This is a genomic window from Salmonella sp. NW722 (assembly GCF_051702785.1).
Lineage (GTDB): Bacteria > Pseudomonadota > Gammaproteobacteria > Enterobacterales > Enterobacteriaceae > Salmonella > Salmonella enterica.
Genome location: NZ_JAMMIN010000002.1, coordinates 1 through 230686 on the forward strand (window position 1 = coordinate 1; position 230686 = coordinate 230686).

The 230686-nt window shown below is 53.2% G+C and carries 216 protein-coding genes, 3 tRNA genes, 1 other RNA gene, 1 pseudogene and 1 riboswitch; of the genes and pseudogenes, 114 read left to right on the plus strand and 107 right to left on the minus strand.

Annotation, left to right across the window (positions count from 1 at the left end; genetic code table 11):
* Window positions 1–694 precede the first annotated feature (694 nt).
* The 3 genes from NA330_RS04330 to NA330_RS04340 all read right to left on the minus strand — a co-directional run bounded on the left by NA330_RS04330 (window position 695) and on the right by NA330_RS04340 (window position 5435).
* A complete protein-coding gene (locus NA330_RS04330) occupies window positions 695–916 on the minus strand; it encodes a membrane protein (protein ID WP_000825645.1) in 222 nt (73 codons plus the stop codon).
* 236 nt (window positions 917–1152) lie between these two features.
* The gene (locus tag NA330_RS04335; RefSeq protein ID WP_001273283.1) at window positions 1153–4266 is read right to left on the minus strand and encodes an efflux RND transporter permease subunit; all 3114 of its coding nucleotides are present in this window, start codon (window positions 4264–4266) and stop codon (window positions 1153–1155) included.
* 11 nt (window positions 4267–4277) lie between these two features.
* Complete coding sequence (locus NA330_RS04340) at window positions 4278–5435, minus strand: efflux RND transporter periplasmic adaptor subunit (RefSeq protein WP_000160383.1); 1158 nt, start codon at window positions 5433–5435, stop codon at window positions 4278–4280.
* Between the two features lie 413 nt (window positions 5436–5848).
* On the opposite strand from NA330_RS04340, the gene envR reads away from it, so the two are divergent.
* A complete protein-coding gene (envR, locus tag NA330_RS04345) occupies window positions 5849–6511 on the plus strand; it encodes an acrEF/envCD operon transcriptional regulator (protein WP_001085725.1) in 663 nt (220 codons plus the stop codon).
* A gap of 26 nt (window positions 6512–6537) precedes the next feature.
* Here the strand turns inward: envR and NA330_RS04350 are convergent, their stop codons facing one another.
* The 13 genes from NA330_RS04350 to acuI form a co-directional block, all read right to left on the minus strand.
* The gene (locus NA330_RS04350) at window positions 6538–8613 is read right to left on the minus strand and encodes a putative bifunctional diguanylate cyclase/phosphodiesterase (protein ID WP_023242144.1); all 2076 of its coding nucleotides are present in this window, start codon (window positions 8611–8613) and stop codon (window positions 6538–6540) included.
* A gap of 150 nt (window positions 8614–8763) precedes the next feature.
* The gene (locus NA330_RS04355) at window positions 8764–8928 is read right to left on the minus strand and encodes a DUF2556 family protein (protein ID WP_000620015.1); all 165 of its coding nucleotides are present in this window, start codon (window positions 8926–8928) and stop codon (window positions 8764–8766) included.
* Window positions 8929–9010: 82 nt separating this feature from the next.
* A complete protein-coding gene (yhdJ, locus tag NA330_RS04360; protein ID WP_000642611.1) occupies window positions 9011–9895 on the minus strand; it encodes an adenine-specific DNA-methyltransferase in 885 nt (294 codons plus the stop codon).
* Window positions 9896–9980: 85 nt separating this feature from the next.
* Complete coding sequence (fis, locus tag NA330_RS04365) at window positions 9981–10277, minus strand: DNA-binding transcriptional regulator Fis (protein WP_000462905.1); 297 nt, start codon at window positions 10275–10277, stop codon at window positions 9981–9983.
* Between the two features lie 25 nt (window positions 10278–10302).
* On the minus strand, window positions 10303–11268 hold the full coding sequence (gene dusB / locus NA330_RS04370) for a tRNA dihydrouridine synthase DusB (protein ID WP_023242145.1): 966 nt from the start codon (window positions 11266–11268) through the stop codon (window positions 10303–10305).
* A gap of 660 nt (window positions 11269–11928) precedes the next feature.
* Window positions 11929–12810: a 50S ribosomal protein L11 methyltransferase gene (gene prmA, locus NA330_RS04375; protein ID WP_001145849.1), complete on the minus strand. Its 882-nt coding sequence runs from the start codon at window positions 12808–12810 to the stop codon at window positions 11929–11931.
* An 11-nt stretch (window positions 12811–12821) separates the two neighbouring features.
* Window positions 12822–14273 (minus strand): sodium/pantothenate symporter, encoded by a 1452-nt coding sequence (gene panF / locus NA330_RS04380; RefSeq protein WP_023242146.1) that lies wholly within the window; start codon window positions 14271–14273, stop codon window positions 12822–12824.
* Window positions 14263–14505: a YhdT family protein gene (locus tag NA330_RS04385; RefSeq protein ID WP_000340017.1), complete on the minus strand. Its 243-nt coding sequence runs from the start codon at window positions 14503–14505 to the stop codon at window positions 14263–14265. The genes panF and NA330_RS04385 overlap by 11 nt, the downstream gene beginning before the upstream one ends.
* Before the next feature lie 108 nt (window positions 14506–14613).
* Window positions 14614–15963, minus strand: coding sequence for an acetyl-CoA carboxylase biotin carboxylase subunit (accC, locus tag NA330_RS04390; protein ID WP_000884627.1), 1350 nt, complete (start codon window positions 15961–15963; stop codon window positions 14614–14616).
* A gap of 10 nt (window positions 15964–15973) precedes the next feature.
* Window positions 15974–16444, minus strand: a complete 471-nt coding sequence (accB, locus tag NA330_RS04395; RefSeq protein WP_000354626.1) for an acetyl-CoA carboxylase biotin carboxyl carrier protein — start codon at window positions 16442–16444, stop codon at window positions 15974–15976.
* A 392-nt stretch (window positions 16445–16836) separates the two neighbouring features.
* The gene (gene msrQ / locus NA330_RS04400) at window positions 16837–17436 is read right to left on the minus strand and encodes a protein-methionine-sulfoxide reductase heme-binding subunit MsrQ (protein ID WP_001240053.1); all 600 of its coding nucleotides are present in this window, start codon (window positions 17434–17436) and stop codon (window positions 16837–16839) included.
* Window positions 17437–18441, minus strand: a complete 1005-nt coding sequence (msrP, locus tag NA330_RS04405; RefSeq protein ID WP_000723876.1) for a protein-methionine-sulfoxide reductase catalytic subunit MsrP — start codon at window positions 18439–18441, stop codon at window positions 17437–17439. It abuts the gene before it with no gap.
* A 112-nt stretch (window positions 18442–18553) separates the two neighbouring features.
* A complete protein-coding gene (gene acuI / locus NA330_RS04410) occupies window positions 18554–19528 on the minus strand; it encodes an acrylyl-CoA reductase (NADPH) (protein WP_001148246.1) in 975 nt (324 codons plus the stop codon).
* A gap of 203 nt (window positions 19529–19731) precedes the next feature.
* On the opposite strand from acuI, the gene csrD reads away from it, so the two are divergent.
* From csrD to tldD, 8 genes are all read left to right on the plus strand, one after another.
* Window positions 19732–21672 (plus strand): RNase E specificity factor CsrD, encoded by a 1941-nt coding sequence (gene csrD / locus NA330_RS04415; RefSeq protein ID WP_001241381.1) that lies wholly within the window; start codon window positions 19732–19734, stop codon window positions 21670–21672.
* Between the two features lie 307 nt (window positions 21673–21979).
* A complete protein-coding gene (mreB, locus tag NA330_RS04420; protein ID WP_000913396.1) occupies window positions 21980–23023 on the plus strand; it encodes a rod shape-determining protein MreB in 1044 nt (347 codons plus the stop codon).
* Window positions 23024–23087: 64 nt separating this feature from the next.
* Window positions 23088–24140, plus strand: a complete 1053-nt coding sequence (mreC, locus tag NA330_RS04425) for a rod shape-determining protein MreC (RefSeq protein ID WP_000802538.1) — start codon at window positions 23088–23090, stop codon at window positions 24138–24140.
* Window positions 24141–24142: 2 nt separating this feature from the next.
* Window positions 24143–24631 carry a rod shape-determining protein MreD gene (gene mreD, locus NA330_RS04430; protein WP_000179403.1) on the plus strand — a complete coding sequence of 163 codons (489 nt, stop codon included), beginning with the start codon at window positions 24143–24145 and terminating at the stop codon, window positions 24629–24631.
* An 8-nt stretch (window positions 24632–24639) separates the two neighbouring features.
* Complete coding sequence (locus tag NA330_RS04435; RefSeq protein WP_023242147.1) at window positions 24640–25233, plus strand: Maf family protein; 594 nt, start codon at window positions 24640–24642, stop codon at window positions 25231–25233.
* Window positions 25223–26692, plus strand: coding sequence for a ribonuclease G (gene rng, locus NA330_RS04440; protein WP_000123188.1), 1470 nt, complete (start codon window positions 25223–25225; stop codon window positions 26690–26692). Before NA330_RS04435 ends, rng begins: the two co-directional genes overlap by 11 nt.
* 110 nt (window positions 26693–26802) lie before the next feature.
* Window positions 26803–30603 carry an AsmA2 domain-containing protein YhdP gene (gene yhdP / locus NA330_RS04445; RefSeq protein WP_023242148.1) on the plus strand — a complete coding sequence of 1267 codons (3801 nt, stop codon included), beginning with the start codon at window positions 26803–26805 and terminating at the stop codon, window positions 30601–30603.
* A 144-nt stretch (window positions 30604–30747) separates the two neighbouring features.
* Complete coding sequence (tldD, locus tag NA330_RS04450; RefSeq protein ID WP_000055940.1) at window positions 30748–32193, plus strand: metalloprotease TldD; 1446 nt, start codon at window positions 30748–30750, stop codon at window positions 32191–32193.
* 121 nt (window positions 32194–32314) lie between these two features.
* Here tldD and aaeR read toward each other — a convergent pair whose 3' ends face one another.
* Complete coding sequence (gene aaeR, locus NA330_RS04455) at window positions 32315–33244, minus strand: HTH-type transcriptional activator AaeR (RefSeq protein WP_000440300.1); 930 nt, start codon at window positions 33242–33244, stop codon at window positions 32315–32317.
* Window positions 33245–33425: 181 nt separating this feature from the next.
* Between aaeR and aaeX the strand changes: the two genes are divergently transcribed.
* The 4 genes from aaeX (at window position 33426) to NA330_RS04475 (ending at window position 36986) form a co-directional block, all read left to right on the plus strand.
* Complete coding sequence (gene aaeX / locus NA330_RS04460) at window positions 33426–33629, plus strand: p-hydroxybenzoic acid efflux pump operon protein AaeX (RefSeq protein ID WP_000051840.1); 204 nt, start codon at window positions 33426–33428, stop codon at window positions 33627–33629.
* Between the two features lie 7 nt (window positions 33630–33636).
* Window positions 33637–34569, plus strand: coding sequence for a p-hydroxybenzoic acid efflux pump subunit AaeA (gene aaeA / locus NA330_RS04465; protein ID WP_000855138.1), 933 nt, complete (start codon window positions 33637–33639; stop codon window positions 34567–34569).
* A 5-nt stretch (window positions 34570–34574) separates the two neighbouring features.
* Window positions 34575–36542 carry a p-hydroxybenzoic acid efflux pump subunit AaeB gene (gene aaeB / locus NA330_RS04470; RefSeq protein WP_000510913.1) on the plus strand — a complete coding sequence of 656 codons (1968 nt, stop codon included), beginning with the start codon at window positions 34575–34577 and terminating at the stop codon, window positions 36540–36542.
* Window positions 36543–36713: 171 nt separating this feature from the next.
* Complete coding sequence (locus tag NA330_RS04475; RefSeq protein WP_001103887.1) at window positions 36714–36986, plus strand: barstar family protein; 273 nt, start codon at window positions 36714–36716, stop codon at window positions 36984–36986.
* Window positions 36987–37045: 59 nt separating this feature from the next.
* Here NA330_RS04475 and yhcN-B read toward each other — a convergent pair whose 3' ends face one another.
* The 3 genes from yhcN-B to argR all read right to left on the minus strand — a co-directional run bounded on the left by yhcN-B (window position 37046) and on the right by argR (window position 38514).
* On the minus strand, window positions 37046–37312 hold the full coding sequence (yhcN-B, locus tag NA330_RS04480; RefSeq protein ID WP_000853277.1) for a DUF1471 family stress response protein YhcN-B: 267 nt from the start codon (window positions 37310–37312) through the stop codon (window positions 37046–37048).
* Between the two features lie 103 nt (window positions 37313–37415).
* Window positions 37416–37679: a peroxide/acid stress response protein YhcN gene (gene yhcN / locus NA330_RS04485; protein ID WP_000695693.1), complete on the minus strand. Its 264-nt coding sequence runs from the start codon at window positions 37677–37679 to the stop codon at window positions 37416–37418.
* A gap of 364 nt (window positions 37680–38043) precedes the next feature.
* On the minus strand, window positions 38044–38514 hold the full coding sequence (argR, locus tag NA330_RS04490; protein WP_001257852.1) for a transcriptional regulator ArgR: 471 nt from the start codon (window positions 38512–38514) through the stop codon (window positions 38044–38046).
* Between the two features lie 414 nt (window positions 38515–38928).
* Here argR and mdh point away from each other — a divergent pair, with 414 nt between their 5' ends.
* The 10 genes from mdh (at window position 38929) to NA330_RS04540 (ending at window position 48557) form a co-directional block, all read left to right on the plus strand.
* On the plus strand, window positions 38929–39867 hold the full coding sequence (mdh, locus tag NA330_RS04495) for a malate dehydrogenase (protein ID WP_000861586.1): 939 nt from the start codon (window positions 38929–38931) through the stop codon (window positions 39865–39867).
* Window positions 39868–39986: 119 nt separating this feature from the next.
* Window positions 39987–40616: a GntR family transcriptional regulator gene (locus NA330_RS04500; protein ID WP_000723776.1), complete on the plus strand. Its 630-nt coding sequence runs from the start codon at window positions 39987–39989 to the stop codon at window positions 40614–40616.
* Window positions 40603–41268: a GntR family transcriptional regulator gene (locus tag NA330_RS04505; protein ID WP_001171581.1), complete on the plus strand. Its 666-nt coding sequence runs from the start codon at window positions 40603–40605 to the stop codon at window positions 41266–41268. The genes NA330_RS04500 and NA330_RS04505 overlap by 14 nt, the downstream gene beginning before the upstream one ends.
* A gap of 210 nt (window positions 41269–41478) precedes the next feature.
* Window positions 41479–42747, plus strand: a complete 1269-nt coding sequence (locus NA330_RS04510; RefSeq protein WP_000433390.1) for an SLC13 family permease — start codon at window positions 41479–41481, stop codon at window positions 42745–42747.
* Between the two features lie 32 nt (window positions 42748–42779).
* Window positions 42780–43679: a L(+)-tartrate dehydratase subunit alpha gene (gene ttdA / locus NA330_RS04515; RefSeq protein ID WP_000045349.1), complete on the plus strand. Its 900-nt coding sequence runs from the start codon at window positions 42780–42782 to the stop codon at window positions 43677–43679.
* Complete coding sequence (ttdB, locus tag NA330_RS04520; protein ID WP_000162405.1) at window positions 43679–44296, plus strand: L(+)-tartrate dehydratase subunit beta; 618 nt, start codon at window positions 43679–43681, stop codon at window positions 44294–44296. The genes ttdA and ttdB overlap by 1 nt, the downstream gene beginning before the upstream one ends.
* A gap of 156 nt (window positions 44297–44452) precedes the next feature.
* Entirely contained in the window at window positions 44453–44701 is a 249-nt protein-coding gene (locus NA330_RS04525) for an oxaloacetate decarboxylase subunit gamma (RefSeq protein WP_023181655.1), read from the plus strand.
* 15 nt (window positions 44702–44716) lie between these two features.
* A complete protein-coding gene (gene oadA, locus NA330_RS04530; RefSeq protein ID WP_052894766.1) occupies window positions 44717–46492 on the plus strand; it encodes a sodium-extruding oxaloacetate decarboxylase subunit alpha in 1776 nt (591 codons plus the stop codon).
* A gap of 12 nt (window positions 46493–46504) precedes the next feature.
* Window positions 46505–47806, plus strand: a complete 1302-nt coding sequence (locus NA330_RS04535; RefSeq protein ID WP_191997668.1) for an oxalacetate decarboxylase subunit beta — start codon at window positions 46505–46507, stop codon at window positions 47804–47806.
* A gap of 19 nt (window positions 47807–47825) precedes the next feature.
* Window positions 47826–48557, plus strand: coding sequence for a triphosphoribosyl-dephospho-CoA synthase (locus tag NA330_RS04540; RefSeq protein WP_023241664.1), 732 nt, complete (start codon window positions 47826–47828; stop codon window positions 48555–48557).
* Window positions 48558–48590: 33 nt separating this feature from the next.
* On the opposite strand, the gene degS is transcribed toward NA330_RS04540, so the two are convergent.
* The 3 genes from degS to zapG form a co-directional block, all read right to left on the minus strand.
* A complete protein-coding gene (gene degS, locus NA330_RS04545; RefSeq protein WP_000497705.1) occupies window positions 48591–49661 on the minus strand; it encodes an outer membrane-stress sensor serine endopeptidase DegS in 1071 nt (356 codons plus the stop codon).
* Between the two features lie 92 nt (window positions 49662–49753).
* Window positions 49754–51121: a serine endoprotease DegQ gene (degQ, locus tag NA330_RS04550; RefSeq protein ID WP_000716690.1), complete on the minus strand. Its 1368-nt coding sequence runs from the start codon at window positions 51119–51121 to the stop codon at window positions 49754–49756.
* A gap of 156 nt (window positions 51122–51277) precedes the next feature.
* A complete protein-coding gene (gene zapG / locus NA330_RS04555; RefSeq protein ID WP_001519074.1) occupies window positions 51278–51676 on the minus strand; it encodes a Z-ring associated protein ZapG in 399 nt (132 codons plus the stop codon).
* A 192-nt stretch (window positions 51677–51868) separates the two neighbouring features.
* Here zapG and zapE point away from each other — a divergent pair, with 192 nt between their 5' ends.
* From zapE to nanQ, 12 genes are all read left to right on the plus strand, one after another.
* On the plus strand, window positions 51869–52993 hold the full coding sequence (zapE, locus tag NA330_RS04560) for a cell division protein ZapE (RefSeq protein WP_001191220.1): 1125 nt from the start codon (window positions 51869–51871) through the stop codon (window positions 52991–52993).
* Window positions 52994–53294: 301 nt separating this feature from the next.
* The gene (gene rplM, locus NA330_RS04565) at window positions 53295–53723 is read left to right on the plus strand and encodes a 50S ribosomal protein L13 (protein WP_000847559.1); all 429 of its coding nucleotides are present in this window, start codon (window positions 53295–53297) and stop codon (window positions 53721–53723) included.
* A 15-nt stretch (window positions 53724–53738) separates the two neighbouring features.
* On the plus strand, window positions 53739–54131 hold the full coding sequence (rpsI, locus tag NA330_RS04570) for a 30S ribosomal protein S9 (protein WP_000829815.1): 393 nt from the start codon (window positions 53739–53741) through the stop codon (window positions 54129–54131).
* A 199-nt stretch (window positions 54132–54330) separates the two neighbouring features.
* Window positions 54331–55083 carry a DUF695 domain-containing protein gene (locus NA330_RS04575; RefSeq protein WP_077943754.1) on the plus strand — a complete coding sequence of 251 codons (753 nt, stop codon included), beginning with the start codon at window positions 54331–54333 and terminating at the stop codon, window positions 55081–55083.
* A gap of 262 nt (window positions 55084–55345) precedes the next feature.
* Window positions 55346–55984: a stringent starvation protein SspA gene (gene sspA / locus NA330_RS04580; RefSeq protein WP_000257298.1), complete on the plus strand. Its 639-nt coding sequence runs from the start codon at window positions 55346–55348 to the stop codon at window positions 55982–55984.
* 5 nt (window positions 55985–55989) lie between these two features.
* Window positions 55990–56490: a ClpXP protease specificity-enhancing factor gene (sspB, locus tag NA330_RS04585; RefSeq protein WP_000366112.1), complete on the plus strand. Its 501-nt coding sequence runs from the start codon at window positions 55990–55992 to the stop codon at window positions 56488–56490.
* A 108-nt stretch (window positions 56491–56598) separates the two neighbouring features.
* Entirely contained in the window at window positions 56599–57390 is a 792-nt protein-coding gene (gene nanR, locus NA330_RS04590; protein ID WP_000382926.1) for a transcriptional regulator NanR, read from the plus strand.
* Window positions 57391–57524: 134 nt separating this feature from the next.
* On the plus strand, window positions 57525–58418 hold the full coding sequence (nanA, locus tag NA330_RS04595; protein ID WP_001029667.1) for an N-acetylneuraminate lyase: 894 nt from the start codon (window positions 57525–57527) through the stop codon (window positions 58416–58418).
* Window positions 58419–58533: 115 nt separating this feature from the next.
* Window positions 58534–60024 (plus strand): sialic acid transporter NanT, encoded by a 1491-nt coding sequence (gene nanT / locus NA330_RS04600; protein WP_000108071.1) that lies wholly within the window; start codon window positions 58534–58536, stop codon window positions 60022–60024.
* Between the two features lie 46 nt (window positions 60025–60070).
* Window positions 60071–60760, plus strand: a complete 690-nt coding sequence (locus NA330_RS04605) for an N-acetylmannosamine-6-phosphate 2-epimerase (RefSeq protein WP_000054439.1) — start codon at window positions 60071–60073, stop codon at window positions 60758–60760.
* Window positions 60757–61632 carry an N-acetylmannosamine kinase gene (gene nanK, locus NA330_RS04610; protein ID WP_023241662.1) on the plus strand — a complete coding sequence of 292 codons (876 nt, stop codon included), beginning with the start codon at window positions 60757–60759 and terminating at the stop codon, window positions 61630–61632. The genes NA330_RS04605 and nanK overlap by 4 nt, the downstream gene beginning before the upstream one ends.
* Entirely contained in the window at window positions 61629–62096 is a 468-nt protein-coding gene (gene nanQ, locus NA330_RS04615; RefSeq protein WP_000979900.1) for an N-acetylneuraminate anomerase, read from the plus strand. Before nanK ends, nanQ begins: the two co-directional genes overlap by 4 nt.
* An 83-nt stretch (window positions 62097–62179) precedes the next feature.
* Here nanQ and NA330_RS04620 read toward each other — a convergent pair whose 3' ends face one another.
* From NA330_RS04620 to gltB, 5 genes are all read right to left on the minus strand, one after another.
* A complete protein-coding gene (locus NA330_RS04620; RefSeq protein WP_023241661.1) occupies window positions 62180–63460 on the minus strand; it encodes a cytosine deaminase in 1281 nt (426 codons plus the stop codon).
* Complete coding sequence (codB, locus tag NA330_RS04625) at window positions 63447–64700, minus strand: cytosine permease (RefSeq protein WP_000076263.1); 1254 nt, start codon at window positions 64698–64700, stop codon at window positions 63447–63449. Before codB ends, NA330_RS04620 begins: the two co-directional genes overlap by 14 nt.
* Before the next feature lie 115 nt (window positions 64701–64815).
* Window positions 64816–65919: a PDDEXK nuclease domain-containing protein gene (locus NA330_RS04630; protein WP_023241660.1), complete on the minus strand. Its 1104-nt coding sequence runs from the start codon at window positions 65917–65919 to the stop codon at window positions 64816–64818.
* Window positions 65920–66125: 206 nt separating this feature from the next.
* The gene (gltD, locus tag NA330_RS04635) at window positions 66126–67544 is read right to left on the minus strand and encodes a glutamate synthase subunit GltD (protein ID WP_000081635.1); all 1419 of its coding nucleotides are present in this window, start codon (window positions 67542–67544) and stop codon (window positions 66126–66128) included.
* Between the two features lie 9 nt (window positions 67545–67553).
* Window positions 67554–72014, minus strand: a complete 4461-nt coding sequence (gene gltB / locus NA330_RS04640; RefSeq protein ID WP_052894772.1) for a glutamate synthase large subunit — start codon at window positions 72012–72014, stop codon at window positions 67554–67556.
* A 671-nt stretch (window positions 72015–72685) separates the two neighbouring features.
* On the opposite strand from gltB, the gene NA330_RS04645 reads away from it, so the two are divergent.
* The 4 genes from NA330_RS04645 (at window position 72686) to mtgA (ending at window position 77650) form a co-directional block, all read left to right on the plus strand.
* Window positions 72686–73615 carry a TIGR01212 family radical SAM protein gene (locus NA330_RS04645; protein ID WP_001176892.1) on the plus strand — a complete coding sequence of 310 codons (930 nt, stop codon included), beginning with the start codon at window positions 72686–72688 and terminating at the stop codon, window positions 73613–73615.
* 93 nt (window positions 73616–73708) lie between these two features.
* Window positions 73709–76045 (plus strand): aerobic respiration two-component sensor histidine kinase ArcB, encoded by a 2337-nt coding sequence (arcB, locus tag NA330_RS04650; RefSeq protein ID WP_000809813.1) that lies wholly within the window; start codon window positions 73709–73711, stop codon window positions 76043–76045.
* Window positions 76046–76271: 226 nt separating this feature from the next.
* Window positions 76272–76925, plus strand: a complete 654-nt coding sequence (gene elbB, locus NA330_RS04655; protein ID WP_000719811.1) for an isoprenoid biosynthesis glyoxalase ElbB — start codon at window positions 76272–76274, stop codon at window positions 76923–76925.
* The gene (gene mtgA / locus NA330_RS04660) at window positions 76922–77650 is read left to right on the plus strand and encodes a monofunctional biosynthetic peptidoglycan transglycosylase (protein WP_000044645.1); all 729 of its coding nucleotides are present in this window, start codon (window positions 76922–76924) and stop codon (window positions 77648–77650) included. The genes elbB and mtgA overlap by 4 nt, the downstream gene beginning before the upstream one ends.
* A gap of 74 nt (window positions 77651–77724) precedes the next feature.
* On the opposite strand, the gene yrbL is transcribed toward mtgA, so the two are convergent.
* From yrbL to NA330_RS04720, 12 genes are all read right to left on the minus strand, one after another.
* Window positions 77725–78357: a PhoP regulatory network protein YrbL gene (gene yrbL, locus NA330_RS04665; RefSeq protein ID WP_000602198.1), complete on the minus strand. Its 633-nt coding sequence runs from the start codon at window positions 78355–78357 to the stop codon at window positions 77725–77727.
* 249 nt (window positions 78358–78606) lie between these two features.
* Entirely contained in the window at window positions 78607–78879 is a 273-nt protein-coding gene (gene npr, locus NA330_RS04670) for a PTS phosphocarrier protein NPr (protein WP_000216797.1), read from the minus strand.
* Window positions 78876–79730 carry an RNase adapter RapZ gene (gene rapZ, locus NA330_RS04675; RefSeq protein ID WP_000243749.1) on the minus strand — a complete coding sequence of 285 codons (855 nt, stop codon included), beginning with the start codon at window positions 79728–79730 and terminating at the stop codon, window positions 78876–78878. Before rapZ ends, npr begins: the two co-directional genes overlap by 4 nt.
* Before the next feature lie 45 nt (window positions 79731–79775).
* On the minus strand, window positions 79776–80267 hold the full coding sequence (gene ptsN / locus NA330_RS04680) for a PTS IIA-like nitrogen regulatory protein PtsN (protein WP_000609332.1): 492 nt from the start codon (window positions 80265–80267) through the stop codon (window positions 79776–79778).
* 117 nt (window positions 80268–80384) lie between these two features.
* Complete coding sequence (gene hpf / locus NA330_RS04685; protein WP_001176589.1) at window positions 80385–80672, minus strand: ribosome hibernation promoting factor; 288 nt, start codon at window positions 80670–80672, stop codon at window positions 80385–80387.
* Window positions 80673–80694: 22 nt separating this feature from the next.
* Complete coding sequence (rpoN, locus tag NA330_RS04690) at window positions 80695–82128, minus strand: RNA polymerase factor sigma-54 (protein ID WP_000809020.1); 1434 nt, start codon at window positions 82126–82128, stop codon at window positions 80695–80697.
* 47 nt (window positions 82129–82175) lie between these two features.
* A complete protein-coding gene (gene lptB, locus NA330_RS04695; protein ID WP_000224104.1) occupies window positions 82176–82901 on the minus strand; it encodes an LPS export ABC transporter ATP-binding protein in 726 nt (241 codons plus the stop codon).
* Window positions 82902–82907: 6 nt separating this feature from the next.
* Entirely contained in the window at window positions 82908–83462 is a 555-nt protein-coding gene (gene lptA, locus NA330_RS04700) for a lipopolysaccharide ABC transporter substrate-binding protein LptA (protein WP_000669770.1), read from the minus strand.
* Window positions 83431–84006 carry an LPS export ABC transporter periplasmic protein LptC gene (lptC, locus tag NA330_RS04705; RefSeq protein WP_000047845.1) on the minus strand — a complete coding sequence of 192 codons (576 nt, stop codon included), beginning with the start codon at window positions 84004–84006 and terminating at the stop codon, window positions 83431–83433. Before lptC ends, lptA begins: the two co-directional genes overlap by 32 nt.
* Complete coding sequence (gene kdsC / locus NA330_RS04710) at window positions 84003–84569, minus strand: 3-deoxy-manno-octulosonate-8-phosphatase KdsC (protein ID WP_000030029.1); 567 nt, start codon at window positions 84567–84569, stop codon at window positions 84003–84005. The genes lptC and kdsC overlap by 4 nt, the downstream gene beginning before the upstream one ends.
* 20 nt (window positions 84570–84589) lie before the next feature.
* A complete protein-coding gene (gene kdsD, locus NA330_RS04715; protein ID WP_000018617.1) occupies window positions 84590–85576 on the minus strand; it encodes an arabinose-5-phosphate isomerase KdsD in 987 nt (328 codons plus the stop codon).
* A 13-nt stretch (window positions 85577–85589) separates the two neighbouring features.
* A complete protein-coding gene (locus NA330_RS04720) occupies window positions 85590–86567 on the minus strand; it encodes a calcium/sodium antiporter (protein WP_023241659.1) in 978 nt (325 codons plus the stop codon).
* A 212-nt stretch (window positions 86568–86779) separates the two neighbouring features.
* Between NA330_RS04720 and mlaF the strand changes: the two genes are divergently transcribed.
* The 7 genes from mlaF to murA all read left to right on the plus strand — a co-directional run bounded on the left by mlaF (window position 86780) and on the right by murA (window position 91643).
* Window positions 86780–87592 (plus strand): phospholipid ABC transporter ATP-binding protein MlaF, encoded by an 813-nt coding sequence (mlaF, locus tag NA330_RS04725; protein ID WP_000531566.1) that lies wholly within the window; start codon window positions 86780–86782, stop codon window positions 87590–87592.
* A 7-nt stretch (window positions 87593–87599) separates the two neighbouring features.
* On the plus strand, window positions 87600–88382 hold the full coding sequence (gene mlaE, locus NA330_RS04730) for a lipid asymmetry maintenance ABC transporter permease subunit MlaE (RefSeq protein WP_000925786.1): 783 nt from the start codon (window positions 87600–87602) through the stop codon (window positions 88380–88382).
* A 4-nt stretch (window positions 88383–88386) separates the two neighbouring features.
* Window positions 88387–88938 carry an outer membrane lipid asymmetry maintenance protein MlaD gene (gene mlaD / locus NA330_RS04735; protein WP_001193591.1) on the plus strand — a complete coding sequence of 184 codons (552 nt, stop codon included), beginning with the start codon at window positions 88387–88389 and terminating at the stop codon, window positions 88936–88938.
* 18 nt (window positions 88939–88956) lie between these two features.
* Window positions 88957–89592, plus strand: coding sequence for a phospholipid-binding protein MlaC (mlaC, locus tag NA330_RS04740; protein ID WP_000476475.1), 636 nt, complete (start codon window positions 88957–88959; stop codon window positions 89590–89592).
* Entirely contained in the window at window positions 89592–89888 is a 297-nt protein-coding gene (gene mlaB / locus NA330_RS04745) for a lipid asymmetry maintenance protein MlaB (RefSeq protein WP_000188844.1), read from the plus strand. Before mlaC ends, mlaB begins: the two co-directional genes overlap by 1 nt.
* A gap of 187 nt (window positions 89889–90075) precedes the next feature.
* Window positions 90076–90330: a BolA family iron metabolism protein IbaG gene (ibaG, locus tag NA330_RS04750; RefSeq protein ID WP_001518349.1), complete on the plus strand. Its 255-nt coding sequence runs from the start codon at window positions 90076–90078 to the stop codon at window positions 90328–90330.
* A 53-nt stretch (window positions 90331–90383) separates the two neighbouring features.
* Entirely contained in the window at window positions 90384–91643 is a 1260-nt protein-coding gene (murA, locus tag NA330_RS04755; RefSeq protein ID WP_000357288.1) for a UDP-N-acetylglucosamine 1-carboxyvinyltransferase, read from the plus strand.
* 57 nt (window positions 91644–91700) lie between these two features.
* Here the strand turns inward: murA and sfsB are convergent, their stop codons facing one another.
* Both sfsB and ispB read right to left on the minus strand, forming a co-directional pair.
* Window positions 91701–91988 carry a DNA-binding transcriptional regulator SfsB gene (gene sfsB / locus NA330_RS04760; protein ID WP_000444168.1) on the minus strand — a complete coding sequence of 96 codons (288 nt, stop codon included), beginning with the start codon at window positions 91986–91988 and terminating at the stop codon, window positions 91701–91703.
* Window positions 91989–92220: 232 nt separating this feature from the next.
* Window positions 92221–93192 carry an octaprenyl diphosphate synthase gene (gene ispB / locus NA330_RS04765; protein WP_001047354.1) on the minus strand — a complete coding sequence of 324 codons (972 nt, stop codon included), beginning with the start codon at window positions 93190–93192 and terminating at the stop codon, window positions 92221–92223.
* A 257-nt stretch (window positions 93193–93449) separates the two neighbouring features.
* On the opposite strand from ispB, the gene rplU reads away from it, so the two are divergent.
* The 4 genes from rplU (at window position 93450) to cgtA (ending at window position 96321) form a co-directional block, all read left to right on the plus strand.
* Window positions 93450–93761, plus strand: coding sequence for a 50S ribosomal protein L21 (gene rplU, locus NA330_RS04770; RefSeq protein ID WP_000271396.1), 312 nt, complete (start codon window positions 93450–93452; stop codon window positions 93759–93761).
* 19 nt (window positions 93762–93780) lie between these two features.
* Window positions 93781–94038 carry a 50S ribosomal protein L27 gene (rpmA, locus tag NA330_RS04775; RefSeq protein WP_000940593.1) on the plus strand — a complete coding sequence of 86 codons (258 nt, stop codon included), beginning with the start codon at window positions 93781–93783 and terminating at the stop codon, window positions 94036–94038.
* Between the two features lie 129 nt (window positions 94039–94167).
* Window positions 94168–95133, plus strand: coding sequence for a DMT family transporter (locus NA330_RS04780; protein WP_000813052.1), 966 nt, complete (start codon window positions 94168–94170; stop codon window positions 95131–95133).
* Between the two features lie 15 nt (window positions 95134–95148).
* Complete coding sequence (gene cgtA, locus NA330_RS04785) at window positions 95149–96321, plus strand: Obg family GTPase CgtA (RefSeq protein WP_000673556.1); 1173 nt, start codon at window positions 95149–95151, stop codon at window positions 96319–96321.
* A 130-nt stretch (window positions 96322–96451) separates the two neighbouring features.
* On the opposite strand, the gene dacB is transcribed toward cgtA, so the two are convergent.
* Window positions 96452–97885 carry a serine-type D-Ala-D-Ala carboxypeptidase gene (gene dacB, locus NA330_RS04790; RefSeq protein WP_023241658.1) on the minus strand — a complete coding sequence of 478 codons (1434 nt, stop codon included), beginning with the start codon at window positions 97883–97885 and terminating at the stop codon, window positions 96452–96454.
* A 247-nt stretch (window positions 97886–98132) separates the two neighbouring features.
* Here dacB and greA point away from each other — a divergent pair, with 247 nt between their 5' ends.
* Window positions 98133–98609, plus strand: a complete 477-nt coding sequence (greA, locus tag NA330_RS04795; RefSeq protein ID WP_001148008.1) for a transcription elongation factor GreA — start codon at window positions 98133–98135, stop codon at window positions 98607–98609.
* Between the two features lie 155 nt (window positions 98610–98764).
* Here greA and yhbY read toward each other — a convergent pair whose 3' ends face one another.
* Entirely contained in the window at window positions 98765–99058 is a 294-nt protein-coding gene (yhbY, locus tag NA330_RS04800) for a ribosome assembly RNA-binding protein YhbY (RefSeq protein ID WP_001592995.1), read from the minus strand.
* A gap of 126 nt (window positions 99059–99184) precedes the next feature.
* Here yhbY and rlmE point away from each other — a divergent pair, with 126 nt between their 5' ends.
* The 7 genes from rlmE (at window position 99185) to NA330_RS04835 (ending at window position 106178) form a co-directional block, all read left to right on the plus strand.
* Window positions 99185–99811, plus strand: coding sequence for a 23S rRNA (uridine(2552)-2'-O)-methyltransferase RlmE (rlmE, locus tag NA330_RS04805; RefSeq protein ID WP_000145974.1), 627 nt, complete (start codon window positions 99185–99187; stop codon window positions 99809–99811).
* A gap of 103 nt (window positions 99812–99914) precedes the next feature.
* Entirely contained in the window at window positions 99915–101849 is a 1935-nt protein-coding gene (gene ftsH, locus NA330_RS04810) for an ATP-dependent zinc metalloprotease FtsH (protein WP_001107481.1), read from the plus strand.
* Between the two features lie 104 nt (window positions 101850–101953).
* Window positions 101954–102802, plus strand: a complete 849-nt coding sequence (gene folP / locus NA330_RS04815; protein WP_000764711.1) for a dihydropteroate synthase — start codon at window positions 101954–101956, stop codon at window positions 102800–102802.
* The gene (gene glmM / locus NA330_RS04820) at window positions 102795–104132 is read left to right on the plus strand and encodes a phosphoglucosamine mutase (protein WP_000071169.1); all 1338 of its coding nucleotides are present in this window, start codon (window positions 102795–102797) and stop codon (window positions 104130–104132) included. Before folP ends, glmM begins: the two co-directional genes overlap by 8 nt.
* Window positions 104133–104346: 214 nt before the next feature.
* Window positions 104347–104679, plus strand: a complete 333-nt coding sequence (secG, locus tag NA330_RS04825; protein ID WP_000272680.1) for a preprotein translocase subunit SecG — start codon at window positions 104347–104349, stop codon at window positions 104677–104679.
* Between the two features lie 13 nt (window positions 104680–104692).
* Window positions 104693–104779, plus strand: a tRNA-Leu gene (locus NA330_RS04830).
* A 334-nt stretch (window positions 104780–105113) separates the two neighbouring features.
* Window positions 105114–106178: a YwqG family protein gene (locus NA330_RS04835; RefSeq protein WP_023241657.1), complete on the plus strand. Its 1065-nt coding sequence runs from the start codon at window positions 105114–105116 to the stop codon at window positions 106176–106178.
* A gap of 85 nt (window positions 106179–106263) precedes the next feature.
* Here the strand turns inward: NA330_RS04835 and argG are convergent, their stop codons facing one another.
* Window positions 106264–107607: an argininosuccinate synthase gene (gene argG / locus NA330_RS04840; protein WP_000207654.1), complete on the minus strand. Its 1344-nt coding sequence runs from the start codon at window positions 107605–107607 to the stop codon at window positions 106264–106266.
* A gap of 343 nt (window positions 107608–107950) precedes the next feature.
* On the opposite strand from argG, the gene NA330_RS04845 reads away from it, so the two are divergent.
* The 12 genes from NA330_RS04845 (at window position 107951) to mtr (ending at window position 121743) form a co-directional block, all read left to right on the plus strand.
* Window positions 107951–108027 (plus strand) — tRNA-Met (locus NA330_RS04845).
* 207 nt (window positions 108028–108234) lie between these two features.
* Window positions 108235–108687: a ribosome maturation factor RimP gene (rimP, locus tag NA330_RS04850; RefSeq protein WP_000105461.1), complete on the plus strand. Its 453-nt coding sequence runs from the start codon at window positions 108235–108237 to the stop codon at window positions 108685–108687.
* A 27-nt stretch (window positions 108688–108714) separates the two neighbouring features.
* The gene (gene nusA, locus NA330_RS04855) at window positions 108715–110217 is read left to right on the plus strand and encodes a transcription termination factor NusA (protein WP_001031038.1); all 1503 of its coding nucleotides are present in this window, start codon (window positions 108715–108717) and stop codon (window positions 110215–110217) included.
* Window positions 110218–110241: 24 nt separating this feature from the next.
* On the plus strand, window positions 110242–112920 hold the full coding sequence (gene infB, locus NA330_RS04860; RefSeq protein WP_000133064.1) for a translation initiation factor IF-2: 2679 nt from the start codon (window positions 110242–110244) through the stop codon (window positions 112918–112920).
* Window positions 112921–113140: 220 nt separating this feature from the next.
* Window positions 113141–113542: a 30S ribosome-binding factor RbfA gene (gene rbfA / locus NA330_RS04865; RefSeq protein ID WP_001040208.1), complete on the plus strand. Its 402-nt coding sequence runs from the start codon at window positions 113141–113143 to the stop codon at window positions 113540–113542.
* On the plus strand, window positions 113542–114486 hold the full coding sequence (gene truB, locus NA330_RS04870) for a tRNA pseudouridine(55) synthase TruB (RefSeq protein ID WP_000089674.1): 945 nt from the start codon (window positions 113542–113544) through the stop codon (window positions 114484–114486). The genes rbfA and truB overlap by 1 nt, the downstream gene beginning before the upstream one ends.
* A 150-nt stretch (window positions 114487–114636) precedes the next feature.
* Complete coding sequence (rpsO, locus tag NA330_RS04875; protein WP_000059465.1) at window positions 114637–114906, plus strand: 30S ribosomal protein S15; 270 nt, start codon at window positions 114637–114639, stop codon at window positions 114904–114906.
* A gap of 241 nt (window positions 114907–115147) precedes the next feature.
* Window positions 115148–117283, plus strand: coding sequence for a polyribonucleotide nucleotidyltransferase (gene pnp / locus NA330_RS04880; protein ID WP_001670767.1), 2136 nt, complete (start codon window positions 115148–115150; stop codon window positions 117281–117283).
* Between the two features lie 109 nt (window positions 117284–117392).
* Window positions 117393–118277 (plus strand): lipoprotein NlpI, encoded by an 885-nt coding sequence (nlpI, locus tag NA330_RS04885; protein ID WP_000802069.1) that lies wholly within the window; start codon window positions 117393–117395, stop codon window positions 118275–118277.
* 105 nt (window positions 118278–118382) lie between these two features.
* Window positions 118383–118463 (plus strand): protein YrbN, encoded by an 81-nt coding sequence (gene yrbN, locus NA330_RS04890; RefSeq protein ID WP_010723222.1) that lies wholly within the window; start codon window positions 118383–118385, stop codon window positions 118461–118463.
* The gene (deaD, locus tag NA330_RS04895) at window positions 118456–120345 is read left to right on the plus strand and encodes an ATP-dependent RNA helicase DeaD (protein ID WP_000807248.1); all 1890 of its coding nucleotides are present in this window, start codon (window positions 118456–118458) and stop codon (window positions 120343–120345) included. The genes yrbN and deaD overlap by 8 nt, the downstream gene beginning before the upstream one ends.
* Window positions 120346–120498: 153 nt before the next feature.
* A complete protein-coding gene (mtr, locus tag NA330_RS04900; protein WP_023241656.1) occupies window positions 120499–121743 on the plus strand; it encodes a tryptophan permease in 1245 nt (414 codons plus the stop codon).
* Window positions 121744–121833: 90 nt separating this feature from the next.
* Here mtr and NA330_RS04905 read toward each other — a convergent pair whose 3' ends face one another.
* The 3 genes from NA330_RS04905 to ubiU form a co-directional block, all read right to left on the minus strand.
* The gene (locus tag NA330_RS04905) at window positions 121834–122841 is read right to left on the minus strand and encodes a luciferase-like monooxygenase (protein ID WP_023241655.1); all 1008 of its coding nucleotides are present in this window, start codon (window positions 122839–122841) and stop codon (window positions 121834–121836) included.
* A 177-nt stretch (window positions 122842–123018) separates the two neighbouring features.
* Entirely contained in the window at window positions 123019–123897 is an 879-nt protein-coding gene (locus tag NA330_RS04910; protein WP_000877715.1) for a U32 family peptidase, read from the minus strand.
* An 8-nt stretch (window positions 123898–123905) separates the two neighbouring features.
* Entirely contained in the window at window positions 123906–124901 is a 996-nt protein-coding gene (gene ubiU, locus NA330_RS04915) for a ubiquinone anaerobic biosynthesis protein UbiU (RefSeq protein WP_000421309.1), read from the minus strand.
* A 216-nt stretch (window positions 124902–125117) separates the two neighbouring features.
* Here ubiU and ubiT point away from each other — a divergent pair, with 216 nt between their 5' ends.
* Window positions 125118–125642, plus strand: a complete 525-nt coding sequence (gene ubiT / locus NA330_RS04920) for a ubiquinone anaerobic biosynthesis accessory factor UbiT (RefSeq protein WP_000884721.1) — start codon at window positions 125118–125120, stop codon at window positions 125640–125642.
* On the plus strand, window positions 125636–126139 hold the full coding sequence (locus NA330_RS04925; protein WP_000908562.1) for a GNAT family N-acetyltransferase: 504 nt from the start codon (window positions 125636–125638) through the stop codon (window positions 126137–126139). Before ubiT ends, NA330_RS04925 begins: the two co-directional genes overlap by 7 nt.
* Here NA330_RS04925 and NA330_RS04930 read toward each other — a convergent pair.
* Entirely contained in the window at window positions 126126–126443 is a 318-nt protein-coding gene (locus NA330_RS04930) for a GIY-YIG nuclease family protein (RefSeq protein ID WP_000928379.1), read from the minus strand. The two genes, NA330_RS04925 and NA330_RS04930, sit on opposite strands and share 14 nt — an antisense overlap.
* A 37-nt stretch (window positions 126444–126480) precedes the next feature.
* On the opposite strand from NA330_RS04930, the gene NA330_RS04935 reads away from it, so the two are divergent.
* Window positions 126481–126924, plus strand: coding sequence for a YhbP family protein (locus NA330_RS04935; RefSeq protein ID WP_000380404.1), 444 nt, complete (start codon window positions 126481–126483; stop codon window positions 126922–126924).
* On the opposite strand, the gene yhbO is transcribed toward NA330_RS04935, so the two are convergent.
* The gene (yhbO, locus tag NA330_RS04940) at window positions 126904–127422 is read right to left on the minus strand and encodes a protein/nucleic acid deglycase (protein ID WP_000037599.1); all 519 of its coding nucleotides are present in this window, start codon (window positions 127420–127422) and stop codon (window positions 126904–126906) included. The genes NA330_RS04935 and yhbO overlap by 21 nt on opposite strands.
* Window positions 127423–127552: 130 nt before the next feature.
* On the opposite strand from yhbO, the gene NA330_RS04945 reads away from it, so the two are divergent.
* On the plus strand, window positions 127553–128188 hold the full coding sequence (locus tag NA330_RS04945) for an NAD(P)H-binding protein (protein ID WP_001517952.1): 636 nt from the start codon (window positions 127553–127555) through the stop codon (window positions 128186–128188).
* A gap of 66 nt (window positions 128189–128254) precedes the next feature.
* Here the strand turns inward: NA330_RS04945 and dolP are convergent, their stop codons facing one another.
* Genes dolP through NA330_RS04965 form a run of 4 tightly spaced genes read right to left on the minus strand, consistent with a single transcriptional unit; the run spans window position 128255 to window position 131847 of the window.
* Window positions 128255–128830: a division/outer membrane stress-associated lipid-binding lipoprotein gene (gene dolP / locus NA330_RS04950; protein WP_000643280.1), complete on the minus strand. Its 576-nt coding sequence runs from the start codon at window positions 128828–128830 to the stop codon at window positions 128255–128257.
* Between the two features lie 9 nt (window positions 128831–128839).
* Window positions 128840–129430, minus strand: a complete 591-nt coding sequence (gene diaA, locus NA330_RS04955) for a DnaA initiator-associating protein DiaA (RefSeq protein ID WP_000893481.1) — start codon at window positions 129428–129430, stop codon at window positions 128840–128842.
* A 21-nt stretch (window positions 129431–129451) separates the two neighbouring features.
* The gene (locus NA330_RS04960) at window positions 129452–129847 is read right to left on the minus strand and encodes a YraN family protein (protein WP_000057285.1); all 396 of its coding nucleotides are present in this window, start codon (window positions 129845–129847) and stop codon (window positions 129452–129454) included.
* Window positions 129805–131847: a penicillin-binding protein activator gene (locus NA330_RS04965; protein ID WP_023241653.1), complete on the minus strand. Its 2043-nt coding sequence runs from the start codon at window positions 131845–131847 to the stop codon at window positions 129805–129807. Before NA330_RS04965 ends, NA330_RS04960 begins: the two co-directional genes overlap by 43 nt.
* A 63-nt stretch (window positions 131848–131910) precedes the next feature.
* On the opposite strand from NA330_RS04965, the gene rsmI reads away from it, so the two are divergent.
* Window positions 131911–132774, plus strand: coding sequence for a 16S rRNA (cytidine(1402)-2'-O)-methyltransferase (gene rsmI, locus NA330_RS04970; protein ID WP_000812295.1), 864 nt, complete (start codon window positions 131911–131913; stop codon window positions 132772–132774).
* Between the two features lie 157 nt (window positions 132775–132931).
* Here rsmI and NA330_RS04975 read toward each other — a convergent pair whose 3' ends face one another.
* The 8 genes from NA330_RS04975 to garD all read right to left on the minus strand — a co-directional run bounded on the left by NA330_RS04975 (window position 132932) and on the right by garD (window position 141149).
* The gene (locus tag NA330_RS04975; protein WP_001083899.1) at window positions 132932–133705 is read right to left on the minus strand and encodes a DeoR/GlpR family DNA-binding transcription regulator; all 774 of its coding nucleotides are present in this window, start codon (window positions 133703–133705) and stop codon (window positions 132932–132934) included.
* Window positions 133706–133815: 110 nt separating this feature from the next.
* Window positions 133816–134859, minus strand: coding sequence for a galactitol-1-phosphate 5-dehydrogenase (gene gatD, locus NA330_RS04980; RefSeq protein ID WP_023205235.1), 1044 nt, complete (start codon window positions 134857–134859; stop codon window positions 133816–133818).
* A 43-nt stretch (window positions 134860–134902) separates the two neighbouring features.
* On the minus strand, window positions 134903–136276 hold the full coding sequence (locus NA330_RS04985; protein ID WP_000490600.1) for a galactitol-specific PTS transporter subunit IIC: 1374 nt from the start codon (window positions 136274–136276) through the stop codon (window positions 134903–134905).
* 3 nt (window positions 136277–136279) lie between these two features.
* Window positions 136280–136564, minus strand: coding sequence for a PTS galactitol transporter subunit IIB (gatB, locus tag NA330_RS04990; protein WP_000824293.1), 285 nt, complete (start codon window positions 136562–136564; stop codon window positions 136280–136282).
* Window positions 136565–136594: 30 nt separating this feature from the next.
* Window positions 136595–137059, minus strand: coding sequence for a PTS galactitol transporter subunit IIA (gene gatA / locus NA330_RS04995; RefSeq protein WP_000080445.1), 465 nt, complete (start codon window positions 137057–137059; stop codon window positions 136595–136597).
* Window positions 137060–137073: 14 nt separating this feature from the next.
* Window positions 137074–138345 carry a tagatose-bisphosphate aldolase subunit GatZ gene (gene gatZ, locus NA330_RS05000; protein ID WP_023241652.1) on the minus strand — a complete coding sequence of 424 codons (1272 nt, stop codon included), beginning with the start codon at window positions 138343–138345 and terminating at the stop codon, window positions 137074–137076.
* Between the two features lie 119 nt (window positions 138346–138464).
* Window positions 138465–139319 carry a tagatose bisphosphate family class II aldolase gene (locus tag NA330_RS05005; RefSeq protein WP_023241651.1) on the minus strand — a complete coding sequence of 285 codons (855 nt, stop codon included), beginning with the start codon at window positions 139317–139319 and terminating at the stop codon, window positions 138465–138467.
* A gap of 258 nt (window positions 139320–139577) precedes the next feature.
* On the minus strand, window positions 139578–141149 hold the full coding sequence (garD, locus tag NA330_RS05010) for a galactarate dehydratase (RefSeq protein ID WP_023241649.1): 1572 nt from the start codon (window positions 141147–141149) through the stop codon (window positions 139578–139580).
* 529 nt (window positions 141150–141678) lie between these two features.
* Between garD and garL the strand changes: the two genes are divergently transcribed.
* The 12 genes from garL to NA330_RS05070 all read left to right on the plus strand — a co-directional run bounded on the left by garL (window position 141679) and on the right by NA330_RS05070 (window position 157466).
* Window positions 141679–142449 carry a 2-dehydro-3-deoxyglucarate aldolase gene (gene garL / locus NA330_RS05015; protein WP_001057715.1) on the plus strand — a complete coding sequence of 257 codons (771 nt, stop codon included), beginning with the start codon at window positions 141679–141681 and terminating at the stop codon, window positions 142447–142449.
* Window positions 142450–142474: 25 nt separating this feature from the next.
* A complete protein-coding gene (gene garR, locus NA330_RS05020; protein WP_000178106.1) occupies window positions 142475–143365 on the plus strand; it encodes a 2-hydroxy-3-oxopropionate reductase in 891 nt (296 codons plus the stop codon).
* A gap of 97 nt (window positions 143366–143462) precedes the next feature.
* Entirely contained in the window at window positions 143463–144608 is a 1146-nt protein-coding gene (garK, locus tag NA330_RS05025; RefSeq protein WP_023241648.1) for a glycerate 2-kinase, read from the plus strand.
* A gap of 32 nt (window positions 144609–144640) precedes the next feature.
* Window positions 144641–145015, plus strand: an RNA gene (gene rnpB / locus NA330_RS05030) — RNase P RNA component class A.
* 1054 nt (window positions 145016–146069) lie between these two features.
* Window positions 146070–147008: a transcriptional regulator TdcA gene (gene tdcA, locus NA330_RS05035; RefSeq protein ID WP_001094907.1), complete on the plus strand. Its 939-nt coding sequence runs from the start codon at window positions 146070–146072 to the stop codon at window positions 147006–147008.
* Window positions 147009–147105: 97 nt separating this feature from the next.
* On the plus strand, window positions 147106–148095 hold the full coding sequence (gene tdcB / locus NA330_RS05040) for a bifunctional threonine ammonia-lyase/L-serine ammonia-lyase TdcB (protein WP_000548368.1): 990 nt from the start codon (window positions 147106–147108) through the stop codon (window positions 148093–148095).
* 20 nt (window positions 148096–148115) lie between these two features.
* Window positions 148116–149447 carry a threonine/serine transporter TdcC gene (tdcC, locus tag NA330_RS05045; RefSeq protein WP_000108129.1) on the plus strand — a complete coding sequence of 444 codons (1332 nt, stop codon included), beginning with the start codon at window positions 148116–148118 and terminating at the stop codon, window positions 149445–149447.
* 66 nt (window positions 149448–149513) lie between these two features.
* Entirely contained in the window at window positions 149514–150722 is a 1209-nt protein-coding gene (gene tdcD, locus NA330_RS05050; protein ID WP_023205496.1) for a propionate kinase, read from the plus strand.
* A 33-nt stretch (window positions 150723–150755) separates the two neighbouring features.
* Window positions 150756–153050 carry a formate C-acetyltransferase gene (gene pflB, locus NA330_RS05055; RefSeq protein ID WP_023202751.1) on the plus strand — a complete coding sequence of 765 codons (2295 nt, stop codon included), beginning with the start codon at window positions 150756–150758 and terminating at the stop codon, window positions 153048–153050.
* Between the two features lie 69 nt (window positions 153051–153119).
* Entirely contained in the window at window positions 153120–154484 is a 1365-nt protein-coding gene (gene tdcG / locus NA330_RS05060) for an L-serine ammonia-lyase (protein ID WP_023242500.1), read from the plus strand.
* A gap of 314 nt (window positions 154485–154798) precedes the next feature.
* Window positions 154799–156130: an amino acid permease gene (locus NA330_RS05065; RefSeq protein WP_000443189.1), complete on the plus strand. Its 1332-nt coding sequence runs from the start codon at window positions 154799–154801 to the stop codon at window positions 156128–156130.
* A gap of 25 nt (window positions 156131–156155) precedes the next feature.
* Complete coding sequence (locus NA330_RS05070) at window positions 156156–157466, plus strand: L-cysteine desulfidase family protein (protein WP_000463071.1); 1311 nt, start codon at window positions 156156–156158, stop codon at window positions 157464–157466.
* 112 nt (window positions 157467–157578) lie between these two features.
* Here the strand turns inward: NA330_RS05070 and NA330_RS05075 are convergent, their stop codons facing one another.
* Window positions 157579–157743 (minus strand): hypothetical protein, encoded by a 165-nt coding sequence (locus NA330_RS05075; RefSeq protein WP_023242501.1) that lies wholly within the window; start codon window positions 157741–157743, stop codon window positions 157579–157581.
* Between the two features lie 23 nt (window positions 157744–157766).
* The gene (locus NA330_RS05080) at window positions 157767–158468 is read right to left on the minus strand and encodes a pirin family protein (protein ID WP_000633552.1); all 702 of its coding nucleotides are present in this window, start codon (window positions 158466–158468) and stop codon (window positions 157767–157769) included.
* A 104-nt stretch (window positions 158469–158572) separates the two neighbouring features.
* On the opposite strand from NA330_RS05080, the gene yhaJ reads away from it, so the two are divergent.
* The gene (yhaJ, locus tag NA330_RS05085; RefSeq protein WP_001041026.1) at window positions 158573–159469 is read left to right on the plus strand and encodes a DNA-binding transcriptional regulator YhaJ; all 897 of its coding nucleotides are present in this window, start codon (window positions 158573–158575) and stop codon (window positions 159467–159469) included.
* 38 nt (window positions 159470–159507) lie between these two features.
* Here the strand turns inward: yhaJ and NA330_RS05090 are convergent, their stop codons facing one another.
* From NA330_RS05090 to NA330_RS05155, 14 genes are all read right to left on the minus strand, one after another.
* On the minus strand, window positions 159508–159873 hold the full coding sequence (locus NA330_RS05090) for a DUF805 domain-containing protein (RefSeq protein ID WP_023242502.1): 366 nt from the start codon (window positions 159871–159873) through the stop codon (window positions 159508–159510).
* Window positions 159874–159996: 123 nt separating this feature from the next.
* A complete protein-coding gene (locus NA330_RS05095) occupies window positions 159997–160983 on the minus strand; it encodes a glutathione S-transferase family protein (protein ID WP_021000797.1) in 987 nt (328 codons plus the stop codon).
* A gap of 67 nt (window positions 160984–161050) precedes the next feature.
* The gene (locus NA330_RS05100) at window positions 161051–161443 is read right to left on the minus strand and encodes a DoxX family protein (protein ID WP_001592732.1); all 393 of its coding nucleotides are present in this window, start codon (window positions 161441–161443) and stop codon (window positions 161051–161053) included.
* A 247-nt stretch (window positions 161444–161690) separates the two neighbouring features.
* Window positions 161691–161990: a YqjK-like family protein gene (locus tag NA330_RS05105; RefSeq protein ID WP_000095496.1), complete on the minus strand. Its 300-nt coding sequence runs from the start codon at window positions 161988–161990 to the stop codon at window positions 161691–161693.
* A complete protein-coding gene (locus NA330_RS05110) occupies window positions 161987–162385 on the minus strand; it encodes a phage holin family protein (RefSeq protein ID WP_000785626.1) in 399 nt (132 codons plus the stop codon). Before NA330_RS05110 ends, NA330_RS05105 begins: the two co-directional genes overlap by 4 nt.
* Before the next feature lie 2 nt (window positions 162386–162387).
* On the minus strand, window positions 162388–162693 hold the full coding sequence (locus NA330_RS05115; RefSeq protein ID WP_000031219.1) for a DUF883 family protein: 306 nt from the start codon (window positions 162691–162693) through the stop codon (window positions 162388–162390).
* 41 nt (window positions 162694–162734) lie between these two features.
* Entirely contained in the window at window positions 162735–163103 is a 369-nt protein-coding gene (locus tag NA330_RS05120; protein WP_000877300.1) for a DUF1090 domain-containing protein, read from the minus strand.
* A 144-nt stretch (window positions 163104–163247) separates the two neighbouring features.
* Window positions 163248–163631, minus strand: coding sequence for an EnvZ/OmpR regulon moderator MzrA (gene mzrA / locus NA330_RS05125; RefSeq protein WP_000917516.1), 384 nt, complete (start codon window positions 163629–163631; stop codon window positions 163248–163250).
* 3 nt (window positions 163632–163634) lie between these two features.
* Window positions 163635–164297 (minus strand): DedA family general envelope maintenance protein YqjA, encoded by a 663-nt coding sequence (gene yqjA, locus NA330_RS05130; protein ID WP_000422141.1) that lies wholly within the window; start codon window positions 164295–164297, stop codon window positions 163635–163637.
* Window positions 164298–164746: 449 nt separating this feature from the next.
* Window positions 164747–165991 (minus strand): serine/threonine transporter SstT, encoded by a 1245-nt coding sequence (gene sstT, locus NA330_RS05135; RefSeq protein ID WP_000235363.1) that lies wholly within the window; start codon window positions 165989–165991, stop codon window positions 164747–164749.
* Window positions 165992–166245: 254 nt separating this feature from the next.
* Window positions 166246–167214 carry a TerC family protein gene (locus NA330_RS05140; RefSeq protein ID WP_001098833.1) on the minus strand — a complete coding sequence of 323 codons (969 nt, stop codon included), beginning with the start codon at window positions 167212–167214 and terminating at the stop codon, window positions 166246–166248.
* A gap of 269 nt (window positions 167215–167483) precedes the next feature.
* Window positions 167484–168482 carry a Gfo/Idh/MocA family protein gene (locus NA330_RS05145; protein WP_023242503.1) on the minus strand — a complete coding sequence of 333 codons (999 nt, stop codon included), beginning with the start codon at window positions 168480–168482 and terminating at the stop codon, window positions 167484–167486.
* Window positions 168483–168569: 87 nt separating this feature from the next.
* Complete coding sequence (locus NA330_RS05150) at window positions 168570–169262, minus strand: SanA/YdcF family protein (protein WP_000951045.1); 693 nt, start codon at window positions 169260–169262, stop codon at window positions 168570–168572.
* 151 nt (window positions 169263–169413) lie between these two features.
* Window positions 169414–169911 (minus strand): M48 metallopeptidase family protein, encoded by a 498-nt coding sequence (locus NA330_RS05155; protein WP_000202969.1) that lies wholly within the window; start codon window positions 169909–169911, stop codon window positions 169414–169416.
* An 85-nt stretch (window positions 169912–169996) separates the two neighbouring features.
* Between NA330_RS05155 and rlmG the strand changes: the two genes are divergently transcribed.
* Window positions 169997–171133, plus strand: a complete 1137-nt coding sequence (gene rlmG / locus NA330_RS05160) for a 23S rRNA (guanine(1835)-N(2))-methyltransferase RlmG (RefSeq protein ID WP_000019989.1) — start codon at window positions 169997–169999, stop codon at window positions 171131–171133.
* An 80-nt stretch (window positions 171134–171213) separates the two neighbouring features.
* Here rlmG and NA330_RS05165 read toward each other — a convergent pair whose 3' ends face one another.
* Together NA330_RS05165 and ygjG are read right to left on the minus strand one after the other, a co-directional pair.
* A complete protein-coding gene (locus NA330_RS05165; protein WP_023242504.1) occupies window positions 171214–173232 on the minus strand; it encodes an NADPH-dependent 2,4-dienoyl-CoA reductase in 2019 nt (672 codons plus the stop codon).
* Window positions 173233–173402: 170 nt separating this feature from the next.
* A complete protein-coding gene (ygjG, locus tag NA330_RS05170; RefSeq protein ID WP_001520281.1) occupies window positions 173403–174782 on the minus strand; it encodes a putrescine aminotransferase in 1380 nt (459 codons plus the stop codon).
* Window positions 174783–175211: 429 nt separating this feature from the next.
* On the opposite strand from ygjG, the gene NA330_RS05175 reads away from it, so the two are divergent.
* Complete coding sequence (locus tag NA330_RS05175; protein ID WP_000094649.1) at window positions 175212–176732, plus strand: methyl-accepting chemotaxis protein; 1521 nt, start codon at window positions 175212–175214, stop codon at window positions 176730–176732.
* A 386-nt stretch (window positions 176733–177118) separates the two neighbouring features.
* A complete protein-coding gene (locus NA330_RS05180; RefSeq protein ID WP_000478462.1) occupies window positions 177119–178687 on the plus strand; it encodes a methyl-accepting chemotaxis protein in 1569 nt (522 codons plus the stop codon).
* On the opposite strand, the gene NA330_RS05185 is transcribed toward NA330_RS05180, so the two are convergent.
* Entirely contained in the window at window positions 178684–179331 is a 648-nt protein-coding gene (locus tag NA330_RS05185) for a PadR family transcriptional regulator (protein ID WP_000983434.1), read from the minus strand. The two genes, NA330_RS05180 and NA330_RS05185, sit on opposite strands and share 4 nt — an antisense overlap.
* 231 nt (window positions 179332–179562) lie before the next feature.
* Here NA330_RS05185 and NA330_RS05190 point away from each other — a divergent pair, with 231 nt between their 5' ends.
* A complete protein-coding gene (locus NA330_RS05190) occupies window positions 179563–180330 on the plus strand; it encodes a siderophore-interacting protein (protein WP_023242505.1) in 768 nt (255 codons plus the stop codon).
* 79 nt (window positions 180331–180409) lie between these two features.
* On the opposite strand, the gene NA330_RS05195 is transcribed toward NA330_RS05190, so the two are convergent.
* A tRNA-Ile gene (locus tag NA330_RS05195) sits at window positions 180410–180485 on the minus strand.
* Window positions 180486–180610: 125 nt separating this feature from the next.
* On the opposite strand from NA330_RS05195, the gene mug reads away from it, so the two are divergent.
* Window positions 180611–181117 carry a G/U mismatch-specific DNA glycosylase gene (mug, locus tag NA330_RS05200; protein ID WP_000237776.1) on the plus strand — a complete coding sequence of 169 codons (507 nt, stop codon included), beginning with the start codon at window positions 180611–180613 and terminating at the stop codon, window positions 181115–181117.
* A gap of 123 nt (window positions 181118–181240) precedes the next feature.
* Here the strand turns inward: mug and rpoD are convergent, their stop codons facing one another.
* The 3 genes from rpoD to rpsU form a co-directional block, all read right to left on the minus strand.
* On the minus strand, window positions 181241–183223 hold the full coding sequence (gene rpoD / locus NA330_RS05205; RefSeq protein WP_001120159.1) for an RNA polymerase sigma factor RpoD: 1983 nt from the start codon (window positions 183221–183223) through the stop codon (window positions 181241–181243).
* Between the two features lie 14 nt (window positions 183224–183237).
* The gene (gene dnaG / locus NA330_RS05210; protein WP_000918865.1) at window positions 183238–184983 is read right to left on the minus strand and encodes a DNA primase; all 1746 of its coding nucleotides are present in this window, start codon (window positions 184981–184983) and stop codon (window positions 183238–183240) included.
* Window positions 184984–185218: 235 nt separating this feature from the next.
* The gene (gene rpsU, locus NA330_RS05215; RefSeq protein WP_001144069.1) at window positions 185219–185434 is read right to left on the minus strand and encodes a 30S ribosomal protein S21; all 216 of its coding nucleotides are present in this window, start codon (window positions 185432–185434) and stop codon (window positions 185219–185221) included.
* Between the two features lie 227 nt (window positions 185435–185661).
* Here rpsU and tsaD point away from each other — a divergent pair, with 227 nt between their 5' ends.
* Window positions 185662–186675 carry a tRNA (adenosine(37)-N6)-threonylcarbamoyltransferase complex transferase subunit TsaD gene (tsaD, locus tag NA330_RS05220; protein ID WP_001264391.1) on the plus strand — a complete coding sequence of 338 codons (1014 nt, stop codon included), beginning with the start codon at window positions 185662–185664 and terminating at the stop codon, window positions 186673–186675.
* Window positions 186676–186797: 122 nt separating this feature from the next.
* On the opposite strand, the pseudogene NA330_RS05225 reads toward tsaD, so the two are convergent.
* Window positions 186798–186941: pseudogene (locus NA330_RS05225) on the minus strand (fumarate hydratase); the annotation flags it as partial.
* On the minus strand, window positions 186925–187536 hold the full coding sequence (plsY, locus tag NA330_RS05230; RefSeq protein ID WP_001272784.1) for a glycerol-3-phosphate 1-O-acyltransferase PlsY: 612 nt from the start codon (window positions 187534–187536) through the stop codon (window positions 186925–186927). The pseudogene NA330_RS05225 and the gene plsY, both read right to left, overlap by 17 nt.
* Window positions 187537–187642: 106 nt before the next feature.
* Here plsY and folB point away from each other — a divergent pair, with 106 nt between their 5' ends.
* Window positions 187643–188002, plus strand: coding sequence for a bifunctional dihydroneopterin aldolase/7,8-dihydroneopterin epimerase (folB, locus tag NA330_RS05235; protein ID WP_000355776.1), 360 nt, complete (start codon window positions 187643–187645; stop codon window positions 188000–188002).
* 97 nt (window positions 188003–188099) lie between these two features.
* Entirely contained in the window at window positions 188100–188921 is an 822-nt protein-coding gene (gene bacA / locus NA330_RS05240; RefSeq protein WP_001281933.1) for an undecaprenyl-diphosphate phosphatase, read from the plus strand.
* A 104-nt stretch (window positions 188922–189025) separates the two neighbouring features.
* On the opposite strand, the gene NA330_RS05245 is transcribed toward bacA, so the two are convergent.
* Both NA330_RS05245 and NA330_RS05250 read right to left on the minus strand, forming a co-directional pair.
* Entirely contained in the window at window positions 189026–190267 is a 1242-nt protein-coding gene (locus NA330_RS05245; RefSeq protein WP_023206363.1) for a multifunctional CCA addition/repair protein, read from the minus strand.
* 62 nt (window positions 190268–190329) lie between these two features.
* Window positions 190330–190944, minus strand: a complete 615-nt coding sequence (locus NA330_RS05250) for a TIGR04211 family SH3 domain-containing protein (protein ID WP_001125344.1) — start codon at window positions 190942–190944, stop codon at window positions 190330–190332.
* A gap of 241 nt (window positions 190945–191185) precedes the next feature.
* Here NA330_RS05250 and NA330_RS05255 point away from each other — a divergent pair, with 241 nt between their 5' ends.
* The 3 genes from NA330_RS05255 (at window position 191186) to hldE (ending at window position 196929) form a co-directional block, all read left to right on the plus strand.
* Entirely contained in the window at window positions 191186–192487 is a 1302-nt protein-coding gene (locus NA330_RS05255; RefSeq protein WP_023195113.1) for a CYTH domain-containing protein, read from the plus strand.
* Between the two features lie 117 nt (window positions 192488–192604).
* Window positions 192605–195448, plus strand: a complete 2844-nt coding sequence (gene glnE / locus NA330_RS05260) for a bifunctional [glutamate--ammonia ligase]-adenylyl-L-tyrosine phosphorylase/[glutamate--ammonia-ligase] adenylyltransferase (RefSeq protein WP_023242506.1) — start codon at window positions 192605–192607, stop codon at window positions 195446–195448.
* Between the two features lie 47 nt (window positions 195449–195495).
* Window positions 195496–196929, plus strand: a complete 1434-nt coding sequence (gene hldE, locus NA330_RS05265) for a bifunctional D-glycero-beta-D-manno-heptose-7-phosphate kinase/D-glycero-beta-D-manno-heptose 1-phosphate adenylyltransferase HldE (RefSeq protein ID WP_000867682.1) — start codon at window positions 195496–195498, stop codon at window positions 196927–196929.
* Window positions 196930–197088: 159 nt separating this feature from the next.
* Here the strand turns inward: hldE and NA330_RS05270 are convergent, their stop codons facing one another.
* The 3 genes from NA330_RS05270 to NA330_RS05280 form a co-directional block, all read right to left on the minus strand.
* Complete coding sequence (locus NA330_RS05270) at window positions 197089–197148, minus strand: type I toxin-antitoxin system Ibs family toxin (protein ID WP_001804776.1); 60 nt, start codon at window positions 197146–197148, stop codon at window positions 197089–197091.
* A 238-nt stretch (window positions 197149–197386) separates the two neighbouring features.
* Window positions 197387–199066: a flotillin family protein gene (locus NA330_RS05275; RefSeq protein ID WP_000342879.1), complete on the minus strand. Its 1680-nt coding sequence runs from the start codon at window positions 199064–199066 to the stop codon at window positions 197387–197389.
* An 18-nt stretch (window positions 199067–199084) separates the two neighbouring features.
* The gene (locus NA330_RS05280) at window positions 199085–199705 is read right to left on the minus strand and encodes an OB-fold-containig protein (RefSeq protein WP_001650725.1); all 621 of its coding nucleotides are present in this window, start codon (window positions 199703–199705) and stop codon (window positions 199085–199087) included.
* Window positions 199706–199962: 257 nt separating this feature from the next.
* On the opposite strand from NA330_RS05280, the gene glgS reads away from it, so the two are divergent.
* Window positions 199963–200172 carry a cell surface composition regulator GlgS gene (gene glgS, locus NA330_RS05285; RefSeq protein WP_000928927.1) on the plus strand — a complete coding sequence of 70 codons (210 nt, stop codon included), beginning with the start codon at window positions 199963–199965 and terminating at the stop codon, window positions 200170–200172.
* Window positions 200173–200245: 73 nt separating this feature from the next.
* On the opposite strand, the gene ubiK is transcribed toward glgS, so the two are convergent.
* Window positions 200246–200542: a ubiquinone biosynthesis accessory factor UbiK gene (ubiK, locus tag NA330_RS05290; protein ID WP_000566824.1), complete on the minus strand. Its 297-nt coding sequence runs from the start codon at window positions 200540–200542 to the stop codon at window positions 200246–200248.
* Window positions 200543–200674: 132 nt separating this feature from the next.
* Window positions 200675–200873: riboswitch (FMN riboswitch) on the plus strand.
* A gap of 105 nt (window positions 200874–200978) precedes the next feature.
* Here ubiK and ribB point away from each other — a divergent pair.
* Window positions 200979–201632, plus strand: coding sequence for a 3,4-dihydroxy-2-butanone-4-phosphate synthase (ribB, locus tag NA330_RS05295; protein ID WP_001076978.1), 654 nt, complete (start codon window positions 200979–200981; stop codon window positions 201630–201632).
* 170 nt (window positions 201633–201802) lie between these two features.
* On the opposite strand, the gene dsbI is transcribed toward ribB, so the two are convergent.
* From dsbI to NA330_RS05310, 3 genes are read right to left on the minus strand one after another with little or no spacing between them, the layout of a single operon-like run.
* Complete coding sequence (dsbI, locus tag NA330_RS05300; protein WP_000345576.1) at window positions 201803–202480, minus strand: protein-disulfide oxidoreductase DsbI; 678 nt, start codon at window positions 202478–202480, stop codon at window positions 201803–201805.
* A 14-nt stretch (window positions 202481–202494) separates the two neighbouring features.
* The gene (locus NA330_RS05305; RefSeq protein ID WP_000096230.1) at window positions 202495–203166 is read right to left on the minus strand and encodes a thiol:disulfide interchange protein DsbA/DsbL; all 672 of its coding nucleotides are present in this window, start codon (window positions 203164–203166) and stop codon (window positions 202495–202497) included.
* 19 nt (window positions 203167–203185) lie between these two features.
* Window positions 203186–204982: an aryl-sulfate sulfotransferase gene (locus NA330_RS05310; RefSeq protein WP_000460265.1), complete on the minus strand. Its 1797-nt coding sequence runs from the start codon at window positions 204980–204982 to the stop codon at window positions 203186–203188.
* Between the two features lie 399 nt (window positions 204983–205381).
* Between NA330_RS05310 and NA330_RS05315 the strand changes: the two genes are divergently transcribed.
* Window positions 205382–205558: a hypothetical protein gene (locus tag NA330_RS05315; RefSeq protein WP_000469259.1), complete on the plus strand. Its 177-nt coding sequence runs from the start codon at window positions 205382–205384 to the stop codon at window positions 205556–205558.
* A gap of 66 nt (window positions 205559–205624) precedes the next feature.
* Here NA330_RS05315 and zupT read toward each other — a convergent pair whose 3' ends face one another.
* Window positions 205625–206398: a zinc transporter ZupT gene (zupT, locus tag NA330_RS05320; RefSeq protein ID WP_000115874.1), complete on the minus strand. Its 774-nt coding sequence runs from the start codon at window positions 206396–206398 to the stop codon at window positions 205625–205627.
* A gap of 140 nt (window positions 206399–206538) precedes the next feature.
* Between zupT and ygiD the strand changes: the two genes are divergently transcribed.
* Window positions 206539–207327: a 4,5-DOPA dioxygenase extradiol gene (gene ygiD / locus NA330_RS05325; protein ID WP_023242507.1), complete on the plus strand. Its 789-nt coding sequence runs from the start codon at window positions 206539–206541 to the stop codon at window positions 207325–207327.
* 61 nt (window positions 207328–207388) lie between these two features.
* Here ygiD and NA330_RS05330 read toward each other — a convergent pair whose 3' ends face one another.
* The 3 genes from NA330_RS05330 to tolC all read right to left on the minus strand — a co-directional run bounded on the left by NA330_RS05330 (window position 207389) and on the right by tolC (window position 210917).
* Window positions 207389–208552, minus strand: coding sequence for a glutathionylspermidine synthase family protein (locus NA330_RS05330; protein WP_000442833.1), 1164 nt, complete (start codon window positions 208550–208552; stop codon window positions 207389–207391).
* A 5-nt stretch (window positions 208553–208557) separates the two neighbouring features.
* On the minus strand, window positions 208558–209229 hold the full coding sequence (locus NA330_RS05335; protein WP_000831528.1) for a DUF1190 family protein: 672 nt from the start codon (window positions 209227–209229) through the stop codon (window positions 208558–208560).
* A 212-nt stretch (window positions 209230–209441) separates the two neighbouring features.
* Window positions 209442–210917: an outer membrane channel protein TolC gene (gene tolC, locus NA330_RS05340; protein ID WP_001663008.1), complete on the minus strand. Its 1476-nt coding sequence runs from the start codon at window positions 210915–210917 to the stop codon at window positions 209442–209444.
* A gap of 200 nt (window positions 210918–211117) precedes the next feature.
* On the opposite strand from tolC, the gene nudF reads away from it, so the two are divergent.
* From nudF to parE, 5 genes are read left to right on the plus strand one after another with little or no spacing between them, the layout of a single operon-like run.
* On the plus strand, window positions 211118–211750 hold the full coding sequence (gene nudF / locus NA330_RS05345) for an ADP-ribose diphosphatase (RefSeq protein WP_023195116.1): 633 nt from the start codon (window positions 211118–211120) through the stop codon (window positions 211748–211750).
* Window positions 211747–212169, plus strand: coding sequence for a DUF1249 family protein (locus NA330_RS05350; RefSeq protein ID WP_000833404.1), 423 nt, complete (start codon window positions 211747–211749; stop codon window positions 212167–212169). The genes nudF and NA330_RS05350 overlap by 4 nt, the downstream gene beginning before the upstream one ends.
* A 24-nt stretch (window positions 212170–212193) precedes the next feature.
* Window positions 212194–213021, plus strand: a complete 828-nt coding sequence (gene cpdA / locus NA330_RS05355; protein WP_000444734.1) for a 3',5'-cyclic-AMP phosphodiesterase — start codon at window positions 212194–212196, stop codon at window positions 213019–213021.
* On the plus strand, window positions 213021–213602 hold the full coding sequence (gene yqiA / locus NA330_RS05360) for an esterase YqiA (protein WP_000105725.1): 582 nt from the start codon (window positions 213021–213023) through the stop codon (window positions 213600–213602). The genes cpdA and yqiA overlap by 1 nt, the downstream gene beginning before the upstream one ends.
* Window positions 213603–213629: 27 nt before the next feature.
* The gene (gene parE / locus NA330_RS05365) at window positions 213630–215522 is read left to right on the plus strand and encodes a DNA topoisomerase IV subunit B (RefSeq protein ID WP_052894775.1); all 1893 of its coding nucleotides are present in this window, start codon (window positions 213630–213632) and stop codon (window positions 215520–215522) included.
* A 124-nt stretch (window positions 215523–215646) separates the two neighbouring features.
* On the opposite strand, the gene NA330_RS05370 is transcribed toward parE, so the two are convergent.
* The 4 genes from NA330_RS05370 to qseB form a co-directional block, all read right to left on the minus strand.
* Window positions 215647–215961 carry a putative quinol monooxygenase gene (locus NA330_RS05370; protein ID WP_000958587.1) on the minus strand — a complete coding sequence of 105 codons (315 nt, stop codon included), beginning with the start codon at window positions 215959–215961 and terminating at the stop codon, window positions 215647–215649.
* Window positions 215962–215992: 31 nt separating this feature from the next.
* Window positions 215993–216574 carry an NAD(P)H-dependent oxidoreductase gene (locus tag NA330_RS05375; protein ID WP_000065416.1) on the minus strand — a complete coding sequence of 194 codons (582 nt, stop codon included), beginning with the start codon at window positions 216572–216574 and terminating at the stop codon, window positions 215993–215995.
* A gap of 106 nt (window positions 216575–216680) precedes the next feature.
* Window positions 216681–218030 (minus strand): quorum sensing histidine kinase QseC, encoded by a 1350-nt coding sequence (qseC, locus tag NA330_RS05380; RefSeq protein ID WP_000779328.1) that lies wholly within the window; start codon window positions 218028–218030, stop codon window positions 216681–216683.
* Window positions 218027–218686, minus strand: coding sequence for a quorum sensing response regulator transcription factor QseB (qseB, locus tag NA330_RS05385; protein WP_001221574.1), 660 nt, complete (start codon window positions 218684–218686; stop codon window positions 218027–218029). The genes qseC and qseB overlap by 4 nt, the downstream gene beginning before the upstream one ends.
* A gap of 151 nt (window positions 218687–218837) precedes the next feature.
* On the opposite strand from qseB, the gene NA330_RS05390 reads away from it, so the two are divergent.
* From NA330_RS05390 to ftsP, 5 genes are all read left to right on the plus strand, one after another.
* A complete protein-coding gene (locus NA330_RS05390; RefSeq protein ID WP_000731552.1) occupies window positions 218838–219230 on the plus strand; it encodes a YgiW/YdeI family stress tolerance OB fold protein in 393 nt (130 codons plus the stop codon).
* Window positions 219231–219301: 71 nt separating this feature from the next.
* Window positions 219302–220168: an AraC family transcriptional regulator gene (locus NA330_RS05395; protein ID WP_023242509.1), complete on the plus strand. Its 867-nt coding sequence runs from the start codon at window positions 219302–219304 to the stop codon at window positions 220166–220168.
* Window positions 220169–220278: 110 nt separating this feature from the next.
* A complete protein-coding gene (parC, locus tag NA330_RS05400; protein ID WP_023242510.1) occupies window positions 220279–222537 on the plus strand; it encodes a DNA topoisomerase IV subunit A in 2259 nt (752 codons plus the stop codon).
* Window positions 222538–222793: 256 nt separating this feature from the next.
* On the plus strand, window positions 222794–223531 hold the full coding sequence (gene plsC, locus NA330_RS05405; RefSeq protein WP_000965730.1) for a 1-acylglycerol-3-phosphate O-acyltransferase: 738 nt from the start codon (window positions 222794–222796) through the stop codon (window positions 223529–223531).
* A 73-nt stretch (window positions 223532–223604) separates the two neighbouring features.
* Complete coding sequence (gene ftsP / locus NA330_RS05410) at window positions 223605–225017, plus strand: cell division protein FtsP (RefSeq protein WP_000010658.1); 1413 nt, start codon at window positions 223605–223607, stop codon at window positions 225015–225017.
* Window positions 225018–225061: 44 nt separating this feature from the next.
* Here the strand turns inward: ftsP and NA330_RS05415 are convergent, their stop codons facing one another.
* The 3 genes from NA330_RS05415 to NA330_RS05425 are packed head-to-tail and all read right to left on the minus strand — an operon-like array spanning window position 225062 to window position 227887.
* Window positions 225062–226369: a TRAP transporter large permease gene (locus NA330_RS05415; protein ID WP_000345261.1), complete on the minus strand. Its 1308-nt coding sequence runs from the start codon at window positions 226367–226369 to the stop codon at window positions 225062–225064.
* A 10-nt stretch (window positions 226370–226379) separates the two neighbouring features.
* A complete protein-coding gene (locus NA330_RS05420; protein WP_001221825.1) occupies window positions 226380–226862 on the minus strand; it encodes a TRAP transporter small permease in 483 nt (160 codons plus the stop codon).
* 41 nt (window positions 226863–226903) lie between these two features.
* Window positions 226904–227887, minus strand: coding sequence for a TRAP transporter substrate-binding protein (locus NA330_RS05425; RefSeq protein ID WP_000799367.1), 984 nt, complete (start codon window positions 227885–227887; stop codon window positions 226904–226906).
* A gap of 488 nt (window positions 227888–228375) precedes the next feature.
* On the opposite strand from NA330_RS05425, the gene NA330_RS05430 reads away from it, so the two are divergent.
* Window positions 228376–230547 carry a YgiQ family radical SAM protein gene (locus NA330_RS05430; protein ID WP_001274458.1) on the plus strand — a complete coding sequence of 724 codons (2172 nt, stop codon included), beginning with the start codon at window positions 228376–228378 and terminating at the stop codon, window positions 230545–230547.
* The last annotated feature ends 139 nt before the right edge of the window (window positions 230548–230686 follow it).

Sequence of the window (230686 nt, forward strand, 5' to 3'; positions counted from 1 at the left end):
CCGCCGGGAGCGGATTTGAACGTTGCGCAGCAACGGCCCGGAGGGTGGCGGGCAGGACGCCCGCCATAAACTGCCAGACATCAAATAAAGCAAAGGGCCCAATCGAAAGATTGGGCCTTTTTGCATTTATCTCTCTATGGAAAAAGTTATCGGTTAATGGCGCCGACGCGTTTTAAACATCTTCGTAGAGTGGATAAAAACCGTTTTAGTAAACGTGATTTCCCGCCATATATCCGCCTGAACCATCGAATGTGAACCGTGCTGAAGTAGATGTACAAACGGCTTTTACTTACGCCTCTAATAAGCAATAGAGATATTCGCTGAGGACTAAGAATTTGGTCCATTAGGCTATTTTATTTGCCAGTTTGTCCCTGGGACAGTGCTCAAAATCCTCATGTATTACGTGTATGCTCCGGTTTATATCCAGACTGTCTGTAATAATTACGCCTAATGACCACGCTCTAAGTCTTACTGTATAAAGCCTGTTTGTAATGCGGCTTACGATGCTATCAAGCTACAATTTTGTCTGCATCGGACAAGGAATAGAATAAATACCATCGGGATGGGCGAGTAAGAAAAGAGAGCGTTTTATCGTGTTAACTTTCGGGGGATAGGCTGAACAGATTACGTCGCTGAGTATCCTTACGACCTTTATATTATTACTGAAAGCGCGGCATTGCCGCGCCTGCATGTATCATTTAGAAAGCGCAATGATACCCATCGTCAACCCTGCTACCGCCGCAGCGCCGCCAGCAATAGCGCCTGCTGTCTCCCAGTTATCCTGCGTTGTACCTTTCATACATGTATTGGTATGAACCAGCCGCCCTTGATCGTCATAAACCGGTACGCAGGGAGAATCATGTGCACAACCTGCCAATAAGGTGGTAAGCAATGCAACTGGAATTAGTCTTTTCATGGTGTTACCGCATTAATCAGCGTTTCGCGAAGTACAGCAACGTAAATGCTGGCTCTAACCGCTGCGAAAACGAGAGTTATTTTACCACCACAGAAAAAATGGCCGACATGAGGAATCATCTCAATTCATGTGAATTGTAAAAACTATGGAGAATGCAGAGGTAAGCGGAGAGGGGGAATAGCGGAGATAAAGACGTACCGTTTAAAAAGGCGTCCGAAGACGCCTCTGTTTACCGGTTAATCATGATGGCGATTAAATCGGCGTTTTACAACAACGAAGAATACTGGCACGAAGAAGATAGCTAATAAGGTTGCGGTTAACATTCCCCCCATAACCCCTGTGCCTACTGCGTTCTGTGCCCCACTACCTGCGCCACGACTGATAACTAACGGCATTACCCCGAGAATAAAGGCCAGCGAGGTCATTAGAATAGGACGTAAACGCATACGGGATGCTTCCAGCGTCGCTTCAATCAATCCACGTCCTTCTTTTTCCATGAGATCTTTGGCGAACTCGACAATCAGGATGGCGTTTTTAGCAGAAAGGCCAATAGTGGTTAACAAGCCAACCTGGAAGTAAACGTCATTGTTCAGACCGCGCAATGACGCTGCAAGCAGAGCGCCAACCACGCCGAGCGGTACGACCAGCATTACCGAGAACGGAATTGACCAGCTTTCATACAGAGCGGCAAGGCAGAGGAAAACGACAATGAGTGAGATTGCGTACAGCGCCGGCGCCTGGTTACCTGACAACCGTTCCTGATACGACATACCTGTCCAGTCATAGCCAATACCGTTTGGCAGCTGTGAAGCCAGGTTTTCCATTAACGACATGGCTTCACCGGTACTTCGTCCGGGCGCTGCTTCACCGAGCAGTTCCATTGACGGCATCCCGTTATAGCGTTCCAGGCGTGGCGAACCATAAATCCACCGTGCTGAGCTAAAGGTAGAGAAGGGCACCATCTCGCCATTGGCGCTGCGAACATAAAGATTGTTGATATCTCCCGGCAGCATACGGAACTGAGCGTCAGCCTGAACGTATACTTTTTTCACTCGTCCGCGATCGATAAAGTCGTTAACGTAATAGCCGCCCAACGCCGCGGAGATGGTTTCGTTGATATCAGACAGCGAAACACCGAGCGCCTGCGCTTTTTCTTGATCGACATCCAGCTTGAACTGTGGCGTGTCTTCCAGCCCGTTCGGGCGTACGCGCACTAATAGGTCTGGATGCTTCGCGACCATACCCAGCAGTTGATTACGCGCTTTTGTTAACGCATCGTGACCGAGTCCTCCCTGATCAATCAGTTCAAAGTCGAAACCTGTCGCGGTACCTAACTCGACAATTGCCGGCATGTTGAAGGGGAACACCAACCCGTCGCGAATCTGGCTAAAGGCGCGTGTCGCTCTGGCGATAACGGCTTCGACGCTATTTTCTTCACCGTTACGCTCTTCCCAGGGTTTAAGGCTGACAAATGCCATCCCTGAGTTTTGTCCCTGACCGCTAAAGCTAAAGCCGTTTACGGTAAACACGCTTTCGACGTTCGCTTTTTCATTATTCAGGTAGTAATGAGTGACTTGATCCAGCACTTTCTGCGTACGTTCTTGCGTAGCGCCAGAGGGGAGCTGAATCATGGTCAGGAATACCCCCTGATCTTCTTCCGGCAGGAAGGAGGTCGGGAGGCGTAAAAACAGAACCGCCATTCCGACTACAATAAGTAGATAGATAATGAGATAGCGACCCGTATTACGCACGATGCCGCTTACGCTGTTAGTATAGTGGTTAACGCTGTGGTCAAACCTGGTATTGAACCAGCCAAAGAAGCCGCTTTTTTTCTCGTGATGTTCAGCAGATACGGGTTTAAGCAGCGTAGCGCACAGTGCTGGCGTCAGAATCAACGCAACCAGAACGGATAGCGCCATTGCTGAAACAATAGTAATAGAGAACTGGCGATAAATTGCCCCGGTCGAGCCGCCAAAAAAGGCCATCGGGATAAATACCGCAGACAGTACCATCGCGATACCTACCAGCGCTCCCTGAATCTGCGACATGGATTTTTCCGTCGCCTCTCGGGGAGAAAGGTTATCCTCCATCATTACACGTTCAACGTTTTCTACGACCACTATCGCATCGTCAACCAACAGCCCTATCGCCAGTACCATACCAAACATCGTCAGAGTATTGATGGAATAGCCAAAGGCGGCGAGTACCGCAAAAGTGCCTAGCAACACGACAGGAACAGCGATGGTAGGAATCAGGGTTGCCCGGATATTCTGTAAGAACAGATACATTACCAGGAACACCAGAATAATCGCTTCAAACAGCGTTTTTACCACTTCGTGGATAGATATTTTTACGAAGGGCGTTGTGTCATAAGGATAAACCACCTTCATTCCCTGAGGGAAGAAAGGCTGCAGTTCCGCCAGTTTCGCTTTGATTGCGGTTGCGGTATCCAGCGCGTTAGCGCCGGTCGCCAGTTTAATACCGAGACCGGAGGCCGGTTTACCGTTAATGCGCGCTACAACGTTATAGTTTTCACCGCCAAGCTCAATACGCGCGACATCTTTGAGATGGACGACAGAGCCGTCGGTATTGACGCGCAACGTAACTTTGCCGAACTCTTCCGGATCTTTCAGACGCGTTTGGGCGATGATTGAGGCGTTAAGCTGCTGGCCCGGTAATGCTGGCGTGCCGCCCAGTTGGCCTGCCGCAATCTGGTCGTTCTGTACTTTTAACTGGTTGATGACGTCAACTGGCGTGAGCTGGTATTTATTTAGCAGATTCGCATCCAGCCAGATACGCATGGCGTACTGTGCGCCAAATAGCTGAACGTCGCCCACACCATTCAGACGGCTGATAGAATCCTTAATGTTAGAGGCGACATAGTCAGAGATGTCGTCCTGGGTAGTGTTCGGATTATCCGAGACGAACCCGGCGACCATCAAAAAGCTGCTGCTGGACTTTTCAACGCTAATCCCCTGCTGCTGGACTTCTTGCGGCAGTAAAGGCGTGGCGAGCTGCAATTTATTTTGCACCTGAACCTGCGCGATATCCGGATCGGTTCCGGACTGGAAGGTCAGGGTGATGGTCACGCTACCAGCAGAGTCGCTGGTAGAGGACATATACATCAGGTTATCGATACCGTTCATATTTTGTTCGATAACCTGAGTAACCGTATCCTGTACCGTCTGCGCATCCGCGCCAGGATAGGTTGCAGAAATAGAAACCGCTGGCGGCGCAATGGTTGGATACTGCGCAACGGGAAGTTGCATTATTGCCAGTGCGCCAGCCATCATCAGGATAATGGCCAGAACCCAGGCGAAAATAGGACGTCTAATAAAAAAGTTTGCCATGTACGGTTACCTTATTGCGCCGTTTTCGCTGCAGGAGCATCGGTAGTGGCTTTCACCTGGACGCCCGGTCGCGCTTTTTGTAAGCCGCTGACGATGACCTTATCGCCTGGTTTTAACCCTTCGCTGATGAGCCATTTATCGCCAATAGCCTGCGCCGCCACGACATTGCGGGCTTCGACCTGGCTTTTATCGTTAACCACCATCACCATTGCGTCGCCGCGCGGCGTGCGGGTTACGCCCTGCTGGGGGACAAGGATGGCATTGGGCTGGACGCCTTCATCAATGCGGGCGCGAACAAACATACCGGGAAGCAGACTATGTTGCGGGTTAGGGAAAACCGCCCTGAGCGTGATAGAGCCGGTGCTTTCATCTACGGTAACGTCGGAAAATTGCAGCGTGCCTTTAATCGGGTAGACCTGACCATTTTCCATTACCAGTTGAACCGTGCTACTGGCGCTGTCTTTATGCAGGTTACCTTGTTCGACGGATTGCTTGAGTCGCATAAAGTCGTTGCTTGATTGCGTCACGTCGACATAAATCGGGTCGAGTTGTTGCACGGTAGCCAGTTCAGTTGACTGACCATTAGTCACCAGCGCGCCTTCAGTCACATTAGATTTTCCTATACGCCCGCTGATGGGTGAGGTGACTTTGGTATACGCAAGGTTAATACGCGCGCTTTCAACAGCGGCTTTTGCCGCCACAACGGCGGCATCGGCCTGGCGGGCGTCGGCAATCGCCTGATCATATTCCTGTTGGCTGATATATTTTGTGCCGACCAGTGGAACATAGCGTTTGACCGTCAGGTGCGCGATAGCCGCAGCCGCTTCGCTTTTAGCAAGTTCGCCTTTAGCGCTGTCATAATCGGCCTGATAAGTGGCAGGATCGATCTGATAAAGCGACTGTCCGGCCTCTACATCGCTACCTTCGGTGAAGTTTCTTTTAAGCACGATCCCGCTCACCTGGGGGCGAACCTCCGCAATGCGAAATGCGGACGTACGTCCGGGAAGTTCGGTCGTTACGGCTAGCGGCGCTGTTTCGACCACATGGACGGTGACTTGCGGCTCGCCGGCATGAGCCTGGGTATCTCCCTGGTCATTACAACCGGCCAGCAGCGCAGCAGAGAATATGATGAATGAGGGCAGGAGTGAAAACCTGGCATGTTTCGTCATTACTGTTCCTTAAAAAACCGAAAGCTCGTTATTCACCGGATAACGGTAAGGCGTTAACGCGCGAAAAATAGAATAGCAGTGGGGTATCCTACAAATTATTAGCTTGTGATGTAAGCAATACTTATTTTGGGATGGGGTTCACGGCACATAAAAGCAAAAAAAAAGAACTATTCCCTGTCGTTTCATAATGTCCCGATTAGTAAAATCATGATGTTGAATAACATAATTAGAAATATATATTTTATATGAATATGTTTTATTAATTTATTTGTTTTTATTATTGATTTGGCGATATTGTGCGAAATAAAAATGGCTGTCTCTCGTCTGACTAAAAAGGACATGGTAAAGTTGTTTTTTGTGCTGAGTATTTTATCAGCGTATTTATCGTTTTTATGGTCCAGGATATCTTAATTATGGCGAAGAAAACGAAGGCGGATGCGCTTAAAACGCGGCAACATTTGATTGAAACCGCTATTGCGCAGTTCGCTTTGCGCGGCGTTGCCAACACGACGTTGAATGATATCGCTGATGCCGCTGATGTCACGCGGGGCGCCATCTACTGGCACTTTGAGAATAAAACGCAGTTGTTTAATGAGGTTTGGTTACAGCAACCACCTTTACGCGAACTTATTCAGGATAGGCTTACGGGATGCTGGAATGATAATCCTTTACAGGATCTACGAGAGAAATTTATTGCAGCCTTACAATATATTGCGGCAGTGCCTCGTCAGCAGGCATTAATGCAGATTTTATATCATAAATGTGAATTCCATAATGGTATGATATCGGAACAGGCCATTCGGGAGAAGATGGGTTTCCATCATCAGTCGCTGCTTGAAGTATTACAGCGATGTATGGATAAAAAGCTGATCTCAGGCAGTCTTGATCTGGATGTCATATTAATTATTCTGCATGGTAGTTTTAGCGGAATAGTAAAGAACTGGTTAATGAATCCCACAAGTTATGATCTTTATAAGCAGGCGCCTGCATTAGTCGATAATGTATTAAAAATGCTAAGCCCGGATGGCAGTGTGAGGCAATTAATGCCAAATGAACAACAGGCGGAAGAAGCCTGAGATTATTTTGAGTTGATATTATATATTTACCTTGTGAATATATTGGCAGGGTCCCGAATATCGCGAGCAATTTCCTCTGCCGTACGCGGCTTGCCAAGCAGGAACCCCTGAAGCGTATGGCATCCTAACTGGGTCAAAAATTGTTGCTGCGTTTCATTTTCTACCCCTTCTGCCACAATTTGCAGATTTAACGCTTTCGCCAGCGCGACAATAGCCGCAACAATGGTCGCGCCGTCGCTTGCCTCGCTGAGTTCATGTACGAAAGCGCGATCAATTTTTAGTTCGCACGCCGGAAGACGTTTCAGATAGAGAAGGCTGGAATAACCGGTGCCAAAGTCGTCAATAGAGGCCTTAACCCCCATTTCCGTTAATCTGGTGAGTATAGCGACGCTTTGCTCTGGCTTGTTCATCGCCGTGGTTTCGGTGATTTCCAGAATCAATAAATCGGGACGGATACTGTGTCGGGCCAGGCTCCGCGTAATGGTGTCCACAAGCCCGGGCTGCTCAAATTGTAAGGCGGACAGATTTACCGCCACTGACCATAAGGCGTATCCCTGTAAATGCCACTCGCGGAGCTGTCGACACGCCTCGTCTATCACCCAGCTACCGATAGTGACGATAAGACCCGTTTTTTCCGCCAGCGGTAAAAACTGGTCAGGATTCAGTACGCCTTGTTTTGGATGATACCAGCGCAACAGGGCCTCAAATCCTACAATGGGGCCGGCAGGGGCCTGAAATTTAGGCTGGTACACCAGCCTGAGCTCTTGTCTTTCCAGCGCCAGCCACAGGTCATTCATTAGCTGAAGCTGGGTTTGCGCTAGCATATTCATTGATGGCTGAAAGAAATGGTATCCGTTACGCCCCGTATGTTTCGTGTGGTACATTGCGGCATCGGCGTTGAACATCAGTTCCCGTTCGTTTTTTCCGTCCAGCGGATAGAGCGCTATTCCCACGCTAAGGGTGACGACCAGTTCGTACGGATCTATCGTAAAGGGCGCATCTATCGAATGTACCAGCGCGCTGGCAAGGGAAGCCGCTTCGTCAGGCGCGCTGACTTCTGCAAGCAGCACAAATTCGTCGCCGCCAATCCGCGCCAGGGTAAACTGCCCGCTCAGCGGTTGGTTCAGACGATGCGTGACCGCCACCAGTAGCTTATCGCCAATATCATGACCATAAGCGTCATTAACGGCTTTAAAGCCATCCAGATCCATAAACAGTAGCGCGAAAGACGTGCTTTCCCGATTCGCTTTGCTGATGGCCTGTTCCAGACGATCCTCAAGAAGTACCCGGTTTGGTAAACGGGTGAGCGTATCATGCAGCGCCAACTGCGCCAGTTCCTGGTTCGCCTGCGCCAGCGAAGAGGCAAGTAGTGCGGTACGGGCCTGAAGCCGGGCGTCAAATAAAGAAACCAGCAGAGTAATACCCAGGATAGTCAGCGCGACCACGCTGACAAGAACAGCCAGCCAGTTGCTATCGACGCCACGATGCTCCATCGGCCAGTTTTGGGGAAAGTGTGCGGCCTTCATGCCGGCGTAATGCATGCCGGCGATAGCTATCCCCATTAATACCGCAGCGCCTGCTCGCCTCAGGGCGACATCTGTTCCCTCATGACGCAGGCGGAACGTGAGCCACAGCGCGCCGCAGGACGCCAGTAGCGCGATAATGATAGAGAGGGCAACCCATGCGCTATTCCAGACGATAATGGAAGCAAATTGCAGCGCCGCCATCCCGGTATAATGCATTGCGCTGATGCCCAGTCCCATCACCAGCGCTCCCGGCAGTAAACGGCGCAGGCGCAGTTTTTCAGCGCTAACCAGCCATAGCGCAAACAGGGAGGAGCCGATCGCGATCAGCATGGAGAGGCCGGTGAGGAACGGATCGAAGCGCATGTTCATCGCGTGATCCATCGCCAGCATCCCGACAAAATGCATCGCCCAAATACCGACGCCCAGCGCGAAGCCGCCGCCCATTAGCCATATTCTGGCGTTTGATCGGGCGCTTCCGGCTACGCGTCCGGCCATATTTAATGCGGTATAGGACGCAAAAATAGCGACAGCAAATGAAACCGCCACAAGGATGTGGTTGTACTCACTAACCGGCATGTATCATTAGCTCATTGGTTATGCAGGAAAAGAACAGGACGAGACAGTATCACCCCTTCTTTTATCCTCAACGTGTTTTAATTCCCTGTTTTTATAAGGGATAAAAGAAATCCGGGTGATAAATAATCATAGGTTAAATCGCCCGGTTCGCTACTCCAGATCGGTACAATTGATCAATTTAAGAGGGTTAACCGAGTCCATGTTTCGGCACTTATCCTGTTCAGTCGCCATCAATTCGATCCATTGCATCAAAAGCGCATCAAAAAGAAAAACGGAGACGGCAAAAACAACCAGCCACCAATACTTACGTATCATCGTCAAATCCTGTGTATTCATGCCCATGCGTGCTGGGAATATACATGAAATTTTGACGCTGAAAAGCGGACTTACAATGCTTTTACTTCTCTGAAGATAGCGCGTTTATCCCGACATTTCGCTGCTTTTTGGACAGGTTTTGTGTTTTTCTCTTTTTGACTTTTGCAAGTTCATTTTCTGAATAATGCGAAGTGACGCTCAATCTTCTGAGCCCCATTTTTACGTACTCATTATTGAGTTCAATACCGATAAACTTACGACCTGACGCCGCTGCGACAGCGCCTGTGGTGAAACTGCCCGCGAAAGGGTCCAATACGGTATCGCTCGGGTTAGAAGAGGCCAGTATGATCCGTTTTAACAGCGCGCTGGGCTTTTGCGTAGGATGGTTTTCATATTCATCCATCAGATAACGTACGCGAGGAAATGACCAGACGTTGCCCGGCACTTTTTTCTGATTGTATGGTTGGGGCGGGTTTTTTCGATAATCGATTAGCGCGCGCTTAGCGCCCGTGGTGGTTTCGACCAGAATCGCATCACGGTTAAAGGTATAGCTTTTCGGGTTTTTTACCATCATCAGGATCGGTTCATACATAGAACCAAAGTATTTTTTCGCCTGCACCCCGGAACTATCATAGGACCAGACGATACGGCTTTTGATGGTAAAAAGCGTTCGGCATTTGAGATCGATATACGGCATATTTTCTGTGCTATTCATGATGTACATGGTGCCGTGTTTCTTCAGTACGCGGTGGCACTCATCAATGCATTCATACAGCCAGGCCAGAAAAGACGCTTCGTCCCAGGATTCCACCATACCGTCGAAATCTTTTCCGATATTGTAAGGCGGATCGGCAAAAATTAAGTCAATGCTTTCAGAAGGCAGTTTTTTAAGTTCTGTTAGCGCGTCACCGTGAATAATCTTCTTCGATTCATCGCCAAAGTACTGAGGTTCACATTCCGCTTTCATGACCAAATTCCATGTGATGCGTATAAAAAAGGCGCTTCCCCATGCCGAGTAGCGCCTTTTTAAACAAGCAGTTAGCTAATCGAAATTAGTTCATGCCGTATTTTTTTAATTTTTTACGCAGCGTACCACGGTTGATGCCCATCATCAGAGCAGCACGGGTCTGGTTACCACGGGTGTATTGCATCACCATGTCCAACAGGGGCTGTTCTACTTCAGCCAGTACCAGCTCATACAGGTCATTAACGTCCTGACCATTCAGTTGAGCAAAATAGTTCTTCAGTGCCTGTTTAACCGAGTCACGCAGGGGTTTTTGGGTTACCTGATCCTGAGAGTTAACGGTAGAAACGGTCAGTACGTCAGAATTTACGCGTTGTTCGAACATAGTTCTGTCAGCTCTTTATTTCTGTTTACGCAAAATTTTCGAAGTATGCCTCCAACGCCTCCAGCTGTTCGCTGGCGTCCTCAATAGCGTTGAATGTGCGCCGAAACTGGTCGTCTGGAGCGTGCTCCTGGAGATACCAGGAGACGTGTTTACGCGCGATTCGGTACCCTTTTGCCTGACCGTAAAAGTCATGCAGTTCCCGAACATGCGTGCAAAGCAAGCGCTTTACCTCTGCCAGCGGCAGCGGCGGAAGCAGCTCCCCAGTGTCCAGATAATGCTGGATTTCCCGAAAGATCCAGGGTCTTCCCTGAGCTGCGCGGCCTATCATCAGGGCATCCGCCCCTGTATAGTCGAGAACAGCTCTGGCTTTATGCGGGTTAGTAATGTCGCCATTCGCGATAATCGGAATGGAAACTTTCTGCTTAACTGCCCGAATACTGTCGTATTCAGCTTCTCCGTTGAACAAACAGGCGCGGGTGCGGCCATGGATGGTCAGAGCCTGAATACCACAATCTTCAGCCAGTTGGGCAATCTCTACGCAGTTACGGTGTTCCGGCGCCCAGCCGGTGCGAATCTTGAGAGTCACAGGAACGTCCACTGCGTTTACGACCCCGATGAGTATAGACTTCACTAAATCCGGGTACTGCAAGAGGGCTGAACCTGCCAGCTTACGATTCACTTTCTTCGCCGGGCACCCCATATTGATATCAATAATCTGGGCGCCGCTTTCCACGTTAATACGTGCGGCATCGGCCATCTCAACAGGGTCGCTACCGGCAATTTGCACCGTGCGAATTCCTAGCTCATCAACGTGCACCATCCGTAAACGAGATTTATCGCTTTCCCACACTTGCGGGTTAGAAGACATCATCTCGGATACTGTCAATCCTGCTCCCATCTCATAGCACAGCGTCCGGAAAGGTCTGTCAGTAATGCCAGCCATGGGCGCTGCGATCAGGCGATTTCTGAGCTGATATTGTCCGATGCGCATGAGTTAAGAAATGACCATACTGTGACTGCAAGGCGGCGTATATTACGCATTTTTTGCACGAGATGAAAGGCCAAACTTTGAACAATCCACTGTTGTAGATCAATGAATCGTGCTTAAAAACAGCAAAATAAATTTATAATTCAGTAAAATCATAGGGTTATTTATTGTCGACGGTTTTGTACGCGCTTACAAATTCCCGTAACTTCTCTCTATTTCTTCGTCCAGAAACAAGATAAGCGGAATAATCTGCTTTTTTTATAAGCTAATTACCCCAAATGAATGGGATCGCCGTCTCGTTTCAGGACAAGATCACTTCCCGCTGCGCGTGACTTTTCTCCATTGCCAGTCGGAAGGGGGCGCACAGATGCGCTTTTGTGTTCATGAATGGCACGCATAAATTTTTCCAGCTGTGCTGAAGAGCGCGTTAGCGGATGCTGCAGAACAACCCGGACAGCATTACTAAGTACGAGGGCGATGGCTGCGACCCGTTAAAACGCCAGTACCTTTTGTCCGCTGGTAGCAGCTGTTTATCCAGACGGATAGTGACAAAGAAGTCATTTCAGGCATTCATTTGATGAATTTAATGATGTCTCGGTGCCTGAAAGGCGTTAAGGCAGTTGTGTGGAGAAAAGCGTGGCCGGGCGACCACGCTGACAAGAATTATTTCTTACGGCCAGTAATGCGGCACCACTCTTCTTTTTCGACGACCGGGTCGAGAGTGAAAAGCTCGGCGTAAGCATCACAGACGCTTTCCGCCTGGCTGGCGAGAATACCTGAAAGCCCCAGCAGACCGCCCTCAACGGGCAGTACGCTGATTAACGGGGCCAGTTCGCGTAATGGGCCTGCCAGGATGTTAGCGACGACCACGTCGGCTTTCATGGCTTCTGGCTGGTCTTTCGGCAGGTACAGCTCCAGCCGGTCAGACACGCCGTTGCGTTCGGCATTATCGCGACTGGCCTGAATAGCTTGTGGATCGATATCAATACCAATCGCCTTTGCCGCTCCCAGTTTCAGCGCGGCAATCGCCAGAATGCCTGAACCGCAGCCAAAGTCGATCACGGTTTTGCCGTTGAGATCGAGCCCGTCCAGCCATTGCAGACATAAAGAGGTGGTGGGGTGCGTACCCGTACCGAACGCCAGTCCCGGGTCGAGCATCACGTTGACGGCATTCTCGTCCGGAATGTCACGCCAGCTGGGACAAATCCACAAACGCTCGCCAAAACGCATCGGATGGAAATTATCCATCCATTCGCGTTCCCAGTCTTTATCTTCCAGCTGTTCGATTTTATGGGCAAATCCGGCACCCAGCAGTGGATGTTGCTCCAGAATCGCGACAACGTCTTTCATGTCGGTTTCGGCGTCGAACAGACCGATCACATCGGTATCGCCCCACAGACGGGTTTCGCCCGGCAACGGCTCAAAAACCGGCGTATCGTGCGTATCCTGAAAGGTAATGGAAACGGCGCCCGCTTCCATCAGCGCATCACTCAGCTCTTCAGCATTCGCGCCGGTGGTATTCAGTTTCAATTGGATCCATGGCATGGCAAAACTCTTTATTTATCAGTAGACAATACGGTGGCTTGCGAAGCGGAAGAGCCGAATCGGTTTCCGATCAGAAAAGCCAATAAACTTAACAGTAACGCGGGCACAATCGGATGAAAGCCCAGGTACTGAATATTAAATGTGGCAAGCAGGGCATATAGCACGCCGCCCACGATCATGGCGCTTAATGCGCCTGCCGCGTTTGCCCGCTCCCAGTAAAGGCCCAGTACCAGCGGCCATAAGAACACCGCTTCCAGGCCGCCAAACGCCAGCAGGTTGAGCCAAATGATCATCTCTGGCGGTTTCCACGCGGCCAGCAGCAACAGCGCGCCTAGCAGTAATGTAATCGCTGCCGACATACGCTTCAGCCGGATCTCATTTTGCATCTGAGCGGGGCGCAGGTTGAGATAGAGATCTTTAATGATCGTCGCGGAACTTTGCAGCAGTTGGGCGTTAATTGTTGACATGATCGCCGCCATTGGCGCAGCGAGGAAGATCCCGGCGGCAAACGGCGGCAAAACTTTCACCATTAGCGTTGGGATCACCAGATCCGGCACCGTCAGATCCGGAAGCACCGCGCGACCCAGCGCGCCGGCAAGGTGCATCCCGAACATTAAAATCGCCACGACAATCGTACCGATAATAATGCCCCGGTGTACCGCTTTACTGTCTTTATAGGAGATGCAGCGCACCGCCGTATGCGGCAGGCCAATCACACCAAAACAGACCAGTACCCAAAAAGAGGTCATAAAGGCGGGAGAAAGTATGTCATCGGCGCCCTGCGGCGTTACCAGTTTGGGGTCGAGAGCGTGCAGCGTGTCAACGGCCTGACTTAGACCGCCCGCCGCATGCACCACGCCCACCAGCAGCACTATCGTGCCGACCAGCATCACCAGGCCCTGTAGCGTATCGTTAAGTACGCTGGCGCGAAAGCCGCCAAACGCCGTATAGAGTGCGATACTGACGCCAAATATTAGCAGGCCGGTTTCGTAGGGAATTCCCGCCGCGGTTTCCAGCAGTCGCGCGCCGCCGATAAATTGTACGGTCATTGCGCCAATAAACGCGACCAATAAACTCAGGCTTGCCAACCACACCAGCAGGCGGCTTTGGTAACGAGCGAATAGCATATCGTTAAGCGTGACGGCATTATAGCGACGCGCCAGGATAGCGAATTTTTTACCCAGAATACCCAGTGAAAGCCAGACGGCGGGAAGCTGGATCATCGCCAGCAAGACCCAGCCCAGACCGTATTTATAAGCCGCGCCGGGACCGCCGATAAAGGAACTGGCGCTAATATAGGTGGCGGTAAGCGTCATCGCGAGCACGATCCCGCCCATCGAACGGCTGCCAAGAAAATATTCGTTTAAAAAGGTGCCGGCGGTACGCTTGCGCATAGCGTAAATCGAGACTCCGAAGACCACGATCAGATAGGCTACCAGTGGTAGAATGACCTCAAGCTGCATTGTCATCCTCCAGCGGAATATCGCGATAAATGAATTTCACCATCGCCCAGCACAGCAAAATAAAGACCAGCGGCGTCAATAAGCAGGCCATCTCGAACCAGTGCGGCAGACCGGTAATTCCCGGCGAGTCTCCAGGTAAGTAAGCAGCCACTAACCATGCCGCCAGATAGCAAAGGGTCAGCCACAGCGCCCAGCGCGCCTCTTTATGGGCCTGAACAAAACGAGCGTCCATTTTTTGTCCCTTATGGGTGAAGAAAGCGGGAATTGTACATGATGGGGCATCGCTATCCCCAGAAATAAAAAAGGCCGGATTCACCGGCCTTTTGAGACTAACGTGCGATTACTTTTCCTGAAGACCGAGTTTTTTCTCCAGATAGTGGATGTTGGTTCCACCGTGCTGGAAGTGCTCGTCATTCATGATGCGGGTCTGCAGATCGATATTGGTTTTGATACCATCGATAATCAGTTCCTGCAGGGCATTTTTCATACGGGCAATCGCCACGTCGCGGTTTTCACCGTAGCAGATGAGCTTGCCGATCATGGAATCATAGTACGGCGGCACCGTGTAGCCCGCGTAGATATGAGATTCCCAGCGAACGCCAAAGCCGCCAGGCGCATGGAAGCGCGTGATTTTGCCTGGGCTTGGCAGGAAGGTGTTCGGATCTTCGGCATTGATACGGCATTCTACCGCATGGCCTCGAACGACAACTTCGTCCTGTGTGATCGACAGCGGCTGACCCGCCGCGATGCGCAACTGCTCTTTGATCAAATCGACGCCGGTAATCATTTCAGTCACCGGGTGTTCAACCTGAATACGGGTGTTCATTTCGATGAAATAGAACTCGCCGTTTTCGAACAGGAATTCGAACGTCCCTGCGCCGCGATAGCCGATGTCTACGCACGCTTTCGCGCAGCGTTCGCCGATATAGCGACGCAGTTCCGGCGTAATGCCTGGCGCCGGGGCTTCTTCAACCACTTTCTGGTGGCGACGCTGCATGGAACAGTCGCGTTCCGCCAGATAGATAGCGTTGCCCTGGCCGTCCGCCAGCACCTGAATTTCGATGTGGCGTGGATTTTCCAGGTATTTTTCCATGTATACCATGTCGTTGCTGAAAGCCGCTTTCGCTTCCGCTTTGGTCATGGAGATGGACTGCGCCAGTTCAGCATCGCTACGAACCACGCGCATACCGCGGCCGCCGCCGCCGCCGGACGCTTTGATGATCACCGGATAGCCAATACGTTTGGCATGAGCGCGGTTCGCATTCATATCGTCGCCCAGCGGGCCGTCAGATCCTGGTACGGTCGGCACGCCCGCTTTTTTCATCGCGGTAATCGCGGACACTTTATCGCCCATCAGGCGGATGGTGTCCGCTTTCGGGCCGATAAAGATAAAGCCGGAGCGTTCAACCTGCTCGGCAAAATTGGCGTTCTCAGAAAGGAAGCCGTAACCCGGGTGGATTGCCACCGCGCCGGTGATTTCAGCGGCGCTAATGATAGCCGGGATGTTCAGATAACTTTTTACGGACGGTGCCGGACCAATACAGACCGTCTCATCCGCCAGCAATACGTGTTTTAAATCGCGATCCGCGCTTGAGTGCACAGCGACGGTCTTGATGCCGAGTTCTTTACAGGCTCGAAGAATACGTAGTGCGATCTCGCCGCGGTTGGCGATGACAATTTTATCCAACATGTTCGCCTCGTTACTCGATGACGACCAGTGGCTCGTCAAATTCTACCGGTTGACCACTTTCGACCAGAATCGCTTTCACAGTACCTGCTTTGTCAGCTTCGATCTGGTTCATCATTTTCATGGCTTCAACGATGCACAGGGTATCGCCCACGTTCACTTTCTGGCCCACTTCGATGAACGCTTTCGCGTCCGGGCTTGGGGTGCGGTAGAAAGTACCAACCATTGGGGAGCGTACGATGTGACCACTGATTTCCGCTGCGGCAGGCGCTTCCATTGCTGGAGTAGCCGCTGGCGCGACAGCGTTAGACAGAGCGGGTTGCTGCATCATCGGCGCCGCATAAGCCTGCTGCATCACCGGAAAACCGGCGTTTGCCGTTGTGCGGCTGATGCGAACAGATTCTTCGCCTTCAGAAATTTCCAGTTCGGAGATACCTGATTCTTCAACCAGCTCGATCAGTTTTTTAATCTTACGAATATCCATGAGTGGGTTCCGTACTCTTTGTTTAGTGTGATTGTGACAGGCGTTTTAGCGCCGTCTGTAAAGCATGTGAATGACTGCCGCGGGTAAAATACCGCGCATCTTTGATTTGCCTGTTATGCCGTAGCACCCGAAGGTGAAATTCATGATTTGCCAGTCATTGTGTGGCTATCTTCTGCCATTTTCGGGCAAAAAACAAAATATACCTTCATTGCTCGATTGTCACCCTTTCTGCGAACGAAAATCGCCGTTGGGCAATGTAAAGTCGCACATTATAACTATTTCGTCGCAATTGGCAGCTAAATACTGGTCTTATCAGGGAAGATAATCAACCAGAAACATAAAAAGGACATTACCTGTTTTGCGTTTTGCAATCGACCGCACAGTTCACCAAACTAGCGCCACCACTGGCGAAACTTCCGGTAACGCAACGCTAAAAGGGCTAACGCTAATGCCGCGTAGATGACCGGTTGCGGTGATAAAATCTTTACCGACCACAGGTAATGTATGGGAGCCAGGATCGCGACAAGATAGACGACGTTATGCAGTGTTTGCCAGCGTTTGCCCAATTTACGCTGCGCAAATTGCGTTGAGGTCAACGTCAGCGCCAATAACACCAGCCAGCTAATGATCCCAAGCGTCAAATAAGGGCGTGAAATCAACTCGCTTCCTAACAGCGCCAGGTTATGTATCCCCAGTTCCAGTAAGGCATAGCTGGTTAAATGCAGCGTAGCCCAAACGAAACACCATAACCCCAACAGGCGGCGTGTGCGTATCAATAATGGCTGTTTAGCGTAGCGCGCCAGCGGTGAAACCAGCAAGGTGGCGAGCAAAAATTTGAGCGCGGTTCTGCCGGTAAAGTGTTGGATATCCTTTACCGGGTCTGCGCTGAGTCCACCGTGATTTATCGCCCAAAAGAGCCACAGAAGCGGCAAAAAACCGGCAAGATGCAGACAAACTTTTAGCCAGGTTATCTGTTTTGCTGTCAGACGCACTTAAAAATTCTCCCGCAAATTGAGACCGCGATACAGCGAAGCGACTTCATTGGCATAGCCGTTAAACAGCAGCGTCGGCTGCCTTTGTACATCGAGGATACCGCCTGAACCAATAAAGCGTTCGGTAGCCTGAGACCAGCGTGGATGATCCACATGCGGGTTCACATTGGCGTAAAAACCATATTCGTTGGGAGCCGACAAATTCCAGGTGGTTGGCGGACGTTCGCGGGTGAGTTTAATGCTGACAATAGATTTAATACCTTTAAAACCATACTTCCATGGAACGATGAGTCGAATGGGCGCGCCGTTTTGCGGGGGTAACGCCTTACCATAGACGCCAACGGTCATCAGAGTCAGCGGATGCATGGCTTCGTCCAGACGTAGCCCTTCGACATAAGGGTATTTCAGTCCGCCGCCAATAAAGCGATCTTTCTGTCCTGGCATATCATCCGGCGCGTATAGCGTTTCGAATGCCACATATTTAGCGTGGCTGGTGGGCTGTGCCTGCGCGAGTAGCTTATATAAAGGGAAACCAATCCACGGCACGACCATGGACCACGCTTCGACGCAGCGCATTCGATAGATACGCTCTTCTAATGGGAAACGATGTGTTAAATCGTCGTAATCCAGCGTAAATGGCTTCGCGACTTCCCCGCTGATTTTCAACGTCCACGGTTCGGTTTTCAGACTTCCGGCATTGGCCGCCGGGTCGGCTTTATCAAGGCCAAACTCATAGAAATTGTTGTAGCCCGTCACCTTATCTTCCGGCGTTAACGCTAAATCGCTTCGCCAGGCGGCAGGCTGACTAAACTCAAGCGGTTTACCGGCAGGCGCTTTCGGACGATCGTTGCCTTTAAACCAACTGAAGAGATCGGCCTGCGCCGTTGAGGGTAAGGATAAGGCGGCCGCGCTGATGCCTAATGCTTTTAGCACCTGTCGGCGCTGCATAAAAAAAGCCGATTCCGCAGTCACATCGGCTTCTGTTAATGGACGTATCTTTTTCATCACAGACTCCCGGTCTACCCACCACAACATGGCGTGTAGTGAATATGACAGGGAGTGTGTCAATGTGTAAAAATAAATAGTTAATTAAGTGTAAATTTTTTTATACGTGACGTTATTTTATCTTCACCAGCGTACGGCCCTGAACCTGATTATTGATGATGGCATCGGCGAACTTCGGCGCATCCGCCAGCGTAATCTCTGTGGCGGCCTGAGCATAGAACGATTCCGGCAGATCCTTAACCAAACGCGCCCAGGCCTCTGCGCGACGTGCCGGTGGGGTCATCACCGAGTCCACCCCTTGCAAACGCACATTACGCAGAATGAATGGCATAACGGTGGTCGGCAGCGCGAAGCCGCCCGCCAGGCCGCAGGCGGCCACGCAACCGCCATAGTTCATCTGTGCCAGCACTTTCGCCAGCACTTTATCGCCAACGGTATCAATTGCACCGGCCCACAGCTGTTTTTCCAACGGGCGAGATTCAGCAAACTCATCGCGGCTGAGAATACGGTTAGCTCCCAGGCTCTTAAGATAGCCGTGGGTGCTTTCACGTCCTGATACTGCTGCAACCTGATAGCCCAGCTTATGCAGTAATGCAACGGCAGTGCTGCCTACGCCGCCGCTGGCGCCGGTGACGACAACCTCACCGTCTTGCGGGCGAATACCTGCATCTTCAAGCGCCATGACGCACAGCATGGCGGTAAAACCGGCGGTGCCGATGATCATGGCGTTACGGCTGCTCAGTCCCGCAGGCAGCGCGACCAGCCAGTCGCCTTTAACGCGTGCGCGTTCGGCCAGGCCGCCCCAGTGGTTTTCGCCCACGCCCCAGCCAGTCAGTAGTACTTCCTGGCCTGCATGAAAGCGAGGATCTTCGCTTGCGTGAACGGTGCCGGCGAAATCAATACCAGGAATCATCGGAAAATGACGGATAATTTTCCCTTTTCCGGTGATAGCCAGAGCATCTTTATAATTCAGGCTGGACCAGTGGACATCCACCGTCACATCACCTGCCGGCAGTTGACTCTCTTCGAGATGTTGCACGGATGCGAGGGTTTTACCGTCCTGCTGTTCTAAGATCAACGCCTGCATAACCTGTCCTCACTTTACATGGTAGATTGGAAAAATAGCTACGAAGACTATACTCGCTAATTAAAACGTGATGCCGATGCAACGCAATAAATTGCCAGATAGATCCATTTTGGTAGTATGCCTGCTTCATTGCGCGCCGTGGCGAATTCCGCCTTCAGATTCGCTTTTTCATACTGTTTATAACCGTCGGAGTTAACTCAAGGATGCGATTAACGACGAAATTCTCAGCTTTTATCACGCTGCTCACGGGGTTAACGATCTTCGTGACTCTGATAGGTTGCTCGCTAAGCTTTTATAACGCCGTACAGTATAAGTATGTCAGCCGTGTGCAGGCGACGGCGACAGCCATTGATACGCACCTGGTGACCCATGATATTGTCTCGCTGACGCCGCAAATCGACGAGCTCATGATCGCTTCCGATATTGTGCGTGTCGATCTGTTGCAGGGGGAGCGCAGCGTCTACAGCCATTCTCGCGCCAGAGGTTATCGGCCAGCCGGCACCAGCGACATGTATCGCGAGCTGGTCGTACCGCTGATAAAACATCCAGGAATGTCGCTACGTCTGGTTTACCAGGACCCGATGGGTAACTATTTTCACTCACTGATCACCACGGCGCCGCTGACGCTGGCGATCGGTTTTATCGTTCTGATTTTGTTTTTATCGGTGCGCTGGCTGCAGCGGCAGCTTTCCGGGCAAGAGCTTCTGGAAATTCGCTCAACGCGCATTCTGAACGGCGAACGCGGGGCGAATGTCCGGGGTTCTGTTTACGAATGGCCAGCGCGCACCAGTAGCGCGCTTGATGTATTGCTTTCCGAAATTCAGTTTGCTCACGAACAGCGTAGCCGCCTGGACACCCTCATTCGCTCCTACGCCGCGCAGGACACCAAAACCGGACTCGGTAACCGTCTGTTCTTTGATAACCAGCTGGCGACGCTGCTGGAAGATCAGGAAAAAGTGGGAGTGCATGGCGTGGTGATGATGATCCGCTTGCCAGACTTCAATCTTCTGCGCGACAGCCTGGGAGGCAATCAGGCGGAAGAGCAGATGTTTATGCTTATCAATCTGCTATCGACATTTATTATGCGTTACCCAGGCTCGCTGCTGGCGCGTTATCACCGCAGCGACTTTGCCGTGCTGCTACCGCATCGAACGCTAAAAGAAGCGGAAAGTATTGCCGGACAACTTTTAAAAGCTGTCGATGCGCTACCGGCTAACAAAATGCTCGATCGTGACGATATGGTACATATTGGCATTTGCGCCTGGCGCAGCGGACAGTCCACCGAGCAGGTGATGGAACATGCTGAAGCCGCGGCGCGGAATGCCGCCCTGCAGGGGGGAAATAGCTGGGCTATCTACGACGACACTCTGCCGGAAAAAGGGCGCGGCAATGTGCGCTGGCGCACATTGATTGAGCAGATGCTGAACCGGGGCGGACCGCGACTTTATCAAAAACCGGCGGTCACGCGAGAAGGTCGCGTACATCATCGGGAATTGATGTGTCGCATCTATGACGGTAAAGAAGAGGTGAGCTCGGCGGAGTATATGCCGATGGTGTTGCAATTTGGTTTATCGGAAGAGTATGACAGATTACAAATTAGCCGCCTGATTACGTTGCTGGGCTACTGGCCGGATGAAAATCTGGCAATGCAGTTGACGGTTGAGTCGCTGATTCGTCCGCGTTTTCAGCGCTGGTTGCGCGATACGTTAATGCAGTGTGAAAAATCACAGCGAAATCGCATAATTATTGAACTTGCGGAGGCAGATGTTTGTCAACACATCAGCCGGTTACAACCCATCCTTCGCTTAGTCAATGCGCTTGGCGTTCGGGTGGCGGTGACACAGGCGGGTTTGACGCTGGTTAGCACGAGCTGGATTAAAGCGCTCAATGTGGAATTACTCAAGCTGCATCCGAGTCTGGTCAGAAACATTGAGAAGCGAACGGAAAACCAGCTTCTGGTTCAAAGTCTGGTAGAGGCCTGCGCGGGTACGCCTACGCAGGTTTACGCGACGGGCGTCCGTTCGCGCGGCGAGTGGCAGACGCTGACAAAACGCGGCGTGGCTGGCGGGCAGGGTGATTTTTTTGCCTCCTCCCAACTACTTGACACAAACGTGAAAAAATATTCGCAAAGATACTCGGTTTAACCTGCCGTTTAATTTGTTTTCACGTAGAATAACGCGCGCTGCGCCTCATGGGGGTGTGCTTGTCTGCTCGCCAGATTGTTGCAGCAAATATGCAGGTGAATGACCTTTGACAGGTTGCAAACGAAGGCGAGGATTGCTGCTGATTTTTTCAGCCCTGAGGGACTCAGGCCGAGATTTGTAACAAAGGAAACGAACTGCACTAATTTTCACCGTAGCAGATGATTTTTGCGCCTTGTCGCTGCTGCGTGTGGTTGGTAAAGTAAGCGGATTTTGTTTTCCGCCCCAGCTTTCAGGATTATCCCTTAGTATGTTGAAAAAATTTCGTGGCATGTTTTCCAATGACCTGTCCATTGACCTGGGTACCGCGAATACCCTCATTTATGTAAAAGGACAAGGCATCGTATTGAATGAGCCTTCCGTTGTGGCCATTCGTCAGGATCGTGCCGGTTCGCCGAAAAGCGTGGCTGCAGTCGGTCATGATGCGAAGCAGATGCTGGGCCGTACGCCGGGCAATATCGCTGCGATCCGTCCGATGAAAGACGGCGTTATCGCTGACTTCTTTGTGACCGAAAAAATGCTCCAGCACTTTATTAAACAAGTGCACAGCAACAGCTTTATGCGCCCAAGCCCGCGCGTACTGGTATGCGTGCCGGTCGGCGCGACGCAGGTAGAACGCCGCGCAATTCGTGAATCCGCTCAGGGCGCAGGCGCCCGTGAAGTCTTTTTGATCGAAGAGCCGATGGCGGCCGCGATCGGCGCAGGTCTGCCAGTTTCTGAAGCAACCGGTTCAATGGTTGTGGATATCGGTGGTGGTACCACTGAAGTTGCCGTGATCTCCCTGAACGGCGTGGTTTACTCTTCTTCTGTCCGTATTGGTGGTGACCGCTTCGACGAAGCCATCATTAATTACGTTCGTCGTAACTACGGTTCTCTGATTGGTGAAGCCACCGCAGAACGTATTAAACACGAAATCGGTTCCGCTTATCCGGGCGACGAAGTCCGCGAGATCGAAGTGCGTGGCCGTAACCTGGCGGAAGGCGTTCCACGCGGCTTTACCCTGAACTCAAACGAGATTCTGGAAGCGTTGCAGGAACCGTTGACCGGTATCGTCAGCGCGGTAATGGTGGCGCTGGAACAGTGTCCGCCGGAGCTGGCGTCAGACATCTCCGAGCGCGGTATGGTGCTCACCGGCGGCGGCGCGCTGCTGCGTAACCTTGACCGTCTGTTAATGGAAGAGACGGGCATTCCTGTCGTGGTTGCTGAAGATCCGCTGACCTGTGTGGCGCGCGGCGGCGGCAAGGCGCTGGAAATGATCGATATGCACGGCGGCGACCTGTTCAGCGAAGAGTAGTTGGATACGGGCAGGATTATCCCTGGATTGTCCTGCCTCTCCGACGCGAGAATACGCATAGCCTATGAAGCCAATTTTTAGCCGTGGCCCGTCGCTACAGATTCGCCTTATTCTGGCGGTGCTGGTGGCGCTCGGCGTTATCATTGCCGACAGCCGCCTGGGGACGTTCAGTCAAATCCGAACGTACATGGACACTGCCGTCAGTCCTTTCTATTTTATTTCAAACGGCCCTCGTGAACTGCTCGACAGCGTGTCGCAAACGCTGGCTTCTCGCGACCAGCTTGAGCTGGAAAATCGGGCGCTGCGCCAGGAATTACTGCTAAAAAACAGCGACCTGCTGATGCTGGGGCAGTACAAACAGGAGAACGCGCGGTTGCGCGAGCTGCTGGGGTCGCCGCTGCGTCAGGACGAGCAGAAAATGGTGACGCAGGTTATTTCAACGGTTAACGATCCTTACAGCGATCAGGTCGTTATCGATAAAGGCAGCGTTAATGGCGTATATGAAGGTCAACCGGTCATTAGCGACAAAGGCGTCGTAGGGCAGGTTGTCGCCGTGGCGAAACTGACCAGCCGCGTACTGCTGATTTGCGATGCGACTCATGCGCTGCCGATTCAGGTACTGCGCAATGACATCCGCGTGATTGCCGCCGGTAACGGCTGTACTGACGATCTTCAGCTTGAACATCTGCCCGCCAATACCGATATTCGCGTTGGCGATGTGCTGGTAACGTCCGGACTTGGTGGGCGTTTCCCGGAAGGGTATCCGGTGGCGGTGGTCTCCTCCGTCAAGCTGGACACTCAGCGCGCCTATACCGTCATTCAGGCTCGTCCAACCGCAGGTTTGCAGCGTTTGCGCTATCTGCTGCTGTTGTGGGGAGCCGATCGTAACGGCGCCAATCCGATGACGCCGGAAGAGGTTCACCGCGTCGCCAATGAGCGCCTGATGCAGATGATGCCGCAGGTGTTGCCTTCTCCGGATGCGATGGGGCCGCCGGCGCCAGTGCCGGACCCGGCGACGGGGATTACTCAGCCATCTGCGGGCCAGACTGCGCCGGTATCAACGCAACCATCGCCTTCGGGCGCGACCACGCCGCCTGCGCGTGCGCCGGGAGGGTAATGGTGGCGAGCTATCGTAGCCAGGGGCGCTGGGTTATCTGGCTCTCGTTTCTTATTGCGTTGTTGCTGCAAATCATGCCCTGGCCGGACGACATCATTGTTTTCCGGCCAAACTGGGTTTTGCTTATCTTACTGTACTGGATTCTGGCCCTGCCGCACCGCGTAAATGTGGGGACGGGATTTGTGATGGGTGCCATACTTGATCTCATCAGCGGTTCCACACTTGGCGTGCGCGCTCTGTCGATGAGTATTGTCGCCTATCTGGTCGCTCTGAAATTCCAGCTCTTCCGTAACCTGGCGCTCTGGCAGCAGGCGCTGGTGGTAATGTTGCTTTCACTGGCCGTGGACATTATTGTTTTCTGGGCCGAGTTTTTAGTGATCAACGTCTCTTTCAGACCGGAAGTGTTCTGGAGTAGTGTAGTCAATGGCGTGCTGTGGCCCTGGCTCTTTTTGCTGATGCGTAAAGTACGCCAGCAGTTTGCTGTGCAATAAAGGTCGATATGACAACTCTGTATCTTGCTTCCGGTTCCCCGCGTCGCCAGGAATTATTGACTCAACTTGGATTTTCATTCGAGCAGGTCGTGCCTGGTATTGAAGAGCAACGGCGTGCTCAGGAAAGCGCGCAGCAGTATGTTGTTCGGCTGGCGCGCGAAAAGGCGCAGGCTGGCGTGGCGCTGGTTCCCTGTGATCTGCCGGTGTTGGGCGCGGATACGATAGTCGTGTTAAACGGCGAGGTGCTGGAAAAGCCGCGCGACGCCGCTCATGCCGCAGAAATGCTGCGTTTGCTTTCCGGAAATACGCATCAGGTGATGACTGCTGTTGCGCTTGCGGACTCGCAGCAGACGCTGGATTGTCTGGTGGTAACGGAGGTGACTTTCCGCACGCTTTCTGCGCAGGATATTACTGGCTATGTCGCCAGCGGCGAGCCTTTAGATAAAGCAGGTGCATACGGTATTCAGGGGCGGGGTGGCTGTTTTGTCAGGAAGATAAATGGCAGCTATCACGCCGTGGTCGGCTTACCGCTGGTTGAAACGTATGAGTTGTTGAGTCATTTTAACGCACTGCGTGATAAAAGGGATAAACATGACGGCTGAATTGTTGGTAAACGTAACGCCATCGGAAACGCGCGTGGCGTACATTGATGGCGGTATTCTTCAGGAAATCCATATTGAGCGTGAAGCGCGACGCGGAATCGTAGGCAATATCTACAAAGGTCGTGTAAGTCGTGTACTTCCAGGTATGCAGGCGGCTTTTGTAGATATTGGGCTGGATAAAGCCGCATTTCTTCATGCTTCCGACATTATGCCGCATACCGAATGCGTGGCAGGCGACGAGCAAAAACAGTTTACCGTGCGCGATATCTCCGAGCTGGTGCGCCAGGGACAGGATCTGATGGTGCAGGTAGTGAAAGATCCGCTCGGCACGAAAGGCGCGCGTTTGACCACGGACATCACGTTGCCCTCCCGTTACCTTGTTTTTATGCCCGGCGCGTCACACGTTGGCGTTTCCCAGCGCATCGAAAGCGAAAGTGAACGCGAGCGCCTGAAAAAGGTGGTGGCGGAATACTGCGACGAACAGGGCGGGTTTATTATCCGTACCGCGGCGGAAGGCGTGTGTGAAGAGGATCTCGCGTCTGACGCCGCCTATCTCAAGCGCGTCTGGACGAAAGTCATGGAGCGCAAAAAGCGTCCGCAAACGCGCTACCAGATGTATGGCGAACTGGCGCTGGCGCAGCGCGTGCTGCGCGATTTCGCCGATGCGCAGTTGGACCGAATTCGCGTCGACTCACGTCTGACCTATGAGTCGCTGCTGGAGTTTACCGCAGAATACATCCCGGAAATGACCAGTAAGCTGGAGCATTACAGTGGCCATCAGCCGATCTTCGATCTTTATGACGTGGAAAATGAGATCCAGCGCGCGCTGGAGCGTAAGGTTGAACTCAAGTCCGGCGGTTATCTGATTATCGACCAAACCGAAGCGATGACGACGGTAGATATCAATACCGGCGCGTTTGTCGGACACCGTAATCTCGACGACACCATTTTTAATACCAATATTGAAGCGACTCAGGCCATTGCCCGCCAGCTACGCCTGCGTAATCTGGGCGGCATTATCATTATCGATTTTATCGACATGAATAATGAAGATCATCGCCGCCGGGTGCTGCATTCGCTGGAACAGGCGTTAAGTAAGGATCGCGTGAAAACCAGTATTAACGGTTTTTCGCCGCTGGGACTGGTGGAAATGACCCGTAAACGGACTCGTGAAAGCGTGGAACATGTGCTTTGTAACGAGTGTCCAACCTGTCATGGCCGCGGGACGGTAAAAACGGTGGAAACCGTCTGCTATGAGATCATGCGTGAAATTGTACGTGTTCATCACGCTTATGACTCCGATCGCTTCCTGGTTTATGCTTCTCCTGCGGTGGCGGAAGCGCTGAAAGGCGAAGAATCACACGCGCTGGCGGAAGTCGAAATCTTTGTCGGCAAACAGGTTAAAGTTCAGGTCGAACCGCTTTATAACCAGGAGCAGTTTGACGTCGTAATGATGTAATTGAGTAGTAGCACCAGCGCATGTAGGCCGGATAAGGCGCAAGCGCCGCCATCCGGCAATATACCTTCAAGGGGTGTGAGTCGTATTTTTTGGCAGACAAGGAGAGACGCGTGAGGCGATTGCCGGGGATTTTATTGCTCACTGGAGCCGCGCTCATCGTCATTGCAGCGCTGCTGGTTAGCGGGCTGCGCCTGGCGTTGCCTCATCTTGACGCCTGGCGTCCAGCTATCCTGAATAAGATTGAGTCTGTGACCGGCGTGCCGGTGGCCGCCAGCCAACTCTCCGCAAGCTGGCAAAATTTTGGCCCTACGCTGGAAGCGCATAATATTCATGCCGCCCTGAAAGATGGCGGCGAACTGTCGATAAAACGCGTTACGCTGGCGCTGGACGTCTGGCAAAGCCTGTTGCATATGCGCTGGCAGTTTCGCGACCTGACCTTCTGGCAACTCAATTTCCGCACCAACACGCCTCTTCAAAGCAGCGACGGCGAAGGCATCGAAACCAGCCGTTTAAGCGATCTTTTCCTGCGTCAGTTCGATCATTTCGATCTGCGCGATAGCCAAATCAGTTTTCTGACGCTTTCCGGACAACGCGCGGAGCTGGCGATCCCACAGCTTACCTGGCTAAACGGCAAAGAGCGGCACCGCGCCGAAGGCGAGGTCAGCCTCTCCAGCCTGACCGGGCAGCACGGCGTGATGCAGGTGCGGATGGATTTACGCGATGACGACGGTTTGCTGAATAACGGCAGAGTCTGGTTACAGGCCGACGATATTGACGTCAAGCCGTGGCTGGGCAAATGGATGCAGGATAATGTGGCGCTCCAGACGGCGCGTTTCAGTCTGGAAGGCTGGATGACGCTCAGTAAAGGTGAAATCGCCGGAGGAGACGTCTGGCTGAAACAGGGCGGCGCAAGCTGGCTGGGCGATAACACGACGCACACGCTGTCTGTCGATAACCTGACGGCGCAGATTAGCCGTGAGCAGCCGGGCTGGCAGTTTTATATTCCGGACACACGGATTACGCTTGATGGTAAACCCTGGCCGAGCGGAGCCTTAACCGTGGCCTGGCTCCCGCAGCAGGATGTCGGCGGCGAGAATCACACACGTAGCGATGAACTACGCATTCGCGCCAGTAATCTTGAACTGGCGGGGCTGGAAGCATTACGTCCGCTGGCGGCTAAACTGTCGCCTGTGCTGGGCGAAATATGGCAGGCTACGCAGCCGAGCGGAAAGATCGCCACACTGGCGCTGGATATTCCGCTACAGGCGACCGAAAAAACGCGTTTTCAGGCATCGTGGGAAAATCTTGCCTGGAAACAGTGGAAGCTGTTGCCCGGCGCGGAACATTTTTCCGGTACGCTGGCGGGAAGCGTAGAAGACGGGCAGATGAAGGTTGCGATGCAGCAGGCTAAGATGCCCTATGAAACCGTTTTTCGCGCGCCGCTGGAAATTGAAAACGGCGTCGCGACGCTTAGTTGGTTGAAGAATGAGAACGGCTTTCAGCTTGATGGCCGCGACATTGACGTCAAAGCAAAGGCGGTACATGCGCGCGGCGGGTTCCGCTATCTGCAACCGACGGGCGACGAACCGTGGCTGGGTATTCTGGCCGGAATCAGTACCGATGATGGATCTCAGGCGTGGCGCTATTTTCCGGAAAACCTGATGGGCAAAGCGCTGGTCGATTACCTTAGCGGCGCGATTCAGGGCGGCGAGGCGGATAACGCCACGTTGGTTTACGGTGGTAACCCGCACCTCTTTCCCTATAAGCATAACGAAGGTCAGTTTGAAGTGCTGGTGCCGCTACGCAATGCGACGTTTGCTTTTCAACCCGACTGGCCGGCGCTAAAAAATCTCAACATTGAACTGGATTTCCTGAACGACGGCCTGTGGATGCGTTCGGATAGCGTCGATTTGGGCGGGGTGAAGGCCAGCAAACTCACGGCGGCGATTCCGGATTATTCCAAAGAGAAACTGCTCATTGATGCCGATATTAACGGGCCGGGAAAAGCCGTTGGGCCTTATTTTGACGAGACGCCGCTAAAAGACTCGCTTGGCTCGACGCTGGCGGAGCTCCAATTATATGGCGATGTGAATGCTCGCTTACATCTTGATATTCCGCTGGACGGAGAACAGGTTACCGCCGAGGGCGATGTCTCGTTGCGTAATAACAGTCTGTTTATTAAGCCGCTAAACAGCACACTCAAAAATCTGAACGGTAAATTCAGCTTTGTGAATGGCGCGCTAAAAAGCGGGCCGCTGACGGCAAACTGGTTTAATCAGCCGCTTAACCTGGATTTCAGTACGACGGAAGGGGCAAAAGCCTATCAGGTCGCCGTCAACCTGAACGGTAACTGGCAACCAACGCGTATGGGCGTCTTACCGCCGCAACTGAATGACGCCCTGAGCGGCAGCGTGACGTGGAATGGTAAAGTCGGCATCGATCTTCCGTATCACGCTGACACCACTTATCACATCGAGCTGAATGGCGATCTGAGAAATGTGAGCAGTCACTTACCTTCTCCGCTAAATAAACCCGCAGGCGAAGCCATTCCGGTGAACATTCAGGCTGACGGCAACCTGAAAAGTTTTGCGCTAACGGGGAGCGCAGGGAGTAAAAATCACTTTAACAGCCGCTGGTTATTAAATCAGAAGCTGACGTTGGATCGGGCTATCTGGACGACGGACAGCCGGACGATTCCGCCATTACCTGCTCAACAAGGCGTTGAGCTCAATCTGCCGGCGCTGGATGGCGCGCAGTGGCTGGCGTTATTCCAGAAAGGCGCGGCGGATAACGTGAGCAGTTCGGCCGAGTTTCCTCAACGCGTCACGTTGCGTACTCCCGCGCTATCGCTGGGCGGCCAGCAGTGGAACAATTTGAGCGTTGTTTCAGCCCCCTCGCTGAACGGAACAAAAATTGAAGCGCAGGGCCGTGAGGTGAACGCCACGCTGCTCATGCGCAACCATGCGCCGTGGCTGGCGAACATTAAGTACCTGTACTACAACCCTGGCGTCGCAAAAACGCACGCCTCGTCACCAACGCCGACATCGCCGTTGGCTTCGGCGAACACGATCAGCTTCCGCGGCTGGCCGGACTTACAGCTTCGCTGCGAAGAGTGCTGGCTATGGGGGCAAAAATATGGGCGTATTGATGGCGATTTCGCCATCAAAGGCAATACGCTGACTCTGGCGAATGGCCTGATCGATACCGGATTCGCCCGTTTGAAAGCGAACGGCGAGTGGGTGAATGCGCCGGGTAATGAACGAACCTCGCTGAAAGGTAGTCTGCATGGTAGTAACCTCGACACGGCAGCCGGGTTCTTCGGTATCTCGACGCCAATCCAGAACGCGTCTTTTAACGTAGATTACGATCTGCACTGGCGAAACCCGCCCTGGCAACCTGAGGAAGCCACGCTCAACGGGATTTTACGTACGCGTCTGGGTAAAGGCGAGTTTACTGATCTCAGTAGCGGTCATGCCGGACAGCTACTGCGGCTGCTCAGTTTTGATGCGTTGCTGCGTAAGCTGCGGTTTGACTTCAGAGATACCTTTAGCGAGGGCTTCTATTTCGACTCTATTCATAGTACCGCGTGGATTAAAGATGGCGTCCTGCATACTGACGATACGCTGGTGGATGGGCTGGAAGCGGATATTGCAATGAAAGGTTCTGTTGATCTGGTGCGTCGTCGTCTTGATATGGAGGCCGTTGTCGCGCCGGAAATTTCCGCCACCGTGGGCGTCGCCGCCGCGTTTGCCGTTAACCCGATTGTCGGCGCGGCGGTATTTGCCGCCAGTAAAGTGTTGGGGCCGCTATGGAGCAAGGTCTCCATTTTGCGATATCGCATTACCGGTCCGGTCGATGCGCCGCAGATCAACGAAGTTCTGCGCCAACCGATAAAAGAAAGCCAGCAATGATTTGACGGGGGCGAGGAATTGCCCCACTCTCAGTAAATAGTCATGCCGGACGGCGCTGCGTTTATCCGGTTTGTACAATCTAACAACGTAGTCCGGATAAGGCGTGAACCGCCATCCGGCAGAAATCAACGAGTAGCAAAAACGATGAGTCTGAACCTGGTAAGTGAACAATTGCTAGCGGCGAATGGCCTGAACCATCAGGATCTGTTCGCTATTTTGGGCCAACTGGCCGAACGCCGTCTTGATTATGGCGACCTCTATTTTCAGTCGAGCTATCACGAATCCTGGGTTTTAGAAGACCGCATCATTAAAGATGGTTCATATAATATCGACCAGGGCGTTGGCGTTCGCGCCATTAGCGGCGAAAAAACCGGTTTTGCTTATGCTGACCAGATAAGCCTCCTGGCGCTGGAGCAGAGTGCGCAGGCAGCGCGAACCATTGTACGCGAGAACGGCGAAGGCAAGGTAAAAACGCTCGCCGCCGTAGCGCATCAGCCGCTCTACACCACCCTTGATCCACTGCAAAGTATGAGCCGCGAAGAGAAGCTGGATATCCTCAGACGCGTTGACAAAGTGGCGCGAGAAGCCGATAAACGCGTGCAGGAAGTTAACGCCAGCCTGACCGGCGTATATGAATTAATCCTCGTGGCGGCGACCGACGGGACGCTGGCGGCGGATGTCCGTCCACTGGTGCGGTTGTCCGTTAGCGTGCAGGTGGAAGAAGACGGTAAACGCGAGCGCGGCGCCAGCGGCGGCGGCGGTCGCTTTGGTTATGAGTATTTTCTTGCCGATCTCGACGGCGAGGTTCGCGCCGACGCGTGGGCGAAAGAAGCGGTACGCATGGCGCTGGTTAATCTCTCCGCGGTCGCTGCGCCAGCGGGGACGTTACCGGTGGTTCTGGGCGCCGGGTGGCCGGGTGTATTGCTGCACGAAGCGGTCGGTCACGGGCTGGAAGGTGATTTTAACCGTCGTGGGACGTCTGTATTTAGCGGTCAGATCGGCGAGCAGGTTGCTTCCGCGCTTTGCACCGTAGTGGATGACGGTACAATGATGAACCGTCGCGGCTCCGTTGCTATCGATGATGAAGGTACGCCAGGCCAGTACAACGTATTGATTGAAAATGGCGTACTGAAAGGATACATGCAGGACAAGCTGAACGCGCGCCTGATGGGCGCTGCGCCGACCGGTAACGGGCGTCGCGAATCTTATGCGCATCTGCCGATGCCGCGTATGACGAATACCTATATGTTGGCGGGGCAGTCAACGCCGCAGGAAATTATCGAATCCGTTGAGTACGGCATCTATGCGCCTAACTTTGGCGGCGGTCAGGTGGATATCACCTCCGGCAAGTTTGTGTTCTCTACCTCGGAAGCGTATCTGATTGAAAACGGCAAAGTCACGACGCCGGTGAAGGGCGCGACGTTGATTGGATCAGGCATTGAAACGATGCAACAGATCTCCATGGTCGGCAACGACCTTAAGCTGGATAACGGGGTGGGGGTCTGCGGTAAAGAGGGTCAAAGTCTGCCGGTAGGCGTAGGCCAGCCGACGCTGAAAGTCGATAACCTGACGGTTGGCGGCACCGCATAACTGTCCGCCTTATCAGGCCTGTGGTGTGTGCCGCCCAGGCCTGATAAGCGCAGCGCCATCAGGCAATGTCAGCCTCGGGTGGCATCTGGCTACAATCGTCTTCAGCAATTATCCGGTGTTTTTATTTTTCTTTTCCCCGCCCGTGCATCCCCTGAAACAGGTGTGCGACATCGACAAAATAGTCAGTTAACGCGTTAATCACTACCTGCACTTTAAGCGGCAGCTTATCTTTTTCGGTGTACAGCGCGTACACCGGACGGGGATCGGACTGATAGCGAGGCAGCAGGATCTCCAGATCGCCACGATTGATCTCATCGATCACCCACATCAGCGGCACATAGGCGATTCCGGTTCCGGCGGTCAGCCAGCGTACCAGCGTCATCGGATCGTTAGTGACGAACCGCCCCTGTGGAATCAGTCGGGTAGAAATTCCTTCCGGCGCGATAAGTTCAAACTCATTATCCGGGCGCACGCTATATTCCAGCCAGGAATGGCTACTGAGATCGGCGGGTTTTTCCGGGACGCCGTACTGAGCGAGGTAGGGCTTGGCGGCGCACACAACCATCGGCATCGCGCCAAGTCGACGGGAAAACAGGCTGGAGTCTTGCAGCGCGCCCACGCGGATCACCACGTCCAGCCCGTCGGCAATTAAATCCGGAGCCGGAATTCCTGTCACCAGATTGACCGCCAGACCGGGATACTCTTTTAATAATTTTGCGGTAAGCCCGGCCAGCACATTTTGCGCCATGGTTGAAGAACAGCCGATACGCAATGTACCGATGGGCGTGTTATTAAAAGCGTAAAGCTGCTCATGAACATCCTGCACTTCATGCAGCATACGACGGCAGCCCTGATAATAGATTTTTCCAGCCTCGGTAAGCCCAATGCTGCGTGTGCTGCGGTTGAGCAATTTAACCTGAAGCTCATCTTCCAGTTTCGCCACAGTCTGGCTGATGGACGATACGCTCATTTGCAGCTGTCTGGCTGCGGCGGTAAAAGAGCCAAACTCAACAACTTTGGCGAATACCGACATTCGTTTTAATCGTTCCATTATTCACTCTGGCTTAAAAGTGATTTAGATCACATAATATAGATAACAGCATAACAATTACGTTAATATACTATTATTCGAATAAGAGCTATGTCGCTCTCGCCTGGCGTCTCTTGCCCTTCTCTGCGGCGATGTAGCTTAACAATCTATCGCCTGCTCTCTCTCAGAAATCAAGGTCAACATGAGTCTGTTTCCCGTTATCGTGGTGTTTGGTCTTTCCTTCCCACCGATATTTTTCGAATTGCTTTTGTCACTGGCTATTTTTTGGCTGGTGCGTCGGATGCTTGTGCCGACGGGTATCTATGATTTTGTCTGGCATCCGGCTTTGTTCAATACCGCGCTGTATTGTTGTCTGTTTTATTTAATATCGCGCCTGTTCGTTTGAGGTTGAAGTGAAAACACTAACAAGAAAACTCTCCCGTACGGCCATTACCCTCGTACTGGTTATTCTGGCCTTTATCGCCATTTTCCGCGCCTGGGTGTATTACACCGAATCTCCCTGGACGCGAGACGCGCGTTTTAGCGCCGATGTCGTCGCTATTGCCCCGGATGTCGCGGGCCTGATTACCCATGTAAACGTGCATGATAACCAACTGGTGAAAAAGGATCAGGTCCTGTTTACCATCGATCAGCCACGCTATCAAAAAGCACTGGCGGAAGCGGAAGCTGATGTAGCCTATTATCAGGTCCTGGCGCAGGAAAAACGCCAGGAAGCCAGTCGCCGTAATCGCCTCGGCGTACAGGCGATGTCCCGGGAAGAGATCGATCAGGCGAACAATGTCTTGCAGACTGTACTGCATCAACTGGCTAAAGCCCAGGCGACGCGCGATCTGGCTAAACTCGATCTGGAACGCACCGTCATTCGCGCGCCTGCTGACGGCTGGGTGACTAACCTCAATGTTTATGCCGGTGAATTTATTACCCGCGGTTCCACGGCCGTTGCCCTGGTGAAAAAGAACTCTTTTTACGTGCAGGCCTATATGGAAGAGACCAAGCTGGAAGGCGTGCGTCCGGGATATCGTGCCGAAATCACGCCGCTTGGCAGCAACCGGGTATTAAAAGGTACTGTCGATAGCGTGGCGGCAGGGGTAACGAATGCCAGCAGTACCAGCGATGCGAAAGGGATGGCGACGATAGACTCTAACCTCGAATGGGTGCGTCTGGCCCAGCGTGTCCCGGTGCGTATCCGGCTCGACGAGCAGCAGGGGAATTTGTGGCCTGCCGGTACGACGGCAACCGTCGTGATCACCGGTAAGCAGGATCGTGACGCAAGCCAGGACTCCTTCTTCCGTAAACTGGCGCACCGGCTGCGCGAATTCGGTTAATCGTCATGGGCATTTTCTCCATTGCCAACCAGCACATTCGTTTTGCGGTAAAGCTGGCGTGCGCCATTGTGCTGGCATTATTTATCGGCTTCCATTTTCAACTGGAGACGCCGCGTTGGGCGGTGCTGACCGCCGCGATCGTGGCGGCAGGCCCGGCATTTGCCGCCGGCGGGGAACCCTATTCCGGCGCTATCCGTTATCGCGGAATGTTGCGTATTATCGGGACGTTTATTGGCTGTATCGCCGCGCTTATCATTATTATCTCTATGATCCGCGCGCCGCTATTGATGATTCTGGTGTGCTGTGTCTGGGCCGGTTTTTGTACCTGGATCTCCTCTTTAGTAAGGATCGAAAACTCTTATGCGTGGGGACTGTCAGGTTATACTGCGCTGATCATTGTGATTACCATTCAGACGGAGCCGCTGCTCACGCCGCAATTTGCGCTTGAGCGCTGTAGCGAAATCGTCATCGGCATTGGCTGCGCTATTTTAGCGGATCTGCTTTTCTCGCCGCGATCGATAAAGCAGGAGGTTGATCGCGAACTGGACAGTTTACTGGTAGCGCAATATCAGCTAATGCAACTTTGTATTAAGCATGGCGACAGCGAAGAAGTCGACAACGCCTGGGGCGATCTGGTGCGACGCACGGCGGCGCTGGAGGGGATGCGAAGTAATCTGAATATGGAATCTTCGCGCTGGGTACGCGCTAACCGCCGCCTGAAAGCGTTGAATACGCTTTCGCTCACGCTGATTACGCAATCCTGTGAAACTTATCTTATTCAAAACACGCGGCCGGAACTGATTACCGATACATTCCGGGAACTGTTCGAGACGCCGGTTGAAACGGTACAGGACGTCCACAGGCAGTTAAAACGGATGCGGCGTGTCATTGTCTGGACCGGTGAGCGCGAAACGCCCGTCACGCTTTATAGCTGGGTAGGCGCTGCGACGCGCTATCTGCTGCTTAAACGCGGCGTGATCAGCAACACCAAAATCAGCGCGACGGAAGAAGAGATCCTGCAAGGCGAGCCCGTAGTTAAAGTGGAATCCGCTGAACGCCACCATGCGATGGTGAACTTCTGGCGCACCACGCTTTCCTGCATTCTGGGGACATTATTCTGGCTATGGACCGGCTGGACATCGGGTAATGGCGCGATGGTGATGATTGCCGTGGTGACCTCGCTGGCGATGCGTTTACCCAATCCGCGCATGGTCTGCATTGATTTTATTTATGGCACTCTGGCGGCGTTGCCGCTGGGATTGCTCTATTTCCTGGTGATTATTCCCAATACGCAGCAAAGTATGCTGTTGTTATGTTTGAGCCTGGCGGTATTGGGGTTCTTTATCGGCATTGAGGTCCAGAAACGGCGTCTGGGGTCGATGGGGGCGCTGGCCAGTACGATTAACATTATTGTGTTGGATAATCCGATGACGTTCCATTTCAGCCAGTTCCTCGACAGCGCGTTGGGGCAAATTGTCGGCTGTATGCTGGCGTTTATCGTCATCCTGCTGGTGCGTGATAAATCCAAAGATCGAACCGGTCGCGTGCTGCTTAATCAGTTTGTTTCCGCTGCGGTCTCGGCAATGACGACCAACGTGGTACGTCGTAAAGAAAACCGTCTGCCTGCGTTATATCAGCAACTCTTTTTGCTGATGAATAAATTCCCTGGCGATTTGCCGAAGTTTCGCCTGGCGCTAACGATGATCATTGCTCATCAACGTCTGCGCGACGCGCCGATACCGGTTAATGAAGACCTGTCAGTGTTCCACCGCCAGCTTCGTCGTACCGCAGACCATGTTATTTCCGCCGGAAGCGATGATAAACGGCGACGCTACTTTGGTCAGTTGCTGGATGAGCTGGATATCTATCAGGAGAAATTACGTATCTGGGAGGCGCCGCCGCAGGTGACGGAACCGGTTAAACGCCTGACGGGCATGTTACATAAATACCAGAACGCGCTTACCGATAGCTAACCCACAAGAACCGATGCCAAAAGCGTCGGTTTTTTTATGACTATACTTATTTGAGATACAAAAACAGCGCAAGAGTGCTCCGGGGCTAAAAGCGTTTCTGGAAGTTAAACCTCTGCATAATGATGCTTAGTAGTAAAACAGACAATTGTCTGTCGGGGATGGTGGCTGGCTATGAATGTCTATACTTTTGATTTTAATGATATTAAAAACCAAAGCGATTTTTATCGCGAGTTTACGCAGACGTTTGGTCTTGCCAGTGAGAAAGTAAGCGATCTTGATACATTATGGGATGCGGTAATGAGCGATATCTTACCTCTACCGCTAGAGATTGAGTTCGTTCACCTGCCTGATAAACTGCGCAGGCGCTACGGGGCGCTGATTTTACTCTTTGATGAAGCGGAAGAAGAGCTGGAGGGGCGGCTACGGTTTAATGTCCGGCATTGAAAAAGCATAAAAAAGCCCCCGACAGGCGGGGGCAAGTCGTCGGGTTAGACGACGAGGGTTTACTTATACAACTCGGCGGTGGCGTGCCAGTTATCACCTTCTTTTAATTCGATGATGCGATAGCTATTAGCGCCTGCTTTTTCGGCTTTAGCGACGATCTCCTGGCGCATATCCATTGGCGTACTGCCAATCTGCGAGACGGAAATGGTGCCCATCGGTTGCAGATTCTGCGCCTGTTCCGCGTTGACCTGATGTACTGCGGCATTTGCGCCGAAAGAGAGCAGAGTGGCCAGGCCGAGTGATGCGATAATGTATTTCGTTTTCATGGTCTTTTATTCCTTTATAGGGTCAACCTCGCGGATTAATGGGCTTTTCTTATGCGATATCTCCGCGAAGTAACGACACGTTATATGCGATGGCAGGTGAATTTTATTTGTACAGTTCGGCAGTGGCGTGCCAGTTGCTGCCGCTACGCGCTTCGGTAATGTGGTAGGCCGTAGCGCCTTGTTCATCCGCTTTTTTGCTCAGCATGGCGTTCATATCCATAGGCGATGAGCCGATAGCGCTGACTGAAACCGATCCGATTGCTTCACGATTTTGCGCTTGCTCTGCGCTGATAGGTTCTGCGGCGAAAGCGCCAAAAGAGAGAACGGACAGAATACTTAATGTTGCAACAGTGGTTTTGATTTTCATGATTTTTACCTCGTCGAATTCCTTTACTGGGGTCTTTGTTTCGTGACCCTCATCACAAAATTAAGTATACACTAATCACGTGATTAATTAATACCACGCTAATTGTTTCTGCTTTTTAAAGACATTAAAAATTTTATTTTTTATAACGTTATGGAATTAAAATTGCTGTTTTTCGCCGCTGTCATTTAAAAAATGAAATAAAATCAATGACTTAATAAATTTGGCATTTTGTGCGTTTTTTTGATTTGTCATTCATGTGGTGAATGTTTAAGGGCATGATTTGCCAAATGATAGCCGTACAGGAAAGCGGCGAGGGGAGGGGACAAAAAGGTGCCTCCGCCGTACGACGACGGAGGAAGTGGGACTAAAGCTCTTGTTCAAACAGTTCCAGAATGGCTTCGTACAGATCTCTTACGGAAAAGCCGCTGGCAGGCGTAGTGAAGATAGTATCGTCGCCGGCAATCGTACCGAGAATACCTTCTGCTTTCCCCAGTGAATCCAGCAGGCGCGCAATGAGTTGTGCCGCGCCGGGGCTGGTATGAATCACCACGACAGCGTCGTTATAGTCGATATCCAGCACCAGATTTTTCAACGGACTGGATGTTGTTGGGACGCCCAGTTCAGCCGGAAGACAGTACACCATTTCCATTTTTGCGTTACGTGTACGCACTGCGCCGAACTTAGTCAACATGCGCGAGACCTTGGACTGATTGATATTTTCAAAGCCCTGATCCTGCAACGCGAGGACGATTTCGCCCTGTGAGCTGAATTTTTCTTCTTTGAGGAGCGCTTTAAACGCTCTTACTAGTTCTTCTTGTTTAGCCGAGCTTCGCATAAGTCACCCGTAATATGGCGGTAGAAACAACATTATTGTGCATACAGATGAATTTTTATGCAAACAGTCTGCCTTGTTTAAGGCTGAAATAATGTTATGAAAGAGCGGAATTTTATCAAATTTCGTTATCAAGAAACATGCCTGTGTCACGCCTCGCAAATAAGATTAAAAGTAAATTAATTGTTATCAAAATGATGTTGTTTTGAGAGGATAGTAGGGTATATTGTCACCACCTGTAGGAACGTTGCTCTCTGGTTGCAGTCGATCCGGATTACGCAAATTAAATGCATAAAAGCCAAAATTGCGCGACTCCGCATTCTTGATGAGTGAGGATTGTAATCATTGAATTTGTGAATTAAGGTCGCCGCCGCGGAGCAATAGACACTTAGCTAATCATATAATAAGGAGTTTAGGATGAAAGTCGCAGTCCTCGGCGCTGCTGGTGGTATCGGTCAGGCGCTGGCATTACTTTTAAAAAACCAACTGCCTTCAGGTTCAGAACTCTCCCTGTACGACATCGCTCCAGTGACTCCCGGTGTGGCCGTTGATTTGAGCCACATCCCCACCGCTGTAAAAATCAAAGGTTTCTCCGGTGAAGACGCAACCCCGGCGCTTGAAGGCGCTGACGTAGTACTGATTTCTGCGGGTGTGGCGCGTAAGCCGGGTATGGACCGTTCCGACCTGTTTAACGTTAACGCTGGCATCGTGAAAAACCTGGTGCAGCAGATCGCTAAAACCTGCCCGAAAGCGTGCGTGGGCATTATCACCAACCCGGTGAACACCACCGTTGCGATTGCGGCGGAAGTGCTGAAAAAAGCAGGCGTATACGACAAAAACAAACTGTTTGGCGTCACCACGCTGGATATCATCCGCTCTAATACCTTTGTTGCAGAGCTGAAAGGTAAGCTGCCAACGGAAGTTGAAGTTCCGGTGATTGGCGGACACTCCGGCGTGACGATTCTGCCGCTGCTGTCGCAGATTCCAGGCGTAAGTTTTACCGAACAAGAAGCGGCCGAGCTGACTAAACGTATTCAGAACGCCGGTACTGAAGTCGTCGAGGCGAAAGCCGGCGGCGGATCGGCAACCCTCTCTATGGGCCAGGCTGCCGCGCGTTTCGGTCTTTCTCTGGTTCGCGCTCTGCAGGGCGAAAAAGGCGTGGTGGAATGCGCCTATGTGGAAGGCGACGGTCAGTATGCCCGTTTCTTCTCTCAGCCGCTGCTGCTGGGTAAAAACGGTGTAGAAGAGCGTAAATCCATCGGCACACTGAGCGCTTTCGAGCAACATTCGCTGGACGCTATGCTGGATACGCTGAAAAAAGATATTCAGTTGGGTGAAGATTTTATTAATAAATAAGCTGTTCCTGCCCGATGCCGGGGCTTTTGCTCCGGCTTCTTTGACTGTAAACAAGCCACGAAATCAAGTACTAAATCTGCTAAACTCCTCACGTCTTATCGGTTATTAACGAGAACGTCGTGAAAAAGATCCAAAGAACGCAAACCCGCGATCACATTACGCAAATGCTTCGCTATGAAATTCTTTCCGGCAATATAAAAGCGGGAGAAGAACTCGCGCAGGAAAGTATTGCGGAGCAGCTCGGTCTTTCACGAATGCCGGTTCGAGAAGCGCTACAGTCACTCGAACAGGAAGGTTTTTTAATCCGACTGCCCAACAGGCACATGCAGGTCGCGCATCTTGAGGCCGATCGCGTGAGTCATATTTTTCGCGTAATTGCCGCGATGGCCGCCGAAATGTTTTCGCTGATACCCAGCGAAGTAGGCGATGCCCTCCTGATACGTGCGCAAGCGCTGGCTGTCGCAGAAGACAAATCCTGCGAACTGGAGTGTCATGCGATGCTGATTTCTTATGTGAATAACCGCTATCTGGAAAAGGTGTATCAGCAGTTCCTGGACGGTTATGTCTCTTATGTTATTTTGCATCTGAAAAAAGATAATCAGGAGTCGGCGCAGCTTTTCGCTGAACTGGCTGACGTCATACGCCAGGGGCGGCGTGATGAGATTGGGCAAGTTATGCAGCGTTATTTCCTCTCTTTAGCAGAAATAATGCGTCAACATATGAAGGATTGGGAAAGTGCAGAAGCCTAAGTTAGGGAAGATTAAGCTTCTTTCAGCGAAAGAACAGGTCGCGGCAGTGCTGCGTAAAGCGATTCTTTCGAGGGAGTTAGTGGAAGGGCAGGAGATTACGTTAGAAGGCATTGCCGGAATGGTCGGCGTGTCCAGTATGCCAGTGCGCGAGGCGTTTCAGATTCTGGCGGCGGATGGGCTGATAAAAGTGCGCCCTAATAAAGGGGCGGTGGTGTTGGGCATCAATGAACAAACGATCCGTGAACACTATGAAATTCGCGCGCTGTTAGAAAGTGAGGCGGTGGCTAAAGCTTCTCGTCCTGGCACCGATATCTCGCGGATAGCCCAGGTGCATTATGCCGCTGAAAAGGCTCTCGCGGAAAATAACTCGGCGGAATACTCCGACCTGAATCAGGCATTTCATATGGAAATATGGAATGTTGCTGGCAACGAAAAAATGAAAATGTTGCTCTGTAATATGTGGAACGGCCTGTCGATGGGCCATAAGGTCACCGAAGAAGAGTATGCCGTGATTTCCATTCAGGAACATAAAAGTATTCTGCAAGCTCTTGAACTTCATGATGAAACATTGGCACGCCAGCGCATGCGCGAACACATTATTCGCTCGATGGAGAATATGCTGACCCGCTATGTTGGTGACCCTTCTGCCTGATCTTTTCGCCTGCGTGAGCATCGCAGGCGCTTCAACCAATTCTTCAATTCTATTAATCACGTCCAGTAACGATCTAACCACGATCTTGATGTAGATCCCACTCCTGCATCTTTCCTGAGAAACGATTTGACTTAGTTTTTGTATGGGAATAATTTCTCCCTGTCAACATTGGATACAATATCATATATCATTGATTGGATAATTATAAATATGGAACCCATTACCCTTACCTTATGTTTATTGGTGTTCGCTATCGTCATGTTTGTATGGGAAAAAGTGCCACTGGCCGTCACTTCCATGATTGTCTGCGTGGCCTTAGTGATCACCGGAGTTCTGAATATCAAACAGGCCTTTGCTGGCTTTATCGACACTAACGTCATCCTCTTTGTCGCGATGTTCATCGTGGGGGGCGCGTTGTTCGAGACCGGTATGGCAAACAAAGTGGGCGGCGTCATCACGCGCTTCGCGAAAACAGAAAAACAGCTGATCTTCACCATTATGGTGGTGGTGGGTTTGATGTCTGGCGTCCTCTCTAACACCGGTACCGCTGCGGTTTTGATTCCGGTGGTGATCGGCGTGGCGGCAAAATCGGGCTTCTCGCGTTCTCGTCTACTGATGCCGCTGGTTTTCGCCGCTGCGTTGGGCGGTAACCTGTCGTTAATTGGCGCGCCGGGAAATCTTATCGCGCAGTCTGCGCTACAGAATATTGGCGGCGGCTTTGGCTTTTTTGAATACGCAAAAATCGGTCTCCCGATGCTCATCTGCGGCATTCTCTACTTCCTGACTATTGGCTATCGCTTTCTGCCGAATAATGCGACCGGCGGTGAGGTGGGGAGCGTCGGGGAGCAACGTGACTACAGCCATGTTCCACAGTGGAAACAACGGCTCTCACTCGTGGTGTTGATCGCAACGATCCTCGGCATGATCTTTGAGAAGAAGATCGGTGTCAGCCTGGCCGTGACCGGTTGTATTGGCGCTCTTGTGCTGGTAGTAAGCGGCGTACTCACGGAAAAACAGGCCTATAAAGCCATTGATTCACAGACTATTTTTATCTTTGGCGGCACACTGGCGCTGGCAAAAGCGCTGGAAATGACCGGGGCAGGCAAGCTGGTTGCGGACTATGTAATCGGCATGCTGGGGCAAAACTCCTCACCGTTCATGTTGCTGATCGCCGTTTTCGCCTTATCCGTTGTGATGACCAACTTTATGTCCAATACCGCAACGACAGCGCTATTGGTGCCGGTGAGTTTGTCCATTGCCGCAGGCATGGGGGCCGACCCGCGTGCGGTTCTGATGGCGACGGTCATTGGCGGTTCCTGCGCCTACGCAACCCCTATCGGTATGCCTGCCAACATGATGGTGCTCTCCGCGGGTGGCTATAAATTTGTCGACTACGCTAAGGCCGGTATCCCCCTGATTATCGTTTCAACCATTGTCAGCTTGATCCTGCTGCCAATCCTTTTCCCTTTTCATCCGTAATTAACGGAAGCTGTTCTGACTAAGGAGCATTTATGAGCAAAAGTGAACAGATATCCCATATGACCGACGTTATGGCCAAGTTTGTGGGATATACCGGCAAAGTTTTGCCTGATGATGTCACTGCAAAACTGGAAGATTTGCATAAGAAAGAGACCAGTAAACTGGCCGACGTCATCTTTACTACCATGATTGAGAACCAGCGTCTGGCGAAAGAGCTGGATCGGCCTTCCTGCCAGGACACCGGTGTCATTCAGTTTCTGGTGGAGTGCGGGACGAACTTTCCGCTGATTGGCGAGCTGGAAGCGTTGTTGCGTGAGGCGGTGATCAAAGCAACTGTAGATTCTCCGCTGCGCCACAACAGCGTAGAAACTTTTGATGAATACAACACCGGTAAAAACGTGGGTAAAGGCACGCCGACGGTCTTCTGGGAGATCGTTCCCAATTCCGATCAGTGCAGCATTTATACCTATATGGCGGGCGGTGGTTGTTCTCTGCCGGGGAAAGCGATGGTGCTGATGCCGGGTGCAGGCTATGAAGGTGTGACCCGCTTTGTTCTGGATGTGATGACCAGCTACGGCCTCAACGCGTGTCCGCCGCTGCTGGTTGGCGTGGGCGTAGCGACCTCTGTTGAAACGGCGGCACTGCTATCGAAAAAAGCGCTGATGCGTCCGATCGGTTCGCATAACGAGAATGAGCGTGCAGCCTCGCTGGAAAAAATGCTGGAAGACGGCATTAACAAAATTGGCCTGGGGCCGCAGGGGATGTCCGGTAATACCTCCGTTATGGGCGTGAACATTGAAAACACCGCGCGTCATCCTTCTACCATCGGCGTGGCGGTAAACGTCGGCTGCTGGTCGCACCGTAAAGGGCATATCGTTTTCGATAAAGATTTGAATTACACCATTACGTCTCACAGCGGAGTGAATTTCTGATGACTAAAAAAATCCTGACTACGCCAATTAAAGATGAAGATTTAGCGGATATTAAGGCTGGCGATATTATTTATCTCAACGGTCATATTGTTACCTGCCGTGACGTAGCCCATCGCCGTTTAATTGAAGGTGGTCGCGAACTTCCGGTAGATGTTCGCGGCGGCGCTATTTTACACGCTGGCCCCATTGTCCGCCCAATTAAAGGCGAAGACGATAAGTTTGAAATGGTCTCCGTTGGACCAACCACCAGCATGCGTATGGAGAAATTCGAAAAAGAATTTATTGCGCAGACCGGCGTGAAATTAATTGTGGGTAAAGGCGGTATGGGTAAAGGTACCGAAGAGGGCTGTGCTGAACACAAAGCGCTGCACTGCGTATTCCCTGCCGGTTGTGCGGTTGTAGCCGCCGTGTGCGTGGAAGAAATTGAAGATGCCCAATGGCGCGATCTGGGGATGCCGGAAACGCTGTGGGTCTGTCGGGTTAAAGAGTTTGGCCCGCTGATTGTTTCTATTGATACCCATGGGAATAATCTGTTTGAACAGAACAAAATTATTTTTAATCAGCGTAAAGAGATCGTCGCTGATGAAATATGCCAGAACGTAAGTTTCATCAAATAAACCTGATTACGTAAATTGCACGATAATGGTGGTAATACGTTATGACGATAATAATAACCAAGGGCTCTGGCCGGGGGCGGCTCAGGGAAATCCACCCTTATTATTTCATCGTCATAAATAGCCCCATTATCGTGCCTCCTGCCTGAAGGCTATTTTATGACTAATGCAGCTCTGCTATTAGGTGAAGGCTTCACCCTGATGTTCCTCGGCATGGGGTTCGTGCTGGCGTTTCTGTTCCTGCTGATTTTCGCCATTCAGGGCATGTCCGCCGCCGTCAACCGCTTCTTCCCTGAACCGGTCCCGGTACCGAAGGCGGCACCTGCCGCCGCGCCCGCGGACGACTTCGCCCGCTTAAAGCCGGTGATTGCCGCCGCTATCCACCACCATCGCCGCCTTAACCCTTAATTCACGGAGGAATCCATGACCGTTGCCATTACCGATGTCGTCCTGCGCGACGCCCACCAGTCCCTGTTCGCCACCCGCCTGCGCCTTGACGACATGCTGCCGATTGCCGCCCAGCTTGATGACGTGGGCTACGGCTCGCTGGAGTGCTGGGGCGGCGCCACCTTTGACGCCTGCATCCGTTTCCTCGGCGAAGACCCGTGGCTGCGCCTGCGCGAGCTCAAAAAAGCCATGCCCAAAACCCCGCTGCAGATGCTGCTGCGCGGCCAGAACCTGCTCGGCTACCGCCACTACGCCGATGACGTGGTGGAACGCTTCGTCGAACGCGCGGTGAAAAACGGCATGGACGTGTTCCGCGTCTTCGATGCCATGAACGACCCGCGCAATATGAAAGCCGCCCTGCAGGCGGTGCGCAGCCACGGCGCCCACGCCCAGGGCACGCTGAGCTATACCACCAGCCCGGCGCACACGCTGCAGACCTGGCTGGATTTAACCGAACAGCTGCTGGAAACCGGCGTCGACTCGATTGCCATCAAGGATATGTCCGGCATTCTCACACCGATGGCGGCGTATGAGCTGGTCAGCGAAATCAAAAAACGTTTTGAGGTGCGCCTGCACCTGCACTGTCATGCCACCACCGGGATGGCGGAGATGGCCCTGCTGAAGGCCATCGAGGCGGGCGTTGACGGCGTCGACACGGCGATTTCCTCCATGAGCGCCACCTACGGCCACCCGGCCACCGAGGCGCTGGTGGCGACGTTGGCAGGTACTGAGCACGACACCGGGCTGGATATCCTGAAGCTGGAGAGCATCGCGGCGTACTTCCGCGAGGTGCGCAAAAAGTATCACGCCTTTGAAGGCCAGCTGAAGGGCTACGACAGCCGTATTCTGGTGGCCCAGGTGCCGGGCGGGATGCTGACCAACCTCGAAAGCCAGCTGAAGCAGCAGAACGCGGCGGACAAACTCGACCAGGTGCTGGCGGAAATCCCCCGCGTGCGCGAGGACCTCGGCTTCATCCCGCTGGTGACCCCCACCTCACAGATTGTCGGCACCCAGGCGGTGCTCAACGTCCTGACCGGCGAGCGCTACAAAACCATCGCGAAGGAAACCGCTGGCATTCTGAAAGGCGAATACGGCCACACCCCGGTGCCGGTGAACGCTGCGTTACAGGCCCGCGTGCTGGACGGGGGCGCTCCGGTGACCTGCCGCCCGGCGGACCTGCTGAAGCCGGAGCTGGCTGAACTGGAAGCGGACGTCAGGCGCCAGGCGCAGGAGAAGGGGATTACTCTGGCGGGAAACGCCATCGACGACGTGCTCACCGTGGCGCTGTTCCCGCAGATTGGCCTCAAATTCCTTGAGAACCGCCATAACCCGGCGGCGTTTGAGCCGGTACCGCAGGCGGAAGCCGCGCAGCCGGTGGCAAAAGCAGAGAAGCCTGCCGCCTCCGGTATCTACACCGTGGAAGTGGAAGGCAAAGCCTTTGTGGTGAAGGTCAGCGACGGCGGCGATATCAGCCAGCTTACTACGGCTGTTCCGGCGGCCTCTTCCGCACCGGTTCAGGCTGCCGCTCCCGCAGGCGCCGGCACCCCGGTCACCGCGCCGCTGGCGGGGAATATCTGGAAGGTGATTGCCGCTGAAGGCCAGACGGTGGCCGAAGGTGATGTGCTGCTGATTCTGGAAGCCATGAAAATGGAAACCGAAATCCGCGCCGCGCAGGCCGGGACGGTACGCGGTATCGCGGTGAAGTCCGGGGACGCGGTCTCTGTGGGCGACACCCTGATGACGCTGGCGTAACGGAGAACTGAAATGGAAAGTCTGAACGCCCTGCTTCAGGGCATGGGGCTGATGCACCTTGGCGCAGGCCAGGCCATCATGCTGCTGGTCAGCCTGCTGCTGCTGTGGCTGGCGATTGCGAAAAAGTTCGAACCGTTACTGTTGCTGCCGATTGGCTTCGGCGGTCTGCTGTCGAACATCCCGGAAGCGGGTATGGCGCTGACCGCGCTGGAGAGCCTGCTGGCCCATCACGACGCCGGGCAGCTGGCGGTGATTGCCGCGAAGCTCAACTGTACGCCGGACGTGCACGCCATTAAAGAGGCATTAGCGCTGGCGCTGCCGTCGGTGCAGAGCCAGATGGAGAACCTGGCGGTGGACATGGGCTACACGCCGGGGGTGCTGGCGCTGTTCTATAAAGTGGCGATTGGCTCCGGTGTCGCGCCGCTGGTCATCTTCATGGGCGTCGGCGCGATGACCGACTTCGGCCCGCTGCTGGCGAATCCGCGCACCCTGCTGCTCGGCGCGGCGGCGCAGTTCGGCATCTTCGCCACCGTGCTGGGGGCGCTGACGCTGAATTACTTCGGCCTGATTGCCTTCACCCTGCCGCAGGCGGCGGCGATAGGCATTATCGGCGGCGCGGACGGCCCGACGGCGATTTATCTGTCGGGCAAGCTGGCGCCGGAGCTGCTGGGGGCCATCGCGGTGGCGGCGTACTCGTATATGGCGCTGGTGCCGTTAATCCAGCCGCCGATTATGAAGGCGCTGACCACGGAGACGGAGCGGAAAATCCGCATGGTGCAGCTGCGCACGGTGAGTAAGCGGGAAAAAATCCTCTTTCCGGTGGTGCTGTTACTACTGGTGGCGCTGCTGCTGCCGGACGCCGCGCCGCTGCTGGGGATGTTCTGCTTTGGCAATCTGATGCGTGAAAGCGGCGTGGTGGAGCGTCTGAGCGACACGGTGCAGAACGGGCTGATTAATATCGTGACCATCTTCCTCGGGCTGTCGGTGGGCGCGAAGCTGGTCGCGGATAAGTTCCTGCAGCCGCAGACGCTGGGCATTCTGCTGCTGGGTGTGATTGCCTTTGGTATCGGGACGGCGGCCGGGGTGCTGATGGCGAAGCTGCTGAACCTGTGCAGTAAGAACAAAATCAACCCGCTTATCGGTTCGGCGGGGGTGTCGGCGGTGCCGATGGCAGCCAGGGTGTCAAACAAGGTGGGCCTGGAGTCGGACGCGCAGAACTTCCTGCTGATGCACGCGATGGGCCCGAACGTGGCGGGGGTTATCGGTTCGGCCATTGCGGCGGGCGTGATGCTCAAGTACGTGCTGGCAATGTAATCCAATCTAATCGGGAGCAGTGATTCTGCTCCCGCCAAATGAGGACACAGTAATGAGTGAAATGGTTGCGTTTCGGCAAGGTACATCCATGCCATCCAGAGAAACCATCTTGCGTTATGTTGTTGAGACGGTGAATCAGATAACTGAGCTTGAGCCAGCGCTGCATTTGCTGCCGTGGTCTGGCGTCAACTCAGCAATATATGAGCAACGTTTTGCACAGTGTTACGACGAGGGGCTTTGTGCCGCACAGACGTCGGCACCGAATGTTCCGCAGGGGATTCTGCCATCGACCGATTGGGCTCAGGGTATCGGGTTACTCTGTTTTGCCGCAGGGTATATGAGCGCAGGCGAGCGGCCATTAACACACAATCAGTTATGCGATTTCGTCAAACAGGCGGCTGTTGGTTTATCGCCGATTGAGGGGGAGGCGGCGAGCGGTTTCTCGACGGTACGTAGTATTGCATTACCCGTATTCAGGCGATTACAACGCGATGGTCACGCGTCTCGGATCCTGCTGTTACAAACGTTGCTGCATCTGGTTGCCTGGAAAAGCGCATCGCAGTATGCGCGTCAACAGGCGCAACGACTGCTCTGGATGGGCGGCATTCTGGGGGAAGGGGGGGAGCATAGCCTGCTTGCACTGGATAAGGCGCTGCGTGAAGAGGCCGTTGGGGAAAAGAGTTTCCCCGCTCTGCTGATCTTCACGAGTTTCCTGGCGCATTTTCCGGCAGGGCCAGTCTTCATTGACTAGCCGTCGAACGACGCGGGCAAAAGCCGCGTCGTTTTAGTTCGACGCCGGGTATTCCTGCACCGTCACCTGGAACGTGAGCTGCTTATCATCCCGCATTACCACGACCGGAATGACGGAGCCCGGGCGGATTTCCGCCACCTGATCCATCGTCTCCAGCGCGGACACGGCGGGTTTATTATTGACCGAAATAATCAAATCATTAACCTGAATACCGGCAAGCGCGGCGGGGCCGTTTGGCGTCACTTCATTAACGACAATGCCCTGAATCGGGTCCATGCCGCTACCCTGCTGCGCGTGCAGCGGCGCGATTTCTCGTCCGCCAATACCGATATAGCCGCGAATCACGCGACCGTCGCGGATAAGCTTATCCATAATTTTCGTGGCTAGCTGGAAGGGAATCGCAAAACCAAGACCTTCCGGCGTTTCGCCATCGTTACTCTTATCAAAAGAGAGGGTGTTGATCCCCATCAGTTCGCCTAACGAGTTGACCAGCGCGCCGCCGGAATTACCGTGGTTAATCGAGGCGTCGGTCTGGAGAAAATTCTGTCGCCCCGTCGGGTTCAGGCCGATACGACCCGTTGCGCTGATGATCCCCTGGGTGATGGTCTGTCCCAGATTATATGGGTTGCCGATAGCCAGTACGACGTCGCCAATATGCGGTGTACGCTTTGTATTAATCGGGATGGTAGGCAGCCCGCCAGTGGCGTTGATCTTCAGCACCGCCAGATCGGTAAGCGAATCGGAGCCAACCAGTAGCGCTTCAAAGACGCGGCCATCCTGTAGCGCGACGATAATCTGATCGGCATCGTTAATCACGTGCTTGTTGGTAATAATATAACCGCGTTGATCCATGATCACGCCGGAACCCAGCGTGCGGATCTCCAGTTGATTATGCGCGGTACTGTTCATACTGCGGTTATAGACATTGACGACGGCAGGCGCGGCGCGGCGAACCGCAAAATTATAACTGGCTGGCGTCTCATCGGTACTGTCGAATTGCGGGACGGCGATAGGATTAATTTTGCGCAAAGAAGGCATGACGGCCAACAGAATAGCGCCGACAATTAAACCTATTGCGACCGAACGTAAGAGCTTCACAAACATGATGGAGGCGTCGTTAAAAAAGGGAACGGCAGCAGCATACCATGAGTTAACCGGACATCACATCGCAGGCTGATGCCCGGTTTAAGACAGGATTAGCGCAGCAATAGATAAATGTTCTCGTTGCCGCGTACTACCTGAAGAGCAATGATGGACGGTTTTGCCGCCATCACTTTGCGCATTTCGGCGATAGAACTGATACGATCGCGGTTAACGCCGATGATAACATCATCTTTTTGCAAACCGGCCTGCGCGGCAGGACTGCTTTTTTCGACGCTATCAACCTTAACGCCTTTCGTCCCGTCTTTCAGCTGGCCGTCGCTCAACGTCGCGCCTTGCAACGCCGGGGCGATCATTTCGGCGCTGGCGGAAGAAGAGGTATTGGAATCCAGCGTGACTTCCACCTCCAGCGGCTTACCATCGCGCAGCAGGCCCAGCTTCACTTTCGTGCCCGGTTCGGTGGTGGCGATACGTGAACGCAGTTCGGCAAAGCTATTCAGCGGCTTACCGTTAAGACTGATAATCACGTCTCCGGATTTCACCCCGGCCTTCGCCGAACCTGAATTGGGTAAAACCTCGCTGACAAAAGCGCCACGCTGAACGTTCAGTTTGAATGCCTTAGCGATATCAGCGGTCATTTCAGTGCCTTTAATTCCCAGCAATCCGCGTTTGATTTCGCCGAACTGAATCAACTGCTGCGCCAGCGTCTGCGCCATATTGGAAGGAATAGCAAAGCCAATGCCGATGCTCCCGCCCCCTGGCGCGAGGATCGCGGTATTAATCCCGATCAGCTCGCCGTTCAGGTTAAGCAGCGCGCCGCCGGAGTTGCCGCGGTTAATAGAGGCATCGGTTTGAATAAAGTTCTCAAGCCCTTCCAGATTAAGCCCGCTGCGTCCCAGCGCTGAAATAATCCCGGAGGTGGCGGTTTGCCCAAGGCCAAACGGATTACCGACCGCTACTGCGAAATCGCCGACGCGGAGTTTGTCGGAATCGGCGATGGCAATTTGCGTTAACTTGCTGGGATTCTGAATTTGTAACAGAGCGATATCGCTCTGGTCGTCGCCGCCGATCAGCTTCGCGTCGAATTCGCGTCCGTCATTCAGTTGAATACTGATCTTCTGTGCCTGATTAATCACATGATTATTGGTTAATACATAGCCTTTCGCGGCATCGATAATCACCCCCGAACCGAGTCCTTCAAACGGCTGGGACGGCTGGTCTGGCAGATCCTCGCCAAAGAATTTTTTAAACTCCTCCGGCACTTTTTGGCTCTGGGCGGCGGTTCCCTCGACTTTTACGCTGACGACAGCAGGCAGCACTTTCTCCAGCATAGGGGCAAGGCTTGGCAGCGTCGCCTGGCCTGGCACCTGGCCTGGTATCGATGCAAGGGCTGGAAACGGCGCCGAAAGAGTTAATCCGACACTTAACGCTAATGCACTTAACAGCTGGGTGTGTTTTTTCATGGATGCTGCTCTCGTACCTTGAATGAACGGATAGACAATTCAAAACAGATTGATGTTATTGAATTTTCAGCCTGGTAACAATGATAATAGCTGGGACAGGAAAGATAGAGAGAGGGCGCAAGCGATGCGCCCGATAAATTTCTTAACGGCGTGCGATTAATCGCGCTTTGCGCCGCTACGTAACAGGCCAGACGCGCCTTCAGAATAATCACGTGGCATTTGTACTGGCGCCTGATCGTTGCTCGCCTCAGACTCCGCCAGACGGTTACGGAACGGATTCGACTCCGCAGACATTTCCGGCAGCAGGCTGCTGGAGCTTTTCGCCATATGCTGATACAGCTGGCGGTAATCATGCGCCATGGTATCCAACAGTTCCGCGCTGCGAGCAAAGTGGCTAACCAGCTCTTCACGGTACTCTTCCAGCTCAGCTTTGTTTTTTTCCAGTTCGTACTGCAATGCCTGCTGTTGACGTAACTTACGATTACCAAAACGCATGGCCACGGCACCAATGATGATACCGACGACTAATCCAATTAGCGCATATTCCCAGGTCATGAACATCTCCCGTTGTCTTATGTTTCCGTAGGGTGTTGGCTCCAGGCTCCATGCCCGCGCCTGATTATGCCACTATAACCGCTAATTCCGTAGAAGTGGAATCCCGACAGCATATCGCGTAGTGTAGAACGGCCTTTTTTTCGTCAGCCGTGAACGACGGCACATCGATTTTCAAGGAATAACAATAACATTATGCAAAGCCTTTCCCCTACATCGCGTTATCTCCAGGCACTCAACGAAGGCACCCATCAGCCTGACGACGTACAGAAAGAGGCGGTCGACCGTCTGGAAACCCTTTATCAGGCGCTCACCGCGAAAAAATCGTCGGCTACGCCACCCGGCGGTCTGATAGCGCGACTGGGGAAATTATTAGGCAAAAACGAACCGGACGCGCAAATACCGGTTCGCGGGCTGTATATGTGGGGGGGCGTGGGGCGCGGCAAAACCTGGCTCATGGATCTCTTCTACCACAGCCTGCCGGGCGAGCGAAAACTACGCCTGCATTTTCATCGGTTTATGCTGCGCGTGCATGAAGAGCTTACCGCGTTACAGGGACAGATCGATCCGTTAGACATTATTGCCGATCGGTTTAAAACCGAGACGGACGTACTGTGTTTCGATGAGTTTTTCGTCACCGATATTACCGACGCCATGCTGCTGGGCGGTTTAATGAAAGCGCTGTTTGCACGCGGCATTACGCTGGTCGCGACCTCCAATATTCCGCCGGATGAACTCTACCGCAACGGTTTGCAACGCGCCCGCTTCCTGCCGGCTATCGATGCCATTAAACAGCACTGCGACATTATGAATGTGGACGCCGGCGTCGATTACCGGCTGCGGACGCTGACGCAGGCCCATTTATGGCTAACGCCGCTTAATGATGAAACCCGGCGGCAAATGGATAAACTGTGGCTGGCGTTAGCGGGGGCCGCGCGCGAGCACGCTCCGACGCTGGAAATCAATCATCGCCCTTTATCCACCCTGGGCGTTGAAAACCAAACGTTAGCGGTCTCTTTCGCTACGCTGTGCGTCGAGGCCCGCAGCCAGCATGATTACATTGCGCTCTCAAGGTTATTTCACACGGTTCTGCTGTTTGACGTGCCGGTCATGACGCCGCTGATGGAGAACGAAGCGCGCCGCTTTATTGCTCTGGTGGATGAGTTTTACGAGCGCCACGTTAAGCTGGTGGTCAGCGCCGCCGCGCCGTTATATGAAATTTATCAGGGGGAGCGGCTCAAGTTTGAATTTCAGCGCTGTCTGTCGCGCCTGCAAGAGATGCAGAGTGCGGAGTATCTCAAGCGGGAGCATATGCCGTAAGCCGGACAAGCGCAGCGCCCCGGCATTGTGCGGTATCATATCTGTGCAACCTCCCCTACCGGAGGGTGAACCAGGCCTGAACAAAACCCGCGGCAAATCGCAAAAAGGGGTCGATCTTTGACCTGGACTTCTCTATAATCCTGCGACCCCACGTTACAAGAGAGTTTTTTCCCAAACTTTCTCTGTGCCGGCCAAACATATCCGAGGGGGTAGGTTTACCGGACTTTGTCGTGTGAACCTCAACTATTTAAACGTTTGGGTGTTCACCAACGTGTAACTTATTTATTTGGGTAAGCTTTTAATGAAAACTTTTACAGCTAAACCAGAAACCGTAAAACGCGACTGGTATGTTGTTGACGCGACCGGTAAAACTCTGGGCCGTCTGGCTACTGAACTGGCTCGTCGCCTGCGCGGTAAGCACAAAGCGGAATACACTCCGCACGTAGATACCGGTGATTACATCATCGTTCTGAACGCTGACAAAGTTGCTGTAACCGGCAACAAGCGTACTGACAAAGTGTACTATCACCACACCGGCCACATCGGTGGTATCAAACAAGCGACCTTTGAAGAGATGATTGCCCGCCGTCCTGAGCGTGTGATTGAAATCGCGGTTAAAGGCATGCTGCCAAAAGGCCCGCTGGGTCGTGCTATGTTCCGTAAACTGAAAGTTTACGCGGGCAACGAGCACAACCACGCGGCACAGCAACCGCAAGTTCTTGACATCTAATCGGGATTATAGGCAATGGCTGAAAATCAATACTACGGCACTGGTCGCCGCAAAAGTTCCGCAGCTCGCGTTTTCATCAAACCGGGCAACGGTAAAATCGTTATCAACCAACGTTCTCTGGAACAGTACTTCGGTCGTGAAACTGCCCGCATGGTAGTTCGTCAGCCGCTGGAACTGGTCGACATGGTTGAGAAACTGGATCTGTACATCACTGTTAAAGGTGGTGGTATCTCTGGTCAGGCTGGTGCGATCCGTCACGGTATCACCCGCGCTCTGATGGAGTACGACGAGTCCCTGCGTGGCGAACTGCGTAAAGCTGGCTTCGTTACTCGTGATGCTCGTCAGGTTGAACGTAAGAAAGTCGGCCTGCGTAAAGCACGTCGTCGTCCGCAGTTCTCCAAACGTTAATTGTTTTCTGCTTCGGCAGACAACTGTTAGCGAAAAAACCCGCTTCGGCGGGTTTTTTTATGGCTAAAGTCCGAATCCAGTCTCTTTTCCTCCCTATCTTTAGCATTATTCTCATCTTATTCATTTTTCATGCACGCTCAGAGAAAAGGAAGTCGCAGTGGGATTTTTTAACGCATTGTTTACTAAGAAAGAGTCGTTAATGCTGTCGAATAAATGGGAATTCTTTATAACAACGGTGGATGACCATGTTACGGGGATACGTGTGGATATCGGCGCCATCCAGGATGAAAAATTTGATCGCCTTATCCATACCGGGTTCTTACGTGTTCATTACACCAACTTTTATGAAAATGGTTTGCCGCAGCCCGATGAAACACAGCGTTTAAATCGTATAGAGGACTGGCTTGATGAAAAGGGGAAGACGTTTCCGATCTGGCTGGTGGGTGTGGTTACCCAACAAGGCTGGCGCGATTTTGTGTTCATGTCGGAAGAGGATCTTAACTGGGAAAAGACGCTGGATAAATTGCTCGCTGGTGGCCCGGAAATCTCTTTTAGTTATAGAGAGAGTCACAATGATAAAGGAAACTTTTACCGCCAGTTCTTGTATCCAACCCGATACGACTGGAACTGGATACACGATTCCCGCGTGTGCCGGGGATTACAGGAACAAGGTGATGATCTGACGCTTCCGCGCGCTATTGATTATTATGCGACATTGCCTACAGAAGTCGCCGCGCGCGACCTGGCGCAAGATATTGCTGCATTACCGTATGGCATAACGCTGGTCAGTATTCGAATGAATGACCCGCAACAGGGGTTTATGGCGTCTTTTATCAGCACCGATGCTCCGCAACAATGGCATATGACAGAAATCACTTGCCAGCTTACCGATCTGGCTGAAAAACATGGCGGCAGTTTTGATGGCTGGGGCGCACCGGTAGTACAGGCATAACAGGCGAAAGACAATATCTCAGGTGGGGCGAGCATTTCAGACCAGGAATATCTCTTTTTCCTCATTTCCAGAATCGACTCACCACAAAGGTCACAAAATCTGGTAAACTATCATCCAATTTTCTGCCCAAATAGCGGGGAATGTTCATTTTTTGTCTCGTTTCTGAGCAATGATGGCTTTTTTCGCCCTGGGTGACATAACATCTGGCTGGTCACATTGTGGCTGGTAGCAGTAAAAATTCTGAATATACCTGGAGGTTTTCATGGCTGTCGCTGCCAACAAACGTTCGGTAATGACGCTGTTTTCTGGTCCTACTGACATCTATAGCCATCAGGTCCGCATTGTGTTGGCTGAAAAGGGTGTTAGTTTTGAGATCGAACATGTGGAAAAGGACAATCCACCTCAGGATCTGATTGACCTCAACCCGAATCAAAGCGTTCCGACACTGGTGGATCGTGAGCTGACCCTGTGGGAATCTCGCATCATTATGGAATATCTGGATGAGCGTTTCCCTCATCCGCCGCTGATGCCGGTTTATCCGGTCGCGCGCGGTGAAAGCCGTCTGTACATGCACCGTATTGAAAAAGACTGGTATACGCTGATGAACGTCATCGTAAACGGGTCTGCTTCCGAGGCCGACTCTGCGCGTAAACAACTGCGTGAAGAGCTGCTGGCGATTGCGCCGGTATTTGGTCAGAAACCGTATTTCCTGAGCGACGAATTCAGCCTGGTTGATTGCTACCTGGCGCCTCTCTTGTGGCGTTTACCGCAGTTGGGTATTGAATTCAGCGGCGCAGGGGCGAAAGAGCTGAAAGGCTATATGACCCGCGTCTTTGAACGTGATTCTTTCCTGGCTTCTTTAACCGAAGCTGAACGTGAAATGCGCCTCGGTCGGGGTTAACCTGTATGGATTTGTCACAGTTGACGCCGCGTCGTCCCTATCTGTTGCGTGCTTTCTACGAGTGGTTGCTGGATAACCAGTTGACCCCGCATCTGGTGGTGGATGTGATGCTGCCTGGCGTGCATGTCCCTATGGAATATGCGCGCGATGGGCAAATCGTCCTCAATATTGCGCCGCGGGCGGTAGGTAATCTGGAGCTGTCTAATGATGAAGTGCGTTTTAATGCGCGCTTCGGCGGCGTTCCCCGTCAGGTTTCTGTGCCTTTGGCTGCGGTGCTGGCGATTTACGCCCGTGAAAACGGCGCAGGCACCATGTTTGAGCCTGAAGCCGCCTATGATGAAGACGTTGTCAGCTTAAATGATGATGACAATACCGCAGGCGCGGAAAGCGAGACCGTGATGTCCGTCATTGATGGCGATAAGCCCGACCACGATGACGACAGTAGTCCTGATGACGAGCCGCCTCCGCCGCGTGGCGGACGTCCGGCGCTACGCGTAGTAAAATAATCAACAGGCCCTGAAGGGCCTGTTTTGTTTGGTCTCCTCGCGGGTTCACCCTGCTTTTGAAGCTGTGTTACGATAAGCTTGCTATTATTTGCCACCGACCACTCATGAATGGACGTTATGAACGCATTTGATTCGCAAGCAGAAGATTCACCGACATCCCTCGGGCGTAGTTTGCGCCGCCGCCCGCTGGCGCGTAAAAAACTGTCTGAAATGGTTGAGGAAGAGCTGGAGCAGATGATCCGCCGTCATGAGTTTGGCGAGGGAGAACAGCTACCGTCTGAACGTGAATTAATGGCCTTCTTCAATGTAGGACGTCCCTCTGTGCGTGAAGCGTTAGCTGCGCTGAAGCGTAAAGGCCTGGTGCAAATCAATAACGGCGAACGCGCCCGCGTCTCGCGCCCCTCCGCTGATACCATCATCAGCGAACTGTCGGGTATGGCGAAAGATTTTCTTACTCATCCTGGCGGCATCGCTCACTTTGAACAGCTACGGCTTTTCTTTGAATCCAGCCTGGTACGCTATGCGGCGGAACATGCCACCGACGAGCAGATCGCGTTGTTAACGAAAGCGCTGGAAATTAATAGCCAGTCGCTGGATGACAACGCGCTGTTTATTCGTTCGGATGTCGAGTTTCACCGGGTGCTGGCTGAAATTCCCGGCAATCCGATCTTTATGGCTATTCATGTTGCTCTGCTGGACTGGCTAATCGCCGCTCGCCCAAGCGTTCCCGATCGTGAGCTGCATGAACATAATAACGTGAGTTATCAACAGCATATTGTGATTGTTGATGCCATTCGCCAGCGAGATCCCGATAAAGCGGATCGCGCTCTGCAAACCCACCTCAATAGCGTTTCCGCTACCTGGCACGCGCTCGGTAAAAAAAGTCAAAAAATGCGGTAGCGATCGCGCCTCCGATCCCAGTTTAGTGAAGCAGATCGCACTATAAGCGTTCTGTATTATTTGCTGCTTATTTGATCTGGTATAACAGGTATAAAGGTAGGTAGTTAATATATTCATCATCCGTAGAGGTAGGTATGGCAAAAGCATTGCAAGGCGTAATGGCGGCGTTGTTGACCCCATTTGATCATCAGCAGCAACTGGATAGCGAAAGCCTGCGCCGTCTGGTGCGTTTTAACATCGGCCAGGGTATCGACGGGCTGTACGTTGGCGGTTCCACCGGGGAAGCATTCGTACAGAGCCTTGCTGAAAGAGAGCAGGTACTGGAGATTGTCGCCGAAGAGGCGAAGGGAAAAATCACGCTGATCGCCCATGTCGGGACGGTAAGCACCGCAGAAAGCCAGCAGCTTGCCAGCGCCGCAAAGCGTTACGGTTTTGATGCGGTCTCTGCGGTGACGCCTTTTTATTACCCTTTCAGTTTTGAAGAGCACTGTGACCATTATCGGGCAATCATTGATTCCGCAGATGGATTGCCGATGGTGGTATACAACATTCCGGCGTTAAGCGGTGTAAAACTTACCCTCGATCAGATCAATACGCTGGTGACATTACCGGGCGTGAGCGCGCTGAAGCAAACCTCCGGCGATCTCTTCCAGATGGAGCAGATCCGCCGCGCGCATCCGGATCTGGTGCTGTACAACGGTTATGACGAAATCTTCGCTTCCGGCCTGCTGGCGGGCGCGGACGGCGGTATCGGCAGCACGTACAATATTATGGGCTGGCGTTATCAGGGGATTGTTCAGGCATTACGTGAGGGCGATGTGGCGAAAGCGCAGCGTCTGCAAACCGAGTGCAATAAGGTTATTGATTTACTGATTAAAACCGGCGTATTCCGCGGCCTGAAAACGGTCCTGCATTATATGGACGTGGTATCGGTGCCGCTATGTCGTAAACCGTTTGCGCCTGTTGATGAAAAATATCTGCCGGCGCTCAAGGCGCTGGCTCAACAACTGATGGAAGAAAAGGCGTAACAGCATAATGCCGGGGGCGCTACGCTTGCCCGGCCTACAACAGTGTGAGCGGTAGGCCGGATAAGGCGGAGCCGCCATTCGGCATAACGACAACAAAAATCGTCGGGAGAGTAAAATGAGTACTTCTACCCAGAACATCCCGTGGTATCGCCATCTCAACCGGGCGCAGTGGCGGGCATTTTCCGCTGCCTGGCTGGGATATCTGCTTGATGGTTTTGATTTTGTGTTGATTGCTCTTGTACTGACTGAGGTACAAAGCGAATTTGGGCTGACGACGGTACAGGCGGCAAGCCTGATTTCTGCGGCTTTTATCTCTCGCTGGTTCGGCGGGTTATTACTGGGCGCGATGGGCGATCGCTATGGGCGTCGTCTGGCGATGGTCAGCAGCATCATTCTGTTTTCGGTGGGAACCCTGGCATGCGGGTTTGCGCCCGGTTACACCACCATGTTCATTGCCCGACTGGTGATTGGTATGGGCATGGCGGGCGAATATGGTTCCAGCGCGACCTATGTGATTGAAAGCTGGCCAAAACATTTACGCAATAAGGCCAGTGGTTTTCTGATTTCCGGCTTCTCCGTCGGCGCGGTCGTTGCCGCGCAGGTGTACAGCCTGGTGGTGCCTGTCTGGGGCTGGCGCGCGCTGTTTTTCATTGGCATTTTGCCAATTATCTTCGCCCTCTGGCTGCGGAAAAACATTCCGGAAGCGGAAGACTGGAAAGAGAAACACGCGGGTAAAGCGCCGGTACGTACGATGGTCGACATTCTTTATCGGGGCGAACATCGCATCATCAACATTTTAATGACTTTCGCCGCCGCCGCTGCGCTGTGGTTCTGTTTTGCCGGTAACCTACAAAATGCTGCGATTGTGGCGGGGCTGGGACTACTGTGCGCGGTTATCTTTATCAGCTTTATGGTGCAGAGCAGCGGTAAACGCTGGCCCACTGGCGTCATGCTGATGCTGGTGGTACTGTTTGCTTTCCTCTATTCCTGGCCGATTCAGGCGCTATTACCCACTTATCTGAAAACTGAGCTGGCCTACGATCCGCATACGGTGGCGAATGTCCTGTTCTTTAGCGGATTTGGCGCGGCGGTTGGTTGCTGCGTAGGCGGTTTTCTTGGCGACTGGCTGGGAACGCGTAAAGCATATGTCTGTAGCCTGCTGGCCTCGCAAATTCTCATTATTCCGGTCTTTGCGATTGGCGGCACAAACGTCTGGGTTCTGGGTCTGCTACTGTTTTTCCAACAGATGTTGGGGCAGGGGATTGCCGGGATTCTACCGAAACTGATCGGCGGTTACTTCGATACCGATCAGCGCGCGGCGGGGCTGGGCTTTACTTATAACGTCGGCGCGCTCGGCGGCGCGCTGGCGCCGATCCTGGGAGCGCTGATCGCTCAACGTCTGGATTTGGGCACTGCGCTGGCATCGCTCTCTTTCAGCCTGACGTTTGTCGTGATCCTGCTTATTGGGCTTGATATGCCGTCTCGCGTACAGCGTTGGCTACGTCCGGAAGCGTTACGCACCCACGATGCTATTGACGACAAACCGTTCAGCGGAGCCGTACCGCTTGGCAGTGGTAAAGGTGCCTTTGTAAAAACGAAAAGTTAATCCGCTTGCCCGGTTTTCAACCGGGCAATATTTGTAAGGGAGTAGTATGTCGTTACTTGAACAACTGGATAAAAATATTGCCGCTTCTGGCGGCCTGATTGTCTCCTGCCAGCCCGTTCCGGGCAGTCCGCTGGATAAGCCGGAGATTGTAGCGGCAATGGCGTTGGCGGCGGAACAGGCGGGCGCGGTTGCGGTGCGTATTGAAGGCATAGACAACCTGCGTATGACCCGCTCGCTCGTTTCGGTACCCATTATCGGCATTATCAAACGCGATCTGGACGACTCTCCAGTGCGCATTACCCCTTTTCTCGACGATGTAGATGCGCTGGCGCAGGCCGGCGCAGCTATTATCGCCGTTGATGGAACCGCTCGGCAACGGCCGGTAGCCGTTGAGGCGTTGTTGGCGCGCATTCATCACCACCATCTACTGGCGATGGCCGACTGCTCATCCGTGGACGATGGTCTCGCCTGTCAACGGTTGGGCGCGGACATTATCGGCACGACAATGTCCGGCTACACCACCCCCGATACGCCGGAGGAACCCGATCTGCCCTTAGTCAAAGCGTTGCATGACGCCGGATGCCGGGTAATAGCCGAAGGGCGCTATAACTCGCCAGCACTGGCGGCGGAGGCGATCCGTTATGGCGCATGGGCGGTGACGGTGGGGTCCGCCATTACCCGTCTGGAACATATCTGTGGATGGTATAACGACGCATTAAAAAAGGCGGCGTCATGACTACGTTAGCAATCGATATTGGCGGTACTAAACTTGCCGCCGCGCTCATCGACAACAACTTGCACATTAGCCAGCGTCGCGAGCTGCCGACCCCCGCAAGCAAAACGCCGGATGCGTTACGTGAAGCATTAAAGGCGCTGGTTGAACCGCTACGGGCGGAGGCGCGTCAGGTAGCGATAGCTTCTACCGGGATCATTCAGGAAGGGATGCTGCTGGCGCTAAACCCCCATAATCTGGGCGGCTTGCTACACTTTCCGTTAGTACAAACACTGGAAACGATCGCAGGCCTGCCGACGCTGGCGGTGAACGACGCGCAGGCGGCGGCCTGGGCGGAGTATCACGCGCTCCCTGATGATATCCGCGATATGGTATTTATCACCGTTTCAACCGGCGTTGGCGGCGGCGTTGTCTGCGACGGCAAGCTCCTTACCGGAAAAGGCGGTCTGGCCGGGCACCTGGGACACACCCTGGCGGACCCACACGGTCCCGTATGCGGCTGTGGACGCGTTGGCTGCGTAGAGGCCATCGCCTCCGGACGAGGGATGGCTGCGGCGGCGCGGGACGATCTGGCGGGATGCGACGCCAAAACCCTATTTATTCGCGCTGGCGAAGGTCATCAGCAGGCGCGACATCTGGTAAGCCAATCCGCGCAGGTAATAGCGCGGATGATCGCCGATGTGAAAGCGACTACCGACTGCCAGTGTGTGGTCATTGGCGGCAGCGTAGGGTTAGCTGAGGGATACCTGGAGCAGGTTCGCGCGTTTTTGATGCAAGAGCCTGCGCCTTATCACGTGGCGCTGAGCGCCGCTCGCTATCGGCATGACGCAGGATTATTAGGCGCTGCTTTGTTAGCTCAAGGAGACACATTATGATGATGGGGGAAGTACAGTCGTTGCCTTCTTGCGGGTTGCATCCGCGACTGCTGGATGCCTTGACTCTCGCGCTGGCGGCAAGGCCGCAGGAGAAAGCGCCGGGGCGCTATGAATTGCAGGGCGACAATATCTTTATGAATGTAATGCAGTTAACGACGCAAATGCCGGCCGAGAAGAAAGCGGAATTGCATGAACAATACATTGATATTCAGCTACTACTAACCGGCGTCGAGCGTATTGCGTTTGGGATGTCCGGTGCCGCTCGCCAGTGCGAGGAGATGCACGTTGAAGAGGATTACCAGCTTTGTAGTCAAATTGCCGACGAGCAGACTATTACGCTGCAAGCGGGGATGTTTGCTGTGTTTATGCCGGGAGAACCGCATAAACCGGGATGTGCAGTGGGTGAGCCGGATGACATCAAGAAAGTGGTAGTGAAAGTACGCGCCAGTTTGCTGGCGGCCTGAATCTCTTGCCGGAGCAGTCTTCCGAACGCAGCCCCCTTACGGGGCTGCGTGGTGAATGTGCCGGAGAGCGCGGGTATGACGGGTTAACGCTTAAACGTCACGGCTTCCGGCTGGGTCAGGTGCAGCGTCGTCTGGCTCGGCACCGTCTCGGCAATTACCCGCCCGTGGCGAATCGAGTAACGGGCAGGCGTCTGGCGACGTACCGCATCGAATCCATTCTCAGCGGGTAAGATAACCAGATTCGCGGCATGGCCGACACTCAGACCGTAGTCCTGTAAATGCAGGGTTTTTGCGCTGTAGGTAGTGATCAGATTTAACCCGTCGTTGATTTGCCCATACCCCATCAACTGGCAAACGTGTAACCCCATATGCAGCACCTGCAGCATATTGGCGGTGCCTAATGGATACCACGGATCGAAGACGTCATCATGGCCAAAGCAGACGTTGATCCCCGCTTCCAGCATCTCTTTCACCCGCGTGACGCCACGACGTTTCGGGTAAGTGTCAAACCGCCCTTGCAGATGAATATTCACCAGCGGGTTGGCGACGAAGTTAATCCCCGACATTTTCAACAGGCGGAACAGGCGTGACGCATACGCGCCGTTGTACGAGTGCATAGCCGTGGTGTGGCTGGCGGTCACGCGCGCCCCCATGCCATCACGATGCGCCAGCGCCGCGACCGTTTCGACAAAGCGAGACTGCTCGTCATCAATTTCGTCACAGTGCACATCGATCAAGCAATCGTATTTCTGCGCCAGTGCAAAGATTTTGTGCAGCGATTCAACGCCATATTCGCGCGTGAACTCAAAGTGCGGAATGGCACCAATAACGTCAGCGCCCAAACGCACGGCTTCCTCTAACAGCGCTTCACCGTTGGGATAAGACAGAATACCTTCTTGCGGAAAGGCGACGATTTGCAGGTCTACCCACGGCGCAACCTCTTGCTTCACTTCCAGCATGGCTTTCAGCGCGGTGAGCGTAGGATCTGAAACGTCAACGTGAGTACGAACGTACTGGATGCCGTTAGCCATCTGCCATTTCAGGGTCTGCATCGCGCGCGCTTTCACATCTTCATGCGTGAGCATTGCTTTACGTTCTGCCCAGCGCTCAATCCCTTCAAACAGTGTGCCGGACTGGTTCCAGCTCGGTTCACCCGCCGTTTGCGTGGTATCCAGGTGGATATGTGGCTCAACAAACGGTGGAATAGCCAGACCGCCTTCGGCATCAAGCACTTCGCCCTGCGGTAACGATGCGGCTTCCTGAGGCTCAATCCGGCTAAAGCGCCCGTTTTCAATCGTAATCTGCCATAATCCTTCGTGTCCCTGCAGACGCGCCTGACGAATGGTGATGTTATTGTTCTGCATGGCTGACCTCTGGTGATTTAGCAAGGCTGCGGTTGAAAAGTGGATTCAGCAGGATATAGCTGAAGACGCCGCCGAGTACGGCGTTGACGGGCACAATACCAGGAACATAATGTCCGGCGGCGATGCCCAGCGCGACGGAAAGAATAGCAATCCAGTTAACGGGAATAAAGCGCACGGTGTTGAAGTCGGCATAGCGGCGACGGTTCAACAGATAGTCGGCAATAATCACTCCGCCAATCGGTGGGATGGCAGATGACAGGAACGTCAGCCAGCCGACAAAATTATTGTAAAGCCACAGCGCGCACACGGTACCGATAATCCCGTTCACCACCGACAGCGTACGGCTGGAAAGACCGGTAATATTGGCGAAGCCCAGACCCGATGCGTACAGCGCGTTATCGTTGGTGGTCCAGATATTCAGGCCAAGCACCACAATCGCGGGCAGCAGCAGCCCCTGCGCTATCATCACATCAGAGATATCCGCCTGACCGACGGCGGCAGCGCCTGCCGCGCCAAAGATAAACATCAGCGAGTTGCCGAGGAAAAAAGCGACCATCGCAATCAGTACGGCGCTTTTGGCATGACGCCCGAAGCGGACGAAGTCGGCGGTCAATGTACCGGCGCTGACAAACGATCCCACCACCAGCGCCAGCGCGCTGGAAAAATCCAGCGGCGTCTGCGGCACTATCGTTTTTAAATGCTCCAGCCCACCCACGCCGCTGACCGCCAGCCAGACGGAGTAGCTGCCCAGTATAACGATCGCGGGTACGGCAATGATAGACAAAATGGTCAGCGCCGAGATGCCGAAAAAAATGGTCAGGGTCATCAGTAGACCCGAAACGGCAATCAGGATATTGGCATCAATGCCCGTCGCTTTACTGACCGGAATAGCGAACATCGCTACGCCAACGCCAAACCAGCCTACCTGTGTGCCGCCTAGCAGCAGCGAGGGAAGCCATGATCCTTTAACGCCAAAGGAGTAACGTGCAAGGAGGTGGGTGGAGAGTCCGGTTTTTGCGCCGATGTAGCCAAGAAATGCAGTGTAGATACCGAGGAGGAGATTACCGAAGAGAACTGCGAGGAAGAAATCATTATAAGAAAGACCGGTGCCGAGTGTCCCTCCGGTCCACATACTGGCGGAAAAAAACGTTAAACCCAACATGACAAACGTCAGTGGAATCACGCCCTTCCGCGCCGCCAGAGGGACGGGGCCCTGGCTATAATTGTTGTCCTGCGACACAACGCCTCCATGAATTTTGCCCAAAAAATCCGCCGCATAATATACAGTTCTCAGAATAAAGCAAACGTTTTCGTGTGATATTTTCTTGATAATTATTCATGGTATTAATGGTTCGCTAGTTTTTCTCCGTTGTCAGTGAACCACCGCGTGTGAGTTGAGTTTCCAGCATGGTTTGCGAACGAATAAGTTCGTCTGTGAGTAATTTTTCGTCAGGCAGCTGCACTTTGTACTCGCTCGCCATGATGGTGTTTGGCAGGCCAGTCAGCGCGTAATGCGCTTCCCCCGCGCCTTTCCCTGCGCACAAAACTAAGCCGACTGGCGGGTTTTCTCCGGGCATTGTCCAGTGCTCTTTGGCATAGTTCAGGTACATATTCATCTGCCCGGCATCGCTATAGCTGAATTTGCCTACCTTCAGGTCAACGAGCAACAGGCAGCGCAAGCGACGATGGAAGAACAGCAGATCGACGCGGAACCAGCTATCGTCTATGCGTAGTCGGCGTTGGCGGCCAACAAAAGCAAAATCGTCACCAAGCTCCAGCATAAAGTCCATCAGGTGGCTGAGCAGCGCGTCTTCGAGATCTGATTCGGAATACTCGTCCTTCAGGTTAAGAAATTCCAGAATGAACGGGTCGCGTATGGCTTGCTCCGGCAAAACGTTTGGCTCGGCGGGTGCAGGCTGCTGCAACATGGCGGATTTGTCGTGGGACAGTAGCGTTCGTTCGTAAAACTGAGTGGCGATTTGCCTGTCGAGCTGCCTAACTGACCAGCCGTTACGTAGCGTCTCTTTCTCGTAAAAAGTGCGGGCATCGTTATCTTTCACCGACAGCAGACGCACATAAGCTGACCAGGGAAGAGGGAATGTTTTGGCGAGCGGTATGAGATTTGAAGATTCCGCAGACAGTGTCTGCGGAATTTCAATATGTTGAAAACAAAGATAAAATGTACGAATTTGCCATAGGTTTCTGGTGGAAAAACCGCGCTTATAGCGCTGACTTAAATCTACCGATAATCGTTCGATGAGCTGAGTGCCATAGGCCGCTCGCGCTTCTCCCCCCTGTTCAAATTCGACAATGCGTCGGCCAATTTCCCAGTAGGTGGCAGTCATAATGGCATTGATGCTGCGCACGGTCTCGGTACGTGCCGTATCGACCAGACGAATAATGCCGTCATGAATTTGCTGATATTCATCAGACTGTGGCGCTAAAGTTGGATTCGTCATGTCATCCCTTACGTGATAGTTTCATTGTGAAATTAGAACGCTATCAATACGCTTCAGGCGTAAACGGATCAATCTATGAACGGATTTTACATGGCATTACATCTCGATTTACGAGCGGGTTTCCAGAATCGGCAGGAGAGATATTGAGGAGAGGAATATCGGCTCCCCAGCCATCAGCCAAGGCAGTAAGCGGGGAGCCGGAAGGGTTATACTTCGAGGTAGTTCATAATCCCGTCAGCCGCTTTACGGCCTTCCGCAATCGCCGTCACCACCAGATCGGAACCGCGCACGATGTCGCCACCGGCGAAGATTTTCGGGTTGCTGGTCTGGAAAGCATTATCGCTGCGTTCCGGCGCGATAATTCGTCCCTGCGAGTCCAGTTCCACGCTGTGTTTCGCCAGCCATTCCATGCTGTGTGGACGAAAACCAAACGCCATCACCACCGCATCAGCCGGAACCACATGCTCGGAACCGGCGACGATCTCCGCCCGCCGACGGCCTTTGGCATCCGGTTCGCCCATTTCAGTGCGCACCATTTTTACGCCGCTCACTTTGCCGTTGGCATTGACTTCAATGCCCAGCGGTTGAACGTTAAACTGAAACTCGACACCTTCCTCGCGCGCGTTTTTCACTTCGCGTCTGGAACCCGGCATGTTCTCTTCATCACGACGATAAGCACAGGTTACGTGCGTTGCGCCCTGGCGTATGGAAGTGCGTACGCAGTCCATTGCGGTATCGCCGCCGCCCAGCACCACCACGCGTTTGCCTTCCATGCTGACATATGGTTCGTCGCTGGTTTCGCCAAACCCCATGATCTGCTTCGTATTGGCGATCAGGAACGGTAGAGCGTCGAAAACCCCGTCCGCATCTTCATTTTCCAGCCCGCCGCGCATCGACTGATAGGTGCCGACGCCAAGGAATACCGCATCGTAATCTTTCAGCAGATCTTCAAGCTGTACATCACGACCCACTTCGGTATTAAGTTTGAACTCAATACCCATGCCGGTGAAGATCTCGCGACGACGGGTCATCACCTCTTTTTCCAGTTTGAAAGCTGGAATACCGAAGGTCAGCAGGCCGCCGATTTCCGGATGGCGATCAAAGACCACCGCCTTCACGCCGTTGCGGGTCAGCACGTCGGCGCACGCCAGCCCTGCCGGACCTGCGCCGATAATCGCTACCCGTTTGTCCGTCTGGCGCACGCCGGTCATATCCGGGCGCCAGCCCATTTCGAACGCTTTATCGTTGATATAGCGCTCAATGTTACCGATGGTCACTGCGCCGAACTCATCGTGCAGCGTACAGGAGCCTTCGCACAGGCGGTCCTGCGGGCAGACGCGGCCACACACTTCCGGCAGGGTGTTGGTCTGGTGCGATAGCTCAGCCGCCTCAAAAATACGCCCTTCGTTAGCCAGTTTCAGCCAGTTCGGGATGTAGTTATGTACCGGACATTTCCACTCGCAGTAGGGGTTCCCGCAGGACAAACAGCGATCCGCCTGGGCTTTCGCCTGACCTTCAGAAAACGGTTCGTAGATTTCAACAAACTCGATCTTACGGATCTTCAGCGGTTTCTTCGGCGGATCAACGCGCTGCAGGTCGATAAATTGATAAACATTCTGGCTCATTTCAATTCCTTACTGCGCCTGCACGCGCAATTCTGCCGCACTACGACTACGGTGGCCCAACAGGGCTTTGACATCGCTGGACTTGGGCTTAACTAACGCGAATTGGGTTGAGAAGCTTGACCACCTGGACAGGATCTCTTCGCCGCGTTGCGAACCAGTATGCTGCACGTGCTCGGTGATCAGGCCGCGCAGATGCTCTTCGTGGATAGCCAGCGAATCAACGTCCAGTACTTCTACCAGTTCCGGGTTCACGCGTTTACGGAATTCGCCATCTTCGTCCAGCACATAGGCGAAGCCGCCGGTCATCCCCGCGCCGAAGTTAACGCCGGTTTTACCCAACACGCAGACGATGCCGCCGGTCATGTATTCACAGCCGTTGTCGCCGATGCCCTCTACTACGGTAATCGCCCCGGAGTTACGCACGCCGAAACGTTCGCCCGCGCGGCCCGCCGCGTACAGACGGCCACCGGTCGCTCCATACAGGCAGGTGTTGCCGATAATGCTGGCTTTATGACTGAGGAAGGCGGAACCTACCGGCGGTCTGATGGCGATCAAACCGCCTGCCATACCTTTACCGACATAGTCGTTGGCATCGCCAGTCAGATATAACTCCACGCCGCCCGCGTTCCACACGCCAAAGCTCTGGCCTGCGGTACCGCTGAAGTGTGCTTTAATCGGATCGGAAGCCAGCCCCTGATCGCCGTGGGTCTGTGCGATGTAGCCGGAAAGCGACGCGCCGACGGAACGATCGGTGTTGCGGATGTCGAACCAGAAGGTTTTGCTCTGGCGCGCATCGACAAACGGCTTCGCCTGCTGCAACAGTTGCGCATTCAGCACACCGTTATCAAACGGCGGGTTATTCTCGGTGCAGTACAGCGCTTTACCCGGATGAGGTTCAGCGGTTTCCAGTAGACGAGACAGCGCCAGCTTCTGCTGTTTAGCGGTGAAGCCCTCCAGCTCTTTCAGCAGGTCGGTGCGGCCAATCAAATCCACCAGGCGGGTCACGCCAAGCGAAGCCATCAGCTCGCGCACTTCGCGGGCGATAAATTCAAAGTAGTTGATCACTTTGAACGGCAGACCGTGATAGTGGTTCTTACGCAGTTTTTCATCCTGCGTCGCCACGCCGGTTGCACAGTTGTTCAGATGGCAAATGCGCAGGTATTTACAGCCCAGCGCCACCATCGGACCGGTGCCGAAGCCGAAACTTTCCGCACCGAGAATCGCCGCTTTAATGATGTCGACGCCGGTTTTCAGACCGCCGTCCACCTGCAGACGAATCTTGTGACGCAGACCGTTGGCGACCAGCGCCTGCTGGGTTTCAACAAGTCCGAGTTCCCACGGGCAGCCAGCATATTTCACCGAAGAGAGCGGGCTGGCGCCAGTACCGCCGTCGTAACCGGCGATAGTAATCAGATCCGCATAGGCTTTCGCCACGCCGGTCGCGATGGTGCCGACGCCCGGTTCGGACACCAGCTTCACGGAGATCATCGCCTTCGGGTTGACCTGTTTGAGGTCGAAAATGAGCTGCGCTAAGTCCTCGATAGAGTAAATATCGTGGTGCGGCGGCGGGGAGATCAGCGTCACGCCCGGCACTGAATAGCGCAGTTTAGCGATATACGGAGTGACTTTATCCCCCGGCAACTGACCGCCTTCGCCCGGTTTCGCGCCCTGCGCGACTTTAATCTGAATCACATCGGCATTGACCAGGTAGGCCGGCGTCACGCCAAAACGGCCGGAAGCCACCTGCTTGATACGCGACACTTTATTGGTGCCGTAGCGCGCCGGGTCTTCGCCGCCTTCGCCGGAGTTGGAGTTGCCGCCGAGGCTGTTCATCGCTTCCGCCAGCGCTTCGTGCGCTTCCGGACTTAATGCGCCGATAGACATGGCTGCGGTATCAAAGCGTTTAAACAGCTCACTGGCGGGCTCAACCTCGTCGATAGTCACCGCCTCGCCGTCTGGATGTATCGCCAGCAGATCGCGCAGCGTTGCCGCCGGACGCTCATTGACCAGTTTGGCGTATTCCTGATAATCGCTGTACTCGCCGCTCTGTACCGCCTGTTGCAGGGTACGCACGACATCCGGGTTATAGGCGTGATATTCGCCGCCGTGGACGTACTTCAGCAGGCCGCCCGGGCTAATGGGTTTGCGCGCCAGCCAGGCGCGTTTGGAGAGATTCAGCAGATCCTGCTGGAAGTCATCAAAGCTCGCGCCGCCGATACGGCTGACCACGCCCTGGAAGCACAGGTTTACCACATCATCGTGCAGTCCGACCGCTTCAAACAGTTTGGAGCAGCGGTAAGAGGCAATGGTCGAAATGCCCATTTTGGACATAATCTTGTACAGCCCCTTGTTGATGCCGTTACGGTAGTTCTGCATCACGGTACGGTAGTTTTTAGCGATGGCCTGGGTATCAATCAGACGCCCCAGCGTTTCGTAGGCCAGGTACGGATAGATGGCCGTTGCGCCAAAGCCGAGCAGTACCGCAAAGTGATGCGGATCGCGGGCGCTTCCGGTTTCTACGATGATGTTAGCGTCGCAGCGCAGGCTTTGTTCCACCAGACGCGTTTGCACCGCGCCCACCGCCATCGGCGCGGGCACCGGCAGGCGATTCTTACCGATATTGCGATCCGAGAGGACCAGCAGCACGGTGCCGTTGCGCACCATCTGTTCCGCTTTATCGCACAGCGCCTTAACCGTCGCGTTCAGTGTGGTTTCGGTCACGTCGAAGGTGATATCCAGACGGTCAGCGCGATAATGCTCCTCTTTCATGGTGGTGAGCTGTTTGAAATCGGAGTACAGCAGAATTGGCGATTTAAAACTCAGGCGATGGGCCTGACCTTCCGCTTCGCAGAAGACGTTCATTTCGCGACCGATGCTGGTGGCGAGCGACATGACGTGCGCTTCACGCAGCGGGTCGATAGGCGGGTTAGTGACCTGCGCGAACTGCTGGCGGAAGTAGTCGTAAATAATACGCGGCTGGCTGGAGAGCACGGCAAAGGGGGTATCGTCGCCCATTGAACCGACGGCTTCCTGGCCGTTTTCGCCCAACACGCGGATAACCGAGTCCAGCTCTTCGGCGCTGTAGTTAAACTGTTTTTGATAGCTGGCGAGCAGGTCATCGTCCAGTTCGCGGCTACCGACTTCTTCATCTGGCAACTCTTCAAACGGCACCAGACGGCGAACATTCTTTTCCATCCACGCTTTATACGGATGGCGGCTTTTCAGATCGTCATCGGTTTCCGCGGAATGCAGAATACGTCCGCCGCGGGTGTCGATCACCATCAGCTCGCCTGGGCCGACGCGGCCTTTCTCGACCACTTCATCCGGCTGATAGTCCCAGATACCGACTTCGGAGGCGCAGGTGATCAGCTTGTCTTTGGTAATGACATAGCGTGCCGGGCGCAGGCCGTTACGGTCAAGGTTACAGGCGGCGAAGCGCCCGTCGGACATCACGATGCCTGCCGGACCGTCCCACGGCTCCATATGCATGGAGTTAAAGTCAAAGAAGGCGCGCAGATCCTGGTCCATATCGGGGTTGTTCTGCCAGGCGGGCGGCACCAACAGTCGCATGGCGCGAATGATGTCCATCCCGCCTGCCAGCAGCAGTTCCAGCATGTTGTCCAGCGAGCTGGAATCCGAACCGGTTTCGTTAACAAACGGCGCAGCGGACTGTAAATCCGGGATCAGCGGCGTCTGGAATTTATAGGTACGGGCGCGCGCCCACTGGCGGTTGCCGGTGATGGTGTTAATCTCGCCGTTATGCGCCAGGTAGCGGAACGGCTGCGCCAGCGGCCAACGCGGCACGGTGTTAGTGGAAAAGCGCTGGTGGAACAGGCAGATGGCCGATTCCAGACGCAGATCCGCAAGATCCAGGTAGAAGCGCGGCAGATCCGCCGGCATACACAGACCTTTATAAATGTTGACCAGGTTCGACAGGCTGCATACGTAGAAATCTTTGTCGTCCTGCAGGCGTTTTTCAATGCGTCGGCGGGCGATAAACAGACGGCGCTCCATATCACGCGGACGCCAGCCTGCCGGAGCGTTGACAAAAATCTGCTCAATACGCGGCAGAGAGGAGAGGGCGATTTCACCGAGCACGCCTTCATTGGTTGGCACATCGCGCCAGCCGACAATCGACAGGGTTTCCTGCTGTAATTCTTCTTCGACAATATGGCGTGACGCGGCGGCCAGTTCAGGATCTTTATTCAAAAAGATCATCCCGACGGCGTAGTTTTTGGCTAAGCGCCAGCCGCGCTCTTCGGCCACGATGCGAAAGAAACGGTCAGGTTTTTGTAACAGCAAGCCGCAACCGTCGCCGGTTTTACCGTCGGCAAGGATCGCGCCACGGTGCTGCATCCGGGCCAGCGCGTGTATGGCGGTACGCACTACCTTGTGGCTAGGTTCGCCTTCTATGTGGGCGATCAGGCCGAAACCACAGTTATCCTTCTCAAGGGATTTATCGTACAACATATCAGTGAACCTCCCCAGGCTCTACGGGACGCTCTCCCAACCGACGGCGCGCGGGCACAGCAAGAGCATGGCGACGGGGCTGGCGCATCATACGCTTACCTCGCATTCGCCCTCTTTGTGTCCTTTGCGCATTGGTAAATACGGTTAAGAGGGAATCTCAATTACTGCATAAATATGATGAGCAGACGGCTCATCCAGAAAGCTTCCAGCGGATCCCCAACTTATCGGGAATCCACACCCAGGTCAAATGGCAAACTGATTTATGCAAAAGTGTGCTGTAGCACAGATAACTTTTTGAATCTGTTGAAATTAAAAGGTTTTTTATAGAAGGGCTGCTAATACGGAGCGGCAGAAAGCCTGTGATCTGTCTCACTATAAGAGCCGCTCGCCAGGCATTATCTGACCTTGCTTTTTCAAAAATCTTGGCATTTTATGCTGTTTTAAGCGTGAGCAGTATTGAATGCTACTGTTTTTATCGATGACCCAGCAAACGCTGAAAAAAGAGGGGAATATCAGGAAAAATCATCAGCGGGATTATGAATGAAATATCGTTTATTTTGCTTGATTATGCAATGGATAAAAGCCTTCCGGGACGATTGATCCAGGTCATCGCCAAAGGAGACTAAAAATGGCAGGCTTTGGCCTCTTTTTAAGAGGCGGTCTATCAGATTATGCAGTTACAGAAATTAGTCAATATGTTTGGTGGGGATCTTTTACGTCGGTATGGGCAAAAGGTTCATAAGCTGACGCTTCATGGCGGTTTTAGCTGCCCTAATCGCGACGGCACCATCGGGCGTGGCGGTTGCACCTTCTGTAATGTCGCCTCTTTTGCCGATGAGGCGCAGCAGCATCATTCGATTGCCGAGCAGCTTGCGCATCAGGCGCATCTGGTGAACCGCGCTAAACGCTATCTGGCCTATTTCCAGGCCTACACCAGCACCTTTGCGGAAGTGCAGGTGCTGCGTTCCATGTATCAACAGGCGGTCAGCCAGGCCAGTATCGTCGGGTTATGCGTCGGTACGCGTCCGGATTGCGTACCGCAGTCAGTAGTAGATTTACTGTGTGAATATAAAGATCAAGGCTACGAGGTGTGGCTGGAACTGGGATTGCAAACCGCGCACGATAAAACCCTGCGCCGAATTAACCGCGGGCATGACTTCGCCTGCTATCAGCGTACCACCCGGATTGCCCGGGAGCGCGGGCTGAAAGTGTGCGCGCATCTGATTGTGGGGCTGCCGGGCGAAGGGCAGGCAGAATGCCTGCAAACCATGGAGCGTGTGGTGGAGACGGGCGTTGACGGTATTAAACTGCATCCGCTGCATATTGTGAAAGGCAGTACGATGGCCAAAGCCTGGGAAGCGGGGCGGCTGAACGGCATCGAACTGGACGACTACACGCTAACGGCAGGTGAGATGATTCGTCATACGCCGCCGGAGGTAATTTATCACCGAATTTCAGCCAGCGCTCGCCGTCCGACGCTGCTTGCCCCGCTGTGGTGCGAGAATCGCTGGACGGGGATGGTTGAGCTGGACAAATACCTGAATGAGCATGGCGTGCAGGGCTCTGCGCTGGCCCGTCCCTGGATACCACCTGTAGCGTAGCGTGATGAGGGGCGCTACGCATATTTCGCACAATATTCAACGCGATTCCCATAATTGGGTATTATGTGCGAAGTTGTGGTGAAGGAATCCTCTATGAAGCAAATTCGTATGCTGGCGCAATACTATGTCGACCTGATGATGAAATTGGGTCTGGTGCGCTTTTCCATGCTCCTGGCGTTGGCATTGGTGGTGCTGGCGATTGTCGTGCAGATGGCGGTGACCATGGTGCTGCATGGTCAGGTTGAAAGTATCGACGTTATTCGTTCCATCTTTTTTGGCCTGTTAATTACGCCCTGGGCGGTCTATTTCTTATCCGTTGTTGTTGAACAACTGGAAGAGTCAAGGCAGCGACTGTCGCGTCTGGTGCAAAAGCTGGAGGAGATGCGCGAGCGCGATCTCAAGCTTAACGTACAGTTGAAGGACAATATTGCCCAGCTTAATCAGGAAATTGCCGATCGCGAAAAAGCGGAAGCGGAGCTGCAAGAGACATTTGAACAGCTAAAAGTAGAAATTAAAGAGCGTGAAGAGGCGCAAATCCAGCTAGAACAGCAATCCTCTTTTCTGCGCTCCTTTCTGGACGCCTCGCCGGATTTGGTTTTTTATCGTAATGAGGATAAAGAATTTTCCGGCTGTAACCGCGCAATGGAATTGCTAACCGGCAAGAGCGAAAAACAGCTGGTGCATTTGAAGCCGGAAGATGTGTACTCTCCCGAAGCGGCGGAGAAAGTCATTGAAACCGATGAAAAAGTATTCCGCCATAACGTCTCCCTGACCTACGAACAGTGGCTGGATTATCCGGACGGACGAAAGGCCTGCTTTGAAATTCGTAAAGTGCCTTATTACGACCGTGTCGGTAAACGTCATGGCCTGATGGGATTTGGTCGTGATATTACCGAACGTAAGCGTTATCAGGACGCGCTGGAGCGCGCCAGCCGCGACAAGACCACGTTTATCTCTACCATCAGTCATGAGCTGCGCACCCCGCTTAACGGCATCGTCGGTTTAAGCCGCATCCTGCTGGATACCGATCTCACCGCCGAACAGGAAAAATACCTTAAAACAATCCATGTCTCCGCCGTGACGTTAGGCAATATTTTCAATGATATCATTGATATGGATAAGATGGAGCGGCGTAAGGTTCAGCTTGATAACCAACCCATTGATTTCACCAGCTTTATGGCCGATCTGGAAAACCTTTCCGGTTTGCAGGCGCAGCAAAAAGGGCTACGTTTTGTGCTTGAGCCGACGCTGCCGTTGCCGCACAAAGTCATTACCGACGGAACGCGTCTGCGCCAGATTTTATGGAATTTGATCAGCAATGCGGTGAAGTTTACTCAGCAGGGCCAGGTGACGGTGCGGGCGCGCTATGATGAAGGCGACATGCTGCACTTTGAAGTGGAAGATTCCGGGATCGGCATTCCGCAGGATGAGCAGGATAAAATTTTCGCCATGTATTATCAGGTGAAAGACAGTAACGGCGGCAAACCGGCAACGGGTACCGGTATCGGGCTGGCGGTCTCCCGTCGGCTGGCGAAAAATATGGGCGGCGATATTACCGTTTCCAGTCTGCCGGGCAAAGGATCGACCTTTACGCTAACGGTTCATGCGCCAGCGGTGGCGGAAGAGGTGGAGGACGCCTTTGATGAAGACGACATGCCGCTGCCCGCGCTGCATGTTCTGCTGGTCGAAGATATTGAACTGAACGTGATTGTGGCGCGTTCAGTACTGGAAAAACTGGGGAACAGCGTGGATGTCGCGATGACCGGCAAGGCGGCGCTGGAGATGTTCGCGCCGGGCGAATATGACCTGGTCTTACTGGATATTCAGCTACCGGATATGACGGGTCTGGATATCGCCAGAGAACTAACCCGTCGCCACACGCGGGAAGATTTACCGCCGCTGGTAGCGCTTACGGCTAACGTTCTGAAAGATAAAAAAGAGTATCTGGACGCTGGTATGGACGATGTGCTGAGTAAGCCGCTGTCGGTGCCAGCCTTAACCGCGATGATTAAAAAATTCTGGGATGCCACCGATAAAGAGGAGAGTACCGTGACGCCTGAAGAGAGCGATAAAGCGCAAGCGCTGCTGGATATCCCGATGCTGGAACAATACATCGAGTTGGTTGGGCCTAAATTGATCACCGACGGTCTCGCGGTGTTTGAAAAAATGATGCCTGGCTATTTAAGCGTGCTGGAGTCCAATCTGACGGCGCGTGACAAAAAAGGCGTTGTTGAGGAAGGGCATAAGATTAAAGGCGCCGCCGGTTCGGTAGGGCTGCGTCATCTGCAACAGCTTGGCCAGCAAATCCAGTCGCCGGATCTTCCCGCCTGGGAAGATAATGTCGCGGAATGGATTGAAGAGATGAAGCAGGAGTGGCAGCACGATGTCGCGGTGCTGAAAGCCTGGGTGGCAAACGCGGAAAAAAAATGACCCCGGTTTGACCGGGGTGCGCGAATACTGCGCCAACACCAGGGAAATCGTGGCTGCGCCGTGCTTATTATGATGATGTCAAAGGCGCAGTCCTGTTTTCAGGCCGCACGCAGTTAAGATAGCAAATCCTAAATGATTTGTTACATGAATCATTTAAATGTGTGAAGCGTAGCATTTTAATCAAAATTATTAATGGGCTTGAGTCGGTTGCAGGAGGATGTTCACCATGAAAAAAATTGGCGTAGTGCTCAGCGGATGCGGCGTCTATGACGGCGCCGAAATTCATGAGGCCGTTCTGACGCTGTTGGCCATTGCCCGCAGCGGCGCGCAGGCTGTCTGCTTCGCGCCGGATAAACCACAAGCGGATGTTATTAATCACCTGACCGGCGAAGCGATGGCGGAAACGCGTAACGTCCTGATTGAGGCGGCGCGTATTACGCGGGGCGATATTCGTCCCCTGTCCCAGGCTCAGCCAGAGGAGCTGGATGCGCTCATTGTGCCTGGTGGTTTCGGCGCGGCGAAGAACCTGAGTAATTTCGCCAGCCAGGGGAGCGAATGCCGGGTGGATAGCGATGTCGTCGCGCTGGCGAAGGCCATGCACCAGTCCGGCAAGCCGCTGGGATTCATCTGTATCGCGCCCGCAATGTTGCCGAAAATCTTTGACTTCCCGCTACGTCTGACAATAGGGACGGATATTGATACCGCTGAAGTACTTGAAGAGATGGGGGCCGAACACGTACCTTGCCCGGTTGATGATATCGTTGTGGACGAGGATAACAAGGTCGTGACCACCCCTGCCTATATGCTGGCGCAGGATATCGCCCAGGCGGCAAGCGGCATTGATAAATTAGTGTCGCGCGTGCTGGTTCTGGCGGAATGAGCAAACGACGCATCGCGCCGTTAACGTTTTTGCGCCGTCTACTTTTACGTATCCTTGCTGCGCTCGCCGTCTTTTGGGGCGGCGGCATTGCGCTGTTTAGCGTGGTTCCGGTGCCTTTTTCGGCGGTGATGGCGGAACGGCAGATTAGCGCCTGGCTCGGCGGAGAGTTCGGTTATGTGGCGCATTCTGACTGGGTCAGTATGGCGGATATCTCGCCGTGGATGGGGCTGGCGGTAATTGCGGCGGAAGACCAGAAGTTCCCTGAGCACTGGGGCTTTGATGTTCCGGCGATTGAAAAAGCGCTGGCGCATAATGAGCGGAATGAGAGCCGTATTCGCGGCGCCTCTACGCTTTCGCAGCAAACGGCGAAAAATCTCTTTTTATGGGATGGACGCAGTTGGCTGCGCAAAGGTCTGGAGGCCGGGCTAACGCTGGGCATTGAAACTGTCTGGAGCAAAAAGCGCATTCTCACGGTTTATCTGAATATCGCGGAGTTTGGCGATGGTATTTTTGGCGTGGAGGCTGCGGCACAACGGTATTTTCATAAACCCGCCAGCCGCTTAAATATGTCCGAAGCCGCGTTACTGGCGGCGGTATTGCCAAATCCGTTACGCTATAAGGCGAATGCGCCTTCCGGCTATGTGCGTAGCCGGCAGGCGTGGATTATGCGCCAGATGCGCCAACTGGGCGGGGAATCTTTTATGACGCGCAACCAGCTTAATTAATTTTGCCGATTGGCGGCGCGAACGCCTTATCCGGCCTGCGATCTGTGTCGTCCAGGCCTGATAAGCACAGGTCATTAAGCTTCGTGAGAAGTAAGCGCCAGCCGTTTCTTGTCTTTTGGCTGCGCGTCCCTCTCCAGGGCAACGGTCAGCGCAGGCTGGGCGATAAACCGCTGCCACACTCTCTCCAGTTTGCGTTCACAGCACCATGTTGACCAGGTTGCCAGCGGGATAAAGGTACTTTCCCCCAGATTGTCGCAAACCACCGGAACCACTTCTGACTCGCTGATACGCTGGCACAGGATGTTTTGCGGCTTCAGCGACATCGTCACAATATGGTTATCCAGCAGGTAACGTTTCAGTTTTTTCAGTAGCCGCCGCAGGACAGCGACATCCTCTTCATAACGACATTGCGCGGCGAACTCGGTCAGGGTAATAGAGGGCGCGCCGTTGAAATCGGTAATCATGTCGTAGACATAGCCGGTGCCGCAATCGGTTTCTACCGTGCCGTAATAACGGGGGATAGCGCTCCAGTCTGTCAGGTAGCGGGACAGATGCGCATAGTAGCTCAGTTCACGCCGAATCTCTTTATCACCGCCGTGGTCACGGTTGTAAATGACTTTTATGCAACGCCGGGCATTATCCGGATGCGTATAGCATTTACGATGTCGACCGGCGCCCAGCGGAGTCTGTTTCGATAAGAGGATCATGGCAAGTCCTGGAAAAATTTATTCACATAAATTTAGTATGGACAAAGAACTTAAACAAAACCTAAACGAAATTTTTTAAGGTTTTCTTAATGTTTTTATGCATAGGTAAAGCGCACGAAATGTACAAATCTTACGAAAGGGTGGGGCTGCGGGACAAGTGGCAGGCAGGCGTAACACGCCCGGTTTTGGGGGTGACTGTCATCAAATACCGGGACGGCGTTGGGGGAAATAAGGTATAGAGGGGGAGGTTTAGTCTTCGTCAAAGCCGGAATTGAACAGCGCGATAACCGCCGCCAGCGCTTCAACTTCTTGCGGGCCGGTGGCTTCAATTTCGATCTGACGCCCTTTGGCGGAGTCGAGCATTAACAGCGCGATGACGCTGTTTGCTTCCGCTTCGGTGCCTTCGTCATTGCGTAATAGCACCTCGGCGTCAAAACCCTGCATCAGTTCGAAAAGCTTCATGGCAGGCCGGGCATGCATGCCCAGCTTATTGGTGACTTCAACTGTTTGCTTTACGGTCATGTTTTGCGTTTTTCCAGCGTGCGATGGCGAGACTGGACATTTTTACCGCGCGAGCGGAAGTAGTCTGCCAGCTGTTCTGCAATATACACCGAACGGTGTTTCCCGCCGGTACAACCGATAGCGACGGTAAGGTAGCTGCGGTTGTTGGTCTCCAGCATCGGTAACCATAGCTCAAGATAGCTGCGAGTCTGATAGATAAAATTGTGAACTTCTGTGTGTCGGTCAAGAAACGCGGCTACCGGCTTATCAAGCCCGGTCATGGGGCGCAGTTTTGGGTCCCAGTGCGGGTTGGGCAGAAAGCGGACATCAAACACATAGTCCGCATCAATCGGGATACCATGTTTAAAGCCGAAGGACTCAAATACCATCGTCAGTTCACGCTCGCGTTTGCCCAACAGCCGGGTACGCAGCATCTCCGCCAGCTCATGGACGGACATTTCTGAAGTGTCGACGATCAGATCCGCACGTGAGCGTAACGGCTCCAGCAAGTCACTCTCTTTATCGATCGCACTCTCTAAAGAAAGATTTTTGCTGGAAAGCGGATGCAAACGGCGCGTGTCGCTGTAGCGGCGAATCAAGGTATTGCGGTCGGCATCAAGAAACAGCAATTGCGGCGAGAAAGCGCCAGGCAGATTATTCATCGCCTGTTCAAAAATCTCAGGTGATTCAGGCATATTGCGCACATCAATGCTGACGGCGGCGGAAATCTGGCGATCGGCCAGCGTTCGCGCCAGATCGGGCAACAGCACGACGGGGAGGTTATCCACGCAGTAAAATCCCATATCTTCCAGCGCGCGCAGAGCGACAGATTTACCTGATCCGGAACGCCCGCTGACGATCATCAGTACCATGTACCGTTTCTCCTCACAACGACAGAAATAAATGCCATTGAGTTGTTATGCCTCATTCTGCTCACCTTCGGTGTCAGTAATGATTTGATACAGCTCTTCATCATTCAGCGCCGCGCGCAGGCGGCGGCAGATCGTTTTATCCGCCAGACGTTTCGCCACCAGCGACAGCGTGTGCAGATGCGTTTTAGTTTGATCGGCGGGCACCAGCAGGGCGAAGAGGAGATCGACCGGCTGGTTATCGATGGCGTCGAACGCGATCGGCGTTTCGAGCTGAACGAACACACCGACGGCGCGTAAGGTATCTTCTTCCAGTTTCCCGTGCGGGATGGCGATACCATTACCAATACCGGTACTGCCCATTTTTTCGCGTGTCAGAATGGCTTCAAACACGACCTGAGGAGGTAAACTGAGCTGTTTTGCCGCCAGTTCGCTGATGATTTCCAGCGCGCGTTTCTTACTCTGGCAATGAACGCCGCTACGCGTACACTCCTGGTTAAGTACACTGCTCAGTTGTAGAGTCGTATCGTTATTTATCATAATTTCACCTAAGAACCTGTCCTGTCAGGTTGATGGCCAGGTTCGGAGCGCTAACTGTACAAATGGCCCGTTGTGTCACACAACAGGCCGTCCTGCACTGGCTAACTGCCCGGACAATTAGTGTTGTTTCAGTTTATCTTTATGCCTGGTTAACTGCCTTGCCAGTTTATCAATCAAGCCGTCAATGGCGGCATACATATCCTGGCCTTCCGCGCTGGCGTGAATTTCGCCGCCGTTAACGTGTAGCGTCGCATCCGAGATGTGCGTGACCTTCTCCACTTTCAACACCACGTATACCTGATTAATCCGCTCAAAATACTGTTCAAGTTTGGCGAATTTTGTCGTCACAAATTCACGCAGGGCTTCAGTAATTTCGACATTATGTCCGGTGATATTGAGCTGCATAGTGTCTTCCTTATCGGTTGGGTCAAACCAGCTGTTTGCGTTGGTTTGACGGCGGAATGGATAAAGACTCTCGGTACTTCGCAACAGTGCGGCGCGCCACCATGATACCCTGTTCTGACAGCAGAGAGGTTAACTTGCTGTCGCTCAGCGGTTTCGCGGGGTTTTCCGCCGCAATTAACTTCTTCACCAGCGCGCGAATCGCGGTGGAAGAGGCTTCGCCTCCGCCTTCGGTATTGACGTGGCTGGAAAAGAAATATTTGAGTTCAAAAATACCGCGCGGGCTGTGCAGATACTTCTGCGTGGTCACGCGGGATATGGTGGATTCGTGCATCTCGACGGCCTGGGCGATATCCGCCAGTACCATCGGTTTCATATATTCTTCGCCCTGTTCAAAAAAGGCTTGCTGTTGCTCGACGATGCAGCGACTGACGCGCAGCAGCGTGTCGTTGCGGCTTTCAAGGCTTTTTATCAGCCATTTCGCATCCTGTAAATTACTGCGGATGAACTGGCTGTCGGCATCGTTGCGCGCGCTATTGCACATGGCGGCATAGTGCTGGTTAATCTGTAAACGGGGAATACTGTCGCTATTAAGCTCCACCGTCCAGCGACCGTTATGCTTGCGTACCAGCACATCCGGGATAACGTACTCCGGCTCGCCGGTCTGGATCGATTGACCGGGTCTGGGATCGAGCGACTGAATCAGGTTTACCGCCTCTTTCAGCACCTCTTCTTTCAGTCGGGTAACGCGCATCAACGTGCGGAAATCGTGGTTGGCCAGCAGATCAAGGTGATCGCAGATAATGAGCCGCGCCTCTTCCAGCCACGGCGTGGATTTGTCGAATTGTGAAAGCTGGATCAGCAGACAGTCGCGAAGATCTTTTGCCGCGACGCCCACCGGATCAAAACGCTGAATGCGCTTCAGAACGGCTTCGACCTCATCGAGATCCACCTCTACATCGCCCATGCTTTCGCGAATTTCGTCCAGGGATACGGTGAGATAGCCGGTATCATCTACCGCATCGACAATGGATGTCGCAATAGCGCGATCGGTGTCCGAGAAGGGCGTTAGCTCAACCTGCCACATCAGATAATCCTGCAACGACTGCGTCGTTTCGCCCTGATAGACGGGCAGCTCATCGTCGATATAATCGCCGCTGGGGCCGGATGGCGTCCCGGCGGTGTAAATTTCATCCCAACTGGCGTCAAGCGGCAGCTCTTCCGGCATCTCTTTTTGTTCGAGCGCGTCGGCGGTATCGAGAGGATCATTATCCTGAGGTTGCTGAGTGTCGATTTCGTCATGAAGATCGGTTTGCTCAAGCAGCGGGTTATTTTCCAGCGCTTGCTGGAGTTCCTGCTGAAGTTCCAGCGTAGACAACTGCAACAGACGGATGGCCTGTTGTAGCTGAGGCGTCATCGCCAGTTGTTGGCTAAGCCTGAGTTGCAAACCTTGCTTCATATTCAGAGTCGTTTTCTCCCGCTAGAGCAGCATAGCCCTCTACCCTATCAGAGTCTGAAGTCTTCCCCAAGATATACACGCTTAACGTGTTCGTCTTGCAGGATTTCTGTCGGCGTACCGTGGGCAATAAGGTGGCCCTGGCTCACGATATAGGCACGTTCACAGACTGCCAGCGTCTCACGGACGTTATGGTCGGTGATCAGCACGCCGAGCCCGCTATCGCGCAGATGCTCGATAATGCGTTTGATGTCGATAACGGAAATCGGGTCAACGCCGGCAAAGGGTTCATCCAGCAGGATAAATTTGGGATTAGCGGCCAACGCGCGGGCAATTTCTACACGACGGCGTTCACCACCGGACAGCGCCTGTCCCATGCTGTCGCGCAGATGCTCGATATGAAACTCTTCCATCAGCTCGTTGGCGCGGTCTTCTCGCTGTTCTGCGGTCAAATCGTCACGAATTTGCAGTACCGCCATCAGGTTATCAAATACGCTGAGACGGCGGAAAATAGAGGCTTCCTGCGGCAAATAGCCGATACCGCGGCGCGCGCGCGCGTGCAGCGGCAGCAGACTGATATCTTCATCATCAATGATGATATTGCCCGCGTCACGCGGCACGATACCGACGACCATATAAAAGGTGGTGGTTTTACCCGCGCCGTTTGGACCGAGCAGCCCGACAATCTCCCCGGAGTTAACGGTCAGACTGACATCTTCCACTACGCGACGGCCTTTATAGGCCTTCGCCAGATTCTTTGCAGTTAATGTTGCCATAACGAATTAGTTACTCTTCTTTTGCGCCGGAGTCTGGCCTTTGTTTTTGTCTTGCAACTGCGACGGCACCAGAACGGTGGTGACGCGTTTGCCTTTCTCGCTGAAGGCCTGCATTTTCTGCTCTTTCACCAGGTAGGTGATTTTGTCGCCGGTAATGTTGCTGTCAAGCTGCTCCAGATAAGCGTTGCCGGTCAGCACCACAAAATCTTTCGCCAGCTCGTAATGCATATGGGAAGCGTGGCCTTTCACCGGCTTACCGTTGTCCTGCATCTGGTAGAAGGTGGCCGGATTGCCGTAACCGTCGATCACCTCTTTCCCCTGTTCGCCGCCAGGGCGGGTAACCACGACTTTATCGGCGTTGATCTTAATCGTGCCCTGGGTCATTACCACGTTGCCCGTAAAGGTCACGACGTTGCCTTGCATATCCAGCGACTGTTGATCCGAGTCAATATGAATAGGCTGTTCGGTATCGCCCGTGACGGCGAAGGCCGGAATGCTGGCGGCCAGCAGCGAGCCGGCAAGCATAAGATTAAGGCTGAGTTTGTTTGTTTTGAATTTCATAAGAGGTTCTAACCTTTTCAATCAGCTCGGCGTTCTTGCTGCGTAAGTTACCGCGCATTTTCAGTCCGCTGGAGTTAAATGTTGTGCCGTATAACGTCACTAGATCGTTCGAGGTAACATCCTGCGTCACCAGATTAATCTGCGCGTTATCGGTGGTAATTCTGCGTAATTGAGCGTCAGGCACCAGGGCGTTGACTTCAACATGGCCATACAGATAGAGCATCCGATCGTTAGTCAATTTGGCTTTATCGGCCTTGATCGACCATGTCGGCACTTTATCCTTATCAAAGGTGGTTAATACCGGTTGCGTAAACCATGAGACCGCCTGATCGGAAAAATATTCAACGTGCTGCGCGATCAGACGATAGCTCAACGCGCCTTCCGGACTGTACACGACGGTATCCGTATGCTCGCTTTTATACGTGGGATCGTTGCTGTTGACCATCACGGCAGCAGGATCGTCTTTATCCGCCAGATTGATACCAATCAGTACCAGAATGGCCAGCGACAGTAGAATGATAACCCAACGTCTGGTTTTACTCATATCGATTGCCCTTTGGCCTCATCCAGCTTGCCCTGCGCCAGCAGCAGCAAATCGCACACCTCACGTACCGCGCCGCGCCCGCCGGCAATGTGCGTCACATAGTCAGCGCGGGGGATCAGCAGCGGATGCGCATCCGCAACGGCAACGCTTAACCCCACTTTTTCCATCACTGGCCAGTCAATCAGATCATCGCCGACATAGGCAACATTTTCCGGCGCAATGGCCAGTTTTTCCAGCAGATCGCTAAAGGCGATCAGCTTATTCGACTGTCCCTGATAAAGATGGACAATCCCCAGCGTGGCGCAGCGATCTTCTACAAGTTTAGCCTTTCGTCCGGTAATAATGGCAACCTCGATATTGGAGGTCAAAGCACAGCGAATACCATAGCCGTCACGAACGTTGAAAGCCTTCAGCTCTTCGCCGTTATTGCCCATATAAATCAGGCCGTCAGACAATACGCCATCCACGTCCAGGATGAGCAGGCGGATATTCTCCGCTTTGGTCATGACATGGGTGCTGACGGGGCCATAACAGGTCGCAAGCGACGCACCTGCTTTACTCATCGTTAATTATCCTTGAGTTTCTACACGACGCCTGCACGCAGGAGATCATGCATATGTAACACACCGAGTAACTGGTCGCCATCAGCAACCAGTACGGAGGTGATATGGCGGGACTGCATTAAATTCAGCGCATCGACAGCGAGAATACCGGGACGCACGCGAATGCCCCCTGGCGTCATCACCTCGGCGATCCCCAACTGGCGCATATCGCCGCCCATATCGAACACGCGACGTAAATCGCCGTCGGTGAAGATACCGTCGATCTTCATGGATTCATCGCAAATGACGGTCATACCGAGATTTTTACGCGTAATTTCTAACAGCGCATCACGCAGGGTGGCATGTTTATTAACATGCGGGATCTCATCGCCAGTATGCATAATATCGCTTACGCGCAGCAGTAGCTTACGTCCCAGCGCGCCGCCAGGATGCGACAGAGCGAAATCCTCGGCGGTAAAGCCGCGCGCTTTTAACAACGCCACGGCGAGCGCGTCGCCCATCACCAGCGTTGCGGTGGTACTACTGGTAGGCGCCAGGCCTAACGGACACGCTTCTTTGGGCACTTTAACACACAGATGCACATCTGCCGCACGCGCCATGCTGCTTTCCGGTCGCCCGGTAATGCAAATTAACGGTACGTGCAGACGTTTAAGCACCGGTATTAGCGCCGCGATCTCGCTGGATTCGCCGGAGTTGGAGATAGCGATAACCACATCCTGCGGCGTAACCATCCCCAAATCGCCGTGCGCGGCTTCGCCTGGATGTACAAAAAAGGAAGAGGTGCCGGTACTGGCGAACGTGGCGGCCATTTTCCGTCCGATATGGCCGGATTTCCCCATCCCCATGACCACCACTTTTCCGGTGCAGTTGAACATTTTTTCACAGGCCAGCGTGAAATGCTGGTTGATATATTGATCAAGCTCCGCCAGGCCTTCACGTTCAATTTCCAGGACCTCTTTGCCTGCCTGCTGAAAGTCAAACCCCGGTTGCAACGCTAAATGCGACATAATCCGTTTCCAGTTATCCAACAAGAAGTGGCGATAGCCAATAGAGCATCGCCAGCCATACGATAAACCCGCCGGTCAGCAGTATACCTGCGCCCCGACCAATCTGACGCGGATGCCGCCAGCAAAGTAAAGCGAAAACCACGCTAACCAGCAACATCACGCTATAATCACGCCCAAACGCCAGCGGGTTGATCTCCCCCGGCGCGATCAGCGCAGGCAGTCCCAGCACGATGGCGAGATTAAAAATATTGGCGCCAATGAGATTACCAACGGCAATATCATTTTCGCCTTTTCGCACGCCGGCAATCGCCGTCGCCAGTTCTGGCAGACTGGTGCCGATGGCGATGACTGTCAGACCGAGCGTTAATTCACTCATGGCGAAATAGTTCGCCAGCACCGTAGCGTTATCGATTACCATGCGCGTCGCCATCGGCATGATGACCAGCGCAATGCCCAGCCATAAGAACGCGACGGGGAGCCCGCCTTCGCGCGGCAGCTCCGCCAGTTGTTCGCGGGTGAGGCTGTCATTCCCCTGGCGTTCGGCCAGACGCGCGATTTTAACAATGAATAACAGCCATAGCACAGCCAGAAGCAGGAGAAAGATACCATCACTGCGGCTTAACTGTCCGTCATGCAGTACGGAACCGGCTACCACGCTAACAAATAACATTAATGGCAATTCGCGACGTAGAACATCGGAATGCACGGTAAATGGACGAACCAGCGCCGCCAGCCCTAAGATCAGCAAAATATTGGTGATGTTAGAACCGAGCGCCGCGCCGACGGCCAAATCGAGCTGACCGTGTAGCGATGCGGCGGCCGACACAATAATTTCCGGCAGCGAGGTGCCGATACTCACGACCGTCATCCCGATGATCAGCGGGGGAATACCGAATGTACGGCATAAAATAGAGGCCGCAAACACCAGACGATCGGCGCCGTAGGCCACCAGAAGCAAACCAATTATGAGTAGCGCCATCGCTAAAAGCATCTAAAGTCCTTTCTTCAGGTATACTCGCCGGTCCCCTGGAAGGGATATCTGGAAGCCGTAACGAAGTCCTAATTTTGACTTTATGCGGCTAAAAAGTAAAACGAATGCCAGCTTTCGCTAACCCTGTCAGTTAATATTCTGTAATTATGTCGAACCCATGGTTAAATTCAGCGCCATGGTTACCTCAACAAGGCAATACGAAGGATGAATCAATGGGTCAGTCTGCGGCCAATTTAGTCGATATGCGCGACGTCAGCTTTTCCCGTGGCGAACGCTGCATTTTCGATAATATTTCCCTGACGGTGCCGCGCGGGAAGATCACGGCGATCATGGGGCCGTCGGGCATCGGTAAAACCACGCTGTTGCGCCTGATTGGCGGACAGATCCCGCCGGATAAGGGCGAGATCTTATTTGATGGCGAGAATGTGCCGGCCATGTCCCGTTCGCGGCTCTACACCGTCCGTAAACGTATGAGTATGCTGTTTCAGTCGGGAGCGCTGTTTACCGACATGAACGTGTTTGACAATGTGGCCTATCCGCTACGGGAGCACACCAATTTACCCGCGCCGCTGCTAAAAAGCGTCGTGATGATGAAACTGGAAGCTGTCGGGCTGCGCGGCGCGGCAAAACTGATGCCTTCCGAGCTCTCCGGTGGGATGGCGCGCCGCGCCGCGTTGGCGCGCGCCATCGCTCTGGAACCGGATCTCATCATGTTCGATGAGCCGTTTGTCGGCCAGGACCCGATTACCATGGGCGTTCTGGTGAAGCTGATTTCAGAATTGAACAGCGCGCTGGGCGTGACCTGCGTGGTGGTCTCGCATGATGTGCCAGAGGTGCTCAGTATTGCGGATCACGCCTGGATCATGGCGGACAAAAAAATCGTCGCTCACGGTAGCGCTCAGGCGTTGCAGGAGAATACGGACCCGCGCGTGCGTCAGTTCCTTGACGGCATTGCCGACGGGCCGGTTCCGTTCCGCTATCCGGCGGGCGACTATCACCTTGATTTACTCGAAACAGGGAGTTAAGCCACTCATGCTGTTAAATGCGCTGGCAGCACTCGGACACAGCGGGATCAAAACCGTCAGGACGTTCGGGCGCGCCGGGTTAATGTTATTCAATGCGATTATCGGTAAGCCGGAGTTTCGCAAACATGCGCCGCTGCTGGTGCGCCAGCTTTATAATGTGGGCGTCTTGTCGATGCTTATCATTATTGTCTCCGGCGTATTCATCGGTATGGTGCTGGGGCTGCAAGGCTATCTGGTTCTGACCACTTACAGCGCGGAGACCAGTCTTGGCATGTTAGTGGCGCTTTCGCTGCTGCGCGAGCTGGGGCCGGTGGTCGCGGCGTTGCTGTTTGCCGGGCGGGCCGGGTCGGCGTTGACGGCGGAAATCGGCCTGATGCGGGCGACGGAGCAGCTCTCCAGTATGGAGATGATGGCAGTCGATCCATTGCGCCGGGTGATTTCGCCGCGCTTTTGGGCGGGCGTGATTTCATTGCCGCTACTGACCATTATCTTTGTGGCGGTCGGTATCTGGGGCGGCTCGCTGGTCGGCGTAAGCTGGAAGGGAATCGACGCCGGGTTCTTCTGGTCCGCGATGCAGAATGCCGTCGACTGGCGTATGGATCTGGTGAACTGTCTGATAAAGAGCGTGGTGTTCGCCATTACGGTAACATGGATTGCGTTATTCAACGGTTATGACGCAATACCGACTTCTGCCGGGATTAGCCGGGCAACGACGCGTACCGTGGTTCACGCATCGTTGGCCGTTCTGGGGCTGGATTTTGTGCTGACCGCACTGATGTTTGGGAATTGAGTTCATGCAAACGAAAAAAAATGAAATTTGGGTAGGCGTTTTTTTGCTGGTAGCGTTGCTGGCGGCGCTGTTTGTTTGCCTGAAGGCGGCAAATGTGACCTCTATGCGCACGGAGCCGACCTATAAGGTTTATGCGACCTTCGATAACATCGGCGGTCTGAAAGTGCGTTCCCCGGTACGCATCGGCGGGGTGGTTGTCGGGCGGGTTGAAGATATCTCGCTTGATCCGAAAACATACCTGCCGCGCGTAACGCTCGACATCGAAGAGCGTTATAACCATATTCCCGATACCAGCTCGTTGAGTATTCGTACTTCCGGGCTGCTGGGGGAGCAATATCTGGCATTAAACGTCGGTTTTGAAGATCCTGAGCTGGGAACGTCTATCCTCAAAGATGGGAGTACGATTCAGGACACCAAGTCTGCAATGGTGCTGGAAGATATGATTGGCCAGTTCCTCTATAACAGCAAAGGCGACGACAATAAGAATTCTGGCGATGCGCCAGCCGCAACGGAAGGTCATACTGAAGCCACAACGCCCGCGGGCGAAACGAAATAATCTCAGGAGAATTGAGGCATGTTTAAACGACTGATGATGGTGGCCCTGCTGGTCATTGCGCCATTAAGCGCAGCAACGGCAGCGGATCAGAGCAATCCTTATAAACTGATGAACGAGGCGGCGCAGAAAACTTTTGATCGCCTGAAAAACGAACAGCCGAAAATTCGTGCCAATCCGGATTACCTGCGAGACGTTGTTGATCAGGAACTTCTGCCGTACGTGCAGGTAAAATATGCCGGCGCGCTGGTGTTGGGCCGCTACTACAAAGAGGCGACCCCGGCGCAGCGTGAAGCCTATTTTGCAGCGTTTCGCGAATACCTGAAACAGGCATACGGTCAGGCGCTGGCGATGTACCACGGTCAGACTTACCAGATAGCGCCTGAGCAACCGCTGGGCGATGCGACCATTGTGCCTATCCGTGTAACGATTATCGATCCCAACGGTCGTCCGCCGGTACGCCTGGATTTCCAGTGGCGCAAAAACACTCAGACCGGCAACTGGCAGGCGTATGACATGATTGCGGAAGGCGTCAGCATGATCACCACCAAGCAAAATGAGTGGAGCGATCTGCTGCGTACTAAAGGCATCGACGGCCTGACCGCACAACTGAAATCTATCTCTCAACAGAAAATTACTTTGGACGAGAAACAGTAATGACGCCGCAACTCACCTGGACGCGTGAGGCGGACACTCTGGTGCTGGCGGGAGAGCTGGATCAGGACGTGTTGGCGCCGCTATGGGACGCGCGCGTAGAAGCGATGACTGGCGTTACCCGTATCGACCTGAGCCAGATCTCCAGGGTGGATACGGGGGGACTGGCGCTGCTGGCGCACCTTGTGAACCAGGCAAAAAAGCAGGGCAATGCCGTGTCGCTGTCTGGCGTTAACGACAAGGTTTACGCGCTGGCGCAATTATATAACTTGCCCGAAGACGTACTTCCCCGTATGTAATGAATGCCGGATGGTTTATCCGGCCTACACTTCGCATGATCCCCGTAGGCCGGATAAGTTGCGTTAGCAGCACCATCCGGCACTTTTACCGCGCTGATTTATCAGCGTAATCTTTTGCTTATTTAAGACGGCGCGACTTTGCTCTAAGATGTTGGGCTGTTTTCACTATTTGACGAATAAAGAACCCATGGAAAATCATGAAATTCAGAGTGTGCTGATGAATGCCCTCTCCCTCCAGGAAGTCCACGTCTCCGGCGATGGCAGTCACTTTCAGGTTATTGCCGTGGGCGAGATGTTTGACGGCATGAGCCGGGTCAAGAAACAGCAAACGGTCTATGGGCCGCTAATGGAGTACATTGCGGACAACCGTATCCATGCCGTATCGATCAAAGCATATACCCCGGCGGAATGGGCGCGCGATCGTAAACTTAACGGATTTTAAGCTACGGGTAACCTGCCGGTAGCGGAGATGAATGCTTAACTGAGAATACAATAATGGATAAATTTCGTGTACAGGGGCCAACGACGCTCCAGGGCGAAGTCACAATTTCCGGCGCCAAAAACGCCGCGCTGCCGATCCTGTTCGCCGCTCTGCTGGCAGAAGAACCGGTAGAGATCCAAAACGTTCCAAAACTAAAAGACGTGGATACGTCGATGAAGCTCCTGAGCCAATTAGGCGCGAAAGTGGAACGCAATGGATCGGTACACATTGACGCCAGCCAGGTGAACGTGTTCTGCGCGCCTTATGATCTGGTTAAGACCATGCGCGCCTCGATATGGGCGCTGGGGCCGCTGGTTGCCCGTTTTGGTCAGGGACAAGTCTCTCTGCCGGGGGGCTGTACTATCGGCGCGCGTCCGGTTGATCTACATATTACCGGTCTGGAACAACTGGGTGCGACCATCAAGCTGGAAGAGGGCTACGTAAAGGCCTCCGTCGAAGGACGTCTTAAAGGGGCGCATATCGTGATGGATAAGGTCAGCGTCGGCGCGACCGTCACCATTATGTGCGCCGCCACGCTGGCGGAAGGGACGACCATCATTGAAAACGCCGCGCGCGAGCCGGAAATTGTCGACACCGCTAACTTCCTGGTTACGCTGGGGGCGAAGATCGCCGGGCAGGGCACCGATCGTATTACGATCGAGGGCGTAGAGCGTCTGGGCGGCGGCGTTTATCGTGTGCTGCCGGATCGTATCGAAACGGGGACTTTCCTGGTGGCGGCAGCGATCTCTCGCGGCAAAATCCTCTGCCGTAACGCGCAACCGGACACTCTGGACGCGGTACTGGCGAAACTGCGCGATGCTGGCGCGGATATCGAAGTGGGCGAGGACTGGATTAGTCTGGACATGCACGGCAAACGACCGAAGGCGGTCAATGTCCGTACCGCGCCGCATCCGGCATTTCCGACCGATATGCAGGCGCAGTTCACGTTGCTGAACCTGGTGGCGGAAGGGACGGGCTTTATCACTGAAACCGTCTTTGAAAACCGTTTTATGCACGTGCCTGAACTCAGCCGCATGGGCGCGCGTGCGGAAATTGAAAGCAATACCGTCATATGCCATGGCGTAGAAACGCTCTCTGGCGCCCAGGTCATGGCGACAGATCTGCGGGCATCTGCGAGCCTGGTGCTGGCGGGCTGTATTGCGGAAGGCACGACGATTGTGGATCGTATTTATCACATCGATCGCGGTTATGAGCGCATCGAAGACAAACTGCGCGCGCTAGGCGCGAATATTGAACGCGTGAAAGGCGAATAACCTTCTGTACGCTGAATAACCCCCGCGAACGCGATGCGGGGGTTGTTTTACAGGCACTTACTCTACATTCTGTTTGTTTTTATTACGCGCTCTCATAAGCCGCGTTCTGTCGATAAACTCATGCGTGCGCGGATCGTGATAACGCGATGGCCAAATAACCCAGGGTTCCGTTCCCAATGCTTTCGCGATAATCAACTCTCCTTTCGGCCACGGGCGCGTTAATGCATTGGCCAGCGTGGATGAACTCAATCCATTCCGACGTGACTCAGCGGCCATTGAAGTCCCTTTTTTACGTAGTCCGGCAATGATATCGGCCGGATGCCAGTCAATAAGCTTGCTTTCCATACATCCATCACTCCTTAGGTTAATCACTTACGGTTTTAACAACCCGACGACGTTTGATACTATAACGCTTCGTGAAGGAATGTTCTAAAAAGTTCATGTAAGTGGCGGCAATATTCAGAATATGCCAGGGGAAGCCGTATATGAATATACGAAAAGACAGGCAATAGGGTATCTGGAGTTTATTAGAACTTAATGGGATATCCCGCGCAGTGCGCGGGATAAGAGAATGGCATTAACGATCGCGCTGCACCGCGATGTGTGCGAGACCGATTAGCGCCTCACGCCATGGAGTATCCGGCAATATCTGCAACGCGGATATCGCTTTGTCGGCTTCTTCTTCCGCTCGCTGACGCGTCCATTCCAGCGAACCGCAGGTGGTCATCGCTTCCAGAACCGGTTCCAGAAGATGACGGCCATTGCCTTGTTCAATAGCGGTACGGATCATCGCTGACTGTTCTGGCGTACCGTGGCGCATGGCGTGAAGCAACGGTAAGGTAGGTTTGCCCTCATTGAGGTCATCACCCACATTTTTACCGAGATGCTCGCCGTCGGCACTGTAATCCAGCAGATCGTCAATGAGCTGGAAAGCCGTACCAAGGTAGCGGCCATAGTCCTGCAACCCTTTCTCTTGCTCAGGCGTACAACCGGCGAGAATACCGGAGCACTGGGCGGCGGCTTCGAACAGACGGGCCGTTTTACTGTAAATCACCCGCATGTAATTTTCTTCGGTAATGTCCGGGTCATTCACGTTCATCAATTGCAGCACTTCGCCTTCTGCAATCACGTTGACCGCTTCCGACATCACTTCCAGCACTTTTAACGAGCCGAGGCTGGTCATCATCTGGAAGGCGCGGGTATAGATAAAGTCGCCGACCAACACGCTGGCGGCATTACCGAAAGCGGCATTTGCCGTCGCTTTGCCGCGACGCATATCAGATTCATCCACCACATCATCATGTAGCAGCGTCGCCGTGTGGATAAACTCGATCAGAGCGGCGATAGTCACGTGCGCGTTACCCTGATAACCCACCGCGCGCGCGGCAAGAACGGCAATCATCGGACGAATGCGTTTTCCGCCGCCGCTAATAATGTAATATCCTAGCTGATTAATCAGTTGAACGTCGGAATTAAGCTGTTCAAGGATTGTCGCATTGACACCCGCCATATCTTGCGCGGTTAACTCGTTGATTTTTTCTAAATTCATCGCAAAAGCCGGGCTTATCGCCCCGATTATCCCATGTCTGAATGAGGTAACGTAGGGTTTATGGTTAGAAATATACCCTGATTGTACTGAAAAAACGCCGCAGATAAACGTTACCGTATGCGTTGTGTTTTTTTTCTTCATGTATTGATGGTAGCACTTGTCAAAGCCGTGCAATTTGCGTAATATTCGCGCCCTATTGTGAATATTTATAGCGCGCTCTGAATCATTGAAAGGTGTGCGCGGAAGCGGAGTTTTTTATGTACGCGGTTTTCCAAAGTGGTGGTAAACAACACCGAGTAAGCGAAGGTCAGACCGTTCGCCTGGAAAAGCTGGACATCGCAACTGGCGAAACTATCGAGTTCGCTGAAGTTCTGATGATCGCAAACGGTGAAGAAGTCAAAATCGGCGTTCCTTTCGTTGATGGCGGCGTAATCAAAGCTGAAGTTGTTGCCCACGGTCGTGGCGAGAAAGTTAAAATCGTTAAGTTTCGTCGCCGTAAACACTACCGTAAGCAGCAGGGCCATCGTCAGTGGTTCACTGATGTGAAAATTACCGGCATCAGCGCTTAAGATTAGGGGAGCAGATTAAATGGCACATAAAAAGGCTGGCGGCTCGACTCGTAACGGTCGCGATTCTGAAGCTAAACGTCTGGGCGTAAAACGCTTTGGCGGTGAAGCAGTTCTGGCAGGCAGCATCATCGTTCGTCAACGTGGTACTAAATTCCACGCTGGTACCAACGTTGGTTGCGGTCGTGACCACACTCTGTTTGCTAAAGCAGACGGTAAAGTGAAATTCGAAGTTAAAGGCCCGAAAAACCGTAAATACATCAGCATCGTTGCTGAGTAAGTTTTTTGTGGTCCGGTAACGGATGAAAGCCCCGCACCTGTTGCGGGGCTTTTTACATTCGATGGCCGACTAAAATATACCCGTGTGGCTGTGCGAATGCCGTTAACGGGTCTTTGCAGGGAACACGGCATGAAGCAGCAGGCAGGCATTGGCATTCTTTTAGCGCTCACTACCGCGATGTGCTGGGGAGCGTTGCCAATAGCAATGAAGCAAGTGCTGGAGGTGATGGAGCCTTCAACCATTGTCTTCTACCGCTTCTTAATGGCCAGTATTGGCCTCGGGGCGATACTGGCAGTAAAAAGAAAGCTGCCGCCGCTGCGTATTTTTCGTAAGCCGCGCTGGTTGGTGTTATTGGCGATAGCGACCTGCGGACTGTTCGGTAATTTCATTTTGTTCAGTTCTTCCCTGCAATATTTAAGCCCAACCGCGTCGCAGGTTATCGGCCAGCTCTCGCCGGTTGGCATGATGGTCGCCAGCGTCTTTATTCTGAAAGAAAAGATGCGCGGTACGCAGGTGATTGGCGCGCTGATGTTATTGAGCGGGCTGGTGATGTTTTTTAACACCAGTCTGATCGAGATTTTTACCCGACTGACCGACTACACCTGGGGCGTTATTTTTGGCGTAGGCGCGGCGATGGTGTGGGTGAGCTATGGCGTGGCGCAAAAAGTATTATTGCGACGTCTGGCCTCGCAGCAGATCCTGTTTTTACTGTACACTTTATGTACGATAGCGCTCTTGCCGCTGGCAAAACCGATGGTGATAGCGCAACTGAGCGACTGGCAGCTCGCCTGTTTGATTTTCTGCGGGCTAAATACGCTGGTAGGATATGGCGCCCTGGCGGAAGCGATGGCGCGTTGGCAGGCGGCGCAGGTGAGCGCGATAATCACGCTTACACCGCTATTTACCCTGCTGTTTTCAGATCTTTTATCTATGGCCTGGCCCGATTTCTTCGCCAGACCGATGTTAAACCTTTTAGGTTATCTCGGTGCGTTTGTCGTGGTTGCGGGCGCGATGTATTCCGCCATTGGTCATCGTATTTGGGGCGGTTTACGCAAGCATGAAACGGTGGTTTCGCAACCCCGCTCAGGCGAATGATTTACGGAGAATAAAATGAAGTTTGTTGATGAAGCATCGATTCTGGTCGTTGCAGGCGATGGCGGTAATGGCTGTGTGAGCTTCCGCCGCGAAAAATATATCCCGAAAGGCGGCCCGGACGGCGGTGATGGCGGCGACGGTGGCGACGTCTGGATGGAAGCCGATGAAAACCTGAATACGCTGATCGATTACCGCTTTGAAAAATCGTTCCGCGCTGAACGTGGTCAGAATGGCGCGAGCCGCGACTGTACCGGTAAACGCGGTAAAGACGTGACCATCAAAGTGCCGGTCGGTACGCGCGTTATCGACCAGGGAACCGGTGAAACGATGGGCGACATGACCAAACACGGTCAGCGTCTGTTGGTCGCGAAGGGCGGCTGGCATGGGTTAGGCAATACCCGTTTTAAATCCTCGGTTAACCGTACGCCGCGCCAGAAAACCAATGGTACGCCGGGTGATAAGCGCGACCTGCTGCTGGAACTGATGCTGCTGGCGGATGTCGGGATGCTGGGGATGCCAAACGCCGGTAAATCAACGTTCATTCGCGCGGTATCGGCAGCAAAACCGAAAGTCGCGGACTATCCGTTTACCACGCTGGTGCCGAGCCTGGGCGTGGTACGTATGGACAGCGAAAAGAGTTTTGTGGTGGCCGACATTCCGGGGTTGATCGAAGGCGCGGCGGAAGGCGCGGGCCTGGGGATTCGCTTCCTGAAGCACCTCGAACGTTGCCGCGTACTGCTGCACCTCATTGATATCGATCCGATCGACGGTTCCGATCCGGTGGAAAACGCCCGTATCATTATTGGCGAACTGGAAAAATACAGCCAGGATCTGGCGGCTAAACCGCGCTGGTTAGTGTTCAACAAGATCGATCTGATGGATAAAACCGAAGCGGAAGAGAAAGCGAAAGCGATCGCCGAAGCGTTGGGCTGGGAAGGGAAATACTATCTGATTTCCGCTGCCAGTCAGCTAGGGGTGAAAGATCTCTGCTGGGATGTGATGACCTTTATCATCGAGAATCCGATCGCGCAGGCTGAAGAAGCAAAACAGCCGGAAAAAGTCGAGTTCATGTGGGACGATTATCATCGCCAGCAGTTGGCTGAAGTGGAAGAAGACGCAGACGATGACTGGGATGACGACTGGGATGAAGACGACGAAGAAGGCGTCGAGTTCATCTACAAACGTTAATCTCGTAGCCGGATGGCGCTTACGCTTATCCGGCCTATAAAAGCCAACGGGCCGCATTTGCGGCCCGTTTTATTATGTTCGTTGTAGGCCGGATAAGACGCGTTAGCGCCGCCATCCGGCAATAATGCACTCAGTTATTCTGATAAATATCCTTGTACAATCGACTCTCGAAGCGTACCAGCGGAATACGTCGATTACGCTGATCGGCAGGTGGAACCGCGTAGCCGGACAAATACTGTACAAATGCCATCCGTTGCCCGCTTGCGGTGGTAATAAAGCCCGCCAGATTATACACGCCCTGCAGTGACCCGGTTTTCGCTGAAACCTTACCGTCTACGCCCGCCTGATGCAGCCCGGCGCGGTATTGTAATGAACCATCATAGCCCGCCAGCGGCAGCATAGAGATAAAGTTCAGCTCGTTATCGTGTTGGGCGATATATTGCAGCACCTGCATCATCGTGGCGGGAGCGATCAGGTTATGGCGAGAAAGACCGGAACCGTCGGCAATAATGGTATTGCCGATATCAATTCCCGCCTGTTGGCGCAGGATCTGGCGAACGGCATCCGATCCCGCCCGCCAGGTGCCAGGCACGTTAAACCTGACATGACCAATCATCCGAAAAACAGTATCGGCGATCATGTTGTCTGACTTTTTCAGCATAATCTTAAGCAGATCGTGCAGTGGCGCCGACTGTTTACTGGCGACGATCGTTCCGGGCTCGTTAACCTGCGTCTGGCGCAGCAGCGTGCCGCGGTAAGTTATCCCGGCCTCTTTCAGTTCCTGCTTGAGGATCGCGCCCGCGTAGCTGGCGCCGTCCTGAATAGCAAAGGCCAGCGGCAGCGGATCGGCGCGCTGTGGTAAACAGCCGGTAAGCGTATAACGGTTCAAATCGCCAGGCACAACATCCAGCTCGCAATACTGCGCGTCTGCCGAACCGCGCGGCAGAGTCCGTATCTGGCTGAACATCGTTACCGGATAATAAGAGGCCACGCGAATAAAGGCTAAATCGTTTGGTTTTTGCGCGCTATAAAGCGACACAGAAAAACAGTTGCGGTCAACAATGGCGGCGGCGGGAGGCGCGCTGAAACACTGCGTCAGGTCGTTCCACGGCCAGCCTGGCGCTTTATCGTGGCTGGCGAAAATCGACGTGTCGATAAGCACATTACCGTCGATTTGCGTGACGCCGGACTTTTTCAGCGTCGCGACCATATTGCGAATATCCTGACGTCTTAGCGTTGGATCGCCACCGAAGCGCGCAATTAAGTCACCTTTCAGGATGCCGTTATCGACGTTGCCTTTAGTCTCCAGCGTGGTCGTAAAACGGAAATCCGGGCCGAGTTGAATCAGCGCCGCCAGCGCGGTAATCACCTTTTGGGTACTGGCGGGAAGCGCCATCTGCTGACTATGATAATCAATAGCCGGCGCGGGCGCGCCAATCTTTTGCACCATCAGCGCGAGGTTGGCGCCGGCCGGAAGCTGTTTGATGTATTCGTCAATATTCGCGGCCTGAACGCTGAACGCTATACTGGTGGTCAATCCGATGATAAATCTGGAAAATCGCATAATCTCGCGCTAACACCCTGGAAACAAGCCGTCATACTACGGCGCAACGCCCTAAAAAGTAAACGATGACCCATAGGGAACTCCAGGGTAAAATGGTTATCAAAGAGGAAATTGTAGCTGACCTGGGACTGCGCGCCCGGGTTGGTGTTTTTTTGCTTCTGACCCTGGTATGGCATATGCCGGGGCTGGCTTAGCAGCCGGGGTAGAGTTCATTGCCCCCTACAGGAATGTTCAAGAGGTATAACAAATGCAAGCTATTCCGATGACCTTACGCGGAGCCGAAAAACTGCGCGAAGAGCTGGATTTTCTGAAATCTGTGCGCCGTCCTGAAATCATCGCCGCTATCGCCGAAGCGCGCGAACATGGCGATTTAAAAGAAAACGCGGAGTATCATGCTGCACGCGAACAGCAGGGTTTCTGCGAAGGGCGCATTAAAGATATCGAAGCAAAACTGTCGAATGCGCAGGTGATTGATGTCACTAAAATGCCGAACAATGGTCGCGTGATTTTCGGCGCTACCGTCACGGTGCTGAACCTGGACACCGACGAAGAGCAGACCTACCGCATTGTTGGCGATGATGAGGCGGATTTTAAGCAAAATCTCATTTCGGTAAACTCGCCAATCGCTCGCGGTCTGATCGGCAAAGAGCAGGATGACGTCGTGGTGATCAAAACGCCTGGCGGCGATGTGGAATACGAAGTGCTTAAAGTGGAATACCTTTAAGCAGTACTCAATACGCAAATTGTTGGTGTATTGTAAAGAAAGGAAAAAGGCCGCATAGCGGCCTTTTATCAACGGAGAGAGCGTGGCATTTTGCTCTCCTGCTCGTGGAAAACCCCTCGTTTTACACAGATTTTGTGTTCGACTTTAGGATATCCTTAACGCGGCAGCGAGATTTTACGCTCTTTAGTTGGGCGATACAGCACCAGCGTTTTACCGATGACCTGTACGTTACAGGCGCCGGTTTCGCGCACGATAGCGTCCACGATCAAGGTTTTTGTTTCGCGATCTTCCGAGGCGATTTTCACCTTGATAAGTTCATGGTGCTCTAACGCTTGTTCAATCTCGGCCAGTACCCCTTCGGTCAAACCATTATTGCCAAGCATAACAACAGGCTTGAGCGGATGTGCCAGACCTTTTAGGTGCTGTTTTTGTTTAGTACTCAGATTCATCGTATATTTTTGCTTACGTTGGGATTGAAAACGGGTCATTCTACCGCCATCTCCCTTATATCGCCAAATAGGCGTGTAGAAATTTACGCCATTGGCTACGATGAACTGCCCCGACGGGAAAGTTAAATGACAGGTAAAAAGCGTTCTGCCAGCTCAAGCCGCTGGCTTCAGGAACACTTTAGCGATAAATATGTTCAACAGGCGCAGAAAAAGGGGCTACGCTCCCGTGCCTGGTTTAAACTTGATGAAATACAGCAAAGTGACAAACTTTTTAAGCCGGGAATGACGGTAGTCGATCTCGGCGCTGCGCCAGGAGGCTGGTCACAGTATGTGGTCACGCAGATTGGCGGCAAAGGCCGCATCATCGCTTGTGATCTTTTACCTATGGATCCTATCGTTGGTGTGGACTTTCTTCAGGGCGATTTTCGTGATGAACTTGTCATGAAAGCGTTACTGGAACGCGTGGGTGACAGTAAAGTACAAGTTGTCATGTCGGATATGGCACCAAACATGAGCGGAACACCGGCGGTGGATATCCCCCGCGCCATGTATCTGGTGGAGCTGGCGTTAGAGATGTGCCGCGATGTGCTGGCGCCAGGCGGAAGTTTTGTAGTGAAGGTGTTCCAGGGCGAAGGTTTCGATGAGTATCTAAGGGAAATTCGCTCCCTGTTTACGAAGGTTAAAGTTCGTAAGCCGGACTCTTCGCGTGCGCGTTCGCGTGAAGTGTACATTGTAGCGACCGGGCGAAAGTGATAACCGGCAGATTTCAGACGTAAGGTTTGAAAGAAACTGGATATAGAGTATCCTGACGCTGTTTTTAACACAGTTGTAATAAGAGGTTAATCCCTTGAGTGACATGGCGAAAAACCTAATACTCTGGCTGGTCATTGCCGTTGTGCTGATGTCAGTATTCCAGAGCTTTGGGCCCAGCGAGTCTAATGGCCGTAAGGTGGATTACTCTACCTTCCTGCAAGAGGTCAATCAGGACCAGGTTCGCGAAGCGCGTATCAACGGACGTGAGATCAACGTTACCAAGAAAGATAGTAACCGTTACACGACTTACATTCCGATTAATGATCCGAAGCTGCTTGATAACCTGCTGACTAAAAACGTCAAGGTTGTTGGCGAACCACCTGAAGAGCCAAGCCTGCTGGCTTCTATCTTCATTTCCTGGTTCCCGATGCTGTTGCTGATCGGCGTCTGGATCTTCTTCATGCGTCAGATGCAGGGCGGCGGTGGCAAAGGCGCCATGTCGTTCGGTAAGAGCAAGGCGCGTATGCTGACGGAAGATCAGATCAAAACCACGTTTGCTGACGTCGCGGGTTGTGACGAAGCGAAAGAAGAAGTGGCGGAACTGGTCGAATACCTGCGTGAACCGAGCCGTTTCCAGAAGCTGGGCGGTAAAATTCCGAAAGGCGTCCTGATGGTCGGCCCGCCGGGTACCGGTAAAACCCTGCTGGCAAAAGCCATTGCGGGTGAAGCGAAGGTGCCATTCTTTACGATTTCCGGTTCTGACTTTGTGGAAATGTTCGTCGGTGTCGGCGCGTCTCGTGTGCGTGACATGTTCGAACAGGCCAAGAAAGCGGCGCCGTGCATTATCTTCATCGATGAAATCGACGCCGTAGGTCGCCAGCGTGGCGCTGGTCTGGGCGGTGGTCACGATGAACGTGAGCAGACGTTGAACCAGATGCTGGTTGAGATGGACGGCTTCGAAGGTAACGAAGGTATCATCGTTATCGCCGCAACTAACCGTCCGGACGTCCTTGACCCGGCGTTGCTGCGTCCAGGCCGTTTTGACCGTCAGGTTGTGGTCGGTCTGCCGGACGTTCGCGGTCGTGAGCAGATTTTGAAGGTGCATATGCGTCGCGTACCGTTAGCGACGGATATTGATGCGGCGATCATTGCGCGCGGTACGCCGGGCTTCTCCGGTGCTGACCTGGCGAACCTGGTCAACGAAGCGGCGCTGTTTGCCGCACGCGGCAACAAGCGCGTTGTGTCGATGGTTGAGTTCGAGAAAGCGAAAGACAAAATCATGATGGGCGCCGAGCGTCGCTCCATGGTGATGACGGAAGCGCAGAAAGAGTCGACCGCGTATCACGAAGCGGGCCACGCGATTATCGGTCGCCTGGTGCCGGAACACGATCCGGTGCACAAAGTGACGATTATCCCGCGCGGTCGTGCGCTGGGCGTGACCTTCTTCCTGCCTGAAGGCGACGCGATCAGCGCTAGCCGTCAGAAGCTGGAAAGCCAAATCAGCACGCTGTACGGCGGCCGTCTGGCGGAAGAGATTATCTACGGCGTTGAGCATGTTTCCACCGGCGCGTCGAACGACATTAAAGTCGCGACTAACCTGGCGCGTAACATGGTCACCCAGTGGGGCTTCTCGGAGAAACTCGGTCCGTTGCTGTACGCGGAAGAAGAGGGCGAAGTGTTCCTCGGCCGTAGCGTCGCAAAAGCGAAACATATGTCTGATGAAACTGCGCGTATCATCGACCAGGAAGTGAAAGCGCTGATTGAACGTAACTACAATCGCGCTCGTCAGATCCTGACTGACAATATGGATATTCTGCACGCGATGAAAGATGCGCTGATGAAATATGAAACCATCGATGCGCCGCAGATTGATGACCTGATGGCGCGTCGTGAAGTGCGTCCGCCTGCGGGCTGGGAAGATCCAAACGGCACCAATAACTCTGACAGCAATGGTACGCCTCAGGCGCCGCGTCCGGTTGATGAACCACGCACGCCGAACCCGGGCAACACGATGTCAGAGCAGCTGGGCGACAAATAAGCGTTTGTTGTACAACATTATGTTTAGCGCTCACCGAAACCCTGGGGCTTGCCCCGGGGTTTTTCTTTTTTTAACTCACCATAAATAAAACAGGGATTTTGACCATGAAACTCTTCGCTCAGGGCGCCACGCTCGATCTCACTCATCCGCATGTTATGGGGATCCTGAACGTAACGCCGGATTCGTTCTCCGACGGCGGCGCGCATAACACGCTGATTGAGGCGGTGAAACATGCGAATTTAATGGTGAATGCCGGGGCGACAATTATTGATGTGGGGGGGGAATCAACGCGACCAGGCGCGGCAGAAGTGAGCGTGGAAGAAGAGCTGGATCGCGTTATTCCGGTACTGGAAGCAATCGCGCAACGTTTTGAAGTGTGGATTTCTGTGGATACCTCTAAACCCGAGGTGATCCGTGAAGCGGCAAGGGCGGGCGCGCATATTATCAATGATGTCCGTTCGCTCTCCGAGCCCGGCGCGTTGGAAGCGGCAGCGGAAACCGGCTTGCCGGTCAGTCTTATGCACATGCAGGGCAACCCCAAAACCATGCAGGAGGCGCCGAAATATGACGATGTCTTTGCCGAGGTGAATCGCTACTTTATTGAGCAAATAGCACGTTGTGAGAAGGCCGGCATCGCAAAAGAGAAATTGTTGCTCGACCCCGGATTCGGTTTCGGTAAAAATCTCTCTCACAATTATACCTTACTGGCGCGACTGGGTGAGTTTCATCATTTTAACCTGCCGCTGCTGGTGGGCATGTCACGTAAAACGATGGTTGGTCAGTTACTTAACGTGGGACCATCAGACCGTCTGAACGGCAGCCTTGCGTGCGCGGTAATTGCCGCGATGCAGGGCGCGCAGATCATTCGCGTCCATGACGTCAAAGAAACCGTAGAGGCGATGCGGGTGGTAGAAGCCACTCTGTCTGCAAAGGGAAACAAACGCTATGAGTAATCGTAAATATTTCGGTACCGATGGGATTCGCGGACGTGTAGGCAATGCCCCCATTACACCTGATTTCGTGCTTAAACTGGGTTGGGCTGCCGGAAAAGTGCTGGCGCGTCATGGCTCGCGTAAAATCATTATCGGTAAAGATACGCGTATTTCCGGCTATATGCTGGAGTCCGCGCTGGAGGCGGGCCTTGCCGCTGCGGGGCTGTCGGCCTCGTTTACCGGACCTATGCCAACGCCAGCCGTCGCCTATTTGACGCGGACTTTCCGCGCGGAGGCGGGTATCGTTATCTCGGCTTCGCATAACCCGTTCTATGATAACGGCATTAAATTCTTCTCTATCGATGGTACGAAACTGCCTGACGATGTGGAAGAAGCCATCGAAGCCGAAATGGAAAAAGAGATCACCTGCGTAGACTCCGCCGAGCTGGGGAAAGCGAGCCGCATCGTCGATGCCGCCGGGCGCTATATTGAGTTCTGTAAAGGCACCTTCCCGAACGAACTGAGCCTCAACGGCCTGAAAGTAGTTGTGGATTGCGCCAACGGCGCTACCTACCATATCGCGCCGAATGTGTTGCGCGAGCTGGGCGCGACCGTTATCGCCATCGGCTGTGAGCCAAACGGCGTCAACATTAACGAAGAAGTGGGCGCGACCGACGTGCGCGCGTTGCAGGCGCGCGTGTTGGCGGAGAAGGCGGACCTCGGCATCGCGCTTGACGGCGACGGCGACCGGGTCATCATGGTTGACCATGAAGGCAATAAAGTCGATGGCGATCAGATTATGTATATCATCGCGCGCGAAGGGCTGCGCCAGGGGCAACTGCGCGGCGGCGCGGTGGGGACGCTGATGAGCAATATGGGGCTGGAGCTGGCGCTCAAGCAGCTTGGCATTCCGTTTGCCCGGGCGAAAGTGGGCGACCGCTACGTGCTGGAAAAATTGCAGGAAAAAGGCTGGCGCATCGGCGCGGAAAACTCTGGTCACGTTATTCTGCTGGATAAAACGACCACTGGCGACGGTATCGTAGCGGGGCTACAAGTTCTGGCGGCGATGGTGCGTAATCATATGAGTCTGCACGATCTGTGCAGCGGTATGAAAATGTTCCCGCAGATTCTGGTTAACGTGCGTTACACCGCTGGTAGCGGCGATCCGCTGGAAAATGAAGCGGTGAAAGCGGTAACGGCGGACGTAGAAGCCACGCTCGGCAATCGTGGGCGGGTACTGCTACGTAAATCCGGTACCGAACCGCTGATTCGCGTGATGGTGGAAGGCGAGGATGAAGCGCAGGTTACGGCATTCGCCCATCGTATCGCGGATGCGGTAAAAGCCGTTTAAGTGACTAAAAAGGCGGCGGTTGCCGCCTTACTGCCCGCAAAAAACAACGCTTTTGCTGTTTTTTTCCGCAGTTGATACAATGCGCTTAAATTGCCCTTGCGAAGGTCATTCGCTTTGGTTAGTATTCACACCCGCTTCAGTGGGAAACAGTAAAAATCCCGCTTTATTGGTAGAAGCATTGGTACGCGGCAACTCCGCAAGGAACAGGTTGATTATGTACGAAGCTCTTTTAGTTGTTTTCCTTATTGTGGCAATTGGCCTTGTAGGTCTGATCATGCTGCAGCAAGGTAAAGGCGCTGATATGGGAGCCTCCTTCGGAGCAGGCGCTTCCGCTACGCTATTTGGTTCAAGTGGTTCTGGTAACTTCATGACCCGAATGACGGCGGTATTGGCGACGCTGTTCTTCATCATCAGTCTGGTGTTGGGTAATATCAATAGCAACAAAACCAATAAAGGAAGCGAGTGGGAAAATCTGAGCGCGCCGGCGAAGACCGAGCAGACTCAACCTGCTGCACCGGCCCAGCCGACCAGCGATATCCCGCGCTAATAGCAGTATCCGTGCCGAGGTGGTGGAATTGGTAGACACGCTACCTTGAGGTGGTAGTGCCCAATAGGGCTTACGGGTTCAAGTCCCGTCCTCGGTACCAATATTCCAGAAAAGAGACGCTGAAAAGCGTCTTTTTTTCGTCTGTTGAAACTGCTCTCAGAGAGGAGGTTGAAGCAAGTTTACACGCGTCCCTGGCATGGCCCCGTCAATACGTTGAGATAGCCCTCCATACATACTCATGTATGTCCTCTCTGGTGATCTCCCTGCGTCAGGTTAACTCCACCGATTACGAGATCATCTTCGTTCATTGAAGACGGTAGTTGTTCAGCTATAGTCTGAAATGCTTGTATCTGTTATCCCCCTCCATATCTTTTTCTCAAGTAGTTTTATCTAATCTTCCTTTGCACTGAGCCGAATATCTAAGGAAGAGATTAATGAGTTTATTTTTCGATCGTGCTGGATTGATTGCCGAATTGCGCACATCCAATTTGAGCTCTGCTATTCAGGAGAAAGTCGTGCAACAGGCACGTGCTGCTATTGCATTTAAACGTTGTCTGCGGGATATGGAAATAGTAAAGGTGGGGGCATCGCGGTTGGGCAGTCTACCCGACTGGCCATTAGGACAAAACTGGCCTATACGAAAAAAATCGGTTAATGCCACATCTCGCGTGCTAAAGCTAAAAGCTGAAAAAACGCGAAATGCCATGTTTGTTCATGAAATGAAAATGAGTTATGAGCTGCTCAATGAAGGGCGTAAGCTGCTTGGGCAGCCAGCGGAAGATTTTGATGAGGAGAAGTATCGGTCAGTGCAGCAACGGTTATTAACCGAAACTGACATCCGCATAGAGAATCAGTTGGTTGATTTTCCGCTTGCTTTCGTTGCCCAACTAAATTTGAGTGACCTGGCGTTACTCCCGGGGTTTGATCCACTGCTTCCCAGGCGGGGGTTATTGAGCTTCTTTGTCGATGTTACCTGGGAAGATCGGCAGCCCTTTGTTTTCTGGCACGATGTTGAGGTAGATACATTAAGCACGCTAGCTGTGCCAGATGACTTACTGGCTTTTTACAATAAGATTGAATTTCGTGAACCATGGCAATTGTGTACACAGGTTGAGTGCCTGGAACCTCTTTCCGTTATCAGTGTTCCGTCAGTCTGCGAGGGGTTAAGCGTTACGCAGCAGAAAGCGTATGAATCATGGTATGACGCGTTAAGTGATTACGAACAGGATAACCCGTATCGAGTTGATGCCTGCTATTCCGGCGATCTTCTGGGAGGGTGGACAATTCCTCTCCAACGTAGTGTGGAAGATGAACTGAATCAAAATGATACAAGATGGCGACAGCTTTTTAGCTGGGATGAAGAAATTCATTCTACAACAGCATTACTGGCTGTCGCTGGGCCGGATTTTGGCGGGGGCGTTGACTATATAATGATGACTGAAAAAGACATGGCTGCACAATGCTTTGACAGGGTGCGAAATGTTGTCCAGTTTGATTAACCGGCAAATCAGCCATTTGCATCAACCTGGGGTGATGTTCATAAAAAAGGCCGCTTTCGCGGCCTGTTGCGTCAACGACGCGGGCTTATTTGCCTTTGTTTTCCAGATTCTCAACCTGCGGCAGACCGGTCGCGGAAGAGGCGGTTAACAGACCCGCTTTCGCGTAGCCGAACAGTTTCTCGCGGGTATCGGTAATGTCCAGATTACGCATGGTCAACTGGCCAATACGATCGTCCGGTGAGAATACGGACTCGCCTTTCTCCATGGTCAGACGCTCAGCCTTATAGGTCAGGTTGTCAGACACCGTGTTCAGGATGGAGTAGTCGTTGCCGCGACGCAACTCGAGTGTGACCTCACCGGTAATCTGGCTGGCGACCCAACGTTGCAGGCCGTCACGCAGCATCAGCGCCTGAGAGTCGAACCAGCGACCCTGATACAGCAGTTTACCCAACTGACGACCATGAGAATGATATTGCTCAATGGTGTCTTCGTTGTGAATACCGGTCAGCAGACGCTCGTAAGCGATGTGCAGCAGCGCCATCCCAGGGGCTTCGTAGATGCCGCGGCTTTTCGCTTCAATGATACGGTTTTCAATTTGGTCGCTCATGCCCAGGCCGTGACGGCCGCCGATGCGGTTCGCTTCCAGCATCATCTCAACATCATCGCTGAAGGTTTTACCGTTCAGGGCAACAGGGTGACCCTGCTCGAAGCGGACGGTCACAACTTCTGCCGGGATCTTCACGCTCTCGTCCCAGAACTTCACGCCCATAATCGGGTTGACGATCTTGACGCTGGAGTTAAGAAACTCCAGATCTTTCGCTTCATGCGTGGCGCCGAGCATGTTGGAGTCGGTGGAGTAGGCTTTTTCGACGGACATTTTGTAGTCGAAGCCGCAGGCGATCATAAATTCAGACATCTCATGACGGCCGCCCAGCTCGTCGATAAAGTCGGTATCGAGCCATGGTTTGTAAATCTGTAGCTCGGCGTTGGTCAGCAGGCCATAACGATAGAAACGTTCAATATCGTTGCCTTTATAGGTGCTGCCGTCGCCCCAGATATTTACGCCGTCTTCTTTCATCGCGGCGACCAGCATCGTGCCGGTGACGGCACGGCCCAGCGGGGTGGTGTTGAAATAGGTCAGGCCGCCGGTTGTGTTGTGGAAAGCGCCGCACTGAATCGCTGCGATCCCTTCTGCAACCAACTGCTTGCGGCAATCAATCAGGCGAGCATTCTCTGCGCCATACTCCATTGCGCGACGAGGAATGGCGTCATAGTCATCCTCATCCGGTTGTCCCAGATTCGCAGTATAGGCATATGGGACAGCTCCTTTTTGTCGCATCCACAGCAGCGCGGCGCTGGTGTCCAGACCGCCGGAAAAAGCGATACCAATACGTTGACCTGCTGGAAGATGCTTAAGAATCGTCGTCATAGAATAGAACCCTGCTTGATTGACTGATAATGAGATCGGTTTCTGCTTTAGTGCATTTTTATGCAAAATAAATGAGTTTTCATTTAATCATCTTTTAGCAGAGACAGGAAGCGTTTAGTGAAGGTTTACTGAAATAACGTTGTGAAATGCATGTATAAGCCGGAGAGGTGGGATGAGTATAACGAAGAGTGGTATTCATTCATCTGCATATTGGGAATAGGGTTGACATAACTCATGCCTGGTCACTATACTGTGCGCAGATTTTACGTCCCGTCCTCGGTACCAAATCCCAGCAGTATTTGCAAATTTTGCCCAAAACGAGTAGAATTTGCCACGTTTCAGGCGCGGGGTGGAGCAGCCTGGTAGCTCGTCGGGCTCATAACCCGAAGGTCGTCGGTTCAAATCCGGCCCCCGCAACCACTTTCCCTTAGAGTTCTTTTTCAAATATACTGTGAAGATTATGTCCTTCGTAGCTGGATTTGAAAAAAATTCTTTCGGAAGGTACACCAGACCGCCGTTGCGGTTATAGGGTTCAGTTATCTAAAGCCCCGATTTATCGGGGTTTTTTGTTATCTGACTACAGAATAACTGGGCTTTAGGCCCTTTTTTTATGTCTTGGGGGTGGGCTTGTCCACATTAGAGCAAAAATTAACAGAGATGATTACAGCGCCAGTTGAAGCCTTAGGCTACGAGCTGGTCGGCATCGAATTTATTCGCGGTCGCACATCCACACTGCGCATCTATATTGATAGTGAAGATGGCATCAATGTTGATGATTGTGCTGATGTGAGCCACCAGGTAAGCGCGGTGCTGGACGTTGAAGATCCTATCTCCGTGGCTTACAACCTTGAAGTCTCGTCACCGGGTCTCGACCGTCCTATGTTCACTGCCGATCATTATGCGCGTTTCCAGGGTGAAGAAGTCGCGCTGGTTCTTCGCATGGCGGTACAGAACCGTCGCAAGTGGCAGGGCATTATCAAAGCGGTGGACGGTGAAATGATTACCGTCACAGTCGAAGGCAAAGATGAAGTGTTCGCGCTGAGTAATATCCAGAAGGCGAACCTGGTTCCCCACTTTTAACAGTCTGGATGAGGTGAAAAGCCCGCGATGAACAAAGAAATTTTGGCTGTTGTTGAAGCCGTCTCCAACGAAAAAGCGCTGCCACGCGAAAAAATTTTTGAAGCGCTGGAAAGTGCGCTGGCGACAGCAACAAAGAAAAAATATGAGCAGGAGATCGATGTTCGTGTAGAAATCGATCGTAAAAGCGGTGATTTTGATACTTTCCGCCGTTGGTTGATCGTAGAAGAAGTGACCATGCCGACGAAGGAAATTACGCTGGAAGCGGCGCGTTTTGAAGACGAAAGCCTGAATGTCGGCGACTATGTTGAAGATCAGATTGAATCTGTCACCTTTGACCGTATCACCACGCAGACTGCGAAACAGGTTATCGTACAGAAGGTCCGTGAAGCTGAACGCGCGATGGTTGTCGATCAGTTCCGCGACCAGGAAGGCGAAATCGTCACTGGCGTGGTGAAGAAAGTGAACCGCGACAATATCTCTCTGGAAATTAAATCCGAAGGGATGGCCGGTAACGCTGAAGCGGTGATTCTGCGTGAAGATATGCTGCCGCGCGAAAACTTCCGTCCTGGCGACCGTATTCGCGGCGTGCTGTACGCTGTTCGCCCGGAAGCGCGTGGCGCGCAGCTGTTCGTCACCCGTTCCAAGCCGGAAATGCTGATCGAACTGTTCCGCATCGAAGTGCCGGAAATCGGCGAGGAAGTGATTGAAATTAAAGCGGCGGCTCGCGATCCGGGCTCTCGTGCGAAAATCGCAGTGAAAACCAACGATAAACGTATCGATCCGGTCGGCGCTTGCGTGGGGATGCGCGGCGCGCGCGTTCAGGCGGTCTCTACCGAACTGGGCGGTGAGCGTATCGATATCGTGCTGTGGGATGATAACCCGGCGCAGTTCGTCATTAATGCGATGGCGCCGGCAGACGTCGCGTCTATCGTGGTGGACGAAGATAAACATACCATGGATATCGCCGTTGAAGCCGGTAATCTGGCGCAGGCGATCGGACGTAATGGTCAGAACGTCCGCCTGGCTTCGCAATTGAGCGGCTGGGAACTCAACGTAATGACCGTTGATGACTTGCAGGCTAAACATCAGGCTGAAGCACATGCCGCTATCGAGATCTTTACTAAATATCTTGATATTGATGAAGAGTTCGCGACCGTTCTGGTAGAAGAAGGTTTCTCCACGCTCGAAGAACTGGCCTATGTGCCAATGAAAGAACTGCTGGAAATTGACGGCCTTGATGAGCCGACCGTTGAAGCACTGCGCGAGCGTGCTAAAAACGCACTGGCCACTCTGGCGCAGGACCAGGAAGCAAGCCTCGGTGATAACAAACCGGCTGACGATCTGCTGAATCTGGAAGGATTAGATCGCGATATGGCTTTCAAACTGGCGGCTCGTGGTGTTTGTACGCTGGAAGATCTCGCCGACCAGGGCATTGATGATCTGGCTGATATCGAAGGGTTGACCGACGAAAAAGCCGGTGAGCTGATTATGGCTGCCCGTAATATTTGCTGGTTCGGCGACGAAGCGTAATAAACTGTAGCAGGAAGGAACAGCATGACAGATGTAACCCTAAAAGCGCTGGCCGCAGAGAGACAGGTTTCCGTGGATCGCCTGGTACAGCAGTTTGCTGATGCAGGTATCCGGAAATCTGCTGACGACTCTGTGTCCGCACAAGAAAAACAGACTTTACTGGCGCACCTGAACCGCGAAGCGGTTTCTGGTCCCGATAAACTGACGCTGCAGCGTAAAACGCGCAGCACCCTGAACATTCCAGGTACCGGTGGAAAAAGTAAATCGGTACAAATCGAAGTCCGCAAGAAGCGCACCTTTGTGAAACGCGATCCGCAAGAGGCTGAACGCCTGGCCGCGGAAGAGCAGGCGCAGCGTGAAGCGGAAGAGCAAGCCCGTCGTGAGGCAGAAGAACAGGCCAAACGCGAGGCGCAACAAAAAGCTGAACGCGAGGCCGCAGAACAAGCTAAGCGTGAAGCCGCTGAAAAAGCGAAACGTGAAGCTGCGGAAAAAGACAAAGTGAGCAATCAACAGACTGACGATATGACCAAAACCGCCCAGGCCGAAAAAGCCCGCCGTGAGAATGAAGCTGCAGAGCTGAAGCGTAAAGCGGAAGAAGAAGCACGTCGCAAACTCGAGGAAGAAGCGCGTCGTGTAGCAGAAGAAGCTCGCCGCATGGCGGAAGAAAACAAATGGACCGCAACGCCTGAGCCAGTAGAAGACACCAGTGACTATCATGTCACCACTTCTCAGCACGCGCGCCAGGCCGAAGACGAAAACGATCGTGAAGTAGAAGGCGGTCGTGGTCGTGGCCGTAATGCAAAAGCGGCGCGTCCGGCGAAAAAAGGCAAACATGCCGAATCCAAAGCCGATCGCGAAGAAGCGCGTGCTGCGGTTCGCGGCGGTAAAGGCGGCAAGCGTAAAGGGTCTTCTTTACAGCAAGGCTTCCAGAAGCCCGCTCAGGCCGTTAACCGTGACGTGGTGATCGGTGAAACCATCACCGTTGGCGAACTGGCGAACAAGATGGCGGTGAAAGGTTCTCAGGTCATCAAAGCGATGATGAAGCTGGGCGCCATGGCCACCATCAACCAGGTCATCGACCAGGAAACCGCACAGCTTGTTGCCGAAGAGATGGGCCACAAAGTTATCCTGCGTCGTGAAAACGAACTGGAAGAAGCGGTAATGAGCGACCGTGATACCGGCGCTGCGGCTGAACCGCGCGCACCGGTTGTGACCATCATGGGCCACGTTGACCACGGTAAAACCTCTCTGCTGGACTACATTCGTTCCACGAAAGTAGCCTCTGGCGAAGCGGGCGGCATTACCCAGCACATCGGTGCTTACCACGTTGAAACTGACAACGGGATGATCACCTTCCTGGATACCCCGGGTCACGCCGCGTTTACTTCTATGCGTGCTCGCGGCGCCCAGGCAACGGATATCGTGGTTCTGGTGGTAGCGGCAGACGACGGCGTGATGCCGCAGACTATCGAAGCTATCCAGCACGCGAAAGCGGCAGGTGTGCCGGTCGTGGTTGCGGTGAACAAAATCGATAAGCCGGAAGCGGATCCGGATCGCGTTAAGAACGAACTGTCCCAGTACGGCATTCTGCCGGAAGAGTGGGGCGGCGAGAGCCAGTTCGTTCACGTGTCTGCGAAAGCAGGTACCGGTATTGACGAACTGCTGGATGCTATCCTGCTGCAGGCCGAAGTTCTGGAACTGAAAGCGGTACGCAAAGGTATGGCGAGCGGCGCGGTGATCGAATCCTTCCTGGATAAAGGTCGTGGTCCGGTGGCTACCGTGCTGGTTCGTGAAGGTACGCTGCATAAGGGCGATATCGTGCTGTGTGGCTTCGAATACGGTCGCGTGCGTGCGATGCGTAACGAACTGGGTCAGGAAGTGCTGGAAGCGGGTCCGTCCATTCCGGTGGAAATCCTCGGCCTGTCCGGTGTTCCGGCTGCCGGTGACGAAGTGACCGTCGTTCGTGACGAGAAGAAAGCGCGTGAAGTTGCTCTGTATCGTCAGGGTAAATTCCGTGAAGTTAAACTGGCTCGTCAGCAGAAATCTAAACTCGAGAACATGTTCGCCAACATGACCGAAGGCGAAGTTCACGAAGTGAACATCGTGCTGAAGGCCGACGTACAGGGTTCTGTGGAAGCGATCTCCGACTCCTTGCTGAAACTGTCTACCGACGAAGTGAAAGTGAAGATCATCGGTTCTGGCGTAGGTGGTATCACCGAAACCGACGCGACCCTGGCTGCGGCATCCAACGCCATTCTGGTTGGCTTCAACGTTCGTGCCGATGCCTCTGCGCGTAAAGTGATCGAATCTGAAAGCCTGGATCTGCGTTACTACTCCGTCATCTATAACCTGATCGACGAAGTGAAAGCGGCGATGAGCGGTATGCTGTCTCCGGAACTGAAACAGCAGATCATCGGTCTGGCTGAAGTGCGCGATGTGTTCAAATCGCCGAAATTCGGCGCGATCGCGGGCTGTATGGTTACCGAAGGTACGATTAAACGTCATAACCCAATCCGCGTTCTGCGCGACAACGTGGTTATCTATGAAGGCGAGCTGGAATCCCTGCGCCGCTTCAAAGATGACGTTAACGAAGTCCGTAACGGCATGGAATGTGGTATCGGCGTGAAGAACTACAACGACGTTCGCGTTGGCGATATGATCGAAGTATTCGAAATTATCGAGATCCAACGTACCATCGCTTAATCTTCGTCGTCTTTTGGGCCGCAACGGCGTTGGCTGCGCTCGCTCACCCCGGTCACATAGTTATCTATGCTCCCGGGGATTTACGAGCTTGCCGCCTTGTTGCAATCCAAAATCCTTAGAAGATGATTAGGCGTAGGCCGGGTAAGCGAAGCGCCACCCGGCAAGAAATTTAAAAAGGGGCTTATGGCCCCTTTTTTGTCTTTATTCTGGAGAATTTATTATGGCGAAAGAATTTGGTCGCCCTCAGCGCGTAGCGCAAGAGATGCAGAAAGAGATCGCGCTCATCCTGCAACGCGAAATCAAAGATCCACGTGTAGGTATGATGACCACCGTATCGGGTGTTGAAATGTCCCGCGATCTGGCATACGCCAAAGTATTCGTGACGTTCCTCAACGATCAGGACGAAGCGGCTGTGAAAAACGGCATTAAGGCCCTGCAGGAAGCGTCTGGTTTCATCCGCAGCTTGCTGGGTAAAGCGATGCGTCTGCGCATCGTGCCGGAACTGACCTTCTTCTACGACAACTCGCTGGTGGAAGGGATGCGTATGTCCAACCTGGTGACTAACGTGGTGAAACATGACGAAGAACGTCGTGTGAACCCGGACGACAGCAAGGAGGACTGATGAGTCGTCCTCGTCGTCGTGGCCGCGACATTCACGGCGTTCTGCTGCTGGATAAGCCGCAGGGTATGTCCAGCAATGACGTGCTGCAGAAAGTTAAGCGCATCTACAATGCCAACCGCGCCGGGCATACCGGCGCGCTGGACCCGCTGGCGACCGGCATGTTGCCGATTTGCCTCGGCGAAGCGACAAAATTTTCGCAGTACCTGCTGGATTCTGACAAACGCTATCGTGTTATTGCCCGTCTGGGGCAGCGCACGGATACCTCTGACGCCGATGGTCAAATCGTGCAGGAGCGTCCGGTGACTTTCAGCGCTGAGCAGCTTGCGAGCGCGCTGGAGACCTTTCGTGGGGATATCGAACAGATTCCCTCGATGTATTCGGCGCTGAAGTATCAGGGCAAGAAGCTGTACGAATATGCCCGCCAGGGTATCGAAGTGCCGCGCGAAGCCCGCCCGATTACCGTCTATGAGCTGCTGTTTATTCGCCATGAAGGTAACGAGCTGGAGCTGGAAGTTCATTGCTCCAAAGGCACCTATATTCGTACCATTATTGATGATTTAGGTGAGAAACTGGGCTGTGGCGCGCACGTAACCTACCTGCGTCGTCTGACGGTCAGCAAGTATCCGGTGGATCGTATGGTGACGCTGGAGCATTTGCAGACGCTGGTAGCACAGGCGGAGCAGCAGGGCGTTCCGGCGGCGCAGTTGCTCGATCCATTATTGATGCCAATGGACAGTCCAGCTTCGGACTACCCTGTTGTTAATCTGCCGTTAACATCTTCGGTATACTTCAAAAATGGCAACCCGGTTCGTACCACGGGCGCGCCGTTGAAGGGACTGGTTCGTGTGACGGAAGGTGAAGACGATAAATTTATCGGTATGGGCGAAATTGACGACGAAGGCCGTGTCGCGCCTCGTCGGCTGGTAGTAGAGTACCCAGCGTAATGTCGCTTCGTCTTGCGATAAGAGAGCGCTGCGAGTAGAATACCGCCGCTTAACGTCGCGTAAATTATTTAACAGTTTACGCGACGTACACTGGGATCGCTGAATTAGAGATCGGCGTCCTCTCATTCTTAAATACTTTGGAGTTTTAAAATGTCTCTAAGTACTGAAGCTACAGCTAAAATCGTTTCTGAGTTCGGTCGTGACGCAAACGACACCGGTTCTACCGATGTTCAGGTTGCTCTGTTGACTGCACAGATTAACCACCTGCAGGGTCACTTTGCAGAGCATAAAAAAGATCACCACAGCCGTCGTGGTCTGCTGCGTATGGTTTCTCAGCGTCGTAAACTGCTCGACTACCTGAAACGTAAAGATGTTGCACGCTACACCGCGCTGATTGAGCGTCTGGGTCTGCGTCGCTAATTCTTTCGAGTTTCAGAAAGAGGGGGCCTTCATGGCCCCTTTTTTCCAGCAGATGGCAGCAATTCGCTGGAAACTAATGTATTGTTGCTATGAATGATCTTCCGTTGCAGAGGTTCGCGCGGCTAATGAGAGGCTTTACCCATATCAGGGTTAGGGTTGTCATTAGTCGCGAGGATGCGCAGAAGATCGGGTATTAACGACGGCGCGTATTATGCCGTCAAAAATTGGAAAGGATATTATTTTGCTTAATCCGATCGTTCGTAAATTCCAGTACGGTCAGCATACCGTTACGCTGGAAACTGGCATGATGGCGCGTCAGGCCACTGCCGCTGTTATGGTAAGCATGGATGACACCGCCGTATTCGTTACCGTTGTCGGCCAGAAAAAAGCCAAGCCAGGCCAGGACTTCTTCCCACTGACCGTTAACTATCAGGAGCGTACCTACGCTGCTGGTCGTATCCCGGGCAGCTTCTTCCGTCGTGAAGGCCGTCCAAGCGAAGGCGAAACCCTGATTGCGCGTCTGATTGACCGCCCGGTTCGTCCGCTGTTCCCGGAAGGCTTCGTTAACGAAGTGCAGGTTATTGCGACCGTCGTTTCCGTTAACCCGCAGGTTAACCCGGACATCGTTGCCATGATCGGCGCATCCGCTGCGCTGTCGCTGTCCGGCATTCCGTTCAACGGCCCAATCGGCGCGGCGCGCGTAGGTTACATCAATGACCAGTACGTGCTGAACCCAACCCAGGACGAGCTGAAAGAAAGCAAGCTGGACCTGGTGGTTGCCGGTACCGAAGCGGCTGTGCTGATGGTGGAATCCGAAGCTGAACTGCTGAGTGAAGACACTATGCTGGGCGCGGTGGTGTTCGGTCACGAGCAGCAGCAGGTTGTTATCCAGGCGATCAACGATCTGGTGAAAGAAGCCGGTAAACCGCGTTGGGACTGGCAGCCGGAAGCCGTCAACGACGCGTTGAACGCGCGTGTTGCTGCGCTTGCTGAATCTCGTCTGAGCGACGCGTACCGCATCACCGATAAACAAGAACGCTATGCTCAGGTTGACGTAATCAAATCCGAAACCATCGAGCAGCTTATTGCAGAAGATGAAACTCTGGATGCTAACGAGCTGGGCGAAATCCTGCACGCCATCGAGAAAAACGTGGTGCGTAGCCGCGTACTGGCAGGCGAGCCGCGTATTGATGGCCGTGAAAAAGACATGATCCGTGGTCTGGACGTGCGCACTGGCGTACTGCCGCGTACTCACGGTTCCGCTCTGTTTACCCGTGGTGAAACGCAGGCGCTGGTTACCGCGACTCTGGGTACTGCCCGTGACGCGCAGGTGCTTGATGAACTGATGGGCGAGCGCACTGACAGCTTCCTGTTCCACTACAACTTCCCTCCGTACTCCGTAGGCGAAACCGGCATGGTCGGTTCTCCGAAGCGTCGTGAAATTGGTCACGGTCGTCTGGCGAAGCGCGGCGTGCTGGCAGTGATGCCGGACATGGATAAATTCCCGTACACCGTTCGCGTGGTGTCTGAAATCACCGAATCCAACGGTTCTTCCTCTATGGCTTCCGTGTGCGGCGCTTCTCTGGCGCTGATGGACGCTGGCGTGCCAATTAAAGCCGCCGTAGCAGGTATCGCTATGGGTCTGGTGAAAGAAGGCGACAACTACGTTGTACTGTCTGACATTCTGGGCGACGAAGATCACCTGGGCGATATGGACTTCAAAGTGGCGGGTTCCCGCGACGGTATCTCTGCGCTGCAGATGGATATCAAAATTGAAGGTATCACCAAAGAGATCATGCAGGTTGCGTTGAACCAGGCTAAAGGTGCGCGTCTGCACATCCTGGGCGTGATGGAACAGGCGATCAACGCGCCGCGCGGCGATATCTCTGAATTTGCGCCGCGTATCCATACCATCAAGATCAGCACGGACAAGATCAAAGACGTGATCGGTAAAGGCGGTTCTGTGATCCGCGCGCTGACTGAAGAGACCGGCACCACCATCGAAATCGAAGATGACGGTACTGTGAAGATCGCGGCGACCGACGGTGAAAAAGCGAAATACGCTATCCGTCGTATCGAAGAGATTACCGCGGAGATCGAAGTCGGCCGTATCTACAATGGTAAAGTGACCCGTATCGTTGACTTTGGCGCGTTTGTTGCCATCGGCGGCGGGAAAGAAGGTCTGGTTCACATCTCTCAAATCGCGGATAAACGTGTAGAGAAAGTGACCGACTATCTGCAGATGGGTCAGGAAGTCCCGGTTAAGGTTCTGGAAGTTGACCGCCAGGGCCGTGTACGTCTGAGCATTAAAGAAGCAACCGAGCAGTCTCAACCTGCGGCTGCGCCGGAAGCTCCGGCGAGCGAACAGGCCGAGTAAGGTAGCCTTTTGCCCTCCGCAGTGCGGAGGGCTTTAGACCTGGCTGGACGCCTTGTTGAGCCACCGGGGAACAGGACGTTCATTCAATCGTTGTCTTCGGGAGTGGGAAATGAAGCCTTTTTTGCGCTGGTGTTTCGTTGCGACAGCACTTACGCTTGCAGGATGCAGTAATTCCGCCTGGCGTAAAAGTGAAGTCCTCGCAGTACCATTGCAACCGACTTTACAGCAGGAAGTGATTCTGGCGCGTATGGAACAGATTCTTGCCAGTCGGGCTTTAACCGATGACGAACGCGCACAGCTTTTATATGAGCGCGGAGTGTTGTATGATAGTCTTGGTTTGAGGGCATTAGCGCGAAATGATTTTTCACAAGCGCTGGCAATCAGACCGGATATGCCTGAAGTATTCAATTACTTAGGCATTTATTTAACGCAGGCAGGCAATTTTGATGCTGCCTATGAAGCGTTTGATTCTGTACTAGAGCTTGATCCAACTTACAACTACGCGCACTTAAACCGCGGTATCGCATTGTATTACGGCGGCCGTGATAAGTTAGCGCAAGATGATCTGCTGGCGTTTTATCAAGACGATCCCAATGATCCTTACCGCAGCCTGTGGCTGTATCTTGTTGAGCAGAAGCTCAATGAGAAGCAGGCGAAAGAAGCGTTAAAAGCACGCTTCGAAAAATCGGATAAAGAGCAATGGGGATGGAACATTGTCGAGTTCTACCTGGGCGACATTAGCGAAGCAACGCTGATGGAAAGGCTCAAGGCGGACGCAACGGATAACACCTCGCTCGCTGAGCATCTCAGTGAAACCAACTTCTATTTAGGTAAGTATTACCTAAGTCTGGGGGATTTGGACAGCGCCACGGCTCTGTTCAAACTGGCGGTGGCCAACAACGTTCATAACTTTGTTGAGCACCGATACGCATTGTTGGAATTATCGCTCCTGGGCCAGGACCAAGATGACCTGGCAGAATCGGACCAGCAATAGCTGACGAACATATCAGCCCGTAATCTTTTTGATTGCCATCACCTTCGCGGGTGAGGGCGTTGTTGTTCGTTAATACACCTACTTTGAGCCGGTTCACACTTTTCAATGAAAATTGCAGATCAATTTCATGATGAGTTATGTAGACTGGCCGCCATTAATTTTGAGGCACACGTACTACATGGCTGAATTCGAAACCACTTTTGCAGATCTGGGGCTGAAGGCTCCTATCCTTGAAGCCCTTACCGATCTGGGTTACGAAAAACCATCTCCAATCCAGGCAGAGTGCATTCCGCATCTGCTGGGCGGTCGCGACGTGCTGGGCATGGCCCAGACCGGTAGCGGCAAAACCGCAGCGTTCTCTTTACCGCTGCTCAACAATCTTGATCCTGAGCTGAAGGCACCTCAGATTCTGGTGCTGGCGCCAACCCGCGAACTGGCGGTACAGGTGGCCGAAGCCATGACGGATTTCTCTAAACACATGCGCGGCGTAAACGTGGTTGCCCTGTACGGCGGTCAGCGTTATGACGTGCAGTTACGCGCCCTGCGTCAGGGTCCGCAGATCGTTGTCGGTACGCCGGGACGTCTGCTTGATCACTTAAAACGCGGCACCCTCGACCTCTCTAAACTGAGTGGTCTGGTGCTGGATGAAGCCGACGAAATGCTGCGTATGGGCTTCATCGAAGACGTTGAAACTATTATGGCGCAGATCCCGGAAGGTCATCAGACCGCTCTGTTCTCCGCCACCATGCCGGAAGCGATTCGTCGCATTACCCGCCGCTTTATGAAAGAGCCGCAGGAAGTGCGCATTCAGTCCAGCGTGACTACCCGTCCTGACATCAGCCAGAGCTACTGGACTGTCTGGGGTATGCGTAAAAACGAAGCGCTGGTGCGTTTCCTGGAAGCGGAAGACTTTGATGCGGCGATTATCTTCGTACGTACCAAAAACGCGACCCTGGAAGTAGCAGAAGCTCTGGAACGTAGCGGCTACAACAGCGCCGCGTTGAATGGCGATATGAACCAGGCGCTGCGTGAGCAGACTCTGGAGCGCCTGAAAGATGGTCGTCTGGACATCCTGATCGCTACCGACGTTGCGGCACGTGGTCTGGACGTTGAACGTATCAGCCTGGTGGTGAACTACGATATTCCGATGGACTCCGAGTCCTACGTTCACCGTATCGGTCGTACCGGCCGTGCGGGTCGCGCCGGTCGCGCGCTGCTGTTCGTTGAGAACCGCGAGCGTCGTCTGCTGCGCAACATCGAACGCACCATGAAGCTGACCATTCCGGAAGTGGAACTGCCGAACGCAGAACTGCTGGGTAAACGCCGTCTGGAAAAATTCGCCGCGAAAGTTCAGCAGCAACTGGAAAGCAGCGATCTGGATCAGTACCGTGCGCTGCTGGCGAAAATCCAGCCGTCTGCCGAAGGTGAAGAGCTGGATCTCGAAACGCTGGCCGCCGCACTGCTGAAAATGGCGCAGGGCGAGCGTCCGCTGATCCTGCCGCCGGATGCGCCGATGCGTCCTAAGCGTGAATTCCGTGACCGTGACGACCGTGGTCCGCGCGATCGTAATGACCGTGGCCCGCGTGGCGATCGTGAAGAACGTCCGCGTCGTGAACGTCGTGACGTTGGCGATATGCAGTTATACCGCATTGAAGTGGGCCGTGATGACGGCGTTGAAGTTCGTCATATCGTGGGCGCTATCGCTAACGAAGGCGACATCAGCAGCCGTTACATTGGTAACATTAAGCTGTTCGCGTCTCACTCCACCATCGAGCTGCCGAAAGGTATGCCGGGCGAAGTGCTCCAGCACTTCACGCGTACCCGCATCCTGAACAAGCCGATGAATATGCAGCTGTTGGGTGATGCGGTTCCGCACGCGGGCGGCGAACGTCGCGGCGGTGGTCGTAGCTTCAGTGGCGAACGTCGTGAAGGCGGTCGTAATTTCAGCGGCGAACGTCGTGAAGGTGGTCGTGGTGATGGTCGTCGCTTCAGCGGCGAGCGTCGTGAAAGCCGTGGTCCGCGTCGTGATGACTCTACCGGTCGCCGTCGTTTCGGCGGTGATGCGTAACTCACGCTGACCTGCGCATTCACAGCGTAAAGTAAAATATACAGCCCCGATCGTCACAATCGGGGCTTTTTTTATTTCTTTTGTACTCGTGTACTGGTACAGTGCAACGTATTGAGAGATAGTCACATTATAAATGACTGGAGAGAGAGCTGAATGGCAACACTTACCACCACCCAAACGTCACCTTCGCTGCTTGGCGGCGTGGTGATTATCGGCGGCACCATCATTGGCGCGGGGATGTTCTCCCTGCCGGTGGTCATGTCCGGGGCGTGGTTCTTCTGGTCGATGGCGGCGCTGGTCTTTACCTGGTTTTGTATGCTGCACTCCGGGCTGATGATCCTCGAAGCCAACCTTAACTACCGCATTGGTTCGAGTTTCGACACCATCACCAAGGATCTGTTGGGGAAAGGCTGGAACATTGTCAACGGCATCTCTATTGCCTTTGTGCTCTACATCCTGACTTACGCCTATATCTCGGCGAGCGGCTCAATTCTGCATCATACCTTTGCTGAGATGTCGCTGAACGTTCCGGCGCGAGCGGCAGGTCTTGCCTTTGCGCTGCTGGTGGCGTTTGTCGTGTGGCTGAGTACGAAGGCGGTCAGCCGGATGACGGCGATTGTGCTGGGCGCGAAAGTGATTACTTTCTTCCTGACCTTCGGCAGCCTGTTAGGGCACGTTCAGCCTGCCACGTTGTTTAACGTGGCTGAAAGCCACGCGTCATATACGCCGTACCTGCTGATGACGCTGCCATTTTGTCTGGCCTCTTTTGGTTATCACGGTAACGTACCGAGCCTGATGAAATATTACGGCAAAGATCCGCGTACCATCGTCAAATGCCTGATTTATGGGACGTTACTGGCGCTGGCGCTCTATTCCGTCTGGCTGCTGGGGACGATGGGCAACATCCCGCGTCCGGAATTTATCGGCATTGCGCAGAAAGGCGGCAATATTGATGTGCTGGTACAGGCGTTGAGCGGCGTGCTGAACAGTCGCAGCCTGGATCTGCTGCTGGTGGTGTTCTCTAACTTTGCGGTCGCCAGTTCCTTCCTTGGCGTGACGCTGGGGCTGTTTGACTATCTGGCGGATCTGTTTGGCTTTGATGACTCGGCAATGGGGCGTTTTAAAACGGCGCTGCTGACGTTTGTGCCGCCAATTGTCGGTGGCCTGCTGTGGCCGAACGGTTTTCTGTATGCCATTGGTTATGCAGGTTTAGCTGCAACTATCTGGGCGGCCATTGTGCCTGCGCTGTTGGCGCGTAAATCTCGCGAACGTTTCGGCAGCCCAAAATTTCGCGTCTGGGGCGGTAAACCGATGATTGCCCTGATTCTGGTCTTCGGTGTCGGCAACGCGGTTATCCATATTCTGTCGAGCTTTAATTTGCTGCCGGTGTACCAGTAACGTTATTGTGCCGGATGGCGGTTGCACCTTATCCGGCCTACTTGATGCTGTAGGCCCGGTAAGCGAAGCGCCACCGGGCAAAACAACGCACTACCCCAACAATTCCTGCTTCACATCCATCGCTAAATCAAACGAATGCAGGCGCGCCTGATGATCGAAAATCTGCCCGTTTACCATAATTTCATCCGCCTGGGTTTCCCGCAGGATGGATTCCAGCCCGTGACGGACTTTCGCTTTATCACCGACCAGCGACATACTCAGCGCCTGTTGCACGCCATACTGCTCGGATGGCGACCAGAAGGTCTCCATATTCTCAATCGGCGGCGGCAGTTGGCCGGTTTCCCCACGGCGTAGCTTCACAAAAGCCTGCTGCATGGAGGTAAACAGGAATTCGGCGTCGCGGTTGCTGTCGGCGGCGATAATATTGATACACACCATCGCGTACGGTTTTTCCAGCCGCGCTGAAGGTTTGAACTGGGTACGGTACAGATGCAGCGCCTGGAACAACATATCCGGCGCGAAATGCGAAGCAAAGGCGAACGGCAGGCCAAGCTGGGCCGCCAGTTGTGCGCTATACAGGCTGGAGCCCAACAGCCAGACCGGGATCTTCTCGCCGTAGCCGGGCACCGGGCGCACATGCGGATTAGGATCGCGAGCGTCGAACCAGTCCACCAGCTCTGCGACATCGCGTGGAAAGTTATCGATATCGCCGCTCATATGGCGACGCAGCGCGCGCATCGTCGGCTGATCGCTACCCGGCGCGCGTCCCAATCCTAAGTCTATACGTCCCGGGTAGAGCGTATTCAGCGTGCCGAACTGCTCGGCAATCACCAGCGGTGAATGGTTAGGCAGCATCACGCCGCCGGAGCCAAGATGTAATGTTGTGGTATTGGCCGCCAGATAACCAATCAATACCGAGGTCGCCGCGCTGGCGATACCGGTCATGTTGTGATGTTCTGCCAGCCAGTAGCGGTGATAACCGCGCTTTTCAGCCAGCCGTGCGAGATCAAGCGAGTGCGTGAAGGCTTCTTTTGCCGAAGCTCCTTCAGGGATCGGCGCCAGATCCAGCACCGAGAACGGAATAGTTTTGTCAGTCATAACGGCTCACTTTGTTACCGGTTAATCTTTTAATACTGCATTAAAGATTAGCGAATGTTGTTAACAAAGTGAGCTTTATGAGACTGACGGCAAAAACAATACCCGATGGCGCTGCGCTTATCGGGCCTACGGGAGCGCTATTTGTAGGTCGGATAAGGTATTGATGCCGCCATCCGGCTAGGCCTGTAGCTCCAGCCCGGCCAGCCGCTTCCAGTAGCCGTTACAGTCGCTATGGGCGGCAAGCGGTAATGGCGCGCCGCCGTTTTCGTTAGCGCGAAAGGCATCAAGCATGGCAAATGTCTCCGTCCCCAACGGCGACAGGCGCACGATATCGACCAATCCCTGCATTGACGTCAGTTCGTTGCCAAGGTTATAGACATAGCCGCTCATGGTCTGAATACCGTTAAGCACAAACACCTGCTGATTCTCTTGCGAGAGCACGTCACGACCGTTTGGATACTTGATACAGCAGGTTTCGCACTCATCTTTCGGACGGTCTTCCGAACGGGCGGTAAAGCAGCGAGCGGAGTAGGCCAGCGGCAGATGGCCGTAGCTCAACACTTCCACTTCAAACTGATTGCGAATGCCCAGTTCGTCGCACTGATTAAGCAAATTCACCAGCCAGTCGCGGGACAGCTCCACCGGCATACACCAGCGTACCATGCCTTCTTTCAGCAACCGGCGCAGCGTGACCGCGTTGTAGCAATTCAGCGCATGGCCGGCGACAAACGGCAGTTTGCGCTCGGCGCACAGATTCACCACGCCAAGATCGCTGGCTTCCAGCAGAAAATCGCCGTTGTCCACATAGCGTTTCAGCTCGCTTAATTCAGATGACGCCTGTACCAGCGCCAGGGTGGAGAGCGCCACCTGCTTACCGCTGGCGGCGAGGGATTTCGCCATTTCCAGCCAGTCGCCGACTTTAGTCGCGCGACGCTTGCTGCACACCGCTTCGCCCAGATAAATGACATCAGCGCTGCTTTTTGCGGCCTGCTGATAAAAATCTTCCAGCGTCTCTTTCGGCCAGTAATAAAGCACCGGTCCTAAGGAATATTTCATAGCTCCTCTCACTGCCATTTACGGTGATATGCGCCAAGCGTGGTTTGGGTGCCTTCGGACATCGCGCCGAGCGTCTCCATCCAGTCGCGCTGTGGAACGAAGTTTTGCGGGGCGGCTTTGCAGCGATCGATCGCCTGGCGCCACACTTTCGCCACCTGGCTGACATAGGCCGGGCTGCGCTGGCGGCCTTCGATCTTCACCGAAGCGATGTTCGCCGCCATGAGCTCCGGCAGCAGTTCCAGCGTGTTCAGGCTGGTTGGCTCCTCCAGCGCGTGATAGCGCTCGCCGTCCACTAAATAGCGGCCTTTGCACAGCGTTGGGTAGCCCGCGTTTTCGCCATCCTGGTAACGGTCAATCAGGACATCATTCAGGCGCGATTCCAGCCCCTGCGGCGTTTGCTGCCAACGGACAAAGCGGGCGGGAGAGCAGGCACCGACGGTATTGGGCGACTCCCCCGTCAGGTAGGAAGAAAGATAGCAGCGACCTTCCGCCATAATGCACAGGCTGCCAAACGCGAATACCTCCAGCGGCACCGGCGTGACGCGGGCCAGTTGTTTTACCTGGTGAATCGACAGTACACGCGGCAGTACTACACGGTGGACATCAAAGTTGCGGTGATAAAAGCGAATCGCCTCTTCGTTGGTTGCCGAGGCCTGAACGGAAACATGGCGCTCAATATGCGGGTAACGCTCTGCGGCATATTCCAGCATAGCGAGGTCGGCAAGAATCAGCGCGTCGGCGCCAAGCTGCGCCGCCATATCCACGGCGCGCTGCCAGCGGGCATAGCCGTCCGGATGCGCAAAAGTATTAATGGCGATGTGTAATTTGCGGCGATGCTGGTGAACAAAACTCACCGCTTCCTGCAATTTTTTTTCGGTAAAGTTAAGGCCGGCAAAATGACGGGCATTGGTATCGTCTTTTAACCCGATATAAACGGCGTCAGCGCCGTTTTCGATGGCCGCCTTCAGCGCCGGGAGATTTCCGGCAGGGCAGAGCAGCTCCATAATTTATCCTGAGGGTTACGTCTGAGACGCAAAATTGTTAACGAACAGGGATTTTAGTTAACCTTGCTGCGACAATTTTTGATTTAAGGCAGTTAAAGGCGTATTGGTAACACCAATAATGGGGTAGAAAATCAGACCCAATTGTTGATTTACGCCGCCATGTGATTTATTGGATATGGCAAAATAACAGGACTATTGAAACAGGGAGTAAAGCTCGTGTTAGATAAACTGCGTTCACGCTTAGTCCATGCTGGCCCGTCTCTGATGAGTGTACCGGTTAAACTGACGCCCTTTGCGCTAAAGCGCCAGGTTCTGGAACAGGTTCTGAGCTGGCAGTTTCGTCAGGCGCTGGCCGATGGAGAGCTGGAATTCCTCGAAGGTCGTTGGTTAAGCATTCATGTTCGTGACATCGACTTAAAATGGTATACCACGGTTGAAAATGAAAAGCTGATCGTTAGCCAGCAGGCGGATGCTGACGTCAGTTTTAGCGCCGACGCCAGCGATCTGCTAATGATCGCCGCCCGTAAACAGGATCCGGATACGCTCTTTTTCCAGCGTCGACTGGTCATTGAAGGCGATACTGAGTTAGGGTTGTATGTGAAGAATCTGATGGACGCCATCGAACTGGAGCAGATGCCGAAAGCGTTACGCGTTATGCTGCTGCAACTGGCGGATTTTGTTGAGGCGGGAATGAAAAACTCGCCGGAAACCAAACAGACCTCGGTAGGTGAACCATGCTAATTCGAGTAGAAATTCCTATTGATGCGCCTGGTATTGATGCGCTGTTACGCCGTTCATTCGAAAGCGATGCGGAAGCGAAGCTGGTTCACGATTTGCGTGAAGATGGTTTTCTGACGCTCGGACTGGTGGCCACGGATGATGAAGGTCAGGTGGTGGGCTATGTCGCCTTTAGCCCGGTTGATGTGCAGGGCGAAGATTTACAGTGGGTCGGCATGGCGCCGCTGGCGGTCGATGAAAAGTATCGCGGGCAAGGGCTGGCGCGCCAGTTAGTGTATGAAGGGCTGGATTCGCTCAACGAGTTCGGCTACGCGGCGGTCGTGACGTTGGGCGACCCGGCGTTATATAGCCGCTTCGGTTTTGAACTGGCCGCGCATTACGATCTTCACTGCCGTTGGCCCGGTACGGAAAGCGCTTTCCAGGTACACCGTTTGGCTGAGGATGCGCTGGAAGGCGTGACGGGGCTGGTGGAGTATCACGACCACTTCAATCGTTTTTAAGCACCGGCGTTTGCAGGCTGGACAGCAGCGCCTCAAACGCTTCGCGTTCCGTCACAAGGCGCTCCTTCTGGCGCTTTGTGAGCTGTTTGATGCGATACTCTATGCGCAGGGCCAGCGAGCGATCGCCGACCTGCGCCGCAAACGCCAGCGTTAACTCGCCTTTTCCCCGTAATGCTTTTGCGCCTTTTCCCGTTTGATGCTGCCTGTAACGACGCGCCACATCGGTGGTTATTCCGGTGTAAAGCGCATTGTCTGCAGTACGAATCAGATACAGATACCAGGGTGTCATTGTCGCCATCAGCATGATAATTTTCAGGTTCCCAGTATAAGCGAGAATAAAGATGGACACACTTACCGCTATTGGCCGTTGGCTGGCGAAACAACACGTGGTGACCTGGTGCGTACACCATGAGGGAGAGCTGTGGTGCGCCAATGCGTTTTATTTGTTCGATGCGCAAAACGTCGCGCTGTATCTGTTAACGGATGATAAAACCCGCCATGCGCAAATGTCCGGCGCGTGCGCGCCAGTTGCGGGAACGGTCAATGGTCAGCCGAAAACGGTGGCGCGCATTCGCGGCGTGCAGTTTAAAGGGGAAATTCGCCGTCTGGAGGGGCAGGAGAGCGACGCCGCGCGTAAAGCTTACCTTCGTCGCTTCCCGGTCGCCAGGGTGCTGCCAGCGCCGGTATGGGAAATTCGGCTGGATGAAATTAAATTCACCGACAACACGCTGGGGTTTGGTAAAAAACTGCACTGGTTACGTGACTCACGCGCCCAGCAGGCGTAGCGCCTCGCGGTTAAATGCCGGCAGGTCGTCAGGCGTGCGGCTGGTCACCAGCTGATCTTTATCGACGACGACTTCCTGATCGTAAAATTCCGCGCCCGCATTCTTCACATCGATAATAATCGGTTTCACCGCCGTGAGTTTGCGGCCACGAATGACATCGGCGCTGATCAACAACTGTGGGCCGTGGCAAATGGCAAAAACCGGTTTACCGCTGTTAACGAAATCGCGGGTAAAATCCACGAAACGGCTGTCGCCGCGCAGGTAGTCCGGCGAATGGCCTCCCGGCAATAGCAAGGCGTCGAACTCGTCGGGACGAACGTCATCAATAGCCTTATCAATGGTGACGCTGGCCTCGCCTTTTTTTCCTTTCACCGTTTTACCCGCCTCTTTTTCGATGGTGATGACCTCATGGCCGGCCTGACGGAATTCTGCTGCCGGCGAAGTAAATTCTGAATCTTCAAATTCATCGGTAATCAAAACGGCAATTTTCTTACTCATGCGTTTCCTCCGCAGTGGTGGCGTCGGGTAAGGCAAATTTTCCACAATGATGGATACTTACCTCGTAGACTATTAAGCCTGGTCGATAGGGCCGAGAGTGCAAGGTGGACAAATCTGTAAAGGAGCGAGGATGAGTCAGGTACTGATTACCGGCGCGACCGGACTGGTCGGCGGACATCTGCTGAGAATGTTAATCAACACGCCGCAGGTGAGCGCTATCGCCGCGCCGACGCGTCGTCCGCTGACGGATATTGTCGGCGTTTATAACCCTCACGATCCGCAGCTTACCGACGCGTTAGCTCAGGTGACCGACCCGGTGGATATTGTTTTTTGCTGCCTGGGCACGACCCGGCGTGAAGCGGGAAGTAAAGCGGCGTTTATTCATGCGGATTATACGCTGGTGGTTGATACCGCGCTGACCGGGCGTCGACTGGGCGCGCAGCACATGTTGGTGGTCAGCGCAATGGGAGCAAACGCGCACTCTCCGTTTTTCTACAATCGGGTGAAAGGAGAAATGGAAGAGGCGTTAATCGCGCAAAATTGGCCTCGTTTGACGATTGCCCGGCCTTCTATGCTGCTCGGCGACAGAACAACGCGGCGGGTGAATGAAACGCTTTTCGCTCCGCTATTCCGGCTGCTGCCCGGAAACTGGAAATCGATTGATGCGCGGGATGTGGCGCGGGCCATGCTGGCGGAAGCGCTGGCGCCAGCACAAGAAGGCGTGACGATTCTGACCTCATCGCAACTGCGGGAAAAAGCGGGGTAGCGAAGCCGGATGATTTACCGGATGGCGACGCGGTTTACACATTTTTATCGCCACCCGGCACACCGGTTACTTAATATACGTAAAGGCGGTGGTCACGCGTTTCACGCCGCTCACCCGGCTGGCGATGTCCGCTGCCGCTTTACCTTCACGTTCAGTCACCAGGCCCAGCAGGAACACTTCGCCATTTTCGGTGGTGACTTTCACATTTGACGATTTTACCTGATCGCTGGTCAGTAGCTGTGAGCGAACTTTCGTGGTGATCCAGGTATCGTTAGAGGCGGTCCCCAGGCCGATAGGCTGACCCTGGCGAATCTCGTTATAGACCTCGGTGGTGCCTTCAACGCCCATCGCTATCTGTTTAGCGCGCGCGGAGAGTTCGCTGTTTGGCGACTGGCCCACTAACAAAACTTTGCCCTGATAAGCCGTGACATTGATGCGCGTCTCTTTTTTGATTTGCTCATCTTTCGACAGCGCGCTGCTGACACGCAGTTCCAGCGTTCCGTCATCCACCTGGGTGCCCACGCTACGCGGGTCGGTTGCGGCTTTGGTGCCGACGGCTGCCGTACCCACTACCGCGGCGGCGACGCAACCTTGCAATAGCAACGCAGAAATAAGGACTGCGAGCGGCGAAAATGCCTTCATGTGTACTCCTTAATCATCCTGGTGAGGAAAAAGCGTGTTATCGATCAAATCGCACAGGCAGTTTACCGTCAGCATATGCATTTCCTGAATGCGCGCGCTGTGGTGTGAAGGGATACGAATTTCGACATCCTGCGGCCCTAATAGTCCGGCCAGCTCACCCCCGTCATACCCGGTTAGCGCCACAATGGTCATGTCACGTGTGACGGCTGCTTCAACGGCTTTTACGATATCGCGACTATTACCACGCGTAGAGATCGCCAATAAAACATCGCCTGCATGTCCCAGCGCCCGGACTTGTTTTGCATAAACTTCATCGTGCAGGCGATCGTTAGCGATCGCAGTTAAGACCACATTATCGGTATTTAGTGCAATGGCGGGTAAACTGGGTCGCTCCGTTTCAAAGCGGTTAATCATGCTGGCAGCAAAATGCTGTGCGTTGGCCGCGGACGTCCCGTTTCCACAACAGAGGATTTTGTTGCCGTTAAGCAGGGAATGAACCAGCGTCATGGCGGCGCGGGAAATGGCATCCGGAAGCGCTTCCGCCGCAGCAATTTGAGTTTGAATGCTTTCTGTAAAGCAAACTTTGATTCTTTCGAGCACGCTAATCCTTAAAATCTTCAATTATGAGTGGTCGTTAAACGCATCCCGAAACCACTCAATCTCATTTCCGGTGAAGGCTAACACATCGAACCGACAATCCACAGTATCAAAACTCCCATTCTGGCGGGCGAGCCACAAGCGGGCAGTATGTAATAATTTGTGTTGCTTGCTGCGGGTCACACTAGCCGCCGCGCCGCCATAAAGCCCGGAGCGCCGATAGCGGACCTCAACAAAAACCGTCGTTTTTCCGTCGCGCATGATCAGATCGATTTCGCCGCCGCGCTCGCGCACGTTGGCGGCGATAAACCGCAGTCCTTTGCTTTCCAGCCAGCGACGCGCGGCAGCTTCCCACGCGTCGCCAGCCTGTTTACGCGTTAGCTGGCGGGAACAATCTCCCCTTGCTGGTATTTGAGCCATGATAACTTCCTGTTAATCACACAATCCGGGCTGGCGGTTAATGCGCCGGTATTACCATTGATCTCAAACCCCTGCACCTGACGCATCTGCGAAAAGTGGTTCGCCAGCGTCCAGGCATCCACGCCCATGGCGTACATCCGCGCCAGAGAATAGTCGTTATGTACAGCGCTCAGCGCCTGCTGCATCAACGGCATATTGCCGCCTGCCAGCATAGGAATTTCACTGTATTGTAAACCCTCCATTTCCAGACGGAAGTCGGGGCCGGAGGTGCCTTGCGCGCTGCGGGAGCTGGCATACAGCGTCGCGCCGCTCTGGGTGCCGTTACGCATGGCGATCATCGGTTTGATAAAGCCAATCTCTTCCGGCGTAGCCAGAATATAGACCGCGTCTACGCGTCCGCCGCTGGTGATTTGCGCGTCGGTCGGCGGCGCAGGGATGGTCAGACCGCCAATGGTGACGCCAGGCTGCGCAGGCACGCTGGCGGCGACCGGGCTGCCCGTCAACGCGATACCCGCGCCGCCGTTCACGCCCATTTTCAGCTCGGCTACGGAGCCGAATTTTTGCTGTAACACGATGCCGCCGCCCAGTTTTTGCCACTCCTGGGTGAAGGCGTTCGCCACGCGATCGCCAAGCGTGCTGCGTGGGATCAACAGCAGCGGCGACTGCTTGCCCTGGTCATAAATATGATGCGCCGCATCACGGGCTTCATCTTCTGGAGAGAGCGCGAAATAGCAGATATTAGGGAAGCTACGTACCGTTTCCGGCTGGTTGAGCGCCAGCACGTTGAGCGGCGTGTTGCTTTTCATCAGCGCTTCCACATTGTTTTTCAACAGCGGCCCGACCACGATACTGGCGCCGTCTTGCTGAACCTGAGCAAGCACCTGATCCAACGGCTGGGAAGAGGTATCGTAGATTTTTAATTCAGCGGAGGGATCCGCCGGCGCGCTTGTTGTAGCAGGGGGAGTTTGTGGCGCGCTGACTGGCGTAGCGGACTGGGATGGAGCGTCATCAGTCAGATCGCTCACCGAGGCCTGCGACGGACTGGCGACGCCGTTGGTCATTTGTGGCTGCGTCTCCTCCACGCCAGGTTCTACCGGCGCGTCAGGCGCGGCGGCAGGCTGCATCTCTACCGCCTGGGTGCCGAGGTTTTTCGCGGCTTCGAAACCTTGCTGGATGGTACGGCCAAACACGGCAGCCTGACCGTTCAGCGGCAGCAGCAGAGCGATTTTGCTGGTGGAAGCCGGTTTGAAACGTTGTACATTGACGAGCTGCGTCGGCAGCATTTTCGCCCCCGGATTTTGCGGGTAGCGTTTTTGCCAGTCGGCGATCCCGGCTTTCAGCATGTCCGGATCGTTGCGGTTGTCAAACCAGACGCGTTGCAGATCCAGCCAGCCCTGAAGCACATTTTCATCGGCGTTGATAACCAGCGTCCTGGCCTGATCCGGCGTCATGGCGGAGAGCGCCTGCCAGGTGGCGTCGATATTTTTTTGTTTATCTTTCGCCGCCAGTAGCGGTTCCTGGGCGATTAACGCCCGCAACAGGGTAAGCGACGGGCGTCCCTGGCTGGCAACGATCTGCGCCTGCCAGTAACGCGCTTGCTGATTTGGCGCAAAGTCGGCGGGTTTTAGTTTATCCAGCAAGGCCTGCGCGCCTGCGACATCTTTTTGCGCCAGTTTGATTTCTACCGCTAATAAAGACTGTTCGCGACGCTGGGTATCGTTCAGATTTTGCGGGAGTTGGTTGAACAGGTCGACGGCCTGCTGGCTTTTTCCTTCTTTCAGCAGTGCATGAATGGCGAGTAATTGCCAGTTGGTCTTGCTATCATCTGCGCTTTGCTGCATCTGATGCAGGTAAAAGGCGGAGTCAGCTTGCGCTGAACCCTGCATATAGGCTGCGCTTTGATCTGGCGCCTGGGTGCCGCACCCGGCGAAAAGTAGCGCAGCCAGGACGACAGGCAGCGCGCGTGCGGCGTTCAAACGAGAAAATGTTGAGGGTACCATACTGTATCCAGTGATATTTTTTTACGCAATGCTCAATATTAAATCGGCAATACGGACGACACAATGAAACAAAACGAATCGGCGGATAATTCTCAGGGCCAACTCTTTATTGTACCTACTCCTATCGGTAATCTGGCGGATATTACCCAGCGTGCGTTGGAGGTGTTACAGGCTGTAGATCTGATTGCCGCCGAGGATACTCGTCACACCGGTTTATTGCTGCAACATTTTGGGATTAATGCCCGATTGTTCGCGCTGCACGACCATAACGAACAACAAAAAGCGGAAACGCTGGTCGCGAAGCTAAAAGAAGGGCAGAACATTGCGCTGGTTTCCGACGCCGGTACGCCACTGATTAACGATCCGGGCTACCACCTGGTGCGTACTTGTCGCGAAGCGGGCATCCGTGTGGTGCCACTACCGGGGCCATGTGCTGCTATCACTGCATTAAGTGCCGCAGGTTTGCCATCCGACCGTTTCTGCTATGAAGGCTTTTTACCGGCGAAATCCAAAGGCCGCCGTGATGCGCTAAAAGCCATTGAAACGGAACCGCGAACGCTGATTTTTTATGAGTCAACCCACCGCCTGTTAGATAGCCTGGAAGATATCGTCGCGGTATTGGGAGAATCCCGTTATGTGGTGCTGGCGCGTGAGCTGACCAAAACCTGGGAGACGATTCATGGCGCGCCGGTCGGCGAGCTGCTGGCGTGGGTCAAAGAAGATGAAAACCGTCGCAAAGGCGAAATGGTGCTGATTGTCGAAGGCCATAAAGCGCAAGAAGACGACCTGCCCGCCGACGCGCTGCGCACGCTGGCGCTGCTACAGGCAGAACTGCCGCTGAAAAAAGCGGCGGCGCTGGCAGCAGAAATTCACGGCGTGAAGAAAAATGCGCTGTATAAGTATGCGCTGGAGCAGCAGGAAGAATAAAAGCGAGCGCCCGGGAACCGCCTTTTATCGCCATCGCGTTAATACTCAATCAGGTGATTGATGTGGGTAAATTGATGGGGGCATTGGGCGGTGATAGCGGGCCGGACCTTTCCTTCGGGCTTACTCTCGCGATCAGCAACGCATAACCGACTCCTTTTTAGACGATCATTAATTCCACGCCTGTTTTCGCTAATGCCGCTTTATCCTGTTTGCTGATGGTGTCATCGGTTATCACACAGTCGATCTTGTCCATCGGCAATACCTGGTTAAAGCCGCGACGGTTAAATTTGGTCGCGTCCAGTACCGCGATAACTTTGTGTGCCGCCGCCGCCATGACGCCGCTAATGGAATAACCTTCGTTAAACGTGGTAATACCGTTTGTCGCATCAATGCCATCCGCCCCGACAAACATGACATCGGCGCTGATGCCGTGTAGCGATCGTTCCGCAATCGTGCCGTGCATTGAGTGGGTTTTATGCCGTACCGTACCGCCGCAAACCACCAGCGTGAGATCTTTATTTTCTGATAGCGTAAAAGCGGCAGGCAAGCTGTTAGTGATCACCGTAATATTGCTTTTTCGCGCGAGCGCTTCCGCAATCAGTAATGTTGTGCTCCCGCTATCCAGGATGATGGTCATTCCTTCTTCAACCATTGCCGCAGCCGCCTGGGCAATCCGCTTTTTCGGATCGCTGGCGAGTTGATACCGATCTTCCAGAATGACTTCCTGATTGTCGCCTTCCGCCAGATGACTTCCCGGTTTTGCCGCGCCGCCATGAAAACGGGTGACAAGGCCTTTCTCTTCCAGCAGACGCAGGTCAGCGCGGATAGTCACTTCAGAAATACCAAAGGTATTTGAAAGGTCCATCACCAGCACGCTGCCTTGCGTATTAATCAGGTCGACAATTTTATTTCTTCGCTCAAATGAGTTCATATTGATTTGCCTGATAATTAACTGTAACTAGTTTAATCGAAGGATTGCGAAAGGTGAACGCTAAATTTCGAAAGGAAATGTGAGCCAGCGCAGGTTGCTGGCTCGTACCATCAGGAAAGTTGAAGTAAGATTTTGCCCTGCATGGGCGCGCCATTAAGCGCTTTGACTGCTTCTGCAAAGCTTTCCGCATCGCCGCGATGGGCAATGAGAGGGGTCAGTTGAAGACGTTTTTCAGCCAACAGGCGCGCTGCGGTTTCCCATTCTTCTCCTGGCCATGGCGCGGAGTAGTTCATCCAACTGCCGAGGAGCGTGAGCTCTTTACGCAAAATTAATCCGAATGTACGCGTTGTCAGGGTGAGATCGTGATGTAACGTCCCCACCAGCGCCAGTTGCGCGCGCGGCCCGGCGATATCGATAGCCAGCGAGACGGTCTGGGGAGTTCCTGCCGTTTCGAGAACCAGTTGATCACACTGAATGCCGGACAACGCGGTCTGGATGTCGTCGGCGGTCATTTCCCGGCTATTACAGGTATGCGTTGCGCCGAGCGCTTTCGCCAGTTCCAGTTTCTGCGGATTGATATCAATCGCCGTTACGCTTCGCGCGCCCAGTTCCCGCGCGCATTGTAAGGCCAGCAGGCCAATTGTCCCGGCACCGACGATAATTACGTTTTTCCCCTCGCAGCCCTGCGCCAGATGAAAGGCGTGTAAGCCCACGGTAATCGGTTCGATAAACGCGCCATCTTCAATCGGCATATCAGACGGCAAGCGGAAAAGATTGGCCCGTTTGACCACCACATATTCCGCATTACCGCCTTCGCTGCGCGATCCTACAAACTGATACTGTTTGCATAAAGAAAAGTAACCGCGTTCGCATTGCGGGCAGTGAAAGCAGGGAAGAAGCGGGACACAAGCGACGGCATCGCCAGGCTGCATATCCGTTACGCCTGTGCCGTAGGATTCAACGTAGCCGCTGAATTCATGACCTAACGTAATAGGATAATAATGGGCGCCCTGCGCGAAAATACGCGGGATATCCGATCCGCAAAGCCCTGAGCTAACGACTTTGACCAACACATCGTCCTCGGCTTGCAGTTGTGGTAAGGGGCGTTCTTCAACGCGCACGTCTCCCTCAGCGTGAATAACCACTGATTTCATAACATTCTCCAGGAAGGTGAGGGGAGCGATTGCTCCCCTAAAATTAAGAGGCGATTTGATTTTGCTGTAGCGCCGTGGCTTTCTCAGCCGCAACAAACTGTCGGGCGCGACGCCAGGTCAGCAGTACGCCGGCCAGATAGATAATGGCAATGACGGCGAAGCCGACGATATTCTGCCAGGTAAAAAGTTGAATCAGCAGCCAGGTGATAGGGGAACCGCCCTGATCCAGCGAGGCGACTTGTCCGCCAGCTTTTAGCGCTCCGGCATTGGCAGCCAGTTGGGTATGCAGGCCAATCGTCTGGGTGGCTATCCACAGGGTGATACCCATGATAATGACACCTGAAATCAGCGTGCGGAACAGGTTGCCCTGGTGTACCGCGACCGCCATCGCAATAAAGAAACCGATGGTGGCGAGGTCGCCGAACGGCAGCACCTGGTTCCCCGGTACTAAGACGGCAATCAGGATGGTCAGCGGAATGAATATCAGGCTCGCGGAGACAACAGAGGTATGACCGAGCAGTAGCGCTGGATCAAGGCCTATCAGGAACTCCTGCCCGCCAAATTTAGCCTGTAGACGTTTACGCGCATGTTTCGCGATAGGCGTTAGGCCATCCATAATAGGTTTAATGACGCGTGGCATAAGCAGCATCACCGCTGCGGTTTTGACCGCCAGTTGCAGAACGGCTTTGGCGTCGTAGCCTGCCAGTACACCAATCACCAGCCCCATCACGAAGCCGACAGTCACCGGCTCGCCAAACGGTCCGAAGCGTTTCTGAACATCGTCTGCGCTAAAGTGAATACGATTGAGACCCGGAATTTTTTCGATAATGGTATCAACGAGCACCGCCACGGGGCCCAGGTACGCGGATGAGCCGTGTGGGATAGCAATCCCCTCGAGGCCAAAATAGTCGCGGGTATCTTTGGCAAACCAGTCCCCCAGTTTGTAGACAAAGGCGGCATGAACCACAACGCCCAGAATCCCCAGCCAGTATGAACCGGTCGCCAGATGCAGCATGGCGCCCGTAAAGGTCATGTGCCAGATATTCCAGATATCGACATTCACCACGCGGGTCATGCGGGTCACCAGCATCAGGACGTTAACCCCGATGGCGACAGGGATCGCGACCAGCGCGATTTGTGACGCCCAGGTCATGGGCGATGAACCCGGCCAGCCGACGTCAATAACGTGGAGATTGATTTGGAAATGTTCCGCCATGGCTTTCGCCGCGGGGCCGATAGAATCCAGCATCAGGCCGATGACCAGACCAATACCCACGAAGCCGATACCAATATGCAAACCCGATTTAAAACAATCCCCAAGCTTCATTCCCAGCAGTTTAGAGAACACGATGATCACCAGAGGCAACATCACCGTTGGGCCTAAGTCGAGGATATAACGCATTATTTCGCTAAACATACGTTACCCCATGAGAATGGACAGAATTTTTTGCTGCAATGCTTCAATACCCACGCCGGAAACAAAAGGCATGCCGTGAACGACGGGAATATCGCCAAAGGCGCGATCGACCCTGGCAGTGGTACAGATAAGATCGGCGCCGTCCATATAGGTTTCGATTTCGGTGACCCGGCATTGCACTAAGTCGAGCTCAATATGGTTGGCATCACATAGCTCTTTAATTTCTTCCGCAGCCATCGTTGAGGTTGCAACCGCACCGCCACAGGCCACAATTACTTTACGTTTCATAGGGTATTCCTCATTATTATCAATTTATTATCAAACCTGGACGCACTGCTCAGGCTCAAGGATGGTTTCCTGAAAGCGTATCGCCAGTTCGGCATCCGGCGCGCTTAACAGGGCATCGAGGGTGCTCGGGTTCTGTAGCTCACTAAACAGGCGGCGCAGAAGTTTTAGCTGTGCCGCCGGGTTTTCAACGATTAAGGCGATGATTAACGAAACGGCAATCTCTTCGTCATCATCCGCCTGTTGAAACATGACCGGCTTATCTGGACGAATCAGATAGATAGCGGGTGATTTCGCATGAACCGCCTCGCAATGAGGGATAGCGACGGCGTGACGCTCCAGCGCAATGCCGGTAGGAAAAGACGCTTCACGCTCCACCAGCGCCTGCGGATAACTATCATGTACCACGCCTTTCGCCAGCATCTCTTTGCCAATGTGCGCCAGCGCCTGTTGGCTCGAGTCGAATGTGATTCCGGTTCGGACAAATAGTTGGCTCATAAATTCTCCATTATTCAGGCGACATCCGGCGTGCAACCGAAGCGATAAGCGCGCAGAACATCCTGAATTTTGTCAATAATCAGGTTATGCGGCGTGGGGGTGAGCACGCCCTCAGACAGGCGTTCAAACTGTACGGGCATAAACTGGCTAATTAATCCCAGCGGCAATGTGACGTTGTTCAGATTGGCGATTAACTTCTCTACGCTTTGACGAATACGCGGGTGCGGCCAGTAATAGCGAATACGGTCAGACAAACTAAAGTGGATGTCGATCATCGCTTGGCTCCAGGTTGGACGGTAGTATTTTTTCCAGTAGCCTGGCTCGTTTAGCATCACTTCATCGATAACTTCCATCACGCGGCTACGTTGTTCTGGGGATACCAGCTCATTTTCCATTTGCGCAAGTGCGAAAATGGCTTCGCGCAGCGCGAAAGTGAGCGCTGGGCCGACCTTCAGAATGGCGTAATGATCGCGAACGAGGGCGCGGTAGGCCTGTCGCGTCTGATAATCAGTCGAATGCGCTTCATAGACCATTGGCGTTTCTTTTATCCATGCGGAGAGCGCCTGTGCCGCCTGCGGCTGATAATGAATAATCTGGGTATGATCAAATTCAACGCCCGGCTGTACGACAATCGCGATAACCCGGTTCAATGCCTCATCCAGCCCCAGGGCGCGAAAAGCAGCCTGATGCGTTTGCAGCGTGCGGGCCGCATCCTGTTCGCGGGTAACATGTACGGCGTTAATGGCGCTGGCTTCCCCGCCCGGAACCGGAACTTCAGTGCCGATAACATAGGTTAAATGGCGTTTTTGTTCGTTGGTCGCCGTCGTTTCCGCTGCCTGGCAAAGCAGGGCGGCGCGTTTAGCGACAACCATTGGGTCCAGCGGCGTCGGGTCGTCAGCGCAGGACATAGAGGCATCAAGATGGATTTTGCTAAACCCGGCAGCGACGTAAGCCTTAATGAGTTCGACGGATTTTTCCATCGCCGTATCCGCAGGTTCGTTTTGCCAGCAGTTAGGTCCCAGGTGATCGCCGCCTAAAATAAGCCGTTCGCGTGGAAAACCCACTTCCTGGGCGATGCCATAGACAAAATCACGAAAGTCAGCCGGTTTCATGCCGGTATAACCGCCAAACTGATTAACCTGGTTAGAGGTCGCTTCGATCAGAACTTTGTTCCCGCTATTCAGATCAAAACGTAATGCGGATTCAATCACCAGCGGGTGTGCTGAACATACGGAACAGATCCCTATCTGTTCCCCTGCTTTGTGACGAGAAATTATTTCTTTCACTTCTGGCTCCGATATCTTTTGTTTATCTTCATAATATTTTTGGTTTGAAGGCAAAGGATAATAATGGCTTTCGTGATCCAGCTATGAAAACGCCCTTTGCCGTGCTAAATCCGGGGGCTTTAGAGCTTCCCCTCACAACCGCAGTCGGCAATCACTTTACGTACAACCTCTTTCATGGCCGCTTTCGCCGGGATCATGTAATGGCGGGGATCGCTGGCCTCTGCGTGTTGCGTTAAATAGTTTTTAAGCGCGCCGGAAAAGGCGATTTTAAGCTCGGTGGCGACGTTAACTTTGCAGATGCCCAGCGAAATAGCGCGGGTAATATCGCGGGTCGGCAGGCCAGAGGCGCCGTGAAGGACTAAGGGGACATCAACCCGCTGACGAATTTCCGTCAGTCGTTCAAAATCAAGTTTTGGTTCAGCGGTGTAGAGGCCGTGAGCGGTGCCGATAGCAATGGCTAACGAGTCGATACCCGTTTTTTCTACAAATTCCCGGGCCTGTTCCGGATGGGTATAAAGCACATCTTTACCGTCAACGATAAGATCGTCTTCCTGCCCGCCGAGACGCCCAAGTTCAGCTTCAACGCTGACATCGTAGCGATGACAGTAATCAACCACGCTTTTCACCAGCGCAATATTGTCGGCAAAGGGGAAATGCGACCCGTCGATCATGACCGAGCGTACCCCGGCGGCGACTTTCATTTTGATGTCGGCCAGTTTTTCATGATGATCGAGATGTACCGCGAGAGGATGGTTCCAGCTTTTCGCCAGTTCTGCGGCGATGGCCACGATATTACCGACGCCTGCGTAGCTAAAGGTGCCTGGCGTACCGGCGACAATCAGCGGAGAGCGCAATTCTGCGGCGGTTTCCACCACCACTTGCAATGTCTCCAGGTTGTGGATGTTAAACGCCGGCACAGCATAACCTTCCTGCTGCGCCTTCTTTAGCATTGTTCTGCCTGAAATGATAAACATCCTTCCTCCGAAATCTTTCGTTTGTTTTCTTTGAAAGAATTTATAGGCTTTCGGAATGTTTTTTTGTGATTTTGATCTGATAAATGAAAGTTTCGAAATAAAATGGAAGTTATCGAAAGTCAGGCATAAAAAAAAGCATGTCGGGCAGACATACTTCAGGCTACAGACTAAGGGCGAAAAAATACCGGGTAGCGCTGGCGCTTACCCGGTCTACAGATTATGCGGTTATACCCTGCTCGGAGAAGGGTACTGACTGGATCAGGTCACTGGCGCCGGGTTAAATATCGCCAGTTGGTTATGTAGGCCCCACTGGTCCGAGAAAGTCTTTTTCCGGCCGCTGGCGACATCGAGAATAAAGTGAAACAGCTTCCAGCCCACATCTTCGATTGTCTCTTCACCCGTGGCGATGGTGCCTGCATTGATATCCATTAAGTCATACCAGCGGTTCGCCAGCTCGGTACGCGTCGCCATTTTAATGACCGGCACCGCCATCAGCCCGTAAGGCGTGCCGCGTCCGGTGGTAAAGACCTGTACGGTAATGCCGGAAGCGACCTGCTGCGTGCCGCAGACGAAATCGCTGGCGGGCGTCGCGGCGTAAATCAGGCCGCGTTTGGTGGGGCGCTGGCCCGGCGACAATACTTCGACAATGGCGCTCTTACCCGATTTAGCGATAGAGCCCAACGCTTTTTCCACGACGTTCGCCAGACCGCCTTTTTTGTTGCCAGGGGACGGGTTAGCGCTGCGATCGGTTTTCCCCATATCAAGGTAGTTATCGTACCAGGCCATTTCATCCAGCAGGCGTTTACCCACGGCTTCGTTGATGGCGCGCGGCGTCAGAAGATGAATGGCATCGCGCACTTCGGTGACCTCCGAGAACATGACGGTCGCGCCGCAGCGTACCAGCAGATCGGAAGCATAACCCACCGCCGGGTTTGCCGTGACGCCGGAAAACGCATCGCTGCCGCCACACTGCATCCCGACGACCAGCTCGGAGGCCGGGCAGGTTTCGCGCTGGCGCTGGTTCAGTTTCGTCAGATGGCGTTCGGCGACCTGCAAAATATCGTTGACCATTGATTTAAAGCCGACATGCTGCTCGTCCTGTAAACGCACAATACTGGCGCTTTCAACGGCGATGGCGGGGACATCCTCGGTGCCTTCCAGCAGTCGTTCCGGCTGCAGTTTTTCGCAACCGAGGCCAATCACCATCACTTCGCCGCCAAAATTGGGGTTGAGCGCGATGTTATGAATTGTGCGAATCGGCACGACCGCCGCCGGCGCGTTGATTGCCACGCCGCAGCCGTACAGATGGTTTAGCCCTACAACGCCATCGACATTCGGGTATTTGGGCAGGAGATCGCGCTCAATCACTTTCACCACATAATCGACCACGCCCGCCACACAGTGCACGCTGGTGGTAATGCCAAGCAGATTTTTGGTGCCGACGCTGCCATCGGCGTTACGATAGCCCTCAAACGTATAGCCTTCCAGCGGCGGCAGCGGTTCCGGTACTTTGGTCGCCAGCGGTAGCGTATTCAGCGGCGGCGCTTTTGGCAGTTCGACCAGCGACTCGTCGATCCAGCTTCCGCGCGGGATGTCGCGTACCGCATAACCGATGACTTCGCCATAACGGATGATTTCGCCGTGAGCGGGGATATCCGTCAGAGCGACTTTATGGCCTTGCGGAATATGTTCAGTCAGTTCCAGGCCATCCGGAAAACGTGTTCCGGCTTTAAGACCGTGGTCATTAACAATAATTGCGACATTATCGGTTTCATGTACTTTTATATAAAACGCCGATGGCGATTCCTGGCGAATTTCGATATTGGCCATTGTTCAACATTCTCCAGCCTGGATGATAGAAATAGGATTATCTATTTTGGTTATGGTTAAATCGTTAAATCTCAATATAAGAAATAAAGTTCATGCATAATGAAATAAGAATGACAGGAGTATAAATATAAGAATGTGATCCAGATCACCGCAAATTATGAAATTTTTTATACAGGCCGGGTAAAGCGTAAATGTGTGCATTAGCGCCCAGTATCATGGGCGTATGCTCAAAAATAAGCGTTAAATAATCCCTTTTTAATGAGCGTTTGCACAATGATTATCCGCCATAGGCTGTTTATACTGAATGGCGAATTCAGTGTATCTGACGAGTTATTTGAAAATACCATGATAATAATAAAAGACGATAAAGATATCAGAACGGTATATTGTGCTACAGGATGTGTACCACATTAGAAATAGAATGCGGAGACCCATTCTGATTTCAGATAAGCATTTTATTGTCGTTGCTATAAGTTATGGTGGCGGCATCACATGTAGAGAATTAAAGAAATAAGCGAAGGTATAAGCGATGAATAACGCTATTTTCCCGAATAAGTTTAAAGCGGCGCTGGCGGCGCAACAGGTGCAGATTGGCTGCTGGTCTGCACTGGCAAGCCCAATCACCACCGAAGTTCTCGGTCTGGCGGGATTTGACTGGCTGGTGCTGGATGGCGAACATGCGCCGAACGATGTGACCACCTTAATTCCACAGTTAATGGCATTGAAAGGCAGCGCCAGCGCGCCTGTGGTACGTGTGCCAACCAATGAACCGGTCATTATCAAACGGATGCTGGATATTGGGTTTTATAATTTCCTGATCCCCTTTGTTGAAACGCAAGAGGAAGCGGCTCGCGCCGTCGCCTCGACGCGTTACCCGCCGGAAGGCATTCGCGGCGTCTCCGTTTCTCACCGCGCGAATATGTTCGGTACGGTGCCTGATTACTTTGCGCAGTCGAACAAAAACATCACCATTATTGTTCAAATCGAAAGCCAGTTGGGTGTCGACAATGTTGATGCCATCGCCGCAACGGAAGGCGTTGATGGCATTTTTGTCGGCCCAAGCGATTTGGCCGCCGCGCTGGGTCATCTCGGCAATGCTTCTCACCCTGACGTGCAGCAGACGATTCAACATATTTTCGCCCGCGCTAAAGCGCACGGTAAACCGTGCGGCATTCTGGCGCCGGTAGAGGCGGATGCCCGCCGTTATCTGGAATGGGGCGCGACCTTTGTCGCCGTTGGCAGCGATTTAGGCGCATTCCGCGCCAGCACGCAGAAGCTTGCCGACACCTTTAAAAAATAATCCTGGTATGGAAAGAGAGAACGCTATGACGATGAAAGTTGGCTTTATTGGCTTAGGCATCATGGGTAAGCCCATGAGCAAAAACTTACTGAAAGCAGGGTATTCGCTGGTGGTGTCCGATCGTAATCCTGAAGCGATTGCTGACGTCATTGCCGCAGGCGCGGAAACGGCCTCTACGGCGAAGGCGATCGCTGAACAGTGTGACGTCATCATCACGATGCTGCCTAACTCTCCGCATGTGAAAGAGGTTGCGCTGGGCGAAAACGGTATCATCGAAGGCGCGAAGCCGGGAACCGTATTGATTGATATGAGTTCTATCGCGCCGCTGGCAAGCCGTGAAATCAGCGATGCGCTGAAGGCGAAGGGCGTTGAGATGTTGGATGCGCCGGTCAGCGGCGGCGAGCCGAAGGCGATTGATGGCACGCTGTCGGTGATGGTGGGGGGCGATAAAGCCATTTTCGACAAGTACTACGACCTGATGAAAGCGATGGCGGGTTCCGTGGTGCATACCGGCGATATCGGCGCAGGCAACGTCACAAAACTGGCTAACCAGGTGATCGTGGCGTTGAATATCGCCGCCATGTCTGAAGCGCTGACGCTGGCGACTAAAGCGGGCGTCAACCCGGATCTGGTCTATCAGGCGATTCGCGGCGGTCTGGCTGGCAGCACGGTACTGGATGCGAAAGCGCCGATGGTCATGGACCGAAACTTTAAGCCAGGTTTCCGTATCGATCTGCACATTAAAGATCTGGCGAATGCGCTGGATACCTCCCACGGCGTTGGCGCGCAGCTCCCGCTGACCGCCGCCGTTATGGAAATGATGCAGGCGTTACGCGCGGATGGACACGGTAATGACGACCATAGCGCGCTGGCGTGCTACTACGAAAAACTGGCGAAAGTGGAAGTCACTCGCTAACGACGTTGTGCCCGGATGGCGTGTAGCGATCCGGGCCTGAATTTCAGGCTGGATAAGTGAAACGCCATCCGGCGTTGTGCAGTAACAGGCTACCACTATGAAAATCGTAATTGCCCCCGACTCCTATAAAGAAAGCCTTTCTGCCGCCGAGGTAGCGCAGGCGATAGAAAAAGGATTTCGGGAAATTTTCCCCGATGCGCAATATGTCTCTGTTCCGGTTGCCGATGGCGGCGAAGGAACGGTCGAAGCCATGATTGCCGCGACGCAGGGCGTTGAACGCGCCGCATGGGTGACCGGGCCGTTGGGTGAAAAAGTGAAAGCCTGCTGGGGAATGTCCGGGGATGGTAAAACCGCGTTTATTGAAATGGCGGCGGCCAGCGGACTGGCGCTGGTTCCGCCAGAAAAACGCAACCCTTTGATTACTACCTCGCGGGGAACGGGGGAGCTGATATTGCAGGCGCTGGAAAGCGGCGCAAGCAATATCATTATCGGCATTGGCGGCAGCGCGACAAATGACGGCGGCGCAGGGATGATGCAGGCGTTAGGCGCAAAACTGCGCGATGCAAACGGCGCGGATATCGGTTACGGTGGCGGAAGCCTTCATTGTCTAAGCGACATTGATATTTCAGAGCTCGATCCCCGTTTAAAACTCTGCGCGATTCGTGTCGCTTGCGATGTCTCTAATCCTCTGCTCGGCGACAACGGCGCATCACGAATTTTTGGGCCGCAGAAAGGCGCGACCGAAGAGAACATTGTTGAGCTGGACAGAAATCTTGCTCACTATGCCGACATCATAAAAAAATCGCTGAATGTCGACGTAAAGGCGGCGCCCGGCGCAGGCGCGGCAGGCGGTATGGGGGCGGCGTTAATGGCTTTTCTCGGTGCGGAATTACGCAGCGGGATCGAAATTGTCACGGCGGCACTGAACCTGGAGGAGCATATCCACGACTGTACGCTGGTGGTGACGGGAGAAGGGCGGATTGATAGCCAAAGTATTCGCGGTAAAGTGCCGATTGGCGTCGCGAATGTGGCGAAAAAATATCATAAGCCAGTGATTGGCATTGCCGGCAGCCTGACGCACGATGTAGGGATAGTGCATCATTATGGCATCGACGCTGTCTTTAGCGTACTCACGCGCATCGTGACGCTGGAGGAGGCTTTTCGGGGCGCTTTTGACAATATTTATCGGGCATCCAGAAATGTTGCTGCCGCTCTGGCGATAGGAATGCGCAGCGCAGGGTGACAAAGTCGCGCGAACCCTCTATACTGCGCGCCGAAGCTGACCAGACAGTCGCCGCTTCGTCGTCGTCCTTTCGGGGAGACGGGCGGAGGGGAGGAAAGTCCGGGCTCCATAGGGCAGGGTGCCAGGTAACGCCTGGGGGGGAAACCCACGACCAGTGCAACAGAGAGCAAACCGCCGATGGCCCACGCAAGTGGGATCAGGTAAGGGTGAAAGGGTGCGGTAAGAGCGCACCGCGCGGCTGGTAACAGTCCGTGGCACGGTAAACTCCACCCGGAGCAAGGCCAAATAGGGGTTCATAAGGTACGGCCCGTACTGAACCCGGGTAGGCTGCTTGAGCCAGTGAGCGATTGCTGGCCTAGATGAATGACTGTCCACGACAGAACCCGGCTTATCGGTCAGTTTCACTTCTTCATAAAACCCGCTTCGGCGGGTTTTTGCTTTTACAGGGCGGCAGGATGAATGGCTGTCCACGACACTATACCCAAAAGAAAGCGGCTTATCGGTCAGTTTCACTTCTTCATGCAAAAACCCGTCAGTGTAAGCTGGCGGGTTTTTGCTTTTACAGGGCGGCAGGATGAATGACTGTCCACGACGCTATACCCAAAAGAAAGCGGCTTATCGGTCAGTTTCACCTCTTCATAAAACCCGTCAGTGTAAGCTGGCGGGTTTTTGCTTTTACAGGGCGGCAGGATGAATGACTGTCCACGACACTATACCCAAAAGAAAGCGGCTTATCGGTCAGTTTCACCTCTTCATAAAATCCGCTTCGGCGGGTTTTTGCTTATCAGGCCGGTGAAGGGGATAGAGGTTGCAGAAGACGCCAGCGTCACTATCCGGCAATTAATTGACAGCCGTGGTGGCATAATATTATTCGTTTTTGTGATGAGAAACACAAAACGCTATAGACTGCGCTCTTTTTAGTTGAAGTGAAAAGCAATCGATTTCTTTCACAAAATTACATTCTGAAAAACAGCTAGAAAGCGGTGTAAATTATTTGTTGTAAATGAAAATTAAATGTATGAAATATTTTGGTTAAAATTTTATTAAATGTTTCTTTACAAACAAATAAGGTAAAAAAATGTGACGCGTAACGGTTTTTAAGCGCATTTACCTTCGGTTTATACTTAAATTTGAGAAATTACGCTTTAAATTTAACGCTGGAATTGCCGATAAAATGTCCCGTAATTGATTGAAATATCGTCTTCATGGGATGTCGAAAATAGGAGATAAAATAGGCTGGTTATCGCCATAATATATCGTTATCCCGACCCTATTTTTTGATTGAAATCAGGCTAAGTTGCTGTTTTGTTTTTGTAACTCATTGAAGTAATGGGTTTTCTTTATTTAATAAAGACCATGTAAAAATTATGGTAAGTTAATTTGTGAGTGGTCGCACATAACCTTTAAGATTTAATTTGCTACACTTCCTGCCGTTCACAATGTTATTTCAGAGCGGTAGATATGAATACTCTTGTTCTCCCTAAAACACAGCATTTGGTGGTCTTTCAGGAAGTCATTAGAAGTGGTTCTATCGGTTCTGCCGCAAAATCGTTAGGGTTAACCCAACCCGCCGTCAGTAAAATCATTAGCGATGTTGAGGCCTATTTTGGCGTTGAGCTAATTGTACGTAAAAATACCGGCGTTACGTTGACCGAAGCGGGACAGGTACTGCTTTCCTGGTCTGAATCTATCACCCGCGAAATGAAAAACATGATCAACGAGATGAACAGTATGACGTGCAATACCGTTGTCGACGTCTCGTTTGGCTTTCCTTCGCTGATTGGCTTTACCTTCATGTCCGATATGATTCATAAGTTCAAAGAGGTCTTTCCAAAAGCGCAGGTATCCATGTACGAAGCCCAGCTCTCTTCATTCCTGCCGGCCCTGCGCGACGGGCGGCTGGACTTTGCTATCGGTACGCTCAGTAATGAAATGCAACTACAGGATCTGCATGTCGAGCCGCTGTTTGAATCAGAGTTTGTCCTGGTAGCCAGCAAGTCCCGAACATGCACCGGCACCATCACACTGGAATCGTTAAAAGACGAACAGTGGGTGTTGCCGCAAACGAATATGGGCTACTACAGCGAATTACTCACCACTCTACAACGAAATGGCATCAGCATCGAAAACATTGTTAAAACAGATTCCGTTGTCACAATATATAATCTTGTTCTCAATGCTGATTTCTTAACTGTTATTCCCTGCGATATGACCACGCCTTTTGGCTCTAATCAATTTATCACGATACCAATCAAAGACACATTACCCGTCGCACGTTATGCGGCGGTATGGTCTAAAAATTATCGTATCAAAAAAGCCGCTTCAGTATTAGTAGAATTGGCTAAGCAATATTCATCATATAATGGATGCAGACGCAGGCAGTTAATAGAAATTGAATGATATGGAATAAACATATTTAGCGAAATTGACGTCACCTGTTTATTTTAAACAGTGGACAACGGTAACTTATTTTTAATACCCAGGTTAAGAGGTTATAATGCACATTACATACGATCTCCCGGTTGCAATTGAAGATATCCTCGAAGCGAAAAAAAGACTGGCGGGGAAGATATATAAAACGGGAATGCCTCGCTCTAACTATTTTAGTGAACGTTGCAAAGGCGAAATATTTCTCAAGTTTGAAAATATGCAGCGTACGGGTTCATTTAAAATTCGTGGCGCTTTTAACAAACTTAGCTCGTTAACGGAGGCGGAAAAACGTAAAGGCGTCGTGGCCTGTTCCGCAGGTAATCATGCACAGGGCGTTTCTCTTTCTTGCGCAATGCTGGGTATTGACGGCAAAGTCGTGATGCCGAAGGGCGCGCCAAAGTCAAAAGTGGCGGCCACCTGTGATTATTCGGCGGAAGTGGTGCTCCACGGTGACAACTTCAATGACACCATTGCTAAGGTGAGTGAAATTGTCGAAACCGAAGGTCGCATTTTTATTCCGCCTTACGACGATCCAAAAGTCATTGCCGGGCAGGGCACTATTGGTCTGGAAATTATGGAAGATCTGTACGATGTCGATAATGTCATCGTGCCTATTGGCGGCGGCGGTTTAATTGCAGGTATTGCCATTGCGATTAAATCGATTAACCCGACCATTAAAGTTATCGGCGTACAGGCCGAAAATGTTCACGGTATGGCGGCGTCTTATTACGCTGGCGAAATAACCACGCACCGAACGACCGGCACCCTGGCGGATGGTTGTGATGTCTCCCGCCCGGGTAATTTAACCTATGAAATTGTTCGTGAATTAGTCGATGACATTGTTCTGGTTAGCGAAGATGAAATTCGTAACAGCATGATCGCTTTAATTCAGCGCAATAAGGTTATTACTGAAGGCGCTGGCGCTCTGGCCTGCGCCGCACTATTAAGCGGGAAATTAGATAGCCATATTCAGAACAGAAAAACGGTCAGTATTATTTCTGGCGGCAATATCGATCTTTCTCGTGTATCACAAATTACGGGTTTAGTTGACGCTTAATCTTTTCGTGAGGATAGGATATGAGTACTACTGATAGCATTGTATCCAGCCAGGCAAAACAGTCGTCATGGCGTAAATCGGACACGACGTGGACGCTGGGTTTATTTGGTACCGCCATTGGCGCCGGGGTGCTGTTTTTCCCTATCCGCGCCGGGTTTGGCGGGCTTATCCCCATTCTGCTGATGTTGGTTTTAGCTTACCCCATTGCGTTCTATTGTCACCGGGCGCTGGCGCGTCTGTGTTTATCCGGATCTAATCCGTCCGGCAATATTACGGAAACGGTCGAAGAGCACTTTGGTAAAACGGGCGGGGTAGTTATCACGTTCCTTTACTTCTTTGCGATTTGTCCGCTGCTGTGGATTTATGGCGTCACCATCACTAACACGTTCATGACGTTTTGGGAAAACCAGTTGCAGATGCCAGCGTTGAACCGCGGTTTCGTGGCGCTGTTCTTGCTGCTGCTGATGGCCTTTGTGATCTGGTTTGGTAAAGATCTGATGGTTAAGGTGATGAGTTACCTGGTATGGCCGTTTATCGCCAGTCTGGTGCTAATCTCATTATCGCTGATTCCTTACTGGAACTCGGCGGTTATCGATCAGGTTGATCTCAGTAATATCGCGCTGACCGGGCACGATGGCATACTGGTTACGGTGTGGCTGGGCATCTCTATCATGGTGTTCTCCTTTAACTTTTCGCCCATCGTCTCTTCCTTCGTGGTGTCTAAGCGTGAAGAGTATGAGAAAGAGTTTGGTCGCGAATTTACCGAGCGTAAATGTTCACAGATCATCTCGCGCGCCAGTATGCTGATGGTCGCCGTGGTGATGTTCTTCGCCTTTAGCTGTCTGTTTACGCTCTCCCCGCAGAACATGGCGGATGCGAAAGCGCAGAACATTCCGGTACTTTCCTACCTGGCCAACCATTTCGCCTCTTTGTCGGGGACAAAATCCACTTTTGCAACGGTGCTGGAGTATGGCGCGTCTATCATCGCGCTGGTTGCTATTTTCAAATCTTTCTTCGGCCACTACCTGGGGACGCTGGAAGGGCTGAACGGCCTGGTGCTGAAATTCGGTTATAAAGGCGATAAAACCAAAGTCTCTATGGGCAAGCTTAATACCATCAGCATGATCTTCATTATGGGGTCTACCTGGGTCGTAGCTTACGCAAACCCGAACATTCTGGACCTGATTGAAGCGATGGGCGCGCCGATTATCGCCTCGCTGTTATGCCTGCTGCCGATGTACGCCATTCGTAAAGCGCCGTCGCTGGCGAAGTACCGTGGTCGTCTGGATAACGTGTTCGTCACCCTGATTGGTCTGCTGACCATCCTGAATATTGTCTACAAATTGTTCTAATCCTCACGTTTAGCCTGCGTTCCGCCCCAGGGCGTGGACGCAGGCTGACATCGACGGAGGCACTACATGAATGAATTTCCGGTCGTTCTGGTCATTAATTGCGGATCATCTTCTATCAAATTCTCTGTACTGGATGTCGCTACCTGTGATGTTTTAATGGCGGGAATAGCAGATGGGATGAATACTGAAAACGCCTTTTTATCTATTAATGGCGATAAGCCGATAAACCTCGCGCACTCTAATTATGAGGACGCGTTAAAAGCCATTGCCTTTGAGCTGGAAAAACGTGATTTAACGGATAGCGTGGCATTAATTGGTCACCGTATCGCGCACGGTGGAGAGCTATTTACGCAGTCCGTCATTATTACCGATGAGATTATCGATAATATTCGTCGGGTATCGCCTTTAGCGCCGCTGCATAATTACGCTAATTTAAGCGGCATTGACGCGGCGCGGCACCTTTTCCCGGCCGTGTGTCAGGTGGCGGTATTTGATACAAGTTTCCACCAGACGCTGGCGCCGGAAGCCTATTTATACGGATTGCCGTGGGAATATTTTTCCAGCCTGGGTGTGCGTCGCTACGGCTTTCACGGTACGTCGCATCGCTATGTTTCGCGGCGCGCGTATGAACTGCTTGACCTCGATGAAAAAAACTCGGGTCTGATTGTCGCGCATCTGGGCAATGGGGCGTCTATCTGCGCGGTACGCAATGGTCAGAGCGTGGATACCTCAATGGGGATGACGCCGCTTGAGGGGCTGATGATGGGCACTCGCAGCGGCGACGTTGATTTCGGCGCGATGGCGTGGATAGCCAAAGAAACCGGGCAGACGTTGAGCGATCTGGAGCGAGTGGTGAATAAAGAGTCCGGTTTGCTCGGCATCTCCGGGTTGTCATCCGACCTTAGAGTCCTGGAAAAAGCCTGGCACGAAGGACATGAGCGCGCCCGGTTAGCGATAAAAACGTTTGTCCACCGTATCGCCCGTCATATTGCCGGACACGCGGCATCGTTACATCGGTTGGATGGCATTATTTTTACCGGCGGTATTGGTGAAAATTCAGTATTAATTCGCCAGTTGGTAATTGAACATCTGGGCGTACTGGGGCTTACGTTAGACGTTGAAATGAATAAGCAGCCGAATTCTCACGGCGAGCGCATTATTTCCGCTAACCCTTCTCAGGTTATTTGCGCTGTTATTCCCACGAATGAAGAGAAAATGATTGCCCTTGATGCCATTCATTTAGGCAACGTGAAAGCACCAGTGGAATTTGCATAACTTAACGGCTGTTCTGTAGAGAGATTATTTTTCATGAAGGTAAATATCGATACCAGCGATATGCTGTATGCCGAAGCATGGCGTGATTTTAAAGGTACGGACTGGAAAGAAGAAATTAATGTCCGTGATTTTATTCAGCATAACTATACACCCTATGAGGGGGATGAATCTTTTCTCGCCGACGCGACGCCAGCGACCACAGCGTTGTGGGAAAAGGTGATGGCGGGAATACGTATCGAGAACGCGACCCATGCGCCGGTGGATTTCGATACCAACATCGCGACGACGATTACCGCGCACGATGCGGGGTATATTGAAAAAGAGCTGGAAAAAATCGTCGGTTTACAAACGGATAAGCCGCTTAAACGCGCTTTGCATCCGTTTGGCGGCGTTAACATGATTAAAAGTTCATTCCACGCTTATGGCCGCGAAATGGACGCCGATTTTGAATATACCTTTACCGATCTGCGGAAAACCCATAATCAGGGCGTATTCGATGTTTACTCGCCGGATATGCTGCGCTGCCGTAAATCCGGCGTATTAACCGGTTTGCCGGATGGTTATGGTCGCGGGCGCATTATTGGCGATTATCGCCGCGTCGCGCTGTATGGCATCCGTTATCTGGTGCGCGAACGCGAGCTGCAATTCGCCGAGCTGCAGTCGAATCTGGAGCAGGGACAGAATCTTGAGGCGACGATTCGCCTGCGTGAGGAGTTGGCGGAGCATCGTCGCGCGCTGCTGCAAATGCAGGAGATGGCGGCGAAATACGGCTACGATATCTCCCGCCCGGCGCGAAACGCGCAGGAAGCGGTACAGTGGCTCTACTTCGCTTATCTGGCGGCGGTAAAATCGCAAAATGGCGGTGCAATGTCGCTGGGAAGAACCGCCTCGTTCCTTGATATCTACATTGAGCGCGATTTCAACGCGGGCCTTCTGACAGAGCTGCAGGCGCAGGAACTGATCGACCATTTCATCATGAAGATCCGCATGGTGCGCTTCCTGCGCACGCCGGAATTTGATTCGCTCTTTTCCGGCGATCCGATCTGGGCCACCGAAGTTATTGGCGGGATGGGGCTTGATGGCCGCACGCTGGTGACGAAGAACTCTTTCCGTTATCTGCATACCCTGCACACGATGGGGCCAGCGCCGGAACCGAACCTGACCATACTGTGGTCTGAAGCGTTGCCGGTGGCATTCAAAAAATATGCTGCGCAGGTCTCCATCGTGACCTCATCTTTGCAGTATGAAAACGACGATTTAATGCGTACCGACTTTAACAGCGACGATTACGCCATCGCTTGTTGCGTCAGCCCGATGGTCATCGGTAAGCAGATGCAGTTCTTCGGCGCGCGCGCCAACCTTGCCAAAACGTTGCTGTACGCTATCAATGGCGGCGTTGATGAGAAACTGAAAATCCAGGTTGGGCCGAAAACCGCGCCGTTAATGGATGAGGTGCTGGATTACGACGCGGTAATGGAGAGCCTAGACCATTTTATGGACTGGCTGGCGGTGCAGTACATTAGCGCGCTGAACATTATTCACTACATGCACGATAAGTACAGCTATGAAGCTTCGCTGATGGCGCTGCACGACCGTGATGTGTATCGGACGATGGCGTGCGGCATCGCCGGACTGTCGGTGGCGGCGGATTCCCTGTCCGCCATCAGGTACGCTCAGGTGAAGCCGATTCGCGACGAAAATGGCCTTGCCATCGACTTCGCTATTGAAGGCGAGTATCCGCAGTACGGCAACAACGATGAGCGCGTGGACAGCATCGCCTGCGACCTGGTGAAACGCTTTATGCAAAAAATTAGCGTGTTGCCGACGTATCGCAATGCGGTGCCGACGCAGTCCATTTTGACCATCACCTCGAACGTCGTGTACGGACAGAAGACCGGCAATACGCCGGATGGACGCCGCGCCGGAACGCCGTTCGCGCCGGGGGCGAACCCGATGCACGGTCGTGACCGCAAAGGGGCGGTGGCCTCGCTGACGTCGGTGGCGAAACTGCCGTTTACCTACGCCAAAGACGGTATTTCGTACACCTTCTCGATTGTGCCTGCGGCGCTCGGGAAAGAAGATGCGGTGCGGAAAACCAATCTTGTCGGCCTGCTGGACGGCTATTTCCATCATGAAGCACAGGTAGAAGGCGGGCAGCATCTGAACGTCAATGTCATGAACCGTGAAATGTTGCTGGATGCGATTGAACATCCGGAAAACTACCCGAACCTGACGATCCGCGTTTCCGGCTATGCCGTGCGCTTCAATGCGCTGACTCGTGAGCAGCAACAGGACGTTATTTCGCGCACCTTTACTCAGGCGATGTAACGTGAACGGGGCGATCGTGTGGATCGCCCCGCGACGGATCTTCACTGAACGGTAATCTTAGGGGGAGATATGATTAGCGCATTTGATATTTTTAAGATTGGCATTGGACCTTCAAGCTCCCATACCGTAGGGCCAATGAATGCAGGAAAATGTTTTATCGATCGGCTGATCGACAGCGGCGACCTGCCGCGAACGACGCGCATCACGGTTGATCTTTACGGATCGCTATCGCTGACGGGCAAAGGCCACGCGACCGATACCGCCGTCATTATGGGCCTGGCGGGCAATACGCCGCAGGATGTCAATATTGATAGCATTCCGGCGTTTATCCAGGAGGTTGCCCGCAGCAGCCGTTTATCGGTGGCGGGTGGCGCGCATGTGGTGGATTTTCCCGTCGCCGACAGTATTCTCTTTCACGCTGAAACCCTGGCGCGCCATGAAAACGGTATGCGTATTACCGCCTGGAACGGACAAGCGCCGCTTTTACACAAAACGTATTACTCTATTGGCGGCGGCTTTATTGTCGAAGAGGAACGCTTTGGTCAGTCGCACGACGTAGAAAAATCGGTGCCGTATGATTTTCATTCCGCCGGCGAGCTGTTGACGCTGTGTGAAAGACAGGGGCTCTCGGTTTCCGGCCTGATGATGCAAAATGAACTGGCGTTGCGGAGCAAAGAGCAGATTGACGCTGGCTTTGCCCGCATCTGGCAGGTGATGGCGACCGGAATTGAACGTGGCATGAATACTGAGGGCGTGCTGCCGGGGCCGCTGAACGTTCCACGCCGCGCGGTAGCGTTACGGCGTCTGCTGGTCTCCAGCGATAATCTCTCCCGCGATCCGATGAACGTCATCGACTGGATTAACATGTTCGCCCTGGCCGTGAGCGAAGAGAACGCGGCGGGCGGGCGAGTGGTCACCGCGCCGACCAACGGCGCGTGCGGCATTATTCCTGCGGTGCTGGCCTATTACGACAAATTCCGCCGTCCGGTCAATGCCAACTCTATCGCCCGCTATCTGCTGTCGGCGGGGGCGATTGGCATGCTGTACAAGATGAACGCCTCGATATCCGGCGCGGAAGTGGGGTGTCAGGGCGAGGTTGGCGTCGCGTGTTCGATGGCGGCGGCGGGGCTGACAGAACTGCTGGGCGGTAGCCCGGCGCAGGTCTGTATTGCGGCGGAAATTGCGATGGAGCATAACCTTGGCCTCACCTGTGACCCGGTGGCGGGTCAGGTGCAAATCCCTTGTATTGAACGTAATGCGATTAACGCCGTTAAAGCGGTAAATGCGGCGCGAATGGCGCTACGTCGTACCTCTGAGCCACGGGTTTCGCTCGATAAAGTGATCGAAACCATGTACGAAACGGGGAAAGACATGAACGACAAATATCGCGAGACGTCGCGCGGCGGTCTGGCGATTAAAGTCGTTTGTGGATAGGCCCGACAGGCGCAGAGTGAGCAGGCTATGGGATAACGCAGAAGACAGAAGCTGAGAAAAGGGCGCACCAACGTGCGCCCTTTTTTGTTGTGATATGCGTCAAATAGAGAAAATAACAACATTAAACCAATAGTAAATAGAAAATAATTCTTAACCCACAATAAATGCAGGCGTTTTATTGGTAAGTTTTTCTCTTATCGTGCGCGTATGATTTTCTTATTACAAGAAAGTACCTGCACCTCACGTTCTGCATATCGCCTTGCTGCGGCACGAAAAATAAAAAAACCTCTACCTACACATTGAGCGAGAATTCTATGGAATCGGCTAGTAATACCAGCGTAATCCTCGACGCATCAGCCCCGGCGCGTCGGGCAGGGATGACAGAAAGCGAATGGCGTGAAGCCATCAAATTTGATAGTACCGACACCGGTTGGGTCATTATGAGTATCGGGATGGCGATCGGCGCAGGGATCGTTTTTCTTCCTGTCCAGGTTGGCCTGATGGGACTTTGGGTCTTTTTACTCTCTTCTATTATTGGCTATCCGGCCATGTACCTGTTCCAGCGGCTGTTTATTAATACGCTGGCGGAATCCCCGGAATGTAAAGACTACCCCAGCGTGATCAGCGGCTATCTGGGCAAAAACTGGGGTATTTTATTAGGCGCGCTGTACTTTGTGATGCTCGTCATCTGGATGTTCGTCTATTCTACGGCGATTACTAACGACAGCGCCTCTTATCTGCATACTTTCGGCGTAACGGAAGGATTACTTTCCGATAGTCCATTTTATGGTCTGGTGCTGATCTGCATCCTGGTGGCGATTTCCTCACGCGGTGAAAAATTACTGTTCAAAATCTCCACCGGCATGGTGCTGACCAAGCTACTGGTAGTGGCGGCGCTGGGCGTCTCCATGGTGGGTATGTGGCATCTGTATAACATTGGCGCGCTGCCGCCGATGGCCCTGCTGATTAAAAACGCCATTATTACCCTGCCATTTACGCTGACCTCGATTTTGTTTATCCAGACGTTAAGCCCAATGGTGATCTCTTACCGTTCACGCGAAAAATCTATTGAGGTCGCACGTCATAAAGCGCTGCGCGCCATGAATATCGCGTTTGGCGTCCTGTTCGTTACCGTCTTTTTCTATGCGGTTTCCTTTACCCTGGCGATGGGGCATGACGAAGCGGTGAAAGCCTATGAGCAGAATATTTCCGCCCTGGCGATCGCCGCGCAATTTATTAGCGGCGATGGCGCAGGCTGGGTCAAAGTGGTTAGCGTAATTCTGAACATCTTTGCCGTCATGACCGCCTTCTTTGGCGTTTATTTAGGATTCCGCGAAGCGACGCAAGGCATTGTGATGAATATCCTGCGCCGCAAAATGCCCGCCGAGAAGATTAAGGAAAATCTGGTACAGCGCGGCATTATGATTTTCGCTATTTTGCTGGCCTGGAGCGCCATTGTGCTCAACGCGCCGGTACTGAGCTTCACCTCTATTTGTAGCCCTATCTTCGGTATGGTGGGTTGTTTAATTCCGGCATGGTTGGTCTACAAGGTTCCCGCATTGCACAAATATAAAGGCGCTTCGTTGTACCTGATTATTATTACCGGTCTGCTGCTATGCGTTTCTCCGTTCCTGGCATTCTCTTGATATACCTGAGATTAAGGTTGTTGTTATGTTTGAATCTAAAATAAATCCATTGTGGCAAAGTTTTATCCTGGCCGTACAGGAAGAAGTAAAACCGGCGCTGGGGTGTACTGAGCCAATTTCACTGGCGCTGGCGGCAGCGGCGGCGGCGGCTGAACTTGACGGCACTGTTGAACGCATTGACGCATGGGTTTCGCCCAATCTGATGAAAAATGGTATGGGCGTTACCGTTCCAGGAACGGGAATGGTAGGGTTACCGATCGCCGCGGCGCTGGGCGCATTGGGCGGTGATGCGAAAGCCGGGTTGGAGGTGTTAAAAGACGCTTCCGCTAAAGCCGTTGCCGATGCAAAAGCGATGCTGGCCGCCGGACATGTCGCAGTGATGTTGCAGGAGCCATGTAACGATATCCTGTTTTCACGGGCGAAAGTGTATAGCGGCGATAGCTGGGCATGTGTCACGATCGTCGGCGATCATACAAACATTGTGCGGATAGAAACCGACAAGGGCGTGGTATTTACCCAGGCCGATAATGCGCAGGAAGAAGAAAAAACCTCGCCACTGGGAGTGCTGTCTCATACCTCGCTGGAAGAGATCCTGGCGTTTGTGAATGCGGTGCCCTTTGACGCTATTCGCTTTATTCTCGATGCGGCCAGGCTAAACGGCGCGTTGTCGCAGGAGGGACTGCGTGGTTCCTGGGGGCTGCATATCGGTTCGACGCTGGCCAAACAGTGCGATCGCGGTCTGCTGGCGAAAGATCTCTCCACGGCGATTTTGATCCGTACCAGCGCGGCGTCAGACGCCAGAATGGGCGGCGCCACGTTGCCCGCGATGAGCAACTCCGGCTCCGGCAACCAGGGGATTACCGCCACGGTGCCAGTCATGGTGGTTGCTGAACATGTCGGCGCCGATGACGAGCGTCTGGCGCGCGCGCTAATGTTATCGCATTTGAGCGCTATCTATATTCACCATCAGCTTCCGCGTTTGTCGGCTCTGTGCGCGGCAACCACGGCGGCGATGGGCGCGGCGGCGGGTATGGCGTGGCTGATAGATGGTCGTTATGACACTATCGCAATGGCTATCAGCAGTATGATCGGCGATGTCAGCGGGATGATTTGCGATGGCGCGTCGAATAGCTGCGCGATGAAAGTCTCTACCAGCGCGTCGGCGGCGTGGAAAGCCGTACTGATGGCGTTGGATGATACGGCGGTGACCGGAAACGAAGGGATTGTGGCGCACAATGTCGAACAATCTATTTCGAATTTGTGTTCGCTGGCGTGTCGCTCAATGCAGCAGACAGACAAGCAGATCATCGAGATTATGGCCAGTAAAGCGCATTAATAATAACGCCCCGGCATGTCGTCGGGGCAGCGTGTTGCCCGATGGCGCTGCGCTTATCGGGTCTACCTGTTATCAGCCGGATCGGGCGCTTGCGCCGCCATCCGGCATGATTTCAGGCTGCGGCCTCTTCTTCTGCCAGCCGGGCTTCGGCGTCCGCCACGATGGCTTCCAGTTCGGTTAGCATCTCTTCATAGCCCAGCGGCACAGTGACGCTCATCGTCTCCTGTACGGCAGGTTTTACCACGGGCTGACGTTTCTTCGCCGATTTTTTGCTCATCTTGCGACTCCTTTTCTGGCTGGCTACACCGGTAAATCTACCAGTAATGCGCGCAGCGGCGTATCGGCAACCAGCGTAATGTTAGGTTCATCACGAATAAATGCGCCATCTCCGCAGGTTAACGCCTCGCGTTCTTCGTTGTGCGTCATCGCGTGGAACGTACCGTGAATCGACTGCAAATAGGCGCGCGGCCCGTGAAGCTGGAAGTTAAGCGATTCGCCTTTCTCCAGCGTAATATGATGTACCCAGACCTGTTGGCGCAGTTGTAAGCTGTTTTGCTCACCGTCGGGCGAGGCAAGAAGCTGTTGTTGCGCCGTCGAGAGTGGGATTTTTTGTACCAGCGCGTTTTCCCGTTCAGGACAGGCGTCAAGCCACAGTTGCATTCGGGTTAACGGCTTAACTTTGCTGAGATTATGTTCGCTGTAGCTAATGCCCGGCTGCGCGGCGAGCAGCAACGCTTCGCCCGCTTTAGCCTGTACATGGTTGCCGTCGCTGTCGCGGTATTCCGCTTCGCCGTCCAGAATCAGGTTTAAAATATCCACCTTTGGATAAGTTCGAGGCTGAAAAGAGGCGCCCGGCGCCAGCACTTCCTGGTTCAGTACGCGCAACGACGCGTAGCCCAGCAGTGTAGGGTCGAAGTAGTGTCCAAAGGAGAAGGTATAGCGGGCCTGTAGCCATCCGTAGTCTGCCTGTCCACATTGTTTGGCGGTTCGGGTCGTAATCATCGTTATTAACCTCTCTTTACTTCCTTTTATGTTAAGGGGCTGGACGCTGCATTGTTAGCCAGATATTCTGCCCGGTATGTTCAAATTTCCTGAATGAGAACGTTATGGCTAAAGAGAGAGCGCTGACGCTTGAAGCATTGCGTGTGATGGACGCCATTGACCGCCGGGGCAGTTTTGCCGCAGCGGCTGATGAGTTGGGGCGGGTGCCCTCCGCGCTGAGTTACACCATGCAGAAGCTGGAAGAAGAGTTGGACGTTGTACTGTTCGATCGCTCCGGCCATCGTACAAAATTCACCAACGTCGGACGTATGCTGCTGGAACGCGGGCGGGTATTGCTGGAAGCGGCAGACAAGTTAACGACGGATGCTGAAGCGTTGGCCCGCGGTTGGGAAACGCATCTGACGCTGGTCACTGAAGCTCTGGTACCGACGCCTGCTTTTTTTCCGCTGATCGACCGGCTGGCCGCTAAAGCCAATACGCAGCTTTCATTGATTACCGAAGTACTGGCTGGCGCATGGGAGCGGCTTGAGCAGGGACGGGCGGATATTGTCATCGCTCCGGATATGCATTTTCGATCGTCGTCGGAAATTAACTCCCGTAAGTTGTATACGTTAATGAATGTGTATGTCGCCGCGCCTGACCATCCTATTCATCAGGAGCCGGAGCCGCTTTCGGAAGTGACGCGGGTTAAATACCGCGGCGTAGCGGTAGCGGATACCGCGCGCGAGCGGCCGGTATTAACGGTGCAACTGCTGGATAAGCAGCCACGTCTGACGGTAAGCACGATTGAAGATAAACGTCAGGCGCTGCTGGCCGGGCTTGGCGTCGCGACCATGCCATATTCGATGGTGGAACAGGATATTGCCGAAGGGCGGCTACGCGTGGTCAGCCCGGAATCGACCAGCGAAATCGATATTATTATGGCCTGGCGGCGCGACAGTATGGGGGAGGCAAAAGCCTGGTGCCTGCGGGAAATACCTAAGCTATTCGCCGGAAAATAAATAGCGCGCGGCGCTTTAAAAGCGGCGCCGCGCCGCCATCAGGAAAAACGTTTCGGATCGGGGCCGAAGCGGTTGTCGCCCGGCGTACCATTCTGGCAGTTGAACGCGATGATGATAAGCCAGCCGATAATGGGGATAAGTAGCAACAGTAGCCACCATGCGGAGCGGTCAGTGTCATGCAGACGACGGAACTGCACGGCCCACCACGGTAAAAAGATCAGAACGCCGTAAATGGTGGTCAGAACGCCTTCACCCCCGGCGCGTTGCCAGCCAAGCATGGCGTCCAGCAGGCCCAACACAAAGGTAAAGATGATATTGACCAGAATAAACATCCAGTACTCTTTGCGTCGCGCGCGGCCGCCAAATCCCAGATAATTTTTTACAACCTTTAAATACCAATCCATTTTCGCCTCAATAATGGTTCAATCACTTGTTTTTAAAGTAATCAAACTAAGAATAGCCGCGAATGAAATGTTGGTAAATATTTGTGGTATTTATTAATAAGGCGTCCCGGAGGACGCCTGAAATTAGCCAAAGCGTACGTCGCGCCCGTGAGGTTCGAGCAGATCCTGCCACGGTCCGACAGAAATGATACCCGTGGGGTTAATCGTTTTATGGCTACGGAAATAGTGGTGACGAATATGGTCCATATTAACAGTTTCAGCAATGCCCGGTATTTGATAGATATCGCGCAGGAAACCGTACAGATTCAGGTAGTCGCTGATTCGGTATTTGTCGCATTTGAAATGAGTCACGTAAACCGGATCAAAGCGTACCAGGGTCGTCCATAAGCGGATATCCGCCTCGGTCAACTGGTCGCCCGTCAGATAGCGGTGCTGTCCGAGAATCTGTTCCAGGCGCGCCAGCGCAGTAAATACCTTGTCTACCGCTTCATCATACGCTTGCTGGCTGGTGGCGAAGCCTGCTTTATAAACGCCGTTATTAACGTTGTCATAAATCCAGCCGTTTAACTCGTCAATTTTGCTTTGCAGCGCGGGGGGATAGTAATCCCCGGCTTTAGCGCCCAGCCCATCGAAGGCGGAGTTAAACATACGAATGATTTCGGCGGACTCGTTGCTGACGATAGTATGATTTTTTTTATCCCATAAGACCGGTACGGTGACGCGGCCGCTGTAGTGTGGATCGGCGTGCAGATACAACTGGTAGAGAAATTCATGCTGATAGAGGGTATCGCCGGTGGCCGCCGGAAAAGTATCATCAAACGTCCAGCCGTTTTCCAGCATCAATGGATTCACGACGGAAACCGGAATAAACGGCTCCAGACCTTTCAGTTTACGGAAAATGAGCGTGCGATGCGCCCAGGGGCAGGCAAGGGAAACGTACAGATGGTAACGATCTTTTTCTGCGGCGAATCCGCCTTCGCCGGAAGGTCCGGGCGCGCCGTCAGCGGTAAGCCAGTTGCGGAAAGCCGACGCTGAACGCTGAAATTTCCCCCCGGAAGATTTGGTGTCATACCAGGTATCGTGCCAGACGCCATCGATCAGTTGTCCCATGTCTCTCTCCTTCAGATGACAAAAGCGAGGCGCTATTCCCTCGCTTTTTTAATTGAGTATAGATTGCTTACCACTTTTTATTCAGCAGACGGTCAAGGCTGAACGCGCCAGGCCCGGTTAACGCCAGTAATAAGAATCCGCCGGCAATGGTCAGGTTTTTCATAAACATCAGCGAGTTTACACCTTCTGCAAAATTGCTATGGAAGATCAATGCCGTCAGCAACGTAAAACCAGCGGTGAAAAGCGCAGTGGTGCGGGTGAGGAACCCCAGCAGAATCGCCAGACCGCCGCCGAACTCAAGCAGTATGGTGAGCGGCAGCAGGAATCCTGGTACGCCCATCGCTTCCATATACTGTTGTGTGCCCGCATAGCCGCTAATTTTTCCCCATCCTGCGGTAATAAACAGAACTGGCATTAAAATACGCGCTATCAGTACACCAACATCTTCTAATTTTTTCATTTTATTCTCCAGGGGGCCGATTCGGCGGCTGCTGCTGTTTTCATGAGCAATGACGCGGTTTTGCGCATCATTGTTATCGCTGGAGAGAATCATAAACGTGGCGTACAGGAATTGTTAGCAAGGAAAATTGCCAAATTTTTTCAAAAAATTTGAGTAATTGATAAAGAGACGATATGCATAAAAGTATCGCGCCACCAGGTGTAATCGGGCGATAACCTGATGGCACGATGCTATAAAAGAAAAGATATTAACCGCGGAGCTGTTGTTGACGGAGGGTGGTTTTTACCAGGCGCCAGGCGCTCCAGATACCCAGGCCGCGTTTCGCCCAGCGTACCAACATATTAGGATGACGGATGGTCCAGATGGCCATTACGCTGCTACCGACCAGCGCCCAGGAGCGCAGGCTTAACACCGTATTCCAGCCGCGATCGTACGCGCCGGTGGTCTCCAGCCAGTCGCGACGGCTGGCGGACAGATCCAGCCGTTGCTGCTGGATCTGACTGAGAAGCAGCGCTTTACGTTTTTCGCGTTCGCCTTTGCTGCTCACGACTGATCGTCCTCCAGAATTTGCCGATCGTTAGCCAGTTCGTGCCGCGTATGGCGCAATAGCGTGGACTGACGCGCTTTGCGCAAAGTCCAGATGCCGCCGATTAGCGCAAGCACTAACAGCACAACAGTGGTAGCGATCATCGCGTTCAAACGGTACTGAGGATCGATAGCCCAGATGACCAGAACCATCAGGCTCATTAAGCCAAACGCCGCGAAGAGCATGGTAAGACCTACCATCAGCAAAAGCTGAAAGAGGTTCGCTTTCTCTTCTTCCAGTTCTACTACCGCCAGTCGCAGCCGGGTTTCCACCATCTCAACGATAATGGTGACAATCCGCTGCCCGATACCCAGTACGCTTTTGCCTGGTCCTTGTGCCTGTCGAGAGTCCGCCATAATTAACGACGCGTCAGCAGTACGCCCAACACCAGACCGACAGCGGCGCCAATGCCTACGCCTGTCCAGGGATTTTCGCGCACATAATCATCGGCGCGGGCGGCGGCGACGCGAGTCTGTTTGGCAATCACATCACCCGTTTCGCCCAGGCGGTAACGGCTCTCTTTCAGCGCGCGCTCGGCTTTGCTACGAATCTTACTCAACTCTTCTTTCGACTTTTCGCCCGAAGAGCTCAGCACTTCTTCAAGCGTATCGGTCAGGGATTTCAACTCAGCGCGCAGATGTTCCGTAGTGTTATCTTTCGACATAGTTTTCTCCAGGTGAGTGAGTATTTACATTCGGCGTTAATTTAGTAGTCTCTGGCCTCAAGTTTTTTTAGCTCATCCTGAGCCTCGGCCAGCTTACGTTCACGTTTGTCTATTTTATCCGCATCGCCTTTTGCTTTTGCCTCGGCTAAATCACGTTGGCGTTCGGCTACCTCTTCTTTTTGCTCAGCGACCTTTTTCTGATGCTCGGCGCGCAGCTTGCTGTCAGTACAATTGGCGCGTACTTCGCTGAGCGCCTTGTTCAGACCCTCAATACGGCGCTGATTGTTGTGCTTTTCAGCGTAGCTAATTTCCTTTTGTATATCCTGCTCTTTTTCCTGGCAAAGCGAATTAGCGTAGCTACCGGCGCTAAGTGTAAAAAGCGTGATAGCCAAAGCGATGCGGTATTTCATTCCTGAACTTTCCCTTATGTTCGGACCCGTTGTCCGGGGCGGTGATCCCGATAATAACGCGGTGGGTTAAACACCGCTTTATTAATCATAGTCATTAAACAATGAAATCACCAAAGTGAGTGATATGATTCGGATTCCTGGAGATTAGCCAAAGCGGTGGGAGCTTTCCCGTAAGCGGGACAGCCACTGTACCGTTTCGTTGTCATCGTCCTGCTGAGCGACGACATAACCGTGTGGTAACGTTTGATCAAGCACTGTTTTTGCTGCGGCGCTTTGCGCAGGGGAATCGAAGGTAATGAGCAACATGTCATTTTTAGGCGTAATGCTTTTAAAATGAATGCCGTTCGCATCCAGATGATGCAGAACTGAGAAGCCGTCTGGCATACTGGCGCCCTGGTTAACCGCGCGAATGGCCAGCGTCGACTCTTGCTGACGCAGCGTTGACCACGTCATCATGAGTATGGTCAGCATCAGTAGAAAAGCGCTGATCCAAATGAGTTGTCGGGCAGTTATGCGTGGTTTAAGCATAAGTTATCCCCGGCTCCCATACTTCTTTTTCCACAGCATGACCAGTGAACCCGCCAGGCCAAAAAAGAGCAGCACTACGGGCAGCAGCATCAGGCATGACATTAACTGGTCTTCATACTTCATAAAGACGGGCGTTTTGCCCAGCAGATAGCCCAGCGACGTCAGGATAAGCACCCACAATAAGCCGCTCATCCAGTTGAAGAACTGAAAGCGCGCGTTATTCAGGCCGGATATGCCGGCAATGGTGGGCAGCAGCGTTCTGACAAACGCGATAAAACGGCCTATCAATAATGCCGACAGGCCGTGTTTATGGAAAAGGTGATGGGCGCGTTGATGATAATGTGCGGGGAGATGAGAGAGCCAGTTTTGTACGGTGCGGGTATTCCCCAGCCAGCGGCCCTGAATATAGCTCACCCAGCAACCCAGGCTGGCCGCGACGGTAAGCAGCAAAATGGTTTGTGGAAAACCCATCGCGCCTTTGGCGATCAGCACGCCGACCAGGATCAACAGGCTGTCGCCAGGCAAAAAGGCGGCAGGGAGCAGCCCATTTTCCAGAAACAAAATCATAAATAACACAAAATATAACATGCCAATCATGGAAGGATTGGCCAGTGTTTCAAAGTCCTGAGCCCACAGGGCATTCAGCAATTGAGTCAGTAGTTCCATTCAGTATTCCTGGAGAATCGGTTAACGTCACGCCGGTGATCTGAGGTTTGCACTGCCGCAACAGAGTTGGAGTTTTTATCAGCGTTGCGGAAACGGCAAATTCGCGGCCTGAACTATTCCTTGTTAAGTTGTGAAGTAAGCAAGCACTAACACACAAAAATTCAAAATGCATCTAATTGTAACAAAGGTCAACGAAGTCCGTTATAGAAATTACGCGTCGTTGAGCTTTGATTTTGCTTATCGCAAAGGAGGGTGGCGAGAGGATTTACACAGGCTGACACTTTATACTGTACGCTGACCGAGCGCCGCGGCAGACGCCATCTACATATAACGTTACGCGAGGATGTCGCGCGTGAACATCAATTCGCTTTAGGTCACAGCCTATGGATTGGGAGATTCAGATCTATCGTTACGCCGGATGGCATACGCCATCCGACATCGATAATCACTTAGCTACGCAAGGCGTTATTCGCCAGACGTTCGTCCTCTGCCTGGCAGGCTGCCGCAGTGAACAGAACATCGGTAGATGAGTTCAGCGCCGTTTCACACGAATCCTGCAATACGCCGATAATAAAGCCGACCGCTACTACCTGCATCGCGATATCGTTCGGGATGCCAAACATGTTGCACGCCAGCGGGATCAGCAGCAATGAACCGCCTGCCACGCCGGAGGCGCCGCAAGCACACAGCGAGGCCACCACGCTCAGCAGCAGCGCTGTAGGCAGATCCACCGGGACGCCTAACGTATGAACTGCCGCCAACGTCAGAACCGTAATGGTAATTGCCGCGCCGGCCATATTGATGGTGGCGCCCAGCGGAATGGAAACGGAGTAAGTATCCCTGTCCAGATTCAGTTTTTCGCACAGCGCCATATTCACTGGAATATTGGCGGCAGAGCTGCGGGTAAAGAAGGCATAAACGCCGCTTTCACGCAGGCAGGCGAACACCAGCGGATAAGGGTTGCGACGAATTTTCCAGAATACCAACAGCGGGTTGACCACCAGCGCGACCAGCAGCATACAGCCAATCAAGACGACCAGCAGGTGCGCATAGCCCCACAGGGTGGAGAAGCCGGTGGTTGCAAGCGTTGATGAAACCAGACCAAAAATACCGACTGGCGCGAAACGGATCACCAGTTTCACCATAAAGGTCACGGCGTTAGACATATCGTTCACGAGGTTTTTGGTGGTTTCATTGCCATGACGCAGGGCAAATCCCAGGCCGACGGCCCACACCAGAATCCCGATATAGTTAGCGTTCAGCAGCGCGTCGATGGGGTTCGACACCATGCTCATCAGCAGACCGCGCAGGACTTCTACAATGCCGGACGGCGGCACGATATCCTGGGCGCTACTGGACAGATGCAGGGTTGAAGGGAAGGCGAAGCTGAACACAACGGCCGCCAGCGCGGCTGAAAAGGTGCCTAGCAGGTAAAGGAAGAGAATAGGGCGAATATTGGTTTTTTGACCGTGCTGGTGGTTGGCGATCGAGGCCATTACCAGCATCAGCACCAGAACGGGGGCGACCGCTTTTAAGGCGCCGACGAACAGGGTGCCAAGCAAGCCAACCGCTTCTGCCGCAGGCTTAGAAATCCATGCCAGTAAAATCCCCAGTACCAGACCCACTAAAATTTGTTTAACCAGACTGCCTTGCGCTAAACGCTGCAGTAGCCCTGATGCTCGTTGCGTAGCCATTTCATGTTCCTTGTATTGTGTTGCTGGTCATCCCCTGCACGCTCTTACGGCGCATCTTTCAGGATGTAACAAAGTGTTTGCCTGGTTGAGTATAAGGAAAGTTGAAGGTTCGGGAAGCGAAATATCCTGGATTTTTTGCTGCGATCATGTTTTATAACTTTATATTAACAGTATTGTGACATGTTAAACAAAAACGCCCGGCAGGTGTGCGCTGCCGGGCGTTTTTGACGGGGCAGGTTTACCCCGATAAAAGATTATTGCGCTCGCAGTTTCTTATCGCGCTGATGGTTAACCCAGGCGTTAATCACCAGCGTAATGGTCAGAATGCCAAACACTACGCCCAGCGAAATCGCGATAGGAATATGGTAGAAGTCGACGATCAGCATCTTAATGCCGATAAAGACCAGAATGACCGCCAGACCATATTTCAGCATCGAGAAGCGTTCCGCCACGCCGGACAGCAGGAAGTACATCGCGCGCAGTCCTAAGATGGCAAACAGGTTAGAGGTCAGTACGATGAACGGGTCGGTGGTGACCGCAAAGATCGCCGGAATACTGTCAACGGCGAAGATTACATCGCTGAACTCAACCATAATCAGCACCAGCAGCAGCGGCGTGGCATACAACAGGCCGTTTTTACGTACGAAAAAGTGCTCGTTCTCGATCGTATCGGTCATACGCAGATGCCCGCGCAGCCAACGCACCATCGGTTTTTCGCCAATGCCGGATTCGTCTTCCTTCGCCAGCGCCATTTTTACGCCGGTAAACAGCAGGAAGGCGCCGAACACATACAGCAGCCATTCGAACTGAGTGATAAGCCAGGTACCGGCGAAAATCATGATAGTACGCAACACGATCGCGCCAAGAACCCCATACACCAGCACCCGGCGTTGCAGAGCCGGAGGGACGGAGAAATAGCTAAACAGCATCAGCCAGACAAAGACGTTATCTACGGCCAGCGACTTTTCAATCAGATAGCCGGTAAGGAACGCTAATGCCTGCGGATCAGCAACTTCACGCCCTTGCGTTTCAGCCAGATACCACCAGAAAGCGGCGTTAAACAGTAGCGAGAGCGTTACCCACAGGATTGACCATCCTGCCGCTTGTTTCATCGACATAGCATGTGCGCCACGGCGTCCCTGCAACAACAGGTCGATGGATAGCATTATCACCACAACAACCGCGAATCCACCCCATAATAATGGCGTACCAACAGTATTCATTATTTCTCCCCATGCAAAAAAAAACGGCTAACGCCGAATGGCATTAGCCGCTGCTTTTATGCATAGACCTTGCCATTCGGCAAGGTCTCACTTACAACAATAAAGGAATACGCTGACGCATTCCTTTATGGCTGCCCGGTGACCGGATGTGGTTTTGCACACATCGTAATGACGATCGACCGGCAATGAAGTTACTCCCCTTTGCGCGTAACAAAGTATGACAGGCCACGCGTAGAGTCAATGACCTGTAACATATGATTTACATAATTTTACGCAGTAAGGGGATGGGTCAGATCGTCCGCCGGGAAGATGACCCCGGTTTGACGGCGTATTTCTGTCAGCCATTTTGCCGTGGCGCGACTTAGCGACAACCCCGGATGTTCCACGGCGTGGTTTTCAATAAGCTGGGCAAACGCCCCGGCTTCATACAGCATGGTATTAATATGCTGAGGCTGGGTCAGATCCTGCATCAGCGCGCCGCGCGGCGCAAAACACACTTTCTGGCATTCCGACAGCTTTTCAATGACCAGCGATCCCCTCTCGCCCTGAATTTCACTGGCCAGTACCGAGTCGCTGACTTTGGAATGCTGTAGCGTGACGCTAAAATCGCCGTAATCCATAACCACGACGCCGTGCGCATCTACTCCGCTTTCCAATAAATTCGCCGACGCCTGAACGCTGCGCGGTTCGCCCCATAGCGCGATCGCCGACGCCAGACAGTAATACCCGATATCCATAATCGAACCATTGGAGAAGGCCGGATTAAACGTATTCGGATTTTCACCGTTCAGATAGCGCTGATAACGTGAAGAGTACTGGCAGTAATTTAGGAATGCTTTATGCATTCTGCCGATTTTCGGCAACGATTCCCGCAGCAGCAGGAAATTGGGCAGGCAGGCGGTTTTAAAGGCTTCAAACAGTACCCGCTGATTATCGCGCGCGCAGGCGATAGCGGCATCAACCTCCGCCAGGTTAGAAGCCAGCGGCTTTTCGCACATGACATGTTTTTTATGCTGCAAAAAGCACTGCGTCTGGGAGAAATGCAGGGAGTTCGGGCTGGCGATATAAACCGCCTCAATCGCGTCGCTTTGCGCCATCGCTTCCAGCGAGGTAAACAGATGCTCGACGGGATAATCATTTGCGAAAGACTGCGCCTGTTCAAGACTACGGGAGTAAACGGCGGCGAGCCTGAATTTGCCGGTTTCATGGGCGGCGTCGACAAACTGGCGCGTGATCCAGTTAGTCCCAATTACAGCGAAACGTATCATAAACGTCAGCGGACTCCAGAAAGGGATTTTCGTCAATGTAGCACGCCTTTCCGCCCTTGCCAGTGCGCTGCGACGCACTCTGGCATTTTACTGGCGAGAAGGGCACCCGTGTGCGCTATCAGCCCCAATAGTGACGCCAGCGCCCAGATATTTAGGCTGACGGTGCAAAATTTTGGCATCCAGCACCGCGCTAACCCGCGCCAGCTTTTCCCGAAGTCGTGTGTAGGTTCCGTGCCTTTTATTCAGATCCGGCGCGTTAACGCCGATAGCGTCAATGCCATATTGTTGCGCCAGCCAGATCGCCCGTTGATTATGGAATGCTTGCGAGATAATCGTAATGCGGCTTTCGCCAAACACTTTCCGGGCGCGAACTACGGAGTCCAGCGTGGAGAATCCGGCATAATCACAAAAAATGGCCGCTTCCGGCACACCTTTCGCTATCAGCGCCTGCTGCATCGCCGAAGGTTCATCGTACTCTTTTTTGCCATTATCGCCGCTGACTAACAGCCACTTCACTTTACCGGCGTGATACAACGCGGCGGCAGTATTAATCCGCCGGGTAAAATACCGATTGCCGGGCTTAGCGCCTAACACCAGCCCGACGTTGCGGGCGGGAACGGTCTGAATGTCATTCCATGTCAGATGCTGTGAGGCGTTGACGATAAGCCAGTTGGAATAGAAAAGCGCGACGCCTGCTGCGACAAGCAGAAAACACGCCACTGTTAACGCCCGGCGTGTAAAACAGAGGCGGCGGATAAAACGGGCACATTGTGAGAGCATGGTTGTTGCGCGGTTCCGTTGGCGGTGGATAAAAAATACCCTCTACAGATCGTCATCCTTGACGTGGCGGCAGGCAATGAGCGAAATGTGAACGCGCCGATTTTATGCCCACGCCGTTAAAAAGATACGGGGGAAGGGGCATTTTCAGAATTTATTGTGCCGACAGCGCCTGATGCGTCAGCCACAGTCGCGTATCAAACTCCAGTTGATGGTACTGCGGTTCCATATGGCAGCAGAGCTGATAAAACGCTTTGTTATGATCTTTCTCTTTCAGGTGCGCCAGCTCGTGAACCACAATCATCCGTAAGAATGGCTCCGGAGCGTTGCGAAACACGGTGGCGACGCGGATCTCCGCCTTTGCCTTGAGCTTGCCGCCCTGAACGCGCGAGACAGCGGTATGCAGTCCCAGCGCATTTTTCAGCACATGGATCTTGCTGTCATACATCACTTTATTAATGGGCGGCGCATTGCGCAGAAACTGACTTTTCAGTTCCTGAGTATAGTGATATAGCGCTTTGTCAGTGGCGTAATCATGCGCGCCGGGATAACGTTTTTCCAGCACTGCTCCCAGGCGCTGCTCGGCGATTAAGGTGCGCACCTGGGCAAGGAGATGTTCCGGATACCCCTGAAGGTAAGTTAGTGAGGTCATCAAAGCTCCATGTTGCTGATAAAAAGTGTATACTCACGCACCCTTTTCAGGGATAACGCCGCAATTTTACCATTCAGGAGGCCTAATGAGCCACGTAGACGACGGTTTCCGTTCACTGACGCTGAAACGTTTTCCGCAAACGGATGATGTTAACCCGCTTCTGGCGTGGGAGGCGGCCGATGAGTATCTGCTGCAACAGTTAGATGAGACGGAAATTCGCGGCCCGGTGCTGATCCTGAATGATACGTTTGGCGCGCTAAGCTGTGCGCTGGCGGAGCATTCGCCATACAGTATTGGCGATTCGTATTTAAGCGAACTGGGTACGCGAGAGAATTTACGCCATAACGGCATCGCGGAGTCCAGCGTAACGTTTCTCGACAGTACCGCTGACTACCCGCAGGCGCCGGGCGTGGTATTGATTAAGGTACCGAAAACGCTGGCGTTGCTGGAACAGCAGTTACGCGCTTTGCGTAAGGTCGTTACGGCGCAAACGCGTATTATCGCCGGCGCGAAAGCGCGTGATATTCATACCTCTACGCTGGAACTGTTTGAAAAAGTGCTGGGCCCAACCACGACGACGCTGGCGTGGAAGAAAGCGCGCCTGATTAACTGTACCTTCAGTCATCCGCAACTGGCCGACGCGCCGCAAACGCTAAGCTGGAAACTGGAAGATACAGGCTGGACGATTCACAACCACGCGAATGTGTTTTCTCGTACCGGATTGGATATCGGCGCGCGCTTCTTTATGCAGCATTTGCCGGAAAACCTCGACGGGGAGATTGTCGATCTCGGCTGCGGCAATGGGGTGATTGGCCTGAGCTTACTGGCGAAAAATCCGCAGGCGAACGTGGTATTTGTCGATGAATCGCCGATGGCGGTAGATTCCAGCCGTTTGAATGTAGAAACGAACCTGCCGGAAGCGTTCGAACGCTGCGAATTTATGATCAACAACGCGCTCTCCGGCGTGGAGCCGTTCCGTTTTAACGCTGTATTCTGCAACCCGCCGTTCCACCAGAAACATGCGCTGACGGATAATATCGCCTGGGAGATGTTCCATCATGCCCGCCGCTGCCTGAAAATCAACGGCGAACTGTATATTGTGGCGAACCGCCATCTGGACTATTTCCACAAGCTGAAGAAGATTTTCGGTAATTGCGCGACGATAGCAACCAACAATAAATTTGTTATTTTGAAAGCGGTGAAGCAGGGACGCCGTCGATAAGGCGCTCAAGCGTCATACCGGCCTATAAAACCGGTATGACGGCGTAAGCCCGATAAGCGCAGCGCCATCAGGCAAAGTCGTTAAATCTCCAGCGCCAGTCGGGTGCCCTGGGCAATCGCCCGTCGGGCATCCAGCTCCATCGCGACATCGCATCCGCCGATAAGATGTACCGTTTTACCTGCGGCGCGTAACGGGTCCGCCAGCTCGCGGCGAGGTTCCTGTCCGGCGCAGATCACCACATGATCCACTTCCAGCAACTGCGGTTCGCCGCCGATCAAGAGATGTAATCCGTCGTCGTCGATCTTCTGGTAACTGACCGCCGGGATCATCTTCACGCCGCGCGCCAGTAACGTCGCGCGATGGATCCAGCCGGTGGTTTTACCTAACCCTTCGCCCGGCTTGCTGGTTTTGCGTTGCAGCATGACGATTTGCCGTGGACTACGTGCCAGGCGTGGGCCTTCCGGGCGCAGACCGCCTGCCTGTTGCAGGCTGGTATCAATTCCCCATTCCGTACAAAATTCAGCAATATTTTGGCTGGTGGATTCGCCGTGCTGGCTCAGATACATGGCCGTGTCAAAACCGATCCCGCCGCAGCCGATGATCGCCACTCGTTTACCAACCGGCGCCTTATCGCGCAATACCTCCAGGTAGGTCAATGCCTTTGGATGATCGATACCGTCTATCGGCGGGCGTCGCGGTACTATTCCGCAGGCGAGGATCGCTTCGTCAAACGGCTGAAGATCCTCTGCGTTCACCCGTTGGTTCAGTTTCAGCGTAACGCCAGTAACATCGATCATTCGACGGTAGTAGCGCAGCGTTTCGTAAAACTCCTCTTTACCCGGGATCTGCCTGGCGATAGTAAACTGACCGCCAATTTCACTCTGGGCGTCAAACAGCGTGACATGATGGCCGCGCGACGCGGCGTTAATCGCGAAAGCCAGCCCCGCCGGGCCTGCGCCGACAACGGCCAGGTTCTTTTTGCGTATGGCCGGCGTTATCGGCATGTGGGTTTCGTGACAGGCGCGTGGGTTCACCAGACAGGAGGTCACTTTGCCGATGAAGATCCGATCCAGACAGGCCTGATTACAGCCGATACAGGTGTTGATCTCATCTGCGCGTCCGGATTGCGCTTTAGTCAGGAATTCGGCATCGGCAAGGAAGGGACGCGCCATCGACACCATATCGGCATCGCCGCGCGTCAGGATCGTCTCGGCGACCTGCGGATCGTTAATGCGATTGGTCGCGATCAGCGGAACCGACACATGACCTTTGAGTTTCCGCGTCACCCAGCTAAAGGCGCCACGCGGTACTGGCGTGGCGATGGTCGGGATTCGCGCCTCATGCCAGCCAATGCCGGTATTAATTAGGCTTGCGCCTGCGGCTTCAATGGCTTGCGCCAGTTGTACCGTTTCGTCGAACGTGCCGCCATTTTCCACCAGATCGAGCATCGACAGGCGATAGATAATAATAAAGTCGTTCCCTACCCGCTGGCGTACCGCGCGTACTACCTCAACCGCGAAGCGCATACGGCTGACATAGTCGCCGCCCCATTCGTCATCGCGATGGTTAGTTCGCCGGGTGAGAAATTCATTAATCAGATAGCCCTCTGATCCCATCACCTCTACGCCGTCGTAGCCTGCTTCCCGCGCCAGTTGCGCGCAATGCGCGAAGTCGTCGATTAACTGCAAGATTTCATCATGCGTCAGTTCATGTGGCATAAAGCGGTTGATTGGCGCCTGAATTGCCGACGGCGCGACCAGGTGCGGCTGATAGCTGTAACGTCCGGTGTGCAGAATTTGCAGCGCGATTTTACCGCCTTGCGCATGTACGGCATCGGTCACCACGCGGTGAGGCTTTAACTGGCTGGCATCGTTCAGCATCGCGCCGCCGGTCATCACGACCCCGGAGGGAACGGGCGCAATACCGCCGGTGACGATTAACGCTACGCCGTGTCGTGCGCGCTCGGCATAAAATGCCGCCAGGCGCTCAGCGCCATCAGGATGTTCTTCCAGACCCGTGTGCATCGATCCCATCAGCACACGGTTTCTGAGAGTAGTAAAGCCCAGATCGAGCGGGGCGAACAGCGACGGGTAGCTCATAAGTGTATCCAGTATGTAAAATTATTGTTATGTGGTCGGATGAGTTACTACTGTAGCCGTCGCGAGGTAAAAGGGAAAAGGGGAATGTGGTGATTGTGATGGGATTCAAAAAAGAGGCCGCGACCCGGGGAAAACAGGCCGGATAAGCACAGCGCCATCCGGCATCGTTTTTAAACCTCTTCAACGCTCACCTGCATCGCCGCCAGCGCATTACGCGCTGATTTCAATACCTGTTCGCACAGTTCAATGGTTAGCGTGAGCGGTGGCTCAATACGAATTGTTTTCGCATTATTCAGCGTACCAGCGACCAGCACGCGTTGACGGAACATCTCACTGGCAAAACGGTAGCCCGTTTCGTTATCGACAAATTCAATGGCCATCAACATACCTTTGCCGCGCGCATCGTGTACCAGATTGGGATATTCACGCGCAAGTTGTCGAAAACCATCCAGGAGCGTATCGCCTTTTTGTTCCGCCTGGGCCGGGAGATTTTGCTCCAGCAGGACGTTAATGGTCGCCAGCGCGGCAGCACAAGCCAGCGGATTACCGCCAAAAGTGGTGGTATGCAGGAAGGGGTTGTCGAACAGAACCGAAAACACCTCTTCAGTCGCGATGGTGGCGCCAATCGGCATCACGCCGCCGCCCAGGGCTTTCGCCAGACACAGAATATCAGGCTGCACATTTTCGTGCTCACAGGCAAACATCTTGCCGGTACGCCCCATGCCGGTTTGTACTTCATCCAGAATCATCAGCGCGCCGAATTCGTCACAGAGCTTACGTACCTCTGTCAGGTATCCCTGCGGCGGCAGGATCACGCCGCCTTCACCCTGAATAGGCTCCAGAATCACGGCTGCTATCTCGTCGCCCGTTTTTTTGCCTTCGCTAAATGCCATGCTCATCGCGTCGATATTGCCAAACGGCACATGGCGGAAGCCCGGCAGTAAAGGCATAAAGGGTCTGCGGAAGGTGGATTTGGCCGTGGCGGAGAGCGCGCCCAATGATTTGCCATGAAATGCGCCGCTGGTGGCGATAAAGGTAAACTTGCCGCGCGGCGACTGATACGCTTTTGCCAGTTTTAGCGCCGCTTCGACGGATTCGGTGCCGCTGTTACAGAAAAAGCTGTACTTGAGTTTCCCCGGTGTCAGCGCCGCCAGCGTTTTTGCCAGCATCGCCCGCAAGGGGTCAAGTAACTCCTGGCTGTGGAGAGGTTGTTTTGCGAGTTGATTCTGGACGGCGGATACCACAACAGGATTACGGTGCCCCACGTTAAAGATGCCAAACCCCCCAAGACAGTCGATAAACTCCTGCCCCTGGGTGTCGACAAGCGTATTCAAACTGCCCGCTTGCCACTCTACGGCTCCGTAATCCCCGCCGGCGGTAACAGATTTCCGGTATTCCAGAAATCCTGGATTTACATGCTCTTTAAAGTAGTCAATGACCTCTCGGTTTAGTGCTTTCATTTCCTCATGGTTTAGCGTTCGCTTCTCGATGAGATTCAGTGCGTGCGCGCTACAGGCCAAAGCCGATGCGCTGGAAGGTAACCTGTTCAAAATGAGCTCCAGAGGGCCGTGTATCACATGATACTGAATTAAGTATTGCAGGGATTAGCGGGGGTCTAAGCCCATAGTGAAAATCGGGATAAACACCAGGAATAATCACATTTACACAACATTTAATGTCATGTGTTAACAATTGGATGCATTTTGAGCAGATCTTGTTTTACGGTTTACGGTGTGTTGCGTTAGAGGCGGCGTGAGAAAAAGGTGAGCCAGGGCAGATTTTAAAGAAAAAGGTTGTCCACGCTAAACAATTTCATAATGAAAATAAGGCGCAGGATGAGGTGAAAATCGTACAAATATTAAGGATTAATCGCAAATTGCGATCCAGAGCAATTTTAACAACTAAAGATAAATAGATTAGCGCCGAAATAACATCTGAGCGAAAAATTAACATCCAGATAACCTGCACAGGACGCTATCATGTCTTCTCATCCCTACGTCAGCCAGCTAAATACCCCGCTGGATGATGATACCACTCTGATGTCTACGACCGACCTGGAAAGCTATATCACTCACGCCAATGACACTTTTGTCCAGGTGAGCGGCTATCAGTTAAACGAGTTACTGGCGCAGCCACATAATCTGGTGCGTCATCCGGATATGCCGAAAGCTGCCTTCGCAGATATGTGGTATACCCTAAAACAGGGCGAACCGTGGAGCGGCATTGTGAAAAACCGGCGTAAAAACGGCGACCATTATTGGGTGAGGGCCAACGCGGTACCGATGATACGTGAAGGGCGTGTGACGGGATATATGTCGATCCGTACCCGCGCCACGGATGATGAGATTGCCGCCGTCGAGCCTTTATATCAGGCGCTAAATGAAGGGCGGTGTAGTAAACGTATTCATAAAGGCTTGGTGGTTCGTCAGGGCTTGCTGGGCAAACTGCCCGCTATGCCTGTTCGCTGGCGAGTGCGTAGCATTATGGGGCTAATGGCCGTAATGCTGGTGTTGGCGCTGTTCGGTACGGATGCGTCATGGCAGGCGTTGCTGTTGGGCGCGTTGGCGATGCTGGCAGGTACGGCGCTATTTGAATGGCAAATTGTGCGTCCCATTGAAAATGTGGCGACGCAGGCGCTGAAAGTGGCGACCGGCGAACGCAACAGCGTACAACACCTTAATCGTAGCGATGAGTTGGGGCTGACGCTGAGGGCCGTGGGGCAGCTTGGCTTGATGTGCCGCTGGCTGATCAATGACGTATCAAGTCAGGTTTCCAGCGTCAGAAACGGCAGTGAAAGGCTGGCGAAGGGTAACAATGATCTGAACGAACACACCCGTCAGACCGTGGAGAATGTTCAGGAAACGGTAACGACCATGAACCAGATGGCGGAGTCCGTGAAGCTCAATTCCGAGACGGCTTCCGCTGCGGATAAGCTTTCCATGGCGGCCAGTAGCGCGGCGACTCAGGGAGGTGAGGCGATGGATACGGTGATTAAAACGATGGATGATATCGCTCACAGTACGCAACGTATCGGGACGATCACCACGCTAATTAACGATATCGCTTTTCAGACGAATATCCTGGCGCTGAATGCGGCGGTAGAAGCGGCGAGAGCGGGCGAGCAGGGGAAAGGGTTTGCCGTGGTTGCTGGCGAGGTACGCCATCTTGCCAGCCGTAGCGCTAATGCGGCGAACGATATTCGTAAATTAATTGACGCCAGCGCAACAAAGGTGCAGTCAGGCTCCGAGCAGGTTCACGCCGCAGGCCGTACCATGGATGACATTGTAGCCCAGGTGCAAAATGTCACCCTGCTTATCGCACGGATCAGCCAGTCGACGCAGGAACAGACAGATGGGCTTTCCAGCCTGACTCGCGCCGTGGACGAGTTGAACCGCATAACCCAGAAGAATGCGGCGCTGGTGGAAGAGAGCGCACAAGTCTCCGCGATGGTAAAACACCGTGCCAGCCGGCTGGAGGATGCGGTCACGGTACTGCATTAAGTTTATTTGTAGGTAGCAACGGTAATGACATCCGCCCGGTAGCAACAAGCTTACCGGGCGGATGCGCTCTGATAGAAGGCGGTGCCTGCCATCATAGAGAGTATCAGTGGCCTGTGATGTTAAAAATAATGTGATATTTATTCCTTCTTCTTGCCTACCTATTAATAGGTATAAACTCAGTTAATAAATAAGAAATGGTTAACCTTTTAGCGTATTTCTTTCATTATTAGTGCCAATTTATGTCACTTTTGGTTCATCTTTCTGTGAACAATAAATATTACTTACTAATAATGTTCCGAAATAAAAAGCGATCAATATCATAAAGTTAGTAACATTATTGCCGATAGATCTTTCTGTATGAGGATATGCAATCCCAGGGAGAAAATATGTTTTTGCATAACATTAAAATACGTTCAAAATTATTTATGGCCTTTGGCTTATTCATTGTTCTCATGGTGGTGAGTTCCGCTCTGTCTTTGTTTAGCCTTGATCGGGCTAATACGGGTATGCAGGACATTATTACCAATGATTATCCCACCACGGTAAAAGCCAATCTGTTAATCGATAATTTTAATGATTTCATCATCGCGCAGCAGCTCATGTTACTGGATGAAGAGGGGCGCTGGAGCCAGAGCTCGCAGAAAGAACTCAGTGAGATAAGCCAGCGCATTTCGGCGCTACTGGATGAGCTTTCCAGGGAAAATAGTCACGATGCGGATTCACAGAAAATCATTAATGAGATCCGTGAAGCGCGCCAGCAATACCTGGAGTCCAGATTCCGTATTTTGAAAGATATTCAAAGCAATAATCGTCAGGCGGCCATTCAGGAGATGATGACCAGAACGGTGCAGGTGCAAAAAGTCTATAAGGACAAAGTCCAGGAACTTATCGCTGTTCAGGACGCGCAGATGCATGAAGCGAGCGTGCAGGTCAAAGAGGATTTTAAAAATAATCGGACGCTGTTAATCACTTTGGCGCTGATAAGCATCGCCGCCGGAGGCGTAATGGGATGGTATATTGTGCGTTCTATTACCCGGCCGCTTGATGACGCAGTACGCTTTGCCGAGGCGATTGCCGATGGCGATCTGACTCGTCATATCACCACCGACTATAAAGATGAAACAGGCGTACTACTGCAAGCATTAATGGCGATGAAAACGCGTCTGCTGGATATCGTACAGGAAGTGCAAAACGGTTCGGAGAGTATCTCCACGGCGGCGGCGCAAATTGTCGCCGGTAACCAGGATTTGGCGGCGCGTACGGAAGAGCAGGCCAGCTCGGTTGAAGAAACGGCGGCGTCGATGGAACAGATTACCGCCACGGTTAAAAATACGGCTGACCATACCAGTGAAGCGACCAAACTCTCTGCCGGTGCCGCCAGCGTGGTGAAAAACAATGGGGAGATGATGAATCAAGTGACGCAGAAAATGCGCGTCATTAACGACACGGCAAATCGTATGTCGGATATCATCAATATCATTGATTCCATTGCCTTTCAGACCAATATTCTGGCGCTGAACGCGGCGGTTGAAGCGGCGCGCGCGGGCGAACATGGACGTGGTTTTGCCGTTGTCGCCGGAGAGGTTCGCCAGTTGGCGCAAAAGAGCGCCTCGTCAGCCAGTGAAATCCGTAATTTGATTGAAGATTCAACCAGTCAGACTCAGGAAGGGATGCACCTGGTGGAGAAAGCCAGCGCCCTGATTAATGGCATGGTGGATAACGTCGAAGAGATGGATGTGATATTACGTGAGATTGGGCAGGCCAGCCGCGAGCAAACTGACGGTATTTCGCAGATTAACAGCGCGATTGGCCTGATTGACGCCGCCACGCAACAAAACTCCTGCCTTGTGGAAGAGTCTGTTGCCGCCGCAGCGTCGCTGAACGAACAGGCGTTACATTTAAAAGAGCTGGTTAACGTGTTCCGCGTCCGCGAAGAGGACACGCAGCCCGCTTAATCCAGTTCGGCGATTTCCAGCGCCGCGCGATCAATCACGCCGATAATGCGTTTGATTTGCGCGTCGTTGATATCGCTGTGGTTTATCCGCAGATCCAGCACGGCCTTGAAGTTATCCAGCGCCCGCTTCATCTGCGGATTTTTACGTAACTCCATGCCCACACAACGGGCTTTTAGCCGCGCCTGAATATGCGTCAGGTGTTCGCGATTTTCATCAAGCCATTGCGCGCCGTTCGCGGTAATCGCGATTTTTTTCCGCCCGCCTTCTTCGTCGCTAATCGTGATAAATTGCTGATCCTGTAAAAAATCCAGCGTAGGGTAGATCACGCCAGCGCTTGGCGTATAGCCGCCCCCCGTCAGGTTTTCTATCGCTTTAATCAGTTCATAGCCGTGGCTGGCGTCCCGGGTCAGGATATCAAGAATGACCAGCCGAAGTTCCCCGTGGCCAAAAAATCGCTGGCGTCGACCACCGCCCTGTCCATGACGACCACAGCCGTGTCCGTGACGGTGTTCGCCGCCGCAACTGGCGTTCTCATGCTGATGCGCGCTATGGCAGCCTTCATGCTGATGTTCGCGATCTTTGCAGCAACCATCGTGCTTATGATCCCGGTTTTTGCAACACCCTTCATGTTGATTTTGCATCATTACCTCCTGCTTATTTAGATATATCTAATTTATATCTAAATGATGGGTTTTAGCAAGGGTAAAAGCGATTGTTGCTATAATCTATTAATTTATAACGTTTTATTCTAAGGTTATAGTTAGCGACGCGTTGCCAGATCACTATCAAAAAACAGTTGCATTTTTACTGATTAACAATCATTATCATTTAAAGCTTTGATTTAGATATATCGTATTACTTCACGAAGGCAAAAAATGACGACATCATCCGTACGCTACCCACAGCGTGTTCGTAATGAACTGCGTTTTCGCGAGCTGACCGTTCTGCGGGTAGAACGTATTAGCGCAGGATTTCAGCGGATCGTACTTGGCGGCGAGGCGCTGGACGGTTTCACCTCCCTGGGCTTTGACGATCACACGAAAGTTTTTTTCCCTGAGCCAGGCTGTCGCTTTACGCCTCCGACAGTCACTGAGGAAGGCATTATCTGGGGGGAGGGCGTTCGTCCGGTCTCCAGGGATTACACGCCGCTGTATGATGAGGCGCGTCGCGAGCTGGCGCTGGATTTCTTTATCCACGATGGTGGCGTAGCCAGCCGTTGGGCAATGGAAGCCCGTGAAGGCGATACACTGACGATTGGCGGGCCGCGCGGTTCGCTGGTGGTGCCGGAAGATTATGCCTGTCAGGTTTATGTCTGCGATGAGTCCGGTATGCCTGCGCTACGTCGTCGTCTGGAATCGCTTAGTCGTCTGCCTGCGCGCCCTGCGGTAACCGCGCTGGTGAGCATTCAGGATGCGGCATACCGCGATTATCTCGCCCATTTGACGGATATTACTGTGGAATATGTTGTTGGCGGCGATGAACAGGCAATGCAAACGCGCCTGTCGCAGCTGACAATACCAGAATCAGACTATTTCATCTGGATTACTGGCGAAGGCAAAACGGTAAAACGTTTAAGTCAGTGCTTTGAAAAGGGGTTTGATCTACACCTGGTACGTGCGGCAGCCTATTGGCATCGTAAATAGCGGTATGGGGCGAGCCCTGTCAGAAACAAAAAAGCCACTCTTTAGAGTGGCTTAATTATATGATTTTAAAGCTAAAATTTGGTGGCCCCTGCTGGACTTGAACCAGCGACCAAGCGATTATGAGTCGCCTGCTCTAACCACTGAGCTAAGGGGCCGTGGCGGTGGATTATAATGTAACTTTACGCTGTAATCCAGCCGTAACCGTGCGGGTGCTGTTTTTATAAACAATGTGTTTTCAACCCGTTATACTTAAAGAACGTTGTATTGCTCAGGAGTAATAATGGTTAAGGACATACTGGCGCCAGGGCTACGGGTGGTTTTTTGCGGCATCAATCCGGGACTCTCCTCGGCGAATACCGGCTTTCCGTTTGCACATCCCGCGAATCGTTTTTGGAAAGTTATTCATTTGGCCGGTTTCACCGATCGGCAGTTGAAACCGGAAGAGGCGGAAAAATTACTGGATTTTCGCTGCGGGGTAACGAAACTCGTCGACCGACCGACGGTACAAGCGACTGAGGTGAAGTTGCATGAATTACGTAGCGGCGGACGCAACCTGATTGAAAAGATAGAGGACTATCAGCCCGCGGCGCTGGCGGTGCTTGGTAAACAGGCTTTTGAACAGGGATTCAGCCAGCGCGGTATCGCCTGGGGTAAACAAAAGATCGCCATTGGCGCGACGATGGTGTGGGTGTTGCCGAATCCCAGCGGCTTAAACCGAATTAAAACGGAAAAACTGGTCGAGGCCTATCGCGAACTGGATCAAGCGCTCATTATGCGTGGGCTATAGCAATGGGGAATGAGGGCGCGAATACTCGCGCTGTGTAGAAATTCTGCAGGCCAAATAGGGCGCTTGCGCATGGCCTGATAAAAAAACGCCGCCTTGCGGCGGCGTTTATACGTGTACGGCGAATTAATCGTCGAGGAAGCTGCGCAGCACTTCAGAACGGCTCGGGTGGCGCAGTTTACGCAGCGCCTTCGCTTCGATCTGACGGATACGTTCGCGGGTAACATCGAACTGTTTACCCACTTCTTCCAGCGTGTGGTCGGTGTTCATATCGATACCGAAACGCATACGCAGCACTTTCGCTTCACGAGCGGTCAGGCCAGCCAAAACGTCGTGAGTGGCGGCACGCAGGCTCTCGGTAGTGGCAGAGTCCAGCGGCAGCTCGAGGGTGGTATCCTCGATGAAATCACCCAGATGCGAATCTTCATCGTCGCCGATCGGCGTTTCCATGGAGATTGGCTCTTTGGCAATCTTCAGCACCTTACGAATTTTATCTTCCGGCATCAGCATCCGTTCAGCCAGCTCTTCCGGCGTTGGCTCGCGGCCCATCTCTTGCAGCATCTGGCGAGAAATACGGTTGAGCTTGTTGATGGTCTCAATCATATGCACCGGAATACGGATGGTGCGCGCCTGATCGGCGATAGAGCGGGTGATCGCCTGACGAATCCACCAGGTAGCGTAGGTGGAGAACTTGTAACCACGACGGTATTCAAATTTATCTACCGCTTTCATCAGACCGATGTTGCCTTCCTGAATCAGGTCAAGGAACTGCAAGCCACGGTTGGTGTATTTCTTAGCGATAGAAATAACCAGACGCAAGTTCGCTTCAACCATCTCTTTCTTAGCACGGCGGGCTTTCGCTTCCCCGATAGACATGCGACGGTTGATGTCTTTCACCTGTTCGATGGTCAGACCGGTCTCTTCTTCAATCTGCCGCAGTTTTTGCAGACAGCGTTGCACTTCTTCCGCGACATCGTGCAGTTTTTCCGACCACGGTTTGTTCATCGCGATAGCGGCGTTGAACCAGGTTTCGCTGGTTTCGTTACCGGTAAACAGCGTGATAAAGTTCTTCTTCGGCATTTTGCACTGCTCGACGCAGAGCTTCATGATCAGACGTTCCTGAGTACGCACGCGATCCATCATCACGCGCATACTGTTGACCAGATAGTCGAATTGCTTCGGTACCAGACGGAACTGTTTGAACACTTCAGACAGCTTCAGAATCTCTTCCTGCGCGGCAGCATGGCTGCGGCCTTTCGCTTTGATGGTGTCGCGCGTAACGACGTATTGCGCGCGCAGCTCAGCGAATTTTTCGCGTGCCAGTTCAGGGTCAATGCTGTTGTCGTCATCGGCGGCGTCATCGTCGCCGTCTTCTTCATCTTCGTCTTCGTCATCATCCAGGTCTTCCTGGGAGAGTTCAGAACCGACGTGAGTTGCGGTCGGCGCCATCTCTTCTTCCGCGTTCGGATCGACAAAGCCGGTGATAAGATCGGACAAACGAGCCTCTTCAGCCTCAACGCGATCGTACTGTTCCAGCAGATAGGTAATGGCTTCCGGGTATTCGGCAACGGAGCATTGAACCTGGTTGATCCCGTCTTCGATACGTTTAGCGATGTCGATTTCGCCTTCCCGGGTCAACAGTTCAACAGTGCCCATTTCACGCATATACATGCGTACCGGGTCAGTCGTACGACCGATTTCAGACTCAACACTGGACAGAACTTGTGCAGCAGCTTCTTCCGCATCTTCATCGGTGCTGGTGGTATTTTCAGCCAGCAGCAGATCATCGGCATCAGGCGCTTCTTCCATTACCTGAATACCCATGTCGTTGATCATTTGGATGATATCTTCAATTTGATCTGAATCGACGATATCTTCCGGCAGATGGTCATTGACCTCAGCATAGGTCAGATAGCCTTGCTCCTTACCACGGGTGACAAGAAGTTTCAGCTGTGACTGCGGGTTTTGCTCCATAAGACGGTATCCACACTTATTCGTTTGATTGGTGTCGACGGTATAGCTGTCGACATTTAAAGCGAGGGCATACTTATATTTTGGCCGCTGCCTCTCACTGCGGCTGTCGGGGGCTTCCCGATCGATATGCGGCATTTAAGCCGTTAAATTCATTTTCTGGCCAGCTCCTGGTTTAACGTCCAGAGCTCTCGGCGTTCTTCGCTGCTTAAACCATGAGTGCGATCGCGAGCGATCAGCTCTTCTTGTCGCAGTTGCAGCAGCGAATCAAACATATGGTTGAGTGAGTCGGTAAAGGTTTTTTCGGCAATCGCCTTATCTGCTATATCGTCCCACATCGATAATTTTTCAAGGGTCGCAGCATCATTTGTGCCACGGTAGAGTTCCAGAAGTTGTCCGGTAGTAAGACCTGGCTGAGCCAAACAAGTTTTGACCAATTCTTTAAATAAGCCAAGTCCAGGCAGCTTATTCTGATCCAGCGCGTCTAATGGCGGCACTAACGGCGCGAGATCTGGGTTTTGCACCAGTAATCCTATCAGTATACGCATGGTCGTGCGTTTTAGCTGCGGAGCCGGGCGGGAAACGCCGCTTTCCGCCTGTTTTGGCACTAAACGATCAAGCTGACTATCATCGAAAATGCCTAACTTCAGCCCCAACGTCTGGCGCAACTGAATACGGTGTGCGTCGCCAGGCACCTGATTAATGAGCGGCAGCGCCAGTGCGGCTAACTGCGTGCTGCCATCCGGCGAGCTTAAATCCACCTGCGGCAGGAGGCTATTAAACAGAAACGTAGAGAGCGGCTGCGCCTGCTCCATCCGCGCTTCAAAAGCCGCCTTGCCTTCTTTACGCACCAGCGTATCCGGGTCTTCGCCGTCAGGTAAAAACATAAAGCGTACCTGCCGACCGTCGGTCATATAAGGCATTGCTGTTTCCAGCGCTCTCCAGGCGGCATCACGGCCAGCCCGGTCGCCGTCGTAACAGCAAATTACGTTGTTCGTCGCCCGGAATAACATATGCATATGGTCTGCCGTGGTTGAGGTACCCAGCGAAGCGACCGCATAGTTAATGTCGTATTGCGCTAGTGCGACGACATCCATATAACCTTCGACCACAAGCAAGCGTTGCGGTTCAGCACTATATTGCTGAGCCTCATAAAGACCATATAGCTGGCGGCCTTTATGGAAAATGTCCGTTTCCGGAGAGTTAAGGTATTTCGGCGTGTCGTTCCCCAGAACTCGACCGCCAAAACCAATCACCCTGCCGCGTTTGTCCCGAATAGGGAACATGACCCGATTACGGAAACGATCGTAAGTGCTGCCCTGCTCGTTATTGACCAGCATCCCGGCATCCAGCAACAATGCCTTGTTATCGCTGTTATTACCGAAGCGCTTTAACGCGTTATCCCAACCTGGCGGCGCGAAGCCAATGGCGAAACGCTGAATAATTTCAGCGCTCAGACCGCGCTTTTGCAGATAGTCACGCGCAGGTTTTGCCGCAGGATGGGTAAGCGACTGCTGATAAAAGTCATTCAGACCATTCATCAACTGATAGAGGTTTTGCCGTTGATGGCGCTCTATCTGGCTAAGCCCGGTGCCTGCTTCATAGGGAATTTCCAGGTTATGCATGGCCGCTAATTCTTCGACGGTTTCGACAAATTCGAGCTTGTCGTAATTCATCAAAAAGTCGATCGCATTGCCATGCGCGCCGCATCCAAAGCAGTGATAAAACTGTTTTTCACCGTTTACGGTGAAAGAAGGGGTTTTCTCATTATGGAATGGACAACACGCGTGATAGTTCTTGCCCTGTTTCTTGAGTTTTACGCGCACGTCGATCAGATCGACGATATCGGTTCTCGCCAGCAGGTCATTAATGAATACGCGTGGGATTCGTCCAGCCATATGCCCCTTTTATACACGTCATTCTTCAGGCTGCCGTAGTGTTGGCTACGTTCGCTCACCCCTGTCGCTGACTTGCGTAAGCGCCGGGGATTTACTCTCTTGCCGCCTGGACGCAGCATGAATGATTTTGTGTATATGCTAATGCATAAACGAAAACAAGCCGCGCATTCCTTTCGGAAGCACGGCCTTACAACTACAACTCGATCTGAATTGAGAGCAGCCCGCTCTCAAAAGATTAGTACAGACGAGTACGGCGTGCGTTTTCGCGAGCCAGTTTCTTCGCGTGACGTTTCACTGCAGAAGCTTTAGCGCGCTTACGTTCGGTCGTCGGTTTTTCATAGAACTCACGACGACGAACTTCCGCCAGAACACCTGCTTTTTCGCAGGAACGCTTGAAGCGACGCAGAGCTACGTCGAACGGCTCGTTTTCACGTACTTTAATTACCGGCATGTGCCTCTCACCTTTGATTAATTCGGTTTGCCGCTGGCATCAACGCCAGCTTATTTCAAAATGGTGCGGAATTTTACTGCAATTGCTGCTGCTTTGTAAAGCACCGCGGCCTTTTTTGAACGGGACTTTTATAAGGGGAGGGAGTATACACGAAGTCGGGACTGAGGGTATACATCCACCCGCATTCGACCTACACTGCGCGGTATTAGAGCGAGGTAAAACAAGTCATGCGTGTACTGGGTATTGAAACATCCTGCGATGAAACCGGCATCGCTATTTACGACGACAAAAAGGGTCTGTTAGCCAACCAATTGTATAGTCAGGTGAAATTACATGCTGACTACGGCGGCGTAGTGCCTGAACTGGCTTCCCGCGATCATGTGCGTAAAACCGTGCCGCTGATTCAGGCGGCATTAAAAGAAGCCGGTCTGACGGCGAGCGATATCGACGCGGTGGCCTATACCGCAGGCCCGGGCCTGGTCGGCGCGCTGCTGGTCGGCGCAACCGTCGGGCGTTCACTGGCATTTGCCTGGAATGTGCCGGCCATTCCTGTACACCATATGGAAGGTCATCTGCTGGCGCCAATGCTGGAAGATAATCCCCCGGAATTCCCGTTTGTGGCGCTACTGGTCTCCGGCGGACATACGCAGCTCATTAGCGTGACCGGAATCGGTCAGTACGAACTGCTGGGAGAGTCGATTGACGATGCCGCCGGTGAAGCGTTTGATAAAACCGCCAAATTGTTGGGGCTGGATTATCCTGGCGGCCCGATGCTGTCGAAAATGGCGTCGCAGGGGACGGCGGGGCGTTTTGTCTTTCCGCGCCCGATGACCGATCGTCCGGGGCTGGATTTTAGTTTTTCCGGTCTGAAAACCTTTGCCGCTAACACCATTCGTAGTAATGGCGACGACGAACAAACTCGCGCTGATATTGCGCGCGCTTTTGAAGATGCGGTCGTGGATACGCTGATGATCAAGTGCAAGCGCGCGCTGGAAAGCACCGGTTTTAAGCGTCTGGTCATGGCGGGCGGCGTCAGCGCTAACCGCACGCTGCGCGCGAAGCTTGCCGAAATGATGCAAAAACGCCGCGGCGAAGTGTTCTATGCGCGCCCGGAGTTTTGTACTGACAACGGGGCGATGATCGCCTATGCCGGAATGGTGCGGTTTAAGGCGGGCGTTACGGCGGATCTTGGCGTAACGGTACGTCCGCGCTGGCCGCTGGCCGAGCTGCCGGCGGCGTAAAAGCGGAAAAAGGGGGCGACATCATGCCGCCCCAACGGGTTTACAGCAAAACGACGGGCATCCACAACAGCCCGGTGACGATCAGCAGCACCAGGAAGATCAGGCCGAAAATCGCGCCTAACCACGCCAATGGTGGAAGGGTGACGCGCGGCGGATTCGATATGTACGCCTATCACCGAGCTATTGCCGGTCAATCCTTGTGGGCCGAGCCCCAGACGGTTGAGGCCCTCTTCCAGACGCAGCTCCAGCTCAATCTTTCTGGCGTTTCTTTTTCAGCTTCGTCCAGATTTTCGTCTCCTGGCGACGCCACAGACGCTGGATGTTGTCATGATGGCGCAGCAAAATGAGACATGACAGCATCGACACCGGGAAGGTGAACTGCGGTTTAAACCACCAGACGTAAAACGGCGCAATCAAGGCGCTGACAATCGCCCCTAACGATGAATAACCGCTTAACAGGACCGTCAGCAGCCAGGTGCCTGCCATGACGCCGGTTAAATCCCAGCCGATGGGCGCAATGGCGCCAAACGCGGTTGCTACGCCTTTCCCACCTTTAAAGCCAAAAAAGACCGGCCAGATATGTCCCAGACAGGCGGCGATAGCGATAAGCCCCAGCCAGAAAGGGGTAACGCCTAACGCATACGCGCCCCAGACGGGCAACATGCCTTTAAGGATGTCAAAAATAAGTACCGCGACAGCCGCTCCCTTGCCACCGATTCGTAATACGTTCGTCGCGCCCGGGTTGCCGGAGCCGCTTTCTCGCGGATCGGGCAGCCCGGCGATGCGGCAAACCAGAATGGCACTGGAAATTGAGCCGCAGAGGTACGCGAAGAGGATCATTCCAGGCGCGATTGCACTCATAAGCTGTTCCGTATTGAAAGTGTCGTTTTATTTACTATTTCTGTGGATAATACGCACATTTCGCCGGAAGTGGTATCCGGGTTAGCCAAAAAGCAGGCAGGTCGTGATGGATATTGTATTTATAGAGCAACTTTCGGTAATCACCACTATCGGTGTTTACGACTGGGAACAGACTATCGAGCAAAAACTGGTGTTCGATATCGAAATGGCATGGGATAACCGCAAGTCGGCGAAAAGCGATGATGTCGCAGATTGTCTAAGTTATGCGGATATCGCCGACACGGTGATAAATCATGTCGAAGGCGGTCGTTTTGCTCTGGTCGAGCGCGTGGCGGAAGAGGTGGCGGACCTGCTGCTTAGCCGATTCAATTCTCCGTGGGTTCGCATCAAACTGAGCAAGCCTGGCGCCGTCGCGCGCGCGGCGAACGTAGGGGTAATTATTGAGCGTGGCAATAATCTGAAATAAAAATAAATAATTTTATATTTTTTAAACCAAACGGTTATATATGGGGTCTTAACGCGAGATCCATTTTTGCAGTGTTTTTCATTTTAGGGGTTTATTGATGAGCGATATGCACTCGCTGCTGATAGCGGCAATTTTGGGTGTGGTCGAAGGATTGACGGAGTTTTTGCCGGTATCCAGCACGGGCCATATGATTATTGTGGGTCATCTGCTGGGGTTTGAAGGCGATACGGCCAAGACATTCGAAGTGGTGATTCAACTTGGATCTATTCTGGCGGTCGTGGTGATGTTCTGGCGGCGGTTGTTTGGTCTCATCGGTATTCACTTTGGCCGCCCGCTACAGCGTGAAGGTGAAAGTAAAGGTCGATTAACGTTGATTCACATCCTGCTGGGCATGATTCCGGCGGTGGTGCTGGGGTTAGTCTTTCATGACACGATCAAGTCGCTATTTAACCCAATTAACGTGATGTACGCGCTGGTGGTAGGCGGTCTGTTGCTGATTGCCGCCGAGTGCCTGAAGCCGAAAGAACCGCGCGCGCCGGGGCTGGATGATATGACGTATCGTCAGGCGTTTATGATTGGTTGTTTCCAGTGTCTGGCGCTGTGGCCGGGCTTCTCGCGTTCCGGAGCGACCATTTCCGGTGGGATGCTGATGGGCGTCAGCCGTTACGCCGCCTCTGAGTTCTCGTTCTTACTGGCTGTGCCGATGATGATGGGCGCAACGGTTCTGGATCTCTACAAAAGTTGGTCATTCCTGACCGCAGCGGATATTCCGATGTTCGCAGTGGGCTTTGTGACGGCGTTTGTGGTGGCGCTGATCGCCATCAAGACCTTCCTGCAACTGATTAAGCGTATCTCGTTTATTCCGTTTGCGATTTACCGCTTTGTGGTGGCGGCTGCCGTTTACGTTGTCTTCTTCTGATGATTGACCGTGCCGGATGGCGGCGTACCGCCTTGTCCGGCCTAACTGTTTTGCCGGTCTGATAAGCGCAGCGCCATCAGGCAATTTATCGTGCCGGATGGCGTTTAGCTGGCGGGGTTCGGGCAGCGCTTCTCTTTCCAGTTGGCGACCGCTGCAATTCGTCGCTTCGTCAGCTCCTCGCGAATCTCAATGCCCTTAAATCCGGCCTCCACCACCTCTTTCGTTGGTACCGCCTGCGCCACCTGCCAGGCTTCGCGCAGCCAGCGCCCCTGCGGGTAATCCGACGCTTCAAATCCGGTACGTCCACGGACATCGGCTTCGCTGGTCAGCGCAATCTGCTCGACGCGCTGCGGTTTACGCCATGCATCAATGGCGTCAAACAGCTTAACGATCGTTTTCGGCTGGAGTATCGGAAAGGTGTGGATCAGATCATGGTATTCGGCGACCAGTTTAGCTAAATCACGCAGGTCATTGGGGACGCGCAAACGCTGGCATAACTGTTCGACCAGTTTCACGCCCGCCGGGCCGTGGCCATGATGGCGCGGCCAGAGGTTTTTCGGCGTTAAGCCTTTGCCCAGATCATGACAAAGCGTGGCGAAACGGACATCAAGCTGCGGACTGAGCATGGCGGCCATCGACAACGTCATCAGCGTATGAACTCCGGTATCAATTTCCGGATGCCACTTTGCCGGCGCGGGCACGCCAAACAGGGCGTCGATTTCCGGAAACAGGACGCGCAGGGCGCCGCAGTCGCGCAATACCTGGAAGTAAACCTGCGGATTGCGGGTGGTAAGCGCATTTTCCGTCTCTTTCCATACCCGTTCCGGCGTCAGATGTTCCAGCTCGCCTGCCGCGGTCATGTCGCGCATTAGCGCCAGTGTTTCATCGGCGATACGGAAACTAAGATGAGCGTAACGGGCGGCAAAACGCGCCACGCGCAATACGCGCAAGGGATCTTCGCCAAACGCGGGAGAGACATGGCGCAGTAGACGCGCCTCCAGATCCCGGCGCCCGTGGTAAGGGTCGATAATCTGGCCGTCATCGTCGCGCGCCAGAGCATTAATGGTCAGATCGCGACGCTGGAGATCGGCTTCCAGGGTAACGTCCGGCGCGGCATAACAGGTGAAGCCCGTGTAGCCGGAACCGGATTTACGCTCGGTACGCGCCAGCGCGTATTCTTCGTGAGTTTGCGGGTGGAGAAACACAGGAAAATCACGGCCTACCTGCTGGTAGCCCGCATCAAGCATCTCCTGCGGCGTGGCGCCGACAACGACCCAATCTTTATCTTTAACCGGTAGCCCTAACAACGCATCCCGAACCGCACCACCGACCAGATAAATCTTCACGCCACTTTCCTTTTAAAAACGATCATCCTCTAATGATAAGACAGTGCCGCAGAGAAGGCGATTTAGTTCATCCAGCGGTCTTTGCGTTTACGGCTTGGGATCATATGCGGCAGCACCAGCCCTAACAGCAAGCCAATACCCAATACGCCGCCGCCATACATAAACCACTGCATAATAATGGTGCGCTGTTTGTCATCCAGTTGCAGATTCGCGGCACTAACTTTTTTCTGCGCGACAATCAGCTCGTTTTTCAGCTTCTGGTTCTCTTCTTTTAGCCCGTTGATGACGCTGTCGCTTTGCGCCACTTTCTGCTGCATATCGGCGGTGCGCTGATTCCACGTGGTATCAATATTGTTGAGTTTATCAGTCAACGTTTTGACCTGATTTTCCAGATCCGGCACGCGGGTACGCAGGCTTGGCGTGGTATTCAGTTCTTTTAACGGTATCCAGGCAGTACGACCAGAACTGTCTTTAATTTGACCATAGTTGGCATCGCTCTGTAAGAGCGTGACTTCCTCGCCGGCGTTGACGGTACCCACAAGGCGATAATTATCTCCCGGACCGCTGCGGACCCAGGTATTCAGTTCATCAGAAACGTAACGCGTCTCTTCAGCATGAGAGACGGCGGTGGCGCTAAGCGCAAGTAAAGTTAGTCCAATCAGGCGTAATTTTGGCATCAGGCTGTCGTTATTGTCAGAGAAAGTGGAACGATAGTAACGGCATCAGTGTCGCTACGCAAAGTCGTCGACATCAATCGGAATCATCTGTGTCGCCTTTGCCGCTACGTCAAACTTTTACGCCCGTCAAATTGCTCGTTGCATGGCAATTTGGCGCAAAATACTATCTACTGACAAAAATAATGCGGGTAAGTTCGCCAAGAATCTTCCCAGATGTGACATAACCCATAAGTACAAGGCCATGGCTCAGGAAATCGAATTAAAGTTTATCGTCAATCACGACGCCGTAGATGCGCTGCGAAATCATCTTCATACGCTCGGCGGCGAGCATCATGCGCCCAGCCAGTTGCTGAATATCTACTTCGAAACGCCTGATAACTGGCTACGCCGCCATGATATGGGGCTGCGTATTCGTGGTGAAAATGGGCGCTATGAAATGACCATGAAAATTGCCGGCCGGGTAACGGGCGGGCTGCACCAGCGACCCGAATACAATGTCGCGCTAAGCGAACCCGTGCTGGATCTGACGCAACTTCCGGCGGAGGTCTGGCCGGATGGCAAACTGCCCGCTGGCCTGGCATCAAGCGTACAGCCGCTGTTCAGTACCGATTTTTACCGGGAAAAATGGTGTCTGGACGTTGATGGCAGCAGGATTGAAATTGCGCTCGATCTCGGCGACGTAAAAGCGGGCGAGTTTGCCGAACCGATTTGTGAGCTGGAGCTTGAGTTGCTTCGCGGCGATACGCGCGCCGTGTTAAAACTGGCGAAGCAACTGCTGTCGCAAACCGGTTTGCGTCAGGGCAGTCTGAGTAAGGCGGCGCGAGGTTATCACCTGGCGCAGGGGAATGCGCCGCGAGAGAATACACCAACGACAATTCTGCGGACCGCCGCGAAAGCCACGGTAGAGCAAGGGCTGGAGGCCTCGCTGGATCTGGCGTTGTCACAGTGGCAGTACCATGAAGAGCTCTGGCTGCGCGGCGACGAGTCGGCGAAAGAACACGTGCTGGATGCTATGGGATTAGTGCGCCATGCCTTAATGCTTTTTGGTGGCATTGTTCCACGTAAAGCGAGCGCTCACTTACGTGATCTACTTACCCAGGCGGAAGCGACGATGACATCCGCGGTGTCCGCCGTCACAGCCGTTTATAGTACGCAAACGGCGATGGCGAAACTGGCATTGACGGAATGGCTGGTGACGAAAGCCTGGCAGCCATTTCTGGACGCGAAGGCGCAGGCCAAAATGGCCGATTCTTTTAAGCGTTTCGCCGACATTCATCTTTCTCGTCATGCTGCTGAATTAAAAAAAGTTTTTGGACAACCGCTGGGTGATAAGTATCGCGACCAGTTGCCGCGTTTGACTCGCGATATTGACAGCGTTTTACTGCTGGCCGGGTATTATGATGCGATGGTCGCGCAGGCATGGCTGGAGAACTGGCAGGGATTGCGTCACGCCATTATTACCGGACAACGTATTGAAATTGAACATTTCCGTAATGAGGCCATTAACCAGCAGCCGTTCTGGTTGCACAGCGGAAAACGATAATCAGAACCGTAGAAAGCGCCTGATGACGCTGCGCTTATCAGGCTTACGGTATGCGGACTTGTAGGCCGGATCAGGCGAAACGCCGCCATCCGGCATTATTTAAAGGATATCCCCTAAATGACGCCGCTCTCTTCACCCTTATCGCAGTACTGGCAGACCGTTGTTGAGCGCCTACCAGAAGGATTTACTGAGACATCGCTTAGCGCGCAGGCGAAGTCAGTACTTACATTTAGCGATTTTGCGCTGGATAGCGTGATAGCGCATCCGGAGTGGCTTGCCGAACTGGAATCCGCATCGCCGCAGGCTGATGAATGGCGACATTATGCTGGCTGGTTACAGGAGGCGTTGGCAGGTGTCTGTGACGACGCCTCGCTGATGCGTGAACTGAGGCTTTTTCGTCGTCGCATCATGGTACGCATCGCCTGGGCGCAGACGCTGTCGCTGGTGGACGATGAGACTATTTTACAACAGTTGAGCCATCTGGCGGAGACGCTCATTGTGGGGGCGCGCGACTGGCTGTATGCCGCCTGTTGCCGCGAATGGGGAACCCCCTGTAACCCGCAGGGCGTTCCGCAGCCGCTGCTGATTTTAGGCATGGGCAAGCTGGGCGGCGGCGAACTGAATTTTTCTTCTGATATCGATCTGATTTTCGCCTGGCCGGAACATGGCGAGACCCGGGGCGGACGCCGTGAACTCGATAACGCCCAGTTTTTTACGCGTCTCGGGCAGCGGCTGATCAAAGCGCTGGATCAGCCCACAATGGATGGTTTTGTCTATCGGGTGGACATGCGCCTGCGACCGTTTGGCGACAGCGGCCCGCTGGTCCTGAGTTTTGCCGCGCTGGAGGATTACTATCAGGAACAAGGACGCGACTGGGAACGCTACGCCATGGTGAAAGCGCGGCTAATGGGTGATAACGACGACGCCTGGTCTCGTGAATTACGCGCCATGCTGCGGCCTTTCGTTTTCCGCCGCTATATCGATTTCAGCGTCATCCAGTCGCTACGTAATATGAAAGGGATGATCGCCCGCGAAGTGCGACGCCGCGGTTTGAAGGACAACATTAAACTTGGCGCGGGCGGTATTCGGGAAATTGAGTTTATCGTGCAGGTATTCCAGCTCATCCGCGGCGGACGCGAGCCGTCGCTACAGTCGCGTTCGTTACTGCCGACGCTGGATGCTATCGCTGCGCTGCATTTGCTGCCTGAGAATGACGTGGCGCAACTGCGCATGGCCTATCTTTTTCTACGTCGTCTGGAGAATCTGCTGCAAAGCATCAATGACGAACAGACGCAAACGTTGCCTGCCGACGATCTGAATCGGGCGCGGCTGGCCTGGGGAATGAAGGCGGAGAACTGGCCGCAGCTTGTTGGCGAACTGACGGATCATATGGCTAATGTACGCCGCGTATTCAACGAATTAATTGGCGATGATGAAGCCGATACCCCGCAGGAGGAAGAACGTTCAGAGCCGTGGCGTGAAGTATGGCAGGATGCGCTACAGGAGGATGATTCGACGCCAGTGCTGGCGCATTTAGCCGATGAGGATCGGCGACAAGTTCTGACCCTCATCGCTGACTTCCGTAAGGAACTGGATAAACGCCCTATCGGCCCGCGCGGGCGGCAAGTGCTGGACCAACTGATGCCGCACCTGCTTGCTGATGTCTGTTCTCGCGAAGACGCCGCTGTTACGCTATCGCGGATAACGCCGTTGCTGGCGGGGATTGTCACTCGCACCACCTATCTGGAGCTGCTGAGCGAATTTCCCGGCGCGCTGAAACACCTGATTATGCTCTGCGCCGCTTCGCCAATGATAGCGAGCCAATTGGCGCGTTATCCGTTGTTGCTTGATGAACTGCTCGACCCCGGCACGCTTTATCAGCCGACGGCTACCGACGCTTACCGCGACGAATTACGTCAATATTTACTGCGCGTGCCGGAAGAAGACGAAGAACAACAACTGGAGGCATTACGCCAGTTTAAACAGGCACAGCTTTTGCGGATTGCGGCGGCGGATATTGCCGGTACGCTGCCGGTGATGAAAGTGAGCGATCACCTCACATGGCTGGCGGAGGCGATGATTGATGCTGTGGTGCAGCAGGCGTGGACGCAAATGGTTGCGCGTTATGGTCAGCCAGCGCATCTGGACGAGCGCCAGGGGCGGGGGTTTGCGGTTGTCGGTTATGGCAAGTTGGGCGGATGGGAGCTGGGCTACAGTTCCGATCTGGATCTCATCTTCCTGCATGACTGTCCGATGGACGTCATGACCAACGGCGAACGCGAAATCGACGGGCGGCAGTTTTATCTGCGCCTGGCGCAGCGCATTATGCATCTGTTCAGTACGCGCACCTCCTCCGGCATTTTGTATGAGGTGGATGCGCGTCTACGCCCCTCTGGCGCGGCGGGAATGCTGGTGACTTCAGCGGACGCGTTTGCCGATTATCAGCAGCATGAAGCCTGGACCTGGGAACATCAGGCGTTGGTACGCGCTCGCGTGGTATATGGCGACCCGCAGCTTACCTCACAGTTTGATACGGTGCGCCGCACTATCATGACGACGGCGCGCGACGGCAAGACATTGCAGACTGAAGTGCGTGAAATGCGCGAGAAAATGCGGGCGCATCTCGGCAATAAGCATCGTGATCGTTTTGATATTAAAGCTGATGAAGGCGGTATTACGGATATTGAGTTTATCGCGCAATATCTGGTACTGCGCTACGCTCATGAAAAACCTAAATTAACGCGCTGGTCTGATAACGTGCGCATCCTGGAGCTTCTGGCGCAAAACGGCATTATGGATGAACACGAAGCGCAGGCGCTGACGGTAGCCTACACCACACTGCGTGATGAACTGCACCACCTGGCGTTGCAGGAGCTTCCCGGTCATGTGGCGCAGACGTGTTTTAGCAAAGAGCGCGCGCTGGTGCAGGCAAGCTGGCGGAAGTGGCTGGTAGCCGTTTGAATTATGCTATTATCGCGCGCAAATTTTGAATCTCTCAGGAGACAGGAATGAAAGTAAATCTGCCAGCGTTTGAACGTGCAGGCGTCATGGTTGTGGGTGATGTAATGCTGGATCGCTATTGGTATGGCCCCACTTGCCGTATTTCACCGGAAGCGCCGGTGCCCGTGGTTAAGGTAAATACCGTTGAGGAACGTCCGGGCGGCGCGGCGAACGTGGCGATGAACATTGCGTCTCTGGGAGCGAACGCCCGTCTGGTCGGCCTGACGGGTATTGATGACGCCGCGCGCGCGCTGAGCAAAACGTTGGCGGAGGTCAATGTGAAGTGCGACTTCGTTTCTGTGCCGACGCATCCGACAATTACCAAACTGCGCGTGCTATCACGTAATCAGCAGCTCATTCGTCTTGATTTTGAAGAGGGCTTTGAGGGGGTGGACCCGCAGCCGTTGCATGAGCGTATCAACCAGGCGCTGGGATCGATCGGCGCGCTGGTATTGTCCGATTATGCCAAAGGCGCTCTGACCAGCGTGCAGACTATGATTTCCCTGGCGCGCCAGGCGGGCGTGCCGGTGCTCATCGATCCGAAAGGAACGGATTTTGAACGTTACCGCGGCGCCACGCTGCTGACGCCAAACCTTTCTGAATTCGAGGCGGTCGCGGGGAAATGTAAAAGCGAAGACGAACTGGTTGAACGCGGCATGAAGCTCATTGCCGATTACGACCTTTCCGCGCTGTTGGTCACGCGTTCCGAACAGGGAATGACGCTGCTGCAACCGAATAAAGCGCCGCTACATATGCCGACGCAGGCGCAGGAAGTTTATGATGTTACCGGTGCGGGCGATACGGTGATCGGCGTGCTGGCGGCGACGCTGGCGGCGGGAAATACCCTGGAGGAGGCGTGTTATTTCGCCAATGCGGCGGCGGGCGTAGTGGTAGGTAAACTCGGGACGTCAACGGTTTCCCCTATTGAGCTGGAAAACGCAGTGCGCGGACGCGCGGATACCGGCTTCGGCGTCATGACCGAAGAGGAGTTGAGACAGGCCGTCGCCAGCGCGCGTAAGCGTGGCGAGAAAGTGGTCATGACCAACGGCGTTTTCGATATTCTGCACGCGGGCCATGTCTCTTATCTGGCGAACGCGCGCAAACTGGGCGACCGCCTGATTGTTGCGGTCAATAGTGACGCCTCGACTAAACGTCTGAAAGGCGAAAGCCGTCCGGTTAATCCGCTCGAACAGCGTATGATCGTGCTGGGCGCGCTGGAGTCAGTCGACTGGGTTGTCTCTTTTGAAGAGGATACGCCGCAACGACTGATTGCCGGTATTCTGCCGGATCTGCTGGTAAAAGGCGGCGACTATAAGCCGGAAGAGATCGCGGGCAGCGAAGAGGTCTGGGCCAACGGCGGCGAAGTCATGGTGCTGAACTTCGAAGATGGTTGTTCCACGACCAATATCATCAAAAAGATCCAGACCGAGAGCGAAAAGTAAAACCGCGTCATCAGGCGTTACAGACGCTGCGGGCGCTGATTTTGAAGGCGCGTCGGACATTTTGTTTCGACGCGTATCTCGCGGTTGACGCTGCTTTTTTTTCGACCTAAAGTAAAGGAATAAGGGTGAGAGGGGATCTCTCCCCCCTCTGATTGGCTGTTAGTAAGCTGCGAAACTTATCAGTAACAGAACAATCAGTATGATGACCTGGTGCATCATAACCCTTTCCTTATTAAAGCCCCTTCCTCGGGAGGGGCTTTCCCGTTTCAGCCCCTTGCTGACATCGCGATTGTTGGTGAGTGGTCTGTCTGACGCAAGGGCTTTCTCCCGCCGATTTTGCGTTACTGGATCGCCCACGCAAAATGGCCTGCTGGTCATAACGCTTTGTACAGACAAGGTGGAAAAAAGATAAAAAAATCCCCGGTCTTATGACCAGGGACAGGAGATATGGCGGGGGTTATTGCTCTTTTACCGTTGCTTCGCGATTAATCTCATCCGTTGCCGATGAAACCAACGGCGTGGTCAGCGCCTTTAGCGAGCCGCCGGCGATGCCAATCTCGTTTAACAGCGAATCGATCAGCGGCGCCTGGGTACGATAGGTGAGCGCGGCAGATAACGCTTGTTCCGCCAGGTTTCCCCCGTTAGCGCCGCCAGCGGCGACGTCGCCCGCCGTCGCGCCGCGATTGAGGCCATCGACCTGAATAATCTTAATGCCGTCGATGGATTTCATCGGTTCAACAGACTTCTCAATAACAGCAGGCAACGATTGTAAGAGCGCTAGTTTAAATTTGAGGCTGGTTTGTTCGTCAGAAAGCACGTTGATAGCGTCATTCAGCGCCCGTTGCGCTTCGGCTTCCGCCAGACCTTTTTTACGCGTTGCTTCCGCCAGTTCGATGATGGCGGCGGCTTGCAATTCTGCCGCTTCTTTCTCTGCTTTTGCCCGAACGGTCAGTTCGACCGCTTTGGTTTCCGCATCCTGCGCCGCGGCGATCAGAGCGACCTGCTTGGCGCGATCCGCTTCGGCGGTCTGGCGGGTGGTTTCTACGTTTTGCTGGGCGCGAACCGCATCGGCCAGCGCGTCGTTGGCGCGCGCTTCTGCTTGTGATTGCTGCTCGGATTTGGCGGCAATGGCGATAGATTTCGTCTGGTTGGCGATTTCTGTCACCTGTTGCTGTTCGATCTCTTTAATACGTACTTCACGCTCGGCCTCAACTTTCCTGGACCGTACTGCTTGCTCACGTTCGATCTCCGTCTCCTGGATCTGCCGCTCAGCAAGAATGCGCGTCTGTTCTGCTTCACGATGGCGCTCGGCCTCAAAAGCGGCAATTTTAGCGTTTTGTTCGGCGGTGCGGGTTTTAACCTGTTGCTCCTGCTCCAGAGTCATAAAGGCTTCTTGTTGCTCGATTTCCAGCTTGCGCTCAAGCGCGTCGCGGTTCTTTTCGCGCACCGCCACTTCCACATCCTGTTCCACTTCATTACGTTCACGACGGCGGCGTTCGGTTTCCTGCGTCAGTTTCGTCAGACCTTCGGCATCAAAGGCGTTGTTTGGGTTGAAATGTTCTTTGGACGTTTGGTTAAAGTTGGTTAAGGAGACGCTTTCCAGCTCCAGGCCGTTTTTCGACAAATCTTCCGCAACGGTGTTTTGTACGCCCTGAACGAAGTTTTCACGCGTATCCTGTAGCTCATGCATCGTCATCTGGGCTGCGGTAGCGCGTAAGGCGTCAACGAATTTATCCTCAACCAGCATACGAAGATCTTCCGGCGACAGCGTTCGCTGGCCAAGGGTTTGTGCGGCGGTGGCAATACCTTCAACAGAGGGCTTTACACGCACGAAGAAAGCGACGACCACGTCAACGCGCATACGATCTTTGGTGATCAGGCTGTCGACGGTAGCACGGCTGACTTCGAGTTTTAGGGTATTCATATTGATCGGAATAATTTCGTGAAAGATTGGCATCACAATAGCGCCGCCGCTCATCACCACTTTTTGCCCGCCAAGCCCGGTACGGACAAACGCCTGTTCCGCAGATGCGCGGCGATAGAGGCGAGCAAAAATGATCCCGATAATTAGTAAGACGATAACCGCCACGATGGCGGTAAACATCCATGATGGCAATATGCCAAAAACATCATCCATTATGTAAGTTCCTCTCAATTAGACATAGAAGGTACGCTCAGCCAAATAACGCGTTGCGGAAAGTCGGCAGACAATCAGCACCTTGTCTCCTTTTTTAAATTCTTTTCCCTTTTCAGGTTCCAGCAGTAAATAGTGAATCTGGCCGAACTTATCGGTAAATTTTCCTTCGCAAGGTGTACCGGCGACGGCGGCGTGGCCGGTAATAATCGCCATGCCGCCGATAAATTCCTCTTCCCTGAGGGCGGAGCTTTCATCTCTGGGTAGCCAGGGCGCGAGGATTTTTCCGCTGTAATGCACGGCAAAGACCGACAGGACAATGCTCAACGGGACCAGCAGCAGATTGCTGAGCGGCACTTGCCAGAGCATGATCCCGCCATGCTGGATGAGGATACCGAAGAGGCCGAAATAACCGGCCAATAGACAGAGGACGACCAGGGCGGGAACGCGTCCAATATTCAGATAATGAAGCGCCTGGCCCGCAGGGCCGGATGACAGGGCGTCATAATGATCGAGATGGGCGTCGAGCGCGCCTGAAAGAAAGTGGCCAAAAATCAGAGAAATCATCTCCAGCACGCCGATAAAGAAAACGAACGCAATGGCAAACAGATAGGGGCTGTTATACTCCGCAAATAAGGTCATATTTTCTATCCTTGTCGCCGCCTTCAGAAGGGTGTTCGCGTGATAATTTTCATGCTTGTTATTTCACTGCGTTACAATATCATGTGACCCATATCTCCTTAAGTCCGAAAAGCGATTTATCCGTCGTTATCTTTGGTGAATATTGTGATTTTGCGCATTAAATTTGCGCACGTTATGTATAAAACCGCCGTACATATAGGGAAATACTGAAATTAGAAAAAGCATATAGCCTTAACAGAATTCAATAACTGGAGGGTATGCTGATGAACAACAATAACGTCTATTCATTAAATAATTTCGATTTTCTGGCGCGCAGTTTTGCCAGAATGCAGGCGGAGGGGCGTCCTGTTGATATCCAGGCGGTAACCGGCAATATGGACGAGGAGCACCGCGACTGGTTTTGCAAGCGTTACGCGCTTTACTGCCAGCAGGCGACTCAGGCGAAAAGGTTAGAATTAGAACACTAATGCAGGCTCCCTTTACAGGTGCAGGGCATTATTCAGATCTTATATGAGCGGGCCGTCAGGCCCGTTCACGTTTTTACTCTTGTGGATCGACTGGCGGGATGGCGGGCGCAGGTTTTACTTCTTCAGGCTTGTCGCGAGCTTCCAGTTCGCTGAGGCGTTGCTCCAGCAGCGCCAGTTTTTCCCGGGTGCGCAGCAAGACCTGAGTCTGGACATCAAACTCTTCGCGGCTCACCAGATCGAGACGCGTCAGCTGAGATTGCAGCGTTTGACGGATTTTTTTCTCGATATCTTCCCCGAACTCGCGAATACCTTTCGGCATTGACTCATGAACCTGGCGTGCGATTTGCTCAATTTTTTTCGGGTCAATCATTGTGGTTTCCCTGAACTGGTAAGTGTTAGCTCTTATTGTAGTGCGATATGTGGACGCCATAAACCAGAATTGTGTGACGTCATACGGAGTAAAGGCGTTGATGAAGGTAATCAATAGCGTTATAGTTAACCCGCTTATTCTCAGGGCGGGGCGAAATTCCCCACCGGCGGTAAATCAGCGATGTTTAACGCATTTCTCATCACGGCGCGCCGTGACGGAACGCGGAGAGCAGGTTGAAAGCCCGCGAGCGCTTTTTGCCATAGCGAAAAGGTCAGCAGATCCGGTGTAATTCCGGGGCCGACGGTTAAAGTCCGGATGGGAGAGGGTAACGATCCAGTCGGGCATGGACCCGCTCACGTTATTTTTTTGCCGCTTGTCGGCACTCCTAAGACTGCCCTGATTCTGGTAACCATAATGTTAATGAGGTTTTTTTACCATGAATCAGACGCTACTTTCCTCTTTTGGTACGCCTTTTGAACGTGTTGAACTTGCACTGGATGCGCTGCGTGAAGGACGCGGTGTGATGGTGCTTGATGATGAAGATCGTGAAAACGAAGGCGATATGATTTTCCCCGCAGAGACGATGACCGTAGAACAGATGGCGTTAACCATTCGTCACGGTAGCGGTATTGTTTGCCTGTGTATTACTGAAGACCGTCGTAAGCAGCTCGACTTACCAATGATGGTGGAAAACAACACCAGCGCCTACGGTACCGGTTTTACCGTGACCATTGAAGCCGCAGAAGGCGTGACCACCGGCGTTTCCGCCGCTGACCGTGTCACTACGGTGCGTGCGGCAATTAAGGATGGCGCAAAACCGTCCGATCTTAACCGTCCGGGGCACGTTTTCCCACTGCGCGCTCAGGCGGGCGGCGTGCTGACGCGCGGCGGTCATACGGAGGCGACCATCGATCTGATGACGCTGGCCGGTTTTAAACCTGCAGGTGTACTGTGCGAGTTGACTAACGACGATGGGACGATGGCGCGCGCGCCGGAGTGTATCGCGTTTGCAGGCCAGCATAATATGGCGGTAGTCACGATTGAAGATCTGGTGGCTTACCGCCAGGCGCATGAGCGCAAAGCCAGCTGATCGAACGGATCATGGTTGAAAAAAGCCGATGAGATGTCATCGGCTTTTTTGTATTCCTTCGGTGCCATATCGTTCAGTTTCAAAGAACGACGAATAAGCTGAATGGTAAAATTATTGTGAGAAAAGCAGAGGCCTGAATGCAGACCTCTGCTTTGGTTTATCTATTCAGGTTATTTTCCTCTGGCCAGTTTCAATGCCCAGGCGCCGCTCATCACCAGCAGCAGAATCAGGCACAACCCAAAGGCCAACATACATGCCTGCGCCATGTTCATAAAGTGCCAGGGCGGAAGCAGATACCAGCCTTCGGACTGCTGGTAGAGATCGACAAACCACTGCTGTACGCTACTGAGCGTTACGCCATCAGGGACGATAGGCGCGTCATAACCGCAGTCTCCGGTAGGTTTAAACCACTCCGGTGCCCATTCCGCCAACGGTAAGTTGAAAGGAAAGGTCGGGTCAGTCGAACATCCTTGCACGCCAAAAAGTGAATCGGGGTCCGCATTATGTACCGCATGATGGATACCATTAAGCTTAATAGAAAACTTAATGCCCATAATGCTGCCATAAAACGCCGCGATGCAGCCAATCAGCTTCAGCACGATATTTTTGGGATTTATTGCCGCAATCACCCCGCCAATTACCATCACAAACATCGCGTAACGAATGTAAACACACTGTTCGCACGGCGCCATGTAGAGATAGATTTGGAAGAACGAGTGCGCCAGGATAATTAACCCTCCCATCGCGATGGCCATTAACAGCCACAGAAAGCGCTGTTCCTGCCATCTCACCAGCGTATCTACTGGTCTTGCGCGTAGGTCTCGCCATAATCCCTTAATAAAATCCATAATCGTTTCCCTGCTTATTTTTTAGTGGCCAGTTCCCGAACGAGTTCAGCCATAGAATCGATGGATTTGATGTTTTTGGTATAGATAAGGTACTTGCCGTTGACGACGTAAGCCGGAACACCCTGAATTTTGGCAACGTCATAGGCGGCTTTCCATTTTTCCAGAGTCTCCTGAACGGCAGGATCTTTCAGCGCCGCTTCAAAATCAGCCTGGCTCATGCCTGCGGCGTCCAGCCCGGTTTTAATAAATGCCGCCGGATCTTTCCCATCTGACCAGCGCTCTTTCTTATCATGGTAAGCCGCATACCAGGCGAACTTCGCTTTTTTGAATTGTGATTTAGCATCAAATAACGAAATCCCGGCAGCTTTATCTTTGGCGATCAGGACTGCAAATACTTCGCTGGCCTGTTTGCCATATTCGCCTTTTGTTTCCAGGTGGAACGGGGTGAACGTAACGAGATCGGCTACTTTATCAGAAACCGGACCTGTTACGGCTTTGTCATATTTGTAGCAGAAAGGGCAGGCATAGCTAAATACCTTAATCAGCGTTTTATCCGCATTAGGAATCGGTTTCTCCAGAACCATATAATCTGTGCCCTCGGTAAAAGCCGATGCCGCAAAAGGAGTGACCAATGCCGCGGTTAATACTACGCTTTTAAATAAAGAGGTAATCCATTTAGATGACATATTAATTCCTTCCCGTGATTTATTTAAACATTTGCGTTGGATGAACCAGTAACGCACGATAGTGAGTCTGGTTGGGTTTATCCGACAGCACATCAATTTCAACTTTCACTTCTTTCGTTTTATAGTCAATCTCATTCAGTTTGCCGACTGTGGGTTTACCAACGTCGAACAGGTTAATAGAACCGCCAAAGCCGAACATGGTGTCGCGGTCTTTTTGATATTCAACAACCGAGGTAATAGGACTATAGAAATCATATCCACGTTCTTTACCGTATTCCCAAACTTGTTGTACGGTGCCTTTCTTCTCATCGATCTTATATTCGACAAAACGGGAATATTTCATGGTCGGTAGAGCCGGTTGCTCCAGGCCGCGACCATCGCCGTTATCAAAGACCGTTAACGTGCCTTTGCTGGAAAGCCATGCCGTATGTTGGGTATAGGTGAAATCGAAATCGGTGTCCTTACACTTGCCGTTTTCGTCACAGGTCAACGGCTTACCATGATCGTCTACCGGTTTCAGCAATTTACTGGCTAGCTGCTTATTCCAGCCTTTAGACGGTGCCAGTATCCATTTCACCTGCTTATCGCGACCAATTTTTACAATACCCTGATGGCGGGAAGAAAGGATGATGGAGTCGTCTTTCGCGTCATAAGCGATAGAGTTGACGTGCGCCCAGTTACGACCGGCACCAACGCCAAGCGCATCGCCATACGGCGTATCCGGTTCGAGTTTCGCCTGCTGTCCGGCATGGGCCAGATCGACGTTCACGCATACTGCGCCCGCATCCAGCGCGCCGAGCAGCGCATCACGCATAGGGTCGAGGATTTTGGTTAAATCCCAAACGTCTACTACGCGGCCAGACTTATCAACCTCAATGATTTGGTCACGAATAGTATGAACATGTATGCCGTCTTCTTTGCGGTAATCGCGTTTGCCGACGCGCAGCAGTACGGTGCCGTTCACGGTTTCGATGGATTCATGAGACGCATCCAGGAACCCGCGCGGCAGTTTGTGATCGGCAAGAATTTGCCCCATCATGTCAAACTCGTACCAGTGTTGGCCCTGTACCGCGGTAAAGGTGCCGCGAGGCGTTTCACGAATACCCATCAGATAGCCGCGTTTGTTGATATTCATATCGTGGCCGTCGTAGAAGGTATCTTGATCCAGCCACCAGCGGTATTCACCCTGGGTGTCGACTACAAACGTATAAGGGGCGATATCGAAAGGCAAAGCCCCGCCCGCCGGACCGGCATCAAGAATGCCCGCATTTTTATCTTTTTCGCCATGCCAGTGAAATTCAGCGCCCTGCGGCGTAAAGGTATGGGTATTTACCAGATAAAGGCGATCTTCAAATCCTGGCGCGACTTTAATAACTTTCGTTTGCTGGAGATCTGAAATAGAACGGTTATCCATATAATGGTTGACGATGGCGGACGTCTGCACCACATAGTCATCCTTCATGGCTTTGCCGTTTTCTTTATATTCTACCGTGACGTTGTTGGCAAATTTCTGATAAAGGCCAAAAATAGGAATACCGTCATAGGTTTCTAAAGATTCTTTCCCAACGGTATAAGTAACGGGAACGCCTTTTTCCCCTTTGCCATGTACAGTAACTTTAACGTCTGAAATAACATGGCTATCTAATTCCACCAGTGCGGTGAGAGGGGCATTACCGTAAGGATCGACAACGACTGCGCCTAATTTCCCTGCGGGCTGCGCCGGTTGAAAACCTGCGGCAAACGTACTGGCTGCGGTGAGTCCGCATGTCAGTGCGACGGCGCCGGCAAGTATTGTTTTCCGGTATTGGTCAAACATGGATATATCTCCTTATATACAACTTCTAAATATAATACTTCTGAATATACTATGTTTTTATGAATAATAAATGAGGTAAATGATTGGTCTTTAAATATAAGTCATGATGCTGTTACTTATTTTAAAGTATATTCTGTATCAATATTTTTTAATTGCCTGAGTGAGTCGATAGTAGGAGTGTGATATTTTAAGAACAATATAAATTAGTACGAAGTGTGATCTTATCGACATTGTTTTCTGCTTAATACCTCTTTCATTATTGTGTTTCACCACTGATTTATATGATCAAAATCATTTATTTGTTCCACAAATATGCCAGTATATGAATACGTCAAAATAAGGGTATGTAAAATTTTAACGTTAAATGTTTAGTGATGTTAAATTTTAAGGGTAAAAAGGATGTTTATTGCCTGGTATTGGATAATATTAATCGTTCTGGTGGTAGTAGGGTATATTTGCCATATGAAGCGTTATTGCAGAGCGTTTCGGCAAGACAGAGATGCATTACTTGAAGCGCGAACGAAACGTTTTCGCCAGACGAGCGAAGGCGACAGCGTGATGAATGAGCAGAAATAGCGCATATCCTTGACGGGCAGCCGGATGTTGCCTGGCTAAAGGCCTGCATCCGGCGCGACGTTTCTCTTAACCGATACCTATCGTCTGCAAAATGACGAGACTGAGCCCCATGATGGACATACCGCAAAGCACGCCATAGCTGGGGTTATTGTTAGGATCGATCTCTTTTGCCAGCGGCATCAGTTCATCGACGGAGAGCGCCACCATAATACCGGCGACTGCCGCCATGATAGCCGCCATAACGATTGGCGAAACCAGACTGCCCAAAATCAGCCACGCCAGTACGCCGCCAAGAATTTCCGCCATGCCGGAGATACCGGCCCAAAAAATCGCGGTACGTTTTGAGCCCGTCGCGGCATAAACCGGGCCGGCAACCGCCAGACCTTCAGGAATATTGTGCAACGCCACCGCCAGTGCGATGCCGAAACCCAGTTCAAGATTGCTGCTGGCAGTGACAAAGGTGGCGATCCCTTCCGGAAAGTTGTGCAGGCTAATGCCGAGCGTCAATAAAATCGCAGTGCGTTTTATCGAGCCGGGAAGCGGCTGCTGCCTCTTTTGCACCAGATCCTGCGGATGAGCGTGAGGAAGCAGGCGGTCCAGCCCGAAGTAGCCCAACAGGCCGATAATAAACATCCCGTAGCCCAGTACGGGCGACATTCCCTCGGTATCAAGCGCGGCGGGCAGCATCTCCATCAGCGAGATGAGCAGCATGATCCCTGCGGCGAAGCCCAGCGAAAAAGCCAGCACGCGGTTAGACGGTTTTTGGCCGAGAACGCCAAGAAACGCGCCAATAAAGGTGGCGGCGCCCGCCAGTAAGGTCAGAATAAGTGGTACTGACATCCATTACTCCTTATCAATTTGCCGTCCGAACCTGACCTTCAAAATAACTGATGATCTTCATCATAGTTATCTGAGTTCTTCCTCTGTGAAGAAAGCGTATGGTGATGTTAACAAAATGTCTTTCCTGTAAGGATAACATCATGTCTTTAACGTGTATGCCAGCATTGTTTTTGGGGCATGGCAGCCCGATGAACGTGCTGGACGATAATGATTATACCCGCGCCTGGCGGCGATTGGGGGAAGCCCTGCCTCGACCACAGGCGATAGTGGTGGTGTCGGCGCACTGGTATACCCGCGGGACGGGCGTCACAGCGATGGAAAGGCCGCAAACTCTCCATGATTTTGGCGGTTTTCCGCAGGCGCTGTATGACACGCATTATCCGGCCCCTGGATCGCCTGCGCTGGCGCAGCGTCTGGTTGAACTGTTGGCTCCCGTTCCCGTCGCGCTCGATAAAGAAGCGTGGGGATTTGATCACGGCTCCTGGGGCGTATTGATCAAGATGTACCCGAATGCGGATATCCCGATGGTGCAGCTTAGTGTTGATAGTACCAAACCGGCGGCATGGCATTTTGAGGTGGGTCGTAAGCTGGCGACGCTGCGTGACGAAGGCGTGATGCTGGTGGCCAGCGGGAATGTGGTTCATAACCTGCGGACTGTGCGTTGGCACGGTGACAATAAACCGTATCCCTGGGCGGCGTCATTTAATGACTTTGTGAAAGCCAATCTGACGTGGCAGGGGCCGGTAGAACAGCACCCGCTGGTGAATTATCTGCAATATGAAGGGGGCGCATTATCGAACCCGACGCCGGAGCACTTTTTACCTTTGCTGTATATACTTGGCGCCTGGGACGGCAAGGAACCTATCACCATCCCGGTCGACGGTATTGAGATGGGCAGTATAAGTATGTTGTCGGTGCAGGTGGGGTAGGCCGGATAAGGCGCTGAATGATTGCCCGATGGCGCTACGCGCATCGGGCTTACAGGAGAATCTATCCTTCGACAAAAATATGCGGATAGAAGCGGGAGAGATCCTGGGTGATCAGCGCCCGATCTTCACGGATACCAATTCCGGCGGGCTGATCGTTAATCAGCCAGCTACCAATCAGGGTGTAACTGTCGCCGAATTTTGGCAGTGGATAGAACTGTTGCACGATCATACCCTCTTCGCCATACGGGCCTTCCACGGATTCGATCGTTTTACCATTCTCAATAATCGATACGTTCGCCCCTTCGCGGGAGAAGATCGGTTTCACGACATATTTATCCATTGGCGGATGTTCGTCTTCGGCGAAATACGCAGGCAACAGATTCGGATGGTCAGGGAACATCTCCCACAACAGCGGCAACAACGCTTTATTGGAGATAATGCTTTTCCAGGCCGGTTCCAGCCAGCGCACGCCGGCATCTTCCAGCTTGGTGGAAAACATCTCGCGCAGCATAAATTCCCACGGATAGAGCTTGAACAGGTTCGCAATGACCTGATCCTGCAGATCCGTAAATTGGCCTTTTTCCCCCAGACCAATATCGTCGATATAGAGAAATTCGGTGGCGATTTCCGCTTCGGCCGCGCAGTCCTGTAAATACTGAATGGTGCCGCGATCCTCAACCGTATCGCGACAGCAGGTGAGATGCAGCAACTGAAAACCGTACTGCTCGCGAAGTTCAGCAAAGCGTTCAATCAGCTTTTCCTGCAGGCTATTAAACTGATCGCTGCCTTCCGGCAGATTGCCCGCGTTGATCTGATCTTCCAGCCAAATCCACTGAAAAAACGCCGCTTCATACAGCGATGTTGGCGTGTCGGCATTATTTTCGAGCAGCTTAGGCTCGCCGATGCCGTCCCAGGCCAAATCGAGGCGGGAATAGAGCGATGGTTGTTGCGTTTGCCAGGACTGGCGAACAAAACCCCAGGTATGTTTTGGAATACGGAACTTCGTCATCAGCTCATCGCTGGCGATGACGCGTTCTACTACCTTGAGGCACATCTGGTGCAGCTCGGCGGTAACGTCTTCCAGTTTTTCCACCTGGGCGAGCGTTAACTTGTAATAAGCGTCTTCACACCAGTACGGTTCACCATACATAGTGTGAAAATTAAACCCGTATTCAGTCGCTTTATCGCGCCAGTCCGGGCGCTCGGTAATACTGACTCTTTCCATGCGTATCAGCCGCCCATCGAACGTGTTGAAGTACCGGCAGCGCTACGCTGCATGGTGCTCTGTTTGGCGACGGATTCGCCAAAACCGCCGCGGGTAACGGTTGTTGTGGTGGCAGGTTTCGGCGCCATCGCGGTTTTTGGTACGGTCATTGTCCGGCCCGGTTGCGCCGCGCCGTAGTTTTTACCTGCCGCATCGGTATATTTGCCGTATGCAGGGCTGGCCGGGTTTTTCGAGCTAAACAGCGGCTGTTGCGCAAAGCCTGCGCCGCCGCCCATCAGACGCCCCATCATGTAACCTGCCATAAGCGGCATCCAGAAACTGCCGCTGGATTGTTGGGCCTGCGCCTGATTTTCCGGCGCCATGCCAGCCTGTGCGGGCGCTTGCTGGCACTGACCTTCGCCAAACTCAGCGACGCAATCTTCGCGTGTAGCGTACTTAGGCGCAGTACGTTCGGCCTCTTTCAGCGCATTGTTATACGCGGTTGTACACTCCGCGCTTTTGCCCGGATTCGCCGCTGAACAGTCATCAGCGTTTTGATACAGCGATACGGTTTCATCGCTTTTTTCACAGCCAGCCAGCATAAAAACAGCCGTAACCGCTAGGGCGACCGGCGTTAAATGCCGCGCGCTCCAGCTTTTGCGAAATGATGCGTGATGGATGGATTTTGTCCGTTTCATATTTGTCTTCCAGGACCCAGTGGTAAATACAACATGCCTTCAGAATAGAGGATGACTGGTCGAAATTGAAGCGAGAAAAGGCGAGAATGCGGCGGAATAGCAGGATCTTTACGTTGTCTTACGTTCAGGCGCGGCTTCATGACAGGTAGCGCCGCGCTTACCAGACCTACAAGGGCACAGGTCTGATAAGCGCAGCGCCAGCGAATAACTTATCAATGCCGGAATGGATTGCCGTTATTGCTGTTGGCGCGAGCGGCGGTCGGCTGTACTGCCGGCGCGGCGCTATGGGCATTATAACCGTCTGCGGCAGCATCCTGCTCTGGCGTTTCCGGCGCTACGCTTTCCGGCGACGTCGGGATAGGTTTACCCAACGTACTGTTAAGCGCGAGCAGATCCTGCTCGTTCAGCGTACCGAGCGCATATTTGATATTTAACTGATTAATCAAATAGGTATAACGCGCGTTGGCCAGTTGCTGCTTGGCATCATACAGAGTGGTGGTGGCATCCAGTACGTCAACAATGGTACGTGTACCGACCGAGTAACCGGCTTCCATTGCATCCAAAGAACTTTGCGCGGAAACGACTGCTTGTTTATACGCGTTGATGCTGCTGATGGAGGCGTTAATATTGTTAAAGGAAGAACGTACGGTCTGCACCACGCTACGGTGCGCGCTTTCCAGCTGTTCGCTTGCGCCGACGAAGTTATACTGCGCCTGTTTTACCTGCGAGTTAACCATCCCGCCTTGATACAGCGGCAGGGAGAAGTTCAGGCCGATTTTATTCTGCCCCATGTTGCTATCGTCGTACTGGGCGGAGTTGGTTTTAGAACCGCTATAAGAGGTATCAGAAATGCCGGTTGAGGCCGTTAAATTCAGCGTCGGCAGGTGACCATCCTGCGCCTGACGGATTTGCTCGCGCGCCAGATCCTGACTTAAACGCGCCTGCAACAGCGACAGGTTACGGTTTTCCGCTTCCTTCAGCAGCGCATTAACAGCTTTAGGCTTGTCGGTTTTAAAATGTTCGACGTTAAGCGACGCCAGCTCCGGGTAATAATTGCCGGTTACCTGGCGCAGCTCTTCTACCGCGTTATCCAGGTTGTTGCGGGCGGTCACTTCATTCGCCAGTACGGTATCATATTGCGCACGGGCGTTTTGCACGTCGGTAATGGCGACCAGACCCACGTTAAAACGTTGCGTCGTTTGATCTAACTGACGGTAGATAGCCTCTTTTTGCGCCTGGGTATAGGAAAGCACATCAATAGCGTTCAATACCTTAAAATACGCGTTCGCGGTATTGAGGATCAGCGTCTGCTGATCGGTCTGATAGGTGACATCCTGAATGCCTGCTGCTTTTTCTTGCAGGGTGAGCCCACGCCATTTCGACATATCAAATAGCGTCTGCGTTAATTGCAGGGAAGCGCTGGTTTCATTGGAGTTGATACCGTTCGCATCGCGATAACCGTTGCTGTAGGTGTAGTCGGCACCTAAACCCAGTTGCGGCAGTAAAGGACTACGCGCTTCGTTAATTTTTTCGAATGCAGCATCGCGATCGGCAGCGGATTTACGCAATTCCGGGTTGCTCAGGCGTGCTTGCTGATAAACTTGCATCAGGTTCTCTGCCTGGCTTAGTGTGCTGAACCCCGACAGGCTCAGGCCGATAAGGATGGGGAGCAATTTCTTCATTTGCATTCCTTGTTGTGAAGCAGTATTTAGCGCTGATCAATTTGTAAAAATAATTGCTGATTCTAGCAGAATCCGCCACTGCAAAAAGTTGGCGTTACGTGCCATACGAGCCTTAATTGGCACCAATTTACCACAAGGGTGATAAAACAGCAGTCAACCACCCTTGAAATTCATCATTTAATCATTATTGCTAGCAGGGCAGCACAATGCGTAAATCAGACAACTTGCCAGTTACTTTCACCAAAAGCGATGTAGAAATTATTGCACGGGAAACGCGCTATCGCGGTTTTTTTTCATTGGATGTGTATCGATTCCGCCATCGTTTATTCAACGGAGAAATGAGTGGCGAGGTAAAGCGCGAAATTTTTGAGCGCGGGCACGCCGCCGTCTTGCTACCCTTTGACCCTGAACGCGACGAGGTGGTGCTGGTCGAACAGATTCGTATTGCCGCGTATGACACAAGCGTTACGCCGTGGCTGCTGGAGATGGTCGCTGGCATGATAGAAGAAGGCGAAACCATTGAGGCGGTCGCCCGGCGGGAAGCGATGGAAGAAGCAGGGCTGACCGTGGGCCGCACCCGACCGGTCATCAGTTACCTGGCGAGCCCAGGAGGAACCAGCGAGCGCTCATCTATTCTGGTGGGTGAAGTGGACGCCACGACCGCGGCAGGTATTCATGGTCTGGCGGATGAAAACGAAGATATTCGGGTTCATGTGGTAAGCCGGGAACAGGCATACCAGTGGGTAGAAGAGGGGAGAATCGACAACGCAGCCGCAGTCATCGCTTTGCAATGGCTTCAGTTGCATCATCAAGAGTTAAAAAACGAGTGGAAAAAATGAAGCGTTATACACCTGACTTCCCAGAAATGATGCGTTTGTGCGAAACCAATTTTTCGCAATTGCGCCGCCTGCTGCCGCGCAATGACGCCCCCGGTGAAACGGTGAGCTATCAGGTGGGCAACGTACAATATCGGTTAACGATTGTGGAATCGACCCGATACACTACGCTTGTAACGATCGAGCAAACGGCACCAGCCATCACCTACTGGAGCCTGCCGTCGCTGACGGTGCGCCTCTACCATGATGCGATGGTGGCTGAAGTGTGTTCAAGCCAGCAGATCTTTCGCTTCAAAGCGCGGTATGATTATCCAAATAAAAAGTTGCATCAACGCGACGAAAAGCATCAAATTAATCAGTTTCTGGCCGACTGGCTACGATTCTGTTTAGCACATGGAGCGATGGCGATTCCGGTTTATTAGCGTCGTGAAACCTAAGGACACCATTTGGAAAGCCTGTTAACCCTACCTCTGGCTGGTGAGGCCCGAGTCAGGATTTTACAAATTACAGATACTCACCTGTTTGCCGAAAAGCATGAAACGCTGTTAGGCGTCAATACCTGGGAAAGTTACCAGGCCGTGCTGGAGGCTATTCGGGCGCAACAGTATGAATATGATCTGATCGTGGCCACCGGCGATCTGGCGCAGGATCAATCCGCTGCGGCTTATCAGCATTTTGCTGAGGGTATCGCAAGCTTTCGCGCGCCTTGCGTTTGGCTACCGGGCAATCATGATTTTCAGCCAGCAATGTACAGCGCGCTGCAAGAGGCGGGGATTTCCCCGGCTAAACGCGTGTTAATCGGTGAACAATGGCAGATTTTGTTGCTGGATAGCCAGGTGTTTGGCGTTCCGCATGGCGAACTGAGCGAGTTCCAACTGGAATGGCTTGAGCGTAAGCTCGCCGATGCGCCAGAGAGACAGACATTGCTCCTTTTGCACCACCATCCGTTGCCGGCAGGGTGCAGTTGGTTGGATCAGCACAGCTTGCGTAATGCCGGTGAGCTGGATAGCGTGCTGGCGAATTTCCCGCGTGTAAAATATCTGTTATGCGGACATATTCACCAGGAGCTGGATCTTGACTGGAACGGTCGCCGTCTGCTGGCGTCGCCGTCAACCTGCGTACAGTTCAAACCGCACTGCGCGAACTTTACGCTGGATACTATCGCGCCGGGCTGGCGTACGCTGGAGCTCCAGGCGAACGGCGTCCTGGAGACGGAAGTGCATCGCCTGCAGGATACCCGGTTCCGACCCGATACCGCTTCGGAAGGATACTGATGTCTACGCTTCTCTATTTGCACGGATTCAACAGTTCCCCTCGCTCGGCAAAAGCGTGCCAGCTAAAAAACTGGCTGGCGGAGCGTCATCCGCATGTTGAGATGATCGTCCCTCAGCTGCCGCCGTATCCTGCCGATGCGGCGGAGTTGCTGGAATCTCTCGTGCTTGAGCATGGCGGTGCGCCATTAGGGCTGGTAGGATCGTCGCTGGGTGGTTATTACGCCACCTGGCTGTCGCAATGTTTTATGCTGCCGGCTGTGGTGGTGAATCCCGCCGTGCGGCCCTTTGAATTACTGACCGACTATCTCGGTCAGAACGAGAACCCCTACACCGGGCAGCAATATGTGCTAGAGTCTCGCCATATTTATGATCTTAAAGTCATGCAGATTGACCCGCTGGAAGCGCCGGACCTGATCTGGCTACTGCAACAGACGGGCGATGAAGTGCTGGATTACCGCCAGGCGGTGGCATATTACGCCTCCTGCCGTCAGACAGTGACCGAGGGGGGTAATCACGCATTCACGGGCTTCGAAGATTATTTCAACCAGATTGTCGATTTTCTTGGACTGCACAGTTGCTGACAATCAATTCGAATTGCTAATTAAACCATGACGCAAACTTATAACGCTGATGCCATTGAGGTACTCACTGGGCTTGAGCCGGTACGCCGCCGCCCGGGGATGTACACCGATACGACCCGTCCCAACCATTTGGGTCAGGAAGTAATTGATAATAGTGTGGATGAAGCACTGGCAGGTCACGCCAAACGCGTGGATGTCATTTTACATGCCGATCAATCGCTGGAAGTGATTGACGACGGACGCGGGATGCCGGTGGATATCCATCCGGAAGAGGGGGTTCCGGCGGTAGAACTGATCCTCTGTCGGCTTCATGCCGGCGGTAAATTCTCCAATAAGAACTATCAGTTCTCTGGTGGTCTGCATGGGGTGGGGATTTCGGTAGTGAATGCCCTGTCAAAGCGCGTGGAAGTGACCGTGCGCCGCGACGGTCAGGTCTATAACATCGCGTTTGAAAACGGCGAAAAAGTGCAGGATTTGCAGGTTGTCGGCACCTGCGGTAAACGTAATACTGGCACCAGCGTGCATTTCTGGCCGGACGAAAGTTTCTTCGACAGCCCGCGTTTTTCTGTCTCTCGCTTAATGCACGTTCTGAAAGCAAAAGCGGTGCTGTGTCCCGGCGTGGAAATCACTTTTAAAGATGAAGTGAATAACAGCGAGCAGCGCTGGTGCTACCAGGATGGTCTGAACGACTATCTGGGCGAAGCGGTAAACGGCCTGCCGACGCTGCCGGAAAAGCCGTTTATCGGTAATTTTAACGGTGAAACGGAAGCTGTTGACTGGGCGCTATTGTGGCTGCCGGAAGGCGGTGAATTACTGACGGAAAGCTACGTCAACCTGATCCCGACCATGCAGGGGGGGACGCACGTCAACGGTCTGCGCCAGGGCCTGCTCGACGCGATGCGCGAATTTTGCGAATACCGCAATATTCTGCCGCGCGGCGTCAAACTGTCGGCGGAAGATATCTGGGATCGCTGCGCTTATGTGCTCTCCGTGAAAATGCAGGACCCGCAATTTGCCGGGCAGACCAAAGAGCGTCTGTCGTCGCGTCAATGTGCTGTATTTGTTTCCGGCGTGGTGAAAGATGCCTTCAGCCTGTGGCTGAACCAGAACGTGCAGGCGGCGGAACAACTGGCAGAGATGGCGATTGCCAGCGCGCAGCGGCGACTGCGCGCCGCAAAAAAAGTGGTGCGCAAAAAGCTCACCAGCGGTCCGGCGTTGCCGGGGAAACTGGCGGACTGTACCGCGCAGGATCTTAATCGGACCGAGCTGTTCCTTGTGGAAGGGGATTCGGCAGGCGGTTCCGCCAAGCAGGCGCGCGATCGCGAATATCAGGCGATCATGCCGCTCAAAGGTAAGATCCTTAACACCTGGGAGGTCTCTTCCGATGAAGTGCTGGCCTCGCAAGAGGTGCATGATATTTCCGTGGCGATCGGTATCGATCCGGACAGCGACGATCTGAGTCAGCTGCGCTACGGCAAGATCTGTATCCTGGCGGATGCGGACTCCGATGGTTTGCATATCGCTACGCTGCTTTGCGCGCTGTTTGTCAGACATTTCCGCGCGCTGGTGAAGAATGGTCATGTCTACGTCGCGCTACCGCCGCTGTACCGTATCGATTTGGGTAAAGAGGTCTATTACGCGCTGACGGAAGAAGAGAAGGCGGGCGTACTGGAACAACTGAAGCGTAAGAAAGGCAAGCCGAACGTCCAGCGTTTCAAAGGCCTGGGTGAAATGAACCCGATGCAGTTACGCGAAACCACGCTTGATCCAAATACTCGCCGCCTGGTGCAGCTCACCATTAGCGATGAAGACGATCAGCGTACTAACGCGATGATGGATATGCTGCTGGCAAAGAAACGTTCTGAAGATCGACGCAACTGGCTACAGGAAAAAGGCGATCTCGCGGATCTCGACGTGTAACGGTTGTTGCACGCTTTATCCGGTCTGCATGCCGCAGGCCGGATAAGCGAATCCGACATGACGCCGCAGCCTGATGGCGACACTTGCGCATCGCATCAGGGCGACGTCAGACGAGGGTAATAACTTAAACGCCGGATTCCAGAATACGAATATTCATTTCCAGCACATCGTCTTTTACCGCGTCGCTGTAGGCTTTCATATGCGGGGTTTGCAGATGCGCCTCAAGGTGCGCAACGCTTTCCCACTGTTCAATCATCACGATCGAGTCAGGCGCCAGAGTCTGAAAACTCACGCCCGCGGCATGATCCACCATCGGTGCGTAACCGTGGCACCCCTCTTCTTTAAGAACGGTTGGAATAATTTTCGCAAACTGGTCGAGGACGGCCTGACGGTGATGTTGGCCCGGACGCGTGCGAATTTCGGCAATGACGGTAAGCATGGTTAACTCCTTCTAATTCCAGGATGACCAGTTAAGCAAAAATTTCGCTCAGATGCTTGCGATATTCTGCGGTATAGCGCGGAACATCCGGCATTTTAATCACGTCGTTGGCAATAAACGTTGGCAGCGCGTCCATGCCCAGGAACTGGTTGGCTTTATGGAATGGCAGATAGACGCCATCTACGCCTACGCCGTGGAAAAACTGATCTTTTTCGGTAAATGCTTCCATCGGCGCGTTCCACGTCAGTGACAGCATATATTTTTTCCCCTGCACCAGACCGCCGGAACCGTACTTTTTAGCGGCATCGGAACGCGTGCGGCCATCGCTGGCATAGAGCGTGCCGTGACCTTCGGTAAAGACATCATCCATATATTTTTTTACTGTCCATGGCGCGCCCATCCACCAGCCTGGCATCTGCCAAATCACCACGTCAGCCCAGACGAAATTCTGCACCTCTTCTTTAATGTCATAGTCGCTGTCGGCGCGGACGATCTTAACCTGATGACCCAGATCGCGCAGCAGCCCATCGGCAACTTCGGTCAGGGTGTCATTTAACTGGCCGTTGGAGTGCGCGAATTTTTTCGCCCCGTTGATAATCAGGATGTTACTCATTTTGTGTCCTCAAGAAATGCGTTTGCTGCTGATTCTACGCTCACGGGCGGTGCGGTGAAATTAGCAAAATGTGCAAAGTCTTTTGCGTTTTTGGCAAAAGTCTCTGTTACCAACTTACTACGGCCTCAAATCCACCTTCCGCGGCGTTGCCAAACGACACCGTCATGCCGTGCAGCGTAGCGATGCGGCGGACGATTGATAATCCCAGACCGCTGCCGGTCACACTTTGGCCTGGCGGGCGGTAAAAACGCTCGCCGATATGCGTCAGAATCTCTGGCGCTACACCAGGGCCATTATCTCTGACGGTGAAGCTGCGGGCATGTAAGGTAACGTCGACGACGCTGCCTTGCGGACTGTAGCGAATCGCATTATCCAGCAGGTTACGCACTAACAGGCTTAAGAGTAGCGGCTGGCCGGTACGTATGACGTCATGGGCGTTAAGCTGTAAACGCACGTCGATATTCGCCTGCTGCGCCGGATGATAAATATCCATTACCGCGGACTGCAGCAGCTCTTCCAGCGAAATCTCCGCTACATCCTGCAAATTATTGAGCGAGTCGAGACGCGATAACGTCAGTAGCTGATCGACCAGCCGCGTGGCGCGATCGATCCCCGCATGGAGCTGGGTCAGCGCTTTATCACGCGATAGCGGATCGTCGCCCGAGAGCTGCGCCACCTCGGTTTGTACTTTCAGCGCGGCCAGCGGGCTGCGCAATTCATGGGCGGCGTCGGAGGTAAATCGCCGTTCGCGCACCATCATGGAGTGGATGCGGCTAAAAAGCTGATTAAGCGCTTCGACCAGTGGGCGAACCTCGCTCGGTACGCCTTTGGCGTCGAGCGGCGTTTCCGATTCCGGCGACCGGAAGCGTAGCGCCTGCGCCAGTTTTTTCAACGGTCTGAGCTCGCGGTGAAGCAGGAGCAATAAAATCAGCAGCATGAAGGGAAGGGCGATCAGCCACGGCGTTAATTGCGCCGCCACGATCGCCAGCGCCATATCTTCGCGGTAATCCCACTCCTGACCGACGACGATACGATACTTACCGTCCGCCGAGTTCAACCACAAAAAACGCCAGAGGTCGTTGTCATCCTTCAGATAGCCATTGTCGAAACCTTCCCGGCGATAGCGATACGGAATATCCTGGCCGTTGTCGCCATCATGCAGCAACATTTTGCCGTCAGCGGAAAAGATGGCGAACGCCAGCGCATCGTCATCGATATGCCCATGTTTTAATTTCTTTGGCGTATGCGCCATGCGCTGCGGGGCGTTGATCTCGTTAAGATCGAGGGTGCTAAGCCGTCTGGCGAACAACATCAACTGTGTGTCAAACAGCTCGTCGACATTATCCGTCGTCTTTCTCCAGGCCACAAAACTGGAAATTGCCCAAGTGATGGAGACCAGAATCAGGAAAATAAGCGTCAGCCTGACGCGCAGGCTGAGACGTTGCGTCAATTTCATGCGTCACCCAGGGTGTAGCCGATGCCGTGCACGGTGCGAATAAATTCGCTGCCGAGCTTGCGGCGTAAATGATGAACATGGACTTCCACTGCATTGCTGGACACGTCGTCATCCCAGTTATACAGCTTCTCTTCAATAAGCTTGCGCGGCAGCACGCGACCTTTGTTGCGCAGTAAGAGTTCCAGCAACGCGAACTCTTTTGGTTTTAAGGCCAGCGGTTCGCCGGCAAGCGTCGCGACGAGATTGCCTGGATTGAGCGTCACCTGGCCGTGGCGCAATTCGCTACTGGCCTGACCGCTGGCGCGGCGTACCAGCGCCTCCAGACGGGCGGCGACCTCAATGAGCGCGAAAGGTTTACATAAATAGTCATCGGCGCCCAGACGTAGCCCCTCGACGCGCTCTGCTAACGCGTCGCGCGCCGTCAGGATCAGTACCGGTTCCTGTTTACCCTTTTCGCGCCATTCGCGCAAAATATCCCGTCCGTCCATGCCTGGCAGCGTCAAATCTAAAATAACCGCATCATAAGGCGCGCTGTAAAGCGCCTCTTTGCCCGGACGTCCCTCGGTAAACCAGTCGACGCTGAAACCCATTTTACTCAGGCCCGCTTTTATGCCATCGCCAATAAGTGTGTCATCTTCTACCAGTAAAATTCGCATCTGTTCTTCCTTGCGGTAACTCGCGTTATCGTCAGTTAACCTTGTCGCCGCAGGCGATGTACAGAAAAAAAGATTCTTTTTTTGCCTTAAGAAGTTGTTAAGGATTACCTTATTAAATGGATCTGAAACGACATGAAAGGGAAAAGTAATCATGAAAAAATTAGCTGCAATCGTTGCCGTTATGGCACTGTGTTCTACCCCGGTTCTGGCGGCTCAGCAGGGCGGTTTCTCCGGCCCATCGGCGACGCAAACGCAAGGCGGCGGATTTGTCGGCCCGAACGGCAGCAGCACGACGGTAGAGAGCGCTAAATCGCTGCGTGACGATGCGTGGGTAACGCTGCGCGGGAATATCGTCGAGCGCATTTCCGACGACCTGTATGTGTTTAAAGATGCGACCGGTACTATCAATGTGGATATTGACCACAAGCGTTGGAACGGCCTGACCGTAACCCCGCAGGATACCGTTGAAATTCAGGGCGAAGTGGATAAAGACTGGAACTCTGTCGAAATCGACGTAAAACAGATTCGTAAAGTGAATCCGTAATCCCACATTGCGCAAGATCGGTCAGGATTCACAGCCGCCCGGTGGGCAGAATAGGCCACAAGGAGGCAGTGATGAATGACCTGATCAGCGCGGCTTATTCCGAACGTCTGCGGCGCGTTTGCGACCACATTGAGCGTCATCTGGATGAGCCTCTGTCGATTGAGGCGTTAAGCCGGATGGCGCACAGCTCGCCGTTTCATTTTCATCGGCAGTTTACCGCCTGGAGCGGGCTTCCGCTCTATCGCTATATCCAGTGGTTGCGTTTGCGCCGCGCGTCATGGCAGCTGGCGTTTAACCCGCAGGATAAAGTTATCGATATCGCGCTGGATGCCGGGTTCCAGAATCCGGAGTCGTTCACACGTGCTTTCAAAACCGCGTTTGGTCAAAGCCCGCGCCGGTTTCGGCAATCGCCGGACTGGCTGGCCTGGCACCAACGCGTTCCTAAACTTGCGTTACAGGAGCAGCATGTCATGGACGTAAAAATCGTTGAATTTCCACCTACCCGCGTCGCGATGCTGACGCATCTGGGGCATCCGGATAAGGTCAACGCCAGCGCGGCGAAATTTATTGCATGGCGGCGCGAAACGGGCCAGTCGCCGATTGCCAGCAGTCAAACTTTTGGTATTGCCTGGCACGACCCGCAGACGACGCCGCCGGATCAATTCCGCTTTGATATCTGCGGCAGCGTCCACCAGCCGATAGCCGAAAATGACGTTGGCGTGGTGAATAGCGAGATTCCTGGCGGGCTCTGCGCGGTGGTACGCCATCAGGGATCGCTCGACAGCCTCCCGGAGAGCGTGTGGTATTTATTCCGCGAATGGCTACCGGCCAGCAGCGAGACGCTGCGCGATTTTCCGGTCTTCTTCCAGTACCTGAATTTCGTCAATGAGGTGGCGGAACATGAGCTGCTGACGGATATCTATCTGCCGCTTCGTTAACTTCCTCGTCACCTGGCTCACGGTTTGTGACTCAGACCGTGAGATAGGGTATTATCTGCGGCAATATTGCCGTCCGAACGGTCAGCATGCAGATTGAGGATCCCCTGTTAATGAGCGATATGGCAGAGCGCCTTGCGCTACATGAATTTACGGAAAACGCCTACTTAAACTACTCCATGTACGTGATCATGGATCGTGCGTTGCCGTTTATTGGCGACGGCCTGAAGCCGGTACAGCGCCGCATCGTCTATGCGATGTCAGAGCTGGGGCTGAACGCCAGCGCTAAATTTAAAAAATCCGCCCGTACCGTCGGTGACGTACTGGGTAAGTATCATCCGCACGGCGACAGCGCCTGCTATGAAGCCATGGTGCTGATGGCGCAGCCGTTCTCTTACCGTTACCCGCTGGTCGATGGCCAGGGAAACTGGGGCGCGCCGGATGATCCGAAGTCATTCGCGGCAATGCGTTATACCGAATCTCGCCTGTCCAAATATGCCGAGCTGCTGTTAAGCGAACTCGGCCAGGGGACGGCGGACTGGGTGCCAAACTTCGACGGCACGATGCAGGAACCGAAAATGTTACCGGCGCGTCTGCCGAACATCCTGCTGAATGGCACCACCGGTATAGCGGTGGGCATGGCAACAGATATCCCGCCGCACAACCTGCGCGAAGTGGCGAAAGCGGCGATTACGCTGATTGAGCAGCCGAAAACGACGCTGGATCAGTTGCTGGATATCGTCCAGGGGCCGGATTACCCGACCGAAGCGGAGATCATTACCCCACGTGCGGAAATTCGTAAAATTTACGAAAACGGGCGTGGCTCCGTGCGTATGCGCGCGGTATGGACCAAAGAAGACGGCGCCGTGGTAATTTCCGCGCTGCCGCATCAGGTCTCTGGCGCGAAAGTGCTGGAGCAGATTGCTGCGCAGATGCGTAATAAAAAACTGCCGATGGTAGACGATCTGCGCGATGAATCGGATCACGAAAACCCGACGCGTTTAGTGATTGTGCCACGCTCCAACCGTGTGGATATGGAACAGGTGATGAACCATCTGTTCGCCACCACCGATCTGGAAAAAAGCTACCGTATTAACCTGAACATGATCGGTCTGGATGGTCGTCCGGCGGTGAAAAACCTGCTGGAGATCCTCACCGAGTGGCTGGCGTTCCGCCGCGACACGGTACGCCGTCGTCTGAACTACCGTCTGGAGAAGGTTCTCAAGCGCCTGCATATCCTCGAAGGTTTGCTGGTGGCGTTTCTCAACATCGACGAAGTGATTGAGATTATCCGTAACGAGGATGAGCCGAAACCCGCGCTGATGTCGCGTTTCGGCATCAGCGAAACCCAGGCGGAAGCGATTCTCGAACTGAAACTGCGTCATCTCGCCAAACTGGAAGAGATGAAAATTCGCGGCGAGCAGGACGAGCTGGAAAAAGAGCGGGACCAGTTGCAGGGCATTCTCGCGTCCGAACGCAAAATGAATACCTTGCTGAAAAAAGAACTACAGGCGGACGCCGATGCCTATGGCGACGATCGCCGTTCTCCGCTGCGTGAGCGCGAAGAAGCTAAAGCGATGAGCGAACACGACATGCTGCCGTCCGAACCGGTGACTATCGTGCTGTCGCAGATGGGCTGGGTGCGCAGCGCCAAAGGTCATGATATTGATGCGCCGGGGCTTAACTATAAAGCGGGCGACAGCTTTAAAGCCGCGGTGAAAGGTAAGAGCAATCAACCGGTGGTGTTTATTGATACCACCGGGCGCAGCTATGCTATTGATCCCATTACGCTTCCCTCGGCGCGTGGGCAGGGCGAGCCGCTGACCGGCAAACTCACGCTGCCGCCGGGGGCGACCGTGGAGCATATGCTGATGGAAGGCGATGACCAGAAACTGCTGATGGCGTCGGATGCGGGCTACGGCTTCGTTTGTACGTTTAACGATCTGGTTGCCCGTAACCGTGCCGGTAAGGCGTTGATTACACTGCCGGAAAATGCGCACGTCATGCCGCCGCTGGTGATTGAAGACGAGCACGATATGCTGCTGGCGATTACCCAGGCCGGACGGATGTTGATGTTCCCGGTAGACTCTCTGCCGCAGCTGTCGAAAGGCAAAGGGAATAAGATTATTAATATCCCCTCTGCGGAAGCGGCGAAAGGCGATGATGGACTGGCGCACCTGTACGTGCTGCCGCCACAAAGCACTCTGACTATCCATGTCGGGAAGCGCAAAATCAAACTGCGCCCTGAAGAGTTACAGAAGGTGGTCGGCGAACGCGGACGCCGTGGCACATTAATGCGCGGCCTGCAGCGTATCGATCGCATTGAGATTGATTCGCCGCATCGCGTAAGTCATGGCGACAGAGAAGAGTAAGAGAGGGGCGCCCGTAGGCCGGACAAGGCATTTAAGCCGCCATCCGGCGCTCTGCCGTTGCCGGATGACGACGCAGTAGCGTCTTATCCGGCCTACGGTTTCAGATCGGATTAACATTAAAATTTCCCGTAAAACCGTTGTTTATTCGTGCATTGCGATTAACAATACGTTTTTCCAGAGAGCCACACTTACCAAAATCCTAACCTGAATTTCAGGTGACGTAGAATGCCGGGCTCTTAGGCCTTCAGAGGTTGTTATGCTATATATTTTTCGTCTTATTGTTACCGTTATTTACTCCATTCTGGTCTGTGTTTTCGGTTCTATTTACTGCCTTTTCAGCCCACGTAACCCAAAACACGTGGCGACGTTTGGGCATATGTTCGGCCGTCTGGCCCCGCTGTTTGGCCTGAAAGTGGAGTGCCGCAAACCCGCCGACGCGGAAAATTATGGCAATGCTATCTATATTGCTAACCACCAGAATAATTATGATATGGTCACGGCGGCGAATATTGTGCAGCCGCCAACGGTGACGGTGGGGAAAAAAAGCCTGCTTTGGATCCCGTTTTTTGGGCAACTGTACTGGCTGACCGGTAATCTGTTGATTGACCGTAATAACCGCGCCAAAGCGCATAGCACCATTGCGGCAGTGGTTAACCATTTTAAAAAGCGCCGTATTTCTATCTGGATGTTCCCTGAAGGTACGCGTAGCCGGGGACGCGGCCTGCTGCCGTTTAAAACCGGCGCGTTTCATGCGGCTATCGCGGCTGGTGTGCCGATCATTCCTGTCTGCGTTTCCAACACCTCTAACAAAGTCAATCTAAACCGCCTGAACAACGGACTGGTTATTGTGGAAATGCTGCCGCCAGTCGACGTCAGCGAATATGGTAAAGATCAGGTTCGCGAGCTGGCGGCCCACTGCCGTGCGTTAATGGAGCAAAAAATCGCGGAACTTGATAAAGAGGTTGCGGAACGTGAAGCGACCGGTAAGGTTTAAGCAGCCTTACTCTGTTATTGTAGAAATCATTTTTTCAGGCACAACTCTTTAGCCTGTTTTACATGGAGCTTATATGTCATTCAGTCGGCGTCAGTTTCTTCAGGCATCGGGAATCGCACTATGTGCAGGCGCGATTCCCCTCAGGGCGAATGCTGCCGGTCAGCAACAGCCGTTGCCTGTTCCGCCGTTGCTGGAGTCCCGTCGCGGGCAGCCGTTGTTTATGACGCTACAGCGAGCGCACTGGTCCTTTACGCAAGGCACGCGCGCGCCGGTCTGGGGAGTGAACGGTCGTTATCTGGGGCCGACAATCCGCGTCTGGAAAGGCGATGACGTTAAACTCATCTATAGCAACCGCCTGGCGGAAAATGTCTCCATGACGGTTGCTGGTTTACTGGTGCCGGGGCCGCTGATGGGTGGCCCGGCGCGTATGATGTCGCCGAACGCGGACTGGGCGCCGGTGTTGCCGATTCGTCAGAGCGCCGCCACGCTGTGGTATCACGCTAACACGCCTAACCGCACTGCGCAGCAGGTGTATAACGGCCTGGCCGGAATGTGGCTGGTCGAAGACGACATCAGTAAAACGCTGCCCATTCCGAACCATTACGGCGTGGATGATTTTCCCGTCATTATCCAGGATAAACGGCTGGATAACTTTGGGACGCCGGAGTACAGCGAACCGGGAAGCGGTGGTTTTGTCGGCGATACGCTGCTGGTGAACGGCGCGCAAAGCCCCTATGTCGAAGTGTCCCGCGGCTGGGTGCGGTTACGGTTGTTGAACGCCTCGAACTCGCGGCGCTATCAGCTTCAGATGAGCGATGGCCGGGCGCTGCATGTGATTTCAGGCGATCAGGGCTTTTTACCTGCGCCGGTTTCCGTCAAACAGTTGTCACTGGCGCCCGGCGAGCGACGTGAAATCCTGGTTGATATGACCAACGGCGACGAAGTCTCGATCACCTGCGGGGAAGCGGCCAGCATAGTCGATCGGATTCGCGGTTTCTTTGAGCCTTCCAGTATTCTGGTTTCGACCCTGGTGCTGACGTTACGGCCAACCGGATTGCTGCCGCTGGTGACCGATAATCTGCCGATGCGTCTGTTGCCGACGGAGATCATGAGCGGCGCGCCTGTCCGCAGTCGGGACATCAGTCTTGGCGACGATCCGGGGATTAACGGCCAACTGTGGGATGTGAATCGCATTGATATTACCGCCCAACAAGGCACCTGGGAGCGCTGGACGGTACGCGCCGATATGCCGCAGTCGTTCCATATTGAGGGCGTCTCTTTCCTGATTCGTAACGTCAACGGCGCTATGCCGTTCCCGGAAGATAGAGGCTGGAAAGATACCGTCTGGGTGGATGGGCAAGTCGAACTGCTGGTCTACTACGGTCAGCCGTCCTGGCCGCACTTCCCGTTCTATTTCAACAGCCAGACGCTGGAAATGGCTGACCGCGGCTCGATTGGGCAAATGCTGGTGAATCCGGCGTCGTAAAGCGTCCGAGTACGGGTCTGAATAGCGCAGACCCGTCAGGGTTTTCAGGAAGGAGCAAACAGCGTGGGAAGCAGCAGACTCAACTGCGGGAAGTAGCAAATCATCGCCATGACCACAAAGAGTGCCAGAAACATCGGTAATAGCGGTTTGACGACTTTATCAATACTGATTTTGCCGATACTGCAACCGACGAACAAAATAGTGCCTACCGGGGGCGTACACAGTCCGATGGTTAAATTGAAAACCATAATAATGCCAAAATGGACAGGGTCGATTCCCAGATGTTGAGCAATGGGAAGGAAAATAGGCGTAAAGATCAGAATAGCCGGGGTAATATCCATAAACGTCCCGACGAGTAACAAAATGAGATTGATAATCAGCAAGATGACCCATTTATTTTCGGACACGCTGGTAATCATTTCATTAATCAGTTCAGGAACATCAGCATTGGTCATCGCCCATGACATTCCCATTGAGCAGCCGACCAGTAAGAGAACAATAGAGCTGGTTACTACCGAATCCAGCAGAATATCGCGCAACTTACTCACATTAATTTCTCGATAAATGGCCGCCAGCGCCAGGCTATAGATTACCGCGATCGCAGAGGCCTCTGTTGGCGTAAATACGCCGCCGATAATGCCGCCGATAATAATAAATATCAGCAACAGGCTGGGCAACGAATCGCGGAATACCGACAGAAACTGCCGCAGGTTGATACGTTCGGCAACCGGGTAATGGTGGCGATGGGCATACAGCGCCGCTACCGTCATTAAAGCCAGCGCGGTTAAGATGCCGGGCAGGTAGCCCGCCAAAAACAGGGCGGCGACAGAGGTGCCGCCGCTAGCCAGCGAATAGACAATTAGCACGTTGCTGGGCGGGATCATCAGGCCAATCGGCGCCGAAGCGACGTTGATCGCCGTAGAGAACGCCGGAGAGTAGCCCTCTTTTTCCTGTAATGGCGACATGATGCCGCCCACCGCAGCCGCAGAAGCGACAGCCGAGCCGGATATCGCGCCAAACAGGGTGTTCGCCAGAATATTGCAGTGCGCCAGCGAACCGGGAAGGCGGCCAACTAACGCCTGAGCCAGATTCACCAGGCGCCGGGCGATTCCCCCGGTATTCATGATATTGCCGGCTAACACAAAAAAGGGGATCGCCAGCAGCGTAAAGCCATCGAGACCGACGGTCATTTTTTGCGAAATAACCGAGATTGCCGCATCCGGGGGAAGGGCTATCAGGATTGAGAATAAGGACGACAGCCCGATAGCGAATGTAATAGGAACGCCGACCGCCAGCATAATGGCAAAACTGCCAAATAAAACAATTATTGGGTAAATATATTCAAAGTCCATATATCCCTCGTTAGCGAAGATGGCGCTGATGATAATTATCAATAACGTTCACAATGGTGTAGTACACCAGGATGACGCCGCTAATCGGCATGACCCAATAGACTTTATCCATAGGCCATTTTAATACCGGGGACATTTGGCTGACGTGCGCCGCTTTTTCAACAATAATATCACCGCCGTACACCATAAAAATCAGCGCGAACACGGTAATAATCACCTGAATGATACTGTCGAGCACGAGGGCGGGCGTTCGGGAGAGTTTTTGCGCTAACAAATCGATAGCTAAATGTTTTTTTAATCCGGCGGTATAGACGCCGCCTAACAGAATCATCCACATAAAAAGAATCTGGGTGAATTCGTCGAGCGTGCTGCTTGGCGCGTTGAATATAAAGCGCGCCGCCACCTGCCAGGATACGCAGGCAACCATGATCGCCAGAATAATACAGCAGCACCCGGCCAGTATTTTGTTCAGTGCATTGGTGAGTATTCGCATATTACATCCTGTAAAGGGCAGGAGAACCCTGCCCGGCAGATTTACATATTCTCGATGTATTCCAGATCCTTCGCTGACTGAGCGTCTTTTGCGCGGAACTCATCAAACAAGGGCTTAACACGCTGTTTGAACGCGGATTTATCAATATCAACAACGGTCGCGTTCATGGCCTTCATGCTCTCATAAGCCTCTTTTTCCGCGGCGGGCCAGATGACATCTTTCATTTGCTGCATGGATTCATCTGCGGCTTTATATAACGCTTTCCGCTCTTTATCGCTCAATTTGTTAAGTACTTTGGTACTGATGACCAGGACATCCGGCACCATCGTGTGCTCGTCGCGGGAATAGAATTTCGCCACCTCCGCATGACGCATATCGGCATAAACCACGGGGTTGTTTTCGCCGCCATCGACCACGCCTTGCTGGAGCGCGGTATAGAGTTCGCCTTGCGCCATCGGCGTCGGCACACCGCCGAGCGCTTTCACCATCGCGATAGCGCTGGGGCTTTGCTGCACTCTGATTTTCATACCGGCTAAATCGTCGGGTTGAGTGATGGGCTTACCAGCGTAAAAACTGCGGGCGCCGCCGTCGTACCAGGTTAAGCCGACGAAGCCTTTGCTTTCGGAGGACGCGAGAATGCGTTTCCCTAAGTCGCTTTTCAGTACGTTGTAGTAGTGATCGCGGTCGCGGAATAAAAACGGCAGGCTAAACACGCTATATTCCGGCGCAAAAGACTCCAGCGATGCCGCATTGACTTTCACCATTTGCAGAGCGCCGGAGTTCATCAATTCCAGCGATTCACGTTCGTTGCCCAGCGTGGCGTTGGGGTAAATACGAATATTTAATTCGCCGTCCGAATAGGCTTTCGCTTTATCGGCCAGATAGCTCATCGCTTTGTGAACGGCGTGGCTTTTATCCTGATTGTGGCTCAGTTTCAGCGTGGTTTTGGCGAGCGCTGGAAATGCCAGTAGCAAACAGCCGGCCAGTAATACCGCTGATGTTGTGAATGAACGTGTGTTTTTCATATCTGCTTCCTTATAGGTTGGGATTCCTGTGGTTATCGTTGATTAATTAATAACCTGCTGATACGTAAGGTGTTGCGTTGGGGAAAGGCGTGGTGATGGTGTTCTTTATCCCCTGAATTCTGTCAGCCAATTTAATTTAATCAATAGACCAAAGAAAGAGATCTGGTTCACAGAAGAAAGTCATGGTAAAAACAGTGTCGTGAGCAATTCAGCGAAGTTTTTTTATATATTGCTGATAATGTGATGTTTTTTTTACTTTTTGTTGTTATGACGATACTGCGTTTTTAGACGTGGGTATAATTAATTGCATACCAATTTGAAGATATTCATAAGACCAATTTCAAACACCTCAGGCCAGGCCGTTGAAAGTTGTTTCTATTTCGCGCCAGCCCTGCATATAAGGCGATAATCTCCTTCATTTTCGCTATAGATACGGCTTATAATCCCCGACCTTTGATTATTTTTTTGCCAATCGTTTTGGAAGCAATATGAGCGCTATCTCCCTGATCCAACCGGATCGCGACCTTTTCTCCTGGCCGCAGTACTGGGCCGCCTGCTTTGGGCCGGCGCCGTTTTTGCCGATGTCACGTGACGAGATGGATCAACTTGGCTGGGATAGCTGCGACATTATTCTGGTAACCGGCGACGCTTACGTCGACCATCCGAGCTTCGGCATGGCGATTTGCGGTCGTATGCTGGAAGCGCAGGGCTTCCGCGTGGGGATCATCGCCCAGCCGGACTGGAACAGCAAAGACGACTTTATGCGTCTGGGAAAACCGAACCTGTTCTTCGGCGTCACCGCCGGCAACATGGACTCGATGATCAACCGCTACACCGCCGACCGTAAGCTGCGCCATGACGACGCCTACACCCCGGACAACGTCGCGGGCAAACGCCCGGACCGCGCCACGCTGGTCTATACCCAGCGTTGCAAAGAAGCGTGGAAAGATGTCCCGGTGATCCTCGGCGGCATTGAGGCCAGTCTGCGCCGTACCGCGCATTACGACTACTGGTCTGATACTGTGCGTCGTTCAGTGTTAGTCGATTCCAAAGCCGACATGCTGATGTTTGGCAACGGCGAGCGTCCGCTGGTGGAAGTGGCGCACCGTCTGGCAATGGGCGAAACCATCGATCAGATTCGTGACGTGCGTAACACTGCGATTATGGTTAAAGAAGCGCTGCCAGGCTGGAGCGGCGTCGACTCCACTCGTCTGGACACGCCGGGTAAAATCGATCCAATTCCCCATCCCTATGGTGAGGATCTGCCGTGCGCGGATAACAAGCCGGTCGCGCCGAAAAAGCAGGAAGCTAAAGCGATTACCGTGCAGCCGCCGCGTCCGAAGCCGTGGGAAAAAACCTATATCCTGCTGCCATCCTTTGAAAAGGTGAAAGGCGACAAGGTGCTGTACGCCCATGCGTCGCGTATTCTGCATCACGAAACTAACCCTGGCTGCGCGCGGGCGCTGATGCAAAAACACGGCGACCGCTATGTCTGGATCAACCCGCCCGCCATACCGCTCTCCACTGAAGAGATGGATAGCGTGTTTGCGCTGCCGTATCAGCGTGTGCCGCACCCGGCTTACGGCAATGCCCGTATTCCGGCCTATGAGATGATCCGCTTCTCGATCAATATCATGCGTGGCTGCTTTGGCGGCTGCTCTTTCTGCTCGATCACTGAACATGAAGGGCGCATCATTCAGAGCCGCTCGGAAGACTCTATTATCAACGAGATCGAAGCGATCCGCGACACGGTGCCGGGGTTTACCGGCGTGATCTCCGATCTGGGCGGTCCTACCGCGAACATGTATATGCTGCGCTGTAAGTCGCCGCGTGCGGAGCAGACCTGTCGTCGCCTGTCATGCGTCTATCCGGATATCTGTCCGCATATGGATACTGACCATACGCCGACGATCAATCTTTATCGCCGCGCCCGTGAACTGAAAGGCATTAAGAAAATCTTAATTGCCTCCGGCGTGCGCTACGACATCGCCGTAGAAGATCCTCGCTATATTAAAGAGCTGGCAAGCCATCATGTGGGCGGCTATCTGAAGATTGCGCCGGAGCATACTGAAGAAGGTCCGCTGTCGAAAATGATGAAGCCGGGTATGGGTAGCTACGATCGCTTTAAAGAGTTATTTGACCTTTACTCTAAACAGGCCGGAAAAGAGCAGTATCTGATCCCGTATTTTATCTCCGCGCATCCGGGCACGCGGGACGAGGATATGGTGAATCTGGCGCTGTGGCTCAAGCGCCACCGCTTCCGTCTGGATCAGGTGCAGAACTTCTACCCGTCGCCGTTGGCGAATTCGACCACTATGTATTACACCGGCAAAAACCCGCTGGGTAAAATTGGTTATAAGAGTGAAGATGTGGTGGTGCCGAAGGGAGACAGGCAACGTCGCCTGCATAAGGCGCTGCTGCGTTATCACGATCCGGCGAACTGGCCGCTGATTCGCCAGGCGCTGGAAGCGATGGGGAAAAAGCATTTGATTGGCGGTCGCCGTGAGTGTCTGGTGCCTGCGCCGACCATTGAAGAGATGCGCGAAGCGCGTCGCCAGAACCGCAACACGCGCCCGGCGTTGACCAAGCATACGCCGGTGGAACATCAGCGGCAGGGGCTTGCTGCGAATAAGAAGCGCGGGAAAGGCGCAGGGCGTTAATTACCTTTGAATCTGTTGCTTCTGGAAGCTAATGTTTTTGGAAGTAACAGACATCTAAATATATTGTGTCGGTCTTTAGTAATTGCTAAATTACGGGGAGCTTTATATTTTATTTAAATATTATTGATTGTATAAATTA

Bases quoted from the DNA above. Each gene is read 5' to 3' on its own strand.
- NA330_RS04330 (WP_000825645.1), bottom strand. From the start codon at position 916: ATGAAAAGACTAATTCCAGTTGCATTGCTTACCACCTTATTGGCAGGT.
- NA330_RS04335 (WP_001273283.1), bottom strand. From the start codon at position 4,266: ATGGCAAACTTTTTTATTAGACGTCCTATTTTCGCCTGGGTTCTGGCC.
- NA330_RS04340 (WP_000160383.1), bottom strand. From the start codon at position 5,435: ATGACGAAACATGCCAGGTTTTCACTCCTGCCCTCATTCATCATATTC.
- envR (WP_001085725.1), top strand. From the start codon at position 5,849: ATGGCGAAGAAAACGAAGGCGGATGCGCTTAAAACGCGGCAACATTTG.
- NA330_RS04350 (WP_023242144.1), bottom strand. From the start codon at position 8,613: ATGCCGGTTAGTGAGTACAACCACATCCTTGTGGCGGTTTCATTTGCT.
- NA330_RS04355 (WP_000620015.1), bottom strand. From the start codon at position 8,928: ATGATACGTAAGTATTGGTGGCTGGTTGTTTTTGCCGTCTCCGTTTTT.
- yhdJ (WP_000642611.1), bottom strand. From the start codon at position 9,895: ATGAAAGCGGAATGTGAACCTCAGTACTTTGGCGATGAATCGAAGAAG.
- fis (WP_000462905.1), bottom strand. From the start codon at position 10,277: ATGTTCGAACAACGCGTAAATTCTGACGTACTGACCGTTTCTACCGTT.
- dusB (WP_023242145.1), bottom strand. From the start codon at position 11,268: ATGCGCATCGGACAATATCAGCTCAGAAATCGCCTGATCGCAGCGCCC.
- prmA (WP_001145849.1), bottom strand. From the start codon at position 12,810: ATGCCATGGATCCAATTGAAACTGAATACCACCGGCGCGAATGCTGAA.
- panF (WP_023242146.1), bottom strand. From the start codon at position 14,273: ATGCAGCTTGAGGTCATTCTACCACTGGTAGCCTATCTGATCGTGGTC.
- NA330_RS04385 (WP_000340017.1), bottom strand. From the start codon at position 14,505: ATGGACGCTCGTTTTGTTCAGGCCCATAAAGAGGCGCGCTGGGCGCTG.
- accC (WP_000884627.1), bottom strand. From the start codon at position 15,963: ATGTTGGATAAAATTGTCATCGCCAACCGCGGCGAGATCGCACTACGT.
- accB (WP_000354626.1), bottom strand. From the start codon at position 16,444: ATGGATATTCGTAAGATTAAAAAACTGATCGAGCTGGTTGAAGAATCA.
- msrP (WP_000723876.1), bottom strand. From the start codon at position 18,441: ATGAAAAAGATACGTCCATTAACAGAAGCCGATGTGACTGCGGAATCG.
- acuI (WP_001148246.1), bottom strand. From the start codon at position 19,528: ATGCAGGCGTTGATCTTAGAACAGCAGGACGGTAAAACCCTCGCATCC.
- csrD (WP_001241381.1), top strand. From the start codon at position 19,732: ATGCGATTAACGACGAAATTCTCAGCTTTTATCACGCTGCTCACGGGG.
- mreB (WP_000913396.1), top strand. From the start codon at position 21,980: ATGTTGAAAAAATTTCGTGGCATGTTTTCCAATGACCTGTCCATTGAC.
- mreC (WP_000802538.1), top strand. From the start codon at position 23,088: ATGAAGCCAATTTTTAGCCGTGGCCCGTCGCTACAGATTCGCCTTATT.
- NA330_RS04435 (WP_023242147.1), top strand. From the start codon at position 24,640: ATGACAACTCTGTATCTTGCTTCCGGTTCCCCGCGTCGCCAGGAATTA.
- rng (WP_000123188.1), top strand. From the start codon at position 25,223: ATGACGGCTGAATTGTTGGTAAACGTAACGCCATCGGAAACGCGCGTG.
- tldD (WP_000055940.1), top strand. From the start codon at position 30,748: ATGAGTCTGAACCTGGTAAGTGAACAATTGCTAGCGGCGAATGGCCTG.
- aaeR (WP_000440300.1), bottom strand. From the start codon at position 33,244: ATGGAACGATTAAAACGAATGTCGGTATTCGCCAAAGTTGTTGAGTTT.
- aaeX (WP_000051840.1), top strand. From the start codon at position 33,426: ATGAGTCTGTTTCCCGTTATCGTGGTGTTTGGTCTTTCCTTCCCACCG.
- aaeB (WP_000510913.1), top strand. From the start codon at position 34,575: ATGGGCATTTTCTCCATTGCCAACCAGCACATTCGTTTTGCGGTAAAG.
- NA330_RS04475 (WP_001103887.1), top strand. From the start codon at position 36,714: ATGAATGTCTATACTTTTGATTTTAATGATATTAAAAACCAAAGCGAT.
- yhcN-B (WP_000853277.1), bottom strand. From the start codon at position 37,312: ATGAAAACGAAATACATTATCGCATCACTCGGCCTGGCCACTCTGCTC.
- yhcN (WP_000695693.1), bottom strand. From the start codon at position 37,679: ATGAAAATCAAAACCACTGTTGCAACATTAAGTATTCTGTCCGTTCTC.
- argR (WP_001257852.1), bottom strand. From the start codon at position 38,514: ATGCGAAGCTCGGCTAAACAAGAAGAACTAGTAAGAGCGTTTAAAGCG.
- mdh (WP_000861586.1), top strand. From the start codon at position 38,929: ATGAAAGTCGCAGTCCTCGGCGCTGCTGGTGGTATCGGTCAGGCGCTG.
- NA330_RS04510 (WP_000433390.1), top strand. From the start codon at position 41,479: ATGGAACCCATTACCCTTACCTTATGTTTATTGGTGTTCGCTATCGTC.
- ttdA (WP_000045349.1), top strand. From the start codon at position 42,780: ATGAGCAAAAGTGAACAGATATCCCATATGACCGACGTTATGGCCAAG.
- ttdB (WP_000162405.1), top strand. From the start codon at position 43,679: ATGACTAAAAAAATCCTGACTACGCCAATTAAAGATGAAGATTTAGCG.
- NA330_RS04525 (WP_023181655.1), top strand. From the start codon at position 44,453: ATGACTAATGCAGCTCTGCTATTAGGTGAAGGCTTCACCCTGATGTTC.
- oadA (WP_052894766.1), top strand. From the start codon at position 44,717: ATGACCGTTGCCATTACCGATGTCGTCCTGCGCGACGCCCACCAGTCC.
- NA330_RS04535 (WP_191997668.1), top strand. From the start codon at position 46,505: ATGGAAAGTCTGAACGCCCTGCTTCAGGGCATGGGGCTGATGCACCTT.
- degS (WP_000497705.1), bottom strand. From the start codon at position 49,661: ATGTTTGTGAAGCTCTTACGTTCGGTCGCAATAGGTTTAATTGTCGGC.
- degQ (WP_000716690.1), bottom strand. From the start codon at position 51,121: ATGAAAAAACACACCCAGCTGTTAAGTGCATTAGCGTTAAGTGTCGGA.
- zapG (WP_001519074.1), bottom strand. From the start codon at position 51,676: ATGACCTGGGAATATGCGCTAATTGGATTAGTCGTCGGTATCATCATT.
- zapE (WP_001191220.1), top strand. From the start codon at position 51,869: ATGCAAAGCCTTTCCCCTACATCGCGTTATCTCCAGGCACTCAACGAA.
- rplM (WP_000847559.1), top strand. From the start codon at position 53,295: ATGAAAACTTTTACAGCTAAACCAGAAACCGTAAAACGCGACTGGTAT.
- rpsI (WP_000829815.1), top strand. From the start codon at position 53,739: ATGGCTGAAAATCAATACTACGGCACTGGTCGCCGCAAAAGTTCCGCA.
- NA330_RS04575 (WP_077943754.1), top strand. From the start codon at position 54,331: ATGCTGTCGAATAAATGGGAATTCTTTATAACAACGGTGGATGACCAT.
- sspA (WP_000257298.1), top strand. From the start codon at position 55,346: ATGGCTGTCGCTGCCAACAAACGTTCGGTAATGACGCTGTTTTCTGGT.
- sspB (WP_000366112.1), top strand. From the start codon at position 55,990: ATGGATTTGTCACAGTTGACGCCGCGTCGTCCCTATCTGTTGCGTGCT.
- nanR (WP_000382926.1), top strand. From the start codon at position 56,599: ATGGACGTTATGAACGCATTTGATTCGCAAGCAGAAGATTCACCGACA.
- nanA (WP_001029667.1), top strand. From the start codon at position 57,525: ATGGCAAAAGCATTGCAAGGCGTAATGGCGGCGTTGTTGACCCCATTT.
- nanT (WP_000108071.1), top strand. From the start codon at position 58,534: ATGAGTACTTCTACCCAGAACATCCCGTGGTATCGCCATCTCAACCGG.
- NA330_RS04605 (WP_000054439.1), top strand. From the start codon at position 60,071: ATGTCGTTACTTGAACAACTGGATAAAAATATTGCCGCTTCTGGCGGC.
- nanK (WP_023241662.1), top strand. From the start codon at position 60,757: ATGACTACGTTAGCAATCGATATTGGCGGTACTAAACTTGCCGCCGCG.
- nanQ (WP_000979900.1), top strand. From the start codon at position 61,629: ATGATGATGGGGGAAGTACAGTCGTTGCCTTCTTGCGGGTTGCATCCG.
- NA330_RS04620 (WP_023241661.1), bottom strand. From the start codon at position 63,460: ATGCAGAACAATAACATCACCATTCGTCAGGCGCGTCTGCAGGGACAC.
- NA330_RS04630 (WP_023241660.1), bottom strand. From the start codon at position 65,919: ATGACGAATCCAACTTTAGCGCCACAGTCTGATGAATATCAGCAAATT.
- gltD (WP_000081635.1), bottom strand. From the start codon at position 67,544: ATGAGCCAGAATGTTTATCAATTTATCGACCTGCAGCGCGTTGATCCG.
- gltB (WP_052894772.1), bottom strand. From the start codon at position 72,014: ATGTTGTACGATAAATCCCTTGAGAAGGATAACTGTGGTTTCGGCCTG.
- NA330_RS04645 (WP_001176892.1), top strand. From the start codon at position 72,686: ATGCAGTTACAGAAATTAGTCAATATGTTTGGTGGGGATCTTTTACGT.
- arcB (WP_000809813.1), top strand. From the start codon at position 73,709: ATGAAGCAAATTCGTATGCTGGCGCAATACTATGTCGACCTGATGATG.
- elbB (WP_000719811.1), top strand. From the start codon at position 76,272: ATGAAAAAAATTGGCGTAGTGCTCAGCGGATGCGGCGTCTATGACGGC.
- mtgA (WP_000044645.1), top strand. From the start codon at position 76,922: ATGAGCAAACGACGCATCGCGCCGTTAACGTTTTTGCGCCGTCTACTT.
- yrbL (WP_000602198.1), bottom strand. From the start codon at position 78,357: ATGATCCTCTTATCGAAACAGACTCCGCTGGGCGCCGGTCGACATCGT.
- npr (WP_000216797.1), bottom strand. From the start codon at position 78,879: ATGACCGTAAAGCAAACAGTTGAAGTCACCAATAAGCTGGGCATGCAT.
- rapZ (WP_000243749.1), bottom strand. From the start codon at position 79,730: ATGGTACTGATGATCGTCAGCGGGCGTTCCGGATCAGGTAAATCTGTC.
- ptsN (WP_000609332.1), bottom strand. From the start codon at position 80,267: ATGATAAATAACGATACGACTCTACAACTGAGCAGTGTACTTAACCAG.
- hpf (WP_001176589.1), bottom strand. From the start codon at position 80,672: ATGCAGCTCAATATCACCGGACATAATGTCGAAATTACTGAAGCCCTG.
- rpoN (WP_000809020.1), bottom strand. From the start codon at position 82,128: ATGAAGCAAGGTTTGCAACTCAGGCTTAGCCAACAACTGGCGATGACG.
- lptB (WP_000224104.1), bottom strand. From the start codon at position 82,901: ATGGCAACATTAACTGCAAAGAATCTGGCGAAGGCCTATAAAGGCCGT.
- lptA (WP_000669770.1), bottom strand. From the start codon at position 83,462: ATGAAATTCAAAACAAACAAACTCAGCCTTAATCTTATGCTTGCCGGC.
- lptC (WP_000047845.1), bottom strand. From the start codon at position 84,006: ATGAGTAAAACCAGACGTTGGGTTATCATTCTACTGTCGCTGGCCATT.
- kdsC (WP_000030029.1), bottom strand. From the start codon at position 84,569: ATGAGTAAAGCAGGTGCGTCGCTTGCGACCTGTTATGGCCCCGTCAGC.
- kdsD (WP_000018617.1), bottom strand. From the start codon at position 85,576: ATGTCGCATTTAGCGTTGCAACCGGGGTTTGACTTTCAGCAGGCAGGC.
- NA330_RS04720 (WP_023241659.1), bottom strand. From the start codon at position 86,567: ATGCTTTTAGCGATGGCGCTACTCATAATTGGTTTGCTTCTGGTGGCC.
- mlaF (WP_000531566.1), top strand. From the start codon at position 86,780: ATGGGTCAGTCTGCGGCCAATTTAGTCGATATGCGCGACGTCAGCTTT.
- mlaE (WP_000925786.1), top strand. From the start codon at position 87,600: ATGCTGTTAAATGCGCTGGCAGCACTCGGACACAGCGGGATCAAAACC.
- mlaD (WP_001193591.1), top strand. From the start codon at position 88,387: ATGCAAACGAAAAAAAATGAAATTTGGGTAGGCGTTTTTTTGCTGGTA.
- mlaC (WP_000476475.1), top strand. From the start codon at position 88,957: ATGTTTAAACGACTGATGATGGTGGCCCTGCTGGTCATTGCGCCATTA.
- mlaB (WP_000188844.1), top strand. From the start codon at position 89,592: ATGACGCCGCAACTCACCTGGACGCGTGAGGCGGACACTCTGGTGCTG.
- ibaG (WP_001518349.1), top strand. From the start codon at position 90,076: ATGGAAAATCATGAAATTCAGAGTGTGCTGATGAATGCCCTCTCCCTC.
- murA (WP_000357288.1), top strand. From the start codon at position 90,384: ATGGATAAATTTCGTGTACAGGGGCCAACGACGCTCCAGGGCGAAGTC.
- sfsB (WP_000444168.1), bottom strand. From the start codon at position 91,988: ATGGAAAGCAAGCTTATTGACTGGCATCCGGCCGATATCATTGCCGGA.
- ispB (WP_001047354.1), bottom strand. From the start codon at position 93,192: ATGAATTTAGAAAAAATCAACGAGTTAACCGCGCAAGATATGGCGGGT.
- rplU (WP_000271396.1), top strand. From the start codon at position 93,450: ATGTACGCGGTTTTCCAAAGTGGTGGTAAACAACACCGAGTAAGCGAA.
- rpmA (WP_000940593.1), top strand. From the start codon at position 93,781: ATGGCACATAAAAAGGCTGGCGGCTCGACTCGTAACGGTCGCGATTCT.
- NA330_RS04780 (WP_000813052.1), top strand. From the start codon at position 94,168: ATGAAGCAGCAGGCAGGCATTGGCATTCTTTTAGCGCTCACTACCGCG.
- cgtA (WP_000673556.1), top strand. From the start codon at position 95,149: ATGAAGTTTGTTGATGAAGCATCGATTCTGGTCGTTGCAGGCGATGGC.
- dacB (WP_023241658.1), bottom strand. From the start codon at position 97,885: ATGCGATTTTCCAGATTTATCATCGGATTGACCACCAGTATAGCGTTC.
- greA (WP_001148008.1), top strand. From the start codon at position 98,133: ATGCAAGCTATTCCGATGACCTTACGCGGAGCCGAAAAACTGCGCGAA.
- yhbY (WP_001592995.1), bottom strand. From the start codon at position 99,058: ATGAATCTGAGTACTAAACAAAAACAGCACCTAAAAGGTCTGGCACAT.
- rlmE (WP_000145974.1), top strand. From the start codon at position 99,185: ATGACAGGTAAAAAGCGTTCTGCCAGCTCAAGCCGCTGGCTTCAGGAA.
- ftsH (WP_001107481.1), top strand. From the start codon at position 99,915: ATGGCGAAAAACCTAATACTCTGGCTGGTCATTGCCGTTGTGCTGATG.
- folP (WP_000764711.1), top strand. From the start codon at position 101,954: ATGAAACTCTTCGCTCAGGGCGCCACGCTCGATCTCACTCATCCGCAT.
- glmM (WP_000071169.1), top strand. From the start codon at position 102,795: ATGAGTAATCGTAAATATTTCGGTACCGATGGGATTCGCGGACGTGTA.
- secG (WP_000272680.1), top strand. From the start codon at position 104,347: ATGTACGAAGCTCTTTTAGTTGTTTTCCTTATTGTGGCAATTGGCCTT.
- NA330_RS04835 (WP_023241657.1), top strand. From the start codon at position 105,114: ATGAGTTTATTTTTCGATCGTGCTGGATTGATTGCCGAATTGCGCACA.
- argG (WP_000207654.1), bottom strand. From the start codon at position 107,607: ATGACGACGATTCTTAAGCATCTTCCAGCAGGTCAACGTATTGGTATC.
- nusA (WP_001031038.1), top strand. From the start codon at position 108,715: ATGAACAAAGAAATTTTGGCTGTTGTTGAAGCCGTCTCCAACGAAAAA.
- infB (WP_000133064.1), top strand. From the start codon at position 110,242: ATGACAGATGTAACCCTAAAAGCGCTGGCCGCAGAGAGACAGGTTTCC.
- rbfA (WP_001040208.1), top strand. From the start codon at position 113,141: ATGGCGAAAGAATTTGGTCGCCCTCAGCGCGTAGCGCAAGAGATGCAG.
- truB (WP_000089674.1), top strand. From the start codon at position 113,542: ATGAGTCGTCCTCGTCGTCGTGGCCGCGACATTCACGGCGTTCTGCTG.
- rpsO (WP_000059465.1), top strand. From the start codon at position 114,637: ATGTCTCTAAGTACTGAAGCTACAGCTAAAATCGTTTCTGAGTTCGGT.
- nlpI (WP_000802069.1), top strand. From the start codon at position 117,393: ATGAAGCCTTTTTTGCGCTGGTGTTTCGTTGCGACAGCACTTACGCTT.
- yrbN (WP_010723222.1), top strand. From the start codon at position 118,383: ATGAAAATTGCAGATCAATTTCATGATGAGTTATGTAGACTGGCCGCC.
- deaD (WP_000807248.1), top strand. From the start codon at position 118,456: ATGGCTGAATTCGAAACCACTTTTGCAGATCTGGGGCTGAAGGCTCCT.
- mtr (WP_023241656.1), top strand. From the start codon at position 120,499: ATGGCAACACTTACCACCACCCAAACGTCACCTTCGCTGCTTGGCGGC.
- NA330_RS04905 (WP_023241655.1), bottom strand. From the start codon at position 122,841: ATGACTGACAAAACTATTCCGTTCTCGGTGCTGGATCTGGCGCCGATC.
- NA330_RS04910 (WP_000877715.1), bottom strand. From the start codon at position 123,897: ATGAAATATTCCTTAGGACCGGTGCTTTATTACTGGCCGAAAGAGACG.
- ubiU (WP_000421309.1), bottom strand. From the start codon at position 124,901: ATGGAGCTGCTCTGCCCTGCCGGAAATCTCCCGGCGCTGAAGGCGGCC.
- NA330_RS04925 (WP_000908562.1), top strand. From the start codon at position 125,636: ATGCTAATTCGAGTAGAAATTCCTATTGATGCGCCTGGTATTGATGCG.
- NA330_RS04930 (WP_000928379.1), bottom strand. From the start codon at position 126,443: ATGCTGATGGCGACAATGACACCCTGGTATCTGTATCTGATTCGTACT.
- NA330_RS04935 (WP_000380404.1), top strand. From the start codon at position 126,481: ATGGACACACTTACCGCTATTGGCCGTTGGCTGGCGAAACAACACGTG.
- yhbO (WP_000037599.1), bottom strand. From the start codon at position 127,422: ATGAGTAAGAAAATTGCCGTTTTGATTACCGATGAATTTGAAGATTCA.
- NA330_RS04945 (WP_001517952.1), top strand. From the start codon at position 127,553: ATGAGTCAGGTACTGATTACCGGCGCGACCGGACTGGTCGGCGGACAT.
- dolP (WP_000643280.1), bottom strand. From the start codon at position 128,830: ATGAAGGCATTTTCGCCGCTCGCAGTCCTTATTTCTGCGTTGCTATTG.
- NA330_RS04960 (WP_000057285.1), bottom strand. From the start codon at position 129,847: ATGGCTCAAATACCAGCAAGGGGAGATTGTTCCCGCCAGCTAACGCGT.
- NA330_RS04965 (WP_023241653.1), bottom strand. From the start codon at position 131,847: ATGGTACCCTCAACATTTTCTCGTTTGAACGCCGCACGCGCGCTGCCT.
- rsmI (WP_000812295.1), top strand. From the start codon at position 131,911: ATGAAACAAAACGAATCGGCGGATAATTCTCAGGGCCAACTCTTTATT.
- NA330_RS04975 (WP_001083899.1), bottom strand. From the start codon at position 133,705: ATGAACTCATTTGAGCGAAGAAATAAAATTGTCGACCTGATTAATACG.
- gatD (WP_023205235.1), bottom strand. From the start codon at position 134,859: ATGAAATCAGTGGTTATTCACGCTGAGGGAGACGTGCGCGTTGAAGAA.
- NA330_RS04985 (WP_000490600.1), bottom strand. From the start codon at position 136,276: ATGTTTAGCGAAATAATGCGTTATATCCTCGACTTAGGCCCAACGGTG.
- gatB (WP_000824293.1), bottom strand. From the start codon at position 136,564: ATGAAACGTAAAGTAATTGTGGCCTGTGGCGGTGCGGTTGCAACCTCA.
- gatA (WP_000080445.1), bottom strand. From the start codon at position 137,059: ATGAGCCAACTATTTGTCCGAACCGGAATCACATTCGACTCGAGCCAA.
- NA330_RS05005 (WP_023241651.1), bottom strand. From the start codon at position 139,319: ATGTTTATCATTTCAGGCAGAACAATGCTAAAGAAGGCGCAGCAGGAA.
- garD (WP_023241649.1), bottom strand. From the start codon at position 141,149: ATGGCCAATATCGAAATTCGCCAGGAATCGCCATCGGCGTTTTATATA.
- garL (WP_001057715.1), top strand. From the start codon at position 141,679: ATGAATAACGCTATTTTCCCGAATAAGTTTAAAGCGGCGCTGGCGGCG.
- garR (WP_000178106.1), top strand. From the start codon at position 142,475: ATGACGATGAAAGTTGGCTTTATTGGCTTAGGCATCATGGGTAAGCCC.
- garK (WP_023241648.1), top strand. From the start codon at position 143,463: ATGAAAATCGTAATTGCCCCCGACTCCTATAAAGAAAGCCTTTCTGCC.
- tdcA (WP_001094907.1), top strand. From the start codon at position 146,070: ATGAATACTCTTGTTCTCCCTAAAACACAGCATTTGGTGGTCTTTCAG.
- tdcB (WP_000548368.1), top strand. From the start codon at position 147,106: ATGCACATTACATACGATCTCCCGGTTGCAATTGAAGATATCCTCGAA.
- tdcC (WP_000108129.1), top strand. From the start codon at position 148,116: ATGAGTACTACTGATAGCATTGTATCCAGCCAGGCAAAACAGTCGTCA.
- tdcD (WP_023205496.1), top strand. From the start codon at position 149,514: ATGAATGAATTTCCGGTCGTTCTGGTCATTAATTGCGGATCATCTTCT.
- pflB (WP_023202751.1), top strand. From the start codon at position 150,756: ATGAAGGTAAATATCGATACCAGCGATATGCTGTATGCCGAAGCATGG.
- tdcG (WP_023242500.1), top strand. From the start codon at position 153,120: ATGATTAGCGCATTTGATATTTTTAAGATTGGCATTGGACCTTCAAGC.
- NA330_RS05065 (WP_000443189.1), top strand. From the start codon at position 154,799: ATGGAATCGGCTAGTAATACCAGCGTAATCCTCGACGCATCAGCCCCG.
- NA330_RS05070 (WP_000463071.1), top strand. From the start codon at position 156,156: ATGTTTGAATCTAAAATAAATCCATTGTGGCAAAGTTTTATCCTGGCC.
- NA330_RS05075 (WP_023242501.1), bottom strand. From the start codon at position 157,743: ATGAGCAAAAAATCGGCGAAGAAACGTCAGCCCGTGGTAAAACCTGCC.
- NA330_RS05080 (WP_000633552.1), bottom strand. From the start codon at position 158,468: ATGATTACGACCCGAACCGCCAAACAATGTGGACAGGCAGACTACGGA.
- yhaJ (WP_001041026.1), top strand. From the start codon at position 158,573: ATGGCTAAAGAGAGAGCGCTGACGCTTGAAGCATTGCGTGTGATGGAC.
- NA330_RS05090 (WP_023242502.1), bottom strand. From the start codon at position 159,873: ATGGATTGGTATTTAAAGGTTGTAAAAAATTATCTGGGATTTGGCGGC.
- NA330_RS05095 (WP_021000797.1), bottom strand. From the start codon at position 160,983: ATGGGACAACTGATCGATGGCGTCTGGCACGATACCTGGTATGACACC.
- NA330_RS05100 (WP_001592732.1), bottom strand. From the start codon at position 161,443: ATGAAAAAATTAGAAGATGTTGGTGTACTGATAGCGCGTATTTTAATG.
- NA330_RS05110 (WP_000785626.1), bottom strand. From the start codon at position 162,385: ATGGCGGACTCTCGACAGGCACAAGGACCAGGCAAAAGCGTACTGGGT.
- NA330_RS05115 (WP_000031219.1), bottom strand. From the start codon at position 162,693: ATGTCGAAAGATAACACTACGGAACATCTGCGCGCTGAGTTGAAATCC.
- NA330_RS05120 (WP_000877300.1), bottom strand. From the start codon at position 163,103: ATGAAATACCGCATCGCTTTGGCTATCACGCTTTTTACACTTAGCGCC.
- mzrA (WP_000917516.1), bottom strand. From the start codon at position 163,631: ATGCTTAAACCACGCATAACTGCCCGACAACTCATTTGGATCAGCGCT.
- yqjA (WP_000422141.1), bottom strand. From the start codon at position 164,297: ATGGAACTACTGACTCAATTGCTGAATGCCCTGTGGGCTCAGGACTTT.
- sstT (WP_000235363.1), bottom strand. From the start codon at position 165,991: ATGGCTACGCAACGAGCATCAGGGCTACTGCAGCGTTTAGCGCAAGGC.
- NA330_RS05140 (WP_001098833.1), bottom strand. From the start codon at position 167,214: ATGAATACTGTTGGTACGCCATTATTATGGGGTGGATTCGCGGTTGTT.
- NA330_RS05145 (WP_023242503.1), bottom strand. From the start codon at position 168,482: ATGATACGTTTCGCTGTAATTGGGACTAACTGGATCACGCGCCAGTTT.
- NA330_RS05150 (WP_000951045.1), bottom strand. From the start codon at position 169,262: ATGCTCTCACAATGTGCCCGTTTTATCCGCCGCCTCTGTTTTACACGC.
- NA330_RS05155 (WP_000202969.1), bottom strand. From the start codon at position 169,911: ATGACCTCACTAACTTACCTTCAGGGGTATCCGGAACATCTCCTTGCC.
- rlmG (WP_000019989.1), top strand. From the start codon at position 169,997: ATGAGCCACGTAGACGACGGTTTCCGTTCACTGACGCTGAAACGTTTT.
- NA330_RS05165 (WP_023242504.1), bottom strand. From the start codon at position 173,232: ATGAGCTACCCGTCGCTGTTCGCCCCGCTCGATCTGGGCTTTACTACT.
- NA330_RS05175 (WP_000094649.1), top strand. From the start codon at position 175,212: ATGTCTTCTCATCCCTACGTCAGCCAGCTAAATACCCCGCTGGATGAT.
- NA330_RS05180 (WP_000478462.1), top strand. From the start codon at position 177,119: ATGTTTTTGCATAACATTAAAATACGTTCAAAATTATTTATGGCCTTT.
- NA330_RS05185 (WP_000983434.1), bottom strand. From the start codon at position 179,331: ATGATGCAAAATCAACATGAAGGGTGTTGCAAAAACCGGGATCATAAG.
- NA330_RS05190 (WP_023242505.1), top strand. From the start codon at position 179,563: ATGACGACATCATCCGTACGCTACCCACAGCGTGTTCGTAATGAACTG.
- mug (WP_000237776.1), top strand. From the start codon at position 180,611: ATGGTTAAGGACATACTGGCGCCAGGGCTACGGGTGGTTTTTTGCGGC.
- rpoD (WP_001120159.1), bottom strand. From the start codon at position 183,223: ATGCCGCATATCGATCGGGAAGCCCCCGACAGCCGCAGTGAGAGGCAG.
- dnaG (WP_000918865.1), bottom strand. From the start codon at position 184,983: ATGGCTGGACGAATCCCACGCGTATTCATTAATGACCTGCTGGCGAGA.
- rpsU (WP_001144069.1), bottom strand. From the start codon at position 185,434: ATGCCGGTAATTAAAGTACGTGAAAACGAGCCGTTCGACGTAGCTCTG.
- tsaD (WP_001264391.1), top strand. From the start codon at position 185,662: ATGCGTGTACTGGGTATTGAAACATCCTGCGATGAAACCGGCATCGCT.
- plsY (WP_001272784.1), bottom strand. From the start codon at position 187,536: ATGAGTGCAATCGCGCCTGGAATGATCCTCTTCGCGTACCTCTGCGGC.
- folB (WP_000355776.1), top strand. From the start codon at position 187,643: ATGGATATTGTATTTATAGAGCAACTTTCGGTAATCACCACTATCGGT.
- bacA (WP_001281933.1), top strand. From the start codon at position 188,100: ATGAGCGATATGCACTCGCTGCTGATAGCGGCAATTTTGGGTGTGGTC.
- NA330_RS05250 (WP_001125344.1), bottom strand. From the start codon at position 190,944: ATGCCAAAATTACGCCTGATTGGACTAACTTTACTTGCGCTTAGCGCC.
- NA330_RS05255 (WP_023195113.1), top strand. From the start codon at position 191,186: ATGGCTCAGGAAATCGAATTAAAGTTTATCGTCAATCACGACGCCGTA.
- glnE (WP_023242506.1), top strand. From the start codon at position 192,605: ATGACGCCGCTCTCTTCACCCTTATCGCAGTACTGGCAGACCGTTGTT.
- hldE (WP_000867682.1), top strand. From the start codon at position 195,496: ATGAAAGTAAATCTGCCAGCGTTTGAACGTGCAGGCGTCATGGTTGTG.
- NA330_RS05275 (WP_000342879.1), bottom strand. From the start codon at position 199,066: ATGGATGATGTTTTTGGCATATTGCCATCATGGATGTTTACCGCCATC.
- NA330_RS05280 (WP_001650725.1), bottom strand. From the start codon at position 199,705: ATGACCTTATTTGCGGAGTATAACAGCCCCTATCTGTTTGCCATTGCG.
- glgS (WP_000928927.1), top strand. From the start codon at position 199,963: ATGCTGATGAACAACAATAACGTCTATTCATTAAATAATTTCGATTTT.
- ubiK (WP_000566824.1), bottom strand. From the start codon at position 200,542: ATGATTGACCCGAAAAAAATTGAGCAAATCGCACGCCAGGTTCATGAG.
- ribB (WP_001076978.1), top strand. From the start codon at position 200,979: ATGAATCAGACGCTACTTTCCTCTTTTGGTACGCCTTTTGAACGTGTT.
- dsbI (WP_000345576.1), bottom strand. From the start codon at position 202,480: ATGGATTTTATTAAGGGATTATGGCGAGACCTACGCGCAAGACCAGTA.
- NA330_RS05305 (WP_000096230.1), bottom strand. From the start codon at position 203,166: ATGTCATCTAAATGGATTACCTCTTTATTTAAAAGCGTAGTATTAACC.
- NA330_RS05310 (WP_000460265.1), bottom strand. From the start codon at position 204,982: ATGTTTGACCAATACCGGAAAACAATACTTGCCGGCGCCGTCGCACTG.
- NA330_RS05315 (WP_000469259.1), top strand. From the start codon at position 205,382: ATGTTTATTGCCTGGTATTGGATAATATTAATCGTTCTGGTGGTAGTA.
- zupT (WP_000115874.1), bottom strand. From the start codon at position 206,398: ATGTCAGTACCACTTATTCTGACCTTACTGGCGGGCGCCGCCACCTTT.
- ygiD (WP_023242507.1), top strand. From the start codon at position 206,539: ATGTCTTTAACGTGTATGCCAGCATTGTTTTTGGGGCATGGCAGCCCG.
- NA330_RS05330 (WP_000442833.1), bottom strand. From the start codon at position 208,552: ATGGAAAGAGTCAGTATTACCGAGCGCCCGGACTGGCGCGATAAAGCG.
- NA330_RS05335 (WP_000831528.1), bottom strand. From the start codon at position 209,229: ATGAAACGGACAAAATCCATCCATCACGCATCATTTCGCAAAAGCTGG.
- tolC (WP_001663008.1), bottom strand. From the start codon at position 210,917: ATGCAAATGAAGAAATTGCTCCCCATCCTTATCGGCCTGAGCCTGTCG.
- nudF (WP_023195116.1), top strand. From the start codon at position 211,118: ATGCGTAAATCAGACAACTTGCCAGTTACTTTCACCAAAAGCGATGTA.
- NA330_RS05350 (WP_000833404.1), top strand. From the start codon at position 211,747: ATGAAGCGTTATACACCTGACTTCCCAGAAATGATGCGTTTGTGCGAA.
- yqiA (WP_000105725.1), top strand. From the start codon at position 213,021: ATGTCTACGCTTCTCTATTTGCACGGATTCAACAGTTCCCCTCGCTCG.
- parE (WP_052894775.1), top strand. From the start codon at position 213,630: ATGACGCAAACTTATAACGCTGATGCCATTGAGGTACTCACTGGGCTT.
- NA330_RS05370 (WP_000958587.1), bottom strand. From the start codon at position 215,961: ATGCTTACCGTCATTGCCGAAATTCGCACGCGTCCGGGCCAACATCAC.
- NA330_RS05375 (WP_000065416.1), bottom strand. From the start codon at position 216,574: ATGAGTAACATCCTGATTATCAACGGGGCGAAAAAATTCGCGCACTCC.
- qseC (WP_000779328.1), bottom strand. From the start codon at position 218,030: ATGAAATTGACGCAACGTCTCAGCCTGCGCGTCAGGCTGACGCTTATT.
- qseB (WP_001221574.1), bottom strand. From the start codon at position 218,686: ATGCGAATTTTACTGGTAGAAGATGACACACTTATTGGCGATGGCATA.
- NA330_RS05390 (WP_000731552.1), top strand. From the start codon at position 218,838: ATGAAAAAATTAGCTGCAATCGTTGCCGTTATGGCACTGTGTTCTACC.
- NA330_RS05395 (WP_023242509.1), top strand. From the start codon at position 219,302: ATGAATGACCTGATCAGCGCGGCTTATTCCGAACGTCTGCGGCGCGTT.
- parC (WP_023242510.1), top strand. From the start codon at position 220,279: ATGAGCGATATGGCAGAGCGCCTTGCGCTACATGAATTTACGGAAAAC.
- plsC (WP_000965730.1), top strand. From the start codon at position 222,794: ATGCTATATATTTTTCGTCTTATTGTTACCGTTATTTACTCCATTCTG.
- ftsP (WP_000010658.1), top strand. From the start codon at position 223,605: ATGTCATTCAGTCGGCGTCAGTTTCTTCAGGCATCGGGAATCGCACTA.
- NA330_RS05415 (WP_000345261.1), bottom strand. From the start codon at position 226,369: ATGGACTTTGAATATATTTACCCAATAATTGTTTTATTTGGCAGTTTT.
- NA330_RS05420 (WP_001221825.1), bottom strand. From the start codon at position 226,862: ATGCGAATACTCACCAATGCACTGAACAAAATACTGGCCGGGTGCTGC.
- NA330_RS05425 (WP_000799367.1), bottom strand. From the start codon at position 227,887: ATGAAAAACACACGTTCATTCACAACATCAGCGGTATTACTGGCCGGC.
- NA330_RS05430 (WP_001274458.1), top strand. From the start codon at position 228,376: ATGAGCGCTATCTCCCTGATCCAACCGGATCGCGACCTTTTCTCCTGG.